This window comes from Granulicella tundricola MP5ACTX9 (assembly GCF_000178975.2).
GTDB classification, from domain to species: domain Bacteria; phylum Acidobacteriota; class Terriglobia; order Terriglobales; family Acidobacteriaceae; genus Edaphobacter; species Edaphobacter tundricola.
Genome location: NC_015064.1, coordinates 1 through 230,686, shown reverse-complemented (window position 1 = coordinate 230,686; position 230,686 = coordinate 1). Strand labels below are relative to the sequence as shown.

General features: G+C 59.0%; 177 protein-coding genes, 1 tRNA gene, 1 other RNA gene and 6 pseudogenes (1 of these 185 cut by a window edge). 87 read left to right on the top strand and 98 right to left on the bottom strand.

All coding sequences use genetic code 11. The features are described from left to right. Both ACIX9_RS00920 and ACIX9_RS00915 read right to left on the bottom strand, forming a co-directional pair. Nucleotides 1-3,901: the 5' portion of an Ig-like domain repeat protein gene (locus ACIX9_RS00920; RefSeq protein WP_013578590.1), read on the bottom strand. The gene continues 608 nt to the left of window position 1, outside the view; 3,901 of the gene's 4,509 nt are visible here — the first part of the coding sequence; its start codon is at nt 3,899-3,901; its stop codon lies off the left edge, out of view. Nucleotides 3,902-4,242: 341 nt separating this feature from the next. Next, complete coding sequence (locus tag ACIX9_RS00915) at nt 4,243-5,103, bottom strand: oxidoreductase (RefSeq protein ID WP_013578589.1); 861 nt, start codon at nt 5,101-5,103, stop codon at nt 4,243-4,245. A 460-nt stretch (nt 5,104-5,563) separates the two neighbouring features. On the opposite strand from ACIX9_RS00915, the gene ACIX9_RS00910 reads away from it, so the two are divergent. The 5 genes from ACIX9_RS00910 (at nt 5,564) to ACIX9_RS00890 (ending at nt 13,530) form a co-directional block, all read left to right on the top strand. Further along, on the top strand, nt 5,564-8,896 hold the full coding sequence (locus ACIX9_RS00910; RefSeq protein WP_013578588.1) for a TonB-dependent receptor: 3,333 nt from the start codon (nt 5,564-5,566) through the stop codon (nt 8,894-8,896). A 275-nt stretch (nt 8,897-9,171) separates the two neighbouring features. Next, nucleotides 9,172-10,122 carry a sulfate adenylyltransferase subunit CysD gene (cysD, locus tag ACIX9_RS00905; RefSeq protein WP_013578587.1) on the top strand — a complete coding sequence of 317 codons (951 nt, stop codon included), beginning with the start codon at nt 9,172-9,174 and terminating at the stop codon, nt 10,120-10,122. Next, the gene (gene cysN / locus ACIX9_RS00900; protein ID WP_013578586.1) at nt 10,122-11,942 is read left to right on the top strand and encodes a sulfate adenylyltransferase subunit CysN; all 1,821 of its coding nucleotides are present in this window, start codon (nt 10,122-10,124) and stop codon (nt 11,940-11,942) included. Before cysD ends, cysN begins: the two co-directional genes overlap by 1 nt. After that, nucleotides 11,939-12,700, top strand: coding sequence for a phosphoadenylyl-sulfate reductase (locus ACIX9_RS00895; RefSeq protein ID WP_013578585.1), 762 nt, complete (start codon nt 11,939-11,941; stop codon nt 12,698-12,700). Before cysN ends, ACIX9_RS00895 begins: the two co-directional genes overlap by 4 nt. After that, nucleotides 12,700-13,530, top strand: coding sequence for a sulfite exporter TauE/SafE family protein (locus ACIX9_RS00890; RefSeq protein WP_013578584.1), 831 nt, complete (start codon nt 12,700-12,702; stop codon nt 13,528-13,530). Before ACIX9_RS00895 ends, ACIX9_RS00890 begins: the two co-directional genes overlap by 1 nt. 12 nt (nt 13,531-13,542) lie before the next feature. On the opposite strand, the gene ACIX9_RS00885 is transcribed toward ACIX9_RS00890, so the two are convergent. Next, a complete protein-coding gene (locus ACIX9_RS00885; RefSeq protein ID WP_013578583.1) occupies nt 13,543-15,057 on the bottom strand; it encodes a multicopper oxidase family protein in 1,515 nt (504 codons plus the stop codon). Between the two features lie 297 nt (nt 15,058-15,354). Here ACIX9_RS00885 and ACIX9_RS00880 point away from each other — a divergent pair, with 297 nt between their 5' ends. Together ACIX9_RS00880 and ACIX9_RS00875 are read left to right on the top strand one after the other, a co-directional pair. Beyond that, nucleotides 15,355-18,201 carry a protease pro-enzyme activation domain-containing protein gene (locus ACIX9_RS00880; protein ID WP_013578582.1) on the top strand — a complete coding sequence of 949 codons (2,847 nt, stop codon included), beginning with the start codon at nt 15,355-15,357 and terminating at the stop codon, nt 18,199-18,201. Between the two features lie 97 nt (nt 18,202-18,298). After that, a complete protein-coding gene (locus tag ACIX9_RS00875) occupies nt 18,299-18,703 on the top strand; it encodes an RNA-binding S4 domain-containing protein (RefSeq protein WP_013578581.1) in 405 nt (134 codons plus the stop codon). 9 nt (nt 18,704-18,712) lie between these two features. On the opposite strand, the gene ACIX9_RS00870 is transcribed toward ACIX9_RS00875, so the two are convergent. Continuing rightward, nucleotides 18,713-20,005: a glucoamylase family protein gene (locus tag ACIX9_RS00870; protein ID WP_013578580.1), complete on the bottom strand. Its 1,293-nt coding sequence runs from the start codon at nt 20,003-20,005 to the stop codon at nt 18,713-18,715. A 21-nt stretch (nt 20,006-20,026) separates the two neighbouring features. After that, a complete protein-coding gene (locus ACIX9_RS00865) occupies nt 20,027-21,616 on the bottom strand; it encodes a GH39 family glycosyl hydrolase (protein ID WP_013578579.1) in 1,590 nt (529 codons plus the stop codon). 219 nt (nt 21,617-21,835) lie between these two features. On the opposite strand from ACIX9_RS00865, the gene ACIX9_RS00860 reads away from it, so the two are divergent. Continuing rightward, nucleotides 21,836-22,915, top strand: a complete 1,080-nt coding sequence (locus ACIX9_RS00860) for a LacI family DNA-binding transcriptional regulator (protein WP_013578578.1) — start codon at nt 21,836-21,838, stop codon at nt 22,913-22,915. Between the two features lie 67 nt (nt 22,916-22,982). Here the strand turns inward: ACIX9_RS00860 and ACIX9_RS00855 are convergent, their stop codons facing one another. After that, nucleotides 22,983-26,396: a TonB-dependent receptor gene (locus ACIX9_RS00855; RefSeq protein WP_049789181.1), complete on the bottom strand. Its 3,414-nt coding sequence runs from the start codon at nt 26,394-26,396 to the stop codon at nt 22,983-22,985. A 330-nt stretch (nt 26,397-26,726) separates the two neighbouring features. On the opposite strand from ACIX9_RS00855, the gene ACIX9_RS00850 reads away from it, so the two are divergent. Beyond that, the gene (locus ACIX9_RS00850; protein ID WP_013578576.1) at nt 26,727-27,521 is read left to right on the top strand and encodes a HugZ family pyridoxamine 5'-phosphate oxidase; all 795 of its coding nucleotides are present in this window, start codon (nt 26,727-26,729) and stop codon (nt 27,519-27,521) included. Between the two features lie 3 nt (nt 27,522-27,524). Here the strand turns inward: ACIX9_RS00850 and ACIX9_RS00845 are convergent, their stop codons facing one another. The 3 genes from ACIX9_RS00845 to ACIX9_RS00835 all read right to left on the bottom strand — a co-directional run bounded on the left by ACIX9_RS00845 (nt 27,525) and on the right by ACIX9_RS00835 (nt 29,922). After that, nucleotides 27,525-29,090 (bottom strand): M28 family peptidase, encoded by a 1,566-nt coding sequence (locus tag ACIX9_RS00845; protein WP_013578575.1) that lies wholly within the window; start codon nt 29,088-29,090, stop codon nt 27,525-27,527. An 83-nt stretch (nt 29,091-29,173) separates the two neighbouring features. Continuing rightward, nucleotides 29,174-29,515 (bottom strand): STAS domain-containing protein, encoded by a 342-nt coding sequence (locus ACIX9_RS00840; RefSeq protein ID WP_013578574.1) that lies wholly within the window; start codon nt 29,513-29,515, stop codon nt 29,174-29,176. Then, nucleotides 29,512-29,922 carry an ATP-binding protein gene (locus ACIX9_RS00835; protein WP_232298762.1) on the bottom strand — a complete coding sequence of 137 codons (411 nt, stop codon included), beginning with the start codon at nt 29,920-29,922 and terminating at the stop codon, nt 29,512-29,514. Before ACIX9_RS00835 ends, ACIX9_RS00840 begins: the two co-directional genes overlap by 4 nt. A 273-nt stretch (nt 29,923-30,195) precedes the next feature. Here ACIX9_RS00835 and ACIX9_RS00830 point away from each other — a divergent pair, with 273 nt between their 5' ends. From ACIX9_RS00830 to ACIX9_RS27600, 4 genes are all read left to right on the top strand, one after another. After that, nucleotides 30,196-33,054: a TonB-dependent receptor gene (locus ACIX9_RS00830; protein ID WP_157477188.1), complete on the top strand. Its 2,859-nt coding sequence runs from the start codon at nt 30,196-30,198 to the stop codon at nt 33,052-33,054. A gap of 140 nt (nt 33,055-33,194) precedes the next feature. Then, nucleotides 33,195-34,853 carry a phospholipase C gene (locus ACIX9_RS00825; RefSeq protein WP_013578571.1) on the top strand — a complete coding sequence of 553 codons (1,659 nt, stop codon included), beginning with the start codon at nt 33,195-33,197 and terminating at the stop codon, nt 34,851-34,853. Nucleotides 34,854-35,096: 243 nt separating this feature from the next. Further along, nucleotides 35,097-35,834: a glycosyltransferase family 2 protein gene (locus ACIX9_RS00820; RefSeq protein ID WP_013578570.1), complete on the top strand. Its 738-nt coding sequence runs from the start codon at nt 35,097-35,099 to the stop codon at nt 35,832-35,834. Nucleotides 35,835-35,887: 53 nt separating this feature from the next. Then, nucleotides 35,888-36,685, top strand: a complete 798-nt coding sequence (locus tag ACIX9_RS27600; protein ID WP_013578569.1) for a S1 family peptidase — start codon at nt 35,888-35,890, stop codon at nt 36,683-36,685. 21 nt (nt 36,686-36,706) lie between these two features. Here the strand turns inward: ACIX9_RS27600 and ACIX9_RS00815 are convergent, their stop codons facing one another. Next, nucleotides 36,707-37,888, bottom strand: a complete 1,182-nt coding sequence (locus ACIX9_RS00815) for a PHP domain-containing protein (RefSeq protein WP_013578568.1) — start codon at nt 37,886-37,888, stop codon at nt 36,707-36,709. A gap of 208 nt (nt 37,889-38,096) precedes the next feature. On the opposite strand from ACIX9_RS00815, the gene panB reads away from it, so the two are divergent. The 5 genes from panB to ACIX9_RS00790 all read left to right on the top strand — a co-directional run bounded on the left by panB (nt 38,097) and on the right by ACIX9_RS00790 (nt 46,125). Further along, on the top strand, nt 38,097-38,984 hold the full coding sequence (gene panB, locus ACIX9_RS00810; RefSeq protein WP_013578567.1) for a 3-methyl-2-oxobutanoate hydroxymethyltransferase: 888 nt from the start codon (nt 38,097-38,099) through the stop codon (nt 38,982-38,984). 42 nt (nt 38,985-39,026) lie between these two features. Further along, complete coding sequence (panC, locus tag ACIX9_RS00805; protein WP_013578566.1) at nt 39,027-39,944, top strand: pantoate--beta-alanine ligase; 918 nt, start codon at nt 39,027-39,029, stop codon at nt 39,942-39,944. Further along, complete coding sequence (gene coaBC, locus ACIX9_RS00800) at nt 39,941-41,167, top strand: bifunctional phosphopantothenoylcysteine decarboxylase/phosphopantothenate--cysteine ligase CoaBC (protein WP_013578565.1); 1,227 nt, start codon at nt 39,941-39,943, stop codon at nt 41,165-41,167. The genes panC and coaBC overlap by 4 nt, the downstream gene beginning before the upstream one ends. Before the next feature lie 98 nt (nt 41,168-41,265). Further along, nucleotides 41,266-44,538, top strand: coding sequence for a ligand-binding sensor domain-containing diguanylate cyclase (locus tag ACIX9_RS00795; RefSeq protein WP_198152128.1), 3,273 nt, complete (start codon nt 41,266-41,268; stop codon nt 44,536-44,538). Nucleotides 44,539-44,715: 177 nt separating this feature from the next. After that, nucleotides 44,716-46,125, top strand: coding sequence for an HD-GYP domain-containing protein (locus ACIX9_RS00790; RefSeq protein ID WP_013578563.1), 1,410 nt, complete (start codon nt 44,716-44,718; stop codon nt 46,123-46,125). A gap of 164 nt (nt 46,126-46,289) precedes the next feature. Here the strand turns inward: ACIX9_RS00790 and ACIX9_RS00785 are convergent, their stop codons facing one another. After that, nucleotides 46,290-47,255 carry a GlxA family transcriptional regulator gene (locus ACIX9_RS00785; RefSeq protein WP_013578562.1) on the bottom strand — a complete coding sequence of 322 codons (966 nt, stop codon included), beginning with the start codon at nt 47,253-47,255 and terminating at the stop codon, nt 46,290-46,292. Nucleotides 47,256-47,399: 144 nt separating this feature from the next. Between ACIX9_RS00785 and ACIX9_RS00780 the strand changes: the two genes are divergently transcribed. Then, entirely contained in the window at nt 47,400-47,960 is a 561-nt protein-coding gene (locus tag ACIX9_RS00780; protein WP_013578561.1) for a carbonic anhydrase, read from the top strand. Between the two features lie 57 nt (nt 47,961-48,017). On the opposite strand, the gene rfbH is transcribed toward ACIX9_RS00780, so the two are convergent. Further along, entirely contained in the window at nt 48,018-49,343 is a 1,326-nt protein-coding gene (gene rfbH / locus ACIX9_RS00775) for a lipopolysaccharide biosynthesis protein RfbH (RefSeq protein ID WP_041596866.1), read from the bottom strand. A gap of 506 nt (nt 49,344-49,849) precedes the next feature. On the opposite strand from rfbH, the gene rfbF reads away from it, so the two are divergent. The 4 genes and pseudogenes from rfbF (at nt 49,850) to ACIX9_RS26650 (ending at nt 54,896) form a co-directional block, all read left to right on the top strand. Further along, on the top strand, nt 49,850-50,620 hold the full coding sequence (gene rfbF / locus ACIX9_RS00770) for a glucose-1-phosphate cytidylyltransferase (protein ID WP_013578559.1): 771 nt from the start codon (nt 49,850-49,852) through the stop codon (nt 50,618-50,620). After that, nucleotides 50,605-51,669 (top strand): CDP-glucose 4,6-dehydratase, encoded by a 1,065-nt coding sequence (gene rfbG, locus ACIX9_RS00765; protein WP_013578558.1) that lies wholly within the window; start codon nt 50,605-50,607, stop codon nt 51,667-51,669. The genes rfbF and rfbG overlap by 16 nt, the downstream gene beginning before the upstream one ends. Before the next feature lie 357 nt (nt 51,670-52,026). After that, on the top strand, nt 52,027-53,697 hold the full coding sequence (locus ACIX9_RS23355) for a GAF domain-containing protein (RefSeq protein ID WP_157477184.1): 1,671 nt from the start codon (nt 52,027-52,029) through the stop codon (nt 53,695-53,697). Beyond that, nucleotides 53,676-54,896: pseudogene (locus ACIX9_RS26650) on the top strand (putative bifunctional diguanylate cyclase/phosphodiesterase). The gene ACIX9_RS23355 and the pseudogene ACIX9_RS26650 overlap by 22 nt, the downstream one beginning before the upstream one ends. A 29-nt stretch (nt 54,897-54,925) precedes the next feature. On the opposite strand, the gene ACIX9_RS00750 reads toward ACIX9_RS26650, so the two are convergent. Next, nucleotides 54,926-56,407: a hypothetical protein gene (locus ACIX9_RS00750; RefSeq protein ID WP_157477182.1), complete on the bottom strand. Its 1,482-nt coding sequence runs from the start codon at nt 56,405-56,407 to the stop codon at nt 54,926-54,928. 113 nt (nt 56,408-56,520) lie between these two features. Between ACIX9_RS00750 and ACIX9_RS00745 the strand changes: the two genes are divergently transcribed. After that, the gene (locus tag ACIX9_RS00745; RefSeq protein ID WP_013578555.1) at nt 56,521-57,738 is read left to right on the top strand and encodes an acetate/propionate family kinase; all 1,218 of its coding nucleotides are present in this window, start codon (nt 56,521-56,523) and stop codon (nt 57,736-57,738) included. 202 nt (nt 57,739-57,940) lie between these two features. Further along, nucleotides 57,941-58,519: a VanZ family protein gene (locus ACIX9_RS00740; protein WP_013578554.1), complete on the top strand. Its 579-nt coding sequence runs from the start codon at nt 57,941-57,943 to the stop codon at nt 58,517-58,519. Nucleotides 58,520-58,651: 132 nt separating this feature from the next. Here ACIX9_RS00740 and ACIX9_RS00735 read toward each other — a convergent pair whose 3' ends face one another. Next, nucleotides 58,652-58,900 carry a hypothetical protein gene (locus ACIX9_RS00735; RefSeq protein WP_013578553.1) on the bottom strand — a complete coding sequence of 83 codons (249 nt, stop codon included), beginning with the start codon at nt 58,898-58,900 and terminating at the stop codon, nt 58,652-58,654. 570 nt (nt 58,901-59,470) lie between these two features. Between ACIX9_RS00735 and ACIX9_RS00730 the strand changes: the two genes are divergently transcribed. The 3 genes from ACIX9_RS00730 (at nt 59,471) to ACIX9_RS00720 (ending at nt 66,739) form a co-directional block, all read left to right on the top strand. After that, nucleotides 59,471-61,003: a sulfatase gene (locus ACIX9_RS00730; protein WP_013578552.1), complete on the top strand. Its 1,533-nt coding sequence runs from the start codon at nt 59,471-59,473 to the stop codon at nt 61,001-61,003. A 212-nt stretch (nt 61,004-61,215) separates the two neighbouring features. Next, entirely contained in the window at nt 61,216-65,073 is a 3,858-nt protein-coding gene (locus ACIX9_RS00725) for a carboxypeptidase-like regulatory domain-containing protein (protein WP_013578551.1), read from the top strand. 196 nt (nt 65,074-65,269) lie between these two features. Further along, complete coding sequence (locus ACIX9_RS00720) at nt 65,270-66,739, top strand: MaoC/PaaZ C-terminal domain-containing protein (protein WP_083808354.1); 1,470 nt, start codon at nt 65,270-65,272, stop codon at nt 66,737-66,739. On the opposite strand, the gene ACIX9_RS00715 is transcribed toward ACIX9_RS00720, so the two are convergent. The 10 genes from ACIX9_RS00715 to ACIX9_RS00670 all read right to left on the bottom strand — a co-directional run bounded on the left by ACIX9_RS00715 (nt 66,729) and on the right by ACIX9_RS00670 (nt 76,147). Further along, nucleotides 66,729-66,986, bottom strand: a complete 258-nt coding sequence (locus ACIX9_RS00715) for an acyl carrier protein (protein WP_013578549.1) — start codon at nt 66,984-66,986, stop codon at nt 66,729-66,731. The genes ACIX9_RS00720 and ACIX9_RS00715 overlap by 11 nt on opposite strands. After that, on the bottom strand, nt 66,979-68,778 hold the full coding sequence (locus ACIX9_RS00710; protein ID WP_013578548.1) for an HAD-IIIC family phosphatase: 1,800 nt from the start codon (nt 68,776-68,778) through the stop codon (nt 66,979-66,981). The genes ACIX9_RS00715 and ACIX9_RS00710 overlap by 8 nt, the downstream gene beginning before the upstream one ends. A 99-nt stretch (nt 68,779-68,877) precedes the next feature. Further along, nucleotides 68,878-69,852: a hypothetical protein gene (locus tag ACIX9_RS00705; RefSeq protein ID WP_157477180.1), complete on the bottom strand. Its 975-nt coding sequence runs from the start codon at nt 69,850-69,852 to the stop codon at nt 68,878-68,880. Between the two features lie 23 nt (nt 69,853-69,875). Beyond that, the gene (locus ACIX9_RS00700) at nt 69,876-71,432 is read right to left on the bottom strand and encodes an MBOAT family O-acyltransferase (RefSeq protein WP_013578546.1); all 1,557 of its coding nucleotides are present in this window, start codon (nt 71,430-71,432) and stop codon (nt 69,876-69,878) included. A gap of 395 nt (nt 71,433-71,827) precedes the next feature. Next, nucleotides 71,828-72,028: a hypothetical protein gene (locus ACIX9_RS00695; RefSeq protein ID WP_013578545.1), complete on the bottom strand. Its 201-nt coding sequence runs from the start codon at nt 72,026-72,028 to the stop codon at nt 71,828-71,830. A gap of 74 nt (nt 72,029-72,102) precedes the next feature. Next, nucleotides 72,103-73,035: a fumarylacetoacetate hydrolase family protein gene (locus ACIX9_RS00690; protein ID WP_013578544.1), complete on the bottom strand. Its 933-nt coding sequence runs from the start codon at nt 73,033-73,035 to the stop codon at nt 72,103-72,105. Between the two features lie 93 nt (nt 73,036-73,128). Then, nucleotides 73,129-73,902, bottom strand: coding sequence for an SDR family NAD(P)-dependent oxidoreductase (locus tag ACIX9_RS00685; RefSeq protein ID WP_013578543.1), 774 nt, complete (start codon nt 73,900-73,902; stop codon nt 73,129-73,131). Nucleotides 73,903-73,926: 24 nt separating this feature from the next. Then, nucleotides 73,927-74,964: an aldo/keto reductase gene (locus tag ACIX9_RS00680; protein ID WP_013578542.1), complete on the bottom strand. Its 1,038-nt coding sequence runs from the start codon at nt 74,962-74,964 to the stop codon at nt 73,927-73,929. A 36-nt stretch (nt 74,965-75,000) separates the two neighbouring features. After that, a complete protein-coding gene (locus ACIX9_RS00675; RefSeq protein WP_041596862.1) occupies nt 75,001-75,732 on the bottom strand; it encodes an SDR family NAD(P)-dependent oxidoreductase in 732 nt (243 codons plus the stop codon). 1 nt (nt 75,733) lies between these two features. Continuing rightward, a complete protein-coding gene (locus ACIX9_RS00670) occupies nt 75,734-76,147 on the bottom strand; it encodes a carboxymuconolactone decarboxylase family protein (protein ID WP_013578540.1) in 414 nt (137 codons plus the stop codon). Between the two features lie 70 nt (nt 76,148-76,217). On the opposite strand from ACIX9_RS00670, the gene ACIX9_RS00665 reads away from it, so the two are divergent. The 4 genes from ACIX9_RS00665 to ACIX9_RS27595 all read left to right on the top strand — a co-directional run bounded on the left by ACIX9_RS00665 (nt 76,218) and on the right by ACIX9_RS27595 (nt 78,773). After that, nucleotides 76,218-76,937, top strand: coding sequence for a TetR/AcrR family transcriptional regulator (locus ACIX9_RS00665; protein ID WP_198152127.1), 720 nt, complete (start codon nt 76,218-76,220; stop codon nt 76,935-76,937). Nucleotides 76,938-77,552: 615 nt separating this feature from the next. After that, a complete protein-coding gene (locus ACIX9_RS24405) occupies nt 77,553-77,720 on the top strand; it encodes a thioredoxin domain-containing protein (RefSeq protein WP_269744683.1) in 168 nt (55 codons plus the stop codon). A gap of 67 nt (nt 77,721-77,787) precedes the next feature. Next, nucleotides 77,788-78,567 (top strand): carboxymuconolactone decarboxylase family protein, encoded by a 780-nt coding sequence (locus ACIX9_RS24400; RefSeq protein WP_232298761.1) that lies wholly within the window; start codon nt 77,788-77,790, stop codon nt 78,565-78,567. A gap of 26 nt (nt 78,568-78,593) precedes the next feature. Beyond that, a complete protein-coding gene (locus ACIX9_RS27595) occupies nt 78,594-78,773 on the top strand; it encodes a hypothetical protein (protein ID WP_157477178.1) in 180 nt (59 codons plus the stop codon). Between the two features lie 429 nt (nt 78,774-79,202). On the opposite strand, the gene ACIX9_RS00640 is transcribed toward ACIX9_RS27595, so the two are convergent. Both ACIX9_RS00640 and ACIX9_RS00635 read right to left on the bottom strand, forming a co-directional pair. Continuing rightward, on the bottom strand, nt 79,203-80,942 hold the full coding sequence (locus ACIX9_RS00640; protein WP_232298760.1) for a uroporphyrinogen-III synthase: 1,740 nt from the start codon (nt 80,940-80,942) through the stop codon (nt 79,203-79,205). Between the two features lie 102 nt (nt 80,943-81,044). Next, a complete protein-coding gene (locus ACIX9_RS00635) occupies nt 81,045-82,691 on the bottom strand; it encodes an alginate export family protein (protein ID WP_013578534.1) in 1,647 nt (548 codons plus the stop codon). Nucleotides 82,692-83,200: 509 nt separating this feature from the next. Here ACIX9_RS00635 and ACIX9_RS00630 point away from each other — a divergent pair. The 5 genes from ACIX9_RS00630 to ACIX9_RS00610 all read left to right on the top strand — a co-directional run bounded on the left by ACIX9_RS00630 (nt 83,201) and on the right by ACIX9_RS00610 (nt 91,957). Next, nucleotides 83,201-85,009 (top strand): NirA family protein, encoded by a 1,809-nt coding sequence (locus ACIX9_RS00630; RefSeq protein WP_013578533.1) that lies wholly within the window; start codon nt 83,201-83,203, stop codon nt 85,007-85,009. Next, entirely contained in the window at nt 85,006-86,739 is a 1,734-nt protein-coding gene (locus ACIX9_RS00625; RefSeq protein WP_013578532.1) for a diflavin oxidoreductase, read from the top strand. Before ACIX9_RS00630 ends, ACIX9_RS00625 begins: the two co-directional genes overlap by 4 nt. After that, a complete protein-coding gene (locus ACIX9_RS00620) occupies nt 86,740-88,329 on the top strand; it encodes a DmsC/YnfH family molybdoenzyme membrane anchor subunit (protein ID WP_013578531.1) in 1,590 nt (529 codons plus the stop codon). Further along, the gene (locus ACIX9_RS00615) at nt 88,326-90,503 is read left to right on the top strand and encodes a molybdopterin oxidoreductase family protein (RefSeq protein ID WP_013578530.1); all 2,178 of its coding nucleotides are present in this window, start codon (nt 88,326-88,328) and stop codon (nt 90,501-90,503) included. The genes ACIX9_RS00620 and ACIX9_RS00615 overlap by 4 nt, the downstream gene beginning before the upstream one ends. A 185-nt stretch (nt 90,504-90,688) precedes the next feature. After that, complete coding sequence (locus ACIX9_RS00610; protein WP_013578529.1) at nt 90,689-91,957, top strand: MFS transporter; 1,269 nt, start codon at nt 90,689-90,691, stop codon at nt 91,955-91,957. Nucleotides 91,958-92,340: 383 nt separating this feature from the next. On the opposite strand, the gene ACIX9_RS26220 is transcribed toward ACIX9_RS00610, so the two are convergent. Beyond that, nucleotides 92,341-92,565, bottom strand: a complete 225-nt coding sequence (locus ACIX9_RS26220; protein WP_049789175.1) for a hypothetical protein — start codon at nt 92,563-92,565, stop codon at nt 92,341-92,343. Nucleotides 92,566-92,709: 144 nt separating this feature from the next. Here ACIX9_RS26220 and ACIX9_RS25350 point away from each other — a divergent pair, with 144 nt between their 5' ends. Further along, nucleotides 92,710-93,216 (top strand): alpha/beta hydrolase, encoded by a 507-nt coding sequence (locus tag ACIX9_RS25350; RefSeq protein ID WP_085940611.1) that lies wholly within the window; start codon nt 92,710-92,712, stop codon nt 93,214-93,216. A 12-nt stretch (nt 93,217-93,228) separates the two neighbouring features. Here the strand turns inward: ACIX9_RS25350 and ACIX9_RS00595 are convergent, their stop codons facing one another. Continuing rightward, the gene (locus tag ACIX9_RS00595; protein WP_013578526.1) at nt 93,229-94,143 is read right to left on the bottom strand and encodes an AraC family transcriptional regulator; all 915 of its coding nucleotides are present in this window, start codon (nt 94,141-94,143) and stop codon (nt 93,229-93,231) included. Between the two features lie 138 nt (nt 94,144-94,281). Here ACIX9_RS00595 and ACIX9_RS00590 point away from each other — a divergent pair, with 138 nt between their 5' ends. The 8 genes and pseudogenes from ACIX9_RS00590 (at nt 94,282) to ACIX9_RS24380 (ending at nt 101,349) form a co-directional block, all read left to right on the top strand. After that, nucleotides 94,282-94,632: a nuclear transport factor 2 family protein gene (locus ACIX9_RS00590; RefSeq protein ID WP_013578525.1), complete on the top strand. Its 351-nt coding sequence runs from the start codon at nt 94,282-94,284 to the stop codon at nt 94,630-94,632. Between the two features lie 115 nt (nt 94,633-94,747). Next, a complete protein-coding gene (locus ACIX9_RS00585) occupies nt 94,748-95,179 on the top strand; it encodes a DUF6640 family protein (protein WP_013578524.1) in 432 nt (143 codons plus the stop codon). Nucleotides 95,180-95,417: 238 nt separating this feature from the next. Beyond that, nucleotides 95,418-96,359: an alpha/beta fold hydrolase gene (locus ACIX9_RS00580; protein WP_013578523.1), complete on the top strand. Its 942-nt coding sequence runs from the start codon at nt 95,418-95,420 to the stop codon at nt 96,357-96,359. A 204-nt stretch (nt 96,360-96,563) separates the two neighbouring features. After that, entirely contained in the window at nt 96,564-97,295 is a 732-nt protein-coding gene (locus tag ACIX9_RS00575; RefSeq protein WP_013578522.1) for an SDR family oxidoreductase, read from the top strand. A 299-nt stretch (nt 97,296-97,594) separates the two neighbouring features. Next, nucleotides 97,595-98,533: an aldo/keto reductase gene (locus ACIX9_RS00570; RefSeq protein ID WP_013578521.1), complete on the top strand. Its 939-nt coding sequence runs from the start codon at nt 97,595-97,597 to the stop codon at nt 98,531-98,533. A 114-nt stretch (nt 98,534-98,647) separates the two neighbouring features. After that, a complete protein-coding gene (mug, locus tag ACIX9_RS24385) occupies nt 98,648-99,286 on the top strand; it encodes a G/U mismatch-specific DNA glycosylase (protein WP_013578520.1) in 639 nt (212 codons plus the stop codon). Between the two features lie 491 nt (nt 99,287-99,777). After that, a pseudogene (locus tag ACIX9_RS00560) lies at nt 99,778-99,978 on the top strand (IS3 family transposase); the annotation flags it as partial. Nucleotides 99,979-100,803: 825 nt separating this feature from the next. Next, the gene (locus ACIX9_RS24380) at nt 100,804-101,349 is read left to right on the top strand and encodes a glycosyltransferase (RefSeq protein ID WP_083808351.1); all 546 of its coding nucleotides are present in this window, start codon (nt 100,804-100,806) and stop codon (nt 101,347-101,349) included. A 604-nt stretch (nt 101,350-101,953) separates the two neighbouring features. Here the strand turns inward: ACIX9_RS24380 and ACIX9_RS00540 are convergent. Continuing rightward, nucleotides 101,954-102,914 (bottom strand): IS5 family transposase gene (locus tag ACIX9_RS00540; RefSeq protein ID WP_408609724.1). Its coding sequence is split into 2 segments (ribosomal slippage): nt 101,954-102,355 and nt 102,357-102,914, totalling 960 coding nucleotides; the frame shifts between segments, so codons are not numbered across the junction. 224 nt (nt 102,915-103,138) lie between these two features. On the opposite strand from ACIX9_RS00540, the gene ACIX9_RS00535 reads away from it, so the two are divergent. From ACIX9_RS00535 to ACIX9_RS00520, 4 genes and pseudogenes are all read left to right on the top strand, one after another. Continuing rightward, entirely contained in the window at nt 103,139-103,426 is a 288-nt protein-coding gene (locus tag ACIX9_RS00535; RefSeq protein WP_013578519.1) for a transposase, read from the top strand. Next, nucleotides 103,423-103,770: pseudogene (gene tnpB, locus ACIX9_RS00530) on the top strand (IS66 family insertion sequence element accessory protein TnpB). The gene ACIX9_RS00535 and the pseudogene tnpB overlap by 4 nt, the downstream one beginning before the upstream one ends. Nucleotides 103,771-103,837: 67 nt before the next feature. Beyond that, nucleotides 103,838-104,548: an IS66 family transposase gene (locus ACIX9_RS00525; protein WP_013578518.1), complete on the top strand. Its 711-nt coding sequence runs from the start codon at nt 103,838-103,840 to the stop codon at nt 104,546-104,548. Between the two features lie 2,054 nt (nt 104,549-106,602). Beyond that, nucleotides 106,603-107,283 carry a hypothetical protein gene (locus tag ACIX9_RS00520; RefSeq protein ID WP_013578517.1) on the top strand — a complete coding sequence of 227 codons (681 nt, stop codon included), beginning with the start codon at nt 106,603-106,605 and terminating at the stop codon, nt 107,281-107,283. A gap of 618 nt (nt 107,284-107,901) precedes the next feature. On the opposite strand, the gene ACIX9_RS00515 is transcribed toward ACIX9_RS00520, so the two are convergent. Next, nucleotides 107,902-108,564: a GIY-YIG nuclease family protein gene (locus tag ACIX9_RS00515; RefSeq protein ID WP_041596854.1), complete on the bottom strand. Its 663-nt coding sequence runs from the start codon at nt 108,562-108,564 to the stop codon at nt 107,902-107,904. A 54-nt stretch (nt 108,565-108,618) separates the two neighbouring features. Here ACIX9_RS00515 and ACIX9_RS00510 point away from each other — a divergent pair, with 54 nt between their 5' ends. The 7 genes and pseudogenes from ACIX9_RS00510 to ACIX9_RS25500 all read left to right on the top strand — a co-directional run bounded on the left by ACIX9_RS00510 (nt 108,619) and on the right by ACIX9_RS25500 (nt 113,973). Continuing rightward, nucleotides 108,619-109,578 (top strand): IS5 family transposase, encoded by a 960-nt coding sequence (locus ACIX9_RS00510; RefSeq protein ID WP_041597230.1) that lies wholly within the window; start codon nt 108,619-108,621, stop codon nt 109,576-109,578. A gap of 665 nt (nt 109,579-110,243) precedes the next feature. Then, nucleotides 110,244-110,666: pseudogene (locus ACIX9_RS27590) on the top strand (recombinase family protein); the annotation flags it as partial. Between the two features lie 67 nt (nt 110,667-110,733). Then, on the top strand, nt 110,734-110,964 hold the full coding sequence (locus ACIX9_RS26640) for a hypothetical protein (protein WP_232298759.1): 231 nt from the start codon (nt 110,734-110,736) through the stop codon (nt 110,962-110,964). 407 nt (nt 110,965-111,371) lie between these two features. Then, nucleotides 111,372-111,857, top strand: coding sequence for a Panacea domain-containing protein (locus ACIX9_RS25505; RefSeq protein ID WP_013578516.1), 486 nt, complete (start codon nt 111,372-111,374; stop codon nt 111,855-111,857). Next, complete coding sequence (locus ACIX9_RS00495; RefSeq protein ID WP_013578515.1) at nt 111,854-112,255, top strand: hypothetical protein; 402 nt, start codon at nt 111,854-111,856, stop codon at nt 112,253-112,255. Before ACIX9_RS25505 ends, ACIX9_RS00495 begins: the two co-directional genes overlap by 4 nt. Before the next feature lie 438 nt (nt 112,256-112,693). Further along, nucleotides 112,694-113,383 (top strand): hypothetical protein, encoded by a 690-nt coding sequence (locus tag ACIX9_RS00490; protein ID WP_013578514.1) that lies wholly within the window; start codon nt 112,694-112,696, stop codon nt 113,381-113,383. Nucleotides 113,384-113,754: 371 nt separating this feature from the next. Continuing rightward, a complete protein-coding gene (locus ACIX9_RS25500) occupies nt 113,755-113,973 on the top strand; it encodes a hypothetical protein (RefSeq protein WP_157477176.1) in 219 nt (72 codons plus the stop codon). A gap of 725 nt (nt 113,974-114,698) precedes the next feature. On the opposite strand, the gene ACIX9_RS00485 is transcribed toward ACIX9_RS25500, so the two are convergent. Further along, nucleotides 114,699-115,409 (bottom strand): hypothetical protein, encoded by a 711-nt coding sequence (locus tag ACIX9_RS00485; RefSeq protein ID WP_013578513.1) that lies wholly within the window; start codon nt 115,407-115,409, stop codon nt 114,699-114,701. Between the two features lie 1,102 nt (nt 115,410-116,511). On the opposite strand from ACIX9_RS00485, the gene ACIX9_RS00480 reads away from it, so the two are divergent. From ACIX9_RS00480 to ACIX9_RS25495, 3 genes are all read left to right on the top strand, one after another. Next, nucleotides 116,512-117,462 carry a hypothetical protein gene (locus tag ACIX9_RS00480; protein ID WP_013578512.1) on the top strand — a complete coding sequence of 317 codons (951 nt, stop codon included), beginning with the start codon at nt 116,512-116,514 and terminating at the stop codon, nt 117,460-117,462. Between the two features lie 18 nt (nt 117,463-117,480). After that, nucleotides 117,481-117,813 carry a hypothetical protein gene (locus tag ACIX9_RS00475; protein WP_013578511.1) on the top strand — a complete coding sequence of 111 codons (333 nt, stop codon included), beginning with the start codon at nt 117,481-117,483 and terminating at the stop codon, nt 117,811-117,813. Between the two features lie 290 nt (nt 117,814-118,103). After that, nucleotides 118,104-119,054 carry a hypothetical protein gene (locus ACIX9_RS25495; RefSeq protein ID WP_157477174.1) on the top strand — a complete coding sequence of 317 codons (951 nt, stop codon included), beginning with the start codon at nt 118,104-118,106 and terminating at the stop codon, nt 119,052-119,054. A 224-nt stretch (nt 119,055-119,278) separates the two neighbouring features. Here ACIX9_RS25495 and ACIX9_RS00465 read toward each other — a convergent pair. The 8 genes and pseudogenes from ACIX9_RS00465 to ACIX9_RS00425 form a co-directional block, all read right to left on the bottom strand. Further along, nucleotides 119,279-120,237: pseudogene (locus ACIX9_RS00465) on the bottom strand (IS5 family transposase). Between the two features lie 486 nt (nt 120,238-120,723). After that, a complete protein-coding gene (locus ACIX9_RS00460) occupies nt 120,724-121,449 on the bottom strand; it encodes a hypothetical protein (RefSeq protein WP_013578509.1) in 726 nt (241 codons plus the stop codon). A gap of 387 nt (nt 121,450-121,836) precedes the next feature. Further along, complete coding sequence (locus ACIX9_RS00450) at nt 121,837-122,175, bottom strand: hypothetical protein (RefSeq protein ID WP_041596851.1); 339 nt, start codon at nt 122,173-122,175, stop codon at nt 121,837-121,839. An 800-nt stretch (nt 122,176-122,975) separates the two neighbouring features. Next, nucleotides 122,976-125,168: a 3'-5' exonuclease gene (locus ACIX9_RS00445; RefSeq protein ID WP_013578508.1), complete on the bottom strand. Its 2,193-nt coding sequence runs from the start codon at nt 125,166-125,168 to the stop codon at nt 122,976-122,978. Further along, nucleotides 125,168-125,641 carry a hypothetical protein gene (locus ACIX9_RS00440; RefSeq protein WP_013578507.1) on the bottom strand — a complete coding sequence of 158 codons (474 nt, stop codon included), beginning with the start codon at nt 125,639-125,641 and terminating at the stop codon, nt 125,168-125,170. The genes ACIX9_RS00445 and ACIX9_RS00440 overlap by 1 nt, the downstream gene beginning before the upstream one ends. Before the next feature lie 14 nt (nt 125,642-125,655). Continuing rightward, nucleotides 125,656-128,463 carry a site-specific DNA-methyltransferase gene (locus ACIX9_RS00435; RefSeq protein WP_013578506.1) on the bottom strand — a complete coding sequence of 936 codons (2,808 nt, stop codon included), beginning with the start codon at nt 128,461-128,463 and terminating at the stop codon, nt 125,656-125,658. After that, nucleotides 128,456-131,563 carry a BPTD_3080 family restriction endonuclease gene (locus ACIX9_RS00430; RefSeq protein ID WP_013578505.1) on the bottom strand — a complete coding sequence of 1,036 codons (3,108 nt, stop codon included), beginning with the start codon at nt 131,561-131,563 and terminating at the stop codon, nt 128,456-128,458. The genes ACIX9_RS00435 and ACIX9_RS00430 overlap by 8 nt, the downstream gene beginning before the upstream one ends. Before the next feature lie 147 nt (nt 131,564-131,710). Further along, complete coding sequence (locus tag ACIX9_RS00425) at nt 131,711-132,625, bottom strand: tyrosine-type recombinase/integrase (protein ID WP_013578504.1); 915 nt, start codon at nt 132,623-132,625, stop codon at nt 131,711-131,713. Between the two features lie 166 nt (nt 132,626-132,791). On the opposite strand from ACIX9_RS00425, the pseudogene ACIX9_RS25490 reads away from it, so the two are divergent. Continuing rightward, nucleotides 132,792-133,035, top strand: a pseudogene (locus ACIX9_RS25490) (transposase); the annotation flags it as partial. 131 nt (nt 133,036-133,166) lie between these two features. Here ACIX9_RS25490 and ACIX9_RS00415 read toward each other — a convergent pair. From ACIX9_RS00415 to ACIX9_RS00390, 6 genes are all read right to left on the bottom strand, one after another. After that, nucleotides 133,167-134,321 (bottom strand): tyrosine-type recombinase/integrase, encoded by a 1,155-nt coding sequence (locus tag ACIX9_RS00415; protein WP_232298841.1) that lies wholly within the window; start codon nt 134,319-134,321, stop codon nt 133,167-133,169. Nucleotides 134,322-134,432: 111 nt separating this feature from the next. Then, nucleotides 134,433-135,620, bottom strand: coding sequence for a tyrosine-type recombinase/integrase (locus ACIX9_RS00410; protein ID WP_013578502.1), 1,188 nt, complete (start codon nt 135,618-135,620; stop codon nt 134,433-134,435). Further along, on the bottom strand, nt 135,617-135,913 hold the full coding sequence (locus tag ACIX9_RS00405) for a hypothetical protein (protein ID WP_013578501.1): 297 nt from the start codon (nt 135,911-135,913) through the stop codon (nt 135,617-135,619). Before ACIX9_RS00405 ends, ACIX9_RS00410 begins: the two co-directional genes overlap by 4 nt. Further along, on the bottom strand, nt 135,910-136,125 hold the full coding sequence (locus tag ACIX9_RS27585; protein ID WP_013578500.1) for a helix-turn-helix domain-containing protein: 216 nt from the start codon (nt 136,123-136,125) through the stop codon (nt 135,910-135,912). Before ACIX9_RS27585 ends, ACIX9_RS00405 begins: the two co-directional genes overlap by 4 nt. 198 nt (nt 136,126-136,323) lie before the next feature. Then, nucleotides 136,324-137,580: a tyrosine-type recombinase/integrase gene (locus ACIX9_RS00395; RefSeq protein WP_013578499.1), complete on the bottom strand. Its 1,257-nt coding sequence runs from the start codon at nt 137,578-137,580 to the stop codon at nt 136,324-136,326. 130 nt (nt 137,581-137,710) lie between these two features. Beyond that, nucleotides 137,711-137,798 (bottom strand) — tRNA-Ser (locus ACIX9_RS00390). A 78-nt stretch (nt 137,799-137,876) separates the two neighbouring features. Here ACIX9_RS00390 and ACIX9_RS00385 point away from each other — a divergent pair. Then, on the top strand, nt 137,877-139,151 hold the full coding sequence (locus ACIX9_RS00385; RefSeq protein ID WP_013578498.1) for an ABC transporter permease: 1,275 nt from the start codon (nt 137,877-137,879) through the stop codon (nt 139,149-139,151). Nucleotides 139,152-139,230: 79 nt separating this feature from the next. On the opposite strand, the gene ACIX9_RS00380 is transcribed toward ACIX9_RS00385, so the two are convergent. The 12 genes from ACIX9_RS00380 to ACIX9_RS00325 form a co-directional block, all read right to left on the bottom strand. Further along, entirely contained in the window at nt 139,231-139,566 is a 336-nt protein-coding gene (locus ACIX9_RS00380; protein ID WP_013578497.1) for a cytochrome C oxidase subunit IV family protein, read from the bottom strand. 32 nt (nt 139,567-139,598) lie between these two features. Then, a complete protein-coding gene (locus ACIX9_RS00375; protein WP_013578496.1) occupies nt 139,599-140,375 on the bottom strand; it encodes a cytochrome c oxidase subunit 3 family protein in 777 nt (258 codons plus the stop codon). Beyond that, nucleotides 140,368-142,041: a cytochrome c oxidase subunit I gene (gene ctaD, locus ACIX9_RS00370; RefSeq protein ID WP_013578495.1), complete on the bottom strand. Its 1,674-nt coding sequence runs from the start codon at nt 142,039-142,041 to the stop codon at nt 140,368-140,370. Before ctaD ends, ACIX9_RS00375 begins: the two co-directional genes overlap by 8 nt. Next, a complete protein-coding gene (gene coxB / locus ACIX9_RS00365; protein WP_013578494.1) occupies nt 142,038-143,081 on the bottom strand; it encodes a cytochrome c oxidase subunit II in 1,044 nt (347 codons plus the stop codon). Before coxB ends, ctaD begins: the two co-directional genes overlap by 4 nt. Before the next feature lie 2 nt (nt 143,082-143,083). Further along, a complete protein-coding gene (locus ACIX9_RS00360) occupies nt 143,084-144,007 on the bottom strand; it encodes an SCO family protein (protein WP_013578493.1) in 924 nt (307 codons plus the stop codon). Between the two features lie 53 nt (nt 144,008-144,060). After that, nucleotides 144,061-144,774 carry a hypothetical protein gene (locus tag ACIX9_RS00355; RefSeq protein WP_013578492.1) on the bottom strand — a complete coding sequence of 238 codons (714 nt, stop codon included), beginning with the start codon at nt 144,772-144,774 and terminating at the stop codon, nt 144,061-144,063. After that, nucleotides 144,764-146,098, bottom strand: a complete 1,335-nt coding sequence (locus ACIX9_RS00350; RefSeq protein ID WP_013578491.1) for a hypothetical protein — start codon at nt 146,096-146,098, stop codon at nt 144,764-144,766. The genes ACIX9_RS00355 and ACIX9_RS00350 overlap by 11 nt, the downstream gene beginning before the upstream one ends. 67 nt (nt 146,099-146,165) lie before the next feature. Further along, entirely contained in the window at nt 146,166-147,017 is an 852-nt protein-coding gene (locus tag ACIX9_RS00345) for a c-type cytochrome (RefSeq protein ID WP_013578490.1), read from the bottom strand. 7 nt (nt 147,018-147,024) lie between these two features. Continuing rightward, a complete protein-coding gene (locus ACIX9_RS00340) occupies nt 147,025-147,567 on the bottom strand; it encodes a DUF3341 domain-containing protein (protein WP_013578489.1) in 543 nt (180 codons plus the stop codon). Then, nucleotides 147,567-149,009, bottom strand: a complete 1,443-nt coding sequence (gene nrfD, locus ACIX9_RS00335) for an NrfD/PsrC family molybdoenzyme membrane anchor subunit (RefSeq protein WP_013578488.1) — start codon at nt 149,007-149,009, stop codon at nt 147,567-147,569. Before nrfD ends, ACIX9_RS00340 begins: the two co-directional genes overlap by 1 nt. Further along, nucleotides 149,010-152,195 carry a TAT-variant-translocated molybdopterin oxidoreductase gene (locus ACIX9_RS00330; protein WP_232298757.1) on the bottom strand — a complete coding sequence of 1,062 codons (3,186 nt, stop codon included), beginning with the start codon at nt 152,193-152,195 and terminating at the stop codon, nt 149,010-149,012. Between the two features lie 26 nt (nt 152,196-152,221). Then, nucleotides 152,222-153,160, bottom strand: coding sequence for a cytochrome c3 family protein (locus ACIX9_RS00325; protein ID WP_013578486.1), 939 nt, complete (start codon nt 153,158-153,160; stop codon nt 152,222-152,224). A gap of 394 nt (nt 153,161-153,554) precedes the next feature. On the opposite strand from ACIX9_RS00325, the gene ACIX9_RS00320 reads away from it, so the two are divergent. Both ACIX9_RS00320 and ACIX9_RS00315 read left to right on the top strand, forming a co-directional pair. After that, on the top strand, nt 153,555-154,274 hold the full coding sequence (locus ACIX9_RS00320) for a DNA-3-methyladenine glycosylase family protein (protein WP_013578485.1): 720 nt from the start codon (nt 153,555-153,557) through the stop codon (nt 154,272-154,274). Nucleotides 154,275-154,359: 85 nt separating this feature from the next. Continuing rightward, entirely contained in the window at nt 154,360-157,152 is a 2,793-nt protein-coding gene (locus ACIX9_RS00315) for a DUF3536 domain-containing protein (RefSeq protein ID WP_013578484.1), read from the top strand. A gap of 535 nt (nt 157,153-157,687) precedes the next feature. Here ACIX9_RS00315 and ACIX9_RS00310 read toward each other — a convergent pair. The 4 genes from ACIX9_RS00310 to ACIX9_RS00295 all read right to left on the bottom strand — a co-directional run bounded on the left by ACIX9_RS00310 (nt 157,688) and on the right by ACIX9_RS00295 (nt 161,158). Continuing rightward, entirely contained in the window at nt 157,688-158,518 is an 831-nt protein-coding gene (locus tag ACIX9_RS00310; protein WP_013578483.1) for a DUF1003 domain-containing protein, read from the bottom strand. Between the two features lie 61 nt (nt 158,519-158,579). Beyond that, on the bottom strand, nt 158,580-158,891 hold the full coding sequence (locus tag ACIX9_RS00305; protein ID WP_013578482.1) for a type II toxin-antitoxin system RelE/ParE family toxin: 312 nt from the start codon (nt 158,889-158,891) through the stop codon (nt 158,580-158,582). Then, on the bottom strand, nt 158,875-159,162 hold the full coding sequence (locus ACIX9_RS00300; protein WP_013578481.1) for a type II toxin-antitoxin system Phd/YefM family antitoxin: 288 nt from the start codon (nt 159,160-159,162) through the stop codon (nt 158,875-158,877). The genes ACIX9_RS00305 and ACIX9_RS00300 overlap by 17 nt, the downstream gene beginning before the upstream one ends. A 31-nt stretch (nt 159,163-159,193) precedes the next feature. Beyond that, the gene (locus ACIX9_RS00295; protein ID WP_013578480.1) at nt 159,194-161,158 is read right to left on the bottom strand and encodes an ArnT family glycosyltransferase; all 1,965 of its coding nucleotides are present in this window, start codon (nt 161,156-161,158) and stop codon (nt 159,194-159,196) included. A gap of 40 nt (nt 161,159-161,198) precedes the next feature. On the opposite strand from ACIX9_RS00295, the gene ACIX9_RS00290 reads away from it, so the two are divergent. Next, nucleotides 161,199-162,269: an aromatic ring-hydroxylating oxygenase subunit alpha gene (locus ACIX9_RS00290; RefSeq protein ID WP_013578479.1), complete on the top strand. Its 1,071-nt coding sequence runs from the start codon at nt 161,199-161,201 to the stop codon at nt 162,267-162,269. A gap of 292 nt (nt 162,270-162,561) precedes the next feature. Beyond that, nucleotides 162,562-164,262, top strand: a complete 1,701-nt coding sequence (gene rpoD / locus ACIX9_RS00285; protein WP_013578478.1) for an RNA polymerase sigma factor RpoD — start codon at nt 162,562-162,564, stop codon at nt 164,260-164,262. Between the two features lie 89 nt (nt 164,263-164,351). Here rpoD and ACIX9_RS00280 read toward each other — a convergent pair whose 3' ends face one another. The 6 genes from ACIX9_RS00280 to bla all read right to left on the bottom strand — a co-directional run bounded on the left by ACIX9_RS00280 (nt 164,352) and on the right by bla (nt 170,709). After that, nucleotides 164,352-164,567, bottom strand: coding sequence for a hypothetical protein (locus tag ACIX9_RS00280; protein ID WP_041596847.1), 216 nt, complete (start codon nt 164,565-164,567; stop codon nt 164,352-164,354). 40 nt (nt 164,568-164,607) lie between these two features. Further along, nucleotides 164,608-165,939: an alpha/beta hydrolase family protein gene (locus ACIX9_RS00275; protein ID WP_013578477.1), complete on the bottom strand. Its 1,332-nt coding sequence runs from the start codon at nt 165,937-165,939 to the stop codon at nt 164,608-164,610. A 102-nt stretch (nt 165,940-166,041) separates the two neighbouring features. After that, on the bottom strand, nt 166,042-167,220 hold the full coding sequence (gene hpnI, locus ACIX9_RS00270) for a bacteriohopanetetrol glucosamine biosynthesis glycosyltransferase HpnI (protein WP_013578476.1): 1,179 nt from the start codon (nt 167,218-167,220) through the stop codon (nt 166,042-166,044). 68 nt (nt 167,221-167,288) lie between these two features. Beyond that, entirely contained in the window at nt 167,289-168,548 is a 1,260-nt protein-coding gene (locus ACIX9_RS00265) for an ABC transporter permease (protein ID WP_013578475.1), read from the bottom strand. Between the two features lies 1 nt (nt 168,549). Beyond that, complete coding sequence (locus ACIX9_RS00260; RefSeq protein WP_013578474.1) at nt 168,550-169,773, bottom strand: ABC transporter permease; 1,224 nt, start codon at nt 169,771-169,773, stop codon at nt 168,550-168,552. Between the two features lie 48 nt (nt 169,774-169,821). Then, nucleotides 169,822-170,709: a class A beta-lactamase gene (gene bla / locus ACIX9_RS00255; protein ID WP_013578473.1), complete on the bottom strand. Its 888-nt coding sequence runs from the start codon at nt 170,707-170,709 to the stop codon at nt 169,822-169,824. 74 nt (nt 170,710-170,783) lie between these two features. On the opposite strand from bla, the gene rnpB reads away from it, so the two are divergent. Beyond that, an RNA gene (gene rnpB, locus ACIX9_RS24100) (RNase P RNA component class A) lies at nt 170,784-171,227 on the top strand. Nucleotides 171,228-171,265: 38 nt separating this feature from the next. Next, nucleotides 171,266-172,036 (top strand): glutaminyl-peptide cyclotransferase, encoded by a 771-nt coding sequence (locus ACIX9_RS00250; RefSeq protein ID WP_013578472.1) that lies wholly within the window; start codon nt 171,266-171,268, stop codon nt 172,034-172,036. A gap of 3 nt (nt 172,037-172,039) precedes the next feature. Here ACIX9_RS00250 and ACIX9_RS00245 read toward each other — a convergent pair whose 3' ends face one another. Further along, nucleotides 172,040-173,527 carry an alpha/beta hydrolase-fold protein gene (locus tag ACIX9_RS00245; protein WP_013578471.1) on the bottom strand — a complete coding sequence of 496 codons (1,488 nt, stop codon included), beginning with the start codon at nt 173,525-173,527 and terminating at the stop codon, nt 172,040-172,042. Between the two features lie 14 nt (nt 173,528-173,541). After that, complete coding sequence (locus tag ACIX9_RS26635; protein WP_013578470.1) at nt 173,542-173,769, bottom strand: hypothetical protein; 228 nt, start codon at nt 173,767-173,769, stop codon at nt 173,542-173,544. Between the two features lie 155 nt (nt 173,770-173,924). On the opposite strand from ACIX9_RS26635, the gene ACIX9_RS00240 reads away from it, so the two are divergent. After that, nucleotides 173,925-175,589, top strand: coding sequence for a hypothetical protein (locus ACIX9_RS00240; RefSeq protein ID WP_013578469.1), 1,665 nt, complete (start codon nt 173,925-173,927; stop codon nt 175,587-175,589). A 5-nt stretch (nt 175,590-175,594) separates the two neighbouring features. On the opposite strand, the gene ACIX9_RS00235 is transcribed toward ACIX9_RS00240, so the two are convergent. Both ACIX9_RS00235 and ACIX9_RS00230 read right to left on the bottom strand, forming a co-directional pair. Then, nucleotides 175,595-177,085 (bottom strand): GH39 family glycosyl hydrolase, encoded by a 1,491-nt coding sequence (locus tag ACIX9_RS00235; protein WP_013578468.1) that lies wholly within the window; start codon nt 177,083-177,085, stop codon nt 175,595-175,597. A 152-nt stretch (nt 177,086-177,237) separates the two neighbouring features. Next, on the bottom strand, nt 177,238-178,026 hold the full coding sequence (locus ACIX9_RS00230; RefSeq protein WP_041596845.1) for a hypothetical protein: 789 nt from the start codon (nt 178,024-178,026) through the stop codon (nt 177,238-177,240). An 18-nt stretch (nt 178,027-178,044) separates the two neighbouring features. Between ACIX9_RS00230 and ACIX9_RS00225 the strand changes: the two genes are divergently transcribed. Continuing rightward, on the top strand, nt 178,045-178,698 hold the full coding sequence (locus tag ACIX9_RS00225) for a pentapeptide repeat-containing protein (protein WP_013578465.1): 654 nt from the start codon (nt 178,045-178,047) through the stop codon (nt 178,696-178,698). A 17-nt stretch (nt 178,699-178,715) separates the two neighbouring features. Here the strand turns inward: ACIX9_RS00225 and ACIX9_RS00220 are convergent, their stop codons facing one another. From ACIX9_RS00220 to ACIX9_RS00205, 4 genes are all read right to left on the bottom strand, one after another. Next, nucleotides 178,716-179,654, bottom strand: coding sequence for a glycerophosphodiester phosphodiesterase family protein (locus ACIX9_RS00220; RefSeq protein ID WP_013578464.1), 939 nt, complete (start codon nt 179,652-179,654; stop codon nt 178,716-178,718). 39 nt (nt 179,655-179,693) lie between these two features. Beyond that, nucleotides 179,694-180,221, bottom strand: coding sequence for a cupin domain-containing protein (locus ACIX9_RS00215; RefSeq protein WP_013578463.1), 528 nt, complete (start codon nt 180,219-180,221; stop codon nt 179,694-179,696). Between the two features lie 70 nt (nt 180,222-180,291). After that, entirely contained in the window at nt 180,292-182,259 is a 1,968-nt protein-coding gene (locus ACIX9_RS00210) for a putative bifunctional diguanylate cyclase/phosphodiesterase (protein ID WP_198152125.1), read from the bottom strand. Nucleotides 182,260-182,294: 35 nt separating this feature from the next. Next, nucleotides 182,295-182,915 carry a hypothetical protein gene (locus ACIX9_RS00205; RefSeq protein ID WP_013578461.1) on the bottom strand — a complete coding sequence of 207 codons (621 nt, stop codon included), beginning with the start codon at nt 182,913-182,915 and terminating at the stop codon, nt 182,295-182,297. 404 nt (nt 182,916-183,319) lie between these two features. On the opposite strand from ACIX9_RS00205, the gene ACIX9_RS00200 reads away from it, so the two are divergent. Further along, nucleotides 183,320-183,556, top strand: coding sequence for a hypothetical protein (locus ACIX9_RS00200; RefSeq protein ID WP_013578460.1), 237 nt, complete (start codon nt 183,320-183,322; stop codon nt 183,554-183,556). 18 nt (nt 183,557-183,574) lie between these two features. Here ACIX9_RS00200 and ACIX9_RS00195 read toward each other — a convergent pair whose 3' ends face one another. Continuing rightward, nucleotides 183,575-184,375: a hypothetical protein gene (locus tag ACIX9_RS00195; RefSeq protein WP_013578459.1), complete on the bottom strand. Its 801-nt coding sequence runs from the start codon at nt 184,373-184,375 to the stop codon at nt 183,575-183,577. Between the two features lie 140 nt (nt 184,376-184,515). Here ACIX9_RS00195 and ACIX9_RS00190 point away from each other — a divergent pair, with 140 nt between their 5' ends. Then, a complete protein-coding gene (locus ACIX9_RS00190; protein ID WP_013578458.1) occupies nt 184,516-186,660 on the top strand; it encodes a type IA DNA topoisomerase in 2,145 nt (714 codons plus the stop codon). Between the two features lie 11 nt (nt 186,661-186,671). Here the strand turns inward: ACIX9_RS00190 and ACIX9_RS00185 are convergent, their stop codons facing one another. Further along, the gene (locus ACIX9_RS00185) at nt 186,672-189,953 is read right to left on the bottom strand and encodes a DUF3857 and transglutaminase domain-containing protein (RefSeq protein ID WP_013578457.1); all 3,282 of its coding nucleotides are present in this window, start codon (nt 189,951-189,953) and stop codon (nt 186,672-186,674) included. Nucleotides 189,954-190,196: 243 nt separating this feature from the next. On the opposite strand from ACIX9_RS00185, the gene ACIX9_RS00180 reads away from it, so the two are divergent. Both ACIX9_RS00180 and ACIX9_RS00175 read left to right on the top strand, forming a co-directional pair. Next, nucleotides 190,197-190,724: an energy transducer TonB gene (locus ACIX9_RS00180; RefSeq protein ID WP_013578456.1), complete on the top strand. Its 528-nt coding sequence runs from the start codon at nt 190,197-190,199 to the stop codon at nt 190,722-190,724. Between the two features lie 288 nt (nt 190,725-191,012). After that, nucleotides 191,013-192,773 (top strand): DUF885 domain-containing protein, encoded by a 1,761-nt coding sequence (locus ACIX9_RS00175; RefSeq protein ID WP_157477170.1) that lies wholly within the window; start codon nt 191,013-191,015, stop codon nt 192,771-192,773. A 68-nt stretch (nt 192,774-192,841) separates the two neighbouring features. Here ACIX9_RS00175 and ACIX9_RS00170 read toward each other — a convergent pair whose 3' ends face one another. The 3 genes from ACIX9_RS00170 to ACIX9_RS00160 form a co-directional block, all read right to left on the bottom strand. Continuing rightward, the gene (locus ACIX9_RS00170; RefSeq protein ID WP_157477168.1) at nt 192,842-193,330 is read right to left on the bottom strand and encodes a DUF4126 family protein; all 489 of its coding nucleotides are present in this window, start codon (nt 193,328-193,330) and stop codon (nt 192,842-192,844) included. A 39-nt stretch (nt 193,331-193,369) separates the two neighbouring features. Continuing rightward, nucleotides 193,370-194,638: a serine hydroxymethyltransferase gene (glyA, locus tag ACIX9_RS00165; protein ID WP_013578453.1), complete on the bottom strand. Its 1,269-nt coding sequence runs from the start codon at nt 194,636-194,638 to the stop codon at nt 193,370-193,372. A 365-nt stretch (nt 194,639-195,003) separates the two neighbouring features. Next, nucleotides 195,004-196,200, bottom strand: a complete 1,197-nt coding sequence (locus ACIX9_RS00160) for an alpha/beta hydrolase family protein (protein WP_013578452.1) — start codon at nt 196,198-196,200, stop codon at nt 195,004-195,006. A gap of 698 nt (nt 196,201-196,898) precedes the next feature. Between ACIX9_RS00160 and ACIX9_RS00155 the strand changes: the two genes are divergently transcribed. The 7 genes from ACIX9_RS00155 (at nt 196,899) to ACIX9_RS00125 (ending at nt 201,488) form a co-directional block, all read left to right on the top strand. Next, on the top strand, nt 196,899-197,480 hold the full coding sequence (locus ACIX9_RS00155; protein ID WP_013578451.1) for a hypothetical protein: 582 nt from the start codon (nt 196,899-196,901) through the stop codon (nt 197,478-197,480). A gap of 252 nt (nt 197,481-197,732) precedes the next feature. Continuing rightward, on the top strand, nt 197,733-198,083 hold the full coding sequence (locus tag ACIX9_RS00150) for a hypothetical protein (protein WP_157477166.1): 351 nt from the start codon (nt 197,733-197,735) through the stop codon (nt 198,081-198,083). 188 nt (nt 198,084-198,271) lie between these two features. After that, the gene (locus ACIX9_RS00145; RefSeq protein ID WP_013578449.1) at nt 198,272-198,529 is read left to right on the top strand and encodes a hypothetical protein; all 258 of its coding nucleotides are present in this window, start codon (nt 198,272-198,274) and stop codon (nt 198,527-198,529) included. Between the two features lie 74 nt (nt 198,530-198,603). Further along, complete coding sequence (gene purE / locus ACIX9_RS00140) at nt 198,604-199,080, top strand: 5-(carboxyamino)imidazole ribonucleotide mutase (protein ID WP_332308615.1); 477 nt, start codon at nt 198,604-198,606, stop codon at nt 199,078-199,080. 5 nt (nt 199,081-199,085) lie between these two features. Beyond that, nucleotides 199,086-200,252 (top strand): 5-(carboxyamino)imidazole ribonucleotide synthase, encoded by a 1,167-nt coding sequence (gene purK / locus ACIX9_RS00135; protein WP_013578447.1) that lies wholly within the window; start codon nt 199,086-199,088, stop codon nt 200,250-200,252. Nucleotides 200,253-200,390: 138 nt separating this feature from the next. Next, on the top strand, nt 200,391-200,603 hold the full coding sequence (locus tag ACIX9_RS00130; RefSeq protein WP_013578446.1) for a hypothetical protein: 213 nt from the start codon (nt 200,391-200,393) through the stop codon (nt 200,601-200,603). Further along, nucleotides 200,604-201,488 (top strand): hypothetical protein, encoded by an 885-nt coding sequence (locus ACIX9_RS00125; RefSeq protein WP_013578445.1) that lies wholly within the window; start codon nt 200,604-200,606, stop codon nt 201,486-201,488. 63 nt (nt 201,489-201,551) lie between these two features. Here ACIX9_RS00125 and ACIX9_RS00120 read toward each other — a convergent pair whose 3' ends face one another. Together ACIX9_RS00120 and lipB are read right to left on the bottom strand one after the other, a co-directional pair. Beyond that, nucleotides 201,552-203,189, bottom strand: coding sequence for a 2-oxo acid dehydrogenase subunit E2 (locus ACIX9_RS00120; protein WP_013578444.1), 1,638 nt, complete (start codon nt 203,187-203,189; stop codon nt 201,552-201,554). Nucleotides 203,190-203,283: 94 nt separating this feature from the next. Continuing rightward, nucleotides 203,284-204,042: a lipoyl(octanoyl) transferase LipB gene (lipB, locus tag ACIX9_RS00115; RefSeq protein ID WP_013578443.1), complete on the bottom strand. Its 759-nt coding sequence runs from the start codon at nt 204,040-204,042 to the stop codon at nt 203,284-203,286. A 111-nt stretch (nt 204,043-204,153) separates the two neighbouring features. On the opposite strand from lipB, the gene ACIX9_RS00110 reads away from it, so the two are divergent. Together ACIX9_RS00110 and ACIX9_RS00105 are read left to right on the top strand one after the other, a co-directional pair. Then, nucleotides 204,154-205,194, top strand: coding sequence for a hypothetical protein (locus ACIX9_RS00110; protein ID WP_013578442.1), 1,041 nt, complete (start codon nt 204,154-204,156; stop codon nt 205,192-205,194). 52 nt (nt 205,195-205,246) lie between these two features. After that, entirely contained in the window at nt 205,247-205,612 is a 366-nt protein-coding gene (locus tag ACIX9_RS00105) for a hypothetical protein (protein ID WP_013578441.1), read from the top strand. Between the two features lie 71 nt (nt 205,613-205,683). Here the strand turns inward: ACIX9_RS00105 and lpdA are convergent, their stop codons facing one another. Beyond that, nucleotides 205,684-207,153 carry a dihydrolipoyl dehydrogenase gene (gene lpdA, locus ACIX9_RS00100; RefSeq protein ID WP_013578440.1) on the bottom strand — a complete coding sequence of 490 codons (1,470 nt, stop codon included), beginning with the start codon at nt 207,151-207,153 and terminating at the stop codon, nt 205,684-205,686. A gap of 90 nt (nt 207,154-207,243) precedes the next feature. Between lpdA and ACIX9_RS00095 the strand changes: the two genes are divergently transcribed. Next, a complete protein-coding gene (locus ACIX9_RS00095; protein ID WP_013578439.1) occupies nt 207,244-207,777 on the top strand; it encodes a Uma2 family endonuclease in 534 nt (177 codons plus the stop codon). Between the two features lie 9 nt (nt 207,778-207,786). On the opposite strand, the gene ACIX9_RS00090 is transcribed toward ACIX9_RS00095, so the two are convergent. Both ACIX9_RS00090 and hemB read right to left on the bottom strand, forming a co-directional pair. After that, complete coding sequence (locus ACIX9_RS00090; protein ID WP_157477164.1) at nt 207,787-208,221, bottom strand: hypothetical protein; 435 nt, start codon at nt 208,219-208,221, stop codon at nt 207,787-207,789. A 12-nt stretch (nt 208,222-208,233) separates the two neighbouring features. Further along, nucleotides 208,234-209,223, bottom strand: coding sequence for a porphobilinogen synthase (gene hemB / locus ACIX9_RS00085; RefSeq protein WP_013578437.1), 990 nt, complete (start codon nt 209,221-209,223; stop codon nt 208,234-208,236). Nucleotides 209,224-209,340: 117 nt separating this feature from the next. On the opposite strand from hemB, the gene ACIX9_RS00080 reads away from it, so the two are divergent. Continuing rightward, nucleotides 209,341-210,027 carry a Rossmann-fold NAD(P)-binding domain-containing protein gene (locus ACIX9_RS00080; protein WP_013578436.1) on the top strand — a complete coding sequence of 229 codons (687 nt, stop codon included), beginning with the start codon at nt 209,341-209,343 and terminating at the stop codon, nt 210,025-210,027. A 116-nt stretch (nt 210,028-210,143) separates the two neighbouring features. Here the strand turns inward: ACIX9_RS00080 and ACIX9_RS00075 are convergent, their stop codons facing one another. Continuing rightward, entirely contained in the window at nt 210,144-210,674 is a 531-nt protein-coding gene (locus ACIX9_RS00075; RefSeq protein WP_157477161.1) for a hypothetical protein, read from the bottom strand. A 373-nt stretch (nt 210,675-211,047) separates the two neighbouring features. Then, nucleotides 211,048-213,102: a M13 family metallopeptidase gene (locus tag ACIX9_RS00070; protein ID WP_013578434.1), complete on the bottom strand. Its 2,055-nt coding sequence runs from the start codon at nt 213,100-213,102 to the stop codon at nt 211,048-211,050. Between the two features lie 66 nt (nt 213,103-213,168). Between ACIX9_RS00070 and ACIX9_RS00065 the strand changes: the two genes are divergently transcribed. Continuing rightward, entirely contained in the window at nt 213,169-215,715 is a 2,547-nt protein-coding gene (locus ACIX9_RS00065) for an endonuclease MutS2 (RefSeq protein WP_013578433.1), read from the top strand. Between the two features lie 7 nt (nt 215,716-215,722). On the opposite strand, the gene ACIX9_RS00060 is transcribed toward ACIX9_RS00065, so the two are convergent. The 3 genes from ACIX9_RS00060 to ACIX9_RS00050 form a co-directional block, all read right to left on the bottom strand. Beyond that, nucleotides 215,723-217,183 carry a metallophosphoesterase gene (locus ACIX9_RS00060; RefSeq protein ID WP_013578432.1) on the bottom strand — a complete coding sequence of 487 codons (1,461 nt, stop codon included), beginning with the start codon at nt 217,181-217,183 and terminating at the stop codon, nt 215,723-215,725. 74 nt (nt 217,184-217,257) lie between these two features. After that, nucleotides 217,258-219,867, bottom strand: a complete 2,610-nt coding sequence (locus tag ACIX9_RS00055; RefSeq protein WP_085940610.1) for a TonB-dependent receptor — start codon at nt 219,865-219,867, stop codon at nt 217,258-217,260. Between the two features lie 524 nt (nt 219,868-220,391). Next, complete coding sequence (locus tag ACIX9_RS00050; protein WP_198152124.1) at nt 220,392-221,021, bottom strand: energy transducer TonB; 630 nt, start codon at nt 221,019-221,021, stop codon at nt 220,392-220,394. 148 nt (nt 221,022-221,169) lie between these two features. On the opposite strand from ACIX9_RS00050, the gene ACIX9_RS00045 reads away from it, so the two are divergent. After that, complete coding sequence (locus tag ACIX9_RS00045) at nt 221,170-221,733, top strand: SRPBCC domain-containing protein (RefSeq protein WP_157477158.1); 564 nt, start codon at nt 221,170-221,172, stop codon at nt 221,731-221,733. Here ACIX9_RS00045 and ACIX9_RS00040 read toward each other — a convergent pair. From ACIX9_RS00040 to dnaA, 8 genes are all read right to left on the bottom strand, one after another. Continuing rightward, entirely contained in the window at nt 221,730-222,764 is a 1,035-nt protein-coding gene (locus ACIX9_RS00040) for a phospholipase D-like domain-containing protein (RefSeq protein ID WP_013578428.1), read from the bottom strand. The two genes, ACIX9_RS00045 and ACIX9_RS00040, sit on opposite strands and share 4 nt — an antisense overlap. Nucleotides 222,765-222,827: 63 nt before the next feature. Then, complete coding sequence (locus ACIX9_RS00035) at nt 222,828-223,316, bottom strand: hypothetical protein (RefSeq protein WP_013578427.1); 489 nt, start codon at nt 223,314-223,316, stop codon at nt 222,828-222,830. Beyond that, the gene (locus ACIX9_RS00030; protein WP_013578426.1) at nt 223,313-223,774 is read right to left on the bottom strand and encodes a hypothetical protein; all 462 of its coding nucleotides are present in this window, start codon (nt 223,772-223,774) and stop codon (nt 223,313-223,315) included. The genes ACIX9_RS00035 and ACIX9_RS00030 overlap by 4 nt, the downstream gene beginning before the upstream one ends. Before the next feature lie 78 nt (nt 223,775-223,852). After that, the gene (locus tag ACIX9_RS23320; RefSeq protein WP_013578425.1) at nt 223,853-225,445 is read right to left on the bottom strand and encodes a sensor histidine kinase; all 1,593 of its coding nucleotides are present in this window, start codon (nt 225,443-225,445) and stop codon (nt 223,853-223,855) included. Nucleotides 225,446-225,479: 34 nt separating this feature from the next. Then, complete coding sequence (locus ACIX9_RS00020; protein ID WP_013578424.1) at nt 225,480-226,250, bottom strand: TIGR03435 family protein; 771 nt, start codon at nt 226,248-226,250, stop codon at nt 225,480-225,482. Between the two features lie 165 nt (nt 226,251-226,415). After that, nucleotides 226,416-227,609 carry a DNA polymerase III subunit beta gene (gene dnaN, locus ACIX9_RS00015; RefSeq protein ID WP_013578423.1) on the bottom strand — a complete coding sequence of 398 codons (1,194 nt, stop codon included), beginning with the start codon at nt 227,607-227,609 and terminating at the stop codon, nt 226,416-226,418. Between the two features lie 640 nt (nt 227,610-228,249). Further along, a complete protein-coding gene (locus ACIX9_RS00010) occupies nt 228,250-229,068 on the bottom strand; it encodes a hypothetical protein (protein ID WP_013578422.1) in 819 nt (272 codons plus the stop codon). A gap of 112 nt (nt 229,069-229,180) precedes the next feature. Beyond that, a complete protein-coding gene (gene dnaA / locus ACIX9_RS00005; protein ID WP_013578421.1) occupies nt 229,181-230,659 on the bottom strand; it encodes a chromosomal replication initiator protein DnaA in 1,479 nt (492 codons plus the stop codon). Nucleotides 230,660-230,686: the final 27 nt, after the last annotated feature.

Here is a 230,686-nt window from a genome sequence, read left to right as displayed (position 1 = left end):
AGAGTGTCGCCGTGGTCAGGGTGGCCACGCCGCCGGTGACGGGGGCCGTTCCGATGGCCGTAGTGCCGTCAAAGAAGGTAACCGATCCACCGACCGCCGTGCTGCTGGCGACGATGGGGGTGATCTTGGCGGTGAGGGTCAAGGGCGTTCCCGTTCCAACGTTGGTTGCCGACGGTGTGACGGTGATGGTGGTCAGGCCGATGCTGATGTTCTGGATGCCCGAGGTTGCGGCAGCGTAGTTGGTATCACCCGGGAAGACCGCGGTCAGAGCGTGCGGCCCGGGTTTGAATGGACCGAAGGTGGAGGCAGCGGTATAAAAATGGTAATTGAGCGTGTAGGTGAGGGGCGCTGTTCCCAGAACTGTCGTGCCATCCAGGAATTGCACCGTCGCCGACGGCGCAGGATTGGCGCCGGCTGTGGAGGTTATGGCCGGCACCAGCGTCAGTACAGCATTCATGGATGCCATGGACTGAGCATTGTTGGCCTGCTGCGAGGTGAGGGACAGGGTGGGCTTGTTCTGCGTGGTGACAAAGGTCATTGGCAGCGAGGTGCTCGCGGCCAAGGTGCCGTTGCCGGCGTAAGTGGCTGTGATGCTGTGGGTGCCTGCCGTGAGTGTTGCGATGGTCAAAGTTGCGAGGTGCGTGGTGGTGCTGATGGTTGCGCTGCCCAGAACGAGACTGCCGTCATAGAAGTAGACGGTACCGGTCGCCGTTGCGGGAGGCGTTGCCGTGAGGACGACCGAGGTGAGGACAGGCGCTGTGGCAGCGGCGGAGCCGCCGACGGTGGCCGCCAGAGTGGTGGCGGAAAGAGCACCACCGACTGTGACGGTTACAGCCGCAGAGGAGGCGGCTGCGTAGTTTGCGTCTCCGCCATAAGCCGCTGTGATGGAGTGGGCTCCGGGAAGAATGAGCGCGTTCGTGGAAAGAACCGCGGCTCCGTTGGCCAGGGTGACCGTTCCGAGCGTTGTACTTGTTGTGGTGGTGCCGGAGACAACGGTATCCGTCAGGGTGACGCTGCCGGTAGGCAGTACGCCTCCGCCGGAGGCAGCGATGGTCACATTGAGCAGCGCAGTCTGAGCCGGGAGGACCTCAGCAGTCCCGGCCCGGACCACCGGGGCCACGGTTGCCTTGACCACTGTGATTGCGGTTGAGACGTTGGAGGTGTTGAACGACTGGTCCCCGGAGTAGGTGGCCTTGATGGTGTAGGCTCCTGGTGCCAGGACGGGATAGTTGGCGGTGATCAGGAAGTTGGGGAAGGATTGTGCGGCCTCCAGGTAGGTGATTCCGTAGGCATCAAGCGACGACGTATAAGAGGGCAGCGTCGTGGTGCCGGACGAAACGTTGTAGAGGATCGTTCCAGTGGGCGCACCGGTGTTGGGAACGCTGTTCTTCGTGTAGCCGTTGATGCTGGTGCCCTGAACCTCGGTATCGATAAAGATGGAGGTTCCGTAAGCGAAGCTGGTTGCGACGTTGAGTGCTCCCGCCGTTGTGAGGTTGTAGGGCTGGTAGAAGATCTGGCTTGCCTCCGGCGCGACGGTGACGGTGACCGGAGCCGAGTCACTGGAGCCGAAGACTGAGTCACCCGCATAGTGAGCGGTGACGGAGTAGGTGCCGCCGGGGAGGGTGGTGAGGGCCGCGGTTACGGTGCCGCCGCTGAGGGTGTAGACGTTGCCATTCCCCGTTCCAGGGGCCTGACCCACGGCGGTGATGCTGACATCCCCAGTGGGAGTACCGGTGGCCGAGGTGGGCGCAACCGTGATGACGGCTGTCTGGGTCGTGCCATGATTCGCGGTGAGTGGAGTGAGAGTGAGCTTGGTGGTGGTTGCGGTGAAGGTCACCGTCTTCCAGTTGTTGGCAAGGTTGGTGATATTCGGCGTTCCGAGGCCGGTGGCTTCGTCGTAGCCAGTGTTGGCCGTGAAGCCGATGTAGTCAGTCCCCAAGACACCGCTGATGGTGCCCGTGGAGGCGTTGTACTTCGCGACCGAGGTCTTGGGCGAGAAGTTGTCGCCGGTGACGATGTCGTTGAAGTTACAGGTTGCAGCGGGCGGCAGGGTCGATGCGCAGTTTGCGGTCGTCTGGGCCGCGGCCAACTTGTAGTAGTAGTAGTTGGCGTTGCCCTGGCGTCCACCGTTCTTCTGGTTGATGAGCGCCTGGACGCCGGCCATGACGGGCGTGGCGACGGAGGTTCCGCCGACGACACCGATGGAGGCTACGTTGCCGGAAGAATCCAGTTTGCAGACGCCTTCTGAGCAGAAGATCGTGCCATCGTGACCACCTGCCGCGATGAGCGAGAGGTCAGGGACGAGACGATGAAGCTGGGTCGCGGGGATGGCACCTGTCGCCGTGAAGGTCGGGCCGGCGGGGTCGGCTGCCGTGATGCCAGGGCCTACCTGCCATGAAGGACGTCCGGTGAAGATGGAGACTCCACCGCCGCCGCCCGCAATACCTGTGCCGGGAGCCACAATATCAAAGACTCCTTCGCTCCAGACTGTCTCCGGGATGTAGGACTGTGCGGTGCCGTAAGGCGCGGTGCCGCCCACACCCCAATAGGAGGTAACGCCGAGTGCGGTGCCCTCGTTGAATTCCGAGCCGCCCACCGCGACGTTATAGGCAGAGGATCCGAGCGCATTGACGCCATAGGTGCCGCTGGTTGCCGTGTTCGCGAGAGCGGCTGACGAACTGGCGCAACCCGTGGCGCTGGAGTCTCCGGAGGAGACGAATGCTGTTTGTCCCTGCGCTGCAGCCTGCTCCCAGAGCGAGTTCCAATAGGCGGTACCGGCCGAGCCATTTGAAAGCTCGCAGCCGCCGTAGCTGAGCGAGATGATATCCGCAACGTTGGAATCTACCGCGGCGAGGGCCGAGGTGTCGACGCCGCCATCGACGAGTCCGCCTGCGGCGGTATAGAAGTTGACCTTGGCTCCGGTGGCCATGGCTCCGGCCCACTCGACATCGAGATCGGATTCGATATCGTCCGCGATGATGGCGGGGGCTGGGCCGACATTGATGATGGTGGGATCGTTGTCCGGCAGCCGGAACATCGAGCGGAAGGTCTCAACGTTGGAGAGGTTGATTGTGGTCTGGCCGATGATGCCGATGGTGACGCCTGTGCCATCGGTACCACCACTGAGCAGCGGCTTGGCGTTGTAGATCGTCGCCACATCAGCGGGCGCGACGTAGTGGCTGCCTGAGCTGGTGGAGGTGTAGTCCGGGGTAGCTACGGTGCCGGGGACGATGGGGTAGAACTGGCCGTCAGAGCCCTTCACCATGGGGTGTGGATTGACGGCGTGGGCCTTGGCGCGGAAGTCGTTGAGGGAAGCGATGCCGGCGAGGACTGGCGAAAGCGCGGTGGGAACGGAGAGATCGACCGTGTTGGAGATGTGGGCGACTCCATTGACGGTGAGGCGATGCATCTCCGTGTGGAATGCGGTTTCAACCTGGCCGGAGGTTCCGCTGAACTGAATGGTGCGCTTGCCGGGGCTGACGGCATCGATCGAGAAGCCCTGATCCTGAAGCCATGCAGTGACCTTGGCGAGATCCGACGCGGCGACCCCGAAGCTGGCGCCGAAGGTCACCGGGGTCATCCACTGGTGATAGTTGGGGCTGGACTTGTCCTGCTGCTGATCGACGAGGGAGCGCAGAGCAAGCTCCTGCTCATCCGAGCTCTTGAGGACGAGCAGCATGTGGCTAAAGGGCGTGGCGGCGGGCAGGCGGCCGTTATCAGCGGCGAGGGAGACGATGGAAGGCGTGGTGTTGGGGAGGCGAGCGAGATCGGCGTTATCGATCTTGGAGACGACACGCGTCTGAGGTTGAACGGTGAGGTGCGGATTGGTGGCCGCGAACGCCGAACCGAGAAGTGCAGTGCCAAGGCCTAAACCAGTAAACAAGGAACGAAAGAGAGACAAAGGTGACTCCTTTAGAACGGTAAAACGGATTTGCGCGCACGGCCGAGATGAAGATCACGGGTTTCGCGACGGGCGACAAAAAGACACCAAGGCTTTCCTGGACGGTAAGGTCATGGGAGCCCCTTGGGCTGACAAGGTTTCTGAGATGGCACGATTAGAGCCGTCTCCCTATGAAATGTCAACTAAAAGTCGCCTGATATATCAGGCTTAAGAACATAGGAGGCCACGGGCTCCTAAGTGTTTGAAATGACTGGACACCACCGTATCCGCCTGCTGCTGAACTGCACCGCGTTGGTGCATCAGAGCCTCCCCCACCTTGGAGGCTCTGACCCGACAACGGCTCACTTTGCGACTTCATCCTCTGGAAAATCTACGCTGAGGGTCGCTTCTTTCCAGGTGTCGAGATCCTTCTTTACCGATTCGAGCTTCTTGTAGGCGAGATCGAGGGCGGGTTTGCCCAAGACAAGGCGCAAGGGCGGCGTGTCGGACTCGATGGCCTTGAGGATGGCGGCGGCGGCCCGGACGGGGTCGCCCTGCTGCTTTCCGGAGCGGGCGCGGGTCTGGCGGCGACGCTCGCCGGCGGTGCTGTCGTAGTCGGGGATGACGATCTTGGATTCGGGCAGCGAGCGGCCTGCCCAGTCGGTGCGAAAGGGGCCAGGCTCGACGATGATGACCTTGATGCCGAGAGGGGCGACTTCGATGGCAAGCGACTCCGACATGCCCTCTACCGCGTACTTGGTGGCGTGATAATAGCCGGTGGCACCGAAGCTCACGAGACCGCCGATCGAAGAGAAGTTGACGATGTGACCGGAGCGGCGTTCGCGCATGCCCGGCAGAACAGCGTTGGTGAGGGCGACGAGGCCGAAGAAGTTGGTCTCGAACATCTTGCGGACTTCGGCGTCTTCGCCTTCTTCGATGGCGGCGAGATAGCCGTAGCCTGCGTTGTTGACGAGGATGTCAATCTGGCCGAACTTTTCTGTGGCGTACTGAACCGCTGCCTTGATCTGGGCGGGATCGTTGACATCGAGCGGCAGGGCGAGCGCGTTGGCTTCATGGCCGGCGACGAGATCTTGGATCTGGTCGGGGTTGCGCGCAGTGACGACGACTCGGCCGCCGCGGGCGAGGATGAGCTTTGCGAGCTCGCGGCCGAAGCCGGTGGAGCATCCGGTGATAAACCAGACCGGGGATGGTTGCTGAGGCATGGGTGTTCTCCTTGAGAAGTTCGATGCGGTTGTGCTGCAAGGGAGAGTTCAGTTAGGCTGGTTGCATGGCACTTGGTTCCTATCGCGCGCAGTTGTGTTGTTGTTGTCGATAGTCGAGCATGTCCCTGCCTTCGTTTTTTAGCGAAGGACTTCGTTTTCAGCCCAGACTGATCCTTCCTTTTAGCGTATGAGTGTTGCAAGGCTTGAATCTTCAAGCTGAGCGTACGCATCTTCTGATTGAACTCAATTTCAAGGAACGTTTGTGCGTGATCTTTATCCAAGGACGCTGATGTGCGACACCCGTGCCAAGCAGGCCGGATGTTGTTGCGCTCGCTGTTGTTGTCGATAAGCACGGAACTTCTTCCCTACCGTTTTCTAACAAATCTATCTGCCAGCGTCATAAGCCCCTGCGGCTCTGTGCGACTCGCTTCGACTTTGCAATCCTTTTGAGGAGACTTCCATGCCTGCTGCCCATTTTGTGCAGACCCGTCACCACCTTTCACGAATCCTTCTGCGTCCGATTGAGACTGTACTGCGCGTAATCGTCTGCAGCCTGCTGGCGCTGTTCCTGGCCTTTACGGCGAAGGCGCAGGTGGTGGGCGGAACGATCGCCGGCATCGTCACGGACGCAACCGGGGCCGCGGTTCCGCATGCTCATGTGAGGATTCACAACGAAGATACCGGGACGGAACGGCGGATCGACACGGATGCTACGGGTCACTACTCGGCACCATCTGTAACCGTGGGGACGTATACCGTCACGGTGGGGGCGACTAGCTTTGCGACGGAGCGGAAGACGGGGATTGGGCTGACGATCGGACAGGCGACGGAGGTGGATCTTGTGTTGCCCGTCGCGGGTGCGGAGCAGGAGGTGACAGTCGCGGACACGCCTGCGGTGGTGAATGATTCGACCCAGCAGGTCTCAGGGCTGGTGAGCGAGCGGCAGGTGAAGGGGCTGCCGCTGAACGGGCGGAGCTACGATCAGTTGATTACGCTGAACCCCGGCACGGTGAACTATACGGCGCAGCGTTCGGGATCGGTGGGGACCTCAAACTCTTCCGTGGGCAACATGTTTGCCGTCTCCGGGCGGCGGCCGCAGGACAATCTTTATCTGCTGAATGGCGTGGAATATACGGGCGCGTCGCTGATCAACGTGACGCCGGGTGGCACCAGCGGACAGTTGCTGGGCGTGGATGCGGTGCGGGAGTTCAACGTGGTCGCCGACACCTACGGGGCCAACTACGGGAAGCGCCAGGGAGCGCAGATTTCAATTGTGACTGTTTCAGGCACAAATGCACTGCATGGTTCGGCGTACGAGTTTCTGCGGAACTCGTACCTCGACTCTCGCAACTACTTTGACCAGAGCAGGATTCCCAACTTCCAGCGCAACAACTTCGGCGCGGCGCTGGGTGGGCCGATCAAGAAGGATAAGGTGTTTCTGTTCGGCAACTATGAGGGGTATCGGCAAAATCTCGGCATCACGGATGTGACGCTGGTACCGGATAATCAGGCTCGCGCGGGCTTTCTGCCCAACTCTGCCGGCGTCGAGACTAAGACGGCCATCGGCCCCGGCGTGGCGCAGTTGTTCAACCTGTGGCCGGTGCAGAATGGCCCGGAGCTGTTGGATCAGAAAGGTAATTTGACGGGCATAGGCGAGGCCTTCTCCAGCCCGACTCAGCATATCCGCGAGGACTTTGGGACGGCACGCTTCGACGCCAACCTGACCGCGAACGACCTGTTCTTTGCCGTGTACACAGTGGATGATTCGACGGCGAATACGCCGACACAGAATCCCTATTCGCTGATCAATGAAGATCTGCGGGAGCAGGTGCTCAGCGCGCAGGAGCAGCATGTATTCTCCGCGCGGCTGCTGAATACGGCGCGGGTGGGTTTCTCGCGCGCGAGCTTCCTCTTCCTCGGTTCGGTGCCAGCCAACGTGCAGGCTCTGACTGGAACCTTCATCGCTGGCAAGCCGATCGGCGCAGTGGTCATTGCAGGCTCTACGGCTTCGAACGGGTCGTCGCAGATCACCGGTGCCGGCGCGAATGTGGGGTCGGACAATGCGATCACGCGCAACCTGTTCACGTTCGACGATCACATCTTCTACACGATCGGCAAGCACCAGATTGAGGCGGGAGGCTGGGCGCAGCGGCTGCAGTCAAACGACAACCTGGCGCAGAACCAATACGGGCAGGCGAGCTTCGCATCTCTGGCGACCTTCCTGACCGGCACAGTCAAGACCTTTACCGTGGTCCCCGCGCCGACGGAGCTTGGCTGGCGTGCATGGTTTGGCGCGGGATATATCGAGGACACCTGGAGGGCATTGCCTTCGCTTGAGATCAGCGCAGGGCTGCGGGTGGAGACCAGCAATGGCTTCAACGAGAGCAAGGGCCGTGCAGGCATCTATGGCTTCACCAATGGAGTCATCAACTCAACCCCCACCGTCGGGTCCGCTGGGCTGACGAACAACCGCGCAAAGTTTTTACCAGAGCCAAGGGTAGGCGCGGCATGGAAGGCAACGAGCGATGGCAAGACAGTGGTGCGTGCAGGCTTCGGACTGCATCACTCCCTGCTGGACAACCTGGACTACCGCTTCGATCAGGCAGCCCCGTTCAACACAACGCTGAGCTACAGCGGAGTGCCGATCAGCGCGCCGACCTCCGGTGCGGCGGGACTGGTCTCGCCGTCAAACGTCCAAACCGATTTGCAGACACCGACGGTGCTCTCCTACACCCTTCGAGTAGAGCAGCAGATTGCGCCGTCTACCTCATTGACGATCGCTTATGTGGGATCGCATGGATACCACCAGATCCTTTCCGAAGACCAGAACGAACCCGCCTCGATCATCTGCCAGAACAACTGCCCGGCTGGAATTGCAAACGGGACAATCTACTATCCGACCGTGGTGAAGGCGAACGCGGCAGTGGCGAATACAACCTCATGGGTCTCGCAAGGCGCGAGCAACTACAACGCGCTGGAGGTGGATCTGCGCCGGGCCTTTGCAGGTGGCTTCCAGTTCCGAGCGAACTATACCTTTGCGAAGAACCTGGACAACGGCTCCGCCTGGAACACAAGCGTCTCCGCGAATACGCCCGCATTTGTCTCTTACCCCAACAACGCAGCGTTGGACTACGGCCCTGCGGCTACCGATGTGCGTCACCTCGCGGCGTTCAACGGGACGTATGACCTGCCCTTCGGCAAGGGCACGCGCTTCCTGAATAGCAAAGGAGGAATCGTGGATCGGGCCGCAGGCGGCTGGACGCTCAGCACGATTGCGACACTACAGACGGGGCTGCCGTTCTCACCGCAGCTCGGTTATAACCCAACCGGCTCCGGAGATACACGCAACCCGGTGCGGCCGAACGCCAATCCTAACTTCCGCGGCTCGCTGTACACGCATGGAACAACGGCACAGCGTGCGGCGCAGTTCTTCGACCCCGCCGCCTTCACCGCGCCCGCCTACGGAACGGTCGGCAACCTGGGACGCGATACCCTGACCGGACCTGGCTTTGCGGACTGGGATCTTTCCCTGCTGAAGTCCATCAAGTTCTCCGAAAGCAAGCGTCTGCAGTTTCGCGCGGAGTTCTTCAACATCCTGAACCACACCAACTTCCTGACACCGAACGAGGTCGTCTTCTCCTCCGGGCCGACGCAGGATGCAAAGACTCTGCCGACCTCAGGCACCCTATCCACGGCACAGGCAGCGGCTCCCGTGCAGAGTCCAACAGCGGGCGTGATTACGGCGGCGGCGACCTCACGGCAGATCCAGCTTGGACTGAAGTTTCTCTTCTGATCCAATTCTCCTGCCTAGACAGCGCGGGTCGAGACCACCACCGGGTATTCTCGATCCGCGCGTTTTCTTGAACCCTTCGGACCACGATGCTAGTCTTATAGATACGAATGCGTTCCCTCTGCCAGCTTCGCTGCTGTTGTTGTCCTGCCATGGCAGAGTGTTGTAGCGCGCGTTAGTTCGTCTCCGAACCCTTCGTCCTCCCACAAATTCATCAATCCAAGTCTTCCACTTTTATTCGTGGACGGCGCTTCTTCAATCGGAGCTATCCAAAGCACATGGCTGAAACGCTCACAGCAACAGCACCCGATACAACGCTCAGGACGACCGAGCAGAGGCTGAGTCACCTCCGCCTGCTCGAGGCGGAGAGCATCCACATCCTCCGCGAGGTGGCGTCCGAGTTTGAGAAGCCGGTCATGCTCTACTCGATCGGCAAGGACTCCTCCGTCATGCTGCGGCTGGCGCAGAAGGCGTTCTTTCCCGCGCCGATTCCCTTCCCCCTGCTGCACATCGATACCGGCTACAAGTTCCGCGAGATGATCGAGTTCCGCGACAACATGGCCGCGTCCATTGGCGCTGAGCTGCTGGTGTGGCGCAATGAAGCTGCTCTGGCCGCGGGAACCAACCCGATTGCGCTGGATACGAAGCGCTGCTGCGGTCTGCTGAAGACGCAGGCGCTGCTGGATGGGCTGACGCACTATGGCTTTACCGCAGCGTTCGGTGGTGCTCGTCGCGATGAAGAGAAGTCTCGCGCGAAGGAGAGGATCTACTCCTTCCGCGATGGCGCCGGCCAATGGGACCCGAAGAACCAGCGGCCTGAGCTTTGGAATCTCTACAACGCCCGCATCCATCCGGGCGAATCCATCCGCGTCTTTCCGCTGTCCAACTGGACCGAGATGGATGTGTGGCAGTACATCCACCTGGAGAACATTCCCGTGGTCGATCTTTACTTTGCGAAGGAGCGGCCCATGTATCTGCGCGGCGATGCGCTGCTGCCGACCGAACAAGACTTCGTCGCACGCAAGGGTGAGCAGCCCGTGATGGTGAAGTCGCGGCTGCGGTCGCTGGGATGCAGCCCCTGCACGGGTGCCATCCGATCGGACGCGGATACGATCCCGAAGATCATCGAAGAGATTCTTGGCTTCCGGTCGTCAGAGCGCGCGAATCGCGTGATCGATCATGACCAGGAAGGCTCCATGGAGTTGAAGAAGCGGGAGGGATACTTCTAATGGACACTCTCGTAAAGAACAAGGATCTGGTGCAGCTTTCGGGCGCGCCCGCCAATGAGCCTGAGGTTTGGGATGAGCGCGTGGCCGCGTTCAATCCGCTGTTCGGGCGAACGCCGGAGACGCATGAGCATGAGGTCTCGCCTGAGTTTGCGGCGGAGGACTTTGATGTTGCGGAATATCTGGCGGAGGAGCAGGCGAAGGATTTGCTGCGCTTCTCTACCGCAGGCTCGGTCGATGACGGTAAGTCCACGCTGATTGGGCGGCTACTCTATGACACGCAGAGCGTGTATGACGATCAGCTACGGTCGATCGAAGGCAAGGGCACTACAGCGCCCGGGGTGCTTGACTTGGCGCTGCTCACCGATGGCCTGCGGGCCGAACGCGAACAAGGCATCACGATCGATGTGGCCTATCGCTACTTCTCGACCGCGAAGCGCAAGTTCATCATCGCCGATACACCCGGCCACGAGCAGTACACGCGCAACATGGCTACAGGCGCGAGCACGGCCGACGTGGCCATCGTGCTGGTGGATGCACGCAAAGGCGTGCTGGTGCAGTCGCGCCGTCATGCGTTCATCACGGCACTGCTTGGGGTGCGCAACGTGATCGTCGCCGTGAACAAGATGGATCTCGTCGAATATTCCGAGAGCGTCTTCACCACGATCAAGGCTGATTTTGAGATCTTCTTCCATGGGCTGGATGTCGATGGAAACGAGAAGACGGTACTGCACTTTATTCCAGTAAGTGCGCTGGCCGGCGACAACGTCGTACATGTTTCCGATGCGATGCCCTGGTATCAAGGCCCGTCGCTGCTGACGCTCCTGGAGACTATCCCATCGTCCGTCGCCGACGCGAACGCGCCGTTCCGCCTGGCGGTACAGCGTGTGATTCGGCCGAATCTCGACTTCCGCGGATTCGCAGGACAGATCGCTTCGGGCAGTGTGCGGCCGGGAGATCGCATAACCGTTCTTCCGAGCGGGCAGACGAGCCGCGTTGAGCGCATCGTCACCTTTGACGGTGACTTTGACGAGGCGACCGCGCCCTTGTCCGTGACGTTGACGCTTGAGGATGAGATCGACGTCAGCCGAGGCGATCTGCTGGTAAGCGTTGACGCTCCCGCTGCAGTGACGAAGGCTTTCACGGCGTCGCTGGTGTGGATGGACAACACGCCACTTGAAGTTGGGCGGCGATACCTGCTGAAGCATACAAGCCGCACCGTGCAGGCGCAGGTCAAGCGGCTGGTTCATGCGGTGGACCTGGCGGAGCTTGGGCGTGTTGACGATGCACCGACGCTGGCGATGAACGGCATCGGGCTGGTGGAGATTGAAACGCTGCTGCCTCTGGCGGCGGATGCCTATGCGGAGAACCGCATCACCGGCAGCTTCGTGCTGATCGACGCGCAAACCAACGCGACGGTTGCAGCGGGAATGATCCGGCGGACTGACATCGCGAGCGAGCCGAACGAAATTGCAACTACTCCGGTTACATATCGCGAGCGAGTGACGCGCTACGGGCATACCGGTGCGTTGATCAAGCTACAGGGGCCGGTCGCCTTCGTCGATGCGTTGGAGCGGACTCTGTTTGAGAGCGGAGCCGTTGCCGTCCGCTTCCGAGAAGATGATGCCGAGGTTGTTGCCGCGCTGCTTGGCGCTGGGTTGCTGATCCTCAAGCATGAGGACGGGCATGTTCCCTCAATCGATCTGAACGGAGCGTTCGGCAGCCGTAATCTGTCCGAAGACATAACGCAGGCTGTGAGCTCCGCGCTTCAGGCGCTGCGCGACGCCGGAGTTCTGGGCCGGCATGAAGGAGTGAAACCATGACCGTTGTGCCAACGTTATCCCCTTCCAACCTGCTGGCGGAATCAGGGCTTCGGCCTGAGCTGCTCGCGCAGCTTACTCACGTCCGTGCATTGCTTGCGGAAGAACTAGCCGCAGCTCCCGGTGACAACGAAGCGTGCCTTACCTGCAGCTTCCAGGCAGAGGACGTACTCTTGCTGAAGCTGGCGCAGGAGCTTCGGCCCAATATCCCCGTGCTGTTTCTCGATACCGGCTACCACTTCGCGGAGACCTACGCGTATCGGGATCGCATCGCGGCGGAATGGAACCTGAACCTCACCAACCTGCTGCCGGTGAAGACGGTCGCCGAGCAGGAGGCGGAGTTCGGCCTTCTCCACCAGACCGCGCCCGATCGCTGCTGCGGTCTGCGTAAGGTTGAGCCTCTGTTCAGTGCGGTCGCCAACTACAAGGTTTGGCTGACCGGGCTGCGGCGCGAGCAAGCAAGAAGCCGCACCGCGCTTGAAGAGGTGGCAGACTTCAAGCTGCCCAGCGGCGTGACAGTGCGCAAGCTGAGTCCGTTCGCAGACTGGACGACGCGCGATATATGGCAGCTCTGCGCGGCGTTTGAGATTTCCTTGCTGCCGCTCTACGACGCGGGCTACACCAGCATCGGCTGCGAGCCATGCACGTCCATCCCCACCGATCCGAACGATCCACGCTCCGGACGCTGGGCGGGCAAGAAGGTCGAGTGCGGTATCCACATCCAGGCTGACGAGATCCAGCCTGCAGGGCAGGCACACTGATGGAATACTTCATCGGCTTCGTCATCGCCGTGTTCATTGCGCTGACCGGCGTGGGCGCGGGCACGATTACGACGCCGCTGCTGATCCTGTTTCTCGGCGTGCCGACGACGGTGGCCGTCAGCACGGGCTTGATGTTTTCAGCAGCCGTGAAGCTGGTTCTGGTGCCGTCACAGATTGCACGCAAACAGGTGAACTGGCGGGTGCTGGGCTGGATGCTGCTGGGCGGTCTGCCCGGCGTGCTGCTGGGTTCCTTCGTGCTGGTACATCTCGCCACCGCTGGATCGAAGCAGTTGATGAACAGTATCCTGGGCACGGTGCTGGTTGCTACCGCAATCTACCAAATCTTCTACTCCTTCCGCCCGATTCAAAAGGATTACACCAAGCCGGATCGCAGCCGTTGGATGCCGTTGCTGATGTTCCCCGTTGGCGCGGAGGTGGGCTTCTCATCCGCAGGTGCAGGCGCTCTGGGTACTGCGGCATTACTTTCGCTGACGGATCTTTTGCCGGCGCAAGTCGTTGGAACCGATATCCTGTTCGGCTTTATGCTATCGCTGGTCGGCAGCGGAGCGCACTGGTTTTCCCACTCCACAAATCCGTCGTTGCTGATGCATCTTGTGATCGGCGGAATCGGCGGCGTGATCGTTGGCACGGCATCAGCGAAGTTCATCCCCAAACGGCCGTTGCGCTTTGCGCTCTGGGTGTGGCTGCTGGTGATCGGCAGCCAGGTGCTTTATACCAGTGGCGGCCCGCAGGCGCTCGCACACAAGAGCTACAACCTCTGCAAGGTCGCCTGGTCCAACTTGCCGTTGAAGGCCTCCGCGAAAAGTTGACCCTCTGAGGGTCTAAGCGATCACCTCAAATGGCCGCATCATGTCGTTCGCCTCATGCTCCAGGATGTGGCAGTGGTACAAGTAGTCGCCGGTATAGCCTTCAAACTTGACGATGATGCGCGTCACCATGCCGGGCGGGCAGTGGACGATGTCCTTCCAGCCCTGCTCGTTGGGCGCGGGAGCCTCAGCCGGCCCTTGGAAACGCATCTCCTTCTGCATCAGGTATTGGAAGGTATCGAACGGCCGCCGATCAAGAATCTGAAAGCGCACCAAGTGCAGGTGCATCGGATGGGTGTCTTCAGTCTGGTTGACGAACTCCCAGATCTCCGTTGAGTTCAGACGTGGCCGCTCCGTGACAGGCTCATGCCAGTGCTTGCGATTGAGCAGCATCAGCATGGAGTTCTGCGCCTTATCCTGGTACTCGTTTAACGTGATCGTTCGGGTGACGGTGGCGGCGGTCTCCGGCGTGCGTGGAATACTACGGATATTGTTGGGCAGTGACGCCACAGGTGCCCCCGTCCGGGCAGCAACGCGGAACTCCAGAATATCCAGCGCACCCGTCCGCAGATGAATCTTCTCTCCCGCGTGCTTGCTGAAGTCGATCAGCAGATCCGCGCGTTCACCCGGAGCGATATTCAGACGAGGCACCTCTACGGCAGCACTGAGCAAACCCTGGTCGCTCCCAATCTGCACCAGCGATGCCCCTGTCGAAAGCGTCAGGCCAAAGAAGCGGCTGTTCGCAGCGACGACAGTGCGGAAGCGATAGAGCCTTGGCTCGACCTCAAGATAAGGGCGAATCTTGCCGTTAACCAGGATCGCATCGGCGGTGAACTCCGAGACCCAGGGATGCTCGGGATCGCCTGAAGTTGGGTAGAAGAGCTGCCCATCGGTGGTGAAGTCGCGGTCATAGAGCACTAGCGGAAGTTCATACTTACCGTTGGGCAGATGGAGCGCATCCTCCTGCTCATCGCGCAGCCAGAACATCCCGAAGAGTCCCGCATAGTGATTCAGCCGGTTGATCCCCATGGCGTGATCGTGAAACCACAGCGTGGCCGATTCCTGCTCCAGCGGATAGTGGCTCGTTCGCGAGTTGCCAGGCGTAAACCAGTCCTCCGGGTGCCCATCATCCTTGGTCGGCACGCGAGCACCGTGGACGTGCACACACGTCCGCACATCCGGGATATCGCGCCCGCAGCCGTGCAGGCTGTGGTCTATGGGCAGGAAGTGCTTCACAGGCAGGTTGTTAACCCACTGCACGGACATGGGATGGCCACTGCGAGCCTCGATGACCGGCCCCAAAGCCTCCGGCCCATAGCTCCACATGCGGGTCGCCGGTACATCGCGATGGACCTTGGCATGAATCTCGCGCATGGCAATCCGCAGGCTCGCATGCGATGCAGTCGCCTTCAGCAGGCTAGGTGGAACCGGCATCGCGTCAACGAACGGCATAAGCTCCAGCGAATGCAGCATGGGCACCGTATGATCCGGCGCAGCGGGGGTCTTATGCATCGTCTGGCCCATGTTCATCCCCGTCATGCTCCCCTGTTGGAGCCCGAGGCTATGGCGTGACCCGGCCAGAAGACCAAAGGCAGAGGCTTGCTGCAGGAAGGTACGGCGCGTGCGTTGAGACAAGTGCGAATCTCCGGAGTCAGGGCCTGCGGACGCATCACAACGATCCGCGGAAGGCAAACTTCAGGCTACGGAAGCCATGTTGCTGCCACGTGAATCGCGCCTGAAGCTGAGGGTGTTCAAACAGCCATGTCTGTAACCTCAGGACTTTGTTCGCCCGTCCTATCGGGCGATATCTACAGTCGAGGCCCCCTCATGTTTCCTTCTTTTCTGTCCAGCCTACGCAGTGCGGCGTCCGCACTCCCCTCCAGGCTTCCGCTCCAGTCGTCCCTTCTCGCGCTCAGCCTGCTGTCCGTCTGCGGCACGGCGCAGACGCTCAAGCCGCGAATCACGCAGGAGATCAACGCCGCCCAGCGCGTGACGCTCGCCGGCTCCCGCAACCCACGCGCCCTGGCAGCCGACGATACAGGCAGCCTCGCCTCCGGTACGAAGCTGGAAGGCATGAGCGTGGTCTTCCGCCGCACGGAAGCGCAGGAGGCAGACCTCCAGGCGCTCCTGGCAGCCCAGCAGAATCCGGCCTCACCCCTTTACCACCAGTGGCTCTCGCCGGAGCAGTTTGGAACTCGCTTTGGTCTGTCTGCAAGCGATCAGGCCAAGGTCTCAGCCTGGCTGGAGCAGCAGGGCTTCACAGTAGATGGTGTCTCCCGCAGCGGCAATCGTATCTCCTTCTCAGGCACCGCAGGCAAGGTCGGGAACGCGTTCGGCAGTGAGTTGCACAACTTTACCAAGGACGGCGAGACCCACTTTGCGCCCGCCTCTGAGGTTAGCGTTCCCGCAGCCCTGAGCGACATCATCCAGGACGTGACCAACCTCAGCAGCTTCCGCCCCAAGGCCCGCGTCAAGCTCAGGCCCGCTGTGGTCGACCCCAACTTCACCTCCAGTCAGTCAGGCTCGCACTTCCTGACGCCGAAGGATGTCGCCACCATCTACGACATCAACGCCGCTTACAGCGCGGGTTATACCGGCACGGGCCAATCGATCGTAGCCGTCGGGCAGTCCGCGGTTGTGCTCTCGGACATCGAGAACTTCCAGACCGCTGCCGGGCTGACGGTCAAAGATCCGACCGTAATCCTGGTGCCTGGTTCCGGCTCCTCGACGGTCAAGACGGACGACGAATCTGAATCAGACCTTGATCTCGAATACAGCGGCGGCATCGCCAAGGGAGCAACGATCTACTTCGTCTACACCGGCAATAACACGAACTATGGAGCCTTCGACGCTCTGCAGTATGCCATCACGAACAAGATCGCACCCATCATCAGCGTCAGCTACGGCACCTGTGAGACCAACTTCAGCGCGACCTCATTCGCAGCAGAGAACGCGATGCTGGCCCAGGCCGCGGCCCAGGGTCAGACAGTCGTTGCGGCAGCGGGCGATGCGGGGTCCACGGACTGCTCCGGCACGACCATCCTCAACACAACTCAACAGGAAGCACTCGCCGTGGACTTCCCCTCCGATAGTCAGTACGTCACAGGTATGGGCGGAACCGAGTTCCCAACAGCGGATATCACCTCAAGCAACAGCACCTACTGGACCGCATCCAGCGGCACGGACGTGATCGGCTCCGCGCTGTCCTACATTCCGGAGCAGGTCTGGAACGACGACTCCGCAAGCAACGGCATCCTCTCCGGTGGTGGCGGCGTCAGCATCTTCACTCCGCGGCCAACCTGGCAGACCGGCGTCACGGGAATTCCCACCGGCAGCTTCCGTCTCACACCGGATATCTCGCTGGACTCCGCCGTCGTCAACGCACCCTATCTCTACTGCTCCAGCGATACTGCCACCAAGATCACGGGAAGCTGCAGCAATGGCTTTCGTGACTCAACCAACACCAACCTGACCGCCGCGGGCGGCACCAGCTTTGCCGCACCCATCTTCTCCGGCATGTTGGCGCTCATCAATCAGAAGCTGAACTCCACCGGCCAGGGTGTCATTAACCCCACGCTCTACACCCTTGCAGCCAACAGCACCACCTACGCCAGGGCCTTCCATGACATTACCAGCGGCACCAACTCCTGCACCGCAGGCTCAACGCTCTGTTCCACCGCCGGGGCCTCCGCCTACGCAGCAACGACCGGTTATGACCAGGCGACAGGGCTCGGCTCTGTCGACCTCTACAACCTGCTGACCGCGTGGCCCACAACCACCGGGTCCACCCTGCTGGCCTCCACCACCACTCTGTCCGCGGTCACTACCACGCCCGTCTCCGGTGCCGGCGACGTGATCACCATCACCGTCGCGCCTTCGACAACATCCCTAACCACCAGCCCCACCGGCACCGTCTCCATCGCGGTCGATGGGGCCACCGTCAGCTCCTCAGCCGCACTCACCAGCGGTGTGGCGACGTATACCTTCTCCTCCACCACCGTCGGCTCGCACATCGTCACCGCGACTTACTCAGGCGACTCCATCTACGCCTCTTCAACCGGCTCAGTCACCCTTACCGTAGGTACGACCGCAACTGGAACCGGCACCATCCTGCTCTCCGCCACCAACCTGACCGTCACCGGCGGCGCAACCGGCACCTCCACCATAACGGTCACACCCGGCAGCGGATATACAGGCACGGTGAGCTTCACCGTCCTCTCCAGCGCAAGCCTGCCCTATGCCTGCTACACGCCGATCACCAACGCCACCGTCACCGGTACGGCGGCCGTGACTACGGCACTCACCATCTCAACCGGCTCGGCATCCTGTGTCGGTGCGGCAGTCGTGCGAGCGGGCGGCAAACGGAGCCTCGCCAGTCTCTCACCCAGCCAGGTTCCTGGGACAGGCGAATCACACACGAAGATCGTGCTCGCCGGACTGATGCTCTTCGGCCTCTGCGGTTGCAGATCACGGCGGTTGCGGAAATTCGCGCCGGTGCTGCTGCTCGCCGGCTTCGGACTCGCTCTGTCCGGCTGCGGATCAGGCTCAGGCTCCACCACCTCCACGACAAATAACCTGACCGCGAAGGGAACCTACACCTTGACCATCATCGGCACGGACGTCTCAAACGCTTTGATTACCAGCACGACATCGCTGACTCTGACCGTCGACTAAGTCTGCGGCTCCGCAACAACTGCGGCTTGTCTCTAGAGAAGAGCATCACTCCGGAGACAAGCCGCTTTTTTGCGTCGCAATGGAGGAAAATAGATCCATGGCAACAGAAGAACTCAACGCGGTACGCATCGATAAATGGCTGTGGGCAGCACGCTTCTTCAAGACTCGGGCGCTCGCATCGGACGCCTGTGAGATAGGCAGGATCGAATGCAACGGACAGCGCGCCAAGGCCTCCCGCGTCCTTCACGTCGGCGACAAGCTGAAGGTCAAGAATGAGGGCGGAGAGTACCAGATCGAGGTGCTGCTGGCAGCGGAGGCAAGAGGCTCAGGCGCGGTCGCCCAGACCTACTACCAGGAAAGCGACGAGAGCCGCGAGATGCGGCAGAAGCTCGCCGACGAACGCCGTGAGCTCCTGAAACAGGGTATGTTGCCGGAGGGTAAGCCGACCAAGCAGAACCGCCGCCAACTGGATAAGCTGCGCGGCCGGATACACCGTTTCTAGGACAATACGCTAAGCCTTGCGGAAGCCCACCAGCCGCATCGCCTCAACCATCTCCTTGTTCTGCATGAAGGTGCTCCACACCATGCCGGAGCGCAAATTCTCAGCAGCAAGGACGCCGATGCCGAGATCGATCCCCAGCACATCCGCGTCGTACCAGGGCCTGGCCGGGTTGAAGGCATCCACAAAGCCATACCGTCCCCACGCCTGCTTGCCGTACTTCGCGCGCATGGAGGTCAAGGTTTGAAGGCACTCCGCGGGCATGAACGACAGAGAACCAGCCGCGGCAGCCGGCACGACCGAGCCGTCGATATCACCCTGCTTCGGCGGTCCACCCCAGCCGGTATAGCCATGCTCTGAGTCTGACGACGTGATCCCCCAGTAGTCCGGGCTATAGTTGCCGCCAAGTGAGATACAGAACCGGCGATGCGCTTCCGTAGCCTTCTTCGAGTTCTCGAAATAGTCGGCATACTTGTCCCGCCGGCCGCGCATATCGAACCACGCCTGCGTGTACTGGTGGATGAAGATGGGCGCATCCGCACTGAGATACTCGATCCCCTCAAACTTCACCGTGGGCCGCGAGAAGTTATCCCAGTAGTTCGGCGTCAGCGGATGCGTGGGCGAGCCGATCGCCAGCAGATACAACATCATCTCTTCCGCAAACATATTCCAACGCGCCGCCAGGAAGCCCGTCTTCTCAAACCATCCCATCGAAGGCGTGCTGCCGCCGTCGAGCATCCACGGCCAATTCACGCGCTCGTAGATCTTCGTCGCCAGATCCTGGATCTCGGCATCCTTGAAGTAGGCCCGGCAGGTCAGAATCCCGCAGAGCAGCAGCGCGGTATCGATCGACGAAAGCTCCGACCCGCGCGAGGTGACGCCGGTCTCCATATCCGAGAAGTGATAGAAGAAGCCCTCCTTCTGCGGGAGCTTCTGCCAATGAAACCGCATGGTATTCCTCACGCGCTCCACGATCTCAGCATGCGGATAGAACCCATAGCGATCCGCAATACACAACGCCGAAAGCCCAAAGCCCGTCGACGCAATCGACGCCATGCGCCGTGTCTCCGCGCCGCCGTCCGCCCGCGCCCGGTCAAGCACCTGCCCGGTCTGCGGGTGACCATGATCCCAGAAGAAGTCGCAGCCACGCCGGATCATCTCCGCTAGAAACGCCTCATCGGCTTTGGAGAGATGAGCTCCAGCCGGCACGGCCGCAAGCAGGCCGCGAGGCGCAGCCGCAACCAGAGCCGAAGCTCCAAGCCCATTCAAAATCTCCCGGCGCGTGTGTAGATGACGTTCGTGCATGGCTCTTACTCCTGACCCAGCCTACTTCAGTTCCAGAACAACAAGCCCCGCTGGCGGAATCGTCAGATCGAGCTGATGGTTCCGGATGGCAACATGCTCGGCTGGCGAAGCTTGTCCGGCTTGCTGCAGCTGTTTGATCTGCTCACGGCTCGGCGTGGCCGGCTTGCCCATAGCGTCAAAGGCTTTGATGACGTTGCCATGATCCTGGTCGACCCGCATGATCGTGGCCTGCTTTGCCCCACCCGGAAGAGTGAGGGTGAACCTTCGCACAGCTCCCGCGGGCGCAACGTCCGAGGTCGTCGGTTCCGTCGGTGCTACATAGTTCCAAAGCGCCATCACCAGCGTGCCATCGGCTCGCCGAGTCAGCATCGCGGAGTCTGAATCCAGTTTCAACCGCTCTGTCCCCAGCCCATGCAGCATCGCAAAGACGTTGAACGCAGGCTTCGGGATATTGTCCTCAGCCATCAGGCCAAAACCGCCATAAAACGGCGTCCGCACCACACCCTGCTCTTCGAACACGTCCGAGAACGACCAGTAGCTCATCGACTCCGTCATGCCGTCGCACTGGCTGATCGTCGTCGCCATCCAAGGCCCCATGTAGATCGAATCCGTCACCGCCGGCTCATTCGCATAGCTGGCGTTGTACTCGCTCATGATCAGCGGCGTCTTGGGCAGGGGCGAGCCCACGATCTGGTCATGAACCATCTTCACCGCGCTGCACACCATCTTGTCGCGCGGCACATCTTCCTTGATCTTCATCACGTTCTCAGCCGTGTCGTTGGCATAGACATGCGTCGACGCAAAATCGACCGGAACATTGTTATCCTTGCAGTGCTTCAGAAAATCTCCAACCCACGCCGCCTGAGCAGTGGCCGGCCCACCCACACGGATGCGCGCGCTCACAGCCTTCAGGTCGCGAGCGGTATGGTCATAGAGCTTGAAGTAGCTCTCCTGCGCCGGCTTGCCGGACCAGAAATCGAGGTTCGGCTCATTCCACACCTCAAAGTTCCAGTGCGAAACCTCCTCGATCCCGTACCGCGCAATCAGGTGCTGCGCCAGCGCCGTAATCATCCCGTCCCACAGTGCATAGTCCTTGGGAGGCGAGGTGTTGGGGTGATACCAGAACGGATGGATCGCCGCAGGGTTCGAGGCCATCTTCGCCGGCATGAAGCTCAGCTCCACAAACGGCCGCACATGATGCGCCAGCAGCCCATCGTAGATCTGGTCGATGTAAGAGAAGTTGTAAACGGTTCCGCCGGCGGACGGATCATCCTGCGCCGCGAGCCCCGGGTTCTTCGTCTTCCGATCCGGATCGTACAGACCTACATCGTCATTCAGAATCCCGTGGAACCGCACCGAGTCAAAGCCCGTAATCCCATGCACCTTATCCAGATCAATACGGTAGCTGTCACGCAGCGAAAGGATCGCCCGCCCGGAGCCGAAGGTCTGCTCCCAGAAGTGTGGAAAGGGCGTTGCCGCGGCATGGGCATCCACCGTAAGGCGTACAGTCGTGGACGAGTCTGGGGCTGACTGTGCAACAGCGCATGAGCCCGCCAGCACGCTGGACAGAAGCATCGGGGCAAGACGGGCGGCTCGACGTAAAGAGCGCATGGAAGACTCCGTGAAGCAGGTTGAAGATGAGAATCGAGAGGAAGAACCGCGCATCCATCGTCGCGGAAGAACAGTCGCCAAACAGGGTCTGCATCGGTGGTTCTTCTTTCGGCAATCGTTTGACCACCGACTGGCATTTTGCGGAAATCGGAGTAGACCTGTCAAGCGCTCACCGATCCATGGCCGATTCGCGCTGAAACGTGACAGACTGGAGGCGTGATGAAAGACAAGGTTCCAGGCGGCCAGGCACAGCCCGGACAAGCCAAAAGCGTCGGCCTCAAGCAGGTCGCCGCACACGTCGGCCTTTCGGTCGCCGCCGTCTCGCGCGTGTTGAACGAGTCCCCCGCAGCCCGGTCCATTCCGGAGAAGACCCAGAAGCGCATTCAGGAGGCCGCGCGCCTGCTGAACTACCGCCCCAATGTTCTGGCTCGCTCTCTGCGTAACAAGCGCACCCACACGCTCGGCGTCATGGTGCCGGAGGTCAGCGACGGCTACGCCACCCTCGTCCTTGCCGGCATTGAAGAGGCTCTCCTGCGCCACGGCTACTTCTACTTCCTGGTCAGCCATCATCGCCGCAAGGAACTCCTGGACGAGTACCAGCATCTGCTCGTCGCTCGCGCCGTCGAAGGCATCATCGTCGTCGATACCGTCCTGCACGAGAAGCCCTCCACCCCCACCATCGCGGTCTCCGGCAATCACATCCGCGACGGCGTCACCAGCGTCGTCGTCAACCATGAGAGCGCGGCCCTGATGGCGCTCGAGCACCTACGTGCCCTCGGCCACGAACGCATCGCCTTCATCAAGGGCCAGCGCTTCTCCTCAGACACCCAGGCCCGCTGGGACGGCATCCGCCACGCCGCACGAGCCCTGAAGCTGACCATCAAGCCCTCCCTCGTCGCACAGCTTGAAGGCGACCAGCCCAACCACGAGCCCGGCTACATCGCCACCCGTGCGTTGCTGGAGACCCAGGAGCCCTTCACGGCCCTCTTCTGCTTCAACGACACCGCGGCCATAGGCGCTGTGCTCGCCATCCGAGAAGCCGGCCTGCGCGTCCCGGAGGACGTCTCGGTCATAGGCTTTGACGACGTCGAAAGCGCCGCCTTCCAGAACCCCGGTCTCACCACTGTCCGCCAGCCCCTCCGTGAGATGGGCATGCTCGCAGCCGAGACCATCCTCAAGCAACTCGAAGCCGGCCGCGAAAGCCGCATCGACCCCTCCGCACACATAGAGCAACTGGTCGTAGAGCCAAAGCTGATCGTACGAGCCTCCACCGCCCCCGCCCGCAACCTCGTAAAGTAGTCATAACGGAAATGAGAAACGCCCCGGGATAATCCGGGGCGTTTCTCATTGTTAGATTGAGCGATCGTTAGAAGGTGAACTTTCCAACGAGTTGCATCTGCCGTGCACCGTAAATGATGTTTGAAGTGCTGGCAGGGCTTGCGAACGCCGCGGTCGAGGCCGATAGCGGGCCAAGGCAACCGACGCCATTGGGGTTGGAAGCGACCGTCGGACATCCGCTTGCGCCCGGAGCCGAGTAAGCGACCAGAGCGGTGTTGGTGGAAAGAATGTTGCGGTGATTGAGGACATTGAAGAGCTCGGCCGCAACCTCAAAGTGATAGCGGTCGCTCTTCAGTGGGAAGTCGCGGGAGACGCGGGCATCGACGTTATGCACTCCAGGACCCTTGAAGGAGTTTCTGCTCGCGATGTAATCGGGAACCCGAGCTCCAGGACCTGAGGTGAACACTGCATTTGTAACGCCGGCGTCTGACGTCAGATTGCCAAGCGCCGTTGAAGAACTAGTGAGATACGTGATCGAACCATTGACGGTCGCAGTGATCGGCTCGCCAGTCTGCGCCGTCAGCGTTCCCGAGAGAAGCCAGCCGTTCGCGGCATAGGCAACGTAATGGTTTGCGATAGGAAGCGCGGACTTCGCCACAATCGTGCCGACGAAGCGACCCCGGATATCGAGGTCCGAACGAGAATACTCATTGCTGCGTCCCTTATGAGCACCAAGCGCGAAAGGAATCAGCGGAGCATCTGTACCATTGAACGTCCCATTGCCACCGTAAGTCTGCCCACCGTCGAGCGCCTTCGCCCATGTGTAGTTGGCCAGAATCTCCACTCCATGGCTCATTGGCTTGCGGACCGAAGCCACGAAGGAGTGATACCAGGAATTGACGTCGGAGAAGCCGGTCGCAACCGCCCCTGTGTTGGTGTAAAGCCGGTTGCGATAAATCGGCTCTGCAAAGTTGCTGGTGACACCTTGTGCATTCGTGTACTGATAGGTCCGGGTTGTGATAACCGAGTTCGGATCCACATTGGTATCGACATAGACCGGAAGCCGCAATGCACGGTTGCCCACATAGGAGACCGTGAGCGTCGAGTGCAGCGGGAGTTGCTGCTCCACAGCCAAATCAGCAGAGTGCGACTGAGGATTCTGGAAGCTCGGGTCCAGACCACGAATCGTAATCGTGCCCGAAGGAACAGCGGCCAGACCGGTCGAGGTAATCGCCCCCCCGGTTACAGGGTTCGTGGGTGCCGGACCAGGCGGGGTAAAGATCGGAACGCCACCCTGCGGAGCATACGAGACGAAGCTGCCCGGGTTGGTATAGCAGACATTGGAGCCGGCGGTAGGAGCGCATGTTCCAGGAGTGGTTCCGGAGCCGGTGACCGCCCCGCCCGTGACAACGTAGGGCACAGGGGTCACTGCCGGAGTAATTGGGCCGTACTGCTTCTGATACACGCCGTTCTCACGCCGCAGCGTGTAGTAGGAAGAGTTCGAGATCTGGCCATAGAAAATTCCGTATCCGCCCCGAACCACCGTACCGGGGTAAGGGTTCCATGCGAAACCGATACGGGGTTGAATCATCTTCAGGTCCGGATTGATCTGCGAAGTCGCATTGAACGCCACAGGATTCGCCGTGTTCGGCAAATCCGGGCCGGGAACAAGCTGCACGTCGTAGCGAACGCCAACGCTTACAAGAAGCTTCGGTGTTGCCTTCCACGCATCTTCTACAAAGCCGTCAATGTTTTGATTCCAAAAGTCATCCGCACCCACGCCCGTCAACTGGTCAACTGTCTGAGAAAACGAGTTATAGTGGCGGCTCACGGGAGTTCCACCGGCGGTGGTCAACGTTGGATTGACCGCCAGCGCGTCCTGGAGGAAGTTCGTGAAGTTGTACTCGGCATTGGAGTTGCTGTAGCTGAAGCTGCCATCGCCTCCAAACAAATTTGCGATCTGCTCATGCACGAAGTTAAGATCGAAACCAGCCTTGATGGTGTGGTGACCCAGCGTGGTGGAGTACACATCGGTGGCCTGCCAGCGATGTTCATCCGGGAACTTGCCACGAGGCAGCGCAGAGGTCTCACCCAAGGCAACGAGGTTGGTCAGGCTGTTCGACGGGCCACCGGAATTAGTGCCGTCTGTCTCAAGGTCGCGAGCCCACTGAAAGTGGACCACGTTGGTGGATCGTGATGAGACCTGGGTTTCAGCATTTGCAATCAGAATGCGCTCGTGGAAGTCAGCGGTTCCGTTTTGCGAGACGCCGCCATTGCTGACGGTGACTGAACTGTTATACCCATTGGGCTGGTGGAAGTTCGCGAACAGGAACTCAGCAGAGAGGTGGGTCTTGGAGTTAAGTTGGTAGTCGAGGCGTGGAAAGTAGATATCCTGTTTGGCGCTACGTCCAAAAGAGCCAAGTTGCGACTGCACCGCCGTTACGCCGGCAGCGCACTGCGTCGCGCTAACGTTGGGGATGGTCGTAGGATAGATCGTCGTTCCGTCCTGGACGTGAACCGTGCCGCCGTCGCAGAGATGGGCCAGATTCGCAACGCTGGTCGTGGTGCTGTTATAGGTCGATAGATAGCTTACCGGGTTGACCTTGCGGTAACCGTCATAAGTGAAGTGGAAAAAGAGCTTGTCCTGAATGATCGGTCCGCCGGCCGAAATGCCGAACTGGTGCTGAACCTTCACAGGCTGTGACAGAAGATAGGGGTTGTTCTGCAGACGGCCGTTGTACTTGTTGTACGGGTCAAGAGCATTGAAGCCCGGCGTCCGGTAGTACTCGTACGCGTCACCGTGAAACTGGTTGGTGCCGGACTTGGTGATCGCGTTGATGATGCCGCCCGCCGCTCCGCCCAGTTCGGCCGAGTAGCCGGTCGCGGAGGACTGAAACTCACTGATCGCATCGACCGGGAAGACATAGGGGGACCCGATAGAACGACCGCGCGCCTCAGAGAAGAACTGCTGGTTGTTATTCGCGCCATCGATCAGGTTCTGGTTGTATACGCCGGAGATGCCGCGATAGCCAATAAGACCCGTGTTACCGTCCGGAACGACGTTGGGTGTCAGAAGAACGAAGCTCTCAAAACGGCGGCTTGCGATCGGTAGATTCGAAATGAGCTGCTGGCCTACGACCTGTGAGCCTTCCACCTTCTCTGTATCAATCAGCGGCGCTTCGCTCGTCACGATTACATCTGTAGAAACGGAACTCAACCCCAGAGTCGCATCGACGGTACGCGTGTCACCCACAGTAACAGCGACGTTCTTCTGATCGACCGTGGCGAAGCTCCCGCCGCCAAGAATCACTTCATACATACCAGGCTGCAGGAAGGTCGCTTCATAGTGGCCTTCGGAGTTCGTCGTCACCGTACGCGCCGCGCCGGTCTGGGTGTTCTTGATCTGGACCGAAGCACCGGAAACAACAGCGCCGGAGCTATCGCGAACGATACCCGCGATACCACCGAGAGCGGCGCTCTGAGCGAACGCGGAAAGCGCCATTGGACCCGTACAGACAAGGCTGACAGCAGCGAGAGAAAGTAGACGGCGAGACACCATAGACAGGGAAGCTCCTTGGAAGAACAGCAACCGACATGCCTGGGCACGCCGGGATTCGGGGCTCTCGATTTCCGTGCAAGCTGCCTGGGATAAGCACACGGTCGACAAGAGTTTGATTTGGAGTAGTAGCTTGAGGGTTACTTAACTCGCCGCCGAAGTCAAAAGAAAAATCCGTAAAACTACGCAAGCCCGGAAACTTCCTCACAGGAACCTCGTCTCTGCCCTTCGCCGGCCTCCGGGCCCAAAGCCGATACCATACCTCCAGAGGCACCCATGTCGCAGACTGAAACCGCACCCCGCCAGCACGCCTACACCGGCCCCGCCCTTCCCCAACTCCCGGAGCCCAGCCACGCCGAGCGCGTCCGCACCCTCATCTCGCTCGCCTCCGTCGCCACCCTTTCGACGCTCTCGCGCAAACACCCCGGCTTCCCCTTCGGTTCGCTGATGCCCTTCGCGCTCGACGCCCTCGGCCGCCCGCTCTTTCTTATCAGCAACATGGCCATGCACACCCAGAACCTCAAGGCCGATCCCCACGCCAGCCTCTTCATCAACCAGATCGCCTCTGACGGCGATGCCCTCGGCGCAGCCCGCGTCACCCTCGTCGGCACAGCCGAGCCGGTCCCCGCCTCCGATCTCCCCGCCGCACGCGAGGCCTACCTAGCCCGCCACGAAAACAGCCGCAACTGGGTCGACTTCGCCGACTTCAGCTTCTTCCGCCTCAACCTCATCGACCTCTACTACGTCGGCGGCTTCGGCGTCATGGGCTGGGTCTCGGCAAGCGACTACGCCCAGGCCGCGCCCGATCCCCTCGCCGCCTCCGGACCCGGCATCATCGCCCACATGAACGCGGATCACGTCGATTCCATGATCCTCCTGGCCCGCACCCACTCCGGCTACGAAGCCACCGAGGCCACCATGACCTCGGTCGATCGCCTCGGCTTCTTCCTCCGCCTCAAGACCGCCGAAGGCTACAAAGGCACGCGCATCAACTTCCTCCAAGAGGTCCACACAGCCCAGGACACCCGCAAAATCCTCGTAGAAATGGTCCGCCAAGCCAAAGCCTCTTAGCCTCTACTTCGAAGTAGCCGCATACTTGCTCCCCGCCGTCCAGGCCGGACGAGCAGCATCGTTCGCCAGCCGCCGCGTCAGCGTGTAGAAGAACGTGTCGAACTTCGCCGCCGCATCAAAATCCATCGGCTGCGTCAGGTCATCCTGCGGTCGGTGATACTGCGTCGTGTACCACTGCCGATAGCGCCTCTCCGCATCCGTCCCCGGGTCATACCCAAAGATGAACCCGATCGAAGGTACACCAATCTGCATGAACGGCCAGTGATCCGCCCGCAGCAGCAGGTTCCGCTCCGGCTCGCGGTCGGCCCGGATCTCGATCCCCATCGGCCCCGCCACGCTCTTCGCCGTAGCTCCAATCGTCGATTCATCCACCGCGAGCGCCGTCAGAATCTTCAACGGAAACAAAGGCCTGAGCTGATCCAGGTTGATATCCCCCACCAGCGCCTCCTTCGGCACGGTCGGATGCTGCGTAAACCACGTCGACCCCAGCAGCCCTTTCTCCTCGCCCGTAAAGGCGCAGAACAGCACACTCCGCTTCAGCCCACCGGCCTTGCCCAGCGCCTTTTGATCCTCAGCAAACTGAAGGATCAGCGCCACATACGCCGCATCATCTAGCGTCCCGTTGTAGAGCGAATCCCCCGCGACCGGCGTCCCATGCCCATACCCATCCAGATGCGCCGCAATCACGATGTACTCAGACTTCAGCACCGGATCGGTCCCCGGCAGCACCGCCAGCACGTTCGGCGAGCTGTACTCCTTCTGCGCCGTATGCGTCGTCACTCGCAGCTTTTCGTTTAGATCAAAGCTCGGCAGCGCCTTCGAAGCCCCGCCCAGCGCCAGAATCCCCTTAGCATCCTGCCCTGATCCCTCCAGCATCGTCGCAAAGGCCGGAGCACTCAACCGCATAGCCACAAATGATCCCGCCCCAGCCCGCGTACCCCCCGCAATCGTCACCGACCGCGAGTAAGCATCCGGCCATCGTGGCGGCTCGATCGTAAACGCCGGATCATCCACGCTCACCATCCCCACCGCACCCGCGCCTCGCACCGCCGCCACACGATCCCTCCCCGAAGTCACCCCCGGCCGCCGAGCCCCAAAGCAAACCGCAATCTTCCCCGTCAGATCCCCAACCTCATCCTTGCCGCAGTACCCCCGAAACACCAACCCGCCTTCGACCATCGCCGGCAGCCCCGCCCCCGGAGTCACGTCGATCTCCTCCAAAAACCGCAGCGACTTCTCTGCAGACCCCGCCCGCACCAGCGTAAAAGTCGTCCCCTCCCGAGTCACCTCAAGCTCATGCAGCGGAACATCCTGAAAGTAAGTCCCACTCTCCCCAGCCGGCACCAACCCCGCACCCTTGAACCGATCCGCCACATACTGCGCCGCCCGCGCATACGCCGCAGACCCAGTATCCCGCCCCTCCATCGCGTCGGAGGACAGATCCTCGGTCGTATGCCACCAGGCCTTGGTATCCGCATCGTGAATCTCGCCATCACGCGGATGCGCCTTCATCCCCTGCCCGAACGCCACCCCAGCCAACACTCCCAGCACCAGCCACTTTGTCATCATGTGCCGATAGCCTAGCAGCAACCTCAGCTTAAACAGAAAGGCCGCCTGCCAAAGCAGACGGCCCGCCGTATCTATTAAACCGATTAGAAGGAAGAGATCGCGCTGGCTTCGTCGTCCTTGACGTCGAACACCGTGTACAGCTTCGTGATCTGCAACAGGTCTTTGACCTTCTTGGTCAGGTTCAGCAGCTTCAATTCGCCGCCGCCGTTCTTCACCGTCGTAAACGCGCTCACCAGCTCGCCGATGCCGGAGCTGTCGATGTAGTTCACATCGCCCAGGTTCAGCAGAATCTTGTTGGAGCCCTTGGACAGTACATCCCGCACGGCATCCCGCAGCGTAACACTGCCCTCACCCAGCGTAATCCGTCCGCTCAGGTCGAGCACCGTCACACCGTCCACCTGCCGCGTCTTGAACTTCATGCTCATGCGTCTATCTCCTTGGAAATTCTTCGTTTTACCAGAGTAATCTCTGTGCCTGGGGTTAGCTGCCGAAAGTGTACCTCATCCATGATGGCCTTCATCAGGAAAACTCCGCGGCCGGACGACCGCAGCAGATTTTCCGGCGCCAAAGGATTCGGAATCGACTCAGGATCAAGCCCTGGCCCCTCATCCGCCACCTGCACCCGAAGCTCCTGGTCCGTCAGCGCACAGGAGAACGTCACATGCTTGGCCGTGTCGTACTTGTTCCCATGCACCACGGCGTTCACCGCAGCCTCACGCGCCACCATTGCAATCTGGCTCGCATCGTCCTCGTCGAACCCCGCCTCACGCGCAAAACTCTCGGTCGATTCCTCCACCGTCTGCACGCTGGCGAGGACCGAGTCGAGCTTCATCTTTACGTGGCTTTGAGTCGAGTCGCCCAAGTACGTCATTCCCCTGCCGTGGCTGAAGTGTCCGTCGATACCACACGAAAGTCAAGGCCGCACCGGAAAACACAAGCAATCCCGATGTCCGATAACCCGGAGACCCATCCTCAAAGCCTACTCCAGACGAATTCCGAAAGCCAACGCTCCGCGAAAAATCCGCACAATCCCCATACCTTCGTCACCGCCCCGGAGTCCAAGGATTCGTCTTCATCCTCAAAAACCCCGGAGAAAATCTCCCCTATGGCTCACCGGCGTCTGACCTGGACTGTCGCACTCGCGCTCTCTTTTGCCGCGCCCTCAGCCCTGTTCCCTCCCACCGCGCTCGCCCAGAGCCAAATCCAGGCCACCCAGGTCTCCGGGGCCATCACCGGCACTGTCTCCGATCCCTCCGGCGCACGCATCCCCAACGCAGCTGTCCACGTTGAAAACGATCGCCTCAAGCGAGACACCGTCACCGACGCCGCAGGCCGCTTCTCTCTTGATCTGCCCACCGGCACCTACAAGATGGACATCCTCTCGGACGGCTTCGAGCCCTTCGTCCGTGAAGGTATCGCCATCGCCGGCAAGGCCCTCAAGCCCCTCGTCCTCACCCTCCCCATCGCCACCAGCAATGAGATCGTCACCGTGGACGCCAGCAAACTCGCCGGAACCGGCGCGGACGAAAACGCCAGCTCCCTCGTCTTCGACAGCAAGAACCTCGACACCCTCTCCAACGACGACGCCACCCTCCAGCAGCAGGTCCTCGCCATCGCCGGCGGCGATGGCCAGCACCCGCCCCAGATCTTCGTCGACGGCTTCAGCGGCGGACGCTTCCCGCCCAAAAGCTCCATCCGCGAAATCCGCATCAACCAGAATCCTTACTCCGCTGCCTACGACGGCCTCGGCTTTGGCCGTGTAGAGATCCTCACCAAGCCCGGCAGTGACAAGCTCCACGGCTTCTTCCAGACCCAGGGCAACGACCGCGCCTTCAACTCCAACAACCCCTTCACCGGCGCACAGCCGCCGTACCACACGCTCAACCTGGACGGAAACGTCAGCGGCCCCATCGGCAAGAAGACCTCCTTCTTCCTCGCCGGCACCTATAACGACCAGCAGAACAACACCGTCGTCAACGCCCAGACGCTGGATGCGAACAACAATCCATTCACCTTCTCGCAGGCCATTCCAGACCCGCAGGTCTTCCATACCTACTCAGCTCGGCTGGACCGCCAACTCACCAAGAACAACACCCTCACCAGCCGTTACGAGTACAACCAGATCAACATGACCAACGGAGGCATCGGCCTCCTCGTCCTGCCCACCGAGGGCTACAACAACAGCACCACCACCCAGACCCTCCAGATCGGCAACTCAGAGATCATCGGCCCGCACCTCATCAACGACACCCGCTTCCAGTACATCCGCACCCGCCTCGCCCAGACCCCCGTCAGCTCCGCCCCCACGGTCATCGTGCAAGGCGTGTTCAGCGGCGGCGGCTCCGCTCTCGGCCTGTTCCATGACAACCAGGACCGCTACGAATTCCAGGACTACCTCTCCATCGACCACGGCAAGCACTTCCTCCGCCTCGGCATCCGCTACCGCCTCCTGCGCGACTCCAACCTCTCCAACGCCAACTACAACGGCCAGTACATCTACCCCGACCTCAACACCTACCAGATCACTCAACAGGGCCTCGCCAATCACCTGACTGCAGCCCAGATCCTCGCAAACGGCGGCGGAGCCACCCAGTTCAGCCTCACCGCTGGCCAGTCCAGTGCAGCCATTACCACCGCGGACGTAGGCATCTACGCGGACGACGAGTGGAAGCTCAACAAGAACGTCACCCTCAACTTCGGCGTCCGTTTTGAGAGCCAGACCGCTATCCCGGATCGCAGTGACCCCGCACCCCGCATGGGCTTCGCGTGGGCCGTTCATCAGGCAGACAAGCACCCCGCATGGTTCGTCCTGCGCGGAGGCTTCGGCCTCTTCTACTCACGCTTTGACGCCCCAGCCATCCTCAGTGCAAAGCGCCAGAACGGCGTTACCCAGCAGTCCTACTTCGTCCAGAACCCGGACCCCACCGTCACCTACACCCCCGCCAACCTCACCGGCACCGCACCCACCATCTACCAGATCGACCCCCACCTTCGCTCCAACTACGACATCATCTCCGGCCTCTCGGTAGAACGCTCCCTCGGCAAGATCGGCAGCATCACGGTCAACTACCTCAACATCCGCAGCGTTCACCAGTTCGTCTCGCTCAACGTCAACGCCCCGCTCCCCGGCACCTACGACCCCAGTGTCCCCAACAGCGGCACACGCCCTCTCGGTGGCACCCAGAACCTCTACCAGTACTCCTCCGCTGGCGAAGGCGTTGGCAACATCCTCTTCACCAACTACAACCTGCACCCCGTCAAGTGGTTCACCGCCTGGGGCTTCTACGTCAACCAGCACGCCAAGTCGGACGCCGCGGAGCCCGGCGGTTACGCCAACTTCGTCTCCAACTCCTACAACCCCCACGCCGACTACGGCGCCAGCAGCTACGACGTCACCAACCGTCTCTTCACCGGCGGCAGCTTCAACCTGCCCAAGGGCATCACCCTCGAACCCTTCTTCATCGCACGCGGCGGCCGCGCCTTCAACATCACCACCGGCGCGGACAACAACGGTGACAGCATCTACAACGATCGCCCCGCCTTCGCCACCGACCTCACCCGCGCCTCAGTCGTCAAAACCTCCTTCGGCAACTTCGACACCTCCCCCATCGCCGGCCAGAAGATCATCCCCTCCAACTACGGTCGCGGTCCCACCTACCTCTCGCTCCAGCTTTCACTGAACAAGAGCTTCAAGTTCGGCCCCCGCCGCGTCGAAGCACCGGACCCATCCGCGCCCCCACCACCCCCGCCGGCCAAAGGCGCACCCACCCCCAAACCCGACCCAGCCTATGAACTCGGCTTCTCCGCCGAAGGCCAGAACGTCCTCAACCACGTCAACGGTGCCATCCCCATCGGCGTCCTCACCTCGCCCTTCTTCGGCAAGTCCCTTTCGCTTGAAAGCGGCTTCTTCAACAACTCCGCCGCCAACCGGACCATCAATCTGCGAGCCTTCTTCCGCTTCTAACCGGGCTGCGCTTGGACGCTCCCGCCTCATCTCCGTCACACCCTGAAGCCGCCTTTTGACGTGGCTTTCACAGACCATTCACAGTGCCCCGGTAAACCAAGAGGAGAACTCATCTCCTAATACCTTCGAGGCACCTTCCAATGGTCCGTAAACTCGCTGCCCTCTCTGCGTCCGCCGCTCTCGTCCTCACTGGATGCGGCGGTGCCGGAGTCACCCTCACGGCCCCTGCTGCACCTGCGGCCGTCCCCGTCACCAGCGCCCAGGTCATCAAGCACGTCGTCGTCATCTTCGGTGAGAACGTCTCCTACGACCACTACTTCGGCACCTACCCCACCGCCACCAACCCCGTCGGCGAGACCGCCTTCACCGCCGCCGCCGGCACCCCCACCCCCGCCGGCTACACCTCCGCCCTGCTGACCGCGAACCCCAACAACACCAACAACAAGAACGGCGCAGGAGCCAGCAATCCCTTCCGTCTCGATCCCGCCCAGGCCGCCACCGGCGATCAGGATCACAACTACGGCCCGGAGCAGACCGCCTTCGATAACGGCGCCATGGACCTCTTCCCGCTCTCCGTCGGCGTTCCTGATGGCGCTAACCTCACCGCTGCGACGGGCAAGGTAGCCATCACCAACACCAACGGCCTCACCATGGGCTACTACGACGGCAACACCGTCACCGGTCTCTGGAACTACGCCCAGCACTACGCCATCAACGATCACGCCTTCGGCAGCACCTTCGGACCCTCCACCCCCGGCGCCATCAACGTCGTCTCCGGCCAGACCAACGGCGCAGTCAATGACGTCAACGCCGGCACGGCCATCGTCGCGGACGGCAACGGCGGCTTCACCGACGTAGGCGACGCAGACCCTACCGGCGACCTCTGCTCCAGCACCAGCCAGAGCATCCACATGACCGGCAACAACATCGGCACCATGCTCTCCACCGCCAACATTACGTGGGGCTTCTTTGAGGGTGGCTTCGACCTCTCCAAGACCAACGCCAACGGCACCACCGGCTGCGGCCGCACCACCACCTCACAGGTCACCGGCATGCTCAAGGCCGACTACATCCCCCACCACGAGCCCTTCCAGTACTACGCCGCGACCTCCAACCCCAACCACCTGCGTCCTACCTCCATCGCCAACATCGGCAAGCAGGATCAGGCCAACCACCAGTACGACACGCATGACTTCACCGACGCGCTCGCCGCCGGCAGCATGCCCGCAGTCAGCTACCTGAAGGCCCCCGGCTTCCAGGACGCCCACGCCGGCTACTCCGATCCCATTGACGAGCAGACCTTCATCATCAACACCATCAACGCCATCCAGGCCTCGCCCTTCTGGTCCAGCACCGCCATCATCCTCACCTACGACGACTCCGACGGCTGGTACGATCACATGCCCATGATCGTCAACGGCTCCGCCACCGCGCAGGACTCCTACTCCGGCACCGGTCTCTGCAACACCACCACCGCCAGCTCCACCACCGCGCTTCCCGGTGTCAGTGCTGCCACCCTCCACGCACAAGGCCGCTGCGGCTACGGTCCTCGCATTCCTCTCCTGGTCGTCTCCTCATGGTCCAGGAAGAATGCGCTTGACTCCACCGTCGTAGACCAGAGCTCGGTACCGAAGTTCATCGAAGACACCTTCCTCGGTGGCGCACGCATCGGCGGCGGTTCATTCGACTCCATCGCCGGCTCACTCAACAACATGTTCAACTTCACCAGTTCCACCGTCCCCAACCCCAACGTGGTTCTGCTCAACCCGGTCACGGGCGCAGTCACCAGCGGTAACTAACACCCTTACTCCCTCCGCTTTCGGCACGCATCGGACTCACTCGATGCGTGCCTTTTCTTTGTCCCCTGACCTCCCGGTTGGTTTGTCATTCCGATCTTTTTTGTTTGTCATTCCGCAGCGCAGCGGAGGAACCTGCTTCTGCTTTTTGTCCACGCACCAAACCAGTCACTCATTCATCAAACATTCTCCAAAAATTACCAGCGCCGTCAGCCCCCCGCAATCTCCCCCGCCTATCCTCACCCCATGCGACTGAGCTTTGTCATTCCCGCCTACAACGAAGAGGCGTGGCTCCAGGCCTGCGTGGAGTCGATCCAGAAACAGACGCAAGCCCTCAACCTTGATGCCGAGATCATCGTCGTCAACAACGCCAGCACCGACGGCACACGCGCTCTCGCCCTCTCGATCCCCGGCGTCATCCTCGTAGACGAGCCCCGCAAGGGCCTCACCCACGCCCGCCAGGCCGGCTTCAACCGCAGCACCGGCGCCCTCATCGCCAACGTCGACTCAGACTCCCGCCTCACCGAAGGATGGGTCCAGCAAGTCCTCTCGACCTTCGCCAGCACCCCCGGCCTCGTCGCCCTCAGCGGCCCCGTCGTCTACTACGACCTCACCATGCTGGAGCGCCAGTTCGTCCGCATCTTCTATCTCCAGGCCTGGCTCGTCTACGCTCTCAACCGCTGGATTCTCCGCGTGGGCTCGATGGTCCAGGGCGGTAACTTCGTCATCGCACGCCCCGCGCTTGAAGCCATCGGCGGCTTCAACCTCGCCATCTCCTTCTACGGAGAAGACACAGACATCGCACGCCGCCTCAACGAGATCGGCATGGTCCGCTTCACCTTCGACCTCAAGATGTTCTCCTCCGCCCGCCGCCTCCGCAAAGAGGGCATGCTCACCACCGCCGCCCGTTACACCGTCAACTACTTCTGGACCACCTTCCTCGAGCGCCCCTTCACCAACACCCACGCCGACATCCGGGATTGATAGATGGTGACAAAGCACAACGTGGAATAAGAAATGGCATTCAGCTTATTGAAATGGGCAGTACACTCTTTACGATGCAACGTATTGATCCCATAAGTACACATTCTCTTCTTTTACGGACGTATTGCAGGGGTAGGCATTTAGGAATTGCCACCGGATTTGTGGTCCTGAAAAACAATGTGCATTACCTTGTCACAAACCAGCATGTTGTCAGCGGTCTAAATATCTGGAATGACCAACCGTCTCACTCAGATGGTTTAGTGCCAGATTCTATCTCGATACTCCATCATGTGAGAGGTCATTTAGGACGCTGGACCGCTATTAAGGAGCGCCTCCGAAGCGAAGACGATAGACCGCTTTGGATTGAGCATCCTGTGGGGAAGCAGATCGATATTGCTTTTCTGCGTCTAACAAGTTTCTACGATGAAAGCCTCTTGTGTATAGCGACTTACCCTCTAGACTTGGCAATTAGGAATACTCAGATTCCGCTGTTTCCAACGAGTCCGGTGTCTATCGTAGGTTTTCCTTTTGGCAACGGCCAATTAGATGGACTTCCCATATGGAAATCCGGGTCTATTGCGAGCGACCCAGACATTGATTATGAAGGACACCCACAAATACTTGTAGATTGTATAGGCCGTCAGGGGATGTCGGGATCTCCTGTTTACGCCAGGCGAATCGGCGGCTTCACAGATGTGAATGGGTCATTCAGCATCAGTGTAGGGGGAGCTATGACAACGGATCGGTTTGTAGGTATTTATGCAGGCTCGATAGATAAGGCAAGCGAAATCGGAAGGGTGTGGAAGGCATCCGCGGTTCTCGAGACCTACTCCACACTACCTGGGTTGTGACCTACGGGATGCTCTAAGAATTTAGACGCTCAAGTCCGGCACAATCTCCCGCTCAACGCCCACCCGGTTCACCCCCGGAAAAGCCAGGCTCAGCCACATCGAGAACGTCCGATGCCGCAACAGCCGCACAATCTGAATCGACACCATCAAAGCCCGAGGCGGCCGTCCTCCAACCCACAGCTCAGACATCGGCCGCATCACCCCATCCGCATCCGGATGAAACGCACGTTCATCCCAACGCTGCCAGCCCTGCGCAAACTGCGGATAGTCCGTGATCGCATCAATGGTCGAGTCCGTAATCCTCTGCTCCCAGGGCTTCTTGTACTGCTCCATGAACAGCACGTGGCTCTTCCGCTCCACGCGGATCTCATGCACGAACTCATTGAAGCTCGTCGCGTTCGTCAGGTTGATATTCGCGTTCGGCTCCAGCCCATGACGATCCCCGCCTGAGATCACCACCTGCGACCAACGCCGCGCCAACCGCATCACATCGCGATTCTCCTTGGCATGACGAAGCCCGTTCAACTCCAGCGCATGCATGAACTCGCCATTCACCGTCAGGAACCGCTCCAACTCCGCCTCATGCGCCTTCTGCCCGATCGCATATAGATCCCACAGCGGATGATTCAGCACGATCAGCACCTGCGGAATCGCATGAAGCTCCGCGAACATGCCATGCAGCACCTCATCGGACGGAGCCTCCGTAAACCGCGCAAACCGCTCCATCCATCCCGCCGCGTCCGCGCTCGGCAGGTTATGAATCCCCATGTGGAAGCACGTCGTGCCATACGGCGCACTCCACTCCACCGACATCGGAATTCGCCGCGCCACCGGCAGCGTCCTCAGCAACAGGCAAGCCTCGATCGTGTCATGATCCGTGATCGAAACATGCGCATCCAGCCCCAGCCGCGCAATCTGTTTCCGTTCCACCTCATACGCCATTCGAGGTACCAGCGGCGGCCGCCAGTTGCCCTTCAGGAAGTCCAGCTTCAGCCCGTACAGCTCCGCCGCGCGCTTCTCATAGCGCTTGAACAGCGGAGCGAACACCGCCATCTCCGTGCCCATCTTATGGATGAACGTCAGGCTTTCTTCGGACACGCTCGTATGGCTGTGCAGCGAGACGCCCGCACTGTACGGCAACGTCGCCATCGACTCTTCCCAGATGTACGAAACCTTGGACTGCGGTCCAGACTGTGGCTGCATAACGAGACATCCTCCCGTGCTAAGTCTTCTGGATACGCCGATAGTATGGCCCGCCTTCTGCAAACAGACGGTAACGGGAGTAAGAACACCTGCTCAATTAACTGTGCAGTGTGCCGCCGGAGTTACATCCCACCCCCAACCGCCGTATACTGGTTTGCATACGGGCCGTATCCGCGCACTAAAACGGAAGGGCACTGGAGAACAAAAGATGAGCGTCACCCAGCCTCGTACCGCCGCGCGTGAACCCTCCGCGCAAAAAGTCACCCCGCAAACCCTCCTCGACCGCAAGCGCTCTCACCAACCCATCACCGCCCTCACCGCATACGACTACCCCTCCGCGCGACTCGTCGACGAAGCAGGCATCGACCTCATCCTCGTCGGCGACTCCCTCGCCATGGTCGCCCTCGGCTACGACTCCACCCTCCCCATCACCGTGGACGAGATGCTCCATCACGCCCGCGCAGTCCGCCGCGCAGTCCGCCACGCCCTCCTCGTCGTCGACATGCCCTTCGGCAGCTATCACACCACCCCCGAAGCCGCCGTCGCCAACGCCATCCGCTTCGTCAAGGAAGCCGGAGCCGAAGCCGTCAAGATCGAAGGCGGCGCAACCCGCGCATCCCTCATAGAACAGCTCACCCGCGCCGAAATCCCCGTCGTCGGCCACATCGGCCTCACCCCCCAATCCCTCAACCGCATGGGCGGTTACAAGGTCCAGGGCCGCAGCATCCCCGCCATCGAATCGCTCCTCGCAGACGCAGCCGCCATCGAAGGCGCGGGAGCCATCGCACTCGTCCTTGAAGGCATCCCCAGGGAGGTCGCCGCGCGCATCACCGCAGCCGCCGGCATCCCCGTCATCGGCATCGGCGCAGGCCCCGACTGCGACGGCCAGATCCTCGTCTTCCACGACCTCTTCAATCTCACCTTTTCGCCCGGAGCAAAATTCGTCCGGCGCTTCGCCGATGCCGGCGCACTCATGCGCGAAGGCCTTCAGCACTTCCAATCTGCCGTGCAAGACCATTCCTTCCCCAACGACGCCGAAAGCTACCACCTCCCCATAGAAGTAGCCGAGCACCTCGCAGAAACCATCACGAGGTAAGTAGGGAATCAAAGTCCACCACGAGAAGGCAGACCAGCACTCATGCAGATCCTCAAAACCATCGCAGACATGCGGCAAGCCACCACTGCCGCCCGCTTGGCCTCGAACGCGCCCATCGGCCTCGTCCCCACCATGGGCGCTCTTCATGAGGGCCATCTCTCGCTCGTCCGCGCCGCCAGCCAGCAGTGCGGCACCGTCGTCGTCTCCATCTTCGTCAATCCCACCCAGTTCGCACCCGGTGAGGATCTCGACCGCTACCCCCGCACCCTCGAAGCCGACCTCGCCCTCCTCGAGCAGGAAGGCGTAGATCTCGTCTTCGTCCCCTCCGCCCGGGAGATGTACCCCAACGGCATCGCCGCCACCATCGTCTCCACCCACGTTGAAGTTCCTGAGATCAGCGACCGCCTCGACGGTCTCTCCCGCCCCGGCCACTTCCGCGCCGTCGCCACCGTCGTCGCCAAGCTCTTCCACATCGTCGGCCCGGACCTCGCCTTCTTCGGCGCCAAGGATGCCGTACAGGTCGCCGTCCTCCGCGCCATGGTCCGTGACCTCGACTTCCCCCTCCGCATCGTCGTCTGCCCCACCGTCCGCGATGCCGACGGCCTCGCCCTCAGCTCCCGCAACAGCTTCCTCACCCCCCAGGAGCGCACCCACGCCCTCACCCTCTCACGCGCGCTTGAGACCGCACGCCTCATCGCCAGCCACGGCAGCCCCACCGCGGAAGCTCTGCGTGAAGCCATGCTCAGCCTCCTCCATGGAGACCTCGGCGTCCGCGTCGACTACGCCGAAGTCGTCCACCCCGACACCCTAGAACCCTTGGCCCACATCCGCGACGGAGCGCTCCTCGCCGTAGCCGCATGGGTCGGCGAAACCCGCCTCATCGACAACCTCCTCCTCAGCCCGCCCACCTTACCCTCCCCACCGACACTCAAGCCAGCACGCACGGAAGCCCACGCATGAAGATCCTCCTCGGCGTCTCCGGAGGCATAGCGGCTTATAAAGCTGCGGAGCTCGTCCGCACCCTCCAGCAGGCGGGTGTGGACGTGCAGGTCGCCATGACCGCCTCCGCCGAGCGCTTCATCACGCCCCTCACCTTCGCCGCCCTCACCGGCCACCCCGTCCTCACCTCTCTCTGGCAGCCCACGGACGCGCCCTCAGAATCCTTCGAAATCGAACACATCTCCGCCGTCCAGCACATCGACGCCTTCGTCATAGCCCCCGCCACCGCCAACCTCATGGCAAAGTTCGCCCACGGCCTCGCAGACGACTTCCTCACCACGGCCTACCTCGCCAACACCGCACCCGTCCTGCTCGCCCCCGCGATGAACGTCAACATGTGGAATCACCCCGCCACCCGGGCCAACCTCCGCACCCTCAAGGAACGCGGCACTACCATCGTCGAACCCGTCGCAGGTTACCTGGCCTGCGGCATGACCGGCAGCGGCCGCCTCGCCTCGGTCGAAACCATCGCCACCGAGGTCCTCAACCTCCTCCACCCACGTCATGACCTGGCCGGCGAGACCATCCTCATTACCGCCGGCGGCACCCGTGAGCCGCTTGACCCCGTCCGCTTCCTCGGCAACCGCTCCAGCGGCAAGATGGGCCACGCCCTCGCCGAGTCCGCCGCGGCCCGTGGCGCAAAGGTCATCCTCGTCACCGCCTCGCCGCTTCCCGCCCCGCAATCCGCAACCCTAATCCGTGTCGACACCGCCCACGAAATGCAATCCGCAGTCCTCGCCCAACTCCCCCAAGCCACGATCGTCATCGCAGCAGCAGCCGTAGCCGACTTCCGCCTCCGCGAAGTCGCCCTCAATAAGCTCCGCCGCAACGGCCCGTTGACCATCGAGCTTGAGCCGACGGAAGATATCGTCGCCCACGTCGTCGCCAATCGCCGCCCCGGTACCCTGGTCATCGCCTTCGCCGCCGAGACCGAGTCCCTCGAAGAAAACGCCCGCGCCAAGCTCCAACGCAAGGGTGCAGACGCCATCGTCGCCAACGACGTCTCTCTCCCCGGCCTCGGCTTCGACTCCGACTCCAACGCCGGTCTCTTCCTCACCGGCACCCAAACCATCTCCCTCGAACCGGCCTCCAAGCAAGTCTTCGCCGGCCGCATCCTCGATCACGCAATCGCCCTTAGAGCGCAAACCGTCTTCAGGACAGAAAAGGAGCTGAGCCGCACCTAGCCACCGAGACGCACGTAGCACAGACACGTTCCCGCATCAATTCACCGAAAAGGCACTCCCCTCCTCGCTCCCTTGCCGCTAACATGGTGTCATCCACCATGTACTGGCCCCAGTTCGCTCCCGATGTAGCCATTCAAGGCCCGTCGGCCTTGATAATTCGCAGCGAGCACTCTGCCCCAGGCGATACCCGCCTCTGCCGACTCCTGACCTTCGTCGCACTCCTCGCGTTCCTGCTCGCAACTCCATCCCGTCCGGCTGCCGCCCAGCAGAGCTCTTTTCTCAGCTCCCAGAACCTGGAACGCATCGCGGACCTGGAGTTCGACACCCTCAACACCAAGGATGGCCTCCCCCACCAGTCCATCTATAGCTTCACCCAGGACACCGCCGGCTACATCTGGATCGCAACCTACGGCGGCCTGTCGCGCTTTGACGGCTATCAGCTCCGCTCCTACACCCACGACCCCGCCCAACCCACATCCCTCCGCGACAACAACGTCCGCGTCCTCCTCCCCGCGCCCAACGGCGATCTCTGGATCGGCTCCGATGCCGACGGCGTCTTCTACTACCGGGCCTCGACCGATAGCTTTGAAGACCTCCCGGACGCTCCCGCAGCCCTCAAAGGCCTCCGCGTGTATTGCCTTATCTCGGATGGCCACGGCGGCATCTGGGCCGGAGGCCAGTTCGGCCTCTTCCACTTCAACCCCAACGCCACCAACGCGGCGGAACGCTACGAGACCTTCCCCTCCTTCGCCCCCGGCTCCACCTCCTCATTCACCCTCAAGCGCGTCTTCTCCCTCTTTCTCGACTCCCACGGTGCCCTCTGGGTCGGAGGCGATCCCGGCGTCGTCATGCGCCCCGCCGGCTCCTCCACCTTCCAGCCCATCCTCGGTATAGACGGGGAGCACGAGATCGGCCCCCGCCCCTACGTCTGGTCCTTTCTGGAAGACCATTCCGGTCGCCTCTGGGTAGGCTGCGACCACGTCGGCATCGCCATCTACGACTCCCAGTCCCACTCCCTGCGCGGGGTCCCGGGCCTCAGCGGTGCCATCTCGGAGATCGGGGAACACACCGTTCGCGGCCTCATCGAGCCCAGCCCCGGAGAGATCTGGATCGCAACCTACGGCGGCGGCCTCGTCACGTACGACACCCAGGACGGCTTTATCCGCTCCTTCGTCAAGAACTCACCCTCCCCCGCGCCGCTCCATAACAACTTCATGCGCGGCATCTTCAAGGACAGCTCTGGCGTCGTCTGGATGGGTACCGACAATGGTTTAGCCCGCATCAATGATGCCGCCGGCGGCATCTTCCAGATCCATCCCTCTCTCCTCCACCCCACCCGATTCTCCGGCACCGACGTCCGCAGCGTCGGCGTCGTCAACGGCCAGGTCTGGGTAGGCTTTGACCAGGGTGAATTCGGCCCCGTGGACCAGGACGCCCACGTCCTCAAGATCGAGCCCGCCCCCGGCCTGCCGCCTAGCCTCATCACCCGCCGCGAGATCCTTGCCATCAAGGCCACAGCCCCCGACACCGTCTACGTCGGGGGCACCGGCCTCTTCCGCGTCGACCTCAAATCCCATACCTACCGCCCCAGCCTCGATCCCCTCATCGACCAGGAGATCGTCGGCTCCCTCTGTCCCGACGGCAACACCCTCTGGGCCGGAACCTACAACGGTCTCTACGCCCTCGACCTCACCACCGGCCATAGCCAAATCTTCCGCCACGACCCCAGCGATCCCACCAGCATCTCCGAAAACGACGTCCGCGACCTCCTCCTCACTCGCGATGGCCGCCTCTGGATCAGCACCCGCGCCGGCCTCGATCTCCGTGACCCCGCCACCGGCCGCTTCCGCTCCTTCCGCCACCTCCCCGGCAACCCCGCCACCCTCCCCGGCGACAACGTTCGCGCCCTCGTTGAAGACTCCCACGGCCGTCTCTGGATCGCCACCACCGGCAATGGCCTCGCCGTCCTCAACCACTGGAGCCCCGCCGGAACCCCCATCTTCCACACCCTTGACACCTCCACGGGCCTCCTCTCCAACTCAGTGCTCACCGTCACCCTCGGCCTCGACGGACGCATCTGGGCCAACACCTCCGCCGGCCTCAGCGTCATCGACCCCAACACCCTCACCGTCCAGACCTACACCGCAGGCGACGGCCTCCGCAGCACCTCCGAGAAGCTCTTCGGCTCCGTCACCCTCCCCGACGGAACCCTCCTCTTCCGCAGCGCCGACGGCCTCCTCGCCGTACAGCCCAGCCATCTTGAGCAGCGCACCTACCGCGCTCCACTCGTCATGACCGCCTTCACCACGGCAGACTCCCACCAGTCCCCCTTCATCCTCGCCTGGCAGTCCATGCACGGCGCCGTCTCGCTCGATCCACGCAAGCGCGGCTTTGAGGCGGACGTCGCACTCCTCGACTACACCGGCCCTGAAAGCACCCGATACTCTTATCGCCTCCAGGGCCTGGAAAACGACGGCCTCCCAAACTCCAGCGCGTCCGACACCAACAACCAGATCTGGACCGAGCTCCCACCCGGCCTCCATACCATCACCTTCTCCGCTCTCCCGCCCGGCACCTTCACCCTCCTCGTCCGAGCCGTCAGCCGCTCTGGCCAGGGGCCCCTCGTCGAATCAGCCTTCACCATCAACGCACCCCGCGCCTGGACCGAGACCCTCCCTTTCCGTCTCCTCCTCGTCCTCCTCACCCTCGGCATCATCTACGTCTTCATCAGGCTCCGCACCCGTGTCCTGGACCACCGTCGCGAGCACCTGGAGCAGGAGATCGAACTCCGCACCCTGGAGCTCAGCGAAAAAAGCCGTCAGCTCGAGCTCGCCAACCTCAAACTCGGCCAGCTCGCCATTCGTGACTCCCTCACCAACCTCTACAATCGCCGCCACTTCCTGGACCTCGCAGAAGCCGAATACCTACGCTCCCGCCGTTCTCAACGAACCTTCTCCCTCCTTCTCATGGACATCGACCACTTCAAGCTCGTCAACGACACCTGGGGCCACTTCACCGGGGACGCCGTGATCCAGATGGTCGCCGACCGCATCTCCTCCTCCCTCCGCGCCACCGATACCGCCGCCCGCTTCGGCGGCGAAGAGTACATCGTCCTGCTCCCAGAAACCTCCAGCCCCCAGGCCATCCAGCTCGCAGAGCGCATCCGCGAAGCCGTCGCCGCCTCACCCCTTCAGACCACCGCACAGGACATCGCCATCACCCTCAGCATCGGCTGCGCTGAGTTCGATCCCAACGCCACCCTCACCCAGCTTCTCGAGCGCGCCGACAAGGCCCTCTACGCCGCCAAGAACGCCGGTAGAAACCGCATCGAAGCCGACGACGCCACCCGCCGCAACGAATCCAAACCTTAGTCACCCCCACGAATGGTGTATTCCAAACAAAACACCCGCAGCTTCAAATGGTCTAAAGCTTGAAGCCGGATTCCTCCTCTCCGCTTCGAAACTCAAGAGCCAGCCTGCCCAGCCGATAAGAACGAGAGAAGCTCTCACTCGCTCTTGAATCAGCTCGAGCAGGCCATAGGAAGCGTCATGATCGCAACAGCAGAACGAGCCGCAGCCAAAAGCAGCCGCAGCCAAAGCAGTTCAAATCCCGAGCAGGTCACCTTCTCCAGCATCATCGCCGCCCTCTCCTTCGCGCTCGACCTCACCGAAGGCGCACAGCCCGGCCACGCCCTCCGCACCTGCCTCATCGGCATCCGCATCGGCACAGAGATGGGTCTCTCGCAGGATCAGCTCTCAGACCTCTACTACGCCCTCCTCCTTAAGGACGCCGGCTGCTCCTCAAACGCCACCCGCCTCTACCAGATCGTCGGCGGCGACGAGATCCGCGCCAAGGCCTTCACCAAGACCAATGACTGGACCCGCTTCGAGTGGAAGCAGATCCAGTTCCTCCTCCGCCACGTCCACGCCCAGGACAAGATCGCCAACCGCTTCAAGGCCATCGGCGACATGATCAAGAAATCCAGCCAGAACGCCGAAATCCTCTTCCGCCTCCGCTGCAATCAAGGCGCACAGGTCGTCCGCGATCTCGGCCTCGGCCAGGGCACCGCCGACGCCGTCTACAATCTGGACGAGCACTGGAACGGCCTCGGCTACCCCGACCGCCTCTCCGGCGACGCCATCCCGCTCCTCGCCCGCATCGTCAGCATCTCCCAGACCCTTGAGGTCTTCCACCAGCAGTACGGCCCCGCCGCCGCGCTCGACTGCATCCAGCGCCGCAGCGGCCGCTGGTTCGACCCCCTCGTCGTCCGCGCCGCTGTCTCCCTCATGCGCCGCAACGCTCTTTTCGTCGATATCGACAGCCCCGTCCTCAAGCACTACGTCGCCTCGCTCGAGCCCAGCCTCCGCTCCCTCCCCGCCGACCCCCAGACCATCGACAGCATCTGCGTCGCCTTCGCCGGAGTCGTCGACGCCAAATCCCACAGCACCTACATGCACTCCACCGAGGTCGCACGCATCGCCGTCGAGCTCGGCGCCTACCTCGGCCTCAACGACTCCGAGCTTGTCACCCTCCGCCGCGCCGGTCTCCTCCACGACATCGGCAAGCTCAGCGTCCCCAACTCCATCCTCGACAAGCCCGGCAAGCTCGACGCCTCAGAGTGGGCCTGCGTCAAGATGCACCCCCACTACACCTACGAAATCCTCTCCCGCATCCCCACCTTCGGCGAGATCGCCAACATCTCCGCCTCCCACCACGAGAAACTCGATGGCTCCGGCTACTACCGCGGCCTCATGGCCGACGACCTCTGTTACATGTCCCGCATCCTCACCGTAGCCGACATGTTCGAAGCCCTCTCCGCCAATCGCCCCTACCGCGGCCCCATGTCCAAAGCCGACGTCCTCAACATCCTCCGCAAAGACGTCCCCCACGCCATAGACCCCACCGTCTTCGCCGCCCTCGAATCCATCATCGAAATAAACAACCTCAAAGTAGCCTGAACCCTTCCCCTGCAAGGAAAAATCGCGTCATCCTGAGCGAAGTCGGTCGCGCACCTGCGACTGACGAATCGAAGACCCCGATAGACCAGGCCACTGCGCGATCCTCAGGAAGTTCCAACCACAGGTTCGCTTGACCGGGACAATCACTCGTCGTCCAACCTGGCTTATTCAAAACCAGCGCGAATCTCCCTGACGCCACGTCCCAGTCGGTTCCGCAACAGCGTTCGCAACGTGGCGCCATCGGCGTAGCCCACCTCTGCCGCGATGGCCTCCACGTCGTGTCCCTCGCCATGAAGAAGAGATTGAGCATGCTCCACACGCAGATCCTGGAAATACGCCAGGGGAGACTTCCCAAGGATGGCATCACAACGCCGTTGCAGGGTGCGGGCACTGGTAGCCAGTGCCTTTGAGGCATTCTGCAGGGAGAAGCCGTCCTTTAGATTTTGCCGGGCCCAGCGTTCAAAACTCCGGATCATCGGATCGGCCTGAGCCAGGTGATTCGGGATGATAAAGGGGGCCTGCGAAGAGCGCAGGTCGGCCGTCAGGTAACGAGAGACGGTGTGTGCGAGCTCTGGGCTCGCCTGTCGGATGATCCAGAGCGCAAGATCGAGGTGTCCCATGGCCGAACCAGCGGTGACTCCGATGTCGCAGGGGACCACCATGCGAGAGTCATCGAGCTGAACATGCGGGAAGCGTTGCCGAAAAAAGGGCGCAAGCGACCACGTCGTAGTGGCCTCCTGCCGATCAAGAAGGCCGGTCTCCGCAAGCACGAACGTACCCATACAAGCTGCACCGATCCGACTCCCTTTGGCACTCCATTTCAGCAGATGAGATTGCGCCTCCCGCACGTCCGGCCGCTCCAGCTTCGCGAATAACTCTGCCGGGCTGCCGGCGATGACGGCAGGGACAATCACCCAGTCCGGCTTGGAAGCAGGCTTAATCGCCTGAATCGGTACGGTCAGACCCTGCGCCGTTCGCACTTTGCGGCGAACACCAGCCGTCGTCACATCGAAACGTGGCGTTCCCCCAAAGAGCTGCGCGGAGAGGGAAGTTGCCGTCGCGAATGCATCAAGGATGACGGAGAGCCCTGTGTCGAAGACTCCTTCGAGAGCCAGAACGATAATTTGCATGGCGTAAATGACCTCAAAATTGACGTTAGCGACAATACCATTCTAGCGCCCCGAGGGCTAACTTTGAGATCGGGGTTAGAGATATTCAGCCTCGCAGACAGAGCATCACAATATATTCCGCAACATATTTCCAGGAGAACTGACATGAGCGCTATCGACACGATGCTGACACGCAACAAAGATTTTGCTGCACACGAGAAGTCCGCAGGCACCCTGATGCCTTCACTGCCGGAGGCGATGCCAAACGTCAAGGCACTCGTCATTACCTGCGCCGATATGCGTGTGGACCCCGCTCATGTTCTTGGGGTTGAATCGGGCGAGGCGATCGTACTGCGCAACATCGGCGGCCGCATCACTCCAGGCCTGGTGGAGCAGATTGGTCTCCTTGGACGCATCGGTCAGGTCGCCGGAGCGGCTCCCGCCGGCGGAGGCGAGTTTCATATCGTCATCCTCCAGCACACGGACTGCGGCATCACCCGGCTCGCCGGCGACCCCGCACTTCTGGCGCACTTCTTCCAGATTCAGGAAAGTGAAGTCGCTTCGAAGACGGTTCTTGATCCTCATAACGCGGTTGCTATGGATGTTGCATCGCTCCGTGCGATTACGGCTCTGCCTGCTTCGTGGATGATCTCCGGCCTCGTCTATGACGTGGCGACCGGTCTCGTGGAAGTCGTCATTCCACCCGCACCGTTGCGCGCGGCATAGCGTAAGGCGCACACGCAAGCGATAGTGTCTGCGTGTGCGCTGCCTCTCCCACCTGCCCTAGACCACTCGCAACCCCGAACAAAACTCCCCCGCCACCCCCGCCACATAATCCAGCATCTCCCGCGTCAGCCCCGGAAAAACCCCCAGCCAGAACACCCGATCCATCACATAATCCGTGTTCTTCATATCCCCCACCACCCTGCACTCGATCCCCTGGTAAGCCGGCTGCCGCAGCAGATTCCCCGCAAACATCAGCCGAGTCCCAATCTTCTTCGCCTCGAAGTGCCGCGTAAGCTGATCCCGGGTAAACGGCGCACCCGGCTTCACCGCAATCGGAAACCCGAACCAGCTCGGATCGGCCCCGTCCCCCGCCACCGGCAGCACCAGCACATCCTGCAGCGACTCCAGGGCCTTCCAAAGATAAGCGAAGTTCTCCTTCCGCCGCTCGATAAACCCCGGCAGCTTCGCAATCTGCGAGACCCCCAGCGCCGCCTGCATATCAGTCGCCTTCAGGTTGTACCCAATGTGGCTGTACGTGTACTTATGGTCATACCCGCAGGGCAGCGTCCCCAACTCCCACTCGAACCGCTTGCCGCAGGTGTTATCTACCCCCGGCTCACACCAGCAATCCCGCCCCCAGTCTCGGAAGCTGTCGATCAGCACCTGCAGCGCCGGCTTATCCGTCAGCACCGCCCCACCCTCGCCCATCGTGATGTGGTGCGCCGGATAAAAGCTTACCGTCGCAATATCCCCAAACGTCCCCACCTTCCTGCCCTTGTAAGTCGACCCCAGCGCATCGCAGCAGTCTTCAATCAGCCACAGATTATGTTCCTTGCAGAACGCCGTAATCGCATCCAGGTTGAACACATTCCCCAGCGTATGCGCGATCATCACCGCCTTCACCTTCGGGCTATACGCCTCCTCCAGCAGCGAACAGTCGATCTCGAACGTAGGCAGTGTCACATCCACAAACACCGGCACCAGCCGGTTCTGAATGATCGGATTGACCGTCGTAGGAAACCCCGCCGCGACCGTAATCACCTCATCCCCCGGCCGCAACTGCCGATCACCCAGCTTCGGAGAGGTCAAAGCGCTCAGCGCCACCAGGTTCGCACTGGACCCCGAGTTCACCAGACTAGCCGACCGCACCCCAAAGAACCGTGCCAGCTTCCTCTCAAACTCCTTCGCCCACCGCCCAGTCGTGAACCACCCATCGAGCGCCGCCTCCACCACGGCCCCCATGTCATCCGCCCCAATCACCTTCCCCGAGACCTGCACCGCCGAAGCCCCAGCAACAAACTCCCGCTTCGGAAAAGCCTCGGCGTGGTACTCCGCCGTCAACTCCAGAATCTGCCGCCGCAACGCATCCGCCCGCTCACTCATAACTAAAAAGCATACCGCCCCACAGCCATCCTCCCGCCATAACCCTTCCCCTCCCGGCATCACCGTCCCCCCGCCACAATCGTCATTCTGCGCGGAGCGCAGAACCTCCGTAGTTGTAGTTCTAGCTGCACGAACTTCGGACCCGCCCGCTCTATATAGCAATCCGGTAAAAGCATTCCGACAGTCTGCAACCCACTGCACATCAACCACTTACAACTATTTTCGCCAAAAACACCAGCAAATCCTCGTGTCAAGCCCCCCGCGCCTCAAAAAACCCCACAACCACCATCGAATCAAACACATACCCTTCAAAAATAAATGGCGTATTCACCCTACCGACCTTGGTAAAATAAAAGCATAAGCAAAACATCAGGACGAACCACCGTCGTGACCAATCAGTTAATAACCAAGCAGATGTCGACCTCTAACCCACCTGAAATGAAGACTTTGGACCAAATGAGGGGGGAGGGGGGTACCTCATACCCGCACACGTTATTCTGTCACTCATGAAAGCTGTCATCCTCGCCGGTGGTCTAGGCACCCGCATCGCGGAAGAGACCGGCGTACGCCCCAAGCCGATGGTCGAAATCGGCGGACGCCCCATCCTCTGGCACATCCTCAAGCTCTATAGCCAGCACGGAATCGACGACTTCATCATCTGCTGCGGCTACAAGGGCTACATGATCAAGGAGTACTTCGCCAACTACTTCCTCCACACCTCGGACGTCACCTTCGACATGCGGGACAACAGCATGAAGGTCCACAACTCCGTCGCCGAACCCTGGCGAGTCACCCTCGTCGACACCGGAGACTCCAGCGGCACCGGCGGACGCCTCCGCCGAGTAGCCCCCTATCTCACCCCCGGCGAGACCTTCTGCATGACCTACGGCGACGGGGTAGCCGACGTCGACATCACCGCCTCCATCGCCTTCCACAAGCAACACGGAAAAACAGTGACCCTCACCAGCGTCCAGCCAAAGGCCCGCTTCGGTGCCCTCGGCCTCAAAGACACCCAGATCTACTCCTTCCAGGAGAAGCCCACCGACGAAGGCGGCTGGATCAACGGAGGCTTCTTCGTCCTCGAACCCGACGCCCTTCAGGCTGTCCACCACGACGCCCAGATGTTCGAGCGCGAGCCCATCGAGTCCCTCGTAGCCCAGGGTGAGGTCCATGCCTTCTTCCACCACGGCTTTTGGCAGGCCATGGACACCCTCCGAGACAAGCAGCAGCTCGAAGACCTCTGGTCCACCGGGAAGGCCCCATGGAAGACCTGGTAAGCACCTGGAGGGGCCGCCGGGTCTTCCTAACCGGCCACACCGGCTTCAAGGGCGGCTGGCTCGCCCTCTGGCTCTCCGCCCTGGGAGCCAACGTCCGAGGCTACGCCCTGGATCCTGAAGGCTCGCCCAACCTCTTCGACACCCTCCGCCTCGGCGAGCGCATCGAGGACATCCGCGGAGACATCCGCAACCCGGCCACGCTGGAACCAGCCCTCCGAGACTTCGCCCCAGAGGTCGTCTTCCACCTGGCCGCACAGCCCCTCGTCCGCGCCTCCTACGCCGACCCCATCGGCACCTACGAGACCAACGTCCTCGGCACCGCACGCGTGCTCGACGCCGTCCGCCGCACCCCCTCCGTCCGCGCCATAGTCTCCGTCACCACCGACAAGGTCTACGAGAACCGCGAGACCCTAACCCCCTACCGCGAGTCCGACCCCCTCGGCGGCTACGACCCATACTCCAGCTCCAAGGCTTGTGCGGAGATCGTTACTGCTGCGTATCGGCAGTCGTATGGGGTGCCGGTTGTTACTGCGCGGGCGGGGAATGTGATCGGTGGGGGGGACTGGTCGTCGGACCGGCTACTGCCCGACCTGGTGCGGGGCTTCCTCTCCGGGCTGCCTGTACCCATCCGGCACCCCCATGCCATCCGCCCCTGGCAGCATGTGCTGGACCCGCTCCACGGCTATCTTCTGCTCGTGGAACAACTGCTAGCAGGCGAGCCTAAGTCCTTTGCCTACAACTTCGGACCTTCTGAAACGGACGCTCGGCCTGTGTCCTGGATCGCCGATCACATGACCGCGAGCTGGGGTGCAGGAGCCTCCTGGAGGCTCGATGGAGCGCCCTCCGTGCATGAGGCGGGGTACCTGAAACTGGACGCTTCCAAGGCTCATGAGGAGTTGAATTGGAAGCCTCGGCTGGGCCTTCCGACCGCTCTCGACTGGCTCATTTCCTGGTACCGGGCGCATGCTGCCGGGGAGGAGATGCAGGCCTTTACCCTCGCGCAAATCCATTCTTATGAGGGTCTTAGCGGGTTAAGCTCGCGAAGCTGATCCACGACACTTCACTACCACAAATCACCACAACGTCACCACGTTTTGCGCTGCATTGCACGAAAGCGGCAGATGAGGCGCGGGAACACCTGATCGGTGGGGCTTACGGCTAAATGTGAGCAATAGTGACCATCTTTCGCGAAGCAAATGTGCGATCCTCCAATGACCCAAATGATCTCGGGTTTGCATTCCGGGCATCTTGCAACTGGATCAATTGAAACAAGGGTCAACATCTGAAACAAGGGTCAACATCTGAAACAAGGGTGAACATCGGGAACTGATTCTGCGACTGAACAAGACGGCTATTCAAACCACTCCCTGAGGTCTTTCGTGGAAGAGAGTGCCAAGAGCTTTCGATTGCGAAATAGCTGGATTCCTGTCGATGAAAGTGCCTTTGAGCAGGAAGTCATTCATACGCCCGGTCTAGTCCAGCCGTTTGGGGTGCTGCTTGCGTGCCGCCGTTCCGACCTGAGGATCGTCCACGTCAGCGCAAACTGCGATTGGATTCTGGGTCGTGAGCCACGCGAAGTCCTTCAGATGACCCTTCCCGCGTTGTTTGGCCAGGAGCAGTCCGATGAAGTGACTCGGGCGCTTTCCGAACCCGGTCATCGCTCCGCCAGCCGTCTTTCCATTGGGAAGCTTCGCCCGGGAGGACTGGAAAACCATGTCGTTGCCCATACGATCGACGCCGACCTGATTTGTATTGAGCTGGAACCGTCGCTGCCGGGTCATCGCTGGGACCTGCTCTCGAAGCGCCTGGAATCGATTGTGGAGGCCTTGCAGAAGACCGGATCGCAACAGGACCTGTGCGATGCGGCCGCCAAGGAGATGCGTGCGCTGACGGGACACGATCACGTCATGATCTACAAGTTTCATCCCGATCACCATGGGGAGGTGATTGCGGAGGATAAGATCGCCGAGCTCTCTCCCAATATCAACCTGCACTTTCCCGCCAGCGACATACCGCAGCAGGCGCGGGCGTTATACCTTCTGCAGCGCACGAGACTGATTGCGGATGTGGACTACGTTCCTGTTCCGCTGGTGAGCCTGAAACATGCCTCTGTGCCTTGCGCGCTGGATATGACGTACAGCAGCTTGCGCAGCGTGTCTCCGATGCATCTGCAATATCTCCGAAACATGAAGGTGGGGGCGAGTTTTTCAATCTCCCTGGTGCATGAGCAGAAGCTGTGGGGGCTGATCATCTGTCAGCATCGGACGCCGCTGCTGGTCCCACCGGAGGTTCGATCTCTTTGCGACCTTCTGGGCCAGGTGATCTCCATGCTGACGGGCGTGACCCAGAACAACGAGGACTACGTTGAGCAACTGTTCAATGGCAGCAGGCTGAAGGAGCTGGAGTCTGTGCTGGCAGGGCCGTGCGTTATCTCCGAGATGCTGGTCGAGCATGCCGATCTCTTCCTGGGATCAGTGGGAGCGTCCGGAGCGACCATCTGCATCGATGGGCAACTGCGGAGCTGTGGCACGGTGCTGCCACCGCATGAGAGGCATGCGTTGCTGGCGCTGCTGAAGGAGCATGGCGACGAGCCGATTTTTCTGAGCGAATATCTGGCCGGCATCATGCCCGCGCTGAAGATCTACAAAGATGTTGCGAGCGGCATCCTCGCGATTCCACTCGATGGGTCCTACAAGAGCTACGTGCTTTGGTACCGCCCGGAGATTACGCAGACGGTGGAATGGGGAGGAAATCCAAACGAGGCGAAGGTCCGCGACGTGGTGACAGGCCTGGTGGGTCCGCGAGAGTCCTTTGCCGCGTGGCGCGAATCGGTCTCCGGACATGCCAAGGCATGGAGCCCCCGCGAAAGAGCGATGGCGCTGGACGTTCAACGGCTCCTGAAGGCGACCGTCAGCAGGCAGGGCGATGCGGCGAAGGCGAAGCTCAGCCTTGTGGATGTACTGACTCTGCTCCCGAACCGCCGCGTTCTTCTCGATCGCCTGAGCCGGCTCCAGGAAGACGGGGTTCTAGAGCACGCTTCCCTGCTCTTTGTGACGTGGACCGATTCAAGAGCGTGAATGACGTGTTTGGCCACCTGGTGGGGGATGAGTTGATCATCCAGGTTGGCGTCAGGATCAGCTCTGCGGTGGGGGGTGGGCATCTGGTTGCGCGGCTGGGAGGCGATGAGTTCGTGGTGCTGTGCGAACGATCGACGGCGGAGCAGGCCTCGGTCATTGCACAGGCGATTGTGTCGTCGTTTCAGGATTCGTTCTCGCTGGAGGAGCGCGGGTTTCGATGTACGCCGAGCGTCGGAGTCGCGACGGCGTACGGGATGGAGATTGGAGCAGTGGCCGATCTGCTGAACGCGGCGGACACGGCGATGTATGAGGCGAAGCGACGTGGCGGGAACCGGTTTGTTGTGTTCGAAACGCCGCCGCCCGAAGAACTGAAACGGCAGATGCTGCTGGAGCAGGATTTGTTTCAGGCTATCGCGCGCGGGGAGATGAAGGTTCACTATCAGCCGCAGATCGCGCTGGAAGACAGCGCGCTCGTGGGCTTTGAAGCGCTGCTGCGCTGGACCCATCCGGTGCATGGGAAGATCTCTCCGGTGTAGTTTATTCCGATGGCTGAACGGGCAGGGACGATTCGGGAGTTGGGCTCGTGGGTGCTCGCGGAGTCTCTGCGTCACCTTATCTCCTGGAGACGGCATCACCCATCGCTCTTCGTTGCGGTGAACGTCTCGGTTTCAGAGCTGGCCTCAGAGTACTTTGTGCAGGGAGTTGCGAACGCACTGGCCATGGCCGAGCTTCCCGGCGATGCGCTGCACGTTGAAGTGACGGAGAGCATCCTGATGCAGTTTGCAGTGGAGGCTGAGCTGGTTGCGCTGCAGGCGCTGGGCGTTCGCGTTGCGATCGACGACTTCGGCACGGGCTATTCGTCGCTTTCTTATCTGCAGCGGCTGGCCGTCTCCGAGTTGAAGCTGGATCGAACGTTCCTTGAAGGCGTGGGGACGGACCGGCGCAAGACCCTGCTGTTCGCATCGATCGTGAACATGGCCCATGCTCTTGGGCTGACGGTCGTTGCGGAAGGGATCGAAGAGGAGGCGCAGTTCAACTGCCTTCGGGATAATGCGTGTGACAGCGCGCAGGGTTACCTAATGTCTCACCCGTCTCCGCCCGAACGGATCGACGTGATGCTGGAAGAGGATTGGAAGAACGGCAGGATTGCGCGACTGCCGGGGGTCGGGTGGAAACGAGGGGACCTTACGCAGGCCTAGTCCCTCCAGATGAGGGAGCCAGGGGGAACTCAGCGGGCCGAGAGGGATTCGACCTGATCTCCAGCTTTGGCGGGGATATCACCCGTGTAGGAGCCTGTGGCGGTTGCACCCTGGACGCTCTTGATCACTATGCGGCCGATCTCCTGGTCGCGCAGGATGTTGAGGGTGTACGTCGTGGGGTTCTTGGCGAGGCGAGTGGCATGGACCGCTAACTCCTCGCCCACTCTGACCTGCGCGGGTGAGGTCACGCGCAGGGTCACGGCCACGTCCGTTGCGCCGAGTACGACTCCCGCCATCGGAGGCTGAGCCTGCGGTGTCGTGTTGTGCTCGAGCGGGGCCAGCAAGGCGTTCATGGGCACCGCGAAGGCGCCTGCATTTGCCTCTGGATTCGAGGCCTGCTTCGCAGTGATCGACGGCGGGACGCACCCGTTTCCTTTGCCCCCGTTCTCCGCGCATACGTCCGAGCTCAGCTTCATCAGCACCTGTCCGGTGCAGGTATCGACCAGGCCCGCCCGCAGCTCGTAGGTGGGGGGGCGATAGGGATCGTCCTCTGCACCGGGCGGCAGAGGCACCGGCTGAAAGGTCCCTGCAAGCACCGCGTCTACGCCGAGTTGACGGCCGAGGCGAGCGGCTCCGGCGATGTCCGTGCGGTCAAGGCGGCGGCGGTCTCCGCGCTGCATCTGGAACTCCTGTAACTGCCCCAGACGGTTGAAGACCAGGTCCGCCACGGCGGTGCCTGCGCCGCCGCCGGTGGTGCCGATGTCGTGCGACTCCTCCCGCTCCGTGGGGTAGCGGAAGTCCAGGACGGCGATGCTGAGGGGCTGTGCCGGCCAGTCCGCGCTGCCACGATTGCACTCCGCGCCGGGGGCATCGTGCGCGATGGCGCGGGACCCGGGGGCGTTGAGCTTGACCGTGGCCGACGCGGGGACGCCTAGCGGCACGTTCGTCAATGGAGCCGCGTGCAGGGCATTGGGATTGCCGAGATTGAGCGCGTTTCCTGCTCTGCTTGGCGCAGCAGCGGGCGGAGGCGCGGGAGGTAGCGCGACTGCGGCATGAGTCACCGGAGGGACCACGGGTTTATTTTTTCCATTGCTCCGACTGGTCCGGGGGGGCGTTGTGGGGCGGACAGTCGATGGAGGTGGCGCGGATGGCAGTGCTGCGGCCGTCTCGACCGCTGGAGGGCCGGCCTTGGGGATTCCGGCCAAGAGAAGGACTACTCGGCGGAGGACCAGGTCTGCTCCGCTGGGCGAGTAGATGACTTCGACTGAATCTCCGATGTGCACGAGGTCTGCTCGGGTATCGCGGGTGAGCAAGAAGGTATGCACGACCGGCCGGGGCCTTTGGGGATCGGACGTCTGGACCTCAACGCTGCGCTGGCCGAGCGCTACGACCGTTCCAAACTCGTAGTACGAAGCGGAATCCTGAGCATGCAGAGATGCGGTCAGGGCGAGGCTCACCCCGAGGCCGATCGCAATGCCGCGTCCTGTCTTCGCTCTACCGTGCAATGTCACCAGCCCGCGCCCCGGTCGGGCATAGCTTCGAGGATACTCGACCGCGTCCACTCAGTAGACGCACCGGAAGCTGCAACGACTACCACGGAGGTGTTAGCTGCATCGAAATTGCCATGGCAGACGCGCTTGTTTTTAACCCCGGCAGCAACTCCCTTAAGTTTGAAGTGGTGCGACTTACTGATAACCAGCGGTTCGCGGGTGAGGCAACAAAACGCATCACCGCCGCTATCGAAGAGTTTGGGGATGAGGCTACTCTGAGTGTCTTCGATCCCTCTCGGCCACGACAGCTGGCCCACTCTGAGAAGGTCAAGGCTCCGGATATGAAGGCGGCGACGGACTTTGCTCTGAGGTGGCTGAAGGATCAGAAGGTCTCCGCGGATAGTCTGGCCTTCACTGCTGTCCGAGTGGTCCACGGGGGTGTCAAATACGATGGGGCCACTCGAGTTACGGACGAGGTGCTTCATGACATCGAGGCGCTCGAGGAGCTTGCGCCGCTGCACAATGAGAGCTCGCTTCAGATTCTTGGGGTTCTTGCTCAGCGGCTGCCGGACACCCCTGCTTACGTCACCTTCGACACTGCCTTCCACCGTACGCTTCCGGAGGAGGCTTGGCGCTATCCGATCGAGCGTGAGGCCGCGGACCGGCACGGGATTCGCAAGTTCGGCTTCCATGGGCTCTCCCATCGATTCATGGTGGAGCAGTATGCGCGGACCGTTGGTAAACCGTTGGGGGAGGTGTCAGTCGTCACGCTGCATCTGGAGAGCGGCTGCTCGGCTAGCGCGATCGTGAAGGGCCGCTCCGTGGACACCACCATGGGCCTCACTCCGCTGGAGGGACTCATGATGGGCTCGCGCTCCGGCAGCATCGATCCTGCCATCATTCCGTATCTCATGCACAAGGAGAAGCAGACTGTTGAAGAGGTGATGAAGCTGCTCAACAAGCGCTCCGGCATGCTTGGGATTGCGGGTGGAACGCTGGATACACGAGTGCTTGAGAAGCGCGATGACGAGGCGGCCCGGCTGGCGCTGCGCATGTTCAGCTACCGCGTTCGGCTCGCCGTGGGTGCCTACCTTGCTGCTGTCGGCGATGCCCAGGCTGTGCTCTTTGGCGGAGGGATTGGGGAGGACTCGCCGTGGCTCCGCGCGGGTGTCTGTGAGGGTCTGCGCGGCTGGGGCCTGGAACTTGATCCCGCGCTCAATCGGTCCACGGAGGGGCAAGTTGTCGTCTCTACGCCGGCCTCACGGCTCCAGGCCTGGGCGATGCCGGTGGAAGAAGGCCTGCAGATGGCGCACGAATGCCAGCTTTCTATCAAAAATGCAGGCAACTCTTAGGGAAACGTCGCAAACACGTAAGAACGGCCGCAGCTTTACGCACTTCCTACCCGCTTGCTCAGCTTCGAGGACTTTTCTAAGAGTGGTCAAACCACTCAAAATGAGAGGCTTACACATCTCCGCGAGAATGGCATGCGAGTTGCATAGCTCTAGTTACCAACTAAGAGCTGGACAATCAACTACTCTCTGGAGACTGCAAGACATGACCCCATCGACGACGCTTCGCCCGGCACGCACCCACAATTACAAGTACGCATGGATTCCTGTCCTCTTCGGGCTTGCGGTTATCTGTGGAGAATCCACCAAGGTTATGGGCGGCGCGAACACCGGTCAGTGGCTCCTGCACCTGGTCAACCTCTTCCATCACCAGGCCGACACCGCCCGCTTCGAAGAGACGAACGTGTTCCTCCGCAAGGTCGGTCACTTCTTTGGCTACGGTCTGCTGGGCGTCATGTTTGCCCGCGCCTGGACCTCCTTCCTGCGTAAGCGCGTGTTGATGACCTGGAGCGCACTGCGGGTTCGTGGTGTCGGCTGCGGCGTCATGAGCGCATGCCTCGTAGCTTGTGCGGATGAGTTCCACCAGAGCTTCCTTCCTGGCCGCACTGCCACGATCCACGACGTCGTCATCGATACGACCGGTGCGCTGCTGCTCAACACGATCGTCTTCGCCGTTGCGGCATCCCGCCGGCGCAAGCTGATCGAGGTCGTCGGCAACATGCGCCAGACCCGCCTGCAGCGTCTGCGCAGCCGATATGGGCGCGGCTTCGGTGTCGCAGCCTAGTCAATCATTCCTGAGTTATCCGCGCGGCGCAGGGGTCAACCCTGCGCCGTTTCTGTTGATCCTTCACGTTCTCCGGGGCGGCCCATGTGCCCAACTCAACTATCCTGCCGCCCGGCTCAACCATGCTCAACGTCAGCTTGCCCGTGACCGGTTTGCCTTCAACGGCTGCCGATAGGTGAAGTGCTCTGAGTCCTTGTAGAAATCGTCGTACCACTGGTCGCCCGCGCCCTGGTGATTGTTCCACCAGCCGCCCCAGGCCTCCTCATCGCTGCGGTGCATGGTGTCGTTGCAGGGCTCGAACCAGGCCTGCGCGGCGCTCCCGGGTGGCGGGCTGAAGCCGTCGTTCAACACTACGGAGCGGGATGGGTCTTCCTCATGCATGATCTCCAACGGGACGAAGGTGCTGGGTTCTTCAGGTCTGCGCCGACGTCATTCTGCAGCGTGTACTGGATCAGCTGCACTCCGCTCCCAGAAACCGCCTGCGATTCATGCATCCAGTCCAGGGCACGCGCAAAGATGTCGAGATACTCGTCTGATGAAAGTCATTCGTGGCGGACTTGCCGTAAGACTTGGACATAGAGCAGGATGCCTTAGGCAGGACAGTGGCGTTGCTTGACCGAAGACCGTGATCGTGAGAACTTAGATTAATTCAATGGCCTTCCCCAAAACAATTGCGCCCTTCTGTTGTTGTATGACACTGCAGCGGAGTGGTGCGCATGTCCTTGCTCGATGTTAGAACCAGATGTTTTGTGTTCGATCGAGTTCAGGAACTCCGCCCACGCCAGTGGGCGTTGTTGTTTGTGCCGCTAAGCAACACTCCTTGCCCTTCAGCATGAATCTCGCTTGAAGGGCGTATGAGCGAAGTCATTCACCTCAGCGTATGCGAGTCATTCCCTTGTCCATTGCGCCCCACGCGTTGTAGTGCTCTACGGATCCGTGCCGGAGAATCAAATGTCAGATAACCAATTGAAATCGACACGTCGTGAGTTTGTAGCGCAGGCAGCAGTCACGGCTTTGGCGGGCGCTCTTGGCGCTGGCGCGGAGGCACAGCCTCATGACTCCTCTAGACCCAACGTCCTGTTCCTCATGTCGGATGACATGCGTGTTGAGCTTGGCTGCTACGGCAGCCGCTTCCGCGCGCAGAGCCCCAACCTCGACGCACTCGCCAAGCGTGGTGTGCGCTTCGATCGCAACTACTGCCAGTTCCCGCTTTGCAATCCTTCGCGCAGCTCGCTTCTGACGGGACAGGTTCCTCTTGAGACAGAGGTCCTTGGCAATCGCACCAACTTCCGCGATACAAGGCCGGACCTCACCAGCCTCCCGCAGTTGTTCAAGGAGCAGGGATATGTGACCGCACGCAGCGGCAAGATCTTCCACGATATCTACGACGACGAGAAGGCATGGACGGTAGGCGGCGGCAATGCAGTTACTCAGCAGCCCGGTCATGAGTCCGCACAGCTCGGCCATAAGCTGGTCATCCCACGAGAGGCAGTGCCATCACCGCCATCAGGCGTCGTTCCACCGCTGCCCCAGGACAATCAGCAGGCGATGCACTCCGACCAGATCATCGTGCTCGACGGCGACGGAGAAGGACATCCCGAAAACCGGGTTGCGGAGAAGGCGATCGAGTATCTCAGGACCTATCGCAACCAACCCTTCTTCATCGGCTGCGGCTTTTCCAAACCGCATAGTCCACCGACTGCCCCGCAGCGCTTCTTCGATCTCTACGATCCTGCGAAGCTTGAGCTTACGCCGGACTTTGCCGCATGGCCCACCGTGCCGCCGGGCTTTCCCAAGGCTGCCATCCGCATGCGCAACGCTGACCTCTTCATCGGCAGAGGTGCAAGCACTCACGAGGCCCAGGAGGTTATCCGTGCCTATCTGGCCTCCATTTCGTGGGCCGATTGGAATATCGGCCGCGTGCTCGCGGAGCTTGATGCGCTTGGCCTTCGTAAGAACACGATCGTCGTGTTCGTTGCGGATCATGGCTATCAGCTCGGCGAAAAGGGAAAGTGGTCCAAGGCCGGCTCCCTCTTTGAGATGGGCACGCGCGTTCCGCTCATCATCCACGACCCCAGAGCAGCCGGAAACGGCGCAGCCTCCGTTCGCCTCGTCGAGTCGCTGGATCTCTATCCCACGCTGGTCGAGCTCTGCGGCCTCAAGCCGCCGGCGGGTGGACTTCAGGGCACCAGCCTCACCCCTCTGCTACGGCGGCCCAAGGCTGCGTGGGATAAGCCCGCGTACAGCATCTGGAGCGAAGACGGTAAGACCGTTCATGGTGTTGCCGTACGCCACGACCGCTGGCGCTACGCAGAGTTCGGCGAAGACGGAGTCAATGGCCGCATGCTCTTCGATGAGCAGGAAGACCCGCTCGAGATGAAGAACCTTGCCGAGCATCCCGATCACGCCGCACGCTGTGCAAAGTTTGCCACGCTTGCCCGAGCTTACGTCCGCAGACAAAGAGCCGCGGCCTCAGCCACGTAATTTACGTAGCAGTTATGGAGTAGCCCAAGTGATCCTGTCGCGAAAACGTATCCTCGCAACTGCCTCTCAGCCGTCCCATCCCCGATGTTGAATCATCCAGCGCTCGCCCGCCTGAGCTAGCACTCAGAGCCCATTTCTCAGCCACAAACCGATAGCAAATCACGTCCTCGCGGCGAACGCCCTCGTTCGCTCAAAAGCACCTTGGAGATCAGATGAACGCCTCACGCACGCCCCGTTATCGACACGCACTCTTTTTCTTGCTGCTCTGCTTCGCACTGCTCTTTCAGGGACACTTCGCCTCCGCTCAGAACGGCGGAGAAGGCGCGATCACCGGCACCGTCTCCGACCCGGGCGGGGCTCGCATCCCGACCGCCACGATCACGGCAACGAACGTCGGCACCGGTGTCGTCATCACACGGCCCGCATCGTCCAGCGGCCTCTACCAGCTCAGTCCCTTGATCGTCGGGACCTATACCGTCACCGTCTCCGCACCGGGCTTCCAAGGCTTCACCCAGGAGAACATCACGATCAACGCCGCGCAGGTCTTCGGCCTCAACCTCACGCTGAAGCCCGGCAGCCAAGATGAGTCCGTCACCGTGACCGCCGCGCCTCCTGCGCTCGATACGACCAACGCCACGCTGGGCGGGACCATCACCAGTGACGAGTACATGGAACTGCCGCTGCTCGTTGCCGGCAACCAGCAGCGAGATATCACCCAGTTCTCGAACCTGCTGCCCGGAGCACAGCCCGGTGCGCGCTCGTCACTGTTCTCCGGCACCGCGAGCCGCGTGGAGGAGGTGTTCCTGGACGGCATTCCCATCTCCACGATCAGCCAGATCGGCGACAATCGCCCGATCTTCAACATCATCCCTTCGGAGGCCATCGACCAGATCGGCGCGACCACGAGCGGCCAGTCCGTCGACGCGCAGGGCGCGGGTTCCGTCAACTACACCATGAAGTCCGGAGCCAACCAGTACCACGGCACCGTGGCCGACTTCATCCGCAATACCATCTTCGATACGTGGGGCTTCACTGCACCGGCCGTGCCCTCGCAGAGAAGCGTCAACGGCGTCATTCAATCCGGGCCACCGGTCAAACCCGCCGACCACCAGAATGAGTTCACCGCAGCCGCTGGCGGTCCTGTGCGCATTCCATTTCTCTTCAATGGGCACGACAAGCTCTTCTTCTTCGGCGCCTACGATCTGACGCACGCAAACTCCGCACCCACCTACGCCACTGCGACCATTCCTACCTTGTTGATGCGCACCGGCGACTTCACCGAGGTCCCCTACACCATTTACGATCCCACCACGCTCACCTGCCCCACCTCAACCACATGCACTCGCCAGCCGTTTACGGGGGTAAAGAACGGCCTCCCCACGGCGAACGTCATCCCCACCAACAAGCTCTCACCGATCAGCCAGACCATGCAGTCCTTCCTGCCTGCTCCTACTACGTCCGGGATTCAGAACAACTATCTCGGCGGCTATCCGCAGGGCAATCACAACTGGCTGTACTCCGGCCGTATCGACTACGACGCATCCACCAAGCAGCGGATTTCGTTCGTCATCGCCGGCGGCAACACACACCCGATCCCTTACACCGGTAACAGTTCCGTGCTGCCCGTGCCGTATCTTGCATCGGTTTATACGCAGACCGGTGGCCACTGGGCTGATCTGGAAGACATCTACACGATCAAGCCGAACCTCGTAAATCAGTTCAAGTTCGGCTTTGCGAATCTCGGCGGTAAGCCCTCACGCAACCTCACCCAGGACGTCGCGCAATACGAAGCCGTCAACATGGGCATCAACTTCAGTGGCCTTCCTGCTGACTCGCAGGCTGTGACCGAGTTCCCCACCTCCACCTTTTCCGGCAGCAACGCTCAGACCCAATGGGCGGACGGTGTGCCCGGAACCAGCAAGACCACGGTCGATGAGTCGTACACCACCGTCGACAACCTGCTGTGGGTCAAAGGCCGGCACGCCATGACCTTCGGTATCCAGATTCAGCAACTGGAGCTGAATCAGTCTGCACAGGATGGGCCTACCTCTGGTATTACCCTTGCATGGGGCGTCAATGAGACCGCCCGGATCAACGGCACGTCCTACGCCAGCAGCACCGGCTACGCCTATGCCAGCTACCTGCTCGGCGCAGTCGCAAACACGAGCGTCAGTGTGCTGCCCTTTTCGGTCCTTGGCGGCCGATATCATCCACTGGCCCCATACTTCCAGGACAACTACAAGGTCACGGAGAAGCTCACGCTCAACCTGGGCCTCCGCTGGGACTACCTGCCAACCTACAACGAGGTCCTGGACCGCTTTTCCTTCCTCAACCCAAACCTCACCAACCCCGTGACGGGAAATCTCGGAGCGCTGCAGCTTGCCGGTAACCACGGCGGCGCGGGCGTAAGCTGCGGATGCAGATCGCCCGCGAGCAATTACATGAAGAACTGGGGTCCGCGTGTGGGCCTTGCCTACTCCGTCAACGACAAGACCGTCATCCGCGCAGCCTATGCCCTGGTTTACTCGCACGGCGGCGGAACGGGCGGGGCCGGAGGTGCTTATCAGGGAACCGGTTCGCTGGGACTCACCAGCACCCCTTCCTTCACCGACGGGGGCGCAGGCACTGGTGCAGGTCCGGCTTTCTACCTCAACAACAGCGCCGGGTTTCAGGCCCAAGGTCTGAGCAATAACAACTTTGGCGGCCCGGGATATACCGTACCGGCCGTCACAGCGCCAGGGCCCATCAGCCAGACCCTCAACGTCGGCAACTACGTCACTAGTGCCGGAGCCTACGTCTCTCCGGGCGGCATCAGCTATCTCGATCCTTATGTCTCCGGCCGCTCGCCAGAGTTCTCGTTTTGGAACTTTGGCTTCCAGCGCGAGCTCATGCGGGACCTCACGCTCATGGTCAACTACGCTGGGTCTGAAAGCCACTTCCTCGCCGGTGCAAGCAATATCCGCGGTCTGCAATCGGGTCAGATCGATCCTCGCTACTACATGCTGGGAACCGCTCTGCTCTCGGCTCCTGCAACCACCGCCAACATCGCCAAGGCTAGCGCGATCGTGCCCGGCATCGCTGCGCCCTACTCCGGATACTCGCAGGCTGCCAGCACAACGAGCGGCGCTGGCAAAGCAACCATCGGCCAGATGTTGACCTGGATGCCGCAGTTTTCCAGCGTCACCGATACGTGGGGCAGCCAGACCGCCAACGCCTCCTACCACTCCCTCCAGCTCTCGGTCGCCAAGCGCCTTTCGCATGGCCTCACCCTCAACCTCAATTACACGTACGGCAAGCAGATCGACGACACCGGCACCATCCGCAGCGGCTACGCCATTCCCGCCAACCTTACCCTCAACGGGAAGGCCTGGGCGCAGGACCGCATTGACCGCGGCCTCAGCGCCACCAGCGTTCCGCAGAACCTCTCCATCTACGGTGTCTATAAGCTTCCTGCCGGTGGCAAGGGCGAGTTTTTGGGCGATCACCTTCTCACGCGCGCTATCCTCGGCGGCTGGAATCTCTCCGGCATCTTCACCTATGTCTCCGGCACTCCGCTCGCCATCACCTCGTCAGCTTGCACCTCTTCATCCGAGCCCGGTGCAGGACAGTGCATGCCCGACATCAATCCCAACTTCGCAGGCAAGACTATCCGCCAGAACGGCAGTTGGGGCAAAGGCATCACTGCAGCCAATTTGGGTGCCATCTCCTATCTCTCGGGCGCAGTCACCAGCACTACGCCGGGACAGGGCGTAGGCGGAGCAGCCTGCACCAGCAGCTCCGGCCCCTTCTGCAACTCCGGAAGCCTCATGATCGGCGATGCGCCTCGAACCGCGGCTTTCGGTCTCCGCAACCCCAGCGTCTATAACCTCAACATGGGCGTACGGCGCTCCTTCGATCTCAACGAGCGCTTCAAGTTCATCTTTGCCGTCGACTGCCAGAATGTAACCAATAAGGTTACGTTCAGCGGCATCACCACGAATATCAACAGCTCCGCCTTCGGAACTCTCAGTGGCGCAACCAGCAACTCAGGGAGCCGAGACTTTCAGTTCTCCGGACGTATCCGCTTCTAGTCTGATTCACCAGTTACTCCAAAAGAGCTTTGAAGGAAGAGTGGATAAGAGCCACTTATCACGGTGAGCTTTCAACCATTGATGAGTTCCTACTCATTTGAATGTTGCCATCTCACCTTTGCAATCGCTACAACGAAGATCCGACTGGACTTTAGACCTGAATCTCTTACGGATACACTTGATTGAGGGGATCGAAATGAGAATTGATGAGCGAATTGTGGGTGATGAAGGCCAGGAAAGATTTGCTGCGGCTACGGGAGATCGCAATCCCATACATATGGATGCGGTTCAAGCTCGGCGCACACAGGCCGGTCTGCCAGTAGTGCATGGCATGCATACGCTGCTTTGGGCTCTGGAGACGCTGACCACGGAAGACCACATCGTTCGATGCCCAACCCGTATCAAAGTGAAATTCTTGAAATGGGTTTATCTCGGAGATATGGCCGAGATCATTCTGGTCTCCTCCGTGGAGTCGATTCTCCGCTTCAGGGTAGAGGTGGCGGGCATGAGCACGCTAAGCGCTGAAATACACTTCGGAGCTTCTAGTGCGGATCAACAAATAGAGCTGGAAGACATACACTCACGGTCGGCGCAAACACCTCTCGAGGCTCCACGCAATCTTGATCTGGCTGAGTTGGAGAAAATAAGTGGGAATGCGTTTGTAGCTACGAAACAAGATATGCGTCAAATGTTTCCCGATCTCTGTGACTTAGTTGAAGCCCGAACGGTAGCCGAGTTAGCTGCCTGCTCGTATGTCGTTGGGATGGAAGCTCCCGGCCTGTATTCGACTTTTTCAAAGCTTGATCTTGAAATCGGTTTGACGCCGACGGGTGGCGCCGGAGAGTCGCTCTCCTTCAACGTAGCTCGGGTGGACGAACGCTTTCGTAAGGCGCAGATTCACGTCATTGGATCAAACATAGATGGTTTTTTGGACACGTTCGTCAGAACGCCCCCAGTTGAACAGGCCACCATGCCAGAACTCGCGAGCCGGGTGCGTCCCGAAGAATTCGCCGATATGAGAGCGCTCATCATTGGGGGGTCTCGAGGGCTGGGAGAACTCACGGCCAAACTCATCGGCGCTGGTGGCGGCTCATCAACTATTACCTATACCCTGGGGAAACTAGAAGCCGGTAAGGTCATCGATCAGATTCGCAGCGCCGGCAAGCAAATAGAAATGCTGCCCTACGACGTTCGCAAGCCTGCTGCATCTCAACTTTCTCTTCTCAATGGCCCAATCACTCATTTGTTTTATTTTGCTACGAACGCTATCTTCCGTCCCAAGGGAGAGGTGATGTCCTCCTCGATCCTCGCTGATTTTTCTGTGTTTTATATACAAGGCTTCTACGACTTATGTAAGGAGCTTGTAGGGTCCGAAAAAACATACGTCTCCGCAAAAGCTCCGCTGGCTGTTTATTATCCTTCGTCAATTGCAGTTGAGGAACGGCCTGCTGGAATGACCGAATACTCAATGATCAAGGCCGCGGGAGAGATCCTGTGTGACGATATGAACCAGCATATGCCGGGGCTGCACATCATCACGACACGCTTGCCCAGACTACGAACGGATCAGACTGCGGGAGTACTTCCTGAACGCGAACAAGATCCCGTCGATATTCTGCTGCCCATTCTCCGTAAGCTTTCCTCCTCTGCGGGCGTTAAAGCTTAGCTACCTTCTCGATGGTTAGTTTTACAAGATCATTCACATCCTTTAAGTCCTGGAGTTCGCCCAAACCGAACTTGATCTTGTAGTGGCGTTCAACCATCTCGATGATTTCAATATGAGCCAATGAGTCCCAATCCGGGGTGTTCATCGCATTGGATGAGAGGGTAACGGTGAGATTTGGCTTGTCCAACGCCTCTTGAAAGATTGGTTGAAGTTCATCGAGAACACTATCGGTCGTCAGATTATGCATTTCCATACTCCTTGGTTTTACTGTGGGTGTTCCGTTTTGTATAACCTGCCAGGTTGAGGCGCCATACGGTACGTTTGTCTGGGTATTCCATCCCCTCGCCCGTGTCCGGCTCAAATCCTAGACCCTGGTAGAAATTTTCTACCATCGTATTCTTACTCGTTGGAATATAGTAACCGACGATTGACTCTAGTTTATGAGAGTTGGCTTTCTCAACCAAGGCATCGAGCATCGCTAACTCCATGTCACGTTTCAAAACTCGACAACTCATAAGCCACAGGTCGACGTAGAGAACGGTATTTTCTATTCTTCCTATAACAACCGAGATCAGCCCGTTGTCTCCGAAACGATCTACAAGCTTACCGTACAACGGAATGTAGGCCGGGTCGGAAGAGAAGGCTTCTATCTCACTGAAGCTCAAACGCAGCGTCGTCAAGTTGAACTGATTCGTCTTATTTGTTAGTTGAGCTATGCGTTCAAGGTATACCGGTTTGAACGTCGAAATCTCAGCTATCATTTCCAGCGAATCGAGATACTCTCCATAATCAGAAAACTTTTGCGCCTGAACGGAACGCTTCGAGTTTTGCGCGTACAGGGTGGCTCGGGCAAGATCCTCTTTCGAAAGTGAAATTGATTCGAAGAAGCGACCGGCTTCTATGATTGCAGGATAACGTACGGGATCGTTCCCTACATCAGGCACTGCAACCTCTGGTATCTGGGCTCTGACGATCTCACGTTCCGCAGGATTGTCGTCAATAAAGACGAAACTATCCAAGCCAAGATTTAGTTCCAAAGCTATCGAGCGGATGTTTTCATGTTTTGGATCCCAATTAGCCTTGAAACTGGATATGTGTTCCAGCTTCAGGATAGAGCTTGGGTGCATAAAGCCGGCTCTTGCGGTCTCGTCATTATTTTTTGAACAAACCGCTAACAACACCCCTCGATCGCGAAGCCCCAGGCAGTACTCCTGAAATTCGATGAAGGCCTCTCCCATGGGGGTCTCGCGACCTAGCTGAAGACCGTCGACTCCGTCATCGCCGATGACTCCGCCCCATAATGTATTGTCAAGATCAAGCACAAGAACCTTGCGCTTCTTTCCGTAGATCGCTTTGACAATCGCATTTAATGAACGTGCTATTTCAAGATTTGCTTCAGCTGTGTATAGCAGTTTGTAACTAAAGTAGCGGCTCCAGTCGAACCAGCGCTTGAGGCCTACATGAGCGGAGATGCTATGGATGTCTTGCAGAATCGTGTTGGAACGCTCGGCAATAGCTTTTGCAAAGGCCACATTGAGTTCTGAGAGGAATCGGCCTCTGCCCCCACTCGACGATGCATCCAGACTTCCCAGAAAGCTATAAGCAGAGACCTCAAAATTATTTTGCACAATCTGGCAATGAACATTCGCGTCCAAAGCACTCCAAATCTCCTGGAATCGCTCCAGTTCGCTCGCTACGCAGCCAGCGAGCTGTTCCTCTGAGCAATTTAGAGGGGGGTAGTTCTGAATGTTTCGATTTGAGGTGTGGATATAGACCAGATCGGGCTTAAAGTCGATAAGCGTCTGAGGATCATAGACTGCGTCCTCATAGAATCTCCCATACTCCGACTGATAAAAGACCGGCCGGAAATGACTGGCAAGCAGCAGGATCTCAAGGAGATTGACGAACTCGTTCGTTGTCGATCCTCCAAGTACAGCGATTCTGAGTTCCCGCAGGCCGTCCGACGCTGAGAGTTCTCTTCGAATACTTTTCCGGTTTCGGAGGATGTCGTCAATGGAGCAGAAGTCGAAATCAAGCATATGTAGATATGCTACAAGTTCTTGCCGCCTGGGAGCGATCCGGAGGAGTCGTCTCAACTAAATTCTTGCGAGTGCGCGTGATTCGAGATCTTTTTGGAATCAATGGCTCAGGGGCTCCGACTTCAACGCTTTCGTAAGCGCTTGTGTGAAGATCTCTGAAGATTGCGGGACCCCTGGCGCCCTTACATGGGTGTAGTCCAAAGCAAAAAAAGTAGGATCAAGCGCTGCTGGAGAGGATGTCAAATCGCCACGATAGGAACGGTTCGTGATTAGTTGGGCGTTTCGACAGTTGGGAATCGGAGATATATACAACCACGTCTGTGTTGCCTGAGAGCGATAGGAGTTGATAAACCGGTCTACCGTGTCAGAGCCCACTGGATTGGTGAGGGCGGTGGGCAACGAGCAGTCTTCGGACAAAGAAGGGGCATGCGCGGGAACATCTGCATGGCCGTGTCTCGCTACGATCTGGGCTTGTCCCGATGTGTGATGTGCGAAGGTGACCAGGGAGTTTTGAACTACGGACGAATAGAACTCCAGAGGATAGTTGAGGAGATGGAGCGGGTAATGGCGGAAGTACGTGATGATCTCGGAAGCCGGGGCGGTACGGAGGAGTATGTCTTCTCCTTCAAACAGATTTTCCTTTGGCTTTCCTGCATTGAAGTCAAGATCCCAAGGAGCAAAATAAAACACGATCAACCGAGGAGCCTTGTTGTGTTTAAGATAGCCCCGGAGCACATCATCTTGAGTTACCGCTAAGGACCCCAAAGTATTAGGCAGATTGATGACTTTGAGGTTCAAGGCATTGCCGACCTGCACCGGATCAAAACCGAAGACTGCGCTGGAGTCGCCGAACACCACGATATCCGCATTTACGTCATTCGCAGAGTATCCATAGTCCAAAAGAGGGCCAAAGAATGTTCCGAAGCGCCTATCGTAACCTGGCATTTTGTTAATAACAAAGGGCAATAAATACAGGACGATTGCAGAAAATCCGAGCAGAGCGATGTAGCGCCCCATGCGCATGGGAACGCGCGGCTCTATTTTCCCTAAACCTTCTCCATCTTCGCTAGTCATATTTTGTCTATTCGTTCCAATCATCAGAATTGGAAATACAGAAATGTTGATGGATCTTGAAAGTGGGATACCGAAATGACCAGGGCGGCTGACAGCATGACCGCCCAGAGGAAGGTGGGGCTCCAACGAAATGTGAATACGGCAGGTTTTGCGTCCGACTCGGCCAGAGCCAATGAAGGCTTGAAATTGATCAGGATTTGCTGGGTGTTGGGTAGAAGCCAGACGATTATAAATCCCAAAACCAATAAGGCCAGGGCACTTAGGAGCGGGAAGCCAGAAAGCGCGGCCGTCGAGCTCTGACTATGGTGGAAACCAAAGGTGTTTCTGAGTAGAAGAAGCGCATTTCCTGTGCTGCTCGATCGAAAGAAAACCTGGCTTACTATGACCGCGAAGAAAGTAAGGCCTACGGAAAAGATGTGACGGAACTGTTGCCCAATCCATTTCGGTATTAGATTGGGTCTCTTTGTCCGTGTAATCCTCCAAGCATGAGCCGAAGTGATGTAGCCTCCGTGAAGCAGGCCGTAGATGATGAATCGAGATCCTGCTCCATGCCAGATGCCCGCGATCCCCATAGTAAACAGTGTGGGAATTGCGATCATATTGGCGAACCCGGATACAGTATTGAGCGCTTTTCGATTGACGGCGAGTCCTTGTTTTTGGCGGTGCTCCCTGATCAGTTTTTGAACCGGAGTGAAGACATAGCTGGTTATGTACTGGGTAAGAGTCATATGCCACCTATTCCAGAAATCGATGATATTGGAGGCTTTGTAGGGTGATGCAAAATTGAGTGGAAATTGGATGGAGAACATTCGAGCCAGCCCGAGGGCCATATCCGAGTATCCTGAAAAATCAAAGTAAAGCTGAAGTGCATAGGAGAGGATTGCGATCAATCCCGCGAGCCGGGACACTCCACCTGGTGCAGCGAATGCAGGGTCAACGGCCGATATGAAGTTATCGGCCAGCATGACCTTCTTGAACAGTCCCATGATGAACCACGAGAAGCCGACGGCTACGTCATCCGCGTTGAGTCGATAGTCTCTGCCCTCCGCGAATTGGGGCATGATCGATTTGTGGTGAAGGATCGGGCCTGCAATCAGGTGGGGGAAGAAGGTAACGAAAAGCATGTAACTGGAGAAGTCTTGAAGTTCAGCGGCATTCTGCTGGAGATCGACAAGATACGCGATCTGAGTAAAGGTAAAAAAGGAAATGCCGAGCGGGAGCAAGACGCGGCCCCAATCGTGGTTTGTGTGGGTGAAGGAAGTCACGAAGATGAGAAACGGAAAGAGATACTTGAAGTAGCAGAGCGCCCCAAGATTCGCGCAGATCGCGAGCGCGAGCCAGATATGAGTGCCGATTGAGTTTGGGATACGTCGCACGATCAGACACGCGATGAGGTAGTTGAGCAGGATCGAGATGCCAAGAATAATCAGAAATGTTGGATGCCAATAGGCGTAAAAAGCGAGCGAAGCAATGCCCAACCAAACAACAACTCCACGACGATGAAGACGTCCCGCAATCTGATACCCAAGCAGAGCAATGGGGAGAAAGATGAACAGAAAAGGGAAGGAGTTAAACAGCATGGGTCAAGTCCGGATCTCGTTTCAAGTTGTTGGTCATTGCGAGTCAATTATCCGAGCGCAGCCGAAACGCCAGAACTGAAATTCAGAGTCCCATCATAATTTAGGTGTTGACCAAAGCGAAGGAGGATCCGTTTTTAGCAGAAGGGACCGTAGCCACGCCTCCTGGAGGCGTCCTCCAGAGTCGACGGTGCGAAGTGCATGCCTTTTCCAGTAAATTACCTGTCGATCGACTTCCTTCGTAAAGACGCTTTCGCGTCTGGGTGTTGCCGATGGAGAAAGAGATTCGCATGGGTCGCGCGTTGTAGATGACTCGCACAAGACCATGAGAGGCTCGATACTACACTCGAAGGCCTGTGCCACGTCGCATTCGCCATCCTCGTAGGGGCAAGATTCGTCTAAATTGCAGGCACAACTTCATGACTGGAGCGAAAGCCGGTGTCTCCATGGTTGACCTTGCCCGCCTCCACCGTGAGGGCTGCGTGCATCCTGGCTCCCCAAGGCTGCACCTCTCCCGTTGTCGTGCAACCAAGGCTGACCGGATTCTCCAAGTGCATGGGCAGATCCGCGCCGCCCCGGATGTTGATCGCTCCTTGCACGGTGACTCCACGGAGATAAAAGTTTTCACCTGGAGATCGACTATGGCCAGACAGCGCAAGTGATGAACGAACTTCTACTCATAGGTGACGCGGAGTTCGCCCAGACCTTCGATGGTGGAGATCACCTCGTCACCCGGTTTAACCCAACGGCGTAGCATCGCAGGTATTTTTTCTCCGAGGATCACTCCCTGCGGCGTGCCTGTGAAAAGAATGTCGCCTGGTTGGATCGTCATGATGCCTGTGATGTAGCTGATGAGTTTTCGGCAATCGAAGATCATGTCGCTCGTCGTCCAATCCTGGCGTCGCTCTCCGTTGAAGAAAGTTTGCAGGCGGAGATTGTTCGGATCGGCTATGCGGTCCCGGGTTACGAGCCAAGGGCCAACCGGAGCGAAGCCGTCCGAGATCTTGCCAGCGGTGATCTGCGTCGTCTGTTGCTGAAGCGTGCGGGCACTCACGTCGTTGCCGATCGAGTAGCCAGCCACGTAGTCCAGAGCTTCCTCTTCCTTGACGTCACGGCAACGCCGACCGAAGACGATGACGAGTTCCGTCTCGTAATCGAAGTGACTGTCAACACGGGTGGGTAGAGTCACCACACCGTTATGGTGGTTGAGTGCGTTGCTGAACTTGGCGAAGAGTGGTGGAGCCTTCGGGATTGGGGTGCCGGTTTCCTCGGCATGCTTCTCGTAGTTGAAACCCACGCAGATGATCTTCTCGGGTCGCGTGACCAAAGGGGCGAAGATGACGTCCTGCAGTTTAATCAGCACCGCAGTTTCAGGTCTGTCCGCGACCGCATCCCGGATGCGACGGACCTGCTCCCCCAAGCCATGTTGAAGAAGGTCGTCCATATCCCGCGGGGCTGACATCCCGAGTGCGGCACCTGTAGCAGTTAGGTCGAGCACGCCTTCCTCAGTCTCCAGACCCAGTGCATAACCGCTCTTTGTCTGAATGTTTGCAAGTCTTGCGTTCAGGGATGCCACATCCTGATGAATGTCAGTGCTGTGAGTCATGCTGTGTCCTTGTGGCTCGGTACGGCGAACAGGCTTTTAGATAAAGCGAGAATGAAAGGAGATCGAGAGCGGCGCTAACCGCTCTCGACGAGGCTAAACCAGTCCGGTCATGTTTGGTTGGCCGTTGGAAGCGGTGACGCCGCCGTCTACGGGCAGGTTGACGCCATTGACGAACGAGGCATCCTCGCTTGCGAGGAAGGCGATGACACTCGCGACTTCCTCCGGCCGGGCACCTCGTCCGATGGGGAGACGATCCGTGAACTTTGCGATGAGCTTATCGTTCTTCTCGAACTCGGCGGTCATTTCGGTCGAGGTGAGGCTGGGATTCACGGCATTCACTCGAACGCCCTGCGAGCCTAGTTCCAGGGCCAGAGCGCGGGTGAGATTCGAGACGGCACCCTTGGCTGTGTTGTAGATGCTGCCTCCCCAATCGCCACCCAGACCTGAGACAGACGAGACGTTGACGATGTTGCCCCTGGTCTTCAGCAAATGCGGTAGTGCGGCGCGGATAGCAAAGTACACCCCATCGACATCGATGCTCATGACCTTGCGCCATTGCTCCGTCGTGCTGTCCAGGATCGGACCGAAGGCAGATACGCCTGCATTGTTGACGAGCACATCGATCTTGCCGAACTTTGCGACGGTGGCTTCGATCAACTGCTTGACATAGCCCTCATCCGCAATGTCTCCGCTGTGCAGCAACACCCGGCCATCATCAAAGCCCTCCGCTGTTTCGCTGAGCTTGTCCTTGCGTCGCCCGTTGAGCACGACCAATGCTCCCTCCGCGAGAAAACGCTTGGCTGTGGCCGCTCCAATTCCCGATCCTGCTCCCGTCACGATTACTACTTTTCCATCAAAACGATTCATTGCAATCTCCTGATTCACTTGTTCTTAGTTGCGGTTGGTGGTGGAGTGTTCATTCAGCACAGGGAAGCCGCGCTGATGCCAGACCGGGTATGCCGCGGGGGCATCGCTGGCAGCATCCAGTGTCGCGATCTGTTCCGCGGAAAGAGTCCAGCCGACAGCGCCGATGTTCTCAATGAGCTGCTCTTCATTGCGGGCACCGATCACGACGGTCGCGACCGTGCGCTTCTGAAGAAGCCAGTTGAGAGCGATCTGCGGAACTGTCTTTCCTGTTTGTTCGGTTAACGCGAGCAGGGCATCCACGATGCGATAGAGTCGCTCCTCTTCGTACTTCGGACCTGTACCCGCGATGTCATGGGCGCGCGTTCCGGGCTTCGCCGGTTGATCGCGGCGGATCTTACCAGTTAGTTTGCCCCAGCCGAGCGGGCTCCAAATCACTGCACCGATGCCCTGATCCTGCCCGAGCGGCATCAATTCCCACTCGTAGTCCCGGTTCAGCAAGGAGTAGTAGACCTGATGCGCGACGTGTCGGGGATAGCCATACTGTGACGAGGTCATGACGGACTTCATCAGATGCCAGCCCGAGAAGTTGGACGCACCGATGTAACGCACCTTGCCGGAACGAACGAGCTCATCCAAGGTTGAAAGTGTCTCGTCTACTGGAGTGTTGTAGTCCTGTCCGTGGAGTTGCAGCAGATCGATGTGGTCAGTGCCCAGGCGGCTCAACGACGCGTTCACCGCTTCGACCAAGTGCTGACGGGAGGAGCCGTAGTCGTTCAGGCCTGGACCCGTTGGAAAGGTGACCTTGGTCGAGATGAGGAGGTTGTTACGCTTGCCTGCGATGGCCTTACCGAGGATCGTCTCTGCGAGACCGGCTGAGTAGCCGTCTGAGCTGTCGAACATGGATACGCCGTGATCGAGGCAAACGTCGATCAGGCGGCTTGCGCCGTCGGTATCGGTCGCTCCCCAGGCCTTGAAGAAATCCCCTTGTCCGCCGAATGTGGCGGTGCCGAAGCTCAATGCTGGAACACGTAGTCCTGAATTACCTAATCTTCTGATTTCCACTTGTTGTCCCTTCTTTGTTGTCGCTGCAAGAGCGCACTAACTCATGTACCAGCCACCGTTGACGTTGATGGTCTGGCCAGTCATGTATCCGTTTTCGGCAAGCATCAAGGCGACGGAGGCAACTTCATCGACTGTTCCAAAGCGCCCGAGCGGTATGAGGGTGGGCTTGATGCGGTCATTGCCTTTGAGCATGTCGGTTTCGATGAGGGCCGGAGCGATGGAGTTGACGGTGATGCCTTCCTTTGCGAGGAGGCTTGCGTATCCGTGGACGAGACCAATGATTCCGGCCTTACTTGCGGCGTAGTGAGGCCCGATCACTCCTCCCAACTGGGCTGCCACAGAAGAGAGCATGATGATGCGTCCCCATCGTTGAGCGCGCATGGCTGGCAGGACGGCTTGAGTCACGTAGAACGCGGAGCTCAGATTGACGGCTATGGTCTCATCCCAATCTTCAGTGCTGATTTGCTCCAGAGGTTTGCTGGGGTTGATACCCGCATTGTTGACGAGGATGGAGATTGGGCCAAGCTCACTGGCGGCTTGCTGTACGACACTCGCTGCTTGCGCCGCCTTCGAGAGATCTGCGAAGTAGACGAACGCCTGACGACCCATAGCCCGGATTTCATCGACGACGGCATACGCGTCAGGGCCAGCAGTACGACCAATGAGCGCAACATCCGAACCCGCCTTTGCAAGAGCGAGAGCGATCTCTCGTCCGATGCCACGGCTCCCGCCAGTCACCAGCGATATCTTTCCCGAAAGACCGCTCATCTTAGCGGCCTTCCTTGTCGAGGGCGGCGAATGCATCACGCGCCGCCTCAAGGGCACCGATAGAAGTGGGAAGACCCGCAGCGAAGGTAATTTGCACGAGCGCTTCGACGATCTCTGCACGGGTTGCACCTGCCCGAAGCGCCGCTCCGATATGCATCTTGGCCGCACCGTATCCCGTGGCGCCAAGAGTTGCGCAAGTCGCGACGATGATGAGTTCGCGCGTCTTCAGATCGAGACCGGGACGGTGATAGGCCGTACCGAACTCTGCTTCCAGAATGAGTCGGCCGAATCCAGGCGCAATGTCCTCGAAGCCTTTTTCAAATTCGGCCGCAGACGTGCCGAGCGAAGACGTAAAGGTTTCGGAACCAAGTTTGTAGAGGGTGTCCGTTGCGGAGGGAGTGAGTTCGTTAGCCATAGGGATGAGATGCACTTATCTGTGCAGAAGTAGCATTGCCAGTGCAAGAGAGTGCCGTATGATCATCAGAATGCTTCCTCGTCCTGAACGGTCCATCTTCGAATCCCTGGCTCAGCTTGACGTCCTGTCGAAGCGTGACACCATCCTGGCGGCGGCGAGTCGGGTCTTCATTCAGCACGGTTACGAAGGAACCAGCATGGAGCTCGTCGCTCAGACGGCAGGGTCTGCCAGGCGAACCCTCTATAACCAGTTTCCAGAGGGGAAGGCGCAGTTGTTCCATGCGGTGGTCGAGCGTATGTGGATGGCGTTCCCGGTTATGTCGATCGATACGGATGAGGCGATGCTCGCCGATCCTGCCAAGGGTCTTCGTACGATTGGATACGCAATCGGCGAGTTCTGGCGGTCTCCTCTTGCCGTCTCATTTCTGCGCATGATCATTGGAGAGGCCTCACGATTCCCGGAGCTGATGAGGAGCTTCTTCGATGCGGGAAAGACCCCGGCGGTGGGGGCGATCCGAAACTACATTGCGGAGTTGGGCAAGCGAGGTGTGCTCAAGCTTACCGATGCCGAACTCGCATCGCAGCAGTTCATCGGGATGGTGGACGAGTCCCTCCTTTGGGTTCGTGTCATGGGGTCTGAGGCGGAACTCTCTTCGGCGCGGATCACAGAGGTTGTTGAGCAAGCGGTTGTGATCTTCCTGGGGCACTATCTCCGCGGCAAGCTTTCCACCAAGTCACCCAAGGCGCGAAGAGCTAAGAGTGCTCTCGGGATTCGATCTCGGGTCCCTTGACTCTGTCTCTGCCAAACCAAACTCTCGATTAGTCGACCGATTGACCTCGTCTTGGAATGGGCCCTCGTAGCTTGTCTCCTGCTGGACGCGCCGCCAGGCGTTGAGTGTCTGGGTGATTGAAGTCGTCAGCGTCGATTCCGAGATAAAAGGCAGGATATCTTGATCCGTGGTCAACACAGCCCAGCCCACCGCAGCCTTTGAAACGAAGAATTTAAGGGATTGACCTGCTCGCTGCAAAGGATGCGAGGTGCGGAGCCACAAAGAAAAGTCAGGAAAGTGTGCTGTTGTCTGGCCGATCAAGCGGAATGGGCATATGCCAAGCTCGAGATTGTTCACGACGCGAACGGTGTTGACGAGACGTCCCAGGCAACGCGAAAAAAGACGGCATAGGCCGCTGAAGTTCGGGTCCTGAGACATCCAGTCGACCGCGGTGAATGGCTCGGCTCCCATGCTGAATGCCGTTCTGAGGATTCCAACCCTTTGCATATAGACACGATTCAGAGAGGTCATCTCTTCTGCCTCGATCGCCAAATGGCCCCCGCGCTCTCCAAAGGCCAAAGAGCCCAATGCCGGAGCGCCAATTCCATCGCAAGGACCATACCAGCGCACTGTGCCGTGCAACCTCTCTCGTCGACGCCACAAGGCGTCATTCGCTTTGTCTATGTGACGGATCTTTCCGTGGGCCGGAATCCCCAGGAGGTTCTGCGTGTCCTCGATGCCTTGCAGACCGATGAACTATGCCCCTGCAACTGGCAAAAAGGCGAAGAGACCATCGCAGCCTAAAAGGAGATTGCATCATGACGTCAGACGCTCTTACGGTTCCCTATCGGCGTTCGCGAAGGACCTGAAGTTGAACGACTCTACGCTCATCCGCAACAACACGGAACTGACCCTGCAACAACTCTGGGGCACAGTGGTTGCGTCCGCGATAGGCACTCGAAACTCCGTCTTGACTGCAGCTGTATTAGCGGAAGCCTCGAAGCATCTCTCTGATGCTGCCATCGAAGCAGCCAAAGCAGCCGCGGCCATTATGGGGATGAACAACATCTATTATCGCTTTCAGCATCTTTCGAGCAACGAGGAATATGCAAGATTGCCCGCTCGATTGAGGATGAATGTCCTTCGTTCGCATGGCGTGGAGCCGCTTGATTTCGAGCTCTGGTCGCTGGCCGTCTCGGCCATCAACGGCTGCGGCAAGTGCGTTGATTCCCATGAGAAAGTCGTACGGGACAAGGGGGCGGCGGAAGAGTTGATCGCTGCTGTCGATGTGACCCTGCATGGTAACGGCGTATTTTCCCGGTGGGTAGCCTCTGCATCGCCCGGGGCCAGCGTGGAAAGTTACTTGCCGTGCGGGGTGTGTAAGGCCCCCGCCTCGGGCAGGTGCTGTATCTTTGCAGGCGATGAGACGGCTGCCCCGTCGATTCTCACGATCCTTCAATCTCTTCCCGACGGCGTCAAGGAACGATCCTTCATCGAAGTTGAGAGTGAGATGGACATTCCACTCTGCACCCGGGAATTGGAGACAGACATCTGTTGGCTCTCGCGAGATGCAGGGAGGCACCCAGTCGGACACCTCCTGACGAATGCCATCACATCCATCCCCAATCTAAGGTCAAATGATATTGGTTAGCCGGAGAGCAAGGAGTCGTCGGGTCTTTGCGCGAGCACTGTCTCTTGACGTGTGGGATTCAAGGTCGGTGTCTGCAGGCTGCTGGGTATTGGAAGCAAGGTCAAGAGCAACAGCGCGATGAAGACGGGGAGTATCAGGTGGTTATCCGTGCGCATGAAGATGAAGATGTTTTCAGCGACGGTTACCTCACGTCATATCTACATTGAGCGCGGCAATGCGGGGGTCCTGGAGCATGTCCTGGCCTCGGCAAGCATCCCGGGCACGAGCGCCGCTTCTGCTTCCCTCGCCTCTTACGTCCCCGCTGTCACGCAGCCTCACTTCACCGCAGACCTTGATGCCATTGAATCCTGGCTCTTACACGCACACGCTCAGTGCAACGGATGGCACACCGGCCCGCAGCGCCACCTACACTCTTCCCGTGACCGCTCGCTAAATGAGACAGGGATCAACCTCAATGGGCACTTGACTGAGGCCCGGGCGGGCGACACTTTGACCGACCGCTCTCTCTTGTAGAAACAGTCATTTGACTGCATACCCTCTGTGCCGCGAGCGAGTTATTGCTTTGTAAGTCCGGCGAATAACTTCATGCCAGTGTTGGATTCATCGATCGAGACCGCCCGGATGCGTCCACATGGCTAAGCGACCGATGTGGAGCGCTTCATCTCTTCGTTTAGCAGAAGAGCCTCGGCTATTTCACGCATGGTCTTCCTTCTCTGTCGACTTTCGCGCTGCATCATGCGGTATGCGTCGCTTTCAGAGATGCTCAGGTCCCTTTGCAGCAATCCCTTGGCGCGGTCAATCGCTTTCCGCGTCTCAAGCCGATCAGCCAATTGCAGGTTTTCGGTGTCCAGCCGGGCGCGTTCAATTTCAGCGCCTACAAGATAGCCGATCAGGGAGAGCAACCGGACTTCCACACTGCTGTGACTGTAGGACAGGCGATGCTGCAGGTTGATGACGCCGATGACCCTGGTCGCGCAGACGATGGGCGTACATAGCATGGCCTCGAAGGTGTCCTCCGGAATGTTCTTGAATTTCGAAAAGCGCGGATCTTCCGAGGCTCTGGAGGCGATTGCGACTGGCTCGCGGTGTTCGGCGACCCAGCCCGTGATCCCCTGCCCCAGCTTGATGCCGAGCGAGTCGACGATATCTGCGTGAGGGTTTCTGGAAGCACGGAGAACCAGCTTCTCTCCTTCGAGGGTGTAGAGGAAACAGGAGTCGCAGGGAATCATCGTGGTGACGAACTCGAGGATGCGGTCGAGCACGGTGTGGAGGGGGTCGGAGGCGGCGAGGCGGCGGGATATCTCATGCAGGAAGTCAAAGGAGCTGAGGCCGTCGCTGAAGCCGGCCATGGTGGGAGTCGACTCGGCTACGCGGCGGACTGCATGGCGGGATTGGGCGACATGGGTGAGTGGTTCGCCGGGGGCAGGGGCCGGCTCAAACTCCTCTTCGGGCGGCAGCGACGCTCGCTGGCGTTTGCCCTGCAGCACCTGGGCGGAGTACTGCGCGGCCTCGTTGATGAGGAAGCCCATTTTGGGGCGAGAGGGCTCGAAGTCCGGGGGAATGCCGTAATGCAGGAGCTCGGCGGTTGTCGTGGGGCCTACCGAGACCACCACGACGGAACGTAGACCAGCGAGCATCTCGGCGACCTGGTTCATCTCCTGCGCGATCAGCATGAGGTGGATGACCTGGACTGCGGTCGTAAAGAGCACAACATCCACACTGGCGTGGGTGAGGCCGTGGACGCACTCGCGCAGTGGTTTGAGATCGTGCGGCAGCGCCCATTGATACACCGGCACCTTGAAGACGGAGGCGCTGCACTCGGTCAATTCCGCGAGGAGTTCCGGGTTGGACGCTCCGTACTCCTGCAGGGCAATGCGTTGGTCCTTGAGCGAGTCGCCAAAGTAGGCGTGCATGGCGGACATGAGCTCATGCCAGGTTGTGGGCTCGGACGCGGTTGCGACCGAGCGGAGCTTTAGTTCGCGTAATGCGGCTTCTGGTTTCGAGCCTCGCGTCACAATTTTTATTCTTCCCAAGGCTTCGAGAAATTCCGTTCGAGAATAGCGTGTCTCGACAATTTCCAGCAGAGCCCGAACTCCAACACCGGTCATAAAGATGACGACATCGAGTTCGCCGCGCATGAGGCGGTCCGCAAAGTCCAGCGCGGCATGGTTCGATTCGAGCTTCACCTCTCGCATGAAAGGCACGACGAAGGGCTGTCCGCCATAGGTGCGGATGAGCTTCTCTACCTCTTTGGCCCGTCTGGATTCGAGTGAAAGAACCCGCAGACCGTCAAAGCTTGCGTGCGCCATCAAGACTCCATCCGTAGTCCCCACTGCTGGGGTCGACTCGGCTGCTCCGGGCTTCAAGCAGCGCACTGGAGCAGTACAAGTTGGGACTGTTGGACATCAAGGTAACACACAATTTCAGACCACTTGGAGCCTGTGTCGAAACGGGCTTGTAACTTTGACGCAGCCGAATTATTTCACCGCTTTTGCGGCACGCTGCTTAATGCCGAACTTGTAAATGAGTTCAAGGTATCCGTAGTTTGCCTGTTTGCCCGCATAGAGCGCGCTGATGACGGTGCGGCCGTAGGAATGGGCGTAGTAGGTGTTCAGGCTGAGCGACGGGGTGACGGCATAGTCCGAGCTGATATCGAAGATGGACGCGAGGCTATTGTGCCCGTTGGCGGTGCGGCCGGTGACGCCGAAGACCTTGTTGTCGTACGCGCCGCCGCCGTTGTAGAGAAAGTCGGTGCTGGAGGTGAGCTGCAGGAAGTGCATGTCGCTGCGGAGATCCCAACGTTTGCTGGGGCTGTCCATGATCTGAATGAACTGATCCTTGCTGTTGATGGAGTTGTAGAAGGGAAAGCGGGCGTAGACGCGCGGCGTCGGCAGCACGGCGAAGAAGGTGTTGTGCTGGTCGTCGGTGTTGTTGTTGTCGCCGGTGGAGCGAAAGGCTCCGCCGCGAATCCAGGGCTTGCTTGCGACTTTGGTAAAGCGGTATCCGCCTTCGACGGCGTAGGCGCCGGAGTGCTGGTTCTGGACGCCCCACTGACCGTTCTGGACGACACCCCAGAAGAGCCCGTCGAATGCGCCTGGACCGGTGGGCAGGGTGCCGAGCAGGTCTGCGCCATAGCTGCCGATGCGGATGTTCCTGTGGTCCAGCGCACGGGCGGCGGCGGTCCGGTTGTCGGTCTTGGTCAGGCCGGTGCGGGCGTCGTGGTAGTCCAGGCCGAAGACGCGGAAGATCAGGCGATCCTTGAACTGGCGCCTGGTATAGGCGAGGTATTGAATGTCGACGTTGAGCTCAGGGTTGGAGTTCATGTTGAAGACGCCCTGGATGGCGCGGCCAGCCATGGCGGTGATGTCCCAGGTTCCTTTGCCGTAGTGGCCGTCGATGCCGTCGAAGGAGCGCTGGCCGTTCGAAAAGCCGAAGTTACCGACCAGGCGCTGCGCGACGCGGTTGGTTTGCAGCCAAAGCAGGGTTGGGTCTTTGGGAGTCGTCTCCTGACCTTCAAAGAATTCAAAGCGGCCGAGACGAAGGGTCGTGTCCGGCCCCTTGCCGTGGTAGCGCAGCCAGCCCTGTTTGAACGAGGCGGCCGACGGTGTGGTGTTCAGAGGGCCATTGGAGGCGTAGTACGTGCCTCCCAGAAAGAGCTGCCCACGTGCCGCTACCGGGTCGACGGCGGTCGTGGGAACGTCGAAGACGGTGTTTTCGGCCAACTCCGCCTGCCAGTCAAACTTGCCGACCTTCTGGGCGATGGCGATACGTAGCAAGTGCTCGACGTATGGGTACGTGCTGGTGTATACGCCGTCGTCGTAGTAGTTGAGGGCGTCGGCGCGGTTGCGACTGAGGAACGAGATGCTGACGGGATAGGTGCGCTTGACGGTTCCGGTTGCGATGGGCGAACCCAGAAATCCAGACGGGAGTTTGTTGGTGGCAGGCTGGGGCGAGGTGGCCGTCTGCGGCGTGGGGCCGTTCTGCAACTCGGGTCCATTGGAGCTGGAGACTGCCGGCTCGGTCGCCGCTGCAAGCAATAACGGCGCGTCCTGTGCGGCGAGATGCATGGAGAGGGAGAGAGCGGACAAGGCAAGGAGAGCGGTACGGGCAGGAAAGCGAGTCATGCGAGGGTATCTCCCGAAAGACGAAACAGAGTGGCCCGCGCCAGGGCGGTGGTATGGGGGCAAGTTGGCGGGCGAGAGAGAACGAGGGCAACGCCGGCTGAGGCGCATCGTTGCGCGTCGGCCAGCCTTGGCAAGTGCGACACAATCAGGGTATCGCGGGAGTTCAGGGGTGTTGTCCTTCAGATGTAACATGCGTCTCGTGCCCGCGCAACACTTTTGTCGATCGGGCGTTGGCTCCTGGTCTGCACGCTGTCCGGCAAAAAGCGCTTGCGTTCACCACGCTCTCCGGCTATGCTGACGCAACCGAACGTGAATTTCAGGAAGTTCTTCAGGACCGCCGAGGTCCGCGAAGTTTATCCATCCCGTCCGCCGGCTGAGACCATGGATGTCTCCGCCATTCATTCCACTTACCCATCCGGCTCCATGACGAGCTCCCCAAACGATAAGACCTTCCCACTCGGGAAGCTAATGAGCTATACCATCCGCTCGTTTTCGCAAAGGACTTGCCCATGCCTGCCAATGGCCCGCTTGCCAACCCTCAAAACGCACTTACCGCTCCCATGCTCGAAAGCGCGGGCGACGAAACCTTCTCGGTTGAGCAGAAGCAGTACCTCGAAGGCTTTTTCGCGGGGGTGATCCAGCGCATGCCTTTTGTGGGCCATACCGCAGCCGGCCAGATTACCGCTGAACCCACAGCCGGCACCCAGAACCTGGCAGCCACCTTCCACGGCACACTTGTCGAGGACCTGTGCCGCGAAGAGCTTTGGAAGTACGAGCGCAACCCGCTCGACGCGTGGGATGAGCTGCTCTCTCACAGCAAGGAAAATATGGCACCGAACCCGGAGAACACCTACCGGTTCAAGTTCCACGGCTTCTTCTACGTTTCGCCGGCACAGGACTCGTTCATGCTGCGGCTGCGGGTCCCGGGAGCAGTTTTGACCTCGCGTCAGATGCGTGGACTCGCGGAGATGGCTGACGAATGGGGCGCCGGACGTTGCGATCTCACCACGCGTTCGAACGTCCAGATTCGTGATTTCCAGCCGAAGCATCTTGTTCCGGTGCTCAACAAGATCGCGGCGCTCGGCATGAGTTCGCGCGGGTCTGGCGCGGACAATATTCGCAATATCACCGCGTCTCCGCTCAGCGGGATCGACCCCCGTTCGCTGCTGGACGTGAGGCCGCACGCCGATGCCCTGGCCCAGTACATTCTCAACTCACGCGATCTCTTCGGCCTTCCGCGCAAGTTCAACGTGGCGTTCGACGATGGGGGTACTATCTCGGCCGTGGCCGATACCAACGATATCGGCTTCCAGGCTGTGCGGGTTTCTGAGGGCCAGAGCCTGCCCGCCGGGGTGTACTTCCGGGTGCTGCTGTGCGGCATCACCGGTCACCGCCAGTTTGCGACCGACGCGGGCGTCATCCTGAAGCCGCACGAGGCCGTGGCGGTGGCCGCAGCCATGATCCGCGTCTTCGCGGAAAACGGTGACCGCACCGATCGCAAGAAAGCGCGACTCAAGTACCTCGTCGACCGCTGGGGCATGGAGAGGTTCCTGGAAGAAGCCGAGAAGCTTCTCGCGTTTCCTCTTCTCCGGCTGCCGCTGGCAGATTGCGAAGCGCGCGGCCCCATCGAGCGCGCGGGCCATATCGGCACGCACGCGCAGGTGCAACCCGGCCTCTCATACATCGGGGTCTCGGTTCCCGTGGGCCGCCTGCCCGTGGACCAGATGCGGGCCGTGGCCGGCATCGCGGAGGAGTTCGGAACGGGTGAGATCAGGCTGACGGTCTGGCAGAACCTGATCCTGCCGAACATTCCTGAAGCCAGGCTTCCCGCAGCGCAGGCCGCGCTGACTGCTGCCGGACTGAAGTTTACGGCCGGCCCGGTGCTTTCTGGGACCGTCGCGTGCACTGGGAATCAGGGCTGCCGCTACGCTGCCAGCGATACCAAGACCCACGCGGTTGCACTTGCACGCACGCTCGACGAGCGCTTCCCCCAGCTCACCCAGCCAATCAACCTGCACGTTACGGGCTGCAATAACTCTTGCGCGCAGCACTACATCGGCGACATCGGGCTCATGGGTACAAAGGTCGAAGGCGAGGAGGGCTATGTCGTCTCGCTCGGTGGTGGTAGCGACGCCGACCAGGGCATCGCGCGGGAGTTTATTGCAGCGATCAAGTTTGCCGATCTACCGCCTGTGATGGAGCTGCTACTGGGCAGCTTCGTGGACCTCCGCAGCGACGAAAACGAAACATTCCTCGCCTTCACCCGCCGGCATTCGATTGAAGAACTCCGTGCCTTTGCGCAGGTGGAGGCAGAATGAGCAGCGTTCCCTTCATTCCGGATTCAGCTCCGTTCAACCCGGCGCAGCGTGCCTGGCTCAATGGCTTTCTGGCCGGTCTGTACTCATCCGCGCCGCAGTCCGCGGTGTTCGAGCCACGCAACGTCGCAGTGCTTTATGCTTCGCAGAGCGGCACGGGCGAGCGCCTGGCCAAGAAGGTCGCCAAGGAGCTGAAGGCCAAGGGACATACGGCCAAGCTCTCCTCGTTGGACGTTTACCCTGTACACGAGCTTGCGGTTGAAGAGTGCGCTGTAATCGTCGCCAGCACGTATGGTGAAGGCGACCCGCCGGACGGGGTCAAAGGTTTCTTCGATTCGCTGTGCGCGGAAGGCGCTCCGCGGCTCGAACGGCTGGAGTACAGCGTCCTTGCCCTGGGCGATAGCCACTATGAGCACTTCTGCAAGTTCGGAGTGGACCTGGACGAGCGCCTTCAGGACCTTGGGGCGAAACGCAGTATTCCAATCGTGACTGCGGACGTCGATGTGGACGAGCCCTTCGAGCGCTGGAAAGCAGCGCTGCTCGCGAGCCTCGACACCGCTGCTGCCGCCACACCGCCACAGGCGCTCGCTGCCGCGGCTCCGGTCGCTCCGGCCAGCCTCTATCGCCGCGAGAACCCCTTCCAGGCGGCGCTCATCGAAAAGCGCGTTCTGACCGCGGACGTGTCCAGCAAGTCCACCCTGCACCTGAGCTTCTCGCTCGCGGGCTCGGAACTGACCTACGAAGCCGGCGATGCGCTTGCGGTCATCCCTGCGAACGACCCGGCGCTGGTTGCCGACGTTCTTTCGGCCACGGGGCTCAATGGCGAGGAACTCGTGGAAGTGCCCAAACTCGGCACGCGCTCGCTCTGCGATGCCCTCACGCACGTCCTGCAGATCACCAAACTGAGCCGCAAGCTGATCGACGCGTATGCCAAGGCGGGCAACATCGCCCTGCTCATCGATCTGCTGCTTCCGGAGCAGCAAACCCACCTCGATACCTACCTTTACGACCGTGGTGTGATCGATCTGCTGGCCGAACATCCGGGGGCTATCGCCTCTGCTCAGCAACTGGCGGACCTTCTGCCTAAATTGGCGCCGCGCCTTTATTCCATCTCCTCAAGCCCGAAGGCGCACGCCGGCGAAGTGCATGCCACGGTTGCCGTCGTTCGCTACCGTGCGCACAATCGCGAACGCGGTGGTGTCTGCTCCACACTTTTCGCGGATCGAACCGACCTTAACGGCACGCTGCCCGTCTACATCCAGCACAACAAGAAGTTCCGGCTGCCTATGGATCCGGACGCACCGATCATCATGATCGGCCCGGGCACCGGGATCGCTCCGTTCCGCGGCTTTCTCCATGAGCGCCTGGCTATGGGAGCTACGGGCAGGAACTGGCTGTTCTTCGGGGATCGTTCTGCTGCCACTGATTTTCTTTACCGCGAGGAGCTGGAACAGATGCTGGGGACAGGTCACCTTAGCCGGCTCGACACCGCATTTTCACGCGATCAGGCTCACAAGATCTATGTGCAGGACCGCATGCTGGAGCATGGCGCAGAGTTCTTTGCATGGCTCCAGCAAGGGGCGACGATTTACGTTTGCGGGGATGCCTCGCGCATGGCTAAGGACGTCGACGCCGCGCTGCACCAGCTGATCGCGCAACATGGCAATACGGACGCCGAAGCCTACGTCCAGGATCTTCACGACTCGAAACGATATCACCGGGATGTCTACTAGATGAATCTGCCCTTGCATGAGCGTGCGGTTGAAGGCACGAGTCCGGCACTCGTGCGCATGACCGGCCTATCCCTTGGAGAGCATGGGATCCTATTTCCGGAAGTGGTCTCTGCGCTGATCCCTGCGCGCAAGCCCGGTCCCGGCGAGCAGTATCGCTTTCACTTCGACATGACCAAATGCATCGGGTGCCGGTCCTGCGAAGTGGCGTGCAATGAGCAGAATAACAATCCCGCCGATATTCTGTGGCGGCGCATCGGCGAGCTTGAGGCCGGAAGCTACCCGGACACGCAGCGCCACTATCTTTCCATGGGCTGCAATCACTGCCTGGACGCCGATTGCCTGAAGGGTTGCCCTGTCGACGCCTATACCAAGGATCCTGTTTCCGGCATCGTCCTGCACTCAGCAGATGCGTGCATCGGTTGCAGCTACTGCGTGTGGAACTGCCCCTACTCCGTGCCGCAGTACAACCCGGAGCGGGGCGTGGTGGGCAAGTGCGATATGTGCAAAGGGCGCCTCGACGACGGACTCGAACCCGCGTGCGTCAATGCCTGTCCAGAGGGCGCGATCGAGATTGAGCTTGTCAACATGGCTGAGTGGCGCAGTGACTACGCACTGGCCGACTCACCGGGCATGCCAGCGGCTGAGCAGACCGTTTCCACGACCCGCATTACGCTGCCCCACATTCCTTCGGCTGGGCTCGAGCGGGTCGACCTCGGACAGATTCAACGCGAGCACGCCCACGTCCCCCTGATCTATATGACGGCGCTCATGCAGGCTGTTTCGGGTGCCCTTTGGGTGCTGATTGCATGGCACGCGCTGGACGCTGTCCGGCTCTTCGTGTTGCTCACGATTACTGCCACGGCGCTCACCTTGTCGACGCTCCATCTGGGGCGTCCGGCCTTCGCTTACCGTGCGCTGAAGATGTGGCGGCGCTCCTGGCTGAGCCGCGAGGTGCTGCTGTTTACCCTCTTCTTCGCTGCGCTCGCGGCTGCAACGGTTGCGGCCGCTGCACGAGAATATGGCGTAGTCCTCCCCATTGCGTTGCCTCTGGCCCTCTCGCTCACCGCTGCCATCCTGGGGGTGCTCGGCACGCTGGCAAGCGCCGCGATCTACCTGGTGAAGGCGCGCCCCGCGTGGAATACGGCCCACACGCCGGCCGACTTTATCCTCACGGCGGCTCTGCTCGGCAGTCTCCTCGCTGCGGCTCTGGCCGGTACGACGCTCCGCCTGCCAATCTTCCCGACCTTTGCCACGGCGACCCCCAATGCCCTTGCGCTCATCCTGCTATGCGCGGGCAGCTGGTTGATCAACCAGACCGTTCGGGCGGTTCGCCTGCGCCGCGCTGCCGCGTTTGAAGCGCGCGCGGCATGGGCGCTGCTTTCAGGCGACGCGACCTGGCCGGTCGCCGCCGGCTGCGTTCTGCTGCTGCTGTTTGCACTGATCGCCACTGCGGATGGCTCCGCACCCATCGCCCTGGGCCTCGCGTTCGCTTCCGTGCTGCTATCGCGTTACCTGTTCTTCGTCACGGTCGTGCCGCTCAACATGGCACTCACCTTTGTGCGGTCACGCCCTGCGGGAGCTCATGCATGAGCATCGTTCATCGCTTCAAGCGACTCGTCGGCATCGATACCGCACAGGAGAAATATTCATATGCCCAGGATCCCTTGTACGGCAAGGTATCCACAGCACGCGTCGCCGATACGTGGGTCAAGACCACCTGTGGCTACTGCTCGGTTGGCTGCGGCATGCTCGTCGGTGTGAAAGATGGCAAAGCCGTGGCCGCTCGCGGCAACCCGGATCATCCCGTCAACCGCGGCAAGCTCTGCCCCAAGGGACTCAGCGAACACCATATTCTCGACGGCCCTGGGCGCGCCAAGCTGCCGCTCTTGCGCAAGAACGGCAAGCTGGAGCCCGTCTCCTGGGATGAAGCCCTGTCGACCATGGTCGAACGCATCGCGAATATCCAGGGACGGCACGGCCTTGGCTCGCTCGGCGTCGTCGGGACCGGCCAGTTGCTGACCGAGGAGTACTACACGCTTGGCAAGCTGGTGCAATTGGGGTTTCGCACACCGAACAACGACGGGAATACGACGCTCTGCATGGCATCTGCCGTCTCCGGTTACAAGCTTTCCTTTGGCTCCGACGGGCCGCCCGGCAGCTACGCCGATATGTCTACAGCCGATGTCGTCTTGCTCATCGGCTCGAACATCGCCGATAACCACCCGATCCTTTGCACACGTGTCGGCGAAGGGCCCGACAAGCGCCCGGGCCGCACGCTGATCGTGGTGGACCCGCGCGTGACCAAGACTGCCATGATGGCCGACATACACCTGGCCATCAAACCGCGCGGCGACATTGCGCTGATCAACGGCATCGCACACATCCTGATTCGCGACGGGCTCACCGACTCCAACTACATTGCTGCGCATACGATCAACTACGATGCATTTGCCGCCTACGTTGCGGCCTTCACGCCGCAGCACGTCAGCGAGATTACAGGGCTTTCGGTGGAGAAGATCACCAAGGTCGCGCACCTGTACGGACGGGCCAGGGCGGGCTTCATCGGCTGGACGATGGGGGTCAACCACTCGACGCAAGGTGCGGTGACCGTCGCAGCGATCAACAATCTTGCACTCATCACCGGCCACATCGGCCGTGCGGGCGCCGCGCCGTTTTCCATCACCGGCCAATGCAACGCCATGGGCACGCGCGAATCCGGTTTCACCTCAGCTCTTCCTGGTTATCGCAAGTTCGACAACCCGGAACACCGCGAAGAGCTTGCTCAGATTTGGGGTATCGATGCGGAAGAGATTCCCAAAGCCCGCGGCATGGCTTACCCGGACATCATCGAAGGCGCGGTTACAGGCAAGATCAAGGCACTCTGGTTCATTGCGACGAATCCAGTGGTCTCCTTCCCAAACTACGAGCTGCTCAAACAAGCGCTTGAGTCCGTAGAGTTCGTCGTCGTCCAGGATGGCTTCCACCCTACACCTACTTCGGACTTCGCCCACCTCGTCCTGCCGGCCGCTATCTGGGGAGAGAAGGAAGGTACCTATACCAACTCCGAACGGCGTATTTCCAAGGTCAACTGCATCGTCACGCCGCCAGGCGAGGCTCGGTCCGACTTCGATATCTTCCTTGCCCTTGCGGAACGCCTTGGCGTCCGCGACCGCCTTTACCCCGGGTGGCAGACTACAGCCGACGCCTACGCGGAGTGGCAGCGCGTCTCCGCCGGGCGTCTCTGCGACTACAGTCCGTACTCGTGGAAAGAGATTGAAGACGCCGGTGGCATCCAGTGGGGCGGAGAACGACTCTATGCTGACGGCGCCTTTCCTACGGCCGACGGCCGTGCCATTCTTCACAACGTACCTTGCGATCCTTTCCTTGAGCAGCCCAATGAAGAGTATGACTTCATTCTGAATACCGGCCGCACGGTCGAGCATTGGCACACCCGCACCAAGACCGCCCAGGTGGACATGCTGAACAAGATGGTTCCCAACGCATGGCTGGAGATGAACCCAGTCGACGCCAAGCGCCTGCAGTTGCGCGCCCACGACAAGGTCACCGTCACGAGTCGACGATCTAATGTCAGCGGACTCGAGCTCCGCATCACCTCAATCATTGCGCCCGGGCAGGTCTTTATGCCATTCCACTTTGCGGAGACGAACTCCAATCGCGTCACGCTCGGTGCCTTCGACCCTATCAGCCGCGAGCCCAACTTTAAGCAGTGCGCGGTGCGCGTGCAGAAGAGCAGTTCGCAGTAAAAGATTACGGCGTACTTCAGGCGGTTTCAGCCCACCGACCCTTCACCCAAGATTCCCCGGCCACGACTGCCGGTGTTTGGCACCAGGCAGTACAGACGGCTCCTCACTCCAGCGACCATGACGTCGCACGGGCAGAAGCCCGAAGCTCTACCCGATCCACACATCCCCATCGAGGAAGACACATCATGGCAAGCTACAAGATCTTCATGAAGTCCGGACATCCGCCCACCCTTCTCGCCGCCTTTCTCTATTTCGATTTCTCCTTCGCCATCTGGGTCCTCAACGGCGTTATGGGGCCCTTCATCACCGAACAGTTCCACCTGACACCGATCCAGACCGGCACCATGATCTCCGTTCCCATTCTCGCTGGCGCCCTCATGCGTTTCCCTCTCGGCGTGCTGTCGCAGTACATCGGGCGCAAGATGGCAGCCATCATCGAGATGAGTTGCATTGTGCTCGCCTTGCTCTATGGCTACTTCTTTGTCCACACCTTCCACTCTGTGCTCGCCATGGGCGTCCTACTTGGTATCGCAGGCGGCAGCTTTGGCATCGCGCTCTCGCTCGGCTCCGGCTGGTTCCCACAACAGTACAAAGGCCTTGCGATGGGTATCGCCGGCGCAGGCAATAGCGGCACCGCATTCGCCGCGCTGTTTGCACCCAAACTCGCGATGCACTTCGGCTGGCAACATGTCTACGGTTTCGCCGCCGGCTGTATGATGCTCCCGCTGCTGGTCATGATCTTCTTCGCCAAAGAACCGCCTGACGTCGAACACCAGTCCCTGTCCCAGCATCTTCAGTGCTTGTGGCAGCCGGACGGATGGTATTTCAATATGGTCTACATCATCACCTTCGGCGGCTTTATCGGCTTGTCCACCTTCCTCACCACGTTCTATGTCAGCCAGTTTCACATGACCAAGGTGCAAGCTGGTTTGTATACCGTCCTCGCAACCTTCACCGGCTCGGCTACCCGTGTCCTCGGCGGCTACTTCGCCGATAAGATAGGCGGCATCACTACACTGTCGGTCGTCTTCCTCATTGCCATCGCGGGTCTGTTCGGGCTCATGACCACGCCTTCTCTGCTCGTCACGACGCTGCTTTTCATGCTGTGCTTCGCCGCTCTCGGCGCGGGCAACGGCGCCACCTTCCAGCTCGTTCCCTTGCGCTGGCCTACGACCACAGCCATCGCTGGCGGCATGATCGGTGAAATCGGCGCTCTGGGCGGCTCCCTCATACCAACGATCCTCAGCTACTCCAAACAGCACTTCGGCAGCTACCGCAACGGCTGGATCATGTACGCCGGTCTCGCCTTACTCGTCCTCGTGGTGCTCCGCATCGTAAGCCGTTCCTGGACTAAAACCTGGGTTGGTCCCGGCGGTCGTGCTCTTACCTCCTCTCGTGTCATCGACGGACCCGTTATGGTCTCCGCCGAAGGCGCAACCTTCGCCGCCGACTGAGCAACGCAGCTCTTGATTGAGATCGTTGCCACACTGTTGTCACTTTCCAAAGGACGGTAGCTCTTGTCGTTGTCTGTTTACCCACTTCATAAGGAATTTTTTAAGCAGCTCTAAATGCCATGCCCCATCGCAACGGTTCAACGTTGAGATGGGGGACTCACTGATCAACTGCACTACGGGGTCGTCATAACGCCTACGTCCCGCGCATCAACTGTTTCGACGAACTTTGCCAGGAAACGCGCAAACATTCGACCGAAGTTGTTCGTCGAAAGTGACTTTCGTGAAATCTCAGTGAGCGCATGCATGTCGATACGCTCACTAAGCGCATTGGCGATTTTTCATAAATTCCGTTCTTTACGAGAAATGCGCCTCAGCTGTACGAATCAATTCTCGCTCGTACTCAGATGAGTGTTTTCGTTCAATCCATCGGCTAGCATTCGCAACAACCGCACCAGCATTCTGAATTCATCGGTCTTCCAGTCCTGGAACATCTTCAAGAACATGCACTCGCGGGCAACGTCGAGAGCGTCCGTCGCTGTCTTGCCTCGCTTCGTGATCGCAGCTTCACGCATCTTGCCGTCTTTCGCCACAGCGCGCCTATGGATCAAGCCCAGATCTTCAAGCCGTGCGACCTATCGACTGACCGTCTTGTGATCGCGCCCAACACGACCCGCCAGGTCCATCACTCCAATCGGTCCAAGCCTCTCAATGATCACCAGAAGCGGAAACAAAGCTTTTTCTGGCGAAAGCGGATGATGCAAGCTCGAAGCTCGAGTAGTTACGGTGGCGCTCTCATCACGGAGACAGGCAATGACCCCAAGGTGAAGGCTCTGGTTTACGTCTCCGCGTTGCAGCCTGACGCAGGAGAGAGTCCTTTTGAGCTCCTCACATCCAAACCAGCCGCAAGCGCGACCGTAAAGTTCACGGCTGACGGCTACGCCTACCTCGATTCCGCCCACTTCCAGGAAGACTTCGCTGCCGATCTTTCGAAGGCAGACACCGACTTTATGGCCGACTCGCAGATGTTCGTTGCAGTTAAATGCCTGCAGGCACCGGTCTCCGTTGCAGCGTGGCGTGAGAAGCCCAGCTATGCCATCGTCGCCATCGAAGATCGGTCGCTTAGTCCTGACCTCCAGCGTTTCATGTACCAGCGAAGCAAGAGCACGGTGACGGAGCTTGTCGGCTCGCACTCCATCTACATATCGCAGCCGGAAGCTGTGGCCGATGTCATCGTGACGGCAGCACGCGAGGCGATCTAAGGCGGCTCGCTCCTAGACGCCAGGCTGGCGCAAGAACTTTCTGGGAGAGCATCCCATTGCCTTCGTAAAGGCTGTACTGAACGCGCTGGAAGATTGGAAGCCGACAGCTAAGGCAATCTCCCCAATGCTCCGCGTTCCGCGCCGAAGCTCGTCCTTCGCCAGCGTCATTCTCCAGCGCAACAGGTAGTCGATTGGGCCGATCCCGACGACCTTACGGAAGTGTGCGGCGAAGGTGGAACGCGAGACGTTGCAACGCGACGCGAGGATGGCAACAGTCCAGTCGTGAGCAACGTCCGCATGCATGAGTGCAAGAGCGCGTGACGTGACTGGATCGTTAAGACCTGCAAGTAGACCTGTTTGTCTTTGATCGACTTTCTTTGCCTCGCGGCGGAGTATCTCCACGAGAATCACTTCGATAAGTCGTGTGACGATGAAGTCACTTCCCAGACCCCGTTGCGCCGATTCGGTCTCATTGAGCTTCAACAAAGATTGCAGTCGCCACGAGGAGATGTCGTTACCGGAGACGTGTACCAGTGAGGGTAGCAGTCCCGTCAGCAACTCCTCGTTCGTCGTATCGAAGACGAACCGTCCGCCCCGGAGAATTGATGTGAGCCCAGAGCCCTTATCAAGCCTCAGTTCTGGATCGTTTGTCGTGGCTACGATCGTCTCGCTGTCTTCAGGCTCGACAGACGGGTCCGAAGTCAGCGTAAACGGCGTCGTCGTACGGATCAGGACAAAGTCCCCTGGGCGCAGCTGTAATGGCTCGGCGTGAGCGCGGACGAGCTGGCACTCCCCTTTCTCCAACCAGCAGAAGAGCACATCGTTTCTTTGGCGGAAAGAGACGCCCCAGCGGCCAGTGGCGCGGATTCCTGCGGTCAACATGGCGCGTGGCCGAAGCAGACGGATCAGATCAAGAAATGGATCCATACAGAATTGGACGAGACGTAAACATCTTCGGCTTCAACATTATCGACTTGGCGGTCATTTCCTCCTAGATTGAAAAGACCGGAAGAGCGTCAAGCTGATGACGGAAACGAAAGCAACACGCGCGAATGGAGATAGACGATGACGAAGGATGCTGTTGAACAAGTCTGGAATTCTTACCTCGAAGCTTATGGCAGTGTCGCGCCCGAGACGAGAGAGCGCCTTCTGCGCGAAAGCGTGAGTGACGATGTCGTTTCTACCAACCCAGGCGAAGAGACCCAAGGCTTTGCGAATCTTCTGGCGCATGTTGAGCAGTTTCAGCAGCGGCTCCCACGGGCATACTTCAAGATCGATAAGCTGTTCTTCCACCATGAACAGGTTCTGACCGAATGGACCCTCTACAAGAGTGATGGAACACCGCTGAGAAGTGCGTATACGTATGGAGTGTTTGATGACCAAGGGCGTCTGAAGAAGCTGATCGGGTTCTTCTAGGGGCCCGATTCCACCGATCAGTCATCGGCAGGCAGATGCCTTCGTCAATTGATTCTCAAGAGAGCGCAGTAAAGGCAGCTCCAAAGTAGTCTGAAAACGTTGAAAGGAACACGCCATGCTGGAAGTCGCGCGATGGCTAATCACTTTTGTGGCGTTCGTGACGGCGTTAGGGGGCCTCATGGCCGACTACTTCATACCCTCGTCCGGTGCCCAGCATATCAAGAATCCCAGATGGCCACCTCACGCCAAATTTCACAACGCGCAAAGCATACTGATGGGACTGAGTATGGGAGTGCTGGCGATTGCCATCCTTTTCCGACAGTCGCCCGTGAGCAGGAGTGGACTGTTGTTGGCAGCCTTGCTTGCTTCAATTTATTGGCTTTGCATCTTCGCGGCTCCCATTTTTCCAGGAACAGCGTTCGTCGACCCCGAATTCGCATCTGCAACACCCAAGCTAATGGGAATACCCGGACAACTCTCTATCGGCTTTGTCCTGGTCGCGATCCTTCTCGTGGCCGTTGTTTTGGCAATCTTTCCAAGTCATTAGCTTTCGATATGGATAAAGCGGCTTATAAGGAAGCGATTCCCCTAGCTTATGGTGCTAACAGGAACAGGCTGATGTACTCATCGATGTCGGGTCGCTAAGTGTATCGGCGATGTTGCACTCGTTGAGAACCGCTAGCTACCGAAGAGATCTGAGATGGAAGCAAACGATAGTTCGTCCAGCCGGACGGGCTGGTTCTCCGTCCTGACGTGGCGCATCTTAACGCGTTGGAGGAGAACGGATGCCATTCATTCTTCGTCAGCTACAAACCAGCGACCTTCTGGTCGCTTACCTTGAAGACGGCGCCAGCGATGGTTGGCCGATCGTCCTCACGCATGGTTTTCCTTATGACGTGCATGCGTTTGATGATGTGGTTCCTCTTCTTATCGACCGAGGGGCTCGAGTGATTCGCCCCTTTGTTCGCGGATATGGCTCTACATCGTTTCTTTCGCCTTCGACCATGCGTTCCGGGCAGCAGGCTGCTCTGGGCCGGGATCTAATCGAGATACTTGAAGCGATCGGGATCGAGGGAGCGATCGTGGCCGGATTCGATTGGGGCGGCCTGGCATCGTGTGTTGCTGCGGCACTATGGCCCGACAAGATCGGTGGGCTCGTCTCCTATGCCGGGTACGACATCGTGGACATCAAACGGCAACAAAACGGCTTTCCTCTCTCCCTGGAGAAATCGATCTGGTATCAACATCTTTTTCAAACAGACCGTGGTCGCGTCGCTCTCACAGAATCGCGTAAAGAGTTGGCCGGCATGCTTTGGCGCGAATGGTCGCCAAACTGGGACTTCGACGAAACCACGTTGTCGATGACCGCAGCATCCTTCGAAAATCCCGACTTTGTCGATGTCGTGCTCCACTGCTACCGTTTCCACTTTGGCCTGGCCGATAGCGATCCAAGACTGCTGCCACTCGAGGCAGTGTTGGCGAGCAGGCCCGCGATCACGGTTCCATGCGTCACTCTGGATGGCACAGACGATCCTCTGAAGCCCGGCGGTACGGCGCACCACGCGAAGATGTTCGTCGGTAGACATGAGCATCGTGTCATCAAGGCTGGCCACAACATTCCCAAGGAAGATCCCTCAGCATTCGCCGATGCGATTCTCACTGTCAGACAGTGGTTAGCTGAAGGGAGAATCCGCCTGCCATATGCCGCCATTAGTCGATCATCATAAAGCGGCTCAGCGGAAGCAAGCCGCGAAGTGGTCTATTCAAGCTTCGATAAACATGCCCAATCACTCATTCGAAACTGATCGATCAGTGACTCGTCGGTTCGCCATCCGCCTTTCGCGTGTGAAAACTGCGCAGATGCATCGATCGTCGTCGAATCTTTCCGCAGGCCACAGAATCTAACCAGCGAGCAAGACCGGAGATGATGCATGGCAAAGATAGCTTTGGTAACGGGCGCTAACAAGGGCATTGGTTTTGAGGTTTCGCGGGCGCTTGGCGAAGCCGGCTTTACGGTACTATTGGGCGCACGCGATGCCGCCCGTGGCGAAGAAGCAGCGGCAAAGCTTCGAGCCGAAGCGCTGGACGTCCGATTCGTGCATGCCGATCTGGAGCACGCATACGAAACCTCGACTGCGCTTGTCGAGAAGATTTCGAAGGAGTTTGGCCACCTGGATGTGCTGGTCAACAACGCTGGCGTTGCCGACATGACAGGGGCTGATTCGTCAGCCAGCACAGCCTCGATCGACGCCATCAAGCGCATCTTCAACACGAATTTCTTCGGCACGGTGGAGTTCACGCAGCCGCTACTGCCGCTACTAAAGGCATCGCCCGCCGCGCGGATCGTGAACGTCTCCAGCGGTCTCGGCTCTCTCGAGATCAACACGAACCCTGATTCGCCGTTCTACGGTGTGAAGCCGCTCGGTTATAACGCCTCAAAGGCAGCGCTGAACATGTTCACTGTGAACCTGGCGTGGGAACTGCGGGACACGAAGGCGAAGGTCAACTCGGTTTGCCCCGGCTACGTCGCCACGGACCTGAACAACCACAGTGGTCCGGGGACAGCAGCCGACGGCGCAATCGCGATCGCGAAATATGCGCAGATCGGCGAAGACGGTCCGACCGCGGGCTTCTTCCACAAGGACGGCGCTTACGGTTGGTAGTTTTCGATGTTCCGGAGACGCGAAAGAACGGAGCCCTATGGGCTCCGTTCTTTCGTTACGCCGCACCCGCGAATGGATATCGTGAGCTGTTGTCAGTGAGTGCATTGGCGATTTAACGCCCATTAAAGCCCCAGTGAAAGTTTGCCAGACGGAAGCCGGGTTTGGAGTATTAAGATACTTCAGCAGGCGAAGATCCAAACCGGTGAAATCCTTGCGGCAAGTCGCGCTTTTTGTCGCATCCTTTTACGGTGCAGGGGATCGAAAACTCAGTGGAAACAAAGTGGTACCGAGGTAACCCCATGTTTGAATATCCTGAGCTTCGTATGACAACAATGCCGCTCAATCACGGCCGCGGCCAGATACCAGCGCTTGGCTTCGGCACCCTCATTCCCGACCCAGCCGTGACTGTGACTGCTACCCAAGATGCGCTGGAAGCAGGATTTCGACACTTCGATTGTGCTGAACGATACCGCAACGAGCGCGAGGTTGGCGAGGCGTTGCAGGCCGGATTCGCGGTTGGAGGAATTGCACGCCAGGACGTCTTCATCACCACAAAATTGTGGAACTCCAATCATCGGCCCGAACGCGTCGCCCCAGCATTCGAGGCCAGTCTCGATAGACTCCGGCTCGACTATCTTGATCTCTATCTCATCCACACTCCGTTCGCGTTTCAACCAGGAGACGAGCAGGATCCACGCGATCAGAACGGCAAAGTCCTCTACGATGACGGGGTGACGTTGCTCGATACATGGAGGGCAATGGAAAGTCTCGTAGATGGTGGCCGGTGTCGAGCCATTGGGCTATCTGATATCACGCTGGATAGGCTGCTGCCTCTCTACGAATCGGCCAGGATCAAGCCCGCCGTAGTTCAGGTTGAGTCCCATCCTTATCTACCGGAAACGGAGCTTTTGGAATTTTGTAAGAAACATGGAATCGTATTTTTGGCGTTTGCTCCGCTGGGTCACGGAATGAAGCCCGGGCTGCTCGAAGATCCGGTGATTTCTGCGATTGCGGCGCGCGTCGAAATGACGCCTGCACAGGTGCTGTTGGCCTGGGCGGTGCAGCGTGGGACGGCACTGCTTACCACGCCAAAGACCGCGGCTCGGGCGAGAGAGAATTACAATATCCAGCCCCTTCCAAAGGACGCATTCGACGAGATCAATCGCATTCAGATAAGACAAAGGCTCAATGATGTGGTGAATACCGGGAGCCCAGGTTTCATCCCACGAGTGAGTTGACGTCAACAGAGATTCTCTGGCCGAACCGTGCATCCATCTGCAGCACTGTGGAGTTCCGCAACGGTGAGGTCGTGCACGAAACACAGTATTCGCATATTCTTTCGGAGCGCCTGCATGGCGAAGCCAATAGGTACAGCAGATTGGACTTGGAAGGGCATTTGGAGGTTCTGTATCAACGCTGAAAACCTTGCTGTCGTACGGCACGCAACGGCGCCAACGCTCCGTCTTTCAGACTTGCTCCGCAGGAATCTTGATGTGGTTTTTTGCGGAATCAATCCCGCACTGAGTGCAGCCCGGGCGGGGCACCACTTCTCAAGCCACAGCAACCGATTCTGGCGCGTCCTTCACCTGGCCGGGTTTACTCCACACGTGATCAAACCCGAAAACGATCGCACAATTCTTCAATTCGGGTGCGGCTTGACGGCTGCGGTAGAGCGGCCGACCGTGAGAGCCAGCGAGCTTTCGGGCCATGAATTTCACGAAGCTGCAACGGCCCTGGAACGAACGCTTCGGCATTATCAGCCACGCTACGTGGCTTTTCTCGGTAAACCCGCCTTTGCCGCGATCTTCCGGCAGAGAAGAGTCGATTGGGGGCCGCAGGCTATGCGCTTTAGCGGTGCGCACGTTTGGGTCCTGCCGAACCCAAGTGGGCTTAATCGGGCATTCAATCTTGAGGCACTCGTAACTTTCTATCGGGAACTTCGGACTGCTTCGAGACAACTCGATTCGAGTGACGGCAGCCTGGAGACATAGAATCTACCTATCGCACGATGCACGGATGAAAGATCCCTGCGTGAACCCCAAGTGCGATGAATACAAATGAATAACGAGTCGGCTAACGTCCAGCAACCCAGGTAACTCGAATCTCAACTGCTGCCAACAGGCCAATGTACGTTTTCAGCCCGGCTACGCGCCGGAAACGAGTGTTGGAAAACACCACCAAGAACAGAACCTTTAGAAGGATAAAAAAAGAGCAACAAGAACAGTAAAGCCCGCAGCAGTTTCGCTACGGGCTCGTTGGTTATAACTTCGGGGACGCCGGACCAAATGTGAGCAGACTCACGATTTTTCCGGCTGGTGAGAAGCAAATGCAATCGTGGCCTTTCACCGTGACCTTGCCGTCAGGCAAGACGAGCACCCACTTGAAGAGGGCGACCTCGTGGTGCGTGGAGACGTTCTCGATGACGAAATGAGCGCCAGGGTATTGCTTCTGAAAACTCTCCATGTCTTCGATGGCTGCGCTCGTGACGGAGCGCAGGGCATGCCGGCTGGCCAGTCAGCCGCGCGGCACGCAGCGCTACCGTGCGATCCGGCGGGAAGACGAAGATGCGCTCACGCAGGCGATCGTTCAGCTTGCCAGCCAGTACGGTCGTTATGGCTATCGCCGGATCACGGCGCTGCTGAAGCGAGCAGGCTGGCGGGTGGACAAGGATCGAGTGGAGCGTAACGCTGCTGATAGACACTAACGCAGGTGGGCCGTTCTGGAAGGATGTTTTGACGTGGGGTCAGGAATGCGAACTTACGGGATAGTCCCTGGGTGAGTCGCTTACCAATTGATCCAGTAAGTAGATCTCGGTTGGAGTCAGCGCCATTTGCGGCGAAGCCTCGGGTCTGGTCCGGCTCAACATCGTCATCCAGAAGAATCGCCAACTAATGAGACAGAGGATGGCGATGAGATTAACGAGCCGTTTAGCGGTGCGAAGCTTGACGTCTTCTGCTTTGCAGCCAGACTTCAGGATCTTGTGGAACGTCTCAATCTTCCAGCGCATGGCATATCCATGTAGATTAGGCGCACATTGAAATAAGTCCCTCTGGGGTCTAACGCTCCTATCCAAACTCCGGAGCCTTGTGGTATCCCGAGCTCAAAGCCGTATGCGCTACGTCTTATGTCAGGGCTGTATGGCGCTTGATAGACGACACATGCGACCACACACAGGGCATTCTTGCTTCCAATCTGAAGCGGTTTCGGAGTGTTTGCAATAGCGCGCTGAATGTCCACAGAGGAAATTGTGGCTGGCCAGCCGATTCGACCGATGTGTCAAGTGTGTTGTTGCCCTCGTTAGCGCCAGAGGTGTCGTTATTAGTTACCGTATGCACCCTTGACTGCGGCTGCTCAAAGTGTTGTATTGAATGTGAGTCGCTCAGGCATTCCGCAGAGGAGTACTCCTCGCCTCAGGAGAGGCGCTGTACGGCACTACGCCGAACCGATTGAACTCGCTTCGGAACCTTTCGGTTAGCACCCACAGTAGTATGAAGGACCGGGAGGCCTCGTGAGACTGCAATCGAGCATCGCACTGGCGACCTACAACGGCGAGAAATATATCGCGCAACAGCTCGATAGTTTTGCTAGACAGACACGCTTGCCGGATGAACTGGTGGTCAGTGATGATCACTCCACGGATGGGACCTTAGACATCATAGCTTCCTTTGCCTCCACCGCACCATTTGCAGTGAAGGTTGTAGTCAATGAGGGCCCACGCGGCTTCAACCGTAACTTCGAAAACGCTGTCCGCCAATGCCAGTACGATGTCATCCTTTTCTCCGATCAAGATGACGTATGGTTTCGGGAGCATGTGGCCCGCTTGTCCTCACCTTTCGAGGAGGACACGTCCCTCACCATAGTTATTAGCAACAGTCAATGGTGGATGACGAGGCGAAGCCTCTCGACTATACAACCATGGAGGCCCACCGGCTTTCCGCTTCTTTGCTACGTCGAACGAACGCTGCGGGAAGAAAGCAATTCGAGCTCTACATGCGGCACAGGATGTTTATGGGGCATGGCATGGCTTTTCGATCTATTCTCCTGCCCTACTTGATTCCGTTCACAGAGAATTGCGGCTTTGATCAATGGGTTGCGTTGCTCGCGCTCGCTGCGGGCCGGCTACTCTATGTCGAAGAACCACTCACAAGTTATCGCATTCATGCCTCACAGGCGAGCGATAACCGGAAACGATCGCTCTTCAGATACCTCAGAATCAATGGTGCGCGAGTGAGTGGCAGATCTGAGGACGAGATCGGGAAGCTGCGCGATATCGAGGCACGGGTTCGGATCTTCTTAGAGTACGTTCCCGATTCGGCATACGTGTTATCAGTCATCGAGGATAGGCTCAACTTCTTGGGCGTGCGGGACGGCATACGAGAGGCAGTCCTCCCAGGACGCCTACTTAGAGCACTTAGCGAGTTGTTACGGGGACGCTATCAGAGAAATAGTAGAGGCTTTCTCGCCTTTGCACGAGACCTATACGGTAGCGGCAAGGAGTCCTAACTTGTTGCCTAGGGAGCCTCTGCGCAGGCGGCCGATTTGACGATGTCGGTGTGTGACTTGAGTCGGCGGCCAAGTTTTTCTGCGGTTGGGCCGTGCTTTGCTTGTTCTGGCTGGGGTTTGTGCGGAGTCGAAGACTCATAGCCCGTCTCCCGGCGCTAGGCGGCGGTTCCCGCCAGGTGCTTGCGGTGGAGGTAGAGGTTGATGAGGGCGAAGTTGGCGCATAGCCGGTGATGGTTCTTGGCGATGCCTCTGTAGCGTACCTTGTCGAAGCCGAAGACGCGCTTCAGGATACGGAAGACGTGTTCTACTTTCGCTCTTACTTTTGATTTCGTCGTATTCTTCTTCTTTGCCGCTTCATCGACATAGTTCTTGAACCTGGTTCGCTTGCAGGTCATGTCCTGGGCCTTGGGCGCGGCCTGCCGGATGGCCTTGGTCTGGCCTTGATAGCCGCCGTCGCCCCACACCTTTCGCTCCTCCCCATGTAGCAGATCCGGCAGCATGTGTACGTCGGAGACGTTGGCCGCCGACGTTGCCACTGAGTGCACGTGACCTTCTTTTGCTATCAACGCCGATGTGCGCCTTCAGTCCGAAGTACCACTGCTTGCCCTTACGAGTCTGACGCATCGCCGGATCACGCTCTTTCTTCTCGTTCTTGGTCGAAGAAGGCGCATGAATAATGGTCGCATCCACGATCGTGCCGGTCTCGATGCGGATGCCCCTGGCCGCCAGATGCAGGTTCACCGCGTCGAGCATGGCACCGCCAAGGTCATGCTTTTCGAGCAGGTGGCGGAAGCGCAGCACTGTCGTTTCATCCGGTGCCGGAGCCACGCCCAGGTCAACACCAGCGAACCGCCGCAGCGTGAAGGACTCATAAAACGCCTCTTCGACGCCGGGGTCGGACAAGTTGAACCACTGTTGCATAAAGTACGTCCGAAGCATGATCGCAAGCCCGACAGGACGACGGCCGTTGCCGGCCTTCGGGTAGTGCGGTTCGACCAGAGCCTGTAACTCGGGCCACGGAACAACCACTTCCATCTCATCCAAAAACAGCTCCCGCCGAGACTTCCGCCCATACTTCTCAAAGATCGACTGGGACGCAAACGTCTGCTGCTTCATCGCCATCCACCCCTAACCATCAGATTAATCCATCAGGCCGCGGACGCAGAACTTGTGCAGAGTTTCCCTAGGTAAAACCGGAGCGGGTCTCGATGCCACGAAGGCGACAGCTCTTAGAGAACCGAAGAGCCTAGCTAGGGCAAGCCACCAGGCGGGCGGGCCATCTACTCGCAGGCGTCAAGCACTCGACTTTCCAAGTCTCTGAGTCCGAACACTACTGCGGGATGTCGGGTGCGCGAGTAGCTCGCAAGTACGGGATCAACGCGAACCAAGTGTTTCAGTGGCGGCGGTTGCAGCAGGATGGGCTGCTTGGACCGGCGGCAGAGGACAGTGCGAAGCTGCTTCCGGTAAGCATGATCGAAGAGCGGCGGCTCGCGAAGCCGGAAACTCTTGCGGTACCTGCTTGCGGAGGCAAGATTCACATTGAGCTTCCTGGTCGCGTGTCGATTCGACTGGAGGGGAACGTCGATGCTGCGACGGCGCGTCTTATCCTGAAGAGTCTGCGTCCGTGATCGGCCTTCCGGCAGGAACACGGATCTGGATTGCGGCTGGCGTAACGGATATGCGGCGCGGCTTTCATGGTCTGAGCGCCCAGGTGCAGACGGTGCTCGAGCAGCAACCGTTGTCGGGCCATGTATTTGTTTTTCGGGGTCGCCGTGGCGACATCGTGAAGGTGCTCTGGTTCGACGGTGACGGTCTCTGACTGCTGGCCAAGCGACTCAAACGTGGATGCTTCGTGTGGCCGCAGGCGAGCAGTGGTACGGTATCTCTGAGCCGTGCGCAGCTCTCGATGTTGCTTGAGGGAATCGACTGGAGAGCACCGCTTCGAACAGCAGATCCGGTGATGGGTGTTTGAGTGTTTCTCCAGGATTGATAAGGGTTTTCTTCTATTAAGTAGCGTTCGTCTGCGACATACTTCGCTCATGTTTGTCGCACCTCCAGATCTCGACAACCTTGATCTTGAAGCTGCCAAGACGCTGTTGATGACACAGCATGAGAAGTACACGGCTGCCCTGAGTTCGCGAGTCAGCGAGATTGAACGCCTGGTGTTGCTGGTCGAGAAGCTGCAGCGCATGCTCTTCGGAGCGAAGAGCGAGAAGGTCTTTTGTCAGATTGAGCAGCTTGAGTTGCAGCTTGAAGAACTACAGGCCGCCAGTGCGATCGAAGAGATCAAGAGGATCGCAGTTCTTTACGACATTGAAGCCGAGATCCGCGGCAGCACTGCAGACCTCTTCCGAACGATCCGACAAGCCAGGGCAAGACCTCTGCTCGATAGCCTGTTCCTCTGGCTCGAAACGACACTCGCGAAGCTCTCTTCCACGTCCGACACGGCGGCGGCGATCCGCTACGCCGAAGATGGTCAACTCGAGATCGATAACAACACCGCCGAACGGGCGCTGCGCGTTGTCGCGCTTGGCCGCAAGAATTACCTCTTCTGCGGATCGGACGCCGGTGGAGAACGAGCGGCACGTTTATACTCGCTGCTCGGTTCAGCCAAGCTCAACGCCCTTGATCCAGAGCTCTATCTTCACCACGTCCTCGAACGCATCGCTGACCACGCCATCAACCGCATCCAAGACTTTCTGCCTTGGAACGTATCGATCAACAAGACCCATACACTCATACCAAAATAAGTGTCCACATAAGTTATGTGATACTTAACTCCAAACACACTCATACAACAGTACAGACGAGACGCCTACCAGCAAGTCTGGTCATAGGACTTGAGCACTTCAATCCGGCGTTGGCCTATTCGCTGCTCCAGTTTAAATTTTTCATGAGGCGTTCGATCCGCGAATCAGAGCGCAATGTCTCTTCGGTCAATTTCATGAGCCCGCGATGGACTCTCGCATCTCCCGCGAGGACGTGACCGGAGCCTGAAGCTGTACGTGACGGCGATTCCCTTCCTGGACGGCTCCATCAGTTCAAGCGGCAGGCAGGATCCCAAGCAGTTCGTAGACCGTGCGGCCCAATATCGGTCATCAGCGCCCGCGCATTGTCGGGGTTGAGGGCGGCGAGATCGGTGGCCGTCTGGACTCCGATCTAGGGGAACTTCGTCTAAAACTCTCTTCCGGTACCATAATTCGCTACAGATCACTGGAACCGGCCCATAATCGCATCGACTTATCTGCATAACTCTGATGAGCTGCCGATTTTAGACTAAATGGCGGAGGGAGAGGGATTCGAACCCCGGCCGAATTCCAAGCCTATGTGGATCAACAGCATAACGCGATTCGTCCGCTCCAGGCGCGGGTTCGATGAACTTTATACTTGCCAGATCATAACGTCTCATGCGGTTTTGTGTCGAGCAAAAAGGGAGCAGATGTGTAACCAAAAGTGTAACCGGACGCGCGATCCACCGCTATCCCCTACGTCATACAGGAAGTTAGACATCGAAGGATAGAAGCTAGTCTGCGATGTGGCGGAGCCTAGGAGCGACAGGTCCGCCGTACATGAGCCATCTCTCCTGTACCAGCAGTAGGCCGAGGTGGTCCGCTGGGCGACCGTTAGCCCACGTGCTGGGTCCTATCCGGGCCACAACCGTTATTTCATTATCGATTCAACGATCCGACTTCGACAGCTCTGGGTATTAGCACCATCCAGGGGACCGCCCATGATGTCCACCGAAGACCTCGCCGCCACCGCCGTCGCCGACGACCCCGACCACTGGATCGTCCGTCAAGCCTCCTACAACTCATGAAATCTGACTGCCGTGGCTCGGGAGCTATTTCGCTTGCGGTTCGACGCACGACTCACGATCGACGAACTGGTGGCCTGGGCCTGGTGTTCGCCCCGCGCCGCCGAGGCCGTCCATGGGATGTGCGCGTCATCTACGCGCAACTCAGCCGCACTGTATGCTTCCTAGCGCCAGCGCCGAATCTTGGCCGACCTCATGACCCATAAGAGGCCTTCCCGCCCACTCCTGAGGGGAGACGCTTGCAGAATCCACGCAAAGGATCGTTGAGTTGCGGAAGAGGTTCGCCGCTTTTGAGATCTATATCACTGGTAAACCTAATCCGCGAGCCTAGCTCTTGGGGTTGTAAAGTGCATTCAATTGAGCAGCCGAAAAACCAACGAGACCTTAACTGTCCCCATTCGCCTGAACCGTCGGTTTCGTGTACCCCGGCTCGAAGACCGTCCGAGCGAATCCATAAGCCAGCAACGATCCATTGAAGGGCAGTAGAGGGCATAAACAATTTGGTACTGTCCGACATCTAGAACCTTCTAGAAACCTACGAACTTTACGCCGATCGTGTCATCCAGGACGTCCTCAACCCGCTCCAACGTCTTCGACCCCGCACCAAGCTCAGGATGAAGCTTTCAGTTCACGGATCGACCGACGTTTGCTCGTGTTGAACGGCCAACGTCCTCAGTAGACCAAGGCAGTCTCCGTGCCAAGGGGCGATTTCTGTACCCACTATCAAACTACTGGAGAGTCAAATTGAATCGGATATGATGGCGGGTACTACACCGGAGGGAACGATTGTTCACGCTTAAACGTGCTGCGCCCACTACTAAACCTTGCTGTGCCTGTGCGTCCGACATTCCGTTAGCAGCAGACCTTTGTTCTGTATGTAAGACGCAGCAGAGCAGACGTGGTCGGTTCATTCAAGGCCTAGGTACAAATCTTGCGTTGATAGCAGCGGGAGCATCGTTTGTTGTATGGGGGATCGGAAACATTCCGAAGATGTGGGATCTCCTCCACCCCGTGTACAGCGTTCAAGCCGTGACCTCAAGTACGAAGCGAGGGACACTCATTAATGTGGGGAATCGGGATGTGATTGTGCACCAGATCACATATAACCTTACCGTCCTATCGCCGGATGATCCAAAGTATGCGAACACCGCCGACCGAGACCCTACTCATTGGCATATAGGACATGTACACGGTACCTTCTTGCTAAATGAATCACTTGGAGTAGGGCATCTGCTCAAATATGAGAACAAGGCAGATGCATTCAAATGGGCCGATATTGAGTCACTGGAGTACTACTTCGGTGGAGCGCCGGATGACCATCCGGTAAACTTTTGGGAAAAAATAAGACGCAAGCGCAAGGTTGCCGCCCTCTTTGGGATGGGTGCCGTTGTTGATGAGGTCACGTTTTTTGATCTCGTCAATCACTGCTATGTCCTTAGCGCCCATGCAATAAGCGACCCGGAATATCAATCACGTGGCGAACATCATAACGCGACATTCGATTCCATGGATACATCAGCCACCATTGAGTTCTACCCGGTCAGCCCTAACAGCAATCCCCAAGTATCTGAGATCCCGTCGATAATCGATGTAATCAGCCATGATAACGACCGTCCCGATACATGCAAGAAGACTGAATACGGTTCCGCTCAATCTGAGGAGCCTGAATAAGTTAAAGTAATAGTTAAGTCCTTCAGATTTTTTTTATGCGGTGACTTCCTTTTGCATCGCTGGATGTGCATGTCTTTACTCGAGTCACGATTGGCCACAAGGTGGCGCACACCATTGCCTCGGCTTCTTACTAGAAAGCTCTGACCTATGGATCATTTTCACTACATAGCGGCTTCCTTAGATAAGAAATCGTAGAAGGTAGATGGGCCCAAGTTGTGACGCGCTCCGCTGTTGAATCCATGGACAACTTCGACGACGCCTTCTAGCGGTATCCGTTCGGTAAACGCTCCCTCATAAGCCCGACACTCAGGAAAAGCGGCTTCAAAATTGCCTAAGAGCGGAGCATTCTTATGCAGCCAATGTGTGGCTCATTTTTCGAAAAAGGAGCCGTTTACCACCAGAAAAGAAGCAATTTTAAAAATGTTCGGCCTGTTCACCGTAGAGAAAGGTGGAATATCTTTAGCTGGGCAGTAAGGAATAAACCCATATTTACATGCGACATAGCCCGTTTACCGTGCTGTTTGCCTGCACTTTTAGATTAAAGAAAATAACAAAAGGCCATAGTTGAACTGGACTTTACTCGCAATAAATCAAAACTTAGCAATTTCAACACCTCCACTAATCTGCAAGGTGTTTAAGTGCTCGGTCATGCGAGTTTCTAAGTTCTTCCCTAACCTGCTCGTAGACATGAGATTGAGCGTCAAGCATTAGCGTCGGACCTGCCTTCATGGTGAGCTTTACAGCATGCTTCTGGACCTCAACCCGCGCGAAAACTCTCGAGCTCTCGCCATGCATGACCTTCGCCCGGAAGTCAGGAACCGCTGTTTCATAGAAGTTCGTCGCAGGCAGCTCTAAGCACCACGCCTTAATCTTCTCCACTACGGTCTTCAGGTTTTCTGGGATCTTTGTATATCCCAAGTCAAACTTTTCGGTTTGCGCCTGCGGCAAACTCTGAGTCGAAAATAAATCATGGCCGAGCGCTTTCAACATCTCTTCGATTTGTTGAGCAAAGGCTGCTAGGCTCTCCGGCTCGAATCCTTTCCCGATCTTACGGGGGGTGACCACGTTATGCAGTACATGATTCCCCGCCGCACGCGCCTTCTCAATGAGGTTAGCTTCCAACTGCGCGATTTGGCCGCCATGGAGGTCGTCCGCCGGACGGTAAAAAGCAAATGCCGTCGACCAGAATACTTTGCTCTCGTGGTGACTCCGAAGACGCTCGTCGAGAACGTCGCTCTTTCCGATGTAAATGTGTGAGATCAGCTTAGGGAAACTCTGCACAAGTTCTGCGTCCGCGGCCTGATGGATTAATCTGATGGTTAGGGGTGGATGGCGATGAAGCAGCAGACGTTTGCGTCCCAGTCGATCTTTGAGAAGTATGGGCGGAAGTCTCGGCGGGAGCTGTTTTTGGATGAGATGGAAGTGGTTGTTCCGTGGCCCGAGTTACAGGCTCTGGTCGAACCGCACTACCCGAAGGCCGGCAACGGCCGTCGTCCTGTCGGGCTTGCGATCATGCTTCGGACGTACTTTATGCAACAGTGGTTCAACTTGTCCGACCCCGGCGTCGAAGAGGCGTTTTATGAGTCCTTCACGCTGCGGCGGTTCGCTGGTGTTGACCTGGGCGTGGCTCCGGCACCGGATGAAACGACAGTGCTGCGCTTCCGCCACCTGCTCGAAAAGCATGACCTTGGCGGTGCCATGCTCGACGCGGTGAACCTGCATCTGGCGGCCAGGGGCATCCGCATCGAGACCGGCACGATCGTGGATGCGACCATTATTCATGCGCCTTCTTCGACCAAGAACGAGAAGAAAGAGCGTGATCCGGCGATGCGTCAGACTCGTAAGGGCAAGCAGTGGTACTTCGGACTGAAGGCGCACATCGGCGTTGATGCAAAAGAAGGTCACGTGCACTCAGTGGCAACGTCGGCGGCCAACGTCTCCGACGTACACATGCTGCCGGATCTGCTACATGGGGAGGAGCGCAAGGTGTGGGGCGACGGCGGCTATCAAGGCCAGACCAAGGCCATCCGGCAGGCCGCGCCCAAGGCCCAGGACATGACCTGCAAGCGAACCAGGTTCAAGAACTATGTCGATGAAGCGGCAAAGAAGAAGAATACGACGAAATCAAAAGTAAGAGCGAAAGTAGAACACGTCTTCCGTATCCTGAAGCGCGTCTTCGGCTTCGACAAGGTACGCTACAGAGGCATCGCCAAGAACCATCACCGGCTATGCGCCAACTTCGCCCTCATCAACCTCTACCTCCACCGCAAGCACCTGGCGGGAACCGCCGCCTAGCGCCGGGAGACGGGCTATGAGTCTTCGACTCCGCACAAACCCCAGCCAGAACAAGCAAAGCACGGCCCAACCGCAGAAAAACTTGGCCGCCGACTCAAGGCACACACCGACATCGTCAAATCGGCCGCCTGCGCAGAGGCTCCTTAGGTGGATGTGCAACAGTATCGACATCTGATGGACCGACCAGGACGTACACGCCAGGTCGGTCTAATTCGGCCGTTTTCTGGGATGTCTCGAAATGCTTCCGCGTCATGACTAGGCATGCACCGGACCAGTTATCCCTAGTGAGGCGACGCAGACCATCCGGGGAGGTTTCCAGAAATGTAATCTTGATAGGTTCCATGAGTACTAAGATGGCACAGAGGACAGACAGGCGTCCGTCAGTGTCACAAGTTCCGTTCTGGAGTGCCGCGCACCACCGAATCAACCGAAGGGTTTCCGGCCAGGACCGACTGGCATTTGCGAGGCTACGCTCTTTGAGTTCATTGCCATAGCAGCCGTGCCATGCTGTTCTGCTCCTAAGCGACTGATCATGACGTCTGACCTTCGCGAGGCTGTCAATTATCTCGCGAAGGCGGAACCTGATTTTCGCCCACGCACGGTAAATAACATGGGCATCGTGGTCCTGCTCTCTGGGAGCCCTTTGGCATAACGTCTGGAGAAAGATGCGTGTCGCCATCTACGCTCGTGTAAGCACCAAAGATCAAAGCTGCGAGATGCAGCTCAGGGATCTCCGCGCCTACTGTTCCGCTCGGGGATGTGCTGACAGCCATGAATATGTTGATGTCGGGGTGTCCGGCTCTATGGATTCCCGCCCTGAGTTGAACCGGCTCGTAGGCGATGTCCGCAAGCGGAAGATAGAGGCTGTCCTGGTTTGGCGTTTTGACCGGTTCGCCCGGTCTACTAAGCATCTTCTTTCAGCGTTAGAATAATCCCGCTCACTGGGTGTCGGATTCATCAGCTACCAAGAGAATCTAGATACAGGCAGCCCCCTCGGCCAGGCGCTCTTCACCATCATTGCGGCTGTGGCTCGGCTGAAACGAGATCTCATCAGGGAGAGGGCTACCCCCGGCGTTCGGAATGCCAAAGCGAAGGGTAAGGTGCTCGGCCGACCGAAGCGAATCGTCGACCGCGAGCGCATCTACGCTATGGCAGATGGGATTGGGCATCTGTCAAGAACAGCTGCTTCTCCAATCACGCACTATTCACATCTCCGGCCCATTGTTCCTGACGTTGCCCACCGGCGGATTAGCCGGTGCCATCTGCATGTCCTCAGACTCAAACGTTACCGGTCACCTTCCGTCGATTCACGGCGAGGTCAACACCTTCGAGGAGTTGTACGAGCAAATCGAGAAGGACCGCGAACTGTATAAACCAGTTGGGTGAGCCTTTGGCCGGGTTCACGCTCATTCTTGGTAGTCAAACTGTCAGAAACAGTTGCCGCTGGTAGAAGTTCCGCAGACGTGGAAATTCCAGTCGGAGTGATGAGAGAGCTTGAGACTCTTATGTTACAAGAGCAACTTCATCAGGACCCCAATCCTCGCGGAAGCCGATTTCGTCGGCATCGCGGAGCGGTGTGTGGCAAACCGTGGAATGCTCTACTATCGGGCTACGTTTGGAGAAGCGGAGAGGACGGAAGTCAAAGCCTTCGTGAGCATGCCGGACTTGGATGGACGTTATCGAGGTCCTCCACTAGTCGGTCCGATAATGGATATGCGAATATCGGTGGATACCTCTTTAAGCTTAAAGAGAGCTTTTCGCCTTCTGTTCGCATCAGTATACTGGAGGACTATATGCCGTTCCCAGCAACCGCCGTAGCAAATGAACTTCTCGACAGAGCATCTGCTGAGGGCCTCTCTCTCACCCAGATCAACATTCAGAAGCTCGTCTATTTCGCTCATGGGTGGAACCTGGGTTGGAGCGCAAATCCCCTTATATTGGACCCTATCGAGGCTTGGCAATACGGTCCCGTAGTGCGTAACCTTTACAACCAGTTCCGTCGTTTTGGCAGTTCTCCAATTACTGGGAAGGCCGTTGAGTTTCGCATTGACTCGAATGGCAAGATTGGAACAACGTGCCCCACACTGGAAGATGCCTACTCCAAAAGCGTCGTCGGCGCGGTCTGGAATCAATATGGGCGACTACAGCCTTTCAAGTTGGTCGAGCTGACTCACGCCCCTGGTTCTCCTTGGGAGGCAGCGTGGAATGCGAAAAAGGCGCTAATCGAGAACGAAGATATTCGTAGATACTTCAGTGCGCTTGCTCAACCTCGCGTATGAATTCGGAAGAACAGCAACTATCAGAGCGCATTAGAGAAGCAATAGCTGCGATAGACCGGCAAACCCGCGCTGGAATGGTTCCGGATATTGCAGGTGCCTCCGTAGACACCGAAGCGGTGCAGGTTGTAGGGCGCGAGCAAGATTTTTTGGACCTTCAGAAGATGAAGGAACAAATAAAAGATATGCAATCGGCTCGGAGTCAGCGAGAGAGATACGCTCGCTGGGTGTTTGCGTTGGTGGCAAGTTGGATTTTGGCTCTTTTCATCATCCTCATAGCGCAAGGTGCTTGTCCTGCATGGCGGCCCTTCAGCGATAAAGTGCTGATCACCCTCGTTACTTCTATGACAATCAACCTAATCGGTACCCTCGTCATAGTCCTTAAGTACATCTTTCGGTAGCAGGTTGACCAACGCTTTGTTGCTTAGTCAGACAACGAAGAGAAGACGACTACCCCGGAGAAACGACCATACGTCGGATCGCTTCCTGGAGCACCCCCGTCTGGGGGTCGCCGATCTTTGAATGGACTGTCAGCTTGCTTCGTACTGCTCGCGGGTCCGCTGGGTCATGGTGTTCCATGCAATAACGTAGACAGCTCTTATCGGTTCTGTAAAGGATCATTTGCAGACCGTCGCTCACACATTCTTTGTTAGGAGGGGATGTTCGACGGCTGATGACGGAGGCGCGATCTTCAATCGCTTCAGATCGTTTCTCAAATAGATCAGATAGCTTACGAAGGAACTCCTACGAAGAAAGTACCTATCAGTCCTCATGAAATTGGGTGGCAGGCGTCGTCTCGGGTATTAGCCAAAAGGGAAACTTTCCTCGAGGAGCAGCAAATGATGGAACACACGACGGGGTCGGCCAATCTTCCGACCACCGTGAAGGATAGCGAAGAAGGCGTCAAGTCTTCGCTCGACGTAAGCGCAGCAAGCACCGCTGGTGAACCGCGTGATGGAATGACAGCGTCTCATGGTGGCGTAGTCTCGGGAACACCCGCTGCCCAGCAGTGGAAGTCGAAGTCGAGGAAGCGCGAGACTGAAGCGAGTATTTGCGTAAGCGCGACCATGATCGATACCGAAGATCCGGCGGAGGCGCAGCTGGCTACTGTCATCCAGGATCTCTGGACTGCTCACGGGGTGAAACTCAAGTCGGCAACATCTGCGAAGGAGACGCAAGGAAAGGCAAAGGATGAGTTGGCGAAGGTCAAGCTGGAACTGGCTGCCAGCCTTCACACCTATAAGGGTCGCTTTGCTCGCCTTGGTTGCGGGGGGCAATGGAGCCAATTCCTCCGTCTGCAGGGCATCCCGCGCACTACTGCTGACAGCTACGTGAGGCGTCATGAACGTTCGATTGTCGGAACGGCAAATTGCTCCGATGGAGCAATTCGTCAGCCGACCGTGGCAGATGTGGCTCTCCTCGTGGCAAAGATCACGCCTAAGCTGATCCCCTTGCTCATCTCAGACGCACTGATGAAGCATTTCCTCACTCAGGTCCAGATGGCGATTCCCTTGTCAGAAACCAAATAGCGAAGAGGCCCTACTCACATACACCAGGTGAGTAGGGCTACCAAATACTGAATCGGCGGAACGTTCTTGCTTTCGCTGATCCAAACCGCTTCATAATCCGACCAACATCGATTCCCCCAGCCAAGGCTTCCACCGTCAAAAGGGCGATCGCAGGGAACGAGGAAGCTCAGGCCATTGTCGGCTTACGCCAGATGTTTCCTTCCTGTGACGACCATGGAGACCCTCCGTGGCTAAAACTGTCCCTAAGAAACGCCTACGACATTCATACGTCCACCTGCACAGCCGCAACCATGAATAATCCCTTGGGGCAATCAACAGCGATGCTTATACCCCCGTCCAGAAGCGCGGATACGGCCCAGATCTGATCGAGGATGTCGCATAAGACACCACTATCGCCGTATGGCAGCAACTCCAGACGTCCGATCCGGCCCGATCCAAGCTTCAGCACCTGGGTTCACAACGTCACCAGGTGGCAGCTCACCGAACATCGTCGGCGGGGATCGAAGCAGGAGCGCAACGTGGAGGGACAAGCCCTGGATCACTCCGAGACCAGCAAGGTTGATCCCGTTATGATGAACGAAGTGAGCTAGGCCGCCGGGGATAAGCTGTGTCTCTGTGACTTGGTAGTGTCTCTGGGGGACGTCGAAGCTGCTGCCGAACGCACGAGATTCGCCTCTGGCGTGAATGGGGCGAGGAGCGCGGCTAGGCGTGGTCAGGCGGTGAGCTGCGCCGCATAGTGAGACTGTCGCTGATGAGCACCTCGGCTAGGCCGTGGGACTGTGTGGCAAATACGGTTGGACACCCATGCACGCGAACATCATGGCGAACACGTGGTCAGGTGTTACACGCAGGAGCCTGGGTATTTCGTCGGCGCTACAGGAAGCATGTCGTGTGCCACCTCGCCGCTCTCGATACCTAGACGTTCTGCCGTCAGCAGCACGACTACAGCGAGAAAGTCATTGGTGTTTTCACAGCGGCGACTCCTGGTTCGCCTGGGTGTGCGGCCTGGGCGATGGAGACGACGACGAAGATACCGCAACATGGATTAAGGCCGACTCGAATCTCGATGCTTCGATCAATCCAAAGAACTGGGTGAGGGCATAAACAAGGCCCAGGGTGATCCGGCCAGCTTGAACGGCGTGCTGCGCCTTCGTCTGGGGGTATGGACATCATCCACCGCAGCAAATTTCCCCATGACGAATGGAGCGCGTGCGATACAGACATCGATTCCGGGTCTCTGAAAGATCATTCGCCCATGTGTTTTCTCCCAAAGTTCGAATCAAGTGATGAGATAAATCACTCCTAGAACGGAACTCTATCGCGCGGGAATCGGGCATTGAGCTTCGTTCGGGGCGAAGCCCCATCGCTTCGCTTCGAAAGCAGGTACGCCTATTTCGCGGGTCAGTGCCACTGCGTCCTCCTGAGAAGTAAAAAAACCAATAGCAATACCGTTGGCCGGATTGTTAGGTCCGCTATCGATGGTCTCCGCAGTTGTGAAGCGCGGATCCCTCTGCCGCAATGACAAAAGTGCTCTCCGAGTGTCTTCGACGTTTCCTGGAGATGTGGCAATGACGAACCAAAAGTGCCCGCATACATAGTTTTTAAGAGGTAGAGAATAGTTGAGGAGCGGCGCTGAATCGCCGATAAGAAACCTGCGCTCGATCAAGATTCTTGAAAGCTGAGCCACCGCCTCAGAACTCAGTGTGCTTTTCTGCAGGCCGCCTTTCCAGAAGTATAACTCTGGAACCTCTGAAGTCGTAAGTGCATTGCTCTGAGCATCAAGCTGTTGGATCCTCTGCAGTGTCGAGGAAGACAAAGCAGCTAAGCTGCTTTCGGCCCGGACCGCAGTCGCCGCCTGCGTTATCTCGGCTTGCTTTGCCTTATGGAAGCTCGGATAAATAACAAATGCAGCCACTGCGCAAATAACAAGCGTCACAGCCCCGATCGCAAACTGTAACCAAACCAGTTTTTGCTCTCTTTGACTTACTGGCTCTTCTTGAGCAAGTTTAGGAACTACTTGAGTCATTTTGCTCCCACCATTCTTGTTACAGCAAGTACTAGCATCACCAGCATCGCGAGAATTCCAGTGCCAAATCCCCCCTTACTGATTTGACCAAAGGACTTTATGTCCAAAAGCCCGGTACAGAGACCAATCATTGCAATCGCAACAACCATCAATATGCAGAAACACATTGTCCCCACAGCTATCAGCCGATTTACGTCGGAAGGTCTCCAAACAGGCAGTGGCAACTTTTTATCTCCGAGATGCTGCGGATTATAGAACGGCAGAGACTTGAGAGCCTAAAACTTTTTTAGAAACTCATATTTGAGGTCAGCGGAACTTGCGAACGCCGGTCACACGCAAAATCTGCATGGTTGACAAGTCACCACCAAGGGGAGTTTCTCGCCTCGGTAGTTGAGTTCGTTGGCAAATTCGCTGGTGGGTGGATTTCCTTCCGCTTGGCTCTCCACAGTCACCAGCAGCGGTCGGCACGGGTGGCGACGGCCTTCCCGGTTCGCGTACAGCCCCTCACCTTTCGACCAAGTTCAGTGATACCGGCGAAGTCCTCAAATGACACACGGTGGCCTACTGGCTTCATCCCACCAGCTATCGCGCGGCCAAGATAGCTTGGTGCGGCTAGAGACGTTCCCGGCCACGTTTTGGGCAAACACGGGCATCATCGGAACGACGGTAGGGATCGCCTCCGGCGCGTCGACGGCACGGAAGTCATCTCTATGTAATAAGTCTGTGCAGATGTGAATATTCCGGGCCAGCCGGTCAAGCTTAGCGGTCACCGAAGAAGCGCGGCGGCGCTTGCAGAGGGCGAGTAACAGGCGATCCTTGTGCAAGTGATGACAAGCTTCCGGTTAGCTCTAAGACTTGCCGACGGTCTCCGGAAGCGAAGTATAAGGGGTAAGGCCGCAGCGAGACAAGAAATGATGAGCTGATCGTCCTCGTGTGACTCAGTGCCAAGGCTGACGTCAAGAGATTATCGGGATCCAATAAAAGAAGCGTCCTTATTATTCTACTTGCCAAAGGGGAAAGTCTCACGTATGTTTCATCTCGAACGATCTATTAGCACTGGGCCCCAGAACATCATTACATCCAGCAAATTGGAGAACGCTCAATGTCCAGTACTTCTAGCCGTTTTGGATTAACCGCGTTTCGGAACCTATATCTGATCGGCCCTGCTCTCTTGCTGGCAACGGGCTGTGGGCCCATGGACTACCAGAAACCGATACAGCAGTTCAGTGATGCGTCTAGTATTGTGGCTGCAAGTGCTACGTTATTCCTAAACAATGAGAACGCCATTGAACAAGAAGCTCTGGTGGAACGCTTGGCCTTTGAAGCCAAACCTATCGATGTCACAGCCATCGAACAGAGTGTTGTTATTTCTGCTAACGAGATCAAGATTCGTACTAAGTCCATTTTGGTTTTGTCTAGTTTCACCGCGAATTTGGCTACTCTCGCATCTGGAAAGGCCGGTACGGCAGTAACTCAAAACGCCGCCGATTTAAGTTCTTCGATGAAGAAGCTCGCTACCGACGCGGGGGGATTGCCGAACTCTAAGCTGGACAATGCACATTTTGCTGGCTTGGCAAGTGCAGCTGCGGAGGCCATGGGTGCCGTTGCCAAGGCCATCATTGATAAGAAATCTCGTCGAGACATCGAAAAAACAATTCAAGATAATGAGAAGCCTATCGAGAGTTTGATCGAACTTCTCGGAAGTGAGCTTACGTTGGCCTACGAACGACAAAAATCTGCTGTAGGGGCGCAAAGTATTTATTTAAGCCAGGCTTACTCAGCAGAACTGAACACGGCCGTCCCAAATGTTGAAAGGCGTATCTCAATAGCAGGACAGATCAACGCCTATCGCCGCCTACAGGGAGATCTACAAGCGGCAGACCCCGCCCCTGCCGTTGCAAAGATGCGGGCCTCGTTCGTCGCGCTAGTAGCCTACTCGCGATCGAACAGGGACCCGCAGAGCCTTACCGCTCTATGGAAGGCCGTTCAAGATTTTTCCGCTGCAGCACAGCCATTGGCCCAGGCAATTCAGTCTTTGATAACTGCATCTTGATGTGTTCTGGAGAGAATAATGACCCTTGTACAGCTTGTTGAGCTTATCGGCAATGTTCTCACCCAGCTTGATCGGATTCTATCTGATCCTGCACTTCCATCATCCAATCCCGATTGGCAACAACTATATGCAATGCGGGTACAGCTAGATGGGAAGCAAAAACAACTTGTAGGCCTCTCTATTACTCTAGATGATAATAGTTTCACCAGCCTAACAAGTAAGATCGCGGACGCAGATGCAACGCTAAAGCAGCAGATAGGCGACTTGGCAAAAGTCGCATCGACTATCAGCACGGCCGCCAAGATAGCTGCTCTAGCAGACCAAATTATCTCTTTGGCAGCCGCGCTTTAGTGTCACATGGACATCACCCTGGAATCATGCAAACCACTGTGACATTAATGTCTTTGGCGATTCTCGGCAACGCAAAAGTCACTAAGTGCATTATCATCGCTGTTTTACGACACTGTTGATAACCATCGCTACCAGTAAGTTTATCAACTCTGAGGTCGATTATGAATTCTGGACACTTTGCGACATACTTGAATCTCGCATTTGGTGCAGCCGCGGTATTTACCCTTCTCCCTGTTATATATTACCTTTGTACAGGTTGGGCTGTTCGCCGTGAGAAGTTGTTTTGCTACATGAGAGATGATCAGGCTCTAAGTATCTACTACGATCAGTTTCCTTGGAGTAATACAAGAGAAGCTGACCTAGCTAAACGTTTCCGGCATCAAGTGTCCTATCTTTACGGCCGACGGCACTTTATTGCGCCTCTGAGCCTATTTACAATTTTGTCATTGGGTGCGTTCTGGGGACTCTGTAGGAGTGCTCAATTTAATGCTCATGTGCTAAAGGGTGAATTCGTAATCTCCAAAACCGCCGCGGCAGCGTTGCTTGGTGCTTTTCTCTGGTGCATAAGTGATGAACTTGCCCGTATAGTGCGCCGAGACCTTTCTCCTAAGGATGTTTACGGTTGGGGTTTTCGTATTTTGCTGTCAGTTCCGTTTGGGTTCGCTGCAGCAGCAGTCTTGACAGCAGATGTAGGTGTGCCCGTAGCCTTCTTCTTGGGAGCCTTTCCTACGCAAACTCTCTTCACGTTTGCCAGGCGTATAGCCGTCCAAAAGCTTGCGATGGGAGATCAACAAAGTGACAGTGGTCTTGAGTTGCAACAACTGCAAAGCGTCAGCAGGGGGGTCGCAGAAACATTTCAGGACAACGGGATAGAAACGATCTCCGCGCTGGCTTGGGCCGATCCAGTAGACCTTACAATCAGAACAAACCTCGACTTTAACTATGTGCTCGATTGTATGAGCCAAGCGTTGCTTTGGGTTTATTTTGAAGATAAAACGCGTATCCTATTCCGCTTTTCCCTTCGTGGATCGCAAGAGGTGTTGAGTCTGACAAATGATCTCAATGGGGTTTTGGTTCCGTTTGATAGCACCCAAGTGCTCACTCCGAAGCAGTCGCAGGCTAAAGCTACTCTCAGTAACATCGCCGGAATTCTAAACCTGACTGAGGCCGCCTTACTAACGACGCTACTCCAATCTGCATGTGACCCCTATACAACATTCATCAACAGAGTGTGGCGTTAGCTCCAGAATTCGTTGGGTGGCCATTCCAAATTCGTTCAATGCCTAACTGTGTCCTCTGTGGGGAAATCACCGAGTAGCTTTCGGGAGACTCTGCGCAGGCGGCTAATTTGACGTTATGAGTAGACGTGTTGAGTCGGCGGCCAGTTTGTTACGATACTACCGTCCTATATTTGGTTTTGGCTGAGTTTGCGCTGTGTTGAAGAGTCGTTGCCCGTTTTCGGGCGCTATGCGGCCAGCCCTGCCAGGTGCTTGCGGTGGAGGTAGAGGTTATGAGGGCGAAGTTAGTGCATAGCCGGTGATGGTTCTTGGCGATACCTCGGTAGCGCACCTTGTCGAAGCCGAACACGCGCTTCAGGATACGGAAGACATGTTCTACTTTCGCTCTTACTTTTGATTTCGTCGTATTCTTCTTCTTTGCCGCTTCATCGACATAGTTCTTGAACCTGGTTCGCTTGCAGGTCATGTCCTGGGCCTTGGGCGCGGCCTGCCGGATGGCCTTGGTCTGGCCTTGATAGCCGCCGTCGCCCCACACCTTGCGCTCCTCCCCATGTAGCAGATCCGGCAGCATAGGTACGTCCGAGACGTTGGCCGCCGACGTTGCTGCCGAGTGCACGTGACCTTCTTTTGCATCGACGCCCACGTGCGCTTTCAGTCCGAAGTACCACTGCTTGCCCTTACGAGTCTGACGCATCGCCGGATCACGCTCTCTCTTCTCGTTCTTCGTTGAAGAAGGCGCGTGGATGATGGTCGCATCCACGATCGTACCGGTCTCGATGCGGATGCCCTTGGCTGCCAGATGCAAGTTCACCGCGTCGAGTATCGCGCCGCCAAGGTCATGCTTTTCGAGCAGGTGCCGGAAGCGCAGCACGGTCATTTCATCTGGCTCCGGAGCCACGCCCAGGTCCACGCCGACGAACCGCTGCAGCGTTGCGGACTCCTAAAGCGCCTCCTCGACGCCATGGGTCGGACAAGTTGAACCACTGCTGCATGAAGTAGGTCCGCAGCATGATCGCAAGCCCGACAGACGACGGCCGTTGCCGGCCTTCGGGTAGTGTGGCTCGATCAGAGCCTGTCACTCGAACCATGGAACAACCACTTCCATCTCATCCAAAAACAGCTCCCGCCGAGACTTCCGCCCATACTTCTCAAAGCTCGACTGCGACGCAAAAGTCTGCCGCCTCATTGCCATCCACCCATAACCATCAGATTAATCCATCAGGTCGCGGACGCAGAACTTGTGCAGAGTTCCCTTAGGTCGCATGCCCTGCCTATAAGGCGTCCTCCCTATGTTGTCCGCCGACGAGCACTATCTTCTGGATGTGAGACCAATCTCCTCGATTGTCCAGCTCAATCATAATTACTAGTGGCTCACCCCGCCCTTTTTCTAGCAAGTCCGCTCTCATACTTCACGATGCTGGATCGATCAAGGCGTAGGCACCTCCACCTCACCGTGGAGTTCGTGCCTATCACCAAACAAGACCAGAACCATGGTCCCCCTAGGATCGAAGTGGAGCGTATAACGAAAGGAGATCATTTGAGTCTCTTGGCAGCGAAACTCACTGACTTACCTCGAGACCAGTCAGTCCCCGGCCCCTAACAACGAAACCTGGACCTCGACTGATAAGATCTCATCTCAAAGTCGCGCCACCTACCGTGAAGACACAGCCTGCTACTCATCTACTAAATGAGTTCGGCCTGTTTGGGATACCTCACCTTCCAAAATGGTAGGATGTTCAGAGAATGGGCTGGGCATCTGAAGAATTGGAGATGGCTTAGGTTGCGGTCTAGAGATATTGAAGTTCCGAGGCTTGCAGATTATTTCATTGACCACGAGGCCGTTGGTCTTATCTAGAAAGTCTTTTGTGGTTGATGCAGTGACGAGCAAAGCCGTATCAGACGTGGCAACTATAACTTCTTCGCCCGAAGGAATATGACCGCTATCCGTAGCCTGTAGAACTGCTTGAATGGCAAGCGGCATACTGCCCCCAAAAACGGATAAAGCACTTTTCAGCATAGCCATCTCTTTATTGTGAAGTTCAGCCCCTGAGATGTCGTCAAAAGGAAGACGCGCACGGATAATGGGAATCTCCACCCCGTCAAAAAACTTACGTACCTTTTCGGGCATGTCTGGAGGATAGGTTCCTCCCGTTTTTAGCTTAATGGTGTACGTAGCAGGGAATGTGACCGCAATGATCTTCAGATCAAGGCCGCTCAGTTGGTTATAAGCGAGCATGGGGCCTTCTCCTTGAAGAGTAAAGAAGATGACTTTTACGGGGTACGGAATGCCATTGGAGATTAATCCACGCATGTAGTTCTTAATGTTCTTCACAACATTGGGGAGGTTTTCGCGACCTTCCCCATCAAATGTTTGGATCTTATCTCCCCGGCTCATCATCTCCCCCTTTCTCCCAATCCTGCTCAATCTGCAGATATGAGTTCTTGATGCAATAAATAATGTATGGGAAAGTGGTTCTTATGGAGTTTTCAAAAAACTCCAGTTTGTTTTTCCCGACATGTACATGGCACCGTTCGTTTACTGACTGCCTTCTTTCGTGGTTACATATTCGGAAGATTGGGTCGACGCTTCCAATTTCTCGAAAATCGTAAGAGAAGGACCGCTCGACCATGTTTCCTTCAGAATCGAAAGTCGCCATGTCATTCACCTTTAGCAGTCGATTCTGAACTAAGGTCAGTTGCTCTTTCCATCTAAAGGCATATGGGTTTGGTTCTGGGATTTCGACCTTGGATACGACAGGCCTTGGATCAAGGTATTCGCATGAGTTCAGAAAGCGGTCAATAAGGTCCTTGTACTTGTATGCGCCCAATCATCACCACCCAAAATGAAAGAACCCGGGAGTGTCCCGGGTTCCGCTATACAACCTTGACCAAACAAGCCTACTTGACCTGGGGGACTTGAGAAAGCAAAAAATTCGCTCTCCATCAACTTGTCCCACACGGCCATGCGGATAAAGCTAAAATCGTCGCGATCGTCTGCATCTGTGATCTTGTCGTCACGCAGATCAAACCACTTGTCGGCGTCGCCCAAATAGTTTTCCGCCAACGTACGCACTTTAGCCATGTATGCGCTAAGAGGTGGGCTTACAACTTCGATCGTTACCATTACCTGCCGCCTTTCTAGGGGCCTTTGCGATTTGCCTATTGTTTAGAACGTATGAGCATCGCAAAAGGTTCGCCTCTACGCGAACTTTGTTGTGTCCTGTAGAACTGTTCTTCGGACGCAACAACAGTATTTCACGGTTGTACGCTTGGCAAGCCTGTTTTTCATATCGGCCTCTGCAACCAAATGGTGATAGGAGTTTGAAAAGCGTATCATGAAGTCGAGCGAAAAACACTAATTCTTGGAAGAATCTGGTGAAGGGCTTACTGGCAAGGCACTCACAACTAACACTTTCGACGACATCGGTTAGTTTACCGATCTGATGCGAGATGTTGCTTCCGTTCCGCATGGTCGAAGGGAAGCAACCTGAACCCTTCCACCTCCGCCGCTTCTTCAAACGGGTCTTTGTGAGATCTGCATAGCAAAGTCGGTATACATCATCACTGGCTTAACGATCTGAGAAGCGCCCTGCACCGTTCGGGTCATTGCGGCATACCGTGCTTGATCAGGCGCCAACCGGCAAGCGTCTCTATGCTCACCCACCTGTTATGGGTAGTCACCCGACCTACTGTTCGTGCCTTTCCTTCGGGAAGGGGTTCAGCCGACATACATGTCTGGCGAGGCACCAGTCGCTACTGGAAATTATACACTGACCTAAGAACGAGAGGGCCTTTGAGTGGCAGAGTATCTGTTACAACATTCAATGTATCTAAACTGTGGGGCACCTCACTTCGGTATATGCCCACAAAGTGTGACGGCACGTCAGGAGGTAGGGACGAAGGTCGAATAGTCAAGGTATGAAATTACAACAGGTACGCTGACGTCGTCGATTGAATCCTCCATTGCTTCCTCTGTTCATGGGTGCTGTTGGTTGTCATTGTGCGCATGTCTTCAATGAACTCCGACGATGCGTGTGCACTCGTGATCAGAAGACGATCACGGCTCCTCGTGCACGCGACGTAAAGCAACTGGCGCTCAGAGTTGTATATGTCGTCCAACTCCGAAGCATCACCGGCGCTTCCAATACGCTCAGGATCGGGGAGGACGTCCTCCTCACACGCCATAATCACTACATCCCGGAATTCAAGCCCCTTCGCAAGATGCATAGTACAGACTGTCAGCAGGCCTGGAGACACGTTCGCGTGCGCAACAAGATGGCTAAACTGCATTCCAGTGGCCCGGGCCGCTGCTTCTGCCCGGTCCAGTTGTGCTGCAGAACGCACAAAGATCGCCATCTCGTCAGACTGGTGACCCTCTTCTCTTCTCGCAACCAACCAAGCTGAGGCGAACCTTGCTTCACTTATCTCATCGTTTAGCTGCACAAGCTCAGGGGAAGGACCGTTGAAAACCGATACAGTGCCACGACGTTCCTCCACAGATCCATCGCCGTCCGTCACTTCAGAAGCGAGGAGACGATCTGCAGCATGGCGGATCTGATGGGAAGTTCTGTAGTTGACCTTCAAGTTGCTGGAGCGCCCACGGACGTCGACCCCAGCAGACTTCCAGGAGAACAGCTGCTGAAAGATGCGTTGACCTGTATCGCCTGCAAAGAAGAGTGCGTTGGATCGTCCGCTCCCAAGTGCTCCCAGACAACGCAGTTCCGCCATGCTGATGTCTTGAGCCTCGTCTACCACCGCAAAGTCAAACGGAGGCGCGGCTCCGTGTGCGTAGTGCTTGGCAAGGCGAACGAACATCTCCGCAGTAGTCATCTCACGCTGATCTTCCATGGATTTCAAGACCTTGTCGAATACTTGCCACAGCACCTCACGCTGAGGCTCGCGGAGGCGCGATCGGCGACCGGCCCTGGAGTAGTCTCGGTAGGCCTCCCATGAGCGGAGTTGAGCGGCATCCACCACCTGCGCCCACTCCGACATAAGGAAACGCTCGGAGAAAAGGCAAGACGGGACTGCTTCCATCGCTGCGCGAACATGAGTGAGGATGGACTCTGCGGACGCGATGGTCACGGGACCATACAAGGGCGCGAGATTGCTGGCGTACAGTCTCCGGGCTACCGCTTCGAAGGGGAGGACCTCTATCTGCTCTCCCAACCATGAACGGTTCGAGATCAGCACACGGAGACGATTATCCAACGCGTTCGCCAGTACCTCAGAGAAGGTGGTCAGCAGGACCCGTGAGGAAGGATTATTCTGAGCGAGGTAAACCGCGCGATGCAGCGCGACGATGGTCTTCCCTGTCCCGGCAGAGCCCGTAACGCGAGCAGGCCCGTTGAAATTGCGTTCAACGATCGCCCGCTGCCCCGGATGGAGGAAGACTGTCCATTTCTCCCATGGCGCGTCCAGGGCGGCTTGGAGTTCGTCGAGGTTCGAAACGATACGGAACCGGCGCTGCGCGTCGGGATGGGTGAACGCCACGGCTTCTGCATTTGCCGAAGACCCAGCATCGGCCACAAGAGCACCTGCAACAGGAGAGGGTGCAGGACGGACGCCAGTCGCCAGGCTGAGGATCGCCTCGCGAGCTTCTTCAGGCAGTTCCTCTACGAGGTCCAGTACCGTCTCTTCCGTGGCGTTGCGGACGGTGTCCAGCCAGTCCTCAGGTACACCGAACCTGAGCAGGTCTGCATCGGAAGCGCCCGCGAGGAGGAGCAGAGACTTCGTCTTAGCCTTTGGCTCCTCAGGAACGTACCGAGGGACAATGATGTGCTGAACCGTCTCCTGAAGTACCACCATCTGTGCTGCGCCGGTCTTCGGATGGACAGTGAGCTTGCGGCGCTCAGCCCAGGCGTAAGCCGAGTCATGATGGTCTACGTAGCAGAGCAGGCAGCTCGCATCCGTGCGGTGAAGGATCATCCGCAAATCGTCGCTCACCCGCGCCGACCAGAAGCTCTTGTCACGTGCGCGGTCGAGTTTGTGCATCTGCAAGCCTGGGTGTGCCGGGTTCATCTGGAGTTCGATGGCCGCAAGCTTTGCTGCATTCTGCTCAGCAGGCTGCAACCGGCCAAGGCTGTCCTGGAAGGTGCTGGCGATCAGGAACTGCATTAAATTCCCTCTGGGAGCAGAGAATAGTCCCCGGTTTTGGGAGTGTTCTCAGGTAAGTGGTAACCAAACATCTGTACACCGAACTGGAAGCTCCGGAAGGTCGTGAAGAGATCGTCCATACCCAACCATCCCCCAGGGATCCTGTCGATGCGCAGGGCACGTGCATCACGAATCGTAAACGTTACACCATACAAGGAAACGATGCTGGCAGCAGCACCAGGATAGGGCTGAACTGCCAGATGAACGTTACTGTCGGAGCGTGGCGCACGGCCCATTGCAAAGAGGTAGAAGTAGGGTGCTCCGGTTAGTATCTCGTAGTCCCCGCTTGTCATACCACGGTTTATCTGCGGTTCGTTGCGCCCTTTCAAGCAATGGATGCACTGCTTCTGTGGGTTGAAGCCGCTGACATGCTTGCCCCATAACTGAATGAACTTCTGGGTCGACTGCTCGATTCCCCGAACCTCAAGGACCATCTTTCCTCCAGCCGCTAAGCGACGGTGAACACCTTCATCACCTCGTCGCCCAGGTGGTTGATGACCTTGACTGCAATCCGTCCAGTCGCGGGCTTGGGAAACGGTCGCGACGTATCGCTGTGCAGTGACTCCCAGGCCTCCTGGTTGATCTCTGCTTTCAAGGTTGTCTTCAGCGACTTGTAAGGATCGTTCGCACCGAGGAAATATGCATGGCGGACAAAGAAGCTTTCCTCGTTGTAATCGGTATCGACGAACCAGCATGCAATCTCATCCGGTTCGCTGCTGGTAACTTCGCCTGTACTCGGATTGAAGACGTCGATACCGTTCAGCTTCACTCTGATCTCATTGTCCGGGGCTAGGAGTATCTCGATCTCCGGCTCGCCAAAGATGATGAAGAGATTGCCCTTGCCCGTGTTCTTCAGGTCCTCCGCCATATGGAGGTCCGCATTCATCCGAGCTTTGAGAACAGGAATGCGGCCGAGGCGCGTAAAGTCCGCTGACTGTGCGTCGAAGTTGAAGGCGCACGCAATCACCACATCGAACCCGGCATCTCCAGCCTCACGCGCGGCCTGCGCCAGATCCGGTCTTGCAACTGTGCCAAACTCAGGGCCGATCATGATTCCCGCACGCTTCCCCACGCCATCCTTGTCGGTGTAGTGCCCCTCAGCGCAGATCATGCCCAGCCCCGGCCACGGCTGCAGTGAAGTGAACTCAATGCGAGCGTTCTTATCGGTTTGCTGCACACCGCTGGCCTTGAGCGTGTCCAGAATCACCTGCACAAAGTTGCCCACGTCACGTGGATCGTCATAGTCGCTCAGGGCGGATTGTCTTAGATCGTTATCCTGCATCTCTAGCACGCGATGCGGGCTAAGGCTCTCAACTGTGAAAGGCCCCGCCACGCGCACCTTGTTCTTGTCTTCATAAGGCTTGTCATACAGATTCTCAAACTCGGCCTTCGCTGCTATCGAGGCGTCGATGGCTCGTTGCCGCGCGGTACGCTGGTTCCACCATGCAGCGTGAGCCTCTTTGGCGTCTTTGCTCCAGGCATCGGAAACCTCCTGTGGAATCTCCCACTCCTGCCATTTCTTGTGAAGCAACGTGTTCAGACGCTCACGCAATGGTTCCAGGCGGGTTTGGTATTCATCCCAAAAGACGTCTATTTCAAGGTTATTGGCGATAGAACCTAGAGTGATCCGTGGAACTCGTTCACAAACAAAACCTTGCCTGACATCTCCATACGTAGATAGCGCAACAGTTGCGGAATTGCGCAACTCGGCGTCCTTCCGTCGTCCTTCAATGGAATCGGTCAGCAGGTAGTAAGCGTAGCGGGCACCCATCACTCTAGCGCGAGCCAGAGCGAGGGCCACACGAGAAGTGTCGACCGTTATCCAGCGTCGTCCCCATTGCTCGGCTACATAAGCCGTACTGCCGGAGCCACATGTAGGGTCAAGCACAAGATCACCAGGATCCGTGGTCATCAGGATGCACCGTTGAATTGTCTTCGTGCCCGTTTGCACCACATATAGCTTGTCATCTGTGAAGCTACCAGTGCCCGTATCATCCCACAGTTGAGATACCTGAATGGCACGGAAATCAGATAACTTTCTGACATATTGAATACTATTAGCCGCCTTATGAATTCGGCCCGCTTTCGCGAGCCGAACAAGTCCGGCTAAAGGTGTTTTCGAACGAAGTGTATAGTCCGCTGCCTGGAATGTGAAATCTATGGGCGTATTTCCCTGTGAAGTAAGGTCACCTGCCTTATAGAGTTCATAACCCGCAGGGATCATCATTGCATCTTTTTCATTTCGAGTTAGTGCTCTGTATTGGCCAGCCTCGTTTCGGATCCAGAAATATGTGTCGGCAGTGCCTGCTTCGTGTGACTTGCTGAGGTAAGGTCTCCGAAACTTTGCCTGATCTTTGTCCTTCGCATACCAAAGTAAGAAGTCAAAGCGACTGCTTAGAAACTTGGCACCAAGGCCCGTGGTCTTTGAGAAAGCGATCTCGGAGACCGCATTATCCGGTCCGAAAACTTCGTCAAGCAGCGCTCGCACTCTGTGTGAATTTTCATCACCAATCTGCACAAAAATTGAGCCGGAATCCGTAAGCATATCTCGTGCTGCAACGAGCCGATCCCGAAGATAACTCAGATACGAATGAATTCCATCCCGCCAAGTATCCCGAAAAGCCTTGACCTGCTCGGGTTCACGCGTGATGTGGCCTACATTCCCATCTTTCACATCACGGCTCGTCGTCGACCACTGAAAGTTTGAGTTGAACTTGATCCCATACGGCGGGTCGAAGTAGATGCATTGGACCTTGCCGCGTAGCCCCTCGCGCTCCGCCAACGATGCCATTACCTGCAAGCTATCGCCCAGGATCATTCGGTTCGACCAGTGCTGATCGTGCTGGTAAAACTCCGTCTTCGCGTCCATATTGGGAAGCCCGTTGAAGTCTGCGAACAGATCAATCTGACCCACTTGTGCGCCGCCAGAGCCCGCTGCACGCTGCCGTTCCGTCTCCCGCTTTAGGTCATCGATCAGCACCTTAGGGTGAACCTTCTCCTGGATATACAGCGGAGGAGCCGGAACCGTCAGCGGCTGTTCTGCATCCATGTCATCGCCCGGGTACTTCCCGCGCCAGATTAACTGCGGATCCAGATCGCGGTTGCGCCGCTCATAAGCCACCCGGGTGGGGCGCTGTTCCTCCGTGCGCATGACGGACTGAAACTCTGCCGTGGGAATGTTTTTGCGTGATGCGTCGTCATGTACCAAGGTGGTGACGGTCTTGGCAGTGGTACCCGTGCTCTTCTTTTCAGCCATTCGTATCTTCCTTCTTATCTCTCGCTGAGGGCTGGTGCTGCCGCCCGTACAGCGACGCATCCGCAATCATTTCGTGAAAGAGCGACTCAACCCGCGCCTTGAACTCTTCCTCAATCGCATAGGCTGAGGTGAACTCAGCGAATGCCCAGCGTCCGTGGCTGCCGGTACGATTGATGCCCGGTAGCCACAGCGTCTCCATGGTGCTGCGCTTGTCTTTGGCGTCCTCGCCACGGTATCCCTTAATCTCCACAACCAGGCTGAGGAGATCGTCCTCCCCATGCCCATCCTCCACGCGGACAATGAAGTCCGGCCGATAGATGTGGTTCTCCGCGCCGCGCTGGTAAGGAACCTCAAAGCCCAGCGCATGGTTCTTCACGTAGCACCGCACCCGTGCGTGCTGTTCCGCAACCCGGCAGAACTCCCCTTCCCACATGCTGTCAAGCACCACCCAGTTCACGTGGCAGCGATCCGGAGCGGTCTTCCAAAGATCAGTCTTGGTGGTGTTGAAGTTCACCTGCGCGGTTGAACCAAGTGGATTGTAAGGATCTAGGATAGCGGCGATACCCGTCTCCCCGCTCATCCTGCGCGTGATGCCCGTAGTAATACGCTGCGAAGCCCTTTCCAGTAGTCGGGGGTCCAGCATCTGGGCTGGCTGTGTGCCGCCAACACACTGAAGGTAGTTGTCCAACCACTCCCGGGCAATGCGCTTCAGATCCATGAAGAGATGCGGTCCGGGACGCTCTATCTGGGCATCTTTCCACGACGTCTTCAGCATGTGTGAGACAAGCTCAAAGACGATTGTGGAGTAACGGGCCTCTCTGAGATGGTCTGGGCCGATGTTGATGCCTTCGCCTACGATTCCTTCGATCCGAGTGTCTGTGGGGCCGACCTCATTCGGGGTAAGGACGTATGCGGAGTCCTCGTTGAACTCCGCAGCCAGGCGCTCACGTGGCATGACGACTCGATAGCCTTGCACACGAGGGAAGTTGATCTCAAGGCCAGCACGCTCCTTGAGTGCCTTCACGCTGATGACCTTCCGAGGAGCCTGCGGTGGTGCTGGAACAGACTTGGCGGTGAAGTCGAACGGAATGCCAAGGACGTCGGCATACTCCACGGGAAGGTGTCCCGCTTCCGCCCCTTCCGTGATGAGTTCATAGGACTGGCGTCGCAGCGCACGACCGATGACCTGCTCACACAGGAGCTGCGTACCGAAGGCTCGAACGCCCAGGACATGCGTGACCGTCTGGGTATCCCAACCTTCAGTGAGCATTGAAACCGAGACGACGCACCGCACCGACTCCCCGAGGGCACCTTTGCGGCCCACCGTGTTCATCACCTCGCGAAGTAGATCGGAGTCGGTTAGGTTGGCAGCCTTGTCATGCTCTCCACGCGCCCGCAGTTCCTGCCGGAAGCGCTCAATCTCTGCCGCTGCCGCCTTGCGAAAGTTTTCATCAAGGTCACCGCCCGCTTCCATCTGGTGGCTATCTACGAGAATGGTGCGTGGCCGGGAGTAAGGACGTCCGTTCTCATCTTCGTTTCGGAAGAGAGGCAGATGCCCGGGGATGGGTACGCTGCCTTCGGGCGTCTCGCGGGCGTAACCAGAGATGTAGTCAGAGACCAGCTTAGAAGCTGAGGTGTTGTTACAGACCACGATGAAGCAGGGCGGAACCTCAATGCCATTCTGTTGCCACAGCTCAAAGGTCTTCTTGTAGTGGCTGTAGAGAGCGTCGAGGGCGGCTTTCAGCTTCAGCGGCAGGCGCTCCGGCTCCAGCAATCCTGCCTTCCCAGCCCCCTTCTTTGGCATGTCCTTACTGATGTTCTCCCATAAATTGCGGAAGATTGGCACGTCAGCGCTTGTTATGTTGTCCGTCACCGGTACTCGCGGCAGCTTCACGATTCCGCATTCGATGGCATCCATGAGGGAAAAATCACTCATGGTCCAAGGGAAGAGCGTGCCCTCCCGGTATCCTGAACCTCGCAAGAAGAAAGGAGTGGCGGACAGGTCCAGGATGCGTGAGATTCCGATGTGACGCTTAACCATCTCCAGACCGGTGATCCAAACTCGAGCGGCTTCAGCGTTTGCCTTCGCTTCCTCTCGTTCATCAGCGCCAATCTCCCGCTCGGCGGTCTCTCCTGACTTCTCCCTATAACAGTGGTGAGCTTCGTCATTTATGACCAGTATGTTCTTCATTCCCATCAGGTCCCCGACGACTCGCTGCAGCATCTGGCCTTCTGTCTCCAGAGTCTGTACCTCTCCGTCGCGCCCCTCCAGCATTCGGCGGGTCCCTTTAGCCAGAGAAGTCCGCTCCCTGATCTTGAACTTGTGGTAGTTCTCAATGACGACTACAGCACGTTGCATGTCCTGCAACATGTCCTTTGGAACGAGGTCCCGATGCTCGTAGTAGTTATAGGTGTCGTTGGGCTTGAGGACGTTGAGCCGATCCCGGATTGTCAATCCAGGGGCAACGATGAGAAAGCCTTTCGTGAACTGGCTCTTGGGCCGACGCACCGCATTGATCGTCTGCCAGGCAATAAGCATCGCCATCACGGTCGTCTTACCGGCACCTGTCGCAAGTTTCAATGCAAGGCGTGCCAGGCCAGGATTGGCGTCCGCGTTCGATTCGGACAGGTGGTTGAGATACTTCTTACGCCAACTCTCTCGTAGAGGTGCAACCTCCATCAGCCAGATGACGGTCTCGACCGCTTCCACCTGGCAGAAGAAAGGGCGGACGGACGTGAAACTGTCGCTTCGCCAGTGGGCAAGAAGCCTTGCAGTCTCGGCGGAGACCTTCCAGTCCGACCGACTTGGCAGCCTTCGCCAAGCATCGACTTCGCCGCGCAGGTCGTTGATGATGGTGGAGGCGTATTGCTGAGTGTCCGTCGAGAGGCCAGCCTCGTCCTGCAACACCAGTGCAGCTTGTCGTCCCTGACCCCGCCGCAGTCGCGGCTTCGGGATGGGCGAGATGAACTCGGCTCGCCGCCGGGTGGGCACAATCAGGTGAGTAGGCTGGCCTTCACTGTCAAGCTCCCAGTGACGGTGAGAAGGCAGATAGGGACTGTTCAGAATGGGACGTTCGAAGAAACTCTGCTCGGTGGACACGCTCAAGTTGGACCCGCTGATCGGAATGAGTTCATTGTGCCACAGCTGATCTCTTCAAGCTCTAAGGAGACGCGACTTGTATTAGGCGTCTCCACACTTGACCAACGTTCTGGCTTCGAGAGCCGTACTTACATCACGACCACCAGCCTAGCCGTTCACAAACTCCATGGCTGCGTGGTAGCCACGAGCGAGGGTGGTGTCCATGATTTTCGCGTAGTTCAGCGTGGTTGCGACCGAAGAGTGACCCATAAGCTCTTTCAGCTGCAGAATGTCCATTCCAGCGTTCACCAAGCGAGTTCCGTAGGTATGACGTAATCGGTGCACGTTTGTGTGGGATACTCCTGCGACTTTGCACCAATGTGCCAAACGCTCCTGCATCGCTCTCTCTGACATGCGCTGCTTCCGCTCCGAGATGAAGAGAGCTGGGTGGTCGTCCTTTCGACCATTCACGTAACGTGCGTAGGGTATCAAAGCCTGCTGACTCACCATGAACGTCCGAATCTTACCTCCTTTGCCCTCTACCTCACCCGTGCCGATCACGAAGCACTCGTTGGGCCCATTTCCCTTATGTTGCTCAATCACGATAGTGTCCCGATTCAACTGCTCCATCTCTCCTAATCGGAGTCCTGTAGCCAGGAAGAGGTTGATCAGTACCCTATCGCGTGGAGAGGTGATCGCAGAAAGGAGCTTCTCCAGCACTACCTCTTCGACCGGCTTCGGCTTGTTGTTTCGCTTCCACCTGTTGGAGAAGTCCTCGATGGGATTATGCAGTTTGCGTCCTGTTGTCGCACGGGTGTAGTCGAAAAACGAAGATACGGCAGCGAGCCGTCTGGCGATGGTGGCATCAGAGAGCCCTACCTTTCCGCCTTTACCCTTACCCGAGATCTTCATGTAAGTGATGAATTTCGCGATCAACGCGTGATCTATCTGGGTGATCCGGTCAACATGCTCGGTCGCAAGGAATAAGCCGAAGTGCTTAAGATCACTCCGATATGCTGCGAGGGTGTCGTCACTGACCTTCTTTATGTTCTTGTAGAACTCCAGAAACGGTTCAAAGTTCATTAATTATTGTCTCCCCAATGTTATCAAAACCGGCGTGTTTCTTGAGTTTAACATAACGTTGCGTGTAAATTCGATTACACGCAACGTTCCAGACTTCGTAGATTGATTGGAGTGCCCGGCTTGAAATGTGCCAGTAGATAAGAGAGACCCTGGACAAGGAGGGCGTATGGGACGAGGGAAGAAGTATCAACCTGAGCAGGTTGTAAATCTGTTGCGTCAGGTCGAAGTGGTTGTAGCGAACGGGAAGACGACGGCTCTGGCGTGTAAGGAAGCTGGGGATTGCGGAGCAGACGTACTTCCGTTGGCGCAAGGAGTACGACGGGTTGCAGGTAGACCAGGCGAAGCGGCTGAAGGAGCTGGAGCAGGAGCAGGAGAACACAAAGCTAAAGCGTCTGGTTGCGAACCTTACAGATCACCGGCGCCCGAGGCACGGCTGACAAACGACATGGGCATGGAGAAGTGGAAACCGCTACGCGCTTCCCACTTCTTCACACCCCTGACGGCGGCTACTTGAACTCAGAAGAAGCTGCGATAAACTAACTCATCCAACTGCACAAAGATCGGGCACCCCATTCAGAAACTCCTCGGCGGTCAGGGTGCGTTTTCCGGTTCCGTTCTTGAGTTGCTGCTCCGCCCGTTCGGATGCCCAGACGAACCCTTGAACCTTGGCTTCCTCAGAAAGCCGCGTGTAACTCTCCAGAGAAGAGGGCGAGACCCACCCCAGTACGTTCATAAGCGTGTTAGCGTCTGCGCCGTTACTGGCGAGCTTCGAGGCCAATGTGTGCCTCAGCCTGTGAATTGAGAATGTTTCGAGGCCAGTTTCATGCGCCATTCGCCCTCTGTACATCTTGCACAGAATCCTCTTAAATTCTTCCTGGGTTGTATTCCGGAGAAGAGGTGCGCCATAGTGGTTGTGGAAGAGGAACCCGTGCCCACAGTCCGGCTTACGGACGGAGAGCCATTCCAAAATTCGGCAGGAGGCGCGATCACCGAAGAAAGCTAGCCGTTCGGTCATAGATTTGTTCGGCAAGCCTACCTTAAGCGATCGCTGCTCAATCACCAGATCTTCGAGGCGAAGACGGTAGATCTCGCTCTTCCTCAACCCTGACTCGTTCGCGATCTCAAAAAAGGCACGGAGGCGCTCATTCCCTCTGACATCAAGCAATTGGCGGATCTGACTAATGTCTTCTTGCGAATATGGTCGGCCGGTACGGGCCCTCTTCCGTTTGCCGTGAATAGCAGGGATGACGGGACTGTCTTCGAAGTAACGCTCTTCAACGATCAGCCATTGGAAGAAGACCGAAAGAGCTGACGTATCGGTTGCAGCACTTGCGAAGCCATTTTCTCTTGCCCAAACCTGAAATGCTGTCACAGTCGCAGGCACCACATCCTTGAGCGATACGATGCCGCGCTCCCATAGGAATCGAAAGAACGGACAAAGCAACTTGCGCACTAAACCCACATTACGGTACCTGAGCTTCGCTACACCTTCGAGATACTCGGAAACTAGCCCCAGGTACGGTCCGCAATGATCTTGGAGATACTTGCGCCGCTGGAATTCTCCTTTGTGCTTGACATTCACAAAATTGCTCTTGAAGCGAATTTTATTGCGATAACGAGAAAAGATCGTCCCGCATCCGCAGTCACATGCGAGTTGTACTTTCTGACCTCGAGCCGTTGCCGGTCTTGGTAACACGTTTTTCAAGACATCCCCCTTAGGTCGCTAATACAGCGATGACCCTAAGGGCTAATACCCAACCGGCATTCAGATCCTGATATTGGGTTCTACATTATTTTGTTAGAGCCCTTAAGCATTTTCGCCATACGCTGCAAGGAAATCGCCAGGGCTGAGGATATGCTTAGAACGGCCCGTCTTCGATTTCTCCTCCGCCCGGCGCATCGCCTGGTCATAGCCATGGCGGGCCTGGTCTGCATCCACCTTGGTGTAATGCATCATCGAGGAAGGCGACTTCCATCCCCCAGCTGCCATAATGGTGGGGAAGGACGCACCCCCGGATGCCAACCTACTGGCCATCGTGTGGCGGAGTCGGTGTGTTGACCATTCGTCCAGACCACTGGGATTGACTTGCGTGCCGCCGTGAATCTTGCAGAAGGTACGGCACAGTTCCCTGTGCATCGTGTCTGCGCGAGGCGGATCTCCCAATGAGTTGTGGAATAGGAAGTCGTGGCCACACTTATCATCTCTCTCGGACCTCCATTCCAGAATGTACCGGGCCGTTTTATCCGAAAAGGGAGCCCACCGTTCGCAGTCGGTCTTGTTTGGCAAACGGACAAACAAGCGGTGGCCCACGAGGTCGACGTCCTCTTCCCTCAAACGACAGATCTCACCGAGGCGCAGTCCCGATTCTTCACCGATTGCAATGATCGCTCGAAGACGACTGTTCCCGCGCTCTTCTGCTAGAGCCCAGATTATAGTCATCTCTTCCGCGGTGTACGGGCGAGGAAGGTGTTGTGCACGTTTCTTGCCATGAAATTTAGCGATAACCGGAGAGCCCGATTTGCGATGGCCGTGGCGAAGTGCCCACTTGAAGAAGCCGTTCAGCACTGAAATGTGTTGAGGACTACTCTTATAGTCAACCTCTGTTGCCCAAGAGATGAATTCCGTTACCGTCTTTGGAGTCACGTTCTCCAGATCGGTAATTCCTCGTTCATTCAGGAAAAGAATGAACGGGCAGACTGCCGCACGAATCGTTCCTTGATTCTTGTAGTGTTGCCGACAGAAGCCGTCGAGGTATTCTTTGATCACGCTGAGGAAAGAACCACACATGTCCTCGAGGTAGATCTGGGTCCGATGCCTGCCCATGTGTTCCAGGGAGATGTAGTTTGGTCCATGAGCATTGACGGCTCCGCTGGGACGCTGAAAATCTTGACCGCATCCACAACTACACTGGACGGTCACCTCTGCAATACGTTTGGTCTGATAGTCGGTGCCGCTTCGGGCCAGGTGTGCATTGGCTTTTACTAGACCTTTCATCGTGCCCTCCTCTGGGCCGTTTGCTTGTAGGTTTCGATCAGGATGTCCAGTTCCTTTGAATCGAAGCGGACCTCTCCCTTCAGCCGAATCACGGTGATCTGTCGCGTATTGATGAGTGATTGAACCTGCTCGTGCGATAGAGCGAGATACTTGTTTACTTGGTCCCTAGTCATCAGCCGCTTAGCCCGGATTCGTTCCTTGCTGACTCCGCATTCCCCGCAGGGTGCGACGGGGTCATCCCTTTCGCTGTTCACATGGTCATGTGCTAGCTGGGCGAAGAGGAGATCGCTCATGCCTTCCTCCGCCCCATGTTGGTGGTCCGTTCCGCAAGCCAGTCTGCTAACCGACGAGGATCAAAGAGATAAGCGTTTCCCTTACGGACTGCGCTGATCCGCCCAGCCCTCACCCATTCGCACAAGGTTCCACGTGACATGTCGAGGAGATCCATGGTCTCCAAAGTACTCAAGAAGGTGTTGCGCTGCCGTAGCTGTTCTATCAAGTCCATCGTTTAGCTCTTCTCCAGGTGCTCGATACAAGAACACCTGTTGGCTAATACCCGAATGGATGGTCGGCCCGGAATTATGGCCGAATATTTGGATTTGTTTTTGTTGCGGAACGACGCTCGTCAGCTCCTCATGGCGAAGACGTCTGATGATCGACTTCGTGAACCTGAAAGGGGTTATCGCTAACCAAACAACGTCGATCACGCTGCCCCCAAATTGAGCATCGCGAAGCTCGCGTTAACCTGATTACGAGTTCGCTCAGACCGCAAATCAGCTGCAGCTAGATACTTAAGGGTGCACGATAGGGACGAATGCCCGCACCATTTTTGAATCGTTCGCACCGATACGCCAGCTTCGCTGTGGAGAGTAGCGAAGGTCTTTCGGAACTTGTGGAGTCCCCATTCGGTACATACCGGGTGGTTGGCACAGCTCTTTTCGCTCTTTGTCACACACTCACCGCAGTTAAGTCCTGCGCGATACGCGAGCTTTTGAAGTACCCGAAGAAAGTGACCATTAGCTTTACCGATTGAGCTTGGGAACACCAGCATGGATGAACTTTGCTTCTTTCGCTCGATCAGCTTTGCAATCAGCCACTCTGGCACCGGAACCGAGCGCTCCTCCTTGTCCTTGATATGGAACCCAAGCTCAGGCTTCGATCGAACGTCGACAACCTTATCCTTGAAGTTGATGTTCTTCCAGGTTGTGTACATGACTTCCTGTTCACGGAGACCGGTGCCGAGAAAAAATTCGAAAACGATACGTTCCTCCGGGTCGGCTGCGGCGAGCAATAGCGCTAATTGTTCGGGTTTGTAAGCCTGTGCATCTCTTTCTTCATATCGTGGGATGTCAGTTGCCCGCAGCAGTCCCACGACACCCTGGCTACGGAGAAAGGTCAGGATCCGCTTGACGTGGTTGTGAGCTGTTCTGTTGCTCAGGCCTTGGTCCTTGAGAGAGGACATGTGGTTGAGAAGCTCTTTGCGAGTGATGTCTTTCAGCATTTTGTTCGGCAGACCTCGCTGCAGGAGCTTGAGCGTGTGCTTACAGCCAGCAAGCGTCTTCGGCGCACGAAAGCGCCGGATCTCCTCGAGGTAGTCCGCCACGGCTTGATCCAACGATATTGAGGCTGATGTCGCGACTTCCAGCTGGGCTTGTACTTCCGTACTCGACGCTTTACCTGAAGGCGGTCTTCCGAGAGCCAATGCCTGCAGGTCATGCTCTTTGTTCCGTAGCGCAACGAGCGCACCATCCGGATCAGGTCCCACCGATTCCCATAGCCGCTTTCCGGCGCTCAGGTAGCGCAGGTAGTAGGAGCCGTTTGGGTATCCAACAGATTTTCCGTCCACGGTGGCGTAGCCCCTTCGTAGGGTGCGATTGGCATTCCACGCGGGATCTAGGTAGCTGGTGCTTCCGTCTGGGCGACGGATGCGAATGTAGAGACGAACTTTGGGTGCCTTCACAAGAACTCCTTAAGGGCTAGTACCCGAAAGGAGCGTTCGACCAGCATTATGAAATGGAAATTGGCAAATGTGTCACACGGAGTGTAACCAGCCAAATTCCACTGTTGATTCCACAAGACTTAGAAGTCTATGGCGGAGGGAGAGGGATTCGAACCCCCGTTACCTTGCGGTAAAACGGTTTTCAAGACCGTCTGTTTCAACCACTCACACATCCCTCCGCAAGCTGCGGATATACAAAGGTTAGCAGGAAACAGTGCACCGCTGCGATACTGGATTGAATCGAATTAACAGGAATTATGGCAACTGAAAACAACCAACGGTCCACCAGCTTCGATAAAACTCTCGCCAGCGCGACCACAACCATCGCCTTCCGTGAAATTATCTCGCTCGCCATCGACAGCTTCCGGGCCAGCAAATTCCGGTTTCTGCTCACCATGCTGGGCATGGTTATCGGTTCTGCTTCCATCATCCTTGTTGTAACCGTCGGACTTACGGGCAAGCAATACGCCTTGGATACCATCTCCGGCCTGGGTCCAAACAAGGTGGAGATGCAGTACGCCGGCGGCGAAGTCATGGGGCCAAACAACGTCAGCACCCCTGATTTCATGACCCGCGACGATATGCGCGCCGTCATCGAGCAGGTTCCCGGCATCGTGGCGAGCTCGCCTATGCTGGAATACCACAACAATATCAGCATCGGAAACGGCGTAACGAAAAACGCCATGCTGCTCGGCGTGAGTCCCCAATATAGACAGGTTCGCAATCTAAAACTCATCGCCGGACGCTTCTTCGACGATCAGGATGCAACGACACACGCCAACGTTGTCGTCATGGTCGCACCACTGGCCAAAGAGCTATACGGCAGCACCCAGGCAGGCGTGGGAAGCACGATCACCGTGACCGGAATCCCCTTCACCGTCATCGGCATCTTCACGGAGAGCATCGATACCTTTGGAACTTCTGAGATTAGCGACCGCACGCTCCTAACCCCATACGAGGTGGCTCGGTACTTCGAGGGAACCGAGACCCTGAAGGAGATCTTCTTCAGCATGAAGGACTCCAGCGAGGTTGAGCCGGCGGCGAAACGGATTACGGAGATCATCCAGAGCCGCCATCGTCCAACCAGTGTTTACAAGGCGCAGACGCTGACCGATATTCTGGCTACGATGTCCAAGATTGCAAATATCCTGACTGTCGTCCTGACGCTTGCTGCGGGCTTTACCCTCATCGTGTCAGGCGTAGGCATCATGAATTCGATGCTCGCGAATGTGCAGGCCAGAACTCGTGAGATTGGGATTCGCAAGGCCCTCGGTGCAACGAATCGGGAGATTCGGCTTCAATTCCTTACGGAAGCTGTCTTTCTCTCTCTTGCAGGCGGCATCGTGGGATGCGCTTGCGGGATTGCCGTGCCGCTCAGCGTCACCTTTCTTACGCCCTTCAAGCTCCCCTTTGACTGGCTATCAGTGTTGATTGCCCTGTCTACTTCGGTTCTGGTCGGCGTTATCTTTGGTACTCTTCCTTCCAACAGGGCTGCAGCGTTGGACCCGGTGGAAACGCTAAAATACGAGTAGTCACAGCACAAAATAGCTGATTCATCCTGCAATAGAAATGCGGCCCGTAGGCCGCATTTTTGTTGCAGGGTGTCCGGAGTTACCAAAGACCCCAAGCGCGGCTGATGTAGTCGCTCAGTGTCATCGTGATCATGACGAGAAAAGTGAAGAAACCCGCACCGACCGTCATTTTGATGAGGCGCGACTGATACTTCACGTGCATGAAGAACAGGATAACCACGACAGCCTTGAAGGATGCGATACCGAGTGCCACGATGGGGTTGAAGACCCCGAGTTCAACATAAGCAGCGCCCACCGTGATCGCGGTGAAAAGTAACAGTGTGGCGAAGACGTAAGAGTACTGTAGCGGTGAAACGATGTGATGTTCTACGTGTTCCGGATTGTTGACGTTCGATGCATCATTTGCTTGAGACACGGTCTGCTCCCTTGTTTTTATTCAATGTGGTGCTAGTGCAGGGGGTGACGGTTGATGAGATAGAGGAGCGGAAACAAGAAGAGCCAGACGATATCGACAAAGTGCCAGTAAAGCCCGAAGTTCTCAATGGGCGCTACGTAGCCCGTGCTGAATTCACCCTTGTTCGCTCTCGCAATGAGCCAGAAAAGAATGACGATACCGATGATCATGTGAACGGCGTGCATACCGGTCATGGCGAAGTACAGGAAGAAGTAGATCTGTGTCTTCTGTGCCATGTCAGGAGGAAGCGGATTCTCGGTCGGTTTGCCCGTATTCGCATCAATGGGAGGATTTACAAACTCCTTCACGTTGAAGCTGGCACCCGGTACGTGGTGATCCTTGAACTTGGCCGTATACTCGATCCCCTTGACGCCCAGGAAGGCGATGCCAAAGATCGTTGTGAGCCAAAGCATAAGGACCAGAATCTTCTGGTTGCGGACTTCAGCAGCCCAGACGCCCACGGCCATGCAGAAACCGGACGAGATGAGGATGACGGTGTTGAGCGCACCCCACCCGATGACAAGGGTGTTAGAGGCCGCAACGAATGCGTCGTAGTACCAGTTGCGGTAGAGGAGGTATGCGAAGAACATGCCGCCGAAGAACATGATTTCGGTCAGCAGAAAGAGCCACATTCCGAAGCTTACGGCTTCGCGCTGTTGCTCCTCCGTCTCAAAGTGGTGGCGATGCTGAGGGAGTGCGACGTGGTCGTGATGACCGTGATCCGTCTCAAGCCCGGCGTGTCCATGAACGTCTTCGACGGTGTTAGCCAACGGTCGTCACCTCATTTGCAGTCTTGTTTGCGAGCCATTCATAGTCGTAGGCTTCGTGTTCGACGATCGGAACCTCGATGAAGTTCTCCGTCAACGGGGGAGACTGGATCTGCCATTCGAGGCCAGTAGCCTGCCACGGATTGTTACCGGCAATGGCACCGTACTTCAGCGACCATGCGAGGTAGAGCATTGGGAGAAGATAGCCCACGCCGAGGACGGTTGCTCCAGCGGTGGAGAGGACGTTGAGAACCTGGAACTCGGGGGGGTAAGCGTGATAACGGCGCGGCATGCCCAGGTAGCCGAGGATGAACTGGGGCAGGAAGGTCAGGTTGAAACCGATGAAGGTGGTGACGGCCGCAAGTTTGGACATCGACTCCGGATACATACGGCCCGTCATCTTCGGCCACCAGAAGTGAATTCCTGCGAGGAACGCCATCAGCATCCCGCCCACCATGACAAAGTGGAAGTGGGCCACGATGAAGTACGTCTCTGTCAGGTGAATATCCATTCCCAGCGAACCGAGAAACACACCCGTCAGACCACCAATGGTGAATAGCCCAAGGAAGCCGAAGGCATAAAGCATCGGGGTCTCGAAGGTGATGGAGCCCTTTTGGAGTGTGAAGGCCCAGTTGAAGATCTTGATTGCGGATGGGACTGCAACGAGCATGGTCAGAAGCGAGAAGACCAGGGCCGAGTAGTTCGAGACGCCCATGATGAACATGTGGTGCGCCCATACGAAGAAGCCGAAGAGGGCGATCGCTACCGAAGAGAAGGCAACGGCCGTGTAACCGAAGACGCGCTTACGGCTAAAGGTGGAGATCACCTCTGAGATCACACCCATACCGGGAAGGATCATGATGTAAACGGCAGGATGCGAGTAGAACCAGAAGAGATGTTGAAAGAGGAGAGGGTCGCCACCCTTGGTGGGGTCAAAGACACCGATTCCGATGAGCCGTTCCAGCGCGACCAGAACGATTGCGATGGCAAGAACCGGAGTTCCGAGAACCATCAGAATTGACGCAGCATAGTTCGACCAGACGAAGAGCGGCATGCGGAACCAGGTCATACCCGGTGCGCGCATACGGTGAATCGTCACGATGAAGTTGAGACCCGTAAAGATGGAGCTGAAACCTGCAATGAAGATTGCGGTGGCTGCCGTCACTACATGGGTGTTGAGGTAGTGCGTCGAGAGGGGGGTCGTGAAGGTCCAACCGGTGTCAACGCCGCCGAGCACCAGGGCCGCGAGGGTGAAGGTGCCGCCGGCCATGTAGAGATACCAGCTGAGCAGGTTGATCTTCGGGAAAGCCAGATCTTTTGCGCCAAGCATAATCGGAATCAGGAAATTCCCGAGGGTCGCCGGAACGGAGGGGACCAGAAACAGGAAGATCATGATGATGCCGTGCATGGTGAAGAACTTGTTATACGTATCGGAGGCCACGAGGTCAGGCTGAGGCGTCAGAAGTTCAAGGCGAATCAGACCAGCGAAGGCTCCTCCTATAAAGAAGAAGAAGGTGATCGAGATGAGGTAAAGCATCGCGATGCGCTTATGATCGCCGGTCAGCAACCAGCTCATCAACCCGTGCTCATTGTTGAGGTAGTTGCGCTTTGGCAACGTAGCCGTGCGCTGGTCTGGGAGATTGACGATCGTGGAAGAGGCTGCGCTCATTGCTTCACCATCCCCGGCGTTGTGGGCGCCGCAAGGTCCGACTGTGACGTACCCAGCGTCTGCTGGTTACGATAGTTGCTGTTCTGATTCTTGATGTACTCCACCAGGTCGATCAAACCGTCTTCGCTGATCTGCCCCTGGTAGGTCGGCATAATCGGCGCGTATCCCGCTGTGACGTGCTGTGACGGGTTAAGAATTGCGTCGCGAAGATAAGCGTCGTTGACCAGGACTTGCGATCCATTGGTCAGGGTGAGCTTCGAACCATAGACACCGGCCAGGTTTGGTCCGCGGGCGGCGGCCGTTCCTGAATGGCAGGCATTGCAACCCATGCTTGCGAAGAGACGCTCTCCGTTTTGGGCAAGGCTCATGCCGCTCGTCGACTGTTCGGTCCACTTCTGGTAGTCGGCAGGCGTGAGTACGGTAACTTCACCGATCATTCCGGAGTGCTTCGTTCCACAGTACTGAGTGCAGAAGATGTGATAGGTGCCCGGATCTGTCGCCTGAAACCAGACGGTGGAATAACGTCCTGGAATCACCTCACGCTTGACGCGGAAGTCAGGGATGGAGAAGCTGTGGAAGACGTCCTGCGAGATCATCGTGAGCTGAACAGGTCGGCCTGTCGGGACATGGAGATTGTTGATCTCGTGCTGCCCGCCAGGATGCTCAGCCTTCCACATCCACTGTTTGCCGACGATGTAGATGTTCATCGCATTGGCGGGCGGATTGTAGATCCGGAAGTAGAGCAGGGCTCCCCAGACGAACGTAACGAGGAAGATTGCGAGGGGGATGATCGTCCATGTCGCTTCCAGCAGCGTCGATCCTTCAACCTGGGTAGCCACAGGGCTACGAGATGCGCGGTAACGGATCGAGAAGCCGAAGACGAGTACTCCGACCAGGATGAGGCCGAAGATCGTCATACCGATCAGAAAGAAGTAGAGCGCGTCCGCGTACGGCGCGATCGTGGAGGCTTCCCGCGGGAACAGGGCGGAGGCCGCGAGCCACTTCGTCAAAAATTGCCACAAAACTGGACTGATATGCATCGTTACCCTTTATCCGTTTTCTCGGTGTCCGACCCGGTTAGATCATGTTCCCTTCCGAGCTTCAAATCCCGGCGGAACATAAGAAACATAAACCCACCCAGCGACGCCATCGTCACCATCCCACCAAACTGCACCACACGCGCCACAATCAGGGAGTGTTTGTTTGTTTGCGGATCGTAGTGGTAGCAGTACGTCAAAATGTTTGCGACCGGTGAACCGATCTTATTACCCGAAGCTTCGATCAAACCCAGAAGAACATCCTTGGGTGAGTATTCCACTCCGAGATAGTACTGAGCGAGCTTGCCATCGGTGGTGACAACCTCAAGCGAGCTGGCATGGGCGAACTGAGTGAGTTTTCCGTCCGGGCCTGGTACCCGCACGTAGCCGAAGCCGGTCGCGCTTGTCACCGCATCGATCGCGGGGCGCTGGCCGGTCAGAAAGTGCCAGCCTGCCGCGGTCTCGGGCCGGCCATAACGCTTGAGGTAGAAAGCTTTCTTCTTTGCCGCGGCCTCTGGCGTGTCGCTCGGGTCGATGCTGATGATGATGACATCGAAGTCTTTCCCCGGTGTCAGCTTGACCATCTCCAGCGCCGAGGTCATGCCGTCCAACTCTTCAGAACAGAGCATGGGGCAGTTGAAGTAAACGAGAGAAAGCAGCGCGGGCCGATGTCCGAAGTAATCGGAGAGGTGGACCGTCTTTCCCGTTTCATCGACAAACTCCGCACCGGCCGGGAGGGCCTGGTTGAGGTGCTGCGTGACGGCGACTTTTTGCAGAACCTGGGGAAGTTGGTCCCCGGTATTCTGACCGGTTTCCTTATCCCCATATGAGGAGACCTGAGCGGACAGCCCGGCGCTGAAGCCAGCGAGGAGCGCGGCGGATAGGACTCCCATCCACCAGCTTTTCCGGGTTGTAAGGCTCTTCGGCATCTCTCGTCTCTTCCTCTATGTTATGCCCCTGAGGGGTATCAAAAGCGGTGCGTCTAACGGATGGGCTTCAACTCTGCGTGGCTGGACTCTTCCTCTTTGGCGAAGCTCATCTTCTGAGCCCGGGCTTCGATGGTGTCAAGTTCGTAGCCGGTCCGAGCGAAGCCGCTCGTCAAAGGAACCAGAACTACGGGCTTGTGATCGCCTGCCAACTCCTGCCCGGACTGAGCGGCTGCTGTCACTGGAAGACCCTTCTGAACGACGAGCAGCATGGCGCGATCGATGGGAATCCGGATGCCTTGCTCGCCGGCGGTTGTGCTGTAGTGATCCAGCAGGAGATCCTCGCGCGCGTGGAGATCCGCCGTGTCCTGATTGCCGTCATCGGTCTGAAGACGGGGACCAGGAAAGGCTGCTGTCATCTGCTGCAACTGCTGTTGCTGAATGGCAGCATTGCTCTTCAGATCTTCGCGCTTGCCGCCGTTCGCCAGCGCGCCTTCGAAGATCGTGTTCTGGTTGTGCCATTTATCGACCGGACCGTCCTGCTTCTCAAGGGCTGTATTGATGGTCTTACCCATGAGGAAGCAAAAGGCAAAGAAGATCAAGACGAAGCCAAAGAGACCCGCGAGGAAGACTGCAACCCCTCCGGCATTGACGTCGGTGGTCTCGTAACCGAGTTTGACGCTCTCCGGACCACTGTCTGGATGGTTGACGATATCGCCTTTCGGTGGGGCATGCTCACCCGCATTGATCTTGCCGTCGTTAATGGGCATGTTCAGGCTCCAGAATCTCCTCAAGGTGAGGATCGTTGACGTTGACCAGGGGACGGCTCATCAGCTGGGTGCAGTAGTAGGCCCACCACAGAGCGATGACACAGACCGGCACGGTGAGATAGGCCAGGATTCCGAAGTTCCCCGCGAGATGCAGGTTGCTTGCGGCGTCCTTGAAGTTGGGCTCGATAATCCAGAACATATCGATGCAACGGGCCAGCAGCATGAAGCTGACGATCGCGGTGAGGCGCTTCTTGCTCCGCTTGAGATCACGCGAGAGAAGGAGGCAGAACGGGATCAACCAGTGGCAGACGAAGTCGAGCGTGCAGATCCACCACCAGTCACCGCGGATGCGGCTCAAGTACCAGGGAATCTCGTCCGGCACGTTGCCGGACCAGATGATCAGGAATTCGGCGAAGGTCAGGTAGATGTTCAACATGACGAAGGCAAAGATGAACTTGCCGAGGTCGTGCTGCTCGGTGGTGCGCAGCAGCGTCTTCATGGGCTCTGTCTTGGAGAGCTTGACGACAGTCAAGATACCAAGTGCGAGTACTGCGTAGCCCTGGCCGACCAGGAACTTGAGCCCCCAGATTGAGGAGTACCAGGTAACGTCAAGCGACATGATCCAAAGCAAGGCAGCATCGGTCAGGCAGACAACGTAGATGAAGATTCCTGGACCGCAGAGGTTCTCAAAACGGACGCGCCAGCGGTCATAGCTTGCAATGCTTCCGGCGGCAGGATCTGCGTCACGCTCAAGCGACCACTTGTTCAGAATGTAGGTCAAGGTGCCGAGCACGGCGAAGACGACAATCGTCTGGATGATGGCGCTGGTCGGATTGAACATTGCGTGCTTGGAGATGTCAGTCCAGGCCTGCTCCTTGTCGATCCAGCCGTGGGCCAGAGCATTACGTTCGTCAGCGATGCTGGGATAGCGCGCCCACTGGTAGAGGTGCTTCATGAAGAAGCCGATTGGCAGGATAAAGAGAGCCACGAGTCCGATGGTGCGGGTCATCGCCTCGAGCGGACGGCGCAGGAGCAGACCCCATTTACCGCCGGTGACATACTGCAGCATAAGCAGGACAAGTCCACCGCCGGCAAAGGAGAAGCAGATCATGAAGCCAAGCAAATAGGCTCGCAGCATGTGCGACTTTCCGCCGGGGACAAACAGGAAGACCAGTGAGATGACTGCAGCGATGACCGCAATCATCAGCGCACGGGTCCGCCAGACGGTGAGAACCTCGGGCGAGTTCAGCTTTTCGGGCAATACCTTCGGCCCGTGGTGGCCGTGTCCGTGATCAGCCTCGTGTTGTACGTATCCAGATGACATGCTTTTCAGGCCTTCGTTGAAATCGAGTTAGTCGAACAAATCAGTTGCTTGAGCTTCAGACGGCTTCCTATTCAGGATGGCCGGGGGATGTAGGGGTCATGGGGTAGCCCGTGCTGGTCTGGCCGTGAGGTACACCACTTGCGACGGGGTTGGCCCCCGGACTGGTGGGTGCCTTGGAGGCGACGGCCTGAGCCGGGTGCTGTGCCGAACCGCCACCTGCACTACCCATCTGATCGAGACTCAGAACATATGGCTGGCCGTTCGGTGTCCCGGTGACGGCGGTTGCAGGCGTTGTCCATTCACTGACAAAAGTGGCAGGCAGGCCTTCCCGCTCTGCGATATCACTGAGGCGCTCGACATGCTGTCCGGCTGCAACGGAACCCTGATCGGCGTTCTGGCTCAGCTGGAGTGCCTTGATGTACGCGACGACTGCCCAGCGATCCTCGGGTGTGAGTTGCGCCGCATAGTCCGGCATCGCTCCGTACCCGTTCGAGATCACGTTGAAAAAGTGGCCCAGCGGCGCTGCCTGAAGGCGGGCGGTATGGAAGTTTCCAGCTTGCGAGTATCCACGCTCCACAATCATCCCTGCGCCGTTGCCGACACGCGAGTGGCAGGGAGTGCAGTAGATGTTGTAGCGTTCCTGGCCGCGGGCCATGACATCCATCGTGACCGGGAACGGCATCGCGTTGCCTTCCTGACCGTTCTGCATACCGGTATAGAAGTAGGTATCTTCGTGCAGCTGGCCACGGGCGACGGTATTGTCAACCTGGGGACGTGCCGACCGGCCATCCGCGAAGAATTCAGTGCCTCGTTGCGGAACAAACTTGGGCTGGTTGTGCATATCCTGCCGACAGCCGAGGGCGAAGAGCAGCCCAAAGGTGGCGAGCGCGGCGGAAGCACGATGTACGGGATTGATCAACGTCGGATTAATGGTCCACCTCCACCACGGAGACCGCGGGGAACTGCTCGAGGAAGAGCCTGGTATCGGTAAGCGAAAACTTTGGATCGAAGGCCTCGATGCAGAGAAAGAACTTGTCAGTCGTCGCGCCGTTGCGAAAGTTTGGCGCGTTGAAGACGGGATGATAGGTCTGCGGCAGACCGCAGGAGGCAATCATGCCGAAGGCGGCCGACAGACCTGCGAAGAGAATCGTCCACTCGTACGCTGGAATGATGAAGGCAGGCCAGCTCTCCAGCGGACGTCCTGCGATATTCAGCGGATAAGCAAGGGTGTTGATCCACGTCTGCATCAGAAACGCAGTAGTGAGGCCCATGACGCCACCGAGCAGGCAGAAGAGCGGTACGCGATTCTTGTGGAAGCGCAACGCCTCAGCAGCTTCTTCGACCGGATATGGGGTATAGCACTCCATCCGGCGATATCCTTCGCGGTACGCAATCTCGGTTGCATGCACGAGGTCGCTTGGCGTGTTGAATTCGGCCAGAAAGCCGTAGACTCCTTCACGTGGTGGCATTAGAGGGCCTCATTCATGACGACTTCGGCATCCTCGCCGGTGGGTCGCACTTTGGTCTGCGGCAGCATCATGCGAACCTCAGACATTGGAATCATGGGAAGGAAACGGACGAAGAGGAAGAACAGCATCGTGAACAAGCCCATCGTTCCGACGTAGATCATGTAGTCCCATTTGGTCGCACGATAGGTTCCCCAGCTTGAGGGGAGATAGTCACGATACAGGCTGGTGACAACGATGACGAAGCGCTCAAACCACATGCCGGTGTTGACGATAAGCGACAAAATGAAGAGATAAGTAACGTTGACGCGGAGTTTGCGCGACCAGAGTGTCGTGAGAGGGATCGCAATGTTGGTCAGGATGAGAATCCAGTAGCCCCAGCCCATCGGCCCGAACATACGGTTCCACATCATGAAGAACTCCCAGTGGCTGGCGGAGAACCAGCTCATGAAGACTTCCATGCCGTAACCGTAGGCTACGATTCCGCCGGTCCCGATCATCACCTTCGCCATGTTGTCGAGGTGGCGGAGGGTGACGAAGTCTTCCAAGTGGTAGAACTTACGGAGCGGAATGGCCAGGGTCAGCACCATCGCAAATCCGGAGTACACGGCGCCCGCTACGAAGTATGGCGGGAAGATCGTGGTGTGCCAGCCTGCGAGGGATGCGACCGCGAAGTCGAAGCTGATGACCGTGTGTACGGAGAGCACGAGAGGCGTCGATAGACCGGCCAGAAGGAGGGATGCCGTCTCATAACGAATCCAGTGACGGGTCGAACCGCGCCAACCGAGTGAAAGCAGACCGTAGCTCCACTTTGCCAGGGGCATCGTAGCGCGATCGCGCAGGGTACCGAAATCGGGAATCATTCCGACGTACCAGAACACAATCGAGATCGTGGCGTAGGTCGATACCGCGAAGACGTCCCAGGCCAGCGGCGAACGGAACTGCGGCCAGACGTTCATCGTGTTGGGATACGGGAACAACCAGTAGGCAAGCCAAGGCCGGCCGACGTGAATGAGCGGAAACGTTCCCGCGCAGACTACGGCGAAGATGGTCATCGCCTCTGCGAAGCGATTGATCGAGTTACGCCAGGTCTGCTTGAAGAGCAGGAGGATGGCCGAGATCAACGTGCCGGCGTGGCCGATACCGATCCACCAGACGAAGTTGATGATGGCAAAGCCCCAGGCGCCGGGGATGGTGACACCCCAGATGCCGACACCCTTGAGGAAGAGCCAGGTGATGCCGACAACCACGCCAAGGGCGACCAGCGCGCCGATCTGCAAGCCGAAGAACCAGCCCATCGGCGTGTTCGACGTGAGCACGATGCCCGCGATCTTCTGCGTGACCGACTTGAAGTTGTGACCAGGTGCGATGACCGCGTATTCGCCCGTTATCGGGTCGATCATCGGGTCAAGCACTGGATCGTGGATAGGTCCCTTAGTAGCCATCTATGCCAGCTCCGGGTTCGGGTTGATGACGCCTGCCATGTACGAGGTACGGGGCCGGAAGTTGAGATCCGCCAACACCTGATAGTCGCGCTCTTCCGCTTTACGCTTTGCGACCTTGCTTGTTGGATCGTTCTGGTTGCCGAAGATGATCGCATCGGTGGGGCAAGCCTGCTGGCAAGCCGTGACGATATCGCCGTCTTTGATGGCGCGATTGTCCTTGTCCGCTTCGATCTTGACCGCTTCGATGCGCTGGATGCAGTAGCTGCATTTCTCCATGACACCGCGCGAACGGACCGAGACGTCAGGGTTACGCATGAACTTCAAGCTCTCCGTATCGTAGTCCGAGTACAGGAGGAAGTTGAAGCGGCGAACCTTATACGGGCAGTTGTTCGAGCAGTAGCGGGTTCCAACGCAACGGTTATAGACCATCGTGTTGATGCCTTCGGGCGTATGCACCGTCGCGCCGACCGGGCAGACCTGCTCGCAACCTGCATTCTCGCAGTGCTGGCATGCCATGGGCTGAAAGTGAGCCTTAGGTGCATGGAGATCGCCTTCGAAGTAGGTATCGATGCGGAGCCACTGCATGTTGCGTCCGACCTTGACCTGCTCACGTCCGACGACGGGAATATTGTTCTCCGCGTAGCAGCTTACGATGCAGGCGTTGCAGCCGATGCAACTGTTGAGATCGATCGACATGCCCCAGGCATTCTGTACCCGGAGGGTGGACTGGTCGGGATGATCGTACTTCCAAGCATCCGGGAAGAAGGAGTTGTCATGCTCCGGCTTCTCGCCTTCAGGACCGTATCCAACCTTATTGACCTTGGTGCCGCTGACGTTGCCATCATGTGCAAAGTCAGGATTCGCCTTGGCTTCGGTGACGGTTGCATAGCGGATGATACCGCGCTCTTCCGCTTCGTGGCCCGGCAGGGAGTAGGTACCCTTCTTGTCGTCGAGTGACTGCTCCAAGTCATGCTGCGCGTAGGTGCCGCGGTGCTCGATGGAGTGAACCTTGGTGACGCAAAGATCGTAGGTTCCCTTGCCGCGCGTGATCTGCGCGCCAAAAGCTACGAGAGGGGCATCGCTTGTGCGGAGTGTGTAGGCGTCGAAGCCGACACCCGAACCAACACGGCCTGCCTCACTGCGGCCATGTCCGAGATAAACCGTGACAACATCGTCCGGGTGGCCAGGAACCATCAGGATCGGTGCGACAACCTTGCGTCCGTTCAGCTCGATCTCGACCGCATCGTTCTCAGCAATACCGAGCTTCTGCTGGGTATTCAGGCTGACCAGAGCAGCGTTGTCCCAGCTGAGGCTGGTGACCTGCTTCGGCAACTCCTGCAACCAGCCGACGTTTGCGTAACGACCGTCGTAGATGGAAGGATCGTGCTTGAACGCGATCTCGAGACCAGCGGTAGCCGTGGCTGGCGCTGAAGGTGTAGCAGTCCCGGCACTGGGCGTCTTGGAAGTCGCCGCAAATGCCGTTCCTTCAACCCAGCCGTCATGCAGCGTCTTGCGCCAAGCTGTGGGGAAATCTCCCTTGATGTATGTCTTCGCGTTCGCGACGACCGCATCGTAAGCGGAGTTCTGCGGATTCTCGAGGAGACCCTGGATGATATCGTGGGAGCTTTTGCCGTCGTAGAGCGGAGCGATCATGGGCTGAATCACCGTGATTGTTCCGTCGTACGTCCGCGCATCCGTCCAGCTCTCGAGGTAGTGGGTTTTATTGATATGCCAAGTGGTGATGCTGGCAGTCTCATCCACATGGGTGCTGAGGCTGGCGGTGGTTGTGACCTTGCCTAGCGCGTCTGCGAAGTTCAGATCTTTTGGTGCCGTGTAGAGCGGGTTGACGCCAAGCAGGACCAGGAACTGAACCTTACCGGCGTTCATATCGGCAACGAGGGACTTGAGGTCTGCGAGTTGCTCGGTCGGCAGGGGGTTGACAGTCTCGGTATAGATGACGGTCTTGCCTACGGCTCCGAGGCTTGCATTCAGCTTGTAAGCGGCCGCATGAACAGCAGCCGAAGCGCCTTCACCAGGAATGACGACGCCCTTGCCGCCGGAGGCCTTCAGGTCCGCGAGCAGCTTGGTCAGGAATACGGATGCATCCGGGTTCGAGAAGCTGCCGCTGCCGCCGCTGGCCAGGGCTTCTGCGAAGACTGCAATCTCGCTGGGCTTGAGGGCCAGTCTGTGCTCGGCCTTGAAGCCTGTGACCGTCGGCATGCTCTCGACGACGTACAGGCGGTTCATGGTCTTGTCTTTTTCAAAGCGATGACGTTCCGCATACGCGGAGGCTAGCGGCAGGAAACCAGGGTGAGCGATGCCACCGAGGAAGTCAGCATCCAGCGAAAGGATAACGTCCGCGTCCTCAAGTTTGTACTGAGCGTCGGTATAGCTTCCGAACGCCGCCTTGGAGGCTGCACGGGAGGAGTCCTGGTTGATCGGCTCCCACTGGATGAGCTTCGTTCCGGGGTATGCGGCCTGAACGGACTTCCATTGTGTGGCCAGGGTCGGAGAGGTGATCGTCTCGCTCAGGAAGTAGACTCCCTGTCCCTGGGATGCCTTGACGGCTTTCAGCAAAGAATCCTGGAACTTGCCGAACTCGCCGTCCTGCCCACGGAAGCGGACAGTATGGGAGCGGTCCGGATCGTAGAGGTCGAGGAGGGTGGCCTGAGTGTACGCATCAGACTTGCCCTTGGACATCGGGTGATCCGGGTTGCCTTCGATCTTAATGGGGCGGAAGGCGTCCGACTTGACCAGAACGGGAATTGCGCCGGTCGGGAACGGATGTGCAGTCGCAAAGTACATCGGGCGGCCGAGGACGAGGTCCTCCGGCTGCTTCACATAGGGATAGATCGGCTCATCGGGCTGCTTGGTGCATCCGGAAAGGCCCGCAAGCGCGAACGACGCGCCCATGACCTTCAGGAAGCCGCGACGGCTGACCGCATCGGTCCATTCACCAGCCTGGCGGGGAAACTCCTCGCCCAGCATGTCGTTGAACTCCTGCGTTGCGGAGAGCTCTTCCAGATTCTTCCAGAAGCGCTTACCCGTCTGTCCGGCAAGCTTCGCCTGGACGGCGGCGAGGGTCATCTTCGCAGCCGGGGCGGGCGTGATGGAGGTTACGACCTGAACTGCCTCGGTCGCAACACTCGATCCCTGATGGGCTTCCATTGACTCTGTGTTCGCCATGATCTCCAGCGGTTCCATTCCGTTGCTCATCGGTGGCATACCTCGCAGCTCGAAAGCTCGTTTCCGCCACGTATGTGGTACATCCCGTTCAGGTAATGACCCAGGTCGTTCTGTGTCGTGAACTTCTTGTAGTTCAGGGCACCGGCCGGGAGAAGGTCGGCGGGCGGGGCGTCAGATGCTGTCACCCCAGGACTGCTCGCATGAGGATCTTGCTCAGTACCCGAACCGGCTGCTGCTTTACCCATGCTTCTGGGTCGAACTGAAAGCTCCTGCAACGATGCGATCTCAGGTCCGTTGCCGCTTGGGTCCTTGGTGGTACAGGAGACGCCCTGAGCCGTGGGAACATCGGTGCGAACCGTGTTCTTGGTCTCCGCGCACCAGACCGGCTTGTCGCTGGTCGGTCCGCCCCAGGCCATGTTGTAGATCTCGCTGGTGGGCCGGAGATTGACGCTTGGGTTGCGGTGGCAGTTCAGGCACCACTCCATCTGGAGCGAGTTCTCCTGGTACATGAGGGGCATCTCATCGACCCGGCCATGACAGCTTGCGCAGCCGATGCCCTTGTTCACATGGATCTCGTGATTGAAGTACACGTAGTCCGGCAGATCGTGAACGCGAATCCAGTTGATGGATTCACCCGTTGCCCAGCTGTGACGAACCGGCTCAAGGAGCTCCGCATTGGTCCAGATCTGCGCATGGCAGTTGATGCAGGTCTTGGTGGGCGGAATTCCCGCGTAGCTCGATTTCTCAACCGACGTGTGGCAGTACTGACACTGCAGGCCAAGGCCTTCCACGTGGTGCTTGTGGCTGAACGGAACCGGCTGATCGGGCCGCTGACCCTGCCGCGTTACCCACGGGGAACGCTGCAGCGAATTCAGGCCAACGCCGAGCGCGATGACGATGAGGCCGGTGAGCACAAGGCTCGCCCGGGCCAGCGCGTTCGAACTGCGGTCAAAAACTTGCGCCATGAGTGCTTCCTGCTTCCTCTGCGTCTAAGCCTTGTACGCCTTCTATCGGTGTACCGGCTGCTCTAAAGTTTGCTCGTGCCTGCTGTGATGCATGGTGCTAAAGCATCGATGCGTGCATTTTGGGGTGAGCTTCGGCCTAAGCCTCACTCGTGGAAATCCCGTCCCGAGGATTCAACTATAGCAGCGAGAAACGCCGGGAGAACCGATCTGGAAGTGGTCAAGGTCATTTTTTCTGGGCTTCAGTCGATTATCGGAACAGCAATTCCCGCGACACACAACATCTCGTACAAAGCCGGTTCAAGGCCCCAATTGTCCAGGAATCACGGAGATAACTGCTACCAGTTTGGTCCTATATATAGATAGCGATCATTTGATTGCTGTACTGTGACACCAGATGCCGCGCATTCTCGCCAGACCGCGACCGCCCACCTATGACTCCGCCCGCGCGGTCCGGGAGCTTACCGCAGCCGACCCGAAGTTGGGACGCCTCATGGAGCGAGCCGGTCCGTACACCCTCAAGCTCGCCAGCACGCAGTCGCCGTTTGAGGCATTGCTGGTCAGCATCATCTACCAGCAGCTCCATGGCAAGGCAGCGGCGGCCATCCATACTCGGCTGCTGGAAAGCTTTGGACACGTCCTGACGCTGGAAGGAAAGATGCTGGGCGACCATCCCTCCCCCCAGCACCTGTTGGACTGTCCCAACGAGCAGCTTCGCGCGGCCGGCCTCTCCCACAACAAGGCGCTGTCGGTCCGGGATCTGGCGGCAAAGACGATTGAGGGAACCGTTCCCAGCATGGCCCGTATCCGCAGGATGACGGATGAAGACGTCATCGAACACCTCACGCAAGTTCGTGGAATTGGCCGCTGGACGGTTGAGATGTTTCTGATGTTTCGGCTGGGCCGGCCGGATGTGCTGCCTCTTGGCGACTACGGCGTCCGCAAAGGCTTCGCACTCACCTTTCAGGGTCTGAAGCCGACTCAGAAGGTCACTCCCGACCTTCTCGCGACTCCCGAAGCGATGTTGAAGAGGGCCAAGCGATGGCATCCCTGGTGCTCGATTGCTAGTTGGTACATGTGGCGGGCCTGTGACCTGGCCAAACCAGCAAAGGATTGAACCGGCATCCACCTTCGCAGATCCGGCAGTTTTCCACTCCTTCTGGATGTCCTGAAGCCGGTTCCGGTAGCATCGAACCAGGCTCATGGCTAAATCCAACCGCAAACTCGACACCGCACCCGCACCCGCAGCCGCGTCCCCCCAGACTCCTACCCCGACCCGCTACGTGTGCGTCCATGGCCATTTCTACCAGCCGCCGCGCGAGAATCCCTGGCTGGAGACGGTCGAGGTACAGGACTCCGCCGCTCCGTACCATGATTGGAACGATCGCATCACAGCCGAGTGTTACGCACCGAACGGCGCATCGCGCATCCAGAATCTCGAGAACGAGATCGTCCGGATCGTCAATAACTACTCGCGGATGAGCTTCAACTTCGGGCCCACGCTGCTGAGCTGGCTGCAGGACAAGGCGCCGCGCACCTACCAGATGATCCTGGACGCAGACTCCGCGAGTGCGGCGCGATACAGCGGCCACGGCTCCGCGCTGGCCCAGGTCTACAACCACATCATCATGCCGTTGGCGAGCACGCGTGACGCCCAGACGCAGATCCGCTGGGGCATCGCGGATTTTGAATCCCGCTTCCACCGCAAGCCGGAGGGAATGTGGCTGGCCGAGACTGCCGTCAACCGGCATGTGCTCGACCTGCTGGCGCAGGAGGGCATCCTTTACACGATCCTTGCCCCCAACCAGTGCGCGCGGGTGCGTAATCTCAGCGCCTCCACACCGGCGGACTCTGCGCTTGCCGCCTGGACTGAGACGCCGAACGATTCCGTGGATACGACCCAGCCTTACCGGGTGCAGCTCGATGAGGGCCGCTCCATTGCAGTGTTCTTCTACAACGGACCCAACTCCCGCGCCATCGCCTTCGAAGGGCTCCTGGACAGCGGCGAGAAGTTTGGCTCGCGGTTGCTGGGAGGCTTCCACCCGGGTGAAAGCTCTCGTCCCCAGCTCTCTCACGTCGCTACCGACGGCGAGTCGTATGGGCATCACCATAAGCATGGCGAGATGGCACTGTCCTTTGCCATGCACTGGCTGGAGGATCAGCACCACGCCACCCTGACCAACTACGGCGAGTTCCTGGCCAAGTTCCCGCCGATGTGTGAGGCGGAGGTGGTGGAGGACTCGAGCTGGTCCTGTGCGCATGGCGTGGAACGCTGGCGGTCCAACTGCGGCTGCAACGGCGGCAAGCCGGGCTGGAACCAGCTTTGGCGTAAGCCGCTGCGCGATGCGCTGGACTACCTACGGGACAACACTGCGCCTCTCGCGGAGAAGCTGGCCAAGGATCTGTTGAAGGATCTTTGGGTCGCCCGCGACGCCTACATCCAGGTGGTTCTGGACCGTTCTACCGAGTCGATCGATCGGTTCTTTGCCGATCACGCAGCCCGGGCGCTGACTGCGGAGGAGCGCGTCTCCGTGCTGGAGCTGATGGAGCTGGAGCGGCACACGCAGTTGATGTACACCTCCTGCGGGTGGTTCTTCGACGAGATCTCCGGCATTGAGACGGTGCAGATCATCGCTTACGCCGGCCGCGTTCTGCAGCTTGCGGCCGAGTTGTTTGGTGCCTCCAGCAAGCATCTGGAGCCCGGTTTTCTTGCAATTCTTGCCGAAGCCAAGCCAAATCTGGCGGAGCTGAAGGACGGCTCCGAGGTGTACACCCGGTACGTGACCGGGATGCGGATTGGGCTGGAGCAGGTGGGCGCGCACTATGCCATCAGCTCCATCTTCCGGGCGTATCCGGAGGACGGCGAGCTGTTCTGCTTCGATGTCCACCGCGACTCGCACGAGGTGTTTACGTCCGGGCGCGGGAAGGTCGCGCTGGGGCGTGCGCGCATCCGCTCACGCATCACGGAGGAGGCGGAGGAGATCTGCTTCGCGGTGCTGCATCTGGGCGACCAGAACCTTTCGGCTGCGGTACGGCGTTCCAACCCGAGCGACGAGGCTGCCTTCGCCGAGTTCTCGTCCGAGGTGCGTTCCGCGATGCGGCGGGCGAACCTGCCGGAGGTGATCCGGCTGATCGACCGTAACTTTGCTCCTGATCGTTCCACGGCTCAGGAGCGGGCTTCCGATCGCGCTGCTTCCTTACGCGGACAGGCGATCGCTCCGGTTTCGGCTTTTGCGAGCAATGATGCGGCACCCCATGTCACGCTCGACCCGATCCATCCGGAGCCGGGTCAGGCGGAGAACGCTCCGGGAGCAGTTGAGCCGGGGATCGCGCATACGATCGACCCGGTGGAGGCTCCGCCGGCGCCGGTCAACGTGCCGAACATCCCGATCACCTACTCGCTCAGCTCGCTGTTTGCCGACGAGCAGCACCGCATCCTGCAGACCATTCTGAACCAGACCATCGGTGAGATGGAAGACTCGCTGCGGAACATCTACGAGGACCATGCTTCCCTGCTGCACTTCCTGACGGAGTCCGGCATGAATCCTCCACCCGCGCTTGCGCTGGCGGCGAGCTTCGCCATCAACGCCAGCCTGCGGCGGGCGCTGGAGGCGGAGGAGTTCGATCCGCAGGAGGTGGCGGATCTGCTGGCGCGAAGCTCGACGGATCACGTTAGTCTCGATGCCAATGTGCTGGCGTTCGCGGCCGGCCAGCGGATGAAGCGGGCGATGGTGAAGCTGGAGGCAGCGGCGGAGCACAGCCCTCAGGCGACCCTTGCGGCGTTGAACTCGGCGCTGGCGATTGCGGATATTATTCGCTTCATGCCGTTCGAGGTGATCATCTGGCAAGCGCAGAATATCTGGAACGATCTGCTGCGGCGGACGGATGCTCAGTACTGGTCCGAGGAGTGGAAGGACGGCTTCAAGAAGCTGGGCGAGGCGATGAATATCGCGGTGGATCAGCTTGTGATTGAAGAGGGTGTGACGACGTTCTAGTCGTCCCCCCCACCACCCCTTTCTGGGGCAAAGTATTCAAAGCATTGGGCTTAGGTCTGGACTGGGTTTTGGTCCGGATGCAGAGCCTCGTGTATGTGAGAAAAATTGATGCTATGACGTGACGGCCATCCCCTATGAGGAGATGGTTTGCGTTGTGTTTTGGGGATGCTTCTATTTTACAGGATTGGCGGGGGTGAATACGCCAACTATTTTTTGGCGCTAAGTGGTTTTGAGTGTTGAAGTTGCAGGGTTCTTCGAGGCCGTGGGGGCTTGACATCGGGATTTACTGGTTTTTTTTGGAAAAATAGTTGTAAGTGGTTCATGGGGTTTGGGTTGGGGACGCGTTTTTGCGGGTCCTTGGCTGGGTTGGCGTTTGTGCCGCGATAATGACAACTACTGAGGTTCTGCGCTCCGCGCAGAATGACGAGCTGGAACAAACAACTGCAGCGGCAACAGCAACTGCAACAGCAACTGCCAATACGGTGGTTCTTCGCTTCGCTCAGAATGATGTGTGCTGGTGTTGGGACTGCTGCGGTTAGCGATCGGGGCGGAGCAGGCCGTCTACGTCGTCGAGCTTGTCGTGGAGTTCCTTGACGCGGCGGGAGAGGGCCTGGATCTCGGTTTCGGCGCGGACGTTGACGTCGAAGTCCAGCTCTGAGCGGACGCGGTCCTTTTTGTCTTGACGGTTCTGGCTCATCATGATGACCGGCGCCTGGATGGCGGCGAGCATGGAGAGGAAGAGGTTGAGCAGGATGAAGGGGTACGGGTCCCAGGCCTTGCCTCTGAGAATGATGTTGATGGTGGTGTAGGTGATGAGGATGACGGCGAAGGTGATGATGAAGGTCCAGGAGCCGCCGAAGCTGGCGACCTTGTCTGCGATCTTTTCGCCGCGGGTCTCCTCTTCCTCGATGACGAGGTTGGGGTTGCGATTGGCGCGGAGACGGATGATCTCCTGCGAGGCGTGGAACTGACGGGCGAGGACGGTCATCATGTCCAGGCCGGCCATGGGCTTCTGGGTGAGGAGGACGGAGATGTCGTTGCGGTCTAACTCGACGCAGGTGGTCTCGATGGTGGCGACAGCGGAGGTGTGGTGGGGGGTCTGTTCCAGCATGGAGGCGAAGCCGAAGAACTCGCCGTGCTCTGGCGTGGCGACGAGGACCTCCTGCTCGTCCTGGTCGATGGTGGTGACCTGGACGCCGCCTTCAAGGAGGATGTAGGCGCGGTCGCCGGGCTCACCGAGTTTGTAGATGCGCTGGCGGGGGGCAAACTGGCGGATTTCGACCTGGGTGGCGAGGACGCCTAGTTCGTCGTCGTCAAGGAGGGCGAAGAGTGGGACGTGGCGGAGCTCGTGGCAGGTGCTGGGCATGATGTGGGGATTGTATCGGGTGGGGATGAATGGTGGGTAAGGCAGCCAGCGAGAGACGTGCTTACTGGATTTCTCTTGTGAAGGGCTGCTGGGCACCATGCCACACAGAGAGAATATCGACCGATCGAGCTGTTACATCGATGAGATAGATCACGCGATAGATGTGGGGCTTGTTGCCGAAGAGTAGATGGCGGAGCGAGGGGTATTCCGGAGTGATCGGATGTCGTTGAGGAAAGGTAGAGAGCCCATCGATTGCGTTGGTCAGACGCATAAACCAACTATGTGCAGCGGATGAACTGCGAGCCTGGATGTACTGGAAGATCTCCTCGAGATCTCGTTCCGCTCGTGGCATCAGCCTAACGCGATAGTCCATACTTTTCCCGCATGTAGTCCAAGAACTCCGAGGCGGGGCGGCCTTTACCGGCGGCTGATTCCTCAAGACCTTGACGGATTCCTTCGTGAATATCGGCGGCAGCGGCTAAATCACGGAGGCGTTGATATTCGGTGACATCCTGAAGGATGACCTCTGGCTTGCCATCGACCGTCAGGGTGACTGAGCGATGGGTGCCTTTGAGTTGCTGAATGATTTCGGCGGAGTTCTCGTGAAAAGTGGCGAGTGAGCAGGTCTCTTCTAGCGATTCCATGATGGTTCCTCCGCTGAAGGCAATTATAGGGTCATGGGTGATTGGGTTGGTTGGAGAGGATGTACTTGCCGCCGGAGTTGGCGATGACGTAGATGGGTTGGGGGAGTTTGAGGATGGGGCGGTCGGGGTCGTGGGGGTCTTCCCAGAGGAAGATTCTTTGGGGGCCGGGCCATTTGGCCGCGAGGGAGTCGCGGGTTTCGAAGATCTTTGGGGCTTCGGGGAAGAAGCTGCCGTACCAGAGGTTGGAGCTGCGGCCTTCCAGAATGTGCAGGTCGTTGCGGTGGAGGTAGAAGCCTAGGGTGCTGCCGGCTTCGTACTCGCCGTGGAGGACGATGAGGTCTTGTTGATGGAGTTGCGGGGCTATGGCCTGGGCCAGTTGGTGGCTGGTGAGGGTCGGGGAGAAGGTTCGGAGGCCTAGCCAGGAGGCGAAGAGGAAGAGGAAGGCGGAAGCGGCGATCACCAGGTTTGCGGCATGGACGTAAGTGCTTTCAAAGCCAGTCTGATATCTGGGTCGGCGTAGATACCAAGCGAGAGTCAGGCCGCCCCCAAGGGAGATCGCTGTCAGCGCGAGGGGTAGGCGGAACAGGCCCATTGCGCGAGCGTTGAGGTCGAGGAAGTGCCCGAAGGAGAGAGCGTAGTCGCCGGGATTTTGTTGGAGAAGTGAGGCAAGGTCCGTGTCTTGGGATGGTGCCTTAGTGTGCAGGATGAGATAAAGGCATACTGCAGCTGCACAGAGACCTACGAGGGCAAGTGCGCCTGCTGATCGTAGAGATGATGCACGGTGCTGCTTGGCTCGTCCCGAGTCAGCGAAGCGTTGGGCGAGCCATGCGGCGATGAGGAGGATCAGCGGCGGGAGCGAGGGGAGGACGTAGTACTCCTGGCGGGTGGAGAGGGAGAAGAAGAGGAGCGGGATGGCGGCCCAGAGGATGAGGAGCAGGTCAGTACGTTCCTGATTCGTCAGGGTCTTGGTGCGGAGGCGTTGGCGGAAGGCGGCGGTGCGGATGGGGAGGGCGCGTGCTACGGCGTGGAAGAGAAAGGCCGACCAGGGCATGAGCCAGATGAGGCAGAGGCCCCAGAAGAGAGCGAGTGGGACGGTGTCGTAGTCTCTCGGGACTCGCAGATTTAGATAACGTAAGACTTGTTCGTTGACGAAGTAGAACCAGGTCCAGCCGTGGACGTTGCCGTCGGTGGGGAGGGGGACGGACCAGTGGCCATTCAAGAAAGCCACGCCGCCCGGGTGGCCCTGGGTGGGGTTCGCTAGGGCGATGAGGATGTGCCAGGGGACGGCGATGAGGAGGAAGACGGCGAGGCTCGAGGCGGGGTGAAGCTGGCGGAGGCGGGTTAGGGTGCCACGGAGGCCTCGGGTGATGAGGAGATAGAGGAGGACGATTCCGACGGGGAAGACGATGCCGATGAGGCCCTTGGTGAGGATGTTGAGGGCGCAGGCGGCGGCGAAGAGGAGGCAGGGACCAAGGCTCAGGGACCGGGGACCAGAGGGCTCGGGACCAGCGTGCTCGGGTTGCTCGGTGAGGTAGAAGGCGTAGAGGGCTATGACGAGCCAGAGGCAGACCATGATGTCCGGGATGTTGATGCGGGAGAAGATGAACATGCCGAAGCTGGAGAGGGTGATGAGGCCGGCGTAGAGACCGGCTCGGGGGGTGCGGAAGGCTCGGCGGGCGAAGCTTTCCGAGATCAGTACGAGGGCCAGCATGGCGATGGCCAATGGGAGGCGGGAGGCTGCGGTTGTGGGGCCGAAGAGGCTCATCGCGACGGCTTCCGACCAGTAGAAGACGGGGGCCTTTTCCAGGTAACGGATGCCGTTGGCGTAGAGGGTGACCCAGTCGTGGCGGAGGAGCATCTCGCGCGCGACCTCGGCGTGGACGGAGTCGGCGTCGTCCAGCAGGGGCGGGGTGAAGAGGGTGAAGGAGCCGTAGAAGACGAACCAGAGAGCGACGAGGATGAGGCGGTTGCGGCGAAGTTGGGCGGGGGCTTCCACGTCCCTCAGGTTACATGGCGGGTATGATTCAGGGGTGGATATGACTTCCAACTTGCAGGGTGGGCCTCCGGCGGAGCTGATCTTTGGGGAGTGGTATCCGGCCGGGCGGTCTGCGGGGCTGAAGAAGGGGAAGACCACGACGGCGCTGCTGTGCGGGGTGCCGCTGTTGCTGGGGCGGAAGAATGACGGCACAGTCTTTGCTATGCGGGATCTTTGTCCGCATCGGGGGATTCCGCTTTCGGCGGGGTGGTTCGACGGCAACGAGGTGCAGTGCAAGTATCACGGGTGGAAGTTCGAGCCGTGCTCCGGGCAGTGTACGGAGATTCCGTCGCTGACGGGGCTGGATATCCTGCAGCCGACGAAGATCTATGCGACGAGCTATCCGTGCGAGGAGCGGGATGGGACGTGCTGGGTGTATCTGCCGGAGGCGGGTGCGGGGCGTCGGACTGCGGAGCTTCCGCCGGTGCCGGAGGTGCCGAAGTTCTCTGCGAAGTTCAGATCTGCGCATCTGACGGCGGATTTGCCTTGTAATGTCGATCACGGGATTATCGGGCTGATGGACCCGGCGCATGGGCCGTTTGTACATCAGGCTTGGTGGTGGCGGAGCAGGGCTTCGATTCATGAGAAGACGAAGCATTTTGAGCCGATTCCAGGGGGGTTCCGGATTTCATCTCATGCGCCGAGCGCGAACTCCGCTCCTTATAAGCTGCTGGGGGTTTATGGCGAGCCGATCACGACGACGATCGATTTTGTGCTGCCGAACCGGCGGTACGAGACGATTCGGGCTGGCGAGAAATGGTTCGCGAGCCTGACGACGGTGACTCCGGTGACGGCTTCGACGTGCCGGATCGATGTGTATGCGGCTTGGAATGTGTTTTACAACGTGCCGCTGGTGAAGACGATTGCCACGTTTTTTGGGGCGAGGTTTGTGCGGCAGGATCAGGAGACGATGATCGAGCAGGCGCAGGGGTTGAGGTTCCGGCCGGCGCTGATGCTGATCGACGACGCGGATCAGCCGGCGAAGTGGTATTTTGCACTGAAACAGGCGAGGTTGACGGGGATTGGGGAGCATCCGCTGAAGGGTCCGGTGGAGCTGCACTGGCGGAGCTAAAAAGCTTTAGCCTCATTCGGATGCAAGGCGAATCTTTTTGGCTGCTCGGAGCGTCTAAGATTGTGATATTCTGTGTTTCGCTCGGGAAGTGTGCCTTCGAATGCCCGACCTGCCTGAGGGCAAAAGGTCAAATGGGCTTGCCAACGCGGTTTATACCGCACTTTGCTCCCTGCGCCAGAACCACATTGAACTGATTTGTAAGGATGGGAGAGTCTCGCTTGTTTTTTGAGCCGAGCCTAGCTGTCTGTGAGACGCTAACCCCCATCTACTTTGAGTAGGAGTGCGCATAAACGTGGCCGAAGAACTGGATAAGTACGAAGACGAGATCGTAGAAGTTGGCAAAGAGAAGGGTTACCTGACATTTGGCGAGGTCAATGACCTGCTGCCGGGAGATATCACCTCTCCAGATGACCTGGACGACCTGCTGACGACGATCAACACCCAAGGCATCGAGCTGGGCGGCGATGAAGATCGCCGTGGACGCGACAAGTATGAGCCGGAGGCCGGCGAAGAGAGCGAAGACGTCGAGCTGGATCTCTCTCCCGGTACGCTCGAGAAGACGAACGACCCCGTCCGCATGTATCTGCGCGAGATGGGTACGGTTCCGCTGCTCACCCGTGAGGGCGAGGTCGAGATCGCCAAGCGGATTGAGCGTGGGCAGATCCGCGTGATGAAGGCGATCAGCCGTTCGCCGATCGTGATCCGCGAGATTGTGGCGCTGGGCGAGGATCTTCGCCGCGGCGTGCGCAATATCAAGGAGATCGTCACCTTCGACGAGGAAGAGCTGACGGAAGAGATTCTGCAGGCGCGCGTGCGTGCGACGGTTGGACGCATCGACGTGATCGTCAAGCACCAGAAGAAGGTGACCGCCCTTGAAGAGAAGCTGGAGCAGGCGGGCGCTCTGAAGGACGCGAAGGCGAAGACCAAGGAAGTGCGGAAGGTTCGCTGGCTCATCGGGCGCGAGCATGTGTACGTCAACCGCGTCATCCGCGAGCTGAAGTACACCAACGCCGAGAAGAAGCGGCTATTGGATAAGGTCAACAAGACTGTTGATGCCATGCGTACGCTGGAGCGCCAGATCAAGTCGCTCGAGGTGAAGTTCGAGTCGTCCAAGTCCGAGGAGCTCAAGAAGGAGTACAAGCGGCAGCAGAAGAACTGCAAGCTTGACCTGGAGCGCGTGGAGCAGGACGCCGGCATCTCGATCCCGGATCTGAAGCGCACACAGCGCGAGATGATCCAGGGCGATATGGACGCGGAGAAGGCCAAGCGTGAGCTGATCGAAGCCAACCTTCGTCTCGTCGTTTCGATTGCGAAGAAGTACACGAACCGCGGTCTTCAGTTCCTGGACCTGATCCAGGAAGGAAACATCGGCCTGATGAAGGCCGTGGACAAGTTTGAGTATCGCCGTGGGTACAAGTTCTCGACGTATGCGACGTGGTGGATTCGTCAGGCCATTACGCGTGCGATCGCCGACCAGGCCCGCACGATCCGTATCCCGGTCCATATGATCGAGACGATCAACAAGCTCATCCGTACCAGCCGTCAGCTGGTGCAGGAGCTTGGGCGTGAGGCATCGTCTGAAGAGATTGCACGACGTATGGATATTCCGGTTGCGAAGGTCCGCAAGGTCCTGAAGATCGCGCAGGAGCCGATCTCGCTTGAGACGCCGATCGGTGAAGAGGAAGACTCGCACCTTGGGGACTTCATCGAAGACCGTATGGCGGTTTCGCCCGCGGATGCTGTGATCTCCGTCAACCTGAAGGAGTACACGTCGCAAGTTCTCAGGACGTTGACCCCGCGCGAAGAGCGTGTGATCAAGATGCGCTTTGGGCTGGAGGATGGCTCCGAGCACACGCTCGAAGAGGTTGGCCAGAGCTTCCAGGTGACGCGTGAGCGTATTCGCCAGATTGAGGCGAAGGCACTCCGGAAGCTGCGTCATCCGAGCCGCAGCCGCAAGCTGAAGGCGTTTGTGGATGGCGTCAAGGAAGCGTAGTTTTGGATTCCCCATGTGAACTAAACCCCGGAGATATTTCCGGGGTTTAGTGTTTTAGGGGCCATGAGAATGATCTGAAAAAAATCGTCTTAATGATGTACGAAAGATGGAACCACTAAAGCTGCAACTACCAGTAGCGCGAAGATGAGCAAACCTACGAGAGCCCGCTTATATAGGCGGCTGCCTTTGGCCTGTAGTTCAATTGACGTTTGCTGATTTCTTACAGCTTCTTTATAGCTCTCCATGTGAAGTTTTTGCAGATCGCGAATCTCCCGTAACAGGGTGACTACTTCATCATTGTCCATTCCGAATATTCTCACGGCTTGAAGCGATCAGACAAAACTCTCAAGGTCGCTTCCAATTCTGTAACTCTGACTCTGGAAACGCCGGTAGAGTGCCATGCCCTTTCAGCTCCTGATCGAAGAAGCATAAGACCGTTTTACGGATGATGGTGCGGATGCGGTCGCCGGCGATGGAGCCGGTGGCTGTGACGCGCTTGATAGGGGAGAAGAGGGTGGCGTCGGTGAAGTCTGCGTGGCGTGTGCCGGTGATGTAGACGCGGGTGCCTCCGAAGCTTTGCAGGCTTTGGTCTACGAGGGCTTTGTCGGCTGTGTCGAGTTCCCACTCGGCTCCTGCGCCGGGCTGGTTGCCTTTGTAGGAGTCCTCGTACATGAGGAGGATGGGTTGCGTGGTGCGATGGTCCAGGCCGCCGAAGCTCCAGCCGTCCATGTTGATGGCGCAGCGGACGCGGGCGTCTGCGCCGAGCAGGGCGAACGATGCCGCTCCACCGAAGGAGTGGCCGAGCGCGCCGACGTTGCGGACGTCAAGACGGCCGGTGGCCCAGCCTCCGGCGTTCATGCGTTCGAGTTCGTCGAGGACGAAGCGGTTGTCGTCTACCCATACGGCGAGTTCTTTTTCCCATGTTGCGCGGATCTGTTGTGGGGTGCGGCCGGGAATGGTATCAATGGCCGTTTTCATGGTGGAGTAGACGACCTGGCCGTCGGCCATCTCGACGCGGGCGGCGTTGCCGGGGTGATCGACTGCGACGACGACGTAGCCGTGGCTGGCGAGGTCTTCCATGAGGAAGGTGTCCTGGGTTCGGCGGCCTCCCCACATGCCGTTGAAGAGGATGACTGGGAATGGGCCTTCATTCTTGGCCATCTCAGCGTTGTCGTAGGAGTTGGTCTGGATGCGGCTTTGATAGCGGTAGAAGGGGCGAAGTTCTTTGGAGCGGGCGTATTTCGCACGCCGACTGTCAAAGCCCCCGCTAAAGTTTGCCGGATACCAGACCTGCACGACGAGACTGCGGTCGCGGGTGAAGTCTGTCAGGTAGAAGGTCGAGGTCGAGGGTGGATTTTGGCCGGTCGGCGGGGGCAGGGTGAAGAGGGGAAGCTCAAAGGTGAGACCGGCGCTGAGGCAGGACAGGAGCGCGATGGCGAAGACGGAGATGCCCCGGGCTTTGGTCTGCTCCGGCGTGAAGGATGCATAGCAGAGGATCAGGAAGGCGAGGTAGACCGGGACGCGCTGCCAGTAGGTTCCTATCAGGATGAAGTGGGCTGCCAGGGCTGCGGCGAAGATCGCCATCAAGGCCCATAGGACTGCTCGGGGGGCTCCGAGCACCAGTAAGACGGCGCCCAGCAGGCCTAATGCGGGCAGGACCCAATCGATGATGCGCATGGTTCGACTTTAGCGTAAAGCGAACCACAGAGAGCACGGAGGGTAAGACGAGGACACGGAGAGATTCTCTCTTTTAATCTGTGCGCTCTGTGATTCGCTTTCTTATGTTGCTCTGGTGATCTTTCCGTCTTTGAGGCGGAACTCTTCGCCACGCCAGACTACGGTGTCGCCTGCGAAGCTCCAGAACCAGAAGAGGAGGCCGAAGAGGTCGCGGACGGGGAGCAGCCAGAGGTCACGGAGGACCTGTTCATCACGCAGGATGCCTACGCCTACGGTCAGAGCGACGGCGATGCGGGCGAGCAGCGAGAAGACCAGCAGCGAGATGCTCCAGAGCGCGCCGCCCGAGGCAATGACCGTCAGGATGGCCCACGGGACGCAGTAGGTGACGCCCAGGCCGACGTAGCCGAGCTTGCGGGAGTCCCGGGTGGAGCGGGCCCAGCGCATCTGGTGATCCCAGAAGTCCTTGAGGCCGTAGCCCGGGACGGTGGTCTCGACGACCTCTCCACAGAGCTCGACGGTGAAGCCGGCGGCGGCGATGCGCTTGCCGAGTTCGTAGTCGTCTGCGAGGTACTCGACCAGAGCCTCCATGCCGCCGGCCTTGGTCAAAGCCGTGCGGGACATGGCGAGGGTGGACCCGAGGCCGAAGCGGATTCCGCCTTCCAGCTTGCGGGCGGTGAGGACGCCGGGCATGAAATCGGTAGAGATGCCGAGCGCCTCCAGCCTGGCCCAGACTGTGCGCTCACGGCCTCCGAGACCGGTGCGGCCCAGGTATGGCGCGGTCACCATGCCTACGCGAGGATCTGCGAAGTAACGCATGACGCCGGTGAGATAGTGGGGCGAGACCAGGATGTCCGAGTCGTTGATGACGACGTGCTCATACTGGGCGGCGGCGAGCATCTGGACGAGGTTCGAGACCTTGCCGCTGGTGCCGAGGCGCTGGGTGCATTCGACGAGCTTGATGGCGGCTTCCGGGAACTCGGTGCGGAGGCGTTCCACCTCTGCGACGGCGGGATCGGTGAGGCTGTGGACGCCGAAGACGAGCTCAACGGGTCCGGCGTACTGCTGGCGGCAGTGGCTGGCCAGGCCGGCGTACATGCGGGGGTCGACACCTTTGAGGGGCTTGAGCAGGGTGACGCCGGGTGCGGCGTCCGCGGGTGCGGAGTGTTTTCTTACCGAGCGCACATACGCGCGGGCTCCCCAGAGCGCCAGGACCATGTACGCGAGGCCGCATGCCGTGAGCAGGGCTGTCGCCGCTTCAATCAAAAGAGGGAGAACTTCCACCCCCCTAGTCTATCGAACCGTCACAGGCCGAGTATCCGTAGGGTAAAGAAAACAAAGCGGGCAATGATCTATTCGTAACGGAGAGCCTCAATGGGATTGAGGCTGGCAGCCTTCCAGGCGGGGTAGATTCCGAAGATCAGGCCGATGGCGCAGGCGCTACCGAACGCCAGCAGGACCCAGAAGGTGCTGAGCTGCGAAGGCACCGGCGAGAACTGCATAACGAAGGCGAGGAAGCTGCCGATGAGCACGCCGATGATTCCTCCGACCGCGCAGAGCGTGACCGCTTCCAGCGTGAACTGGGCCATGATGGTTCGCTTGGTGGCGCCTATGGCCTTGCGGATGCCGATCTCTCGGGTGCGCTCCGTGACGCTGACCAGCATGATGTTCATGACGCCGACGCCGCCGACCATCAGAGCTACGCTGGCGAGTGCGAAGAGCAGCAGGAAGAGGCCGCCGGTGATCTGGTTCCAGAGCCGGGTGAGGGTGTCGGTGCCGAAGATGGAGAAGTTGTCCGGGGCTTCGTTGGCGACCTTGCGGCGGCGGCGGAGGAGCTCGGTGAGTTCATCCTGGACGAGCGACTGGTTCTTGGGGTCGTCGTACTTGAGCGAGATCCAGTAGTCGAGCTGCTCCGGGTGCAGCTTGTGGAAGGTGGTGATGGGGAAGTAAGCCTTATTGTCGTCCGGGTTCTTGCCGCCGCCGAAGGCCTGCTTCTTGCGCGCGGCGACGCCGACGACGGTGAAGGTCATGCCGCCGGCCTGGACCTCCTGACCGATGGCGTTGGTGCCGCTGAAGAGCTCGTCCGCGGTGTCCGAGCCGAGCACGGTCACGTTGGCCGATCGGGCCATGTCGTCTTCTGTGAAGAAACGTCCGCTGGAGAGTTCGATCTCGCTGACGGTTTCTACGTCCGGCGTATCGCCTTCCAGCGTGGTGTTCTGCATGGAATGAGTGCCGGCCTTGATGGACGTGGTGCCCAGGCCGCCGCCGATGTTGGAGCGGTCCGTGAACTGCAGGATGGGCGCGACGGCGACGACGTGCGGGAGATCGCGCATGGCGACTGCGTCGTCGTACGTCATCTGCTTGCGCGTGAGCATCTCCGTGGTGGGCCGGCCGGTGAAGACGGGAAAGCGGAAGATGAAAAGGACGTTTGAGCCGAGCGACTGGACAACGTTGGCGACGTTCGAGTTGAGGCCGTTGACCACGGACGAGATGACGATCACCGTCATCACGCCGATGACGATGCCGAGGATGGTGAGGCCGCTGCGCAGCTTGTTGGTGCGGAGCGTATCGAGCGCCATGACTACGGTTTCTTTTTGGTCTGCGAGTGCCATGTCAGTCTGCCCTCAGGGCTACGATTGGGTCCAGCTCGGCGGCCTTGCGTGCAGGGTAGACACCGAAGAAAAGGCCGGTAGAGAGCGCCATGAACAGACCGGCGAAGACGCTCCAGACGGCGACCGTGGAGGGGAAGCCGGCGAAGACCGTGACCGCCTCCGCCACGACCACGCCGCCGAGGACGCCGATGGCTCCGCCGGCAAGGGCGAGCAGGGCGCTTTCGATGAGGAACTGCAGCAGGATGTCGGTACGGCGCGCGCCGAGCGCCTTGCGGATGCCGATCTCGCGGGTGCGCTCCGTCACGCTGACCAGCATGATGTTCATGATGACGATGCCGCCAACCACCAGCGAGATGAGCGCGATGGCTCCGGCTACAACGCCAAAGGAACCGGTGATCTGCTGCGCGAAGCCGACGAGGGTGTTGTTGGTATCGAGCTCAAAGTCGTTGGGGGTGCCGGGTGCGTCGTGGCGCTGGGCGCGCATGAGGACGCGGACCTCATCTGCAGCCTCTTCAAGCGGTGGCCCTGCGGAGCCTGCCTTGACGTAGATGGTGACGGTCTTCTGGGTGCCGTAGGACTTCTGGTACGTAGTCAGGGGAACGCCGACGAAGTTGTCCTGACTTTGGCCGAAGGTGCTTCCCTGCTTCTCCGTCACGCCGACGACGGTGTACGGGGAGCCATCGACGCGAAGCTCCTGGCCGATGGGATCGACGCCGGCGAAGAGGTTTTCTTCTACGTCCGTGCCGATGATGGCGACGTGCGAGGCATGCTCCTCATCGGTATCGGTGAGGCCGCGGCCTTCGGTGATATCGAGATTCTGAAGCTGCGGCATCTGCCAGGTGTAGCCGCGGATCTGCGCGTCGGTGATGGCCTGCGTGCCGCGTACGAGCTTGCCGCTGGTGGCCTGCTGCGCGCCCATGCCGGCGCAGCGGCGGCAGTTTTCTTCCACATACTTATAGTCTGCGAAGAGGATGTTCTTGCGCTTGGCGAACTTTACGAAGTCGTCCACGTTGGTGATGACGGCGGGCTGCCGGCTGATGGTGAAGACGTCCGCGCCATAACGCGAAAACTTCTGGATGACGAACATGTTTGCGCCGTTGACCAGCGTCACCACCGCGATCACGCTGGCGACGCCGATGACCACGCCAAGCAGCGTCAGCACGGAGCGCATCTTGTTGGCCCAGAGCGACTGCAACGCGAGCTTCAGCGCTTCCTTAATCTCCATCTTGCAAACCTTCCGGTGATGCTCTGAGAGTACCAGTACGGTGGTGCATTACCTCTTTGCCTGCAACGCGGCGTCATAAATCTGACGCGAAATTTCAGCGATGACCCGGTCCCGGGTGGCGGTGTCGGCGCTGGCGTCCGTGACGAAGACCGCGACCGCGAGTCGGCGGCCGTCCGGCAAGGTGATGAGGCCGATATCGTTGGTCGCGTAGGCGACACCTGCAGGCGAAACGTCCGACGTGCCGGTCTTGTGCAGGACCTCAATTCCCTTCGGCAGAGCCTGAGCCACGCGCGAGGGACGATCCGGCGGCGTCTTCATCCAGCCGGTCAGCAAGGCGGTGTTCTGCCGGGAAAAGGGGGGCCGATCGTTGATCAGGCGGAGCAGCGCGACGGCGGCGGAGGGCTCAAACCAGTTGCGGTATTGTGCGAGGACGTCCTGGTGGAGGCCGGCTTCGTCGTCCTGGATATGAAAGCCTTCGATGCCGAGGCTATCGATATAGGCCTGCAAGACCTTTGGGCCGCCAAGAATACGCAGCAGCACGTCCGCCGCGCAGTTATCACTGAGGGAGACGGAGAGGCGGAGGAGTTCGCGGAGGGGGACGTCGACATCAGCCTGCGGGAACTCGTCCTGGAGCGGGCTGTAGGCGTTGGGGATGCGGTCGCTAGCTAGGAAGCGGATGGGCTGGTCGATGGTGAAGCGGCCGCGCTGGACCTGGTCCAGGATCGCCATGCCGAGGGGGAGCTTGAAGACGGATTGCATGGGCGGATGGGCGTCGGGGTGGAGATCGCAGTCCAATAACGTACCGGGCAGTGAGCAGGCGACCGAGACCTTGCCTTTGGCCTGCTCGGCCGTGGCGCGGATCTGTTGACGGAGCCCACCCTGGGCCATTGCACTTCCAACCACCAGACCGACACAGCAGGCCAGAATCCGCTTCATTGAAACTCCTCGATCCGATACAGAATGCTACGCAAAAGGCGCGTGAGCCGTTCCATCTAAGCTAAACTGAAGGAGCAGGCGGCCGGGCGATCGCTGCCGTTTTCGTTCGAAAGAGCGTTTAACGGGGGAGGAAAGTCCGAACTCCGCAGGGCAGTGTGCCGGATAACGTCCGGGACGGATGCTTCAAGGCATCCGGACGGCCAGTGCAACAGAGAGCAAACCGCCTTGGGCGCAAGCTTGAGGTAAGGGTGAAAGGGTGCGGTAAGAGCGCACCGGGCGACGAGTAATCGGCGCCGCATGGTAAACCCCACACGGAGCAAGACCAAATAGGCAGGGATGCGCCCGCCCCTCTCCAGGCGAGCGCAAGCGTATCGGCCCGATACGCCCAGGCGGAGAGATCCAACGCGCAAGCCGAGGAAGCCGAAACCTGCGGGTAGGTTGCTAAAGCGCCACGGTAACGTGTCGCGTAGAGGAATGATCGCCTAGAACAAAATTCGGCTTACGGGCCGCCTGCAAACTTCCCGTATCCAGCTCTCCGTCAAGTAAGGTGAAGATCATGTTCGCTCGCTGCTTTTCGCTTGCCCTTGTCATGTTCCTTTCGACTCTCTCCGCTGGATGCCAGTCTGCGCCGGTTCAAAGCTATAAGGTCGTCCGCACGTACCCGCACTCCACCGCCAGCTATACGGAAGGCTTCTTTTACCTGAACGGCCTGTTCTATGAAGGCACCGGGCTGACGGGCCACTCGCAGCTTCTGGTGGTGAAGCCTGAGACCGGCAAGCCTGTGCAGCAGCTTGACCTGCCGCCTGAGCTCTTTGGCGAAGGCATCGTGGACTGGGGGCCGAACCTCTACGAGTGGACCTGGAAATCGCACACCTGCTTCGTCTACGACCGCGCCACGTTGCACAAGATCGGGCAGCTCTCATACGACGGAGAAGGCTGGGGCATGACGCGCGACGAGCACAACCTCATCACCTCAGACGGGAGCACGCGGCTGAGCTTTCGCGATCCTGCGAGCTTCAAGGTCGTGCGCCAGATCGCGGTGAAGGATGGTGCGGAGGCGGTCAGCCAACTCAACGAGCTCGAGTACATTCACGGCGAGATCTATGCCAACGTCTGGCACTCGGATCGGATTGCACGCATCTCGCCACAGGACGGGCATGTGATTGCTTGGATCGACCTGACCGGCCTGCTGCCGGCGGACCAACGCGTAGATGCAGAGTCCGTGCTGAACGGCATCGCCTACGACGCGCAGCATGATCGGCTATTCGTCACCGGTAAGCAGTGGCCGAAGATCTTCGAGATCAAAGCCTTGCCGAAGACAAAGTAGCCGTTAGTACTTCCAGCTCGTCACATCCGCTCCGGCCGGCGCAGTCTTGGCGATGCGATCCAGGATCATGGGCACATACATCTGGTTGTAGTGCAGGCGCGAGTACCAGTTCGGCTTCTCTGGATCGCCGTTCCAGCAGTGCTCCGCGCGCGGGCCGTACTTGACCTCGCCGTCATACGCGACTCCGTGGCCGGGCGTGCCGGTCTCCTTCAGGAAGTCTTCCATCAGGTACACGGCGTTGTTCAGGAAGTACGTATCGTCAGACCCGACATACAGGTGGATCTTGCCCTGCAGTTTCGGGCCGAGCTTCGTCCAGTCGCGTTGCAGGATGGCGTTGAGATCATAGTGCTGACGCCAGTACTCGGCCGTGGTGTGGTCGATGGTGCCAGTGGTCTTGTTGAAGATCGGCCTGGGATATCCATCTGCGCCGACCGGAGAATACACCGCCTGCCAGATGTCGAACTGATCGCCTGAACGGGCGCTATCGCCCAGGGCTGCTTCATACGCCACGTTGTCGCGCATCGAGATCAGCGTCTGGCCGAGGTAGTTGCGCATGGCGGGCTGCTCGACGCGCTTGTTCGCACCCTGCTCGTAAAAGAGATTGTCCTGCTTGTAGAGATCGGCCGTCATGAACGCATGAAAGTCGACCGGATCAGGGCATGCGACGAACGCACCATTATAGTGCTCTGGATAAAACATCTGCACGGCCAGAGACTCCCACCCACCCGTCGAGCCGCCATACACAAAGCGCGCCCAGCCCTGACCGAGCGCACGAAACTCCTTCTCCACCGCTGGGATCAGCTCCGTCTCAATGGCATCGCCATACGGTCCCAGGTTCTCCGAGTTCACCGCATAGGAATCGTCATAGTACGCGTTGGCGTGCTGGATCTTGATGATCAACATGCGAGGTTTGTTGGGTGCGACCCAGTCCTTGTAGTTCTTGTACGCCTCCTCCTGCTGGATGCGGTTGTAACCCGCCAGGTGGAAGCGCTCAGAATAATCCGCCTTCAACTTCGCATCCGGAGGCGTCTCGCGAAAGTCACTGAAGCCGCTGACGAAGTGGTCATGGAAGATGACCAGCGGATAGTGCGCCTCCGTATGGGTGTCGAAGCCCTCGGGCACCAGCACCACCGCCGAAAGAAACATGGGCCGGCCCCAAAACCTTGTCAGCAACGCACTCTGCACCTTGATGTGGCGGATGTATTTTGTATCCTTCTCAGGCACATTTGGCGGAATCACCTGATCCAGCGAAACCGTAATCGGCATCGTGCCAGGGCCGATCTTCACCTTGCGTGGCTTCGACATCAGATTTCCTGGCGCGAGATTCCAGTGCTGGCCTTCGCCGCGATCCGGTGCGAGTTTGACCATCTTGCCGTCGCCGCGCTGGAAGGTTTCGTACACGTTGAGCACCGCCTGTACGGTGTACTCACCCGGCGGCACATCCTTGAGCGAGGCCCTTGGATAGCCCTGCGCATTCTCACCGATCATCATGGGGGAAGCAGGCTTCAGCCATCCACCGTCATTCCAAAGACCTGCTGCGACTTCTGCGTGTCGTTGATCTGCATGCGCGGGTCTTCGCTGGGATCGTTGGAGAGCAGAAGCAGCAAACGCCCGTCCAGTGGCTTGGCCGAACGTGCGTCCGGGTAGCTGACCCGGATGGTCTGGGCTGAGATCACCGGCACGGCAAGCAGGCATAAGGCTGCCGCAAGGAGAGAACGAAAGATCAGGCGCATAACGGCAGTATAGGACCAGATCCCTGCTCATCGAGGTTATTCATACGGCAACTGCGACCAACGTGCAATTGCCCAGGCGCACAAACGATGGGATGCTAAGGGGAACGACCGGAGACCACGTGCAGCCTTACCCCGACAGCAGAAGAAATACTCTCATGCTCGCCCTCAGCTTTGCCGTGCCGCTGCTGGTCTTGTGTGCCTACTGGTTCTTCTTCATCCGCGCGGACTACTACCCCAGCCGCGATGAGTTCTCGCTGCTCGTCGCCTCGACGAAGATGTTTCATCCGGCTATTTCGACCTGGTTCCTCGAAGGCTATAGCCGCTACTTCCTCTCGTACCCAGGGCTCTCGCATCCTGCCACCGACTTCATCCGCCCAGGCGCCAACCTGGCTTACTACGTCAACTCGCTACTCTTTGGTGCGAACTGGTCCTGCTATCTGCTGCTCAGTTACTTCATCCAGGCCGGGCTGGTCTGCATCACGGTCAAGCTCGCGCTCGAAGCCCTGAAGCTTCCACGCTCGCTGGCCGTGTTCGCTGGTGTGGCCGTGCTGCTGGCACCGTCCTTCGGTTGGGAGCAGATCTACATCCCGTCGTTCACCATCGATCTCCTCGGTGCGTTCTTCGTCATGCTCGCCCTGCATGAACTCTGGCGCAGCAGAAACGTTACCGCATGGCTCCTGCTCGCTGCCGCCATCTTCACCAAGGAGACCACGCTCTTCGCCCCGGTCATGACCGCGCTCGCCGTCTGGCTGCCCATAGGCAAGCCTTCTTCTATCGGCAGGCGCTTCACCGCCTCGATCCTCTGGCTCACTCCGATCTTTGTGTGGATGCTGCTGCGGCACTTCGCCTTCCACGGTGGAGCAGGCATCTATGTCTTCCAGAACATGGCGCTCAAGGGCACCCTGATGAACGTGCTGCATGGCTTCCTCGCATGGCCCTTTGGCACCCGCAGCATGCAGCAAAGCGTCCGTTATCGCTCTCTCTTCTTCATGCTCAACGCGGCCTTCTGGGCGGCTGTATTCTTTGCTGTTGTCCGCTGGCGGCGCGGGAAGGCTTCATCCGAAGCATCGTCAGAGATAACTTGTATGCCTGCGTTGTTGCTCTTTAGCATCGGCGCAATGGCGATGCCAGTTCTGCTCAACCTGCCGCAACGCTTCGGCGCGTCACTCTATCCGCTACTCTTCCTGACGCTGGCCACCATCGCCCACGCAGCAAGCGATCTAACCATCCGCAGACTAGCTGTCGGAGCCCTCGCCGCATCCACTCTCGTCGCCATCTATCAGAAGGCGACCGACCCTCTCACTCTCAAGGAATCCCGCGCCGAGTGGACGCTCTCCCGCAACTACATCCAGTCCATCCACGCCGTACGCTCCCCATACCTGCTGCTCGTAGACGACTCCAGCGGGGGCTTTGCCGCACCTGATCTCGTAGCTCGCTTCGCAGACTTCCACGGCACGCTTATGCGTAGCAATAACATCGAAGGCTTGATGCTGGATCATTGCGCTGGCCAACCCACCGTCACGAAGACGTCAGCCGATGAAGGCCACCTGGCCCTGACGTCAACCCTTACGCCGCCCTGCGGTTACTACGCCTTCGACAGCCTCTCGCCCCGCGAGCTTGAACGTGGCACTGACGGCCTCGTCACGCACCCGAACGATCGCGTCACATTGCGCATCGTCCCGCCTGCACTTCAGCCGTTGCCGCCGTCAGCAACGCCGGAGATGTGGGGGAACCTGACCGTATCGCTTACCAGCCCCGTCAAAGACACGGTTGTCTTAGTCCCTGACCTCAACACCCTCACCTACCATCAACTCAAATAACTGCGCTACCGAGCCACCTTCACCAGCACCAGCGCGTTCTGCTCCAGCTCCAACTTCAGGCGGCCATTCACCAGTGTTGTCTGCTCTGGCGCGGGCATGGCCGTTTCTTCGTTCAACTGCGTTGCCTGCGTGGGCGTTGGGTTGAGCGGCTTGCCCATCGCAGCCCACTTGGGCAGTACGTTGCCATGTTCGTTGTCCACGCGCTCGATCGTCACCTTCGCGTCCTTCGCCACGCCTTTGAACTCGAGTTCCATCGTGCGGTCCGAGCCATGCTGATCCGGGTCGACCAGGTTCCATGCCACCAGTGCCAGGCCGCCGTCCGCATCCTTCGTCACAATTACGTTGTCTGACTTGTTCGCGATCCGTTGTGGCCCAAGTTCATGCAGCAGACCGTAGGCGTAGTAGCTTGGCTTGTTGATGCCGTCGAAGGCGCGCAACCCGAAGTCTCCGCGAAACGGAGTCGTCGTCGGACCGCCCTCTTCAAAGACATCGGAGAAGGTCCAGAAGGAGAGCATATCGACGTTACCGTCGGCCTCGCGGACCGTGTTGGCCAGCGCCGGGCCAACATACGTCGTGTCCCGAGATTGCATCAGCCCGGGCACATTCCACTCCGTCCAATAGAGCGGCAGCTTAGGCAGAGGCGACTTGTTGATCTCGCCGCGCACCTTCGCCACGGCACGGCCTACGCGGTCATCCACGGCAATCTTCTCGTGCGTGTTGAACATGTTCTCGACGGTATCGTCACCGTATCCATGCGTGGTGACGAAGTCGATGGGAACATGATTCTCCGCCACATGTGCCAGGAACTCCGGCACCCACTGTGCGGCTGCGGTTGCGGGGCCGCCTACGCGCAGACGCGGATTCACGGCCTTGATATCGCGAGCCGTGTGGTCATACAGCTCAAAGTAGGACTCCAGCCGCGGGATGCCGTTCCAGAAGTCGATGTTCGGCTCGTTCCACACCTCGAAGTACCAGCTCGCCACCTCATCCACGCCATAACGATCGATCAGGTGTTGGGTGAAGGCGTGGATGAGGCCGTCCCACTTCTCCATGCTCTTGGGCGGCGAGACGTTCTGCTTGTACCAGAACGGGTGCAGCGCATCCGGGAAGGCCAGCTTCTTCGGCATGAAGCTGATCTCCACCATCGGCTTCACCCCGTTCTTCAGCAGCCCGTCGTAGATCGCGTCCACATACGCAAAGTTGTAGACGGGATTGCCATGTTCATCCTCGTTATAGACCCCCACCTCGTCATGAAAGATGGCGTGGAAGCGCACGTACTTGAAGTCCGCCACCTTCTTCACGGCCTTCACGTCATCGCGGTAGCTCTCCCGCAGCGTGAGGATCGCGCGACCGGAGCCGAACATCTGCTCCCAGAAGTGCGGAAACGGCTTCGCCGCCGCGTGAGCATCGACCACGACAGTCTCCTGCGCGTGGCCCACACCCGTCGCACACGCAGCCGCACCCAGCAGCAAACCCTTCAACCAGAACTGACGCACAGGGAACCTCCAGGATGGTGCAAACGTCTTTAGGCAATCGTTTGCACAGCACGGATTATCCTGCGGGAAGCAGGAGTGGGCTGTCAAACGAACATAGCCATATGCGAACCAAGTTTCGGAACACCATGAGCTTATGCCGAGCGTCCATCGTCCTAACCCGGCGTGGAGAAATCTTGATGAGCGCGCTCAAGTATAGAGCGGCTGCCAAGAACCTGTGCGTATCCGATACCGAAGCAAAGAAAAAAAAGCGCAATTTCGAAGGGAGTGCTGCCCTTTTTGTCTGGGGTGTTCCACCAACTGGATAGGTTCGGACGAGCAGCCAACATAACAGCCTGGAAGATTACAAGCGTGATCACATAGCCCAAATGGCGCCAAAGGAGACGCGGAATCTGCGGCCGAACTGCTGGACAAGTAAAAAGGTAGCGCCGGAGACTGCGGGTTGCAGCGAAGGTGAGGAAGATTTCAAAAAGCGTGTACTCGACCACGGATGCCTCTTGAATCCCGTATGGCTTGTTTGCCAAGAGGATGAAGAGAGTCAGGCTGCCAGCGGTCATAGATAGGAGCAGCATTGTCATCACGATGAAACGAGCGAATGAAAAAGATGCACTCCGGCAAGGGTCGGAATGCGGCCACGGCTGCACTGCTCTCGCCTGGGGCTTGAAAGAAAGAACGCGATCAATTGCGATGGATTGACGCTCTTGCTGGCTGTCAGCATGACGTCGACTGGGACTTATAACTTCGACGATAACTTCACGGTCTTCCTCGACATATTCAATAATTTCAACGGTCAAGTGTTCACCGTTCTCCAGCGTAAGAATGCCCACCGTACTTATTTCGGTTTCGTCCAACCATTGCGGAATTTCGGCACTTGGCATTTGCCAATCAGCATAGCAGTCAGCACCGCGATGAACAGGTGCCAGTGTTTGTTTCAGCACAGCCATGCTATGTAATCTCAAACCATGGCACCCAAGCCCAAATCCCGGCAAGCCCCACAGATCGACCACGACATCCTCACCGAAGACTTCGCCGCCCAACTAGACTCCGGCGCGGTCCACGATGCCCTCGCCGCTGACACCACCCTCCCGCCCTTCGTCAGCCCGCGCGGTCAGTCCGCACGTCTGGATCGATGCCTGTGGCGCAACGTCACCCTCACCGCCCCCAACGCGCGCGGCCTGCGCCTCTACGACACTCAGATCGAAGGCTCCGACCTCGCCAACCTCGATCTCACCGGCGGCCACCTCGAGCGTGTCGAGATCACCGGGACCCGCCTCACCGGAGCTACCTTCACCGAGGCCCAGCTCAAGAGCGTCCTCTTCCGTGAGTGCAAGCTCGACCTGGCCTTCTTCCGCATGGCTCGCCTGCAGCACTGCGTCTTTGAGCGCTGCAACCTCACCGACGCGGACCTCTACAACGCGGACCTGACCGGCACCATCTTCAAGGACTGCGACCTCAGCCGCGCCGAACTCTCCCACGCCAAGCTCATTCAGGCGGATGTCCGCGACTGCCGCCTCGACGGCCTGCGCGGCACGCCCGCCGACATGGCGGGTCTCATGATCAGCCCCGACCAGGCTCCACAGCTCATCACGCTCTTCGGCGTGAAGGTGAAGTGGTAAGCCCGCAGTCCTGAAGCCTAAGGATGCAGCGGAGGGTTCTGCGCCCGCAGCCACGCCAGCAGAGCAACCGGATCGTCAGAGATGATCGCATCAACCTTTGCATCCGCCATCTTCTGCCAACCCTCTGACGTGTTCACGGTGAACGGAGCGACCTGCCGCCCCATCGCATGGGCCGTTGCAACGGCCTCCGGTGTCACCAGGGTCTGATCCGGGCTCAGGATCTCAGCGCCGCTGACCTTCGCAATGTGTGCGAAGCTCTTGTCCTGATCCGCAATCCCGGTAAAGCCGTCATCCTTCGCCTCGAACAACGCTGACAGCCGAATGGCAGGATCAATCGCCCGCATCGCGTGCAGCGTCCTGAAGTCGAAGCTCTGCAGGATCACCCTTGCCTGCAAATGCCGCCGCTTCACTGCATCGTCGATCATCTTCACAAATGCCTCAGGGGCAGGTGTCAGCTCCGGATGGTTGGGATAGATCTTCGTCTCCACGTTGAACTGAAACGTCCCCTGCGGCGCCAGCTCCAGCACCTCGTCAAACGTGGGAATCGTCGTATGCGGCACCGCCATCTGCTTTGGAAAACGTTTCAGCGGATGGAGTCCGCAGTCGTACTGCTTCAACTGCGCCAGCGTCAGTGTATGGATCGCGGTCCCGGGCGGCAGCGCCGGCCCATCGCACACCCGCTCCTTCGCAACGTCCGTGTCCACCGGGTACGTCAGATAAGGCGAGTGCGACACCACCAGCACACCGTCTTTCGTCACCGCCAGATCAAGCTCCAGCACATCCGCGCCCACGTCTATCCCATGCTGAAACGAAGGAATCGTATTCTCCGGCCGGAGCGCACGCCCACCCCGATGAGCATGAACCAGAATCGTCCGAGGCGTGTTTCTTACAGCGTTCGTCTGAGCCAAGGCACTCACCACACCCATCAACATCACGCCAGCGATTTTCTTGAGCATGACAAACAGTATCAACCACCAGCCATCAACGCATCAGCCTTATGCGTGCGCCAGAAGCTCCGTCTTGTACTTCGGTGCCAAAGCCTCAGCCTGCGCGCGAAACGCCTTCTGCTCGTCCTCGCTCAAGGGCGGTGGCGCAGTCGTCCGCGTCGCAACCGGCACACCGATCTCCAGGAACATCTCCTCCTGCCCCGCAGGCGAGCAGATACAGAGCATCCGCACGGGCTTGTCTGAACTGTTATGAAACTGGTGCGGCGCATTCGACGGAATATGTACTGTCTCCCCCGCCTTCACGGCCATCTTCTGCCCACGGAAGATCGCGGAGAGCTCCCCGTCCAGCACGATGAAGGTCTCCTCAAAGTCATGCCGATGCGGCGGCGGCCCGCCACCCGGCGGCACATGCATATCGATCAGGCTCAGCCGCCCAGCCGTATCCTTGCCGGTCAGCAGCAGCGTGTACGTATCGCCCACCACGCCCAGATGGGGTAACTTCACATCGCCATCAGGCTGCGCCAGCTTCAGATATCGTTGCAGATCGTCCGCCGGAACTGCGGTTGCCTCAGCCATGGGTCATCTCCTCAAAAAAGGCGGCCCGCATCGCGAAACCGCCTCTCAATAGGATGCAATCTCCGCCTGCCTAGCGTGCCAGAACCTCGGCCAGCCCGCGCACTTTGGCCGCTCCTGCCATGGCCTTGATCTCGGGCTCGCCGTGACTCACATTGATAAAGCGCCGCGCGTCATCCGCCGGAACCGCCTTCGAGATGTGGAAGCCCTGGATCTCATCGCACCCCGCCTCCACCAGGATCTCCATCTGCTTCCGGTTTTCCACTCCCTCCGCGACCACCCGCAGGTGCAGGGTATGCGCCATGTCGATCATGCCCTCCACCAGCGTGCGTGACTCCGGCGAGATCTCGATATCCTTCACAAACGCCCGGTCGATCTTCAGCGTATGCACCGGCAGATCGCGCAGATAACTCAACGACGAATAGCCCGTCCCAAAGTCGTCGATCGAAAGCTTCACCCCGAACCGGCGTAGCAAATGCAATGATTCGTAGCTGCTGTCATGCTGCTGAATCAGCGCGCTCTCGGTCAGCTCCAGGTCCAGCAGCTCCGCCGGCAGCCCAGTCTCCTTCAGTGCCGTCAGCACGGTTGTCACAAAGTCCTTGTGCGCCAGTTGAATGGACGATACATTCACCGACATCTTCATCAGCTTGTTGCCCGTCCTGTGCCACTGCGCCGCCTGGCTGCACGCCTGCTGCAGGACCCACGCGCCCAGCGGAATGATGAGGCCGGTCTTCTCCGCAAGCGGAATAAAGTCCACCGGCGAAACGTCTCCGTGGACGGCGTCGTTCCAGCGCAGCAGCGCCTCAAACCCCAGCAGCCTGCCCTCTGTGCTGACGATCGGCTGGTAGTGCAGATGCATCTGGTTCTCCAGCACCGCGCTCCGCAAGCGATGCTCCATACTCATCTGGTGCAGCGTCTCCGCACGCATGTTCTCGTCAAAGACCATGAAGCTGTTGCGCCCGCTGTTCTTCACCTTGTACAGCGCCAAATCCGCATGGTGGAACAGGTCGGTCGCATCCTGACCCTCGTCCAGATGCAGGCAGATCCCGATGCTCGCGCCGATGCGTGCCGTGTGATCGCCCAGCGAGAACGGCTTGTTCAGGCTCTCTACCATCCGGCCCGCAATGCTTTCCGCCACCCTCGCGCTCGTGCATCCATCCAGCACCAGCGCGAACTCATCGCCACCCATGCGCACCAGCGTATCGTTCTTGCGGATCTGCGCCATCAGACGTTGACTCACCTGCCGCAGCAGCTCGTCGCCCACCTGATGGCCCAGCGTGTCGTTGACCTCCTTGAAGCGGTCCAGGTCGATCGCCATCAGCGCAAAGGGACGCGGCTCCTTGGAGCCCGGCATCAGCAGTTCGCCCATTAGCTTCTGGATCTGCAGCCGGTTTCCAAGCCCCGTCAGGGCATCGTGGTAGGCCTGATACAGCAGTAGCTCCTGGTCGGCTTCGCGCCGAGCCACTGCATGCAGCCACTTCAATCCCTGTACGCAGCTCGTGATCAGGAAGATGTCAAAGAACACCACCCACAGTACATGCTCCAACAACCGCCAATGGCTGGCCGTCGCGGTCCCGAAGATCGAAGCAGGCAGATAGTAGCCCATCGCCAGGTGGTCCACCAGCGTGACGAGCGTTGCCGTCGCCAGCACCTCCCAGTCCAGGTAGAACGCCAGGAACGCCAGCGATCCGAACACGTGAAAGTGCGTCTCAATCCGCCCGCCCGAAACATGAATCAGCAGTCCAGACATCAACATCTGGCAGGCGGCAATGATATGCCGCGTATAACGCTCGCCCGGCCGGAAAAACGCCAGCAGCACCGGCGGAACCGTGATCAGTCCGCCCAGGTACACCGCCGCGATCAGGTGCGGATGCACAGAGCTGGTCCCGCCCACCCAGGTGCGTGAAGATATCAGCAGAGCGGCCGCCACTGCGGCCGGCCACTGCAGACTCATCAGGATCGCAAACAGACGATCCGTCCTTGTGCAGACCAGCCGGTGCTCGCTTCTAAAAAGTCGTTCCGCTTCTTTTGCAACATTCACTGAAGTCACTCTTTCCGAGCTGAGAATCGATGGATTCATGGTCTACTCCGCTTCTCTGCAGCCTGGGGCTCGAGTGCTGCAAACAATCCACAACCAAACACCGGCGTCTTTGCGTGCTCCGGCTCACGGTCCAGCTTGAACGCACTCTTCAGCGCCTCAATCCCGTCATTGCCCCCCACCATCCCGCGCGAGCCCGTCACACCCCCGCTGAACAGCAGTCTGCGTCCCGCTGCACCCTTGGCCGCCGAATAGTACAGCACTTCACCGGACGTCTCTGCGCCAAACGCAGCCGAATACTGCCCGTCATCATCCAGCATCACCCGCGCATGCAGCGCCTTCTGCGCGTCGCGGTAGAGATCCACCTTCTGCCACTCGTAGTCCGAGCCCTTCGGCCGGTAAATCAGCAGCACCGCGTTATAGGGATGTCCAAACCCCTGCGCAGCCTCCTCAAGCTCCGCCAGCGTCGCCTGCGAGCACGAGCACCGCGGATGCAGCGCAACCACCAGCGTCGGCAGCGCCGCATCACCAACTTGAGGCATCCCCTTCGGCCAGCCGCGCGGCGCAGTGCCCTGGCTCCCGGCAGTATGTTCATACGCCAGCAGGTACCGAACCCCCGGCACCATCGCCAGCAGCCAGACCAAACCCAGCGCAGGCAATATCCCCTGCCTCAACCTCGATCTCAACCCTGCAGAAAGTAAAGCAGTCAAACCATCCTCGCCATCTTCATCACGGGGCCCAGGCAATCTCACGCAGCAATCTGGACAAGCGGGATACCCTCGCCTCAATACCCTTGCAAGCGTTAAGCATCTATCGGCTTTATAGATCGTCCCTTGAGCCACCACACTCCCCCTTCAGGGTATGCGCTGTACCTTTAGTACCATTTCCCACCCGCAAAGCCCGGAGGAACCTTGCGCGCGGCTCGTAACCCAACGGGTACTCCGTCAGCGCTCGGCCGCCCATCCAACGGCGCAGAAGGCACAAGCCATCCACGCGAAAGTAATCTCACCCCTCGCAACCTGCTTGTAATCACCAACCCATTCCCACCCGTCCAACCTTTTATATGATGCTCACCACCATCAGGATCAGGGTCCTCCACGGGATAGAAGAGTTGATCCTGGATCAGCCCGGCGTGACCTCCATCCCCGCCCTCGGCGACTCGGTCTCCTGCTTCGGCACCAGGGCCATCGTCACGGGCAGCACCATCGTCCATACCCCGGAAGGCCACCGCTCCATCCTCCTCCACGCAGAGATGCAGTCCCGCATCCTCAACGCCTGGAGCCGCCTCTATAGCGCATAGCCCCTGCGCCGGTATCCGCTAATCCACCGGCGTCTCATCCACCCGTTTGTAGTTCCCCGGCACCACAAACTGCTTCCCATCCGGCTCCCCGCGCTCCACATCAGAGACCGCCACGATCTGCTCGCCCGTACGCGGATCGTTGTGCTTGATGATCATGTAAATCTCCAGCTCAGCCGAGTACCAGTACTCATCCACCACCACGACATCCTTACCCGTCCCACTCACCGCAGCCGGCACCGTCCGTGATCGCCGAATCCCCCGCAGCATCACCGGCCCCAGAGCCTGTTCCCCAAGCTCCTCTTCTTTCAGCAGCGGATTCTTACCCACACCCATCCGCGTCGTCCCGTAGTTCGGAGCCACGGCAGCCTGCTTCATCCGAATCTCCTGCGCGATATGCGTCACCGGATTCAGGTAAGTGTTCAGGCGCGTCGATGGATCATAAATATGCGCCGAAATCAGCCGCGGCTCGCCCTGAAACGTCGGAGCCACCAACTGCCGCCGCTCGTTATAGATCCGCCCCGAGCTCTGCCGCGCAATATGGTTCACCGTCTTGCGAACCCGCACCGTCCCATCCGGCAACTGCTCCTGCGACACGATCTGCACCTTCGCCGTAAACGGAGCATTCACCACCGGAGTCACATAGATCCCCGGAATCCGCACCTGCACCCCGCCATACGCAGGCGGCAGCGGAGCCTCCCGATACTCCGGCAGCAAAGGCGCATCTCCAATCGCCCCCGGCGCTGCGGTCCCCTGCCCCCGCAATATCCCCACCGATGCACCCAGCACCAACAGCAAAGCAATCCCAAAACGACCCATCATCACGCTCATCCTCGCCAGAGGAGAATACCTCAACCTCCTGTATAGGCCCAGATAATCTTCAAGGCTGGCAGAAACAGCCTGTGGCGGTGGTTGCAACCAGAAACTCATTTCATCCACCTGTAAACTTGTGGTGAGTCCCCATGCGCGTCTTCCTGGCCGAGAAACCGTCCGTAGCCCGAGAGATCGCCCAGGCCCTCGGCTGCACCCATAAGGAACAAGGCTTCTTTCGCGGCAAAAACGACCTTGTCACCTGGGCCATTGGCCACCTTGTCCGCTTCGCGGAGCCCGGCGAGATGAACCCCGCATGGGGCAAGCCGTGGCGTCGCGAAGCCCTCCCCATGCTCCCAAAGGACGGCGGTTGGCTCCTCATCCCAGAGCCTCGGACGGAAGACCAGTTCAACGTCGTAGCCCGTTTGTTCGGGGATAAGCGCATCACCCAGATCGTCAACGCCACCGACGCCGGACGCGAGGGCGAAGCCATCTTCCGCCGCATCTACGCCCTCTCCGGAGCTTCCAAGCCCGTTCTCCGCTTCTGGACCTCATCTTTGACGGAAGAGGCTATCGCGTCTGCCCTTAGTCACTTAAGACCCGCCGCCGACTACGACAACCTGGCCTCTGCTGCGCTGACCCGCGCTCAGCTCGACTGGCTGATCGGCATGAATCACAGCCGAGCCGCGACGCTGCATAATTCAGTCACCTGCAGCGTCGGTCGGGTTCAAACTCCTACACTCGCGATGATCGTGCGGCGGCATCATGAGATAGCCGGGTTCATCAAGACCTTCTTCTATGAGGTCCATGCGGATCTCGGTGAGTTCGTGGCGAGAGCCGTCAACTCTCAGCAAAAGCACGACTTCGAAATCAAAGCCGAAGCGGAGACCATCCTCCGCGATGTGCCTTCTGACACCCTCGCCACCGTAACGCTGGTGGAGGTTAAGAAGAACCGCAAAGCGCCGCCTCAGCTTCACAACCTGGGTGAATTGCAGAAAGAGGCGAACCGGCGCTTCGGTTTTCCTGCGGACAGGACCCTGGCCATCGCGCAATCGCTCTACGAGAGCAAGGCGATCACCTATCCACGAAGTTCGTCGAGACACCTGTCCGAGGATATGGTGGACGGTCTGCCGGCGGTGCTGAAGGCGCTGCGGCTGGGTGAGGAGCGTGCGTCTTATGTGAAGCAGGCGCTGCACCGGGCACAGCATGGTCCCGCGCTGTCGAAGCGGTTTGTGGACGGGTCCAAGCTGTCCGATCACCATGCGATTATTCCGACGGCCAAGCCTGCTCCGGCGAGTCTGTCGGGCGACGAGCGGAAGGTTTATACGATCGTCGCGGAACGCTTCCTTGCGATCTTTCTGCCGGACAAGGAGACGGAGGATACGCGGATCGATCTGGAGATTGCGAAGCATCCGTTTCGGGCGCGTGGGTCGAGGCTGATCGCTCCGGGGTGGACGGTGCTGACAGGCAACCAGGACTTTGAGAACAAGGCGGCGGATGCGGAGGATCGTCAAGCGCTGCCGGCGGTGAAGAAGGGCGACGAGCTGGAGGTGGTGGAGTCCGAGCTGGTGACGAAGGAGCGCAAGCCGCCCTCGCGCTATACGGACGCGACGCTTCTTGCGGCGATGGAGACTGCCGGACGCGAGATCGACGACGACGAACTACGCGAGGCCATGAAGGGCCGTGGCCTGGGAACGGAGGCCACGCGTGCCGCGATCATCCAGCGTCTGCTGGATCTTGCTTACGTCATCCGCGATGGGAAGCAGTTCGAGCCTACCGGCAAGGGCATCGCACTCATCGCACAGGTTCTGCCGCATCTTGCGAGTCCGGAGTTGACGGGGGATATGGAGGCCAAGCTCAATCTGGTCGAAGCCGGGCAGCTCGATGCCGCCGAGATCCTTGCCGAGGTCTCCGAGAGCCTGCGCCACGAGATTCCGGCCGTCTTCCGCTCCAAGCCCATGCAGGCTCCTGATGCGCCCCGCATCACTGCGGGCAAGGATGAGCTTCTCTGCCCCAAGTGCAAGGCCGGTCTGGTCACCAAGCGCTCGACCCCTAACGCCAGTGCGCCCTTTTATGGCTGCGCCCGCTTTCACGATGGCTGCAACTTCACGATCAATACCGTCGTCGCGAAGAAGACCCTGACGGAGACCAACATCAAGGACCTCTGCTCGCCCACTCGGCATCACACGACCAAGATCATCAAGGGCTTTACGTCAAAGGCAGGGAAGAAGTTTGACGCGTTCCTGCAGCTCAGTTCCGCCACCGACTTCAAGACCGAGTTTGTTTTTCCTCGGTGAAATCGCCTTGATCAAGGCTTGAAGATGAAAGCGCATGTTTCCTCATAACAGTCCAAAAGCCCGCTCTTCGCCAGTCTGGCCGTTGATCCCTTCGGAAACATCTGAGGCAGCTGCATCTTCTCAATCATCTCCGCGCCGCCTTCGACTGTCTTGGCTCCCGTTGCCTCAACCCGCACGACCTTTTCATCCGCCAGAAGGACCTTGTACTCCGCCGCTCCGTCATGTCCCTTAGAAGACCCCAGCTTCACGGTCCTGAGTTCTTTCAACTCCTTCCCGGCATCCATGGAGGTACTCTTCCCGCCCGCCTTCTTCGCGTTGTTCTGCCGCTCATTCAGCTCCGAAGCAGGACCGCCGCCCTTCTTTGCCAGTTCAAAGGTTTGGATGGCCAGCGTGAACTCTCCCATTGCCATCTGGATGTCACCCAGATGCTCACCGACGACCGCGTGGCCTTCGTTGACCCACGCAGCTTCCACGTAGCTGCGGGCCTCCGAAAGCTTGCCTTCATGAAAGAGTATCCATCCCATGGTGTCCCACGCGGCTATCAGAAGAGAGGTCTGCTGCGCCAGAACCTGCGGCGATTCGTCGAGAGTCCAGCTTTCCGTCTCTGCATTCATTTGGCTCAACGCCTTGTGCATCGCCGTCTCAGAGGCAGGCAGTTCATGGCCGGTCTCAGACAGGAAGTAAGCAGCATCGTTCAGAACACCCGAGTCCTCAGAAGTCTTCAGCAGCTCCAGCATAGAGGCAGAGGCCTTGGCTTCCATTCCGTTCTTCATCTCTGCCTGGCAAAGTGCGAGGATCACACGGGGTTCAGTTCGTTTCTCTTCCGGAAGCTTCGCGATGGAAGAGTTCATAGTCTCTACCGCAGCCGACGCATTGCCATCAGCCAACTGCATGGCGCTCAATTGCATTGCCGGAGCCGGATCGCTCGTATCCGCTGTCTGCCAGCTTCGCAGCGTCTCCATCGCATCCTTGCGCTTGCCGGATCTTAACTGGCTTCCTACCAGGGAACGGTAGACCTGGTAGGAGTCTGGATGGAGGGACAACTCCTTGCGGTAGTCAGTGGCTGCCTCCTGCTCCGCGCCGCGCAGCTCAGCCAAATACCCATAGCCTGCCCAGAGCAATCGTTCCTGATCGTTGAGGCCTTTCGCCTTATCGAGCAAGGGTTGCGCCTCACCCACATCCATCTTCCTCATCGCTGTAAAGGCCTGCTGAATCAGCTTCACAGCCTCTGCGTTGGTCACGGCCGGCGCGGGGGGTCCGTTGGAAGTTCCGCCCTCTTTGCCTGATGCGTGATCCGTCCTGGCGTCGACTCTGGTCAATTGAATGAACGGGTCTCCACCAAGGCCGACCGCGTCCTGCCACTTTTTATAACTCTTCCAATCCTTTACCCCAATCTTCTGCTGAAGTACGACGACCTTGCGCTCCGAATACAAGGTCCCTTTATCAAAACGGAAGCTCATATCGTAAGTGGCAAAGGCCGCTTTCTCGTGGATAGCCTCTGGTAGTTCAACGCCCCAGCCAGACGGGAGCTTCATTTCAGCCGTACTTGATAGGATTCGCGGGACTCCCAGATCAATCGACTGCACCGGGGGATCTTTCTCATCGACCATCGGTAGGGAGACAGGCATCAGCTGCGCAACGATTCTGTAGTTATTCCAATCGCCGGCCTTTTCACGCTTGTAGTCGTAGCTCATCTCCAGTGGCCCCGCTGTATCTTCAGGGCGGCTGATCTCCGCGTGGCTGGCCGTGCCACCGTATCCCATGCTTTGGGAGACACGCTGCGTGAGTTCGTCGTACTGGGCGGGAGCAATCTGGTGCAGCACCGCGCGCAACACCAACTCGTCATCCCCCCGCACCGTCAAGACCAGACGAGAGTTGGAAACGCCATCCTGATCCAACATCCCCACTGCCTTCAACCTCTGGTAAGAGGGAAAGGGCGGGTCCGCGGGAGTCTTCTCCAGCTTCGCCGTGCCGGTCTCCGGCACCACCAGCGCCTGCTTGTCACGGATCGTGGAGTTCAACATCCGATAAGGGGCGACCTCCGCCGTCGTATCCAGCCAGGTCTCTTTGCCATCGATCATCACGTGCGTGATGAGGTGATTGAACGCGGCGGGCGAGGGTACGGCCTCATTGAAGCGGATGCCTGAGCCGATCAACACCGCATCCGGATGCAGCCCGAGCACAGTGAGCATCGCGGCCAGCAGCGTGTGCTTGTCCTTGCAATCCCCATACTGGTTTTCCAGCACTTCCTCAGCGTGATGCGGCTGGTACCGCCCCACCCCGAACGCGACGCCGATGTACCGGACCTGCGGGCCCACAAAGCCATAGACTGCGCGGACCTTTTCTTCCAGGGTCGTCTTCCCGGCCGTCAGCTCCGCTACCTTGGCCTTCAGGGTATCGTCCGGCATCATGCGATCGCCTTCCAGGCCGCGATACCAGGCTCCTACCGCCTCCCAGCTTTTGAAGGTCGTCCAGGCCACACTGGGCAGCGCTCCCTCCTTCGCATCAAGCTCCTGATCCGCGGTCCAGAGCTCTTTCTCCTTACGCTTCTTTTCAGCCTCCGCCTCGGGGCCGGTGGTCGGCTTGAGCGACTTCGACTCCCACCGGTAGACGTGCTGATTTCCATCAACCTTCTCGATTGGTTTGAGATTCAACGCTGGGTTGGTCCAGACATTGACGGAGGTGTCTTTGGGGATGCGAAGCTCGAGCGTCTCAGAGAGCGCGATCCCCTGGCTGACAAAGGTGTCCTGACTCCAGAACTGGCCCGGTGCCTCCGCCTTGGTGCGGGTGATGCGGACCTTCCACTCCAGCGTGTCGCCTGCGCGGAGACTCTTGACGGGAAGCTGCATCTGCTTCAGATCGCTGTAGAACGGGGCCTCGCGGGTGACCGCTTGTGGCTGCTCCAGAGCAGCGGATACGGCTGTCTGGAGGACAGTGCCATCCGGCCGGCGCACCCGCACATACTGGATCTCAACCTTCTCCGACGCACTCGCAAACGGGACGTTGACGATGCCAAGCTCGCGGACCGCGGCCTCTGACTGGACGCGGATCGCCATCGAATGCTCGCTATAGCCCGTGCCATCCGCATTCATTGCATAGATCAGCTCAGACCGATCAACCACGGCCGACTCGCCCGCATACTCGCTTGCAGCGCTCGCAGGTGAAGAAGGAGGCGGAGAGATGGGCAGCTTCTGGACGGTTACGTCCGCTGGAAGCTGCTGCGCGGGAAGGGTGGCAGAGACGAAAGAAGCAAAGCAGAGAAACAGGGTAGAGCTCAGATGAGAAGTTTGCATGGCCGGTTCAGCCTGTATAGCAGATCGAGCCGATCAATCCCATCCCTAATTCGGTGATGCTCCGCTAACCGGTCACGATTCCCATGGCCTGGACTCAAGTTGGCGGCACCCGATCGAGCTCGTTAGGAGCCATCCCTTGACGCATTCTTTTATGTATTCTCTTGGCGACAAACGGGCGGCGGATCGCCATAATGGCTTATGGAACTGGTCTCCCTTCATTCGACGCACCCTGATACTCGGCGCATGTCGTCCTTGAAGATGGCGTCGGTGGTGCTTCATGTTGTTGTGGTTGCGGCGCTTCTCTACAAGGTTCAAGGTGTTGCGAAGGCTCACCGTGCCAAGAGCGTTGCCCGTGTGCTGGTGCCCTATGCACCGGGCCACACTGCGGCGGCACAACCTCCCAAGCCAAAGATCATCCGGCCCAAGGTGGAGCCGAAGATTGCCCTCAAGGAGCCTGAGCCTCCACCTCCCGCAAGCGGCGGCGATCCAACGGGTGAGGCTGATGTGTCAGTGGCAATGGCTAACTTCTATCCAGCGCCCAAGCCTGATCTCTCAGAGCTTCCGCATGGCACGCACGGCGATATCGTCGTCGACGTGACGATTGATGAAGACGGCAAAGTTGTGTATACGCACGTCGATGAAGGCCTGGGACATGGCGTGGATGAGGCTGTGCTGGCCGTGCTCCAAACCTGGACCTTCTATCCCGCGACCAAGGCGGGCAAACCGGTGGCGAGCGTACAGCAGCTTCTGTTTCACTTCGATCGCGCTTAGGAGAGATTTTCTCGCGCCCTGAAGTGAGTAGTTCTACGGAGAGACCTTTTCCCTGAGGGACAGTTATCTGTTGATTCCAAAGCCTCTCTGGAGACGCACGGGTTGCTTGCTCAGAAGTAAGAGCCGTGTCGTTTACATTAGGACGAAATCCCTTTCTTTGGAGAGTTCATGCGTGCACCACGTGTTTTGGTAGCGGTGTCGATGTTGTCAGCCGTGGCATTGGCGACTGCTCAGGCACCGGCTATGAAGCCGGCGACAGCAAAACCGGCAACGACCGCTAAACCGGCTATGACAACAGCTCCTGCCGCGAAGACCGAGGATAGCAATCCGGCTCCAATCTCGCCGTTTCCTCAAGGGCCTCCGTCCAAGCCCGGCCTGGAGCTGAAGACGATCCACACAGAGGACCGGAAGTGGCGGGAGGCGCAGCGGGGCTACGTCGATCCGCGGAGGATGAACAGGATTCAGCCGAAGGAGCTCCGCTCCGTCGATGCGGCCACGCAGGCGAAGGAGTATGACCATTTGAAGGGCGTGATGGCGCAGCTAGAGAAGCTGCCGGTTGCGGAGATGAACGAGTCAGAGAAGATCAACCTGGAGATCTACCGTTATCAGATTGAATCGCAGATGTCCGGGCAGTACTTCAAGGAGTGGGAGAAGCCGGTGAGCTCACTGGAGTCGTTCTGGGCGAATGCGCAAGGGACGGGAGAGCGTGGGTTCCGGACCGAGCAGGACTACCTGAACTACCTGACATGGCTGGCGGATATTCCGCGGTACTACGACGAGAATATCGCCAACATGAGGGCGGGGCTGGCGCGCGGCTTCACACCGCCGAAGATTACGCTGAACGGGCGCGACCAGACGATTGCGCCCATCGCCAAGGCGACGAGTGCGGACCAGACGCCGTTCTGGAAGGCATTCGTGCATATGCCTTCCACCATCAACACGGCGGAGCAGGCAAGGCTGCGCGCGGAGGGGAAGAAGGTCATTGAAAGCACGGTGATCCCGGAGTATAAAAAGCTGCTTCCCTTCTGGACCGACGAGTATTACCCGAAGACGGTGACCTCGATTGCCGCGACGGATCTGCCCGATGGGAAGGCTTACTACAAGGCCCAGATCAAGCGTTATACGACGCTGGATCTGTCCGCGGATGATCTGCACGCGTTTGGCATTGCCGAGGTCGCGAAGATTCACCAGGAGATGTTGGACACCATGGTGGAGGCGAAGTTCACAGGCGACTTTGCCGCATTCCAGAAGTTTCTAAGGACCGATCCGCAGTTCTATCCGAAGACCAAGGAAGAGCTGCTGGGAGACGTCTCTTACATGATGAAGGAGTTCGACGATAAGTCTGACCGGTACTTTGGCTATCAGCCACGGGGACGGTTTGGCGTGCATCCGGTTCCGGATGAGGTTGCGCCGTATCAGCCGGCAGGCTTCGGCGGAGCAGGTGGTTTCTCGATCAACCTGTACGACCTTCCTTCGCGGCCGCTGTACGGAATGCCCGCGCTGGTACTGCATGAGGCAGCTCCGGGTCACTCCTGGGCAGGCTTGATTGCGCGGGAGCATGCTGATCCGGATGGCTTTCGCGGAGGCGGATCAGCCTTTGGCGAAGGGTGGGCGCTCTACTGCGAGCGGCTGGGCACCGAGATGGATATGTATCACACGCCCTATGAAAAATTCGGGATGTTGAGCTTCCAGTCCTGGCGTGCATCGCGGCTGGTGGTCGATACGGGCATGCATGCGATGGGCTGGACCCGTGAGCAAGGGCAGCAGTACCTTCGCGACAATACGGTGCTGAGTGAGCACGATATTGAAGAAGAGATCGACCGCTATATCTCATGGCCGGGACAGGCGCTGAGCTACTACATGGGGATGACTGAGATCCTGAAGGAGCGCAAGCACGCGCAGGAGGTGCTGGGGCCGAAGTTCAACCTTCGCGCCTTCCACGATGCGATTCTCGCGACCGGCGGGCTGCCGCTGCCGGTGCTGGATGAATATCTGGAGGCGTGGATCAAGGGCGGCGGCATTGGGCCGTATCCGGAGATGGAGAAGTAGCTCCCTCTGCCTGCAATGCAAATGGGCACCCATGCCTGGGTGCCCATTCTGCTTTAACGATGCGAGAGCTAACCGGTGACGATTCCCATGGCGTAGACACTAACGACGATGGCGATGATGTCCTCTGCGAGGGCTACGATGAGGTCCGGCCAGCCGAAGTCCTTGGTAAGCCAGATGCGGATGTGGTATCCGAGAAACGATCCTGCCAGGGCACCGAGTACTCCAAGCAGAAGGCCCTCCACCGGCGCTCCACGCAGGCTCATCGCGGCGATCGTGCCGACCAGGCCGCCGAAGCAGATGCGGGCTACCAAGGGGCCAATGGCCGTGCGGGCTGGGGTCATGGGGAGCTTGTCGCCGATTAGCTCACCGACCGCCAGGACACTGAAGACGCCGACCGAGATGGGGCTCGCGACCCAGAAGGCCCAGGAGTGATGGATGGGCATGTGGTGCAGGTAGGCGAACCAGCAGAGGACCGCCATGGGCATCATGGATCGCAGCCCCGTCATGAAACCCAGGGCCGGGATTGCGATCATCCAGGCCAGCATTGCTATCGCCACGTCATTCCACCTCTCACTGCTGTTTAGACCAACTGAAAACTACGCTTGTGCGCGGAGATACTCGTAGAGCGGGAACTGCTCGGCCAACTCCAGCACCTCTCCGCGGATCTTTGCGAGCGCCGCCGGATCGCTTCTCTGCTCCAGCGCGCGAACGATCCAGCCGGCGATGACGAGCATCTCCGCCTCTTTCATGCCACGCGTGGTCAGGGCGGGCGTGCCGATGCGGATACCGCTCGGCTTCATGGGCGGATTGGTGTCGTATGGGATGGCATTTTTGTTCACCGTGATGCCTGCCTCGCCCAAGGCGTGTTCGGCTTCAGAGCCCAGCATGCCCTTCTGGAAGACATCGACCAGCATGAGATGCGTGTCCGTGCCCCCGGAGACGATGCGGAAACCTTTTTCTGCAATGGCCTCCGCGAGGACCTTGGCATTTGTAACGGTTTGAGTTGCGTACTGTGCGAACTCAGGCTGGAGTGCTTCTTTGAAAGCCACGGCCTTGGCGGCGATGATGTGCATCAGCGGGCCGCCCTGCTGACCGGGGAAGACGCTGCGGTCAATGCCTGCGGCGAACTCTTGGCCGCAGAGGATCATGCCTGCTCGCGGGCCGCGCAGCGTCTTGTGGGTGGTGGTGGTGACGACGTGAGCGTGCGGGATGGGCGAGGGGTGCGCGCCGCCGGCGACGAGGCCGGCGAAGTGAGCCATGTCCACCATGAGGTAGGCACCGACCTTATCGGCGATGGCGCGGAGGCGGGGGAAGTCAAACTGGCGCGGATAAGCGCTGCCGCCGCCGATGATCATCTTGGGGCGTTCGCGTTCGGCCTGGGCTTCCAGTTCGTCGTAGTCGACGGTCTCTGTGTCCTTGCTGACCTGGTAGCCGGCGATCTTGTAGAGCTTGCCGGAGAAGTTGAGCTTGTGGCCGTGGGTGAGGTGACCGCCATGGGCGAGGTCGAGGCCGAGGATGGTGTCACCTGGCGTGAGGAGGGTCATGCAGGTGGCGGCGTTGGCCTGGGAGCCGGAGTGCGGCTGAACGTTGACGTGCTCGGCACCGAAGAGCTTCTTGGCGCGGCTGCGGGCGAGGTCTTCGACAACGTCCGCGAACTCACATCCGCCGTAGTAACGCTTGCCGGGGTAGCCTTCCGCGTACTTGTTGGTGAAGACGGTTCCGGCAGCTTCAAGGACGGCGCGGCTGACGAAGTTCTCGGAGGCAATCATCTCCAGGCCTTCGTGCTGGCGGTTGACTTCGTTCTCGATCTGCGCGGCGATCTCGGGATCGGCGGCGGAGAGGGTGGCGTTCAGGTCGATCGGCATGGGTCCATCTTATGTCAGGGGGGCAGGAATGCGGCCTGAAAAGGGTGGTTTCGAGGGTTAGATCGGCTGGATGTTGGTGAGAGTAAGAGTGAGATGCGGATTGTGCAACGGGGCGGACGTCTTCTAACCGATCTTAAGTAATGGCCCACTGGTTAGAACATGATGAGCGAACGTGTGATGGTCATTAGAGTCTTAGAAGGCGATCCTAAGTATGTCGAGGAGCCCAGAATGCTCCCGAGGAGGTTTACCCCATGCACTCTTTCCTGATCGCCGGATGTTTTGTTGGAATGATTCTTGCACCATGCGTTTTAGCGATGTTTACGCTACCTGGAGACTTCTAAACAAGGTCTCCAGGACCGCTTCTTCTATGAGACTGGCTTGAGATTTTCAAAGGCCAGCTTCTTGAAGGCGTCGTGAATGAAGCTGCCGAGATACCAGGCATCGATGTACTTGTAGGGCGTCTCGCCCGTGGTGTAGTGGCCGCAAGGCAACACGCGGGAGACGTAATCGATACCGTATTCATTGAAGTTTTTCAGTACGTCCAGAGAAAATTCTTCCAGGAACGTCAGGTCGTATTTGGCGTGGACGACGAGGACCCGCTTGGGATTCGCGGCAAAGCGGTCCATGTAGGCCATGGGACTGACGGCGCGGAAGACCTCTCGTGTGGTGATTTGCGTGAGGCCAGCCTGCTCAAGCGCTTCGCGAACATGCCGTGTGCTCTGGCCGGTCCAGACAACGTCTCCAAACCAGGTTGACGCGTGATTGAAGGCGCAGACGTTGAGACGTGCGTCGTGGGCGGCGGCGATGAAGGCGTAGCAGGAGCCCAGGCTCGTGCCGAGGACGCCGAACTGCTCGTAGCCCTGCTGCGAGAGCCAGTCGATGCAGGAACGGATGTCCACGACAGCCTGGCGGCAAGCGGCCATGGTGCGGCCGATGTTGGCGGAGACGGCATAGTCCGAGCGCTCCAACTCAGCGGGGCGGCGGATGTCGTGATACGGCTTGGAGAGGCGCAGGCAACTTATTCCGAAGCGATTGAAGATCTCGCAGAGTGCATTGTGGGAGAAGGCGTCGGCGTTCCACTGGGGCATGACGATCATGGCCTGGCGTGGCTTGCCGAGACGGCGGAACTTCTCTTCCTGCTCCGGGCTGGCGGGGTACCAGCGTGCGTTGACCTGATCGTTCTCCGGGTATGGCGTAGAGGCGGCTGAGGTAAAACGCAGGAACGACGCGGCTTTCAGCTTACCGGATGAGGCCTTGCGCTTGAGATCGGCGTCCTGCGCAAGGGTCTCCGGGCGGACATTAGTGGGAAAGAGCTGCGGATGGCGCTCTTCAAGCCGGAAGTCCGAGGGTGTAGCGTAGGCGAAGAACTCATCTGACTGCGCGGCGATCTGCGCGCTGAGGGCGGTCATCTGCGCTTCGTCCGAAGCTCCGGGCATGGGGGTGGTGAGGGGGGGGAGCCAGTCGAAGCCCCACTCGACGGGGCGGACGATACGGTTTGTGTCACGGGTGGTAAGCGCGGTCTCCCAGGCAAACATCCACTTCGCATAAAGCCGAGAGAACATGTTCAAATTTTACCCGGGTTGGGAGGAGGGTGTTTTCTGCATCACTTTTAGTGCGAACAAAAAGCGAACAAACACAGGCTGTGGACGATACGCGGAAAACTTATCTAGTTAGAGCCATTTTAAGCCTTAACAGACTGATGGAATTGAACTTACGGTTTTTTAGCCTCTCTGCAAAAATGGGGCTTGACACCCGTTTTGGGACCGACTATAACCTGGGAACTCTCAATGTGAGTTCGCTTGCTGGGCGATGGGATCGGTGGAGGAAAGAATCCCCTAAAGGTCTGGCGGAGACGGGCGGAGTCGCGAGGAGGATGGGGTCGTGAGTCTTCCCAGGACTTGCTGCGCCCGTAAGGACAGAGCAGTGCGGCAGAGCAGGGACCAGGGCGATGCTAAGCCCTGACGGCGAGCTCTTTCCGCGCTTTATAGCAACCTGTGCGAGTTCAGACGAGAAAGCCATACGGAGGCTCGCCAGGGGGGAACCATGTCTTCTGGAGACACACGATGAACGATGTTCGAATGGACCTGAAGGTATGTGAAGGGTGCGGGATGTTGTGGCTGCGCTCTGCTTTGGAAGCACGCGTTTACTGCCGCCGCTGCACGGTGAAACTGGCCGAGTTCCCGGCGGTTCGGGCTCGGCATATCCAGGTGAGAAAACCCCGCATCAACCGGGCGCTTCAGGTGTGTGCCGGAGGTGCGCGATGAGTGCAGCTCTTGTGATCCTGCCTGTGATCCAGGCGATGGCTGAGGTTGCTTCACGGCCGGCTGCGGGGCCGATCTCCGCGACGGGCGCGGCTTTGCGCAAGGGTCCTCATCGTCTGACGCTGGTGCGGGCTTCCGCCGCCGTCCTGCCGGATGCCGAGGAGCGGATTCGGCTGCGGCCTTCTCCTGAGCTTTCGTTCTACCGCAAGTACACGGAGGCGATGCTTAAGCGGTACACAAAGCTGTCCATGGAGGCCGGCAGGGCTCCTTCCCTGCTGGGCCGCGAGCTGTTTCGCGGTCATGTGACCAACTACAAGGTCAGCAGCTTCGACGACGTGGTGATCTATGTCCACGACGTAGAAAACTGCGTGGCAAAGCTGGGCCGGGGTCAGCAGTACCTTGTCCGGAAGATCGCGATGCAGGGGTACACCCAGCAGGAGACGGCGGCGATGATCGGGACGAATCTGAAGATCGTCATCAAGCGATACGTGGAGGCCATCGATCTGCTGACCCGCCTGTTTCTCGACCTTGGGCTGCTTGCTCCAACTGTTGCAAGTAAAAGGGTTACCGAGGGGCAGTAGCGAGTTTGGCCCATTTTTCACTTGTCAATAGGGCAAAATGGTTAAATTTGACGTAACTTGCTCATTCAAAAGGAGAAAAAACCTAAAAATAAATGGGGTATTTAGTTAACTGAACTTGGTATTCTGTAAAGGCAAGCTAAGTTGAAGGCAAAACGGGAGCGGGTCTAACGACCTTGGCTCCCGTTTTTGCGTTTGCGCCTTGCCTGGATTCGGGATGGGAGTTCGGGCGGGGAGCTTGCACTTGGGGGCTGAATGGCAAGGAAGCGGGTGGCGGGCCGGTTTGTAAAAGGAACGACCGACGAGCCGGAGGAATCGACGAGCCTCGGGCGCAAAGGGGTGAGGAACCCGAGGTTCTTCAAGACCTTTGCCCGGAAGCAGTTTGCCGAGGCTCTACCGGTGATTGTGTCCGTGCTTCTGGACAAGGCGAAGAGCGGAAGCGTGTCTCACCTGAAGCTGCTGGTCGAGTTGAGCGGGTTGGAGAAAGATCCGGACCCGAAGAAGATGAAACCGAGAGGCAAGAGCCTGGAGGCGATTCTGACGGAGCAGTGGGCGAAGGATAAGGCGGAGGCTGCTTTGAAGCCTGCGACGGGAGGATGGCGCTGATGGGGCTGGAGAGGACTTTGACTGGGGAGGTCGATCCGTTTGGGTTGGAGGAGTGAGGGTTGTGGCTGAGTTGGCATGGCGGGAGCGGTCGGCTTCGCCGAGGCCCACCCTAACCGCGATAGGACCGCGGTGAGGATGGGGCACACGGAACTTAATTGTGAAGGTGCAAGAAGCAAAGGGGAGGCTGGATGGCGTTTGAAAGTGGAGTTCACCGGGCGGCGGGCGTAAGGCGTGCGATGGCGAAGGGGCCGGCGCTGGAGATGCGGGCGATGGCGGTGGAGTTTCCGGAGGTGCTAGGTCAGCCGGGGAGGCTGCATCACCTGGAGCAGCGCGTCAGCCGCAACGAACAGGGCGTGCAGCGGATGCGCGGCATCACGGCGGCGTTCGGGACGGCGCTGACGATGATGCACTTTGCGATCAGCTACTTTACGGGCAAGCATCACTGAACGCATTGGCGCGGAAGTTCACACGCGAACTCTATAATGAGCCAATGGACGGGATGCCGCTGGTTGGCGTGGTAATGGGAAGCCGCAGTGATTATGCGGTGATGAAAGCAGCGGTGGATGTGCTGCGGGAGTTTGGCGTGCCGTATGAGGCCAAGGTGGTCAGTGCGCACCGCACGCCGGAGCTGATGGTGGAGTACGCGCAGACGGCGATCGCACGCGGTCTGCGCGTGATCATCGCCGGGGCCGGCGGGGCCGCGCACCTGCCGGGCATGATCGCCGCGCTGACGGTGGTGCCGGTGCTTGGGGTGCCGGTGTCCGCCACTTCATTGCAAGGTTTAGACGCGCTGTTGAGCATCGTGCAGATGCCCAAGGGCGTGCCGGTGGGGACGCTGGCGATCGGTGCTTCCGGCGCTGCGAACGCAGGTCTGCTGGCCGTAGCGATGCTCGCCACAACCGATGCGGAGCTGCAGCAGAAGCTGATCGCACGGCGCGAGGCGACACGGGATAAGGTGCTGGGCGAGTCGCTTGAAGAAGACGAGGTGAAGGCGTGAGCACGATGAAGGCTGGAACGCCCCTGCTGCCGGGCGCGACGATCGGGATCTTTGGCGGCGGACAACTGGGCCGCATGATGGCGATGGCCGCACGCGGCATGGGCTATCGCATCCTGGTGCTGGACCCCGACCCAGGCTGTCCGGCGCGGTTCATCGTCGACGGCTGCATTGAGGCCGGATGGGACGACAGCCGGGGCGCGGCGATGCTGGCGCGCGGCTGCGACGTCGTCACGCTCGAGATCGAGCAGATCGGCGAGCGCAGCATGGCCTCTGCCGCGACCTTCTGCCCGGTGCGTCCGGGTGGCGCGATGCTCGCCATCATCCAGGACCGGATCGAGCAGAAGAACTGGCTGACCAAACATGGTTTCCCCGTAGGCGAATTCCGCGCGGTGCGGTCGCTCGATGAAACGCGCGCGGCGATCGCAGAGCTGGGCCGCTGCTTCTGCAAGAGCGCAACCGGCGGCTACGACGGGCGCGGGCAAGGCAAGGTCGGCTTCAGCGCAGAGCCGGTCACCGAGGCGGACGTGCTCGGGGCATGGGAGGCTCTGGGCGAAGGGCCGGGAGTCGTAGAGAAGGCCGTCCACCTGGAGCGCGAGATCAGCGTCATGGTCGCCCGCAGTCCGCGGGGCGAGGTGAAGGTCTATCCCGCCGCCTGGAACCACCATGAAAACCAGATCCTGGACTGGAGCGTGATCCCCGCGCCGATTCCTCCATCCATGGAGGCCGAGGCGCGTGAGATCGCATACGAGATCGCCGATACCTTCCAGCTCGAAGGCCTGCTGGCCGTGGAGATGTTCATCACGCAGGATGGCGAGCTGCTGATCAACGAGCTCGCCCCGCGTCCGCACAACAGCTATCACGAGAGTGAACGCGCCTGCGTGACCAGCCAGTTCGAGCAGGCCATCCGCGCCGTCTGCGACCTGCCCCTGGGTGATGTCGAGGTCGTCCAGCCTGCGGCAATCGCCAATTTGCTGGGCGATCTATGGCTCAATCCCGACGGTTCAGCGCGCGAGGTCTGCTTCGATAAAGCGCTAGCCGTACCGGGCGTGGCGCTGCATCTGTACGAGAAGCTGAAGCCGCGCAAGGGCCGGAAGATGGGCCATTTAAGCGCAATCGGCGCAACAGCGGAGCAGGCCATCGAGCGCGTGCTGCGGGCGAAGGCTGCGCTCTAGCGTGTCCTCAAGCGGTACTGGTTACCGTTTAGTACCGTCATTGTTACTTATTTCGCCTTATCTTCGCCTAACAGCGTGGTACGCTCGTTGCCACTGGAGCATCCAATGCTTCAGTGGTAGCGTAGCGATGGAGCTTGAATGAACGGACGAGAGATTGAACGGCTGCTCACAATGATCGACGCAAATATCGCGGCGAATCAGACGATCCTCAAGGATGAGATGCTGCGGTTTATCGAATCCCATGAGGACCAGGTAGTGAACGAACTGCGTGCCCATGAGAGCGCCGACATTCCAACCTCGGCTGGAGTCATGACGATCAAGCTGTCCGATCTGCGGGAGCTTGTGGCCTGAGTGCTGGCAATCGGTTTCACCCTGCTGCTGGGTGCTTACCTCTTCGGCCCCGGATTGATCGCGCGGTTGATCCTCGGCTTTGCAGTCCCGCGTAAGACCCTCGTCCAAAGCAGAAGCGAAGAGGTCACTCGTTCGATCGTGCAGGCTGTCGTTCCCTTTGGAATCGCCCTGGTCTGGGCGCGTGCCACCGGCGCACTCCAGCAAAGCGGCCATCTCACCGATCTGCAAACCGTCTTCTCCGGCATCTACAGCACATCCTTCTTCGACGCGCACCGCCAGGACTTCTTCTCCAGTCTTCACGCCTTCTGCCAGATGAATCTGTGCCTCTTGTTGAGGCTTTATCTTCTGGTTGTTCTCTTCGCCCTCACGCTCAATCTTGCCATCCGCAACTACAGCCAGCTTCGAGCCAGACTGCCCCTGGGCTGGCAGAAGGCGCTGCTAGCCACGCTGGTCCTGCCGCGCGTCTCAGAGTGGCATGTGCTGCTCTCAGAGATGCTGCTGCCCGCCGGAGACTTTCTCGATGCGGATGTGCTGACGAAGTCCTCCGTCCTCTATCAGGGCAGGATTCAGGACAAGATGCTGGGAGCGGATGGCAGCCTGCAAAGCATCACGCTGGCCAAGCCGCGGCGATTCCTGCGAGACGAGTTTGAGAAGGCAAAGGAAGCCGATCCCAACGTGGACCGCGAGGCCTACTGGCGATCGATCGCCGGCAACCTGTTTGTGCTCATGGCGTCCGACGTCATCAACCTGAACCTGAAGTACATCCACAGAAATCCCATCGACTTCCGTTCCTCGCAGGAAGAACGCATCGTCCTGCGCAGACTGCTGGAGCGGCTGAGCAACGATGAGACAGACCGGGATCAGACCGACCGGCAGGCAGACTAAAACGGAAAAGGCGGCAGGCCCGATTGGGAGCCTGCCGCCTTTTACATTTATCCGACCTCGTACTTAGCCGATGTCTTCAGCCCAGTTCTCGAGATACGCCTTGAAGTCGCTCATGAACTTGCCTGCGTCCGCGCCGTCCACGATGCGGTGATCGAAGCCCAGCGTGAAGCGCTGCACGTTGCGGATGGCGATGGTGTCCTGCCCATCCTTATCCGTCAGCACCAGGGCTTCCTTGTTCAGGCCGCCGACGCCGAGGATGGCCGCCTGGGGCTGGTTGATGATCGGCGTGCCGAACTGCTCGCCGAAGATCCCCGCGTTGGTGATCGTAAAGGTGCCGCCGGAGACTTCGTCCGGAGCAAGCTTCTTGGTCCGCGCACGCTCGGCCAGGTCAACGATCGACCGTGCCACGCCCAGGAAGTTCTTCTCCTCGCAGCCCTTGATGACCGGGACGATCAGGCCCCACTCCAGCGCAACCGCGATTCCGATGGCGATGTTCTTGTTGTAGAAAATGGCATCGCCCTGGATGGCGGCGTTGACCACGGGGTGCTTCTTCAGAGCCTGCACAGCCGCGCGCGTGATGAACGGCATGTAGGTCAGCTTGGTGCCGTTGCGCTGCTCGTACTTGTTCTTCTCGCGCTCACGCAGCTTGACGATGCGCGTCATGTCCACCTTGAAGACGGTGTGAACGTGCGGGCTGGTCTGCTTGGATTCCACCATGCGCTTGGCAATGATGGAGCGCATCTTGGTCATCGGAACCAGCTCGCCCAACTGCTGCGTGGGTGCCGCGGCCTTGGCCGGAGCGGTCGTCGCAGGCGCAGACTGCACGGCCGAGACTGAAGGCTGCACCGTCGTCGGAGTAGCAGCAGCGGTCGAGGCAGGCTTGTCCAGATGGCCCATGATGTCGGCCTTGGTGATGCGCCCGGCGGAACCGCTTCCGGAGACCTGCTGCAGATCGATGTTGTTATCACCCGCAATCTTGCGGACCAGCGGCGAGGAGCGAGGCGTCTCGCCCTGCGAAGCCTGCGTGGGTGCGGCAGCAACAGCAGCGGGTGCCGCTGGGGCAACGGCGGCAGGCGCGGCAGCCTTGGGCTTGCTGCCCGCCGCTCCGCCGATCACCGCAACGATGGTGTTGACGGTGACGGTAGCGCCTTCCTTGACCCGGATCTCAGTCAACGTGCCGGCGACGGGCGACGGAATCTCAGCGTCAACCTTATCCGTCGAAATCTCAAAGATCGGCTCGTCACGCGCGACGGTATCGCCAATATTCTTGAGCCACTTGGTGATCGTGCCTTCGGTGATGGACTCGCCCATCTGCGGCATGGCGACTTCGGTACCGCCGCTGACTTCAGTTTCGGGCTCTGGAGCAGGAATCGCAGCCTCCTGGGCGGCGGTCGCTTCGGCAGCGGGAGTGGCAGAGTCAGCCTTCAAGTCAGCCGGTGCGGGTGCGGCGGCAGCAGCAGAGCCAGCCTCATTGATCGTGCAGACAACCGTGTTGATCTGTACGGTCGAGCCCTCGGGCGTCTTGATCTCACCCATGATGCCCGCGGCGGGCGAAGGAATCTCAGCGTCAACCTTGTCGGTCGAGATCTCGAACAACGGCTCGTTACGCTCGACGGGGTCGCCCGGCTTCTTGAGCCATTTCGTGAGCGTGCCTTCGGTAATGGATTCGCCCATCTGGGGCATGACTACTTCGGTCGGCATGTGTGTCCTTCTCGTCCGGATTCCGGACTGGAGATTGCAAAGCTGCGCCACTGGATTATAAGACTTGCGGTGCAAAACTGGCCGGCGTGGGCGATTATGGAACGCCTGCCGTCTCAGCCAGATGCGATGCCGCGCCGTCCGCCAGCAACGCCTCAAGCGAGTTCGCCGCAAGAACCTGCCGCCCAAAGACCTTGCCGAAGTTGCGCGAGGTACACAGCAGCGCCTCGGCGAGCGTAGGCACAGGCTCCAGCGGCGATTCCAGCTCCAGGCTGGTCACCTGCCGGTCCGTAATGCCGCACGGCACAATCCACTCGAAGTCCCGCAGATCCGTCGTCACATTCAGCGCAAAGCCGTGCGTGGTCACGCCCTGCGAGACATGCACCCCCAGCGCCGCAATCTTGCGCTCCTCCAGGCTGCCGTTGGCCAGCGTCCAGACACCCGTCCTGCCCTTGACCCGCTGCGTCATCACCCGGAACTCCCCGCAGGTGCGGATCAGCACCTCCTCCAGCAGCCGCACGAAGTCCACCGGCCCCAGGTGCGGTCCTTTCTTGCCCGGCAGGTCGCCGCGCAGATCGACGATGGGATACCCCACCAGCTGTCCCGGCCCGTGATACGTCACATCGCCGCCGCGGTTCACCTCATGCAGCTCCACGCCCTTGCTGGCGAGCAGCGCATCCGTAGCCAGCACATTCTCCCGTTTCGAGTTGCGCCCCAGCGTCAGCACCGGAGGATGCTCCAGCAGGATCAGCGTATCGCCCACCTGACCCGCCTTGCGCGCCGCGGAGACCCGCTGCTGCATGGCCAGCCCTTCCGCATAGGAGATTCGTCCAGGTGAGAGCAGGTGAAAGAACATGCTTCTATTTTGAACGCAACGACTTGCCTATGGCCAGACCCGCTCCGTCGAAGCAACGGACCACCCCGTATTTTGCCTTGACAAACGGATGGGCCGGGTTTCAGATGCCTCATGCAAAACAAGCTGAAACGCCGCACTGTGGAGAAACTTGGCCGGGCTGCGTCAGGCTGCGTGGTCGTACTGGGGCTTGGCCTCACCCTCTGCACGACCGGCTGCCTCTCCCCTCTCAACAAGCATGCCGTCGCCCTCTCGGCTGCCACCGCACCCGTCGTGGACGGCGCGGCGGTCGCGTATAACTCCGCGGAGAGCATCCACGATCTGCGCGAAAACTATGAAGCCGCCCAGCAGTTCGACGCAGCCTCTCCCGTCTACAACCCACGCAAGATTCAGCCGCTCCTCAACGATCACGACATAGAGATCCGCTTGTCCGTCCTGGCAGCTTTTCAGGCCTATAGCCGCTCGCTCGTCGAAGTCACCAATAACACCGACTCGCCCGAGCTTGACGCCGCCTCCAGGTCCGCCGGCGAAGGGCTCAGCGCACTCGGCAACTCGCTCGCACCCTCCATCGAGAACACCCTCGGAATCGCCTCCACCACCGCGACCCAGACCATCGTCACCACCACGACACCCGGCACCACGTCGACCACCTCCTCCCTTTCGACGACCCCTACGCCGGCCATCTCTCCTGCCGTGAGAACCGGAATCGAAACCGCGGTCAATGCGCTCGGCCAATATCTCGTCAGCAAGAAGATCAAGAGCCAGCTCCCCGCCATCGTCAAGACGATGGATCCCAACGTCACCGCGCTCTGCCAGCTTCTCGAACAGGATCTTGACACCCTTCAGAGCCAGGAGCAGCTCGACTTCAACTACATCATCAATACCCAGACGCTCTTCCTGCGCAGCGCCGGGATGGACGCTCAACACCCTGCAATCGATCCCGGCGTGCGTCGCGAACAGATCATGCAGCTTCCGGAGATCGTTCGCCAGCAGCGTTCCGCGGATATGCAACTGACCGCGCTGAAGGCCTCCGTCGTGAAGCTTGCCATGACCCACCACGCCCTTGCCGCCGCTGCCCAGGACAACAATCCCGAGTCGCTCAAAGACAAGCTCTCCGAGCTTGAGGCGGCCGGCAGCAATCTCGGAAAGTTTTAGCCCTGCCACGTCCTGATCGACCTGCGCCATCCAGAGAGCCCGGAGAAGACACTTGACCATCCAGCCCCCCATCCCACCCGCCCAAACCGTCGCGATCCCCCTGACCCCGGAGGTCAGGGCTGCCTACCAGGCTCTCTACGATGCCAACGAGGCTCTAATCGAAAACACCACAGACCCCGGATTCCTTGCGGCGCTCAATGACGTCAGCACCAACGTCGGGAACATCCTGACCAAGGACAATCTGTATCGCATTGAGGCCAACAACGCCCTCTTCCAAGCTCTTCAGCAGCAGATCAACAGTACCAACGCGAGCCTGCTCGCCCTCAAGAAGCAGATCCAGGCCGTAGCCTCGCATGTCTCTGAAGCCGGCACCGTGCTCAGCGCCATCGACAAGGTCGTCTCGCTCGCCACAGGCTGAAGACCCGGCGCAAACAAAAAGGGTGCCTCCGCATAACCCAGCTGAGGCACCCTTTGTTCTGCCGCACATAGTTAGACGTTGATCGCCATACCCTCAACGCTCGAGAAGCCGTCCAGCAGGCTCTCGCTCAGCGTCGGATGCGCGTGGATCGTGAACATCATCTCTTCCACCGTCGCCTCAAGCTCTAGCGCCGTGACGCACTCCGCGATGATCTCCGTCGCCTGCGGTCCGATGATGTGGACTCCCAGTACCTCGCCGTACTTGGCGTCGGACACCACCTTCACAAAGCCGTCGTGCGAGTCCAGAATCGTCGCCTTGGAGTTCCCCACGAACGGGAACTTGCCCACCTTGACCTGATAGCCCTTCTCCTTGGCCTGCGCCTCCGTCAGCCCAACCGAGCCGATCTGCGGATCGCAGTACGTGCAGCCCGGAATCCGCTGACGATTCACCGGCCGCGCATACTTGCCGGCCAGCTTGCTCGCCACGACCACGCCGCACATCGCGCCGACGTGCGCCAACTGCGGCAGCCCGCCCACGATATCGCCGATCGCATAGATCCCCGGCTCCGTCGTCTCCATCCACTCGTTGGTCATGATGAAGCCGCGATCCAGCGGAATGTTCACCTTGTCCAGCCCACAGTCATACGTGCGCGGCGCGCGTCCCACAGCCACCAGCACCTTCTCCGCCGTCTTGGTCTGCTGCTTGCCGGTCGAGTCCGTAAACGTGACCACCGCACCGCCGTCCTTCTTGTCGATCTTCTCCACCTTCGCGCTGAGGAAGACCTCAAAGCCGCGCTTCTTGTAGAGCCTCAGCAACTCCTTCGAGATCTCCTCGTCTTCGGCATTCACCAGGCGGGGCAGCGCCTCGATGATCGTGACCTCCGCGCCAAAGCTCTTGAAGATCGAAGCGAACTCAACCCCCACAGCTCCGGACCCGATCACCACCATCGACTTCGGCATCGCCGGCAGCGTCAGGATCTCCATGTTGGTCAGGATCGTGTCGTCGGCCTTATAGCCTGGCAGCATACGAGCGTCGGAGCCGGTGCTGAGCACCACCTTCTTCGCCTTGATCTCATCAACCTTCTGGCTGGTATAGCCCTCAGCCTGCGCATCCTTGCCGCGTCCGGAGGCCTTATCTTCGTCCGTCACGGTGATGGTGTGGATGCCGTCCTTGGCCGGTCCGGTCAGGCGGCCGTGTCCACGGAAGACCGTGATCTTGTTCTTCTTCATCAGGAAATCAAGCCCCTTGGTGTGCTTGTTCGTGATGTCGCTCTTACGCTTGATCAGGTTGTCCCAGTTGAGCTTCGGCGCGTCCACGTTGTCGATGCCGTAGTTCGCGGCATGCTTCAGGTGATCCCAGATCTCGGCTGAAAACAGCAGCGATTTCGTCGGGATGCAGCCCCAGTGCAGGCATGTGCCGCCCAGCTTATCCGTCTTCTCAATCAGCGCGACCTTCAGGCCAAGCTGCGCGGCGCGAATGCCGCAGGTATACCCGGCGGGTCCGCCGCCAACCACCACTAAATCGAAAATCGTATCTGACAAAGCCGCTCTCCATCCCGCCTATGCCGTTGCATGGCAAACAGATCTAATTTTACTCTTCACGTCAAGCACAGCCCGGAGCATACTGAATTCATGGCAACGCCCGTGCTCATCCCCGTAGAGCAGTACCTCTCCACCAGCTACGACCCGGACTGCGACTACATCGACGGAGAGGTTCAGGAAAGAAATAGGGGCGAGCGTCCGCATTCTCTTATGCAACTGGCTCTCTCAGCCATCTTCTACTCCAACCGCCGTGCCTGGAAGGTCCTTCCCATGCCGGAGCAGCGGGTCCAGACCTCCGCCACCCGCTTCCGCATCCCCGATGTTTGCTTGATCGCTGCCAGCGACCCAGCCGACCCCATCGTCCACATCCCACCCATCCTCTGCGTCGAGATAATCTCCTCAGGACAGACCTTGCGCCACATGCAGGAGCGCACGGACGATTACCTCGCTATGGGGGTCCAGCAGGTTTGGGTCCTTGACCCCGTCCGCCGCGAAGCTTTCATCCCAAGCCCATCTGGAGTCTTGCAGCCCTCCCCAGATAACCTCAACGTCAGCGGGACCCCAATCGAGCTCTCCTGGACCGAGATCCTCCGTGAGTACGACGATCTCGCCGCCGGCCGCTAGAAAGATCCTCTAGTCCCGCGCCATCCGCCGGTCCAGGCTTCCAGGGTTCGACCCCTCAGAGTTGAAGTTCTCAAACTTCCGCAGCTTGCAGTTATTGCAGATCGAGTCGAACAGTCCCCGCCAGATCAGGTTTACGCCCTTACGCGAGCCCACCGCGCCATATCGGCGACGGCAGCGCGGACAGCGGAACTCTCCCGCCCACCAGATCATCCCGCACGCCGCAACAAACCACCCGATGATGACCCCAAGGGTCAGGAAGGGCTGTTGCAGCCAAAACTCTGAGAGCAGAAACACTCCTAGAGCCACCGGAACCCAGCCAAAAAGCAGAATGAGTGCAAGATTCCGCCGCATCCGGTATGCGCTCCATTGTGCTCGGATCGACCCATTCGGGTTAACCGGCAGCGTTCTCTCTTCGACCTCATTCAACGTCTGCTGCCTCTCCACCGTTGTGTCCCCTTACCCCAGTGCCCGCCCCGCTTCTTTCGCGAAGTAGGTCACGATGAAATCAGCCCCGGCCCGTCGCAGTGAAAGGAGAGACTCGATAATCGCACGTTCTCGCTCGAGCCATCCACGTTCGAATGCAGCGACCAGCATACTGTATTCCCCTGAAACCTGATATGCCCCAATTGGGACTTCGTACCGGTCCCGTGCTTCTTTCAGCACATCCAGATATGGCATCGCGGGTTTCATCAGGATCATATCCGCACCCTCCAGCAGGTCCTGCTCGATCTCCCGCATCGCCTCCCGCCGGTTCGCCCCGTCCATCTGGTACGTCTTCCGATCCCCAAACTGAGGCGCGGAATCGGCCGCCTCGCGGAACGGCCCGTAGAACGCACTCGCAAACTTCGCCGCATAGCTCATGATCGGAGTCTGTTGGTGCCCTCCCTCGTCCAGCGCCGCGCGGATCGCCTCCACCCGTCCGTCCATCATGTCGCTGGGCGCGACGATATCCGCACCCGCCTCCGCCAGCGACGCAGCCGTCTTCGCAATCAGCCGCACGCTGGAGTCGTTCTCCACCGCATACTCCTCGCCGTCCCGAGCCACGATCCCGCAATGCCCATGCGACGTGTACTCGCACAGACACACATCGGCGATCGTCACCAGGCTCTTCAGCCCGCTTTCCCGCTTGATCGCCCGCAGCGCCGTCTGCATGATGCCCTGCTCGTCCCACGCCCCGCTGCCCTGCTCATCCTTCTCCGGCGGCAGTCCGAACAGCAGCAAGCCACCCAACCCCAGTTCCACGCACTCCGCCGCATCCTTCAGCGCCTCATCCACCGAGACATTGAACACCCCCGGCATGGACGAGATCGGCTTCCGCACACCCTCACCCGGCACAATGAACAGCGGGTAAATCAAGCTTTCCGGGCGCAGATGCGTCTCCCGCACCAGGCTCCGCAGAGCCTCCGTCCGGCGCATCCTTCGCATCCGCGTAACGTGTCCTGTCATATCCTTCATAAGTCCAGTTTACTGTGACCAGCGTCCAATCTTCGGATGGCACAATGGAAGGGCTATCATCGTCTTCCGGGCCTCTTGTGCCGGTCGCATCATCTCAGGAGTTCTTGCATGAAGGTAATGCTGTTCGGGGGAACGGGTATGGTCGGCCAGGGCGCGCTGCGCGAGTGCCTCCTCGATCCCTCCATCAAGGAAGTCGTCGCCATCACCCGCAGCACCGTCGCCCAGCCCATCCCCACCCCCTCGCCCAAACTGCGCCAGATCATTCGCAAGGACCTCTTCGACCTGGACGGCCTCGACGATGAGTTCGCCGCCGTCGATACCTGCATGTTCTGTCTCGGCGTCACCTCCTTCCGGATGAAGGAGGACGACTACCGCCACATCACCTACGACCTCACCCTCTCGGTCGCCAAGCGCTTCGTCCGCGTCAACCCCAAGGTCGTCTTCATCTACGTCTCCGGAGCCGGCACCGACTCCACCGGCGAGAGCAAGACCATGTGGGCCCGCGTCAAAGGCGAGACCGAAAACGACCTTCTCGCCCTGCCCCTGCGCGCCGCCTTCATGTTCCGCCCCGGCGGCATCGTCCCCCAGCACGGCATCAAGTCCAAGACCGCCGTCTACCAGGTCTTCTACTCCATCCTCAAGCCCATCATGCCGCTCTTCGAGCGCTTCTTCCCCAAGTACGTCACCACCACCGACCAGCTCGGCGGTGCCATGCTGCGCCTCGCCAAAAAGGGCGTGGCCCAGGAAGGCCCGCCCCGCCGCGTACTGGAAAGTGTCGATATCGCCCGCATGTAACCCAGACATCGCTCGTGTGTAAGCGCGGGCGATATCTTTCCCGTCTTCTGGCAAACGTCGTCATTCTGGCGAAGCCAGAACCTCCGTATTTGTTCTTGCCGTTGCTCGTTCTACCGCTAGACCCGTATCCCCTCTTCCGCAGCCGCCAGACCTTCATACTCCGCACCACCCGCCTTCGATCCCAGCACCCAAAGCGTATAGATTCCCAGCGCCGTGCCCAGCGGGATCTTGATCAGCGAAAGTATCGCCATGATGATCGCCAGCGGCCGGCCCCAGCTACGCCGCGTCAGCAGTCCATAGCCTGTCAACACGGATAACCCCGCCATGACGGTTGTCCCGAATGCGATGAACGGCAGCAGGCACTGAAACACCTCCGGCATAAAATCCGACCCATCGCCCCACCAGCCGTGGCGCGCCAGCGCATGCACGGCAAAGTAAGCGGCGATCCCCGCCACCATCCGGAACGCTCCCCAGACACACCAAGCCATGCCCAGCGGCTGCACATTCTGCCGCACACGCTGCCTCTGAGCCCCTGCAGCCGAGACATAACTGGCATACGGCGGCGGAGGAGGCACAGCACCTGCAGCAGCGGCCCCCAAAGGCATCCAGGCCTGCTGCCCAAAGCCAGGCCGAGGAGCATCTTCCATCACCCGGGCACCACAAGCCTTACAAAAGTGAACCCCGCCGACTATCTCGCAACCACAAGCCGCACAGACCATCGCACAACCTCCCGCACCCAACCTAACCGGCACGCAAGATCAAATACGCACCCACCCACCCACCAGTTCCACCTGTTTTCACCGATTTCACCACCATGACCGTCGTGTGCTCCACCCTCAGCGCGGCTTCTTGCGATTAGGGTGGGCATCGGGCAAAGCCCGACCGCTCCCGCCCATGCCAACGTACCCATCACCCAGTCGACAGTCAGCAACCCTCAAGCTGGCAGCTCAGGGCTGACAGCTGGCAGCTGGAAGAAACCACTCCCCTCAACCAGCCACCAGCCTCACCGTAGAAAGAGCCTTACCAAACCCGGCAAGCCGGCACATGCACCATGGCCTGCCCCGCCTTGCACTGAAACGCATTCTTGAACTCCGGCATATTCGACACAACCCCATTGATCCGCGCGAACCCAGGCGAGTGCGGATCGGTCGCCGCGCTCACCCGCAGGTTCTCCGGCCGTTCGTTCTCGCAAGCCCACTGCGCCATCCCGACGAAGAACCGCTGATCCGGCGTAAATCCATTGATCGGCATCAGCTTCTGTCCCGCAGTCTCCTTCTTCCACGCAATGTACGCGAGCAAAGTCCCACCCAGATCCGCCACATCCTCCCCGCTCGTCAGCTTGGAGTTGATATGGATGTCGTCGACCACCACATACCCCGCATACTGGTCGCGCACGCACTGGATCCTCTGCTCGAACCCCTTCGCATCCGCCGCCGTCCACCAGTCCCGCAGGTTGCCCTTATCGTCGAACTGCCGGCCCTCGTCGTCGAACGCATGCGTCAGCTCATGCCCAATCGTCGCGCCCGTGTTCCCGTAGTTCGGCGCGTCGTCTTCCTTCGCATCGTAGAGCGGCGGCTGCAGCACGCCCGCCGGGAAGTTGATGTCGTTCATCTGCGGATTGAAGTACGCGTTCACCGTCGGCGGCGTCATCCCCCACTCCGTCAGGTCCACCGGCTTGCCCAGCTTGTTCCAGTTCCGTGCATCCTCAAACCGGTACGCACGCACCGCGTCACCCGCATAATCATCCGGCTTGACCTCCAGCGTCGAGTAGTCCCGCCACGTATCCGGATACCCGATCTTGTTCCGGATCGCATGAAGTTTTCTCTCCGCCTCCACCTTCGTCTCCGGGCTCATCCAGTCCAGCCCTTCGATCTCCCCCTTCATCGCAGCCTCAATCTGCTCCGTCATCGTCCGCGTCTTGGCCTTCATCTCGCTCGAAAACGTCCGCCGCACAAACTCCTGCCCCAGCGCCTCGCCGAGCATCCGGTCCACGCCACCCGTGCAGGTCTTCCAGCGCGCCGGCATCGTCGGCACGCCGCGCAGCGTCTTCGAGTAGAAATCAAAGTTTGCCTGCACAAACGGATGCGAAAGATAAGGCGCGGCAGCCGTCAGCATATGGAACTTCAGATAGGCCTTCAGCGCCTCCACCGGCTCCGTCATGAGCTCCGCCTGCACCGCCTTCATGAACTCCGGCTGCGATACATTCAGCTTCGTAAACGCGCCCGCTCCCTGCGTCTTGAAGTACCCCGCCCAGTCGATCCCCGGCGCAAGCCCGCCCAGCTCCGCCAGCGTCATCATGTGATAGATCTTGTGCGGATCGCGCCGTTCCACCACCGTCAGCGACCCCGTCGCCAGCGCCGTCTCGATCGTCAAAATCGCCTTCGCATCCGCGCTGGCCTTCTCGCTCGGCTCACCCGCCAGCGTCATCAACTGCTGCACGTAAGCCACGTACTGCTCCCGCAGCTTCACGCTCTTCGCATCCGTCTTCAGGTAGTAGTCCCGGTCCGGCAGCCCCAGCCCGCCCGCGCCAACCTCCACAATCTCGGTCGAGGAATCCACCGCATCCTGCCCCACGCCGGACCCGAAGAAGAAGCTCCCCGCAACATTGTGGTGCAGCGTCGCAATCGCATGAGCCGCCTGCTCCCGGGTCGTGATCATGTCCAGCCGAGCCAGCCCAGCCTCCACCGGCTTCATCCCCAGCGCGTCGATCGCCGGCGTATTCATACACGCCGCATAGTAATCTCCCACCTTCTGCTGCACCGGCGTCCGATCCTTCGCCACCGCGTCATCCTTCAGAATCCCCCACAGGAACTGCTGATTGTCGATCGCCAGCTTGTGATAAACGCTCCAGCTCGCCTGGTCCGCCGGAATCGGATTCTTCTTCATCCACCCGCCGCAGGAGAACTTATAAAAATCCACGCAAGGGTCCACGGTCTTATCCAGGCTCGTCAGATCCAGCACCGGTGAAAACGGAATCGCACTCAGAGGCTGCACCACCGGCAGTACCGTACCCTGCGCACCCGCGCCCACACCACCCAGCAAACTCAGAACCGCCGCAGCCATCTTCAATTTCATGAACGTAAATTCTCCTGTGCAGCCATCGTATATCGCCTCCGCGCCGCAAAGCCGTACCATAAACAAGTGACCCAGCTTCTCCCCCAGATCCCGTCCCCGCTTCTTGAATCCAGCTCCCTCGCACTCGAGTGGCCGCGCCTCCGCGCCCTTATCGCCGCCAAAGCCATCAGCCCCCTCGGCCGCGCCTGGACCCTCGCACTCGAGCCCTCCACCGATCTCACCTGGATTATCGCGCAGCAAACCCGCACCTCAGAGCTCCGTTCCTTCCTGACCGGCGGCGGATCGTTCGACTTCCACGGCCTCTTCGACCCCGAAGCCCTCCTCGCCAAGGCCCGAATCGACGGCACCGCCCTCGAGTCCCTCGAGATCCTCACCCTCCTCAACCTCACCGAGCGCGTCGCCGCCTGGCGCTCCCTCCTCGCCGCAGCCGAGTCCGCCCGCCGCCTCGGCCCCTCCATCCGCGCCCTCTCCGAGCCCCTCAGCTACCACGACCTCGCCCCGCTCCTCCGCACCCTCCGCGGCAAGATCGAGCCCGACGGCAGCCTCTCAGACGACGCCAGCCCGGAGCTCAAACGCATCCGCCGCGCCATGGAGTCGCAGCACCGGGCCATCGAAGCCAGCCTCCGCCGCGCCGCCCGAGCCCTCCGCGAAGAGGGAAGCACCCAGTCCGACCGCGACGACCTCATCACCGTCCGCGGCGAGCGCTTCGTCATCCCCATCAAAGCCGAGTTCAAACGCAAGGTCCCCGGCGTCATCCACGGCAGCAGCTCTTCCGGCCAGACCGTCTACGTCGAGCCGCTGGAAACCATCGAGCAAAACAACGAACTAGTCCGCCTCCTCGACGAAGAACAATCCGAAATCCACCGCATCCTCGTAGCCCTGACAAGAGCCCTGGCAGCACAAGCCCACGTCTTAAGTATCGGCACCATCATCCTGGCAGAGGTCGAATCCCACTTCATCCGCGCCCGCTTCGCCCAGGACCTCGACTGCACCGCCCCCACCTTCACCCCCGGCCTGAGCTTGAAATCCGCCCGCCACCCCTTACTAGAACTCCGCATGAGAGCCGAAAATCTGGGTGCCCCAGGTCCGGACTCTCGGACCTGGGTTGGGACCACCGACACCCCCGAAAGAAAACCCACAAAACCAATCCCACTAACCCTGGCCCTCACGACAGAAGCCCGCCAACTCATCATCTCCGGCCCCAACACGGGCGGCAAAACCGTTTCCCTGAAAACCACCGGCCTTCTCGCCCTCATGGCCCAGGCAGGCCTCCTGGTCCCCGCCGAAGAAGCCACCTTCCCCCTCTTCACCGCCATCTTCGCCGACATCGGCGACGCCCAATCCATCGAGCGCAATCTCTCCAGCTTCTCCGCCCACGTCGTCAACGTGGACCACATCTCCCGCCACGCCGACGGCCACTCCCTCGTCCTCCTCGACGAGCTAGGCTCCGCCACCGATCCCGAAGAAGGCGCAGCCCTCGCCGTCGCCGTAGCCGAGCACTTCCTCAACCTCAACGCCTGGACCGCCATCACCACCCACCTCACCTCCCTCAAGGTCTACGCCGCCCAGCACACCGGCGTCCTCAACGCCGCCGTAGGCTTCGACCAGGCCACCCTCACCCCCACCTACGAGCTCCGCCTCGGAGTCCCCGGTGCCTCCGCCGGTTTGAACATCGCAGCCCGCCTCGGCATGGCCCCCACCATCATTGCCAGCGCCCGCGCCCAGATGACCACCCAGCAGGCCGACATCGGTGCCTTCCTCGATCAACTCCACGACCAGATCTCCGCCGCAACCTCGGAGCGCGTCTCCCTGAAACGCCGCACAGAGGAAGTAGCCACGGAAAGAGCCCGCCTCGAAACCGAAGGCCGCGCCGAACAAAAACAGCGCACAAGAGAGCTCGAACTAAAACTCAAAACCCTCCTCGAAGACTTCGAGACCCAACTCAAGGAAACCGTCAACGAGATCGAAGACAAGACGGTCGCCCGCAAAATCCAACGCGATTCAGCCTTACGCATGGCCCGCGTCCGCAGAGAATTCTCAGACCAGTTCAGCTCTACCGTCCTGGCCCACACCGCCGGAGCCGACAAGAACGACATCGCCTCCCCCCTCGCCCGCCGAGCCCTCACCCCCATCAAGGCCGGCGACTACGTCACCCTCAAATCCCTCCGCCGCCAGGCCACCGTCGTCCGCGTCATCGACGAGCACAACTTTGAAGTCTCCATGGGCCAGATGAAGATGCGCGTCCCCCGCACCGACATCGCCGACGTAGAAGTCATCAAGGTCGTCACCCCCGCCGAAGCCGCACGCCGTCGCGGCAACATCACCGTCCAGACCGCCAGCGGCGCGCCCCTCGGCGACTCCGACTACACCCCCAGAGAGATCAACGTCATAGGCCGGACTGCTGCCGAGGCGGAGGATGAAGTCTCCCGCTACATCGACAAAGCCTTCCTCTCCGGCCTGGAGCGCGTCCGCATCGTCCACGGCACAGGCATGGGCGTCCTAAGACGCACCCTCCGCGAGTTCCTCAAATCCCATCCCCACGTCGCCACCTTCGCCGAAGCCAGCCAGCAGGAGGGCGGCCAGGGAGCCACCCTCGTAGACCTGCGGCAATAGCCCGCCCTTACTTCGCGCCACAGACACAAGCCTTGAAGCCCTTGGCCGTCGCATTGTCCAGACCGCAAACATAGCCCGGCCAGCTCCCGGACAACTTCTTGCCGCTTGAGCCTTTGATGAAGTGTGTCTGATACGCGCGGCTCTCCTCGCCCTTGCCGCTCGTATCCGCACGCAGCCGCCCGATCAGGTCACTCAGCGGCTCCGCCGAGAAACTCGGCTCATGATACGTCTCGTCGAACCCATACTCCTTCGGCCAAGTCGTCCCAACACCGGTCGAGTTTGAAGCCTCATACACGCTGTAGTCCATCAGCTTCGCGGAAGCCGTTGCCACCAGCCCCACCGTAAACGAAGGAACATTGCCATCCACCGGCGAGACCGACCCCACCACCTTCACCGGCACGCCCGCATCCTTGCCCCTCAGTAGATGAAGCTCATCCATATGCGTATGGCCGAAGACCCCAAGCTTCAGCACATCGGCATACGCCGTCATCTCCGTGGCCAGGTCGTCGGTGGTCTGATACCTCACCACCTTGCCCTTGGTGCAGAACGAATCGCCCTTTTCAAGCGAGCTATCCGGGTTCACCGCTGGCGGCAGATGCCCCAGTAGCCAGACGCTCATCCCCTTCGTCCGGGCATCCTCCAACTCCTTCTGCAACCAGACCATCTGCTCCTGCGCGCCCTGCTGATCCTGGTCGTCAGCCTCGCAGTTCGCATACTTCGGCATCATGTAGATATCGTCCACTACCAGCAGACGAGTCCCGCTCATCACCCCAGGCATCGTCACCGCATAGTAGCCAGCCGATTCATACGTCCCCATTGCAGCCGTCTTCTCCGCCGCACTCACCCCCCGCAACCCATCCACCACCGCAGCCGCGGAAGCCTTCAAATACTCATCATGCAAACTCAACCGATTGTGATTGCAGCGCGAGTCATTGTTCCCCAGCGCCAGGTAGACCGGCACCGCCGCAAACGTCGCCTCCACCTTCTTCATCACATAAACCGTCGTCTTCTCCGCAAACGCAGCCGAGACCGCCTGGTCATCCCCCGCACTCGCCTCCAGCTTCATCGAAGCCGGATACCGGCAGTCCAGGTCATGCACCAGCAGATCTCCACTCACCATCACGAATCCCACAGAAGGCGTCTGTGCCTTGGCCGCCAACAGCGCACTCCGCAGAAGTGCATAGGAACTATCCGGATTCTCCTTCGCCTTGCACTGCGTCTGAATCGCCGCGAAGGCCGCAGCCTGCCCAGCAGAATCAGGCCCACCCAGTATCCGATCCCATTCCTCAAGCGGTGCCTTCACCAACAGCGGAACCTTCACCGGATCGTGGAACGGATCGAAGTGAAGATCGCTCAACATCACCACCGGAACAGTAGCCACCTTGGCATTCGCTGCTGAAGCCTGCGCCCCGGCAGAACCCACCCCAAGCATCATCACCAAACAACCCAAAACATATCTCTTGAACATCGCACCCTCGCTTCTTTCAAAACAAAGACGCCCCGAACGCATGGTAGCGCCCGGAGCGTCCGTCAGGTTCAACCTTACCGCTTCGGAGAAAGCCCGAACGTCACCGACAACATCACGCTCCGTCCCGGAAGGATCGACACCGCATCCGCCCCGGACAGCGGCGTGATCGGTGAAGCTGAGACAAAGGGGTTGTTGTAGGTATTCCCATTGGCGGTGATCAGCAGCGGCGTCGCCTTCGTCGCAAAGCTGTCGCCCGTGATGTTGTGGTTGTCGAAGATGTTATTAAAGCTCAGGCGAATCTTCGTCTGGTTGAAGTGTGTTCCACTCTTGATCGTGTAGTTCAGGAACACGTTCGTCAGCGTGAACGGATCGATCGTCCCCGCATTGTGAAACCCGCTGTTATCCAGGCTCATCGTTCCCACGCGCTTATTGAAGGCGCCAGCGTCCCATGACCTGTGCTGATACGTCAGACCTTCCGTCTCGATATCCGAAGGCGCATTCGAGATCCGTTGGCCGCCAGGAGTCGCAATCGAAAGCTGCGGTGTGCTGGACAGACAAGCTGCGGCCGTATTGCAGAACACAGTCGCATTGCCCGTGTACTGTGCGCGATTGTAGCTCGCGTTCAGGTACAGGCTCAGCCCATGCGTGATGTAAACGTTGCTCTCCCCTTCGATACCCTGCGTCACTGAAGGCGGCTGCAGGTAGTACACCGGCTCGCCCGTATCGATCGGCGTAAACGAAGAGTAGCCGCTATCGAAGTGAATGTGGAAGTAGTCGAAGTCGAACGTCACGCGCTTGAGCTTCAGCACCGTCCCCGTCTGATAGGTCAGGTTCTTCTGCTGCTTCGGCAGCGTTGCAACCGGCGTGCCGGTGGCTGACTGCGTAAAGTCAAACGTCCCGGAAGCAGGCACGATGCTGCCCGTAGCCACCTGCCCATACATGCTCCAGTTGTCGCGTATCCGATAGTTCACATCACCCGAAGGCAGCGATGAAAAGTAGCTGCCGCCGTTCGTGATGAACGCTGCCGGATTGTTGCTTCCTAGGCCGCCGATCTTCCCGCCGTTATCCGCAAACTGCTTCGTCCCGATCGTGTAATACGCAAACTTGATACCCGGCGTAATCGTCAGCTTCGGCGTCGCGTGGTACTGGTACTCCACAAACGGCTGATACGAATTCGTAACAAAGGTCTCGGCAAAGTTCGGCAGCGGCGCATCCAGCCAGTTCTGCAGCGGATCAGCAGGATACTGGTGCCGATTCGTATTCGCCCACTCATACCAGAGCCCTGCGCGGAAGATGCCGAAGTGCGACACCTGCGTCAGCTCGGACGTCTCGCCATACTTGCGATAGCTGTTGTACTTATCCACGCCGCACGTGTACTTGCTCTTCACCAGCGTGCTGCAGGTATTCGCAATCTTCACGTTCAGAGGCGCATACGTCGTTCCCACCAGCGCTGCGTTATCTGTGATCGGCACAGCATTCGAGTACTTCTCAGAGTTGTCGTAGTTATACGTGTAAGGCTTGATTGAAAACGTGAAGCCCTTGCCAAGCTCGCTCCGCACACCCACATACTCAAAGTCCGTAGGCACATGGTAGTAGTTGTACTGATTGTTCAGATAAAGCAACGGATCAGAGTTATTGGTCAGCAGGAAGTTGATTCCGGATCCCGCAAACGGAGCATTCGCCCCCGTGCATGTATACCCTGCCTGCGCCCCATACATCTGGCAGCGAGTCGCCGCAAAGTTCGGTGTATTCGCATCCAGCCAGATCACCGCGGAAAATCCAGTGATCGTCGTCTTATCCGAAGGCCGGTATTGGAACTGGATATCCCCCGCATTGCGAGTCTGATGGTTGAACGTCTGGTACCCGTCCGAGCCAAGATGATGAACATCCACATTCACATTGAACTTATGGGCCGGCCCAAAGTTACCCGAGTCATACTCGCCATCGAACAGCTTCGTATTGAACGAGCCATACGAGAATCCGCCACGCACATTCTGCATCGGAGAAAACTGCTTGGACAGCAGGTGGATCGATCCGCCAAAAGGCGTAGGTCCAATCGTGCTCGCCGTGCCCGGCGAGCGGTCAAAGTCAATCCCACCCAGAAACTGTGAAGGAAAGAAAGCCCACGAGTGATGCGAAGGCGTATTCGTGTCGTAGAACGGAATCCCATCGAAGTCGATATCGTAGTCGCCATCCGGGAACCCACGGAAGTATGTACTAGACTGCCCCAACCCCACGCCATTCCCGTTCGTCGTAAACGTCCCGGGAGCCATCTCAACAGCCTCGCCAAAGTCCGCCACCGGCGAGGTGAAGTTCTGAATGAACGCAGACGTAATCTCGGTCCGCGCCGACGTCGCCTCCAGCAGTGCATCCATCGGCGCAAGCGCAGCCGCCACGGAGCCTTGCGAGTTCGCCTCCACCGTCACCTGATCCGTCAGGTTGCCGATCGACAGCGACAGCGAAACCTCGTTCGTACCACCGTCCGTCACGCGCACGTTCTTCGTGATCGTGTTGAAGCCTGGCGCAGTCGCCTGAACCGTATACGATCCAGCCACCAGCCCGCTCAACGTAAAGCGCCCCGCCGCATCGGTGATCGCAGTCTGAGCCGCGCCACCCGCATCGTTCTTCACGGTCAGGCTGGCCTTAGGCAGGAGTCCACCCTTGTCATCCATCACCGATCCCATGACGGTGCCCCCGCCCGCTACCTGCGCGCACGCAATCGATGGGTTTGTAGAAAGGGATGACAAGCCGGACAGCACGCAACAGAACACAGCAGCGCGCACAAGACGTAACGAAGCAAAAGAAGACAAACGTTTCCTCCAGGAAACAGACATAGTCTGAAAGTCGATAGTCAAAACCTACCGGCCCCATATGTCTGCTCCATGACAGGACTGTTACGTCTCGTTGAACATATCCTTAAGAAAACCTTAAGGCTCAGTCTGAAAACTGTTCAATCTTGATTTCTTCTGGATGTTCCCTTGTCCTAAACTGCATGGACGCCCACCCATCCGCCTGCGTTCCCTCACGTCATGTCCTTGATGGACGAATGACCGCGGTCGATTCCCAACCCATCCCGCCGGCATGCCCATCTTGACGGAGTTATTCCGAAACGTCGTTAGCGGCTGTATATCTTCTGTCACGTCAATCATGGGCACGCCCCAGCATAGGTAAGATAACGCACCTTTTGAATACCTTCGCTGAATCGGCCTTAGCCCCGCTCGTAATGGAACCGGAACTCCTGCTCACTCGCCACAGGTTTCCCCTGCTTCATCGCCGGCGTAAATACCCACGCCCGAACCGTAGCCAGCACAGCCTCATCCACGGTCGCATTCACACTCTGCGTCACCACTAAACTCGCAATCTTGCCTTGTTCGTCGATCGTCGCATCCAGCACCACGTCGCCCTTGGTCCCATGCCCCATGCTGTCGAGAGCCGGCCGCGGCCACGGAAACTTCTGCGGCAGCGCAATGCTGATATCGCCGCTCCCCTGTCCACTCGCCCCGTTCGTACTGGAGCTGCCGACCGTCACCTTGGCCTCCGCAGTCTCCTGCGGCGGCATAGTAACCTTCGCCTCAGCGACAGCCTTGCGCACAGCCTTCGGCTTGGCGACGACCGGCGTAGCGGCCTTGCTCGCAGACCCATCCGGGCTGAAGTACGTCAGCAACTGCGTCCCCTTAGCCGTCCCCGGCAGCCGATACGGAGCAATCACCCGCGAAGAGTGGATCACGCCCACCAGCCCCGCGATCACCAGTACATGCACCACTGCCGAGACCGCCGCAGTCCTCAGCGACTTGTCCGAACCCAGCTTCTTCTCGTCGTCGAACATCGGCAGCCTCACTTCCCCGAATGATACATCCAGCCCCAACCCGGACCTATATGTCCCTAAACGGTTCGATTCATAGAATTTGACGTTGAAACTCCCAATTTCTCGCATAAAATCACGACTACCTTTGCGTCGCAATCCACTTGAGGCACGTCCAATGCGCATGAGCAGCCAAGCACAGACGCCCGATCCGACCTACGACGCCCAGCCGAGCTCTCCACCCACCATCCGCTGGCCCGGTCTCCACCAACCCTCAGATGCGGCCATCTTCGCCTCCAATGAGATCGTCATCCCCGCACCCATTGAGGCCATCTGGCCCTGGCTCATCCGCGCCGAGCTTTGGCCCACCTGGTACCCCTACTCCGCCAACATCCACTTCATCTCCACCTCCGGCCCGGACCTGCGCGACCGCACCCGCTTCCGCTGGAGCAAGTTCGGCGTGCCCATCACCTCAAAGGTCCGCGAGTTCGAGCCCCTCACCCGCCTCGCCTATGACATTCACGGCATAGGCGTCCTGGCATACCAGGCCTGGCTCCTGACCCCCCTGCCCGACGGCACCACCCACGTCCTCACGCAAGAGGTCCAGACCGGCTGGCTCGCCCGCATCGGCAAGCGCATCATGCCCCATCGCCTGGAAGACAAGCACCAGCACTGGCTGGAAGCCCTCAGCGTCAAAGCCCAGTCCGGCCCACCCGCCCAGCCCAGGCCTTTCCTCAAGGAAAGCTAAAGCGCAGGTGCCCCGGCGTAGTCCGTCGTGACCTGCGTCTGCAACGCCTTGACGATCGTTGCATCGGAAACATACAAACCCAGCTCCCGGTTATCCGTCATGGAGGGAATCGAGAAGTTGATCGAGCCCACGTAAACCATCTGCGTGCTCAGACCATAGTCTGCCACCAGCACCTTGGCATGGATGTAGAGCCCCGTCGCCGTACTCGCGTACAGGTGAACTCCGCATCCAGCCGCCTTCAGCGCCGCAAACTCCGTCTTGTAGGCAGTCAGGTTTGTCATGGCGACATGTACCGCAACCCCGCGCTTGCACGCCGCCTCCAGCGCGCTCACCACGTTCGCCGCGCCCATCTCTTCGTTCTCCACCAGCAGTGTCTTGGTCGCACCGTTGATGATTCCCAGCAGATCCGCCGTCGCCGTCGTCGGGCTCCAGATCAGATCCGTCCCCTTGCCCGGCTGATACGCAAATGACGTCGTCGACTTGAAGTCCGCATTGAACGTAGCCTCCACCGCCGCGATATCCGCCGCATCCGTCTCCACCAGCGCAAAGTCCCGCGACGTCGTGTAATACCGGGTCGTCAGGTTCAGCGTTATGATCGCCAGCTTCGTTCCATCCACGATCATGCTCTTCTGGTGCGTCGCCTGGAATGCCGGGTTCGCCCACGCCGCGCTGCAGTTCGTCGTCTTGTTCAACTGGTTGTAGGCCGCCGTATTGCTGGACTTCTCAAGATTCTGATCCAGGATCACCCGAACCTTCACGCCGCGCTTGCACGCCGCCACCAGGTCCGCGGAGAACACCGTGTCCACCAATTCGTACATCGTCATGTCGATCGTCTTCAACGATCCATTCACCAGCGCATAGAGCGGCGTGGCGCTGTTATTCGACTGCGGAAACGTATAAAGCACCCGCGTCCCGGAGGTCACAGTATCCACCCGGCCCGCATGCCGTGAATGAGTCCCGGCCTGACCCGCGGCACTCGCTGCCAGTACACCGATCAGCATCCAGCCCAGCACTCGCAATCCAGAACGCATCTCGCTCCTCCTCGTCGAACCTGGGGCGAATTATAAGGGCCTTTCATCAAATCCTGATGCTGCCTAGTAGCCGCAACCCTTAAAACTGACATTCGCCGTAAGCCGCCCGCCCGCCACCGCGCAATCCATCTTCAACTCGCCATCCAGCACCGGCCGGCCCTTAGGCTCTCTCGCCGGACCCTCATGCGGGGTGAATTCAAACTCGGAGCAGGCTGTCTTGTCGATCCGCCACCCCAGTTGCTGCTTGAACGTTCTCAGCACACCCGTGTATCCGTCGCCGTCCCGTTGCAAGTCCAGCCGGATCGGCGTGTCGTTCTTCCAGATGTCGTTATAGCCCGGGCCCGGTTCCAGGATTCGCAAATCCTTCCAGAGGAACGTAGCCACGGATCGCTGACCCTCATCCTGATAAGCCGAATCCCGTATGCAGCCCGCAGGCGGATGCGACCAGTTCCCCAGCGTCCCGCCGCTCCCCGCCACCACTCCCTTGCCGGAGTACAGCCGAGGCCCGCACCCCATCAACAACACCAATCCCACCAATGCCAGCTTCTTCATCGCGCCCGCACCGCAAGAAAGTAAACTCCGCACGCGCTCACCACGATCCGCCCCGGCCCAGCCATCACCACCGTATCGCCCGGAACCTCAGTCGTCGCGCCGGTCACATCCGCATCCTCATGCTGCAGGTCGATCTCCACCACCTCAGCCGCCTTGATCCCAAGCTCCGCCAGGTCCACGCTGTACTCGTCCTGGTACTTCCGCCGGCTCAGCGTACGCGAGAGCGCCTCCGCCACCTCGACCGTCCCGCCCTGCCACGTCATCCGCCCCTGCTCATACCGCAGCGTCGACCCCACCAGCGTCTTGGCCCGTTCCGCATCCCAGCAACCCACATTGTGCGTCGGCAGAATCCTCTCCACCCGCCACCGGCCCGTGATCGATTGCGGCACAGCCTGCGCCGCCGCTCCCTGCAACAGTCCACCTGCCATCAACAATCCGGCCCCAAGGCCCAGACGCATCCTCAACGTTCCACTCCTCCGTTCCAATAAATCCATACTCCCTCTGATGCAGCTTGCACGACACCCTTTGCCGAGCGCCTAACGAGCCACCGCATCGAACGGCAGAAACAGGCAAAAAACCGTACCCCGATGCCCCTCCGCCTGGCTGCTCCGCACCCGCAGCGCCCCACCATGCCGTTCCACGATCTCCTTGCTCACCCAAAGTCCCAGCCCCGTCCCGCCGATCCCCTTCGTCGTAAAAAATGCATCGAACAGCCGCTTCTGCGTCGCAGCGCTCATCCCGGCACCGGTATCCGCCACCGTCAGCATCAACCCCTTGCGGCCCGAGACCCAATCCGTCGCATTCCGGCTACGAATCACCAGCCGCCCTTCCCCCGCGCTCATCGCGTCGATCGCATTCCCAAGCAGGTTATTCAGTACCTGCCGTATCTCGCCGTCGAAGCACAGCACCGTCTCCGTCGCACGCTTCCGCTTCTGCACCGCAACACCCGAGTTCACAATCCGCCCTTGGTGTATCAGCAATGCACTCTCGAACAGGTCTTCGCAGCTCACCCTCTGCGGCTTGCTGGATTGCTTATGAAACCGCAGCGTCTGATTCGCAATCGCAGACACCCGCCTCAGCTCACGTTCCGCAGTCGAGAGGTACGTATGCGCCTCCTCCGACAAAGTCCCGCTCGTCATCGCCAGATAAAGCAAATTCGTCACCGACTCCAGCGGATTGTTCATCTCATGCGCAATCGTGCTCGCCAGCCGTCCCACCGCCGCCAGCTTCTCACTCTGCCGCAGCGCCTCCTCCGTCAACCGCCGCTGCGTCACATCCCGGTTGATCCCCACCACGCGCGCAACCTCTCCCGAGGCCTTCAGCACCGTACTGCCCTGCCCCACGATCAGGTGCGTCGAACCATCCGGCCAGACCACCCGGAACTCATTCTGAAACTCCCCCCCGCCCGCCAGGGAATCCGCCATCGACCCCTGCAAGACATGCAAATCCTCCTCATGCACACACGGTAGAACCTGGTCGATATGCGCCAGCTCCTCCGCCGGCCGCCCATAGATCCAAGCGCTATCCCCACTCCACGACAGCCGCCCCGATTCAACCTCCCACTCCCACGAAGCGATCTTCGCCGACTCCTGCGCCAGGCGAGTTGTCTCAGTCGCCTTGGCCTCAGCCGCAATTGCCTTGCGCAGCTCCATCATCGACATCACCTGCCGCGCCAGCGCCTCCAGCGCCCGGACCTGCTTCGCCGACAACTCCCGAGGCTCCGTATCGATCACGCACACGGTCCCCAGCACATACCCGTTCGCCTCCACGATCGGCGCCCCCGCATAAAACCGTATGTTCGGATCACCCAGCACCAGCGGATTATTCTTGAAGCGCTCATCCGTCCGCGCATCCGTCACGATCAGCGTCTCGCCGGTTGGCACCGTATAAGCGCAAAAACTCTGAGACACCGGCGTCTCCCGCGCCTCCAGCCCCCGGACAGACTTGAACCACTGCCGTTCCGCATCCACCAGCGAAACCAGCGCAATCGGAGTCCCGCAGATGAACGAAGCCAGCTCCGTCACATCCTCATACCCCTGCTCCGGCAGCGTATCCAGAATCGAGAACTGCCGCAGCGCCTCAAGACGTCTGTCTTCAGCCGTTGAGTCGGGTCGATTCGTGCTGCCCATATCCACTCTAGAAGTCTCTCACGCCCCAGACGCGCTAATTTGCGCTCGGCCGCTCGATGTGCTCAATCACGTAGTACTCCACAGGTCCCTTCTGAGCCTCGAGCTTCAATCCAAGCTGCTCTTTGACGGCGGTGAAAAGCGAAGGCTTCTCTGCCGCACCGCCGTCCGTGCCCTCCAGCCGAGGCGGCGTAAAGCTCAACGTGAAATCGAAGTTCTCCTTCAATCCCGTCTCGTCCACCACCGGCCTGCTCTCGGACTGCAGCTGCTGTCCGAGCCACCAGCTCAGATAAGACATCGGCACCCTATTCCCCACCGCGCCCTCCCCACTGTAGGTAATCGGAATCGCATAGCTTTGCTCGCTCAGGTCCGGCTTCATCTTCACGCCACCCTTGTCCACCGTCAGCGCATAGACCGGCCCTTCATGAATCTCCTTGCGCACCTTCAGGTGAAACCTCTCCGCCAGCAAGCCCCGGTACATCGTATGAAGATCGTCCAGGCTGTAGGACTTGTCCGCCTTCGCCTCCACGTCATACTTGTCCGTCTCCATCCAGTCCGGGCCACCACTGATCTGCCGCATCGGCACCTTGTACATCAGGCTGATCATCAGCTTCACCGGAATGTTGTGCGCCGTATACTCCGCCCCACCCGGCAGAGCCTTGATCCAACCATCGAGCTCCCCCGGCTTCGTCAGCCGCACCGTAGCCACCTCAAACGTCAACGGAGTAGCCTTCTCCTGGCTAAACCCATAAGCCGTCAACCCAAAACAGGTCACCGCAACCCATCGCCAAGCCTCGAGCTTCACCATCGGAACCACCTCCGCATCACTGCCGACGCGTCCATCCTACCAACACAAAAGCAAAAGGCCCGAACCGAAGTCCGAGCCCACGCCTTTACAATCCCCATCCACTCCACGTCTCATAGCCCTACCAAAGGAGCACACCGCGAAGCGGTCCAAAACTGTGCGAAGCACTCAAATCCTCATTGGCATTAGGATGTAGCGGTACTTGACGTCTTCGTTGCCGTCCTCCGGCCGCATCTGCCCTGCGCTCTGCGCGTCCTTGAACTCCAACCGAACCTCACCCGTATTCCCAATCGCCTTCAAAAAGTCGATCAGATACTGCGAGTTGAACCCGACGACCAGAGGATCGTAGTTGTAAGGCGTCTCAATCGTGTCCTCCGACTCACCCGAGTCAGTCGACGAAGACGAAAGCCGAAGCTCGTTCTGCTCCAGCCTGATCTTGATCGCACCCGAGCGCTCGTCGGCAAACTGCGCCACACGCTGAATCGCGCTCATCAGGTCTTCACTCCGCACGATGACGAACTTGTTATTATCCCGCGGCAGCACAGCCTCATAGTTCGGGAACTGGCCGGTGAGCTTCCGGCTCGTCAGCACCCGGCCACCCATCTTGAAGAACAGGGTCGAGTCGTCATCCGCAAACTGCATCGTCTCCGCGTCGGTCGAGTTCAGCAGCGAGGAAAGCTCGCTCAGCGCCTTCCGCGGAATCAAGGTCTTCTTCTCGCCGGAGATACCTTCCAGCGTCTCGCCCAGCTTCTCGACATGCGCCAGCCGATGGCCATCCGTCGCCACCATCGCCATCGACTCAGCCTTCAGCACCAGCAGCGCACCGTTCAGCGTATACCGGCTCTCCTCGTTCGAGATCGCAAAGATCGTCTTCGAGACCATCGTCTTCAAGCTCGCAACCGAAAGCGTATACGCCCCGCTCGCCGGAAACTCCGCCACCTGCGGGAAGTTCGCCCGCGCCATTCCAACCATCTTCGTGTTGGAGCGGCCCGCACGGATCTGCACCCAGTGGTTATCCATCAGCTTGATCGAGATCTCGCCCTCAGGCAGCAGCCGGATGTAGTCGTACAGCTTCCGCGCCGGAATCGTGCATGCCCCGGCCTTCTTCACCTTCGCCGCGCAGCTCGTCCGCAGGCTCTGGTCCAGGTCAGTCGCCGTAATCGTCAGCCGCCCCGTCTCCCCTTCGTTCGAGGCCTCGAACAGGAAGTTCGAAAGAATCGGAATCGTCGTCTTCCGCTCCACCACGGACTGCGCCGCGGTCAGCTCACGCAGCAGCTCCGCGCGAGACACCGTGATCTCCAGGTTGCCGGTCGGTGCCGCTACGTTCGTGTTGGTCTCGGAATCTTCGGTCAAGGTAGGCACAGGCTCTCTCCGGGCGGTTCATTGGTGCTGAAAACAATTCTAGTGACCTCACCCTTTTACACCCAGACATTATTTTGTGGGAAACCAGCCGATTGTGTGAGTCACAAGCCAACTCATGTCTCCGGCCATGGCTTTGCCGCTAAGCCCTGCTCTATCCGCACTTGCCTTACCCCATCCGCTTGAAGATCTATTCATGAAATCGCTTCGGCATTTGCATTCTCGACCGATCGAAACTCACTTCCGCCGCCCTCAGCTCCAACACCAAACTGCTACTAAGAAAAAACCATGAAACAAAGCTAAACAGCAGTAGTAGTAACCGTTGCCGCTGGATATGTGGATTTAACTCCAGGCACCCATCGATTCAACAACTTGCCTTCCTGTCCTGATTTCTAAAACTCTCAGCGTAAAAACGAACGCAAAGCAAACCAGGAAGGAAAACTCACGACCCGTCCCGCCTTCTCCCACTTCTTCACAACACAATTCCACCGCGCCTGAGAAGACTATTCCCCAAACGTGGGAACCCCGTACAACTCACACAAAACAAAGCCGCTTCCCCCCGGCCAGAAACCAACAGCCCACGGCCGGGACGAGGATAACCTGTCCCCAGCCCAAAAACAGACCCACATCAGTCCGGTAAGCCCTACTTCTTCTTGTCCACCTGAGTCGCGTCCACGTCGTACAGCTTGCAGCCCTCAGTCTCCTGGTGGAAGCGCATCGCACTCTTCGTCACCAGCCCAATCCGAGCCTCCCCGGTCCCCTCCGCAAGCTTCAGCAGCCAAACCCCATCCGGCTCAGGAGCCACCAGAATGTGCATAGCGAACCCCTTGTGGACATTCGCCACCAGGCCCCCACCCACCTTCACGTCCTTGGCCCCGGTCGTATTCACGTCCTGCAGGTTCCCGGTAGCCTCATCGATAGAAACCGTTCCAGCCATCGCGGCCACCAGCTTCTCCTCCACCGTACTCGCCTTCGCATCGTCATCCGGCACCACGTCGAACACGATCGTAGGCCGCCCCGCCACCATCACCCGCCGTTCATGATCGAGCTTCGCCAGCCGCAGCACATCCCCCGCACTGATGACGAGCCCCTGCGTCTTAGGCCGCTTATGGTCGCTAGCCGCCTCAATCTGCTTGCGAACGTTCTCATCCCGCTTCCTGATCTCCCCCTCGTTCAGCGCCCGTCCGTTCTTGGACACCTCCTGCGAGATCTGGAACCCGTTCACATAGAAGATCTCGCGCTCATCCAGGTAGCTCTTCTTGACCTCACCGTTGCCATTCAACTCGTCGTTCCTGATGAGTTCCTTGCAGATATACCGCTCCCGCGCCGCCGAGCTCTTCTGATAGCTCTCCAGAGCCCGCGCCCGCAGCTCCGCCACCCCAGGCAGCGCCTGCGCTCCCGCAACCCCACCACAAAGCGGCATCAAGGCCGCCACAGTCCCCACAAAAAGCAATCGCCGCATGATCCACCTCCAGGCCCATAAGCCCTTCAGCAAAACCATACGGCAATCACCCTCTCATTCCGAAGCGCTTACTGATCCCTAAGCCCTGTTCCCTAGGCTCTAGTCCCTGCACTTAACTCAACGTCTCCATCAGCTTATTGATCGTCCGGTTCAGATCCTTATCCGCCCGCCGCTGCTCGTCGATCTTCGCAATCGAGTGCATCACCGTCGTATGGTGTTTGCCCCCAAACTGCCGTCCGATCTCCGGCAGCGAAGCCTCCGTCATCTGCTTCGCCAGGTACATCGCAATCTGCCGCGGCACCACGATCTGCCTCGAGTTGTTCTTCTGCTTCAACTCCGGCACCCGCATCCCGAACTGCTCGGCCACCGCACGCTGAATCGCCTCGATCGTAATCTTGCGTACCTGCGTGTCGATGAACTGCTTCAAACACTGCTGCGCCACAGGCAATGAGCACTCAACGCCATGATGCGAGCACCAGGCAATCACCCGGATCAACGCACCCTCGAGCTCACGCACATTCGTCCGCACGTTGGAAGCAATAAACAGCGCCACATCCGTAGGCAGCGTCGTGCTCTCAGCCTCGGCCTTCCGCTGCAGGATTGCAACCTTCGTCTCCAGATCCGGTGGTTGAATATCTGCGATCAGGCCCCACTCAAAGCGGCTCCGCAGGCGATCCTCAAAGTCCGCCAACTCCTTCGGAGGCCGGTCACTCGCAATCACAATCTGCTTCATCGTCTCGTGCAGCGCGTTGAACGTATGGAAGAACTCTTCCTGCGTCCGTTCCTTGCCCGCCAGGAACTGAATATCGTCGATCAGCAACACGTCCACATTCCGGAACTTGTCCCGGAATGTGGTCATCTTGTCGTACCGAACCGAGTTGATCATCTCGTTCGTAAACTTCTCACCGCTCACATAGCTGATCGAGGTATGCGGCATCCGCCGCTTCACCTCATGCCCGATCGCATGCATCAGGTGCGTCTTGCCCATCCCTACGCCGCCATACAGAAACAGCGGGTTGTAAGCCTTGGAAGGCCTCTCCGCGACAGCCTGCGCAGCAGCCGCGGCAAACTGGTTCCCACTCCCAATCACAAACGCGTCGAACTGATACCGCGGATTCAACTGCGAAGCAGCATTCCAATCGAACCTCGCCTGCTCGGTCGAAGGCGCAGCCGGCGCGGCATTCCCACGCGCACCATTCTGCCGAATCGCCCCGGAGGTCGCGCCGTTCCCAGCCCCGTTCCCATTCGTACCGCCCGGCGTATTCGTCGCATGGCTCGGCATTGGCCCGAACCCGCCGTCCTCCCGCACCCGCGGAGCCGTCGGATCTTGCTGCGGCGTCTCAAACGTCACCGACTCGATCTCGAAGCCCAGCTTCTCGATAGCCTCTTCAATCAGATCCCCATACTTGTCGCCAATGTGTTCGAACTGCGCCGAAGGAATCCGGACGAACAGCGTCTTGCCCACCGTGCGCGAGTAGCGCGTTGGCTTCAACCACGTCTCGAAGGACTGACGGTTGATCTTCTTTTCGAGCGCACCGAGGATGCGGACCCAGTGATTCAGCACGGCTGTGGCCGTAGGAACAAATGACATGCGTTGACTTTCCTTGAAGATCTATTT

Coding starts and splice junctions, on each gene's coding strand:
- ACIX9_RS00915 (WP_013578589.1), bottom strand. CDS start 5,103: ATGCCTCAGCAACCATCCCCGGTCTGGTTTATCACCGGATGCTCCACC.
- ACIX9_RS00910 (WP_013578588.1), top strand. CDS start 5,564: ATGCCTGCTGCCCATTTTGTGCAGACCCGTCACCACCTTTCACGAATC.
- cysD (WP_013578587.1), top strand. CDS start 9,172: ATGGCTGAAACGCTCACAGCAACAGCACCCGATACAACGCTCAGGACG.
- cysN (WP_013578586.1), top strand. CDS start 10,122: ATGGACACTCTCGTAAAGAACAAGGATCTGGTGCAGCTTTCGGGCGCG.
- ACIX9_RS00895 (WP_013578585.1), top strand. CDS start 11,939: ATGACCGTTGTGCCAACGTTATCCCCTTCCAACCTGCTGGCGGAATCA.
- ACIX9_RS00890 (WP_013578584.1), top strand. CDS start 12,700: ATGGAATACTTCATCGGCTTCGTCATCGCCGTGTTCATTGCGCTGACC.
- ACIX9_RS00885 (WP_013578583.1), bottom strand. CDS start 15,057: ATGAACATGGGCCAGACGATGCATAAGACCCCCGCTGCGCCGGATCAT.
- ACIX9_RS00880 (WP_013578582.1), top strand. CDS start 15,355: ATGTTTCCTTCTTTTCTGTCCAGCCTACGCAGTGCGGCGTCCGCACTC.
- ACIX9_RS00875 (WP_013578581.1), top strand. CDS start 18,299: ATGGCAACAGAAGAACTCAACGCGGTACGCATCGATAAATGGCTGTGG.
- ACIX9_RS00870 (WP_013578580.1), bottom strand. CDS start 20,005: ATGCACGAACGTCATCTACACACGCGCCGGGAGATTTTGAATGGGCTT.
- ACIX9_RS00865 (WP_013578579.1), bottom strand. CDS start 21,616: ATGCGCTCTTTACGTCGAGCCGCCCGTCTTGCCCCGATGCTTCTGTCC.
- ACIX9_RS00860 (WP_013578578.1), top strand. CDS start 21,836: ATGAAAGACAAGGTTCCAGGCGGCCAGGCACAGCCCGGACAAGCCAAA.
- ACIX9_RS00855 (WP_049789181.1), bottom strand. CDS start 26,396: ATGGCGCTTTCCGCGTTCGCTCAGAGCGCCGCTCTCGGTGGTATCGCG.
- ACIX9_RS00850 (WP_013578576.1), top strand. CDS start 26,727: ATGTCGCAGACTGAAACCGCACCCCGCCAGCACGCCTACACCGGCCCC.
- ACIX9_RS00845 (WP_013578575.1), bottom strand. CDS start 29,090: ATGATGACAAAGTGGCTGGTGCTGGGAGTGTTGGCTGGGGTGGCGTTC.
- ACIX9_RS00840 (WP_013578574.1), bottom strand. CDS start 29,515: ATGAGCATGAAGTTCAAGACGCGGCAGGTGGACGGTGTGACGGTGCTC.
- ACIX9_RS00835 (WP_232298762.1), bottom strand. CDS start 29,922: ATGAAGCTCGACTCGGTCCTCGCCAGCGTGCAGACGGTGGAGGAATCG.
- ACIX9_RS00830 (WP_157477188.1), top strand. CDS start 30,196: ATGGCTCACCGGCGTCTGACCTGGACTGTCGCACTCGCGCTCTCTTTT.
- ACIX9_RS00825 (WP_013578571.1), top strand. CDS start 33,195: ATGGTCCGTAAACTCGCTGCCCTCTCTGCGTCCGCCGCTCTCGTCCTC.
- ACIX9_RS00820 (WP_013578570.1), top strand. CDS start 35,097: ATGCGACTGAGCTTTGTCATTCCCGCCTACAACGAAGAGGCGTGGCTC.
- ACIX9_RS27600 (WP_013578569.1), top strand. CDS start 35,888: ATGGGCAGTACACTCTTTACGATGCAACGTATTGATCCCATAAGTACA.
- ACIX9_RS00815 (WP_013578568.1), bottom strand. CDS start 37,888: ATGCAGCCACAGTCTGGACCGCAGTCCAAGGTTTCGTACATCTGGGAA.
- panB (WP_013578567.1), top strand. CDS start 38,097: ATGAGCGTCACCCAGCCTCGTACCGCCGCGCGTGAACCCTCCGCGCAA.
- panC (WP_013578566.1), top strand. CDS start 39,027: ATGCAGATCCTCAAAACCATCGCAGACATGCGGCAAGCCACCACTGCC.
- coaBC (WP_013578565.1), top strand. CDS start 39,941: ATGAAGATCCTCCTCGGCGTCTCCGGAGGCATAGCGGCTTATAAAGCT.
- ACIX9_RS00795 (WP_198152128.1), top strand. CDS start 41,266: ATGTACTGGCCCCAGTTCGCTCCCGATGTAGCCATTCAAGGCCCGTCG.
- ACIX9_RS00790 (WP_013578563.1), top strand. CDS start 44,716: ATGATCGCAACAGCAGAACGAGCCGCAGCCAAAAGCAGCCGCAGCCAA.
- ACIX9_RS00785 (WP_013578562.1), bottom strand. CDS start 47,255: ATGCAAATTATCGTTCTGGCTCTCGAAGGAGTCTTCGACACAGGGCTC.
- ACIX9_RS00780 (WP_013578561.1), top strand. CDS start 47,400: ATGAGCGCTATCGACACGATGCTGACACGCAACAAAGATTTTGCTGCA.
- rfbH (WP_041596866.1), bottom strand. CDS start 49,343: ATGAGTGAGCGGGCGGATGCGTTGCGGCGGCAGATTCTGGAGTTGACG.
- rfbF (WP_013578559.1), top strand. CDS start 49,850: ATGAAAGCTGTCATCCTCGCCGGTGGTCTAGGCACCCGCATCGCGGAA.
- rfbG (WP_013578558.1), top strand. CDS start 50,605: ATGGAAGACCTGGTAAGCACCTGGAGGGGCCGCCGGGTCTTCCTAACC.
- ACIX9_RS00745 (WP_013578555.1), top strand. CDS start 56,521: ATGGCAGACGCGCTTGTTTTTAACCCCGGCAGCAACTCCCTTAAGTTT.
- ACIX9_RS00740 (WP_013578554.1), top strand. CDS start 57,941: ATGACCCCATCGACGACGCTTCGCCCGGCACGCACCCACAATTACAAG.
- ACIX9_RS00735 (WP_013578553.1), bottom strand. CDS start 58,900: ATGCATGAGGAAGACCCATCCCGCTCCGTAGTGTTGAACGACGGCTTC.
- ACIX9_RS00730 (WP_013578552.1), top strand. CDS start 59,471: ATGTCAGATAACCAATTGAAATCGACACGTCGTGAGTTTGTAGCGCAG.
- ACIX9_RS00725 (WP_013578551.1), top strand. CDS start 61,216: ATGAACGCCTCACGCACGCCCCGTTATCGACACGCACTCTTTTTCTTG.
- ACIX9_RS00720 (WP_083808354.1), top strand. CDS start 65,270: ATGAGAATTGATGAGCGAATTGTGGGTGATGAAGGCCAGGAAAGATTT.
- ACIX9_RS00715 (WP_013578549.1), bottom strand. CDS start 66,986: ATGCATAATCTGACGACCGATAGTGTTCTCGATGAACTTCAACCAATC.
- ACIX9_RS00710 (WP_013578548.1), bottom strand. CDS start 68,778: ATGCTTGATTTCGACTTCTGCTCCATTGACGACATCCTCCGAAACCGG.
- ACIX9_RS00705 (WP_157477180.1), bottom strand. CDS start 69,852: ATGACTAGCGAAGATGGAGAAGGTTTAGGGAAAATAGAGCCGCGCGTT.
- ACIX9_RS00700 (WP_013578546.1), bottom strand. CDS start 71,432: ATGCTGTTTAACTCCTTCCCTTTTCTGTTCATCTTTCTCCCCATTGCT.
- ACIX9_RS00690 (WP_013578544.1), bottom strand. CDS start 73,035: ATGACTCACAGCACTGACATTCATCAGGATGTGGCATCCCTGAACGCA.
- ACIX9_RS00685 (WP_013578543.1), bottom strand. CDS start 73,902: ATGAATCGTTTTGATGGAAAAGTAGTAATCGTGACGGGAGCAGGATCG.
- ACIX9_RS00675 (WP_041596862.1), bottom strand. CDS start 75,732: ATGAGCGGTCTTTCGGGAAAGATATCGCTGGTGACTGGCGGGAGCCGT.
- ACIX9_RS00670 (WP_013578540.1), bottom strand. CDS start 76,147: ATGGCTAACGAACTCACTCCCTCCGCAACGGACACCCTCTACAAACTT.
- ACIX9_RS00665 (WP_198152127.1), top strand. CDS start 76,218: ATGCTTCCTCGTCCTGAACGGTCCATCTTCGAATCCCTGGCTCAGCTT.
- ACIX9_RS00635 (WP_013578534.1), bottom strand. CDS start 82,691: ATGACTCGCTTTCCTGCCCGTACCGCTCTCCTTGCCTTGTCCGCTCTC.
- ACIX9_RS00630 (WP_013578533.1), top strand. CDS start 83,201: ATGCCTGCCAATGGCCCGCTTGCCAACCCTCAAAACGCACTTACCGCT.
- ACIX9_RS00625 (WP_013578532.1), top strand. CDS start 85,006: ATGAGCAGCGTTCCCTTCATTCCGGATTCAGCTCCGTTCAACCCGGCG.
- ACIX9_RS00620 (WP_013578531.1), top strand. CDS start 86,740: ATGAATCTGCCCTTGCATGAGCGTGCGGTTGAAGGCACGAGTCCGGCA.
- ACIX9_RS00615 (WP_013578530.1), top strand. CDS start 88,326: ATGAGCATCGTTCATCGCTTCAAGCGACTCGTCGGCATCGATACCGCA.
- ACIX9_RS00610 (WP_013578529.1), top strand. CDS start 90,689: ATGGCAAGCTACAAGATCTTCATGAAGTCCGGACATCCGCCCACCCTT.
- ACIX9_RS25350 (WP_085940611.1), top strand. CDS start 92,710: ATGATGCAAGCTCGAAGCTCGAGTAGTTACGGTGGCGCTCTCATCACG.
- ACIX9_RS00595 (WP_013578526.1), bottom strand. CDS start 94,143: ATGGATCCATTTCTTGATCTGATCCGTCTGCTTCGGCCACGCGCCATG.
- ACIX9_RS00590 (WP_013578525.1), top strand. CDS start 94,282: ATGACGAAGGATGCTGTTGAACAAGTCTGGAATTCTTACCTCGAAGCT.
- ACIX9_RS00585 (WP_013578524.1), top strand. CDS start 94,748: ATGCTGGAAGTCGCGCGATGGCTAATCACTTTTGTGGCGTTCGTGACG.
- ACIX9_RS00580 (WP_013578523.1), top strand. CDS start 95,418: ATGCCATTCATTCTTCGTCAGCTACAAACCAGCGACCTTCTGGTCGCT.
- ACIX9_RS00575 (WP_013578522.1), top strand. CDS start 96,564: ATGGCAAAGATAGCTTTGGTAACGGGCGCTAACAAGGGCATTGGTTTT.
- ACIX9_RS00570 (WP_013578521.1), top strand. CDS start 97,595: ATGTTTGAATATCCTGAGCTTCGTATGACAACAATGCCGCTCAATCAC.
- mug (WP_013578520.1), top strand. CDS start 98,648: ATGGCGAAGCCAATAGGTACAGCAGATTGGACTTGGAAGGGCATTTGG.
- ACIX9_RS00535 (WP_013578519.1), top strand. CDS start 103,139: ATGTCGGGTGCGCGAGTAGCTCGCAAGTACGGGATCAACGCGAACCAA.
- ACIX9_RS00525 (WP_013578518.1), top strand. CDS start 103,838: ATGTTTGTCGCACCTCCAGATCTCGACAACCTTGATCTTGAAGCTGCC.
- ACIX9_RS00520 (WP_013578517.1), top strand. CDS start 106,603: ATGTGGGATCTCCTCCACCCCGTGTACAGCGTTCAAGCCGTGACCTCA.
- ACIX9_RS00510 (WP_041597230.1), top strand. CDS start 108,619: ATGAAGCAGCAGACGTTTGCGTCCCAGTCGATCTTTGAGAAGTATGGG.
- ACIX9_RS26640 (WP_232298759.1), top strand. CDS start 110,734: ATGGGATTGGGCATCTGTCAAGAACAGCTGCTTCTCCAATCACGCACT.
- ACIX9_RS25505 (WP_013578516.1), top strand. CDS start 111,372: ATGCCGTTCCCAGCAACCGCCGTAGCAAATGAACTTCTCGACAGAGCA.
- ACIX9_RS00495 (WP_013578515.1), top strand. CDS start 111,854: ATGAATTCGGAAGAACAGCAACTATCAGAGCGCATTAGAGAAGCAATA.
- ACIX9_RS00490 (WP_013578514.1), top strand. CDS start 112,694: ATGATGGAACACACGACGGGGTCGGCCAATCTTCCGACCACCGTGAAG.
- ACIX9_RS25500 (WP_157477176.1), top strand. CDS start 113,755: ATGTCGCATAAGACACCACTATCGCCGTATGGCAGCAACTCCAGACGT.
- ACIX9_RS00485 (WP_013578513.1), bottom strand. CDS start 115,409: ATGACTCAAGTAGTTCCTAAACTTGCTCAAGAAGAGCCAGTAAGTCAA.
- ACIX9_RS00480 (WP_013578512.1), top strand. CDS start 116,512: ATGTCCAGTACTTCTAGCCGTTTTGGATTAACCGCGTTTCGGAACCTA.
- ACIX9_RS00475 (WP_013578511.1), top strand. CDS start 117,481: ATGACCCTTGTACAGCTTGTTGAGCTTATCGGCAATGTTCTCACCCAG.
- ACIX9_RS25495 (WP_157477174.1), top strand. CDS start 118,104: ATGAGAGATGATCAGGCTCTAAGTATCTACTACGATCAGTTTCCTTGG.
- ACIX9_RS00460 (WP_013578509.1), bottom strand. CDS start 121,449: ATGATGAGCCGGGGAGATAAGATCCAAACATTTGATGGGGAAGGTCGC.
- ACIX9_RS00450 (WP_041596851.1), bottom strand. CDS start 122,175: ATGGTAACGATCGAAGTTGTAAGCCCACCTCTTAGCGCATACATGGCT.
- ACIX9_RS00445 (WP_013578508.1), bottom strand. CDS start 125,168: ATGCAGTTCCTGATCGCCAGCACCTTCCAGGACAGCCTTGGCCGGTTG.
- ACIX9_RS00440 (WP_013578507.1), bottom strand. CDS start 125,641: ATGGTCCTTGAGGTTCGGGGAATCGAGCAGTCGACCCAGAAGTTCATT.
- ACIX9_RS00435 (WP_013578506.1), bottom strand. CDS start 128,463: ATGGCTGAAAAGAAGAGCACGGGTACCACTGCCAAGACCGTCACCACC.
- ACIX9_RS00425 (WP_013578504.1), bottom strand. CDS start 132,625: ATGAACTTTGAACCGTTTCTGGAGTTCTACAAGAACATAAAGAAGGTC.
- ACIX9_RS00410 (WP_013578502.1), bottom strand. CDS start 135,620: ATGAAAGGTCTAGTAAAAGCCAATGCACACCTGGCCCGAAGCGGCACC.
- ACIX9_RS00405 (WP_013578501.1), bottom strand. CDS start 135,913: ATGAGCGATCTCCTCTTCGCCCAGCTAGCACATGACCATGTGAACAGC.
- ACIX9_RS27585 (WP_013578500.1), bottom strand. CDS start 136,125: ATGGACTTGATAGAACAGCTACGGCAGCGCAACACCTTCTTGAGTACT.
- ACIX9_RS00385 (WP_013578498.1), top strand. CDS start 137,877: ATGGCAACTGAAAACAACCAACGGTCCACCAGCTTCGATAAAACTCTC.
- ctaD (WP_013578495.1), bottom strand. CDS start 142,041: ATGAGCGCAGCCTCTTCCACGATCGTCAATCTCCCAGACCAGCGCACG.
- coxB (WP_013578494.1), bottom strand. CDS start 143,081: ATGCATATCAGTCCAGTTTTGTGGCAATTTTTGACGAAGTGGCTCGCG.
- ACIX9_RS00360 (WP_013578493.1), bottom strand. CDS start 144,007: ATGCCGAAGAGCCTTACAACCCGGAAAAGCTGGTGGATGGGAGTCCTA.
- ACIX9_RS00355 (WP_013578492.1), bottom strand. CDS start 144,774: ATGCCCATTAACGACGGCAAGATCAATGCGGGTGAGCATGCCCCACCG.
- ACIX9_RS00350 (WP_013578491.1), bottom strand. CDS start 146,098: ATGTCATCTGGATACGTACAACACGAGGCTGATCACGGACACGGCCAC.
- ACIX9_RS00340 (WP_013578489.1), bottom strand. CDS start 147,567: ATGCCACCACGTGAAGGAGTCTACGGCTTTCTGGCCGAATTCAACACG.
- nrfD (WP_013578488.1), bottom strand. CDS start 149,009: ATGGCTACTAAGGGACCTATCCACGATCCAGTGCTTGACCCGATGATC.
- ACIX9_RS00330 (WP_232298757.1), bottom strand. CDS start 152,195: ATGGCGAACACAGAGTCAATGGAAGCCCATCAGGGATCGAGTGTTGCG.
- ACIX9_RS00325 (WP_013578486.1), bottom strand. CDS start 153,160: ATGGCGCAAGTTTTTGACCGCAGTTCGAACGCGCTGGCCCGGGCGAGC.
- ACIX9_RS00320 (WP_013578485.1), top strand. CDS start 153,555: ATGCCGCGCATTCTCGCCAGACCGCGACCGCCCACCTATGACTCCGCC.
- ACIX9_RS00315 (WP_013578484.1), top strand. CDS start 154,360: ATGGCTAAATCCAACCGCAAACTCGACACCGCACCCGCACCCGCAGCC.
- ACIX9_RS00310 (WP_013578483.1), bottom strand. CDS start 158,518: ATGCCCAGCACCTGCCACGAGCTCCGCCACGTCCCACTCTTCGCCCTC.
- ACIX9_RS00305 (WP_013578482.1), bottom strand. CDS start 158,891: ATGGACTATCGCGTTAGGCTGATGCCACGAGCGGAACGAGATCTCGAG.
- ACIX9_RS00300 (WP_013578481.1), bottom strand. CDS start 159,162: ATGGAATCGCTAGAAGAGACCTGCTCACTCGCCACTTTTCACGAGAAC.
- ACIX9_RS00290 (WP_013578479.1), top strand. CDS start 161,199: ATGACTTCCAACTTGCAGGGTGGGCCTCCGGCGGAGCTGATCTTTGGG.
- ACIX9_RS00280 (WP_041596847.1), bottom strand. CDS start 164,567: ATGGACAATGATGAAGTAGTCACCCTGTTACGGGAGATTCGCGATCTG.
- ACIX9_RS00275 (WP_013578477.1), bottom strand. CDS start 165,939: ATGCGCATCATCGATTGGGTCCTGCCCGCATTAGGCCTGCTGGGCGCC.
- ACIX9_RS00265 (WP_013578475.1), bottom strand. CDS start 168,548: ATGGCACTCGCAGACCAAAAAGAAACCGTAGTCATGGCGCTCGATACG.
- ACIX9_RS00260 (WP_013578474.1), bottom strand. CDS start 169,773: ATGGAGATTAAGGAAGCGCTGAAGCTCGCGTTGCAGTCGCTCTGGGCC.
- bla (WP_013578473.1), bottom strand. CDS start 170,709: ATGAAGCGGATTCTGGCCTGCTGTGTCGGTCTGGTGGTTGGAAGTGCA.
- ACIX9_RS00250 (WP_013578472.1), top strand. CDS start 171,266: ATGTTCGCTCGCTGCTTTTCGCTTGCCCTTGTCATGTTCCTTTCGACT.
- ACIX9_RS00245 (WP_013578471.1), bottom strand. CDS start 173,527: ATGATGATCGGTGAGAATGCGCAGGGCTATCCAAGGGCCTCGCTCAAG.
- ACIX9_RS26635 (WP_013578470.1), bottom strand. CDS start 173,769: ATGCGCCTGATCTTTCGTTCTCTCCTTGCGGCAGCCTTATGCCTGCTT.
- ACIX9_RS00240 (WP_013578469.1), top strand. CDS start 173,925: ATGCTCGCCCTCAGCTTTGCCGTGCCGCTGCTGGTCTTGTGTGCCTAC.
- ACIX9_RS00230 (WP_041596845.1), bottom strand. CDS start 178,026: ATGGCTGTGCTGAAACAAACACTGGCACCTGTTCATCGCGGTGCTGAC.
- ACIX9_RS00225 (WP_013578465.1), top strand. CDS start 178,045: ATGGCACCCAAGCCCAAATCCCGGCAAGCCCCACAGATCGACCACGAC.
- ACIX9_RS00220 (WP_013578464.1), bottom strand. CDS start 179,654: ATGCTCAAGAAAATCGCTGGCGTGATGTTGATGGGTGTGGTGAGTGCC.
- ACIX9_RS00215 (WP_013578463.1), bottom strand. CDS start 180,221: ATGGCTGAGGCAACCGCAGTTCCGGCGGACGATCTGCAACGATATCTG.
- ACIX9_RS00200 (WP_013578460.1), top strand. CDS start 183,320: ATGATGCTCACCACCATCAGGATCAGGGTCCTCCACGGGATAGAAGAG.
- ACIX9_RS00195 (WP_013578459.1), bottom strand. CDS start 184,375: ATGATGGGTCGTTTTGGGATTGCTTTGCTGTTGGTGCTGGGTGCATCG.
- ACIX9_RS00190 (WP_013578458.1), top strand. CDS start 184,516: ATGCGCGTCTTCCTGGCCGAGAAACCGTCCGTAGCCCGAGAGATCGCC.
- ACIX9_RS00185 (WP_013578457.1), bottom strand. CDS start 189,953: ATGCAAACTTCTCATCTGAGCTCTACCCTGTTTCTCTGCTTTGCTTCT.
- ACIX9_RS00180 (WP_013578456.1), top strand. CDS start 190,197: ATGTCGTCCTTGAAGATGGCGTCGGTGGTGCTTCATGTTGTTGTGGTT.
- ACIX9_RS00175 (WP_157477170.1), top strand. CDS start 191,013: ATGACAACAGCTCCTGCCGCGAAGACCGAGGATAGCAATCCGGCTCCA.
- glyA (WP_013578453.1), bottom strand. CDS start 194,638: ATGCCGATCGACCTGAACGCCACCCTCTCCGCCGCCGATCCCGAGATC.
- ACIX9_RS00160 (WP_013578452.1), bottom strand. CDS start 196,200: ATGTTCTCTCGGCTTTATGCGAAGTGGATGTTTGCCTGGGAGACCGCG.
- ACIX9_RS00155 (WP_013578451.1), top strand. CDS start 196,899: ATGAGTGCAGCTCTTGTGATCCTGCCTGTGATCCAGGCGATGGCTGAG.
- ACIX9_RS00150 (WP_157477166.1), top strand. CDS start 197,733: ATGGCAAGGAAGCGGGTGGCGGGCCGGTTTGTAAAAGGAACGACCGAC.
- ACIX9_RS00145 (WP_013578449.1), top strand. CDS start 198,272: ATGGCGTTTGAAAGTGGAGTTCACCGGGCGGCGGGCGTAAGGCGTGCG.
- purE (WP_332308615.1), top strand. CDS start 198,604: ATGGGAAGCCGCAGTGATTATGCGGTGATGAAAGCAGCGGTGGATGTG.
- purK (WP_013578447.1), top strand. CDS start 199,086: ATGAAGGCTGGAACGCCCCTGCTGCCGGGCGCGACGATCGGGATCTTT.
- ACIX9_RS00130 (WP_013578446.1), top strand. CDS start 200,391: ATGAACGGACGAGAGATTGAACGGCTGCTCACAATGATCGACGCAAAT.
- ACIX9_RS00120 (WP_013578444.1), bottom strand. CDS start 203,189: ATGCCGACCGAAGTAGTCATGCCCCAGATGGGCGAATCCATTACCGAA.
- lipB (WP_013578443.1), bottom strand. CDS start 204,042: ATGTTCTTTCACCTGCTCTCACCTGGACGAATCTCCTATGCGGAAGGG.
- ACIX9_RS00110 (WP_013578442.1), top strand. CDS start 204,154: ATGCAAAACAAGCTGAAACGCCGCACTGTGGAGAAACTTGGCCGGGCT.
- ACIX9_RS00095 (WP_013578439.1), top strand. CDS start 207,244: ATGGCAACGCCCGTGCTCATCCCCGTAGAGCAGTACCTCTCCACCAGC.
- hemB (WP_013578437.1), bottom strand. CDS start 209,223: ATGACAGGACACGTTACGCGGATGCGAAGGATGCGCCGGACGGAGGCT.
- ACIX9_RS00080 (WP_013578436.1), top strand. CDS start 209,341: ATGAAGGTAATGCTGTTCGGGGGAACGGGTATGGTCGGCCAGGGCGCG.
- ACIX9_RS00075 (WP_157477161.1), bottom strand. CDS start 210,674: ATGGAAGATGCTCCTCGGCCTGGCTTTGGGCAGCAGGCCTGGATGCCT.
- ACIX9_RS00070 (WP_013578434.1), bottom strand. CDS start 213,102: ATGAAATTGAAGATGGCTGCGGCGGTTCTGAGTTTGCTGGGTGGTGTG.
- ACIX9_RS00060 (WP_013578432.1), bottom strand. CDS start 217,183: ATGTTCAAGAGATATGTTTTGGGTTGTTTGGTGATGATGCTTGGGGTG.
- ACIX9_RS00055 (WP_085940610.1), bottom strand. CDS start 219,867: ATGGGATCGGTGATGGATGACAAGGGTGGACTCCTGCCTAAGGCCAGC.
- ACIX9_RS00045 (WP_157477158.1), top strand. CDS start 221,170: ATGAGCAGCCAAGCACAGACGCCCGATCCGACCTACGACGCCCAGCCG.
- ACIX9_RS00040 (WP_013578428.1), bottom strand. CDS start 222,764: ATGCGTTCTGGATTGCGAGTGCTGGGCTGGATGCTGATCGGTGTACTG.
- ACIX9_RS00035 (WP_013578427.1), bottom strand. CDS start 223,316: ATGAAGAAGCTGGCATTGGTGGGATTGGTGTTGTTGATGGGGTGCGGG.
- ACIX9_RS00030 (WP_013578426.1), bottom strand. CDS start 223,774: ATGCGTCTGGGCCTTGGGGCCGGATTGTTGATGGCAGGTGGACTGTTG.
- ACIX9_RS23320 (WP_013578425.1), bottom strand. CDS start 225,445: ATGGGCAGCACGAATCGACCCGACTCAACGGCTGAAGACAGACGTCTT.
- ACIX9_RS00020 (WP_013578424.1), bottom strand. CDS start 226,250: ATGGTGAAGCTCGAGGCTTGGCGATGGGTTGCGGTGACCTGTTTTGGG.
- ACIX9_RS00010 (WP_013578422.1), bottom strand. CDS start 229,068: ATGCGGCGATTGCTTTTTGTGGGGACTGTGGCGGCCTTGATGCCGCTT.
- dnaA (WP_013578421.1), bottom strand. CDS start 230,659: ATGTCATTTGTTCCTACGGCCACAGCCGTGCTGAATCACTGGGTCCGC.